Below are 228,746 nucleotides of genomic sequence, written 5' to 3' on the forward strand. Positions count from 1 at the left end.
GAGGGCCCCGAACACCTCGGCCCGCCGGTAGCCGTAGGTCTGTCGATCGGTCGCCGGGCGCGCGGCGACGACGGCGGCCACCAGGGCGACGACGAGCCCGATGAGGTCGCTCGTCATGTGGCCGGCGTCGGCCAGCAGGGCGAGCGAGCCGCTGATGAACGCACCGACGAGCTGCACCACGAGGAACGCGCCGATGATCGCGATCGCAACCCAGAGCCGGGCGCGATTCGCGGTCGCCGCGTGGTCGTGATCGTGTGCCATGTCACGTCCAGCGTAGGCCGGGAATCCGTGATCGGGCGCTGATGGGAATGAGTCGCGTTCTCACGCGGAGCCGGCCCGTCGAGCGCTCAGCCGAGCCCGGTGCGGAACCCTTCCCGCCAGCTCGGCCAGGCGGGCGACCAGCCGAGCTCGCGCCTGGCCTTCGCGTTCGACGAGCCGCGCACCTTCGTCATCAACGACACCCCGTGCTGGCCGATCAACGGTCTCGCGACCCAGGCCGGCACGCGCATCGGCGCCTTCGCGCCGACCGCCGCGGCGAGCGCGGGCAACCATTCCGACACCGGCGCCGGATCGTCGTCGACGATGTTGTAGACACCGGCGGCGCCGCGGGTCACGGCCGCAGCGGTGGCGGATGCCGCGTCGTCGATGTGGCAGAACGAGGTGACGCCCGTGCCGCCGCCGACGAGCGGGAGCCTTCCCGCTTCGACCATCTCGACCATCTCGCCGCCGCGCCCGATGGCTTGGCCGGGACCGTACAGCTGACCGTAGCGAAGCACCAGTCCGCCAGCTGCGGTGGTCGCTTCCTCGACGCACCGGATCGCGGCGATCGTCTCCCTCGAGGCATCCGTCGGGTGCCGGTCGATCCCGTCCGCCTCGCTCTTGACCGCGCTGCCGCTGCGTTCGTTCGGCCACCCGGTGTAGCTCTGCGCGATGAACCGGCCGGCACCTGCCTCGGCGGCCGCCGCGAGGAGGTGGTCGGTACCGCGGGTCCGCAACTCGTTCGTCGCGGCGAACGCCGTGTCGAAGTGCTTGAGGTCGGGGGTCAGGCCCGCGAGCGCGGTGAGCTCGTGCACGATCACGTCGGGCCGGGCCTCGACCACGGCGGTGCGCACCGATGCCGCGTCGAGGCCGTCCATCACGACGCCGCGTGCGCCCGCCGCGTCGATCGCGGACAGCCGGTCTGCGCTCCTCGATGTGCCGACCACGTCGTGGCCGTCGGCCACGAGGAGCGGCACCAGTCTCGATCCGATGGCGCCCGTGGCGCCGGCGATGAACACTCGCATCTCGGTCTCCTTCTCTCTCATCCCCTCCGACGATCGAACGATCACCGATGTGACGGCATCCGTGACATCCTCGAACCATGGCCATCGCGGGCGAGGCGCAAGACGCACTGCGTCCGCTCATGTTCTCGATCGCGTACCGCATGCTCGGCAGCGTGGTCGAGGCCGAAGACGTCGTGCAAGACGCCTACGTGCGGTTGCAGGAACGTCACGCCGCAGGCGAGACGATCGACAATCCCGACGCCTTCGCCGTCACGATCACGACCCGGCTCGCGATCGACGTGCTGCGTTCGGCCCGACGCAATCGCGAGGTCTACATCGGCCCGTGGATGCCCGAACCCCTGCCCGACGACGACGAGGATCCGGCGCACCGCATCGAACGCGACGAAACCCTCTCCTTCGCCTTCCTCGCGGTGCTCGAACGGCTCGGACCCGTCGAACGGGCCGTGTTCCTCCTCCGGGAGGTGTTCGCCTACGACTACGCCACGATCGCCGACATCGTCGGCCGCGACGAGGCCGCATGCCGGCAGATCCAGCACCGCGCGAAGCAGCGCATCGCGGAAGGCCGGGTTCGGTTCGACGGGTCGGCCGACCGCGACACGGCGCTCACCGACGCGTTCTTCGCCGCCCTCGAGGCGGGCGATGTCGACCGGCTCGTCGTGGCCCTCGCCGACGACGTCGTGTTCTACGGCGACGGCGGCGGCAGGGCACCGGCGATCCGCCGGCCGATGCACGGAGCGGTCGCGGTCGCCCGGTTCCTCGGCGGGCTCGTGCGGCGCGGAACGCGGGCCGGCGTGCGGTTCGAACGGCGCTCGGTGAACGGTGCGCCCGCGTTGTGGGTGCGCGGCGCCGACGGCGCGCTGCTCAGCATCGTGATGGTCGAGTTCGACTCGGGCTCGGCGCAGGTGATCGCGAACCAGCTGAACCCCGACAAGCTCGGTCATCTCGGCGAGGTCGGCGACCTGTTCGCACTCATGGGCGGCGACCCCGCGGCGTGACCGGAGCGCTGGTTCGCCGCCGCTCGGAGCGCCGACTCGGATGCCGAGGATCGCAGATCCGCGGCATCCGCTCGGCTACACCGCCGCGATCCAGCGCAACGGCACCTCGATCGTCACCTCGGTGCCGCGACCGACGACCGTGTGCCAGTCGATCGTGCCGCCGAGCTCGCCCTGGATCAGGGTGCGCACGATCTGCGTGCCGAGCCCTTCGCCGACCTTGCCCTCGGGCAGGCCGGAGCCCGTGTCGCGCACCTGCACGGTGAGCATCGTCGACGAGCGGTCGGCGGTGATCTCGACGTCGCCCTCTTGACCCGCGAGGCCGTGCTCGACGGCGTTCGTCACGAGCTCGGTGAGCGCGAGGGCGAGCGGCGTCGCATACTCGCTCGGCAGCACGCCGAACGAGCCCGAACGCTTGGGGTGCGCCGTCGTGTTGTGCGCCGAGGCGACCTCGGCGACGAGCAGCAGCGCCCGATCGAAGACGGCGTCGAAGTCGACGTTCTGCGTGAGCCCCTCGGAGAGCGTGTCGTGCACGACGGCGATCGCACCGACCCGGCGCATCGCCTGCGTGAGCGCATCGCGCGCCTCGTCGGAGTGCGTGCGCCGGGCCTGGATGCGCAGCAGCGAGGCGACCGTCTGCAGGTTGTTCTTCACCCGGTGGTGGATCTCGCGGATCGTCGCATCCTTGGTGATGAGCTCCTGCTCCTGGTGACGGAGCTCGGTGACATCGCGGCTCAGCACGATCGCACCGATGCGTTCGCCGTGGTGGCGAATGGGGATCGCCCGCAGCGACACGGTGACACCGCGCGACTCGACGTCGGTGCGCCACGGTGCACGCCCGGTGACGACCAGCGGCAGGGACTCGTCGACCACGAGCTTGCCGCTCAGCAACCGCGTCGTCACCTCGGCCAGCGACTCGCCCTCGAGCTCGTCGTCGAAGCCCATGCGGTTGAAGGCGGAGAGGGCGTTGGGGCTCGCGAACGTGGTGATGCCGTCGACGTCGAGGCGGATGAGGCCGTCGGAGGCGCGCGGGGCGCCTCGCCGCGGCCCGGTCGGCGCGCCCAGGTCGGGGAAGTCCCCGGACGCGATCATCTGGAAGAGCTCTTCGGCGCACTCGTTGAACGTGAGCTCCTGGCGGCTGGCCGTGCGGGTCGCACCGAGGTTCGTGTGCCGGGTGATCACGGCGACCGGGTCGGGAGCGACGGCGGTGCCGGTCGTCGTGAGCCGGCGCATCACCGGCACGGCACGCACCCGCGTGGGCATCTCCTCGTACCAGTCGGGAGCGGATGAATCGACGATCCGAGCACTCGAATATGCCTGGCCGACGAGCTCGCGCCACTGCGGCTTGATCTCCTGGCCGACGAAGTCGCGGTAGAAGAGCGTCGCCGCGCTCGAGGGCCGCGCGTGAGCGACCGCGACGAACGCGTCGTCACCTGACGGCACCCACAGCACGATATCGGCGAAGGCGAGATCCGCGAGGAGTTGCAGATCGCCCACGAGCATGTGCAGCCAGTCGACATCGGCCTGACTGCTGCGGCCCTGGGCGAGGACGAGATCACTGAGGGTCGACACAGAACCAGCGTAACGCCCGCGATGAGGCTCAGCCCGCCGCAGCCCGCCGCAGCGTCGGAAACGCGAACGCTCGACGGCGCGTCGCCTGCGGCACGGGGAGCAGCGCCTCGAGCGCGTAGTCGCGGATCGCGGCGCGCAACGGCGAACGCGGCGCCGCGTCGCGCAGGGTGCGTGCCGTGAGGATGGCGGCGTCTGCCGCCTTGGCGTCGTGGGGCAGCAGCGTGGCGTCTGAGAGCCCGCCGAAGCGGCGCAGCGTCTGCCTGACCTGGGCGTGGGCGTCGATGCCGAGCGCGCTCGCGCGCACCCGGTTGACGACGACATCGACCCGCTCGGGGTCGACGAGTTCGATGAGTTCGCCGTGCCCGCGAAGCAGGCGCGACAGGCCGACCGGATCGGCCAGGCCGACGGCGACCACCCGGTCGGCGGCCGCGAGTGCGGCGAAGGTCGCGGCGTTGCGCCGCGGTGCGAACTGGTCGCTCGTCAGCTCTTCGTCGTGCTCGAGGCTGAATCCGGTGTCGATGACGACGTACTCGGCCCATGCGCGCATCGCACCGATCGCCGCGGTCACCCGCTCGCGCGAGAGCTCGGGCCAGCGACTCGGCCCGACGAGGCCCGTGAAGACGTTGAACGCCGCACGCGGCACCGAGTAGCGCTGGGCGATGCGTTCCAGCTCGGCGCGGTCGAGGGCGTCGGCACCGGCCAGGCGGCAGGCGGATGCGAAGCCGGGGGCTTCGTCGAGCAGCCCGAGCACCGGGGCGATGGCGCCGCCGTAGGGGTCGGCGTCGACGAGTGCGACGGTGTGACCGGTCGCCGCGATCTCCGCGGCGAGGTTCACGGCGAGGGTGCTGCGGCCGGGCGCGCCGCCTGGGCCCCACACCGCGATCACGGATGCCGCCCGGTCGCTGCGCGACCACGCGTCGCCGAGGCGCGACGGCACGGGCACTCCGCCGCTCACGAGCGGTTCGATCTCACTCCACGGCGCTGCAGCGTCGACGACCTCGTGCAGACCCAGTTGCGCACTGTGCGCACGCTCGGCGTCACTGGCGGCGAGCGCGATGAGACGGATGCCCCGTTCGTCGCACGCCGCGAGCAGTTCGGCGCTCAGCGTGCCGCGACCCGCGCCGACGAGGGCGACCTCTGGCCCGAGCGTGTCGAGACTGTCGAGGAGGTCTCGCCAGCCCACCAGCCGCGCGACGATCGTGTGACCGTGCTCGACGATGTCGGCGAGGATGCGATCCTCGGTCGAACCGTCGAGCGCGAGGGCGAGTCGTGCCACGTCACTCCCCTGTCGATCGGGCCGGCACGAGGTCGATCGCATCACCGGCGGCGAGCGCCTCGAGCATGGCCGCCACCTTCTCGCGCGGGATCAGCAGTTCGACGGAGATGCCGCCGGTCGAGACCATGCCCTCGCTCTCGATGACGCCGGCGATCTCGGCACCCGAAACGAGCACGACCGGTGGTTCGAAACCGCCGCGCTCCACCTGTTGCGCGGTCCAGACGTCGACGCGCGCCCCGGCCGCGATGCCGGCTGGCAGTGCACCGCGGCTCGGCACGACGACGGTGGCCAGGCCGGTGCGATCGGCGTCGTCGACCGCGGACTCGGGCAACAGCTCCCCCGCCTTCACCGTGCGGCCGACGACGAGCCCATCGGCCGGGATGTCGCCGGCGGCGAGGTACCGTGCCCCACTCGCGCCGAGCCGCACGGACTCCGTGGCAAGGTCATCGGGGTGGATGCGTGTGCCGGGAGTGAGGGTGTCGCGGGCCACGTACACCTCGACGCCGTCGTCGAGGCCGGAGACGAGGCTCCACACGCCGAAGGTCGAACCGGCGATCAGCACGACCCCGATGACGAGACGCGGGTCGAGTCGGAGTGCTCCGCGTTCACCGCTCTGCTGGCGACGTGCCATCGTGTGCGTTCCCTTCGGCCGGGCGCCGTGTCGCGCCGGCGTCTATCGTCACCCGAACCCGGGAGCGCGGCCGGAAGTTATCCACAATCACCCCGCCCGAGCCGCAACCGGTCGATAATCAAGACATGACCTCACCAGGTTCGGGCGACGAGATCGGCCGGTTCCTCACGCTCGCAGATGCGGCCGAGATCCTCGCCGTCGATGTGGCGACCGTCGACGAGCTGATCCGGTCGGGCGAGTTGCCTGCGATCCGCGTGGGCTCTGCGGGGCCGTGGCGCATCGAGCGCGTGCAACTCGAGGTGTGGATCGAGTTGCAGTACGAGGAGACCCGCAAGCAATCGGCCTGGAATCAGGGCGAATACGCGAACATCGTCGAGCTCTCGGGCGCCAGAAGCGGTCGACTTCGCTCGATCGACTGACGCTGCGCAGCGTCGTCAGCGGAAGTCGATGACGAGCACGCGCGAAAGCGGCACGACACGGTAGCCGTGCAGTGAGCTCTCGCGCCGTGGTGCGCCGGCCTCGTGCACGGCGAGGTCGATGTGGTCGCGGGCGACCCGATCGATCGTGCCGTGCGTCTCGCCGTCGAGCGTGCTCAGCCGCACGGGAGTCCGGCGCCGGCACAGGTCTCGCAGCACGAATGGCAAGCCGATGCGTTCGGCGATCCGAGCGGATGCCTCGGGCACCGGTTCGAGGCTCGGCGCGAGCTGTGCACGGGTGGGCAGGATCGCGGCGATCGCGGCGATGGGCACCACGCACTGGGTGACGGCCTGCCCCGATCCGTCGGAGGGCGCGCCCGACGCCCCGCTGACCCAGTCGCGCCCGAAGACCTGCGGTCGCAGAGCGAGAGTTCGGCCGCCGTGCAGCTCGATGCGGATGAACCCGCCGGCGTCATCCTCCTCGGATCTGGCGATGGCCGCGAGTCGATCGCGGAGCGTCAGCCGGCCGAGCCGCAGCCGCTCCTCCTCGATCGCGAGCGCGCGTTCCTCGTCGCGCTGATCCTGGTCGATCTGCGACTCGAGGTCGTCGAACAACAGGTCCCAGCGCATGCAGCGACGCTACATCGCCGAGGACCTGATCCGTAACGTTATCCACAGGTGACGAAAGCTCTTGACACTGTTTCGAAGCCTCATTTACGGTTCACTCAGGGATCATCCGATGTCCCCCAGACGGGGGTGATTCCATCGCCCACCGAGAGGTTGCGGCGAGCCCCTCCTCTCCCCTGGAGCACAGATGACCGCACGCGACGCGATCGCCACCCGACCCAGCGTGATCCGAGGATCCGCTGCGCGCTTCCTCGACGATGACGACGAGTACTTCGGCCGCCAGCCCGCCCGGCGAACCGAACTGCCCGATCCCGAGCCGCTGCTGCGAAACCTGACCCACTGCGTCATCGAGGCGCTGAGCGGTGCGCGCGACCTCGAGCAGCTCGCGAGGTGGGTCAACGACGACGTCTACCGCAATCTCTCGAAACGGGTCGTGCTCGCGGCTCGCGCGCGCCGGGTCAAAGGCCAGTCGCCGCAGCGCCCGGCGTTCTCGATCGGCCGCGTGCATCTGTGCGAACCCGCCGACGGTGTCATCGAGGCCGTCGTCATGGTGCACCAGCGGGCGAGGTCCCGAGCCGTCGCGATCCGCATCGAGGGGTTCGACCAGCGCTGGCGAGCCAGCGCCATCAGCGTGCTCTGAACCTCGGCGCCGGGTGAGCCCATTGCGTGTCCTGAACCGACGCGCGCTGACCCCACGGCATGTGGCGACGCATCCGATGGGCTGAACCGAGCGAGCTTCTCCGGACAGACGCAAGACCCCGGCCGGTGCTGCGCACACGGCCGGGGTCTCGTCGTTCGTTGGTTCAGCGGCCCTTGCGGTCCTGCGCCCGGCGCTCGGCACGGTTCTGCGGTGCGACCTCGCCGCCGGTGCGCTGCCCGAAGGCTCCGCGCGTCTCCTCGGCAGCGGGCGCCTGGCTCTCGGCGACGGCACGGCGCGCGCGCTGCGTCGCCGCCTGCTGCACCTGTCCGCGCTGGTTGCGCACCTCGACGCCACCGGCGTCGCTCGGTGCCGAGTAGCTGAGCTTCTCGTCAGCCGCGCCCTGCCGGCCGAGCCCCTTGGCCTCGATCCGTGCTCCGGCGACCCCGGCCTGCGGCGCCACCTCGACCTCGAGGTTGAAGAGGAATCCGACGGTCTCCTCGCGGATCGCCCCCATCATCTGCTGGAACATCGCGTACCCCTCGCGCTGGTACTCGACCAGCGGGTCGCGCTGCGCCATCGCACGAAGGCCGATGCCGTCTTTCAGGTAGTCCATCTCGTAGAGGTGGTCGCGCCAGCGACGGTCGATGACCGAGAGCACGACCCGTCGCTCGAGTTCGCGCATGGCGGGCGATCCGAGCTGCTCCTCGCGGCGGGCGTAGGCGACCTTCGCATCGGAGAGGATCTCGCGGCGGATGAAGTCGCGGTTGACGCGGCCCTTCTCGCCGGCCTCGGCGACGACCTCGTCGATCGTGATGCCGATCGGGTAGAGCGTCTTGAGCTCGGTCCACAGCGCGTCGAAGTCCCACTCCTCGGGGTTGCCCTCGGCGGTGTGGGAGTCGAGCACCTCGTCGATCACGTCTTCGAGGAACTTCTGCGTGCGCTCGTGCAGGTCGTCGCCCTCGAGGATGTGGCGACGGTCGCTGTAGATGGCCTCGCGCTGACGGTTCAGCACGTCGTCGTACTTCAGCACGTTCTTGCGGATCTCGGCGTTGCGCGCCTCGACCTGCGACTGCGCGGAGCGGATGGCCCGTGAGACCACCTTCGACTCGATGGCCACATCGTCGGGCACGCCGCGAGACATGAGGCTCTCGGCGGCGCCGGCGTTGAAGAGTCGCATGAGGTCGTCGGTGAGCGAGAGGTAGAAGCGGCTCTCGCCCGGGTCTCCCTGGCGCCCGGAGCGGCCTCGCAGCTGGTTGTCGATGCGGCGCGACTCGTGGCGCTCGGTGCCGAGCACGTAGAGGCCGCCCGCGGCGAGCACCTTCTCGGCCTCGATCGCGACCTCGTCCTTGACCTTGTCGAAGACCTCGTCCCACGCGGCTTCGTACTCCTCGGGAGTGTCGACCGGGCTGAGACCGCGCTCGTGCATGAGCTGCACGGCGATGAACTCGGCGTTGCCGCCGAGCATGACGTCGGTGCCGCGACCGGCCATGTTGGTGGCGACGGTGACGGCGCCGTGGCGGCCGGCCTGTGCGACGATCGCGGCCTCTCGCGCGTGGTTCTTCGCGTTCAGCACCTCGTGCCGCACGCCCTTCTTCGCGAGCAGGCGCGAGAGGTACTCGCTCTTCTCCACGCTCGTGGTGCCGACGAGCACCGGCTGGCCCTGCTTGTGGCGCTCCACGATGTCTTCGACGACCTGGGCGAACTTCACTTCCTCGTTCTTGTACACGAGGTCGGGCTGGTCGATACGAACCATCGGCTTGTTCGTGGGGATCGGCACCACGCCGAGCTTGTAGGTCGACATGAACTCGGATGCCTCGGTCTCGGCCGTGCCGGTCATGCCCGAGAGCTTGCCGTAGAGACGGAAGTAGTTCTGCAGGGTGACGGTGGCGAGCGTCTGGTTCTCGGCCTTGACCTGCACACCCTCTTTCGCCTCGATCGCCTGGTGGATGCCCTCGTTGTAGCGGCGACCGACGAGGATGCGGCCGGTGTGCTCGTCGACGATCAGCACCTCGCCGTTCATCACGACGTAGTCTTTATCGCGCTTGAACAGGGCGTTGGCCTTGATCGAGTTGTTGAGGAAGGAGATGAGGGGGGTGTTCGCCGACTCGTAGAGGTTGTCGATGCCCAGGTAGTCTTCGACCTTCTCGATGCCGGGCTCGAGCACGCCGACGGTGCGCTTCTTCTCGTCGACCTCGTAGTCCTCGCCGGGAACGAGCCGCTTGGCGAGGTTCGCGAACTCCGTGAACCAGCGGTTCGCCTCGCCCGACGCCGGCCCCGAGATGATGAGCGGGGTGCGAGCCTCGTCGATGAGGATCGAGTCGACCTCGTCGACGATCGCGAAGTGGTGACCGCGCTGCACCATGTCGCTCGCCTGCCAGGCCATGTTGTCGCGCAGGTAGTCGAAGCCGAACTCGTTGTTGGTGCCGTAGGTGATGTCGGCGGCGTACTGCTCGCGGCGCACCTGCGGGGTCTGGCCTGCGACGATGCATCCGGTCGTCATGCCGAGGGCGCGGAAGACGCGGCCCATGAGCTCGGACTGGTAGCTCGCGAGGAAGTCGTTGACCGTGATGACGTGAACGCCCCGGCTCGTGAGCGCGTTGAGGTACGCGGCCGTCGTCGCGACGAGGGTCTTGCCCTCACCCGTCTTCATCTCGGCGATGTTGCCGAGGTGGAGTGCGGCGCCGCCCATGAGCTGCACGTCGAAGTGCCGGAGACCGAGGGTGCGACGGCTGGCCTCGCGCACCGCCGCGAACGCCTCGGGCAGCAGGTCGTCGAGCGATTCGCCGTTCGAATAGCGCTCGCGAAGTTCGACCGTCTCGCCCCGCAGTTCGTCGTCGCTGAGCGACTGGAATCCGTCTTCGAGGGCGTTGATCGCCGCTGCGTAGTTCTCCAGCCGCTTGAGGGTGCGGCCCTCACCGACACGGAGGACCCTTTCCAGAATCGAAGCCACGAATGTTCTCCTGTAGTCGTTGGGCGCAGGGCCGCGGATCGAACCCGGGCACGCCCGTCGCCGCCTTGCAGACGGCCATCATAGCCATGCTAGCGGTGAACGAGCCGCGCCTTCCTGACCCTGCCGAAGGGCCGGCCACGGCCGGCACACTTCGACAGGGTCGGCACGCCGACGACTCAGCCGGAAGCGGTCACGCGCTGGCGCGCTGCAATTCGACCGGTGAGGTCGACGGCGACCGTTCCTCGGCTCGATCGTCGAGCCCGATGAGCCCGTAGTCCCAGCCCTTGCGCCGGTAGACGACGCTCGGACGGCCCGTTTCGGCATCGACGAAGAGGTAGAAGTCGTGCCCCACGAGCTCCATGAAGTAGAGCGCGTCGTCGACGGTCATGGGGGTGGAGGCGAACACCTTGCGCCGGATCACGACCGGGCAGTAGACCTCGTCCTCCTCGACGTGCGGCTCGTTCTCGTCGACCACCGGGATGCTGCCGGTGCGCACTCGGGCGAGCACTTCGGATGCCGCGGCCTGCACGCCGACATCGGAGAACCCGGCCTCGGTGGCCTCGCGAAGCGACGTCGGCCGTCGAGACCCGCCACGATGCACCTTGCGGCGATCCTTTGCTCGTCGGATGCGCTCGAGCAATCGCCCGAACGCCACGTCGAACGCCGCGTACTTGTCGGACCCGTCTGCTTCGGCACGGACCACTGGTCCTTTGCCGACGAGGGTGAGTTCTACGCGGTCGGGGCCGGGGTTGCCGTTCTTCTCGTTGTGACGGCTGAGCTTCACGTCGAGCGAAATCGCGCGTTCGGCCAGATGCGTCACCTTCTCGGCCTTCTCCGCGACATAGGCGCGGAATCGGTCCGTGATCCCCAGGTTTCGTCCGACGATGTTCAGTTCCATGACGACCTCCGTTCACCGGCGTGTCACCCGGTTCTGAAGGGTGGATCGACCACGCCTGTCATGCCACCGTAGCCCCCTTGTGCAGCAAAGTCACGGAGTGTTTCCCGTGAGATCGCTGCACGTTCCGGCAGCCTTCGCGGCGTCTCGGCGAGCACCGCGATCGCCGCCGTCTCACCGCCCGCAGCAGCGATCGCGCGCACGGCCTCGGCGAGCGTGGAGCCCGTCGTCACGATGTCGTCGACGAGCAGGAATCGGCGCCCCTGGAGCCGCACGCCGGCTGCGTCGACGCTCCACGACTCCCGCCCGGTCGACGGCCTGCGGCCTCGTGCGACGAGGCCGCCCGCGGCATTCCGCCGCCGGGCGTCGGCATCGAGTCCGGCCTGGTCGAGCCGTTCCCGCGCGAGCGCGAGCACCGCAGTCGGGCGGATGCCGCAGCGCTTGAGCAGCACGTCGACGGGCACGTAGCCGCGCGCGCGTCTCGCGGCCGGCGTCGATGGAATCGTGCACACCTCGACCGGTGAACCGGTGGATACGCCGGCGAGGGCGGAGCGGAGCGACGCGCGGAGCGCCGGAACGAGGGCGGAAGCGGCATCCGTGCGCGCGCCGTCTTTGAATGCCCCGAGCACCGAGGCCGCGACACCGGCGTATTCGAGGCCGGCCCAGATGGCGAGGCCGGCGCGCTCGATCCGTCGGGGCTCGGGGGCCAGCGCCGAGCGGCATTCGGTGCAGACCGCTCGATCCGCCCTGCCGCACCCTGAGCACGCGACCGGCAGGAGCACCGCGATCGCATCATGGACCGCATCGCGCACGAGCGCACGGTACGTCGCCCGGTCGCCCGACCGTGCGTCGCCGTCGGGCACGCGCTGCGGATCGCCATCCATGAGCCCACTCTCGCGGATCGCGCGGAGCCGCACCGCCCCACGTCGAGACCGCGCCGCCGCGATGCCGTCCGCCCCGGTCGGGGAGGACGAGTCGGCTCAGTCGGGCTGCTGCGACGCCATGAGGCGGATGCCGCTCGCCCGCGCCTGCCAGGCGACGCCGCTCGGCGCATCGACCTCGCCGGCTGTGGTCAGCACCCGGATGTCGCGCACGCTGTTGCCGCCGTCGATCGCGATGCCGCCCTCGGGGCCCGGTCGCGGGTCTGCGATGCCGCCGAGCTCTTGGGTGATCACCCGCGTGCCGCCGCCGGGCAGCGCCGTGAGCGAGGCGACGGTGCGCGCATCGAGCCATGTGACGTCGACGGGCGTGCCCTCGGTGTCGGCGAGCCCGAGCGTCACCGGGCTCAGCGCGATGGGGGTGCCGGCAGCGTCGCGCTGGATCGATGCGGCCACGAACCGGGTGCTGGCGCCGTCGCCGAGGAGGGCGATGAGCCGCGTCGAATCGCGTGAGATCTCGAGCGCAGCGATGGAGGAACCGCTCCAGGGCACGGGCAGCTGCACGGAGTCGACCGAGCCGTCGGTCGGGAACACGACCAGTTGGTCTGGATTTTCGGCGGGCACCGACCAGACGACGCCGGCGCCGTCGATCGAGGGAACGATGAGTCCGTCGCGCGGATCGAGCGGCACGGCCGCCTCACCGGCCCGCACGGCGAAGACGCCTTCGGCCGTGCGCACGGCAGCCGCCTCACCGCCGGCACCGAGCGCCACGCCCGTCGGGGCAAGCCCCTCGACCTGGGCGGAGAGGTCGGAGATCTGCTCGATGCCCTCACCCGCCGACGAGAGGTACCCGAACGTCGTGCCGTCGTAGACCACGGGTCGCGGATCGACCGGCGGGTTCTTCGCCGGCACCGGCGACAGCTCGGCGACGTCTTGTTCGACGCCGTTCAGCGAGAGCGCCACGGAAGCGACGGTGCCCACGCTGTCGAGGCTCTCCTGCAACTGCACCTGCATGCGCTGCACGCTCACGGGGTCGTCGTCGGTCGGACCCGACAGATCGACGTCCGCCACCCGGCCGGCGACGGGCACCGAGGCGGAGTCGAGGCGCATCTCCTCGGGGAATGCCGAGACGACGCCCGTCGCGAGCCATTCCGCGGGGCCGCCGAGAAGCGCTCGCACGATGCTCGTCTGCGCCGAATCCCGGCCCGCGAACCAGCGCAGGTCGGGCACGAGGTATTCGAAGTCGGGCGCGAAGAAATAGAGCGGATAGCTTCGGAACGCCTGGGTGAAGGTCGTCTCGTCGATGAGCAGCCCCTGAGGGGCCTGCGAGATGCGCCATTGCCCGTTGATCTGCTCGAACGCGTAGCCGAGCTCGACCGGGGCGCTGGACTCGGAAATGGCGTACTCGCCCGTCGGCGAGAGCTGCGCGGCCGGGGTCGCGTCGACGACCATCGCCGTCTCGCCGACGGGCACCACTTCGCGATCGGCGAGCACGTCGATCGTGGCGCCGGCGTTGCCGTTCCATTCATCGGAGAAGGCGGGCGTCAAGAACTCCCGAGCGACCTGGTAGTTGTTCCGCGGGCTCGCCGCGGCATCGATGAAGCCTTCGAGGATCACCCGTTGACTCGCACCCGACACGGGGCCGGGCACGATCGTGTCGAGCTCGAGCGACTCCTCGACGATCGCCGGGGCGCCGGCGTTCACCCCTCCGGAGCTCGGAATCGACACGCAGCCGGCGAGCAGCGCCGAGACGGCGAGCACGATGGAGGCCCCCAGCACACGTCTACGCATCGCGCACCTCCCGCTCGGCCCGCACTGCCCGCACGACGCCCGTCGCGGGGGGCCCGGTCGCATCGATGTCGTCGGGCTCGAGGGGCAGCGGCGAGACGATGGGCTCGTCGGTCCGTGCGCCTGCGCGCGGCAACGTGAGGCGGAACACGGTTCCCGAGCCGCGCCGCGACCACACCTCGAGCGTGCCGCCGTGAGCGACGGCGTCCTCGTGCGCGATCGCGAGCCCGAGACCGGTGCCGCCGATCGTGCGCGTGCGGCTCGGATCTGCTCGCCAGAACCGGTCGAACACGCGCGCTGTGTCGTCGGCGGTCATCCCGAGACCGTAGTCGCGCACCGACAGCGCGATGGCGGTCTCGTTGCTGTCGACGGCGACGACGATCGGCCGGCCCTCGCCGTGCTCGATCGCGTTGCCGAGGAGATTGCGAACGATGCGACGGATGCGTCGAGGGTCGACGGTGGCGTCGAGGTGGCCGCCGGGAGCCTCGAGCCGCAACTCGCTGCCGTGACTGCGAGCGAGCTCGTGCATCGACTCGATGGCATCGCCAGCGAGGTGCACGAGGTTCGTCGGCTCGGTGACGAGTTCGACCGAGCCCGCGTCGTAGCGACTGATCTCGAGCAGGTCTGAGAGCAGGGTCTCGAACCGCTCGGTCTGCGTGTGCAGCAGCTCGACGGTACGCGCGGTGGGGCCGGGGAAATCGTCGCGCTGTCCGTACAGCACGTCGCCGGCGAGCCGGATCGTGGTGAGCGGGGTTCGCAGCTCGTGCGAGACGTCGGAGACGAATCGCTGCTGCATGACCGAGAGCGCGGCGAGTTCGCGGATGCGCGCCTGCAGGCTGTCGGCCATGCCGTTGAACGAGGCCGCGAGCGTCGCGAGCTCGTCTTCGCCCTTCTCGGGCATGCGCACGCCGAGGTCGCCCGCAGCGAGCCGCCGGCTCGTGACCGCGGCCGAGCGGATCGGCTCGATCACCCAGCGCACGATGAGCAGGGTGATCGCGCTCAGCAGCACGAGCAACGCGGCGGCACCGATGAGTCCCACGAACTGCATGAACGAGAGGGTGTCTTGGGCGGCCGCGAAGTTGTAGCCGACGTAGAGCTCGTACTCGCCGGCGCCGGGCACCGCGATCATGCTGCCGACGACCACACCCGGATCTTCGCCCCCGTCGGCGCGCTCGAGCGCGACGGATTGCCAATACTGCCCGGCCTGGCCGGCACGCACCCGTTCATGCAGCTCGGGCGTGATGACGCCGGCGAGGCTCGGTGCGATGCGGGTGGGGGGTGCGATCGAACCCGACACGTTCTCGGGCTGGAAGTAGGCGATCGACGAGCTCCCGGAGACGCTCCGCACCGTGCGCTCGACGTCGGCCATCACCGATTGCATCGACGCAGGATCGGCGGCGTCGGATCCCTCGAGGATCCGCTCGGCGGCGATGGTCGCGTCGTTGGCATCCTCGAGCGCGCCTTCGAGCTGGGTCTGGAACAGGTTCGACGCCACGCTGAAGGAGATGTACAGCCCGATCACGAAGATCGCGAGCGACGACAACGCGAGCGTGATGATGACCGTGCGGAACTGCAGCGAGCCTCGCCACAACTCGATCGCCTGGCGCGGCAGGGCCGCCAGGCGACGCCTGATCTCGCCCCACGATCCGGCACCGTAGAGCGCTGGGGCCTCCGCCTGCGACATCCGCTCGCCTAGGTGGTCGCGCCGGCTCGGTAGCCGACGCCGCGCACCGTCATGACGATGCGCGGGTTGTCGGGGTCGTGCTCGACCTTCGCGCGGAGCCGCTGCACGTGCACGTTCACGAGCCGAGTGTCGGCCTTGTAGTGGTAGCCCCAGACCTGTTCGAGCAGCATCTCGCGGGTGAAGACCTGCTGCGGCTTCGACGCGAGGGTGAGCAGCAGGTCGAACTCGAGCGGAGTGAGGTTGATGCGGGTGTCGCCGCGCAGCACCTCGTGGCCGGCCGCGTCGATCGTGAGGTCGCCGATGCTGAGCGTCGAAGCGACCGGGTCGGGTGCGGGGCGCAGTCGCGTGCGGATGCGGGCGACGAGCTCCTTCGGGTTGAAGGGCTTGACCATGTAGTCGTCGGCGCCCGACTCGAGGCCCTTGACCACGTCGGCGGTGTCGGTCTTCGCGGTCAGCATGATGATCGGCGTGCCCGACTCGGCGCGGATGCGCCCGCACACCTCGATGCCGTCCATTCCCGGCAGCATGAGGTCGAGCAGCACGAGGTCGGGTGCCGTCTCACGGAATGCGGCGAGCGCGCCCGTGCCGTCGGCGCAGAAGAAGGGCTCGAAGCCCTCGGTGCGCAGCACGATGCCGATCATCTCGGCGAGGGCCGTGTCGTCGTCGACGACGAGTACGCGTGGAGTCATCCGTTCATTCCTGTCAGCACCGCCGGGTCACGGTCGAAACCAGTTCGTCAAGCGTAGTCGGTCGAGGCGAGAAGGCCACCAGAGGCGGCTCCGGCGCGGCATCGGCGGGTCGGCGAATGTGCGAGCATGGTGGGGAATCCGCCGGAAGGAGCCACACAGGTGTCAGATCACGACTGGCAGGCGCCCGGCGGTGCTCCCGCTCAGCGGCCGGCGGCGGATGCCCCGAACTCGCCCTCTGCTCCGCAGCCGGGCGTGCCACCGACGGCTCCCCCGCTCGGCTCACCGCCGCTGGGCTCCCCGCCGCTCGGCACCCCCCTCGGTTGGACCCCGCCTCCGAAGCCGGGGCTGCTCCCGCTGCGGCCGCTCGGGTTCGGCACCGTGCTCTGGGCGCCGTTCCGGGTGCTGCGCCGCAACCCCGCCGCGACCTTCGGCAGCGGACTCCTCGTGCAGCTCGTCTCCGTCGTCGCGACGCTCGCCGTGACGGTGCCGTTCATGCTCTTCGTGTTCTCCCGAGTCGAAGGGGCCACGACCGCCGACGCCGACGCCGTCCTCTCCGGGGCCGTGGGTGGCTTCATCCTGCTCATGCTCGTGCCCGTGGTGCTCTCCCTCGTCGCCGGCGCCTTCCTGCAGGGCGTCATGGTCGTCGATGTCGCCAGCGGCACCCTCGGCGAACGTCTCGGCTTCGGTGCGCTCTGGAAACGCGCTGCGAAGCGCATCTGGCCGCTGCTCGGCTGGACCGCGATGCTCACCGGAGCGCTCCTCGTGTTGCTCGCCGGCCTCGTGCTCGTCGTCGTGCTCGCCGCCCTCAACGATCCCGTGACACTCGTCATCGCGATCCTGCTGGTGCTCCTCGCCGGGCTCGGCATCGCGGCCGTGGCGGCGTGGCTCGGCACCAAGCTTTCGCTCGTGCCGAGCGTCATCGTGCTCGAGGGCGCCGGCATCGGCACGGCCATGCGCCGCTCGTGGCGACTGACCGACGGGTTCTTCTGGCGCACGTTCGGCACCCTGCTCCTCGTCGGGTTCATCCTCAACATCGCCGCGCAGGTCGTCGTGCAGCCGGTCTCGCTGATCGGCACGATCCTCGCCCCGCTCATCGACCCCACGGGCACGGGTGCAGCCGTCGCCATTTTGGCCGTCACCCTCGTCGTCACGATGATCCTCTCGCTCCTGATCGGGGCGATCACCGCCGTCGTCCAGGCCGCACTCGTCGCCGTCATCTACATCGACCTCCGCATGCGCAAAGAGGGCCTCGATCTCGAACTCGTGCGGCACGTCGAGCAGCGCGATTCGGTGCCCGAGACCGATCCCTACCGTGCGCCGGCGCCTGCAACGCCTCCGGCACCGGTGCCGGGTGCCACGGCGCCCGACCCGATGTGGCCGTGACCCCGCTTCGCGGCACCCCGCTCGACCCAGACGCGCCCGAAGCGCGACGCTGGCTCGAAGAGGAGCTGATCAAGCCCGAGTACCAGGCCGCGAAGCCGAGCCCGTTCGACCTCGCGATGCAGGCGATTCGTGACTGGTTCCTCGGGCTCTTCGACGGCGTCGACGGTCTGCCCGCCCCGATCCTCATCCTCCTCCTCGTGCTGCTCGTGGTCGCCGCGGTCGTCGTCGGACTCCTCGTGTTCGGGTTGCCGCGACTGCGCCGCCGACGGCGAGACGCGGCAGCGCTCTTCGACGATCACGACCGGCGCGATCTCGAGACCTTGCACCGGGCGGCGGCGTCGGCCGCCACGGCGGGCGACTGGCCGCTGGCCATCGAGGAGCGGTTCCGGGCACTCGTCCGCGGGCTCGTCGAGCGCGAGGTCGTCACGGTGCATCCCGGCACGACCGCGCGGGCCTTCGCGGATGCCGCGGCGCGGTCGTTCCCCGACTTCGACGAGCAACTGCACACGGCAGCCGCGGACTTCGACGGTGTGCGCTATCTCGGTCGTCCCGGCGCCTCAGACGACTACGAACGACTGACGGCGCTCGAACGGCGCATCGCCGGCTCACGGCCGGCGGGCGGCGCCGGCGCCGGCGCATCCGAGGCGCCCGACCGCGACACGGTCGAGGCCGCGCGATGAGGGCGCCGACCCTCGACGACACCGCTCCGGCGGGCGCGACACCGGCCGGGCCGCCCTCGCCGGAGCCGGCCGGCGACGATTCCGTCGGCCGAAGCGCACCGGCGGTGACCCCCACCGTGCGCGCCTTCGTGCGCCGGCGGCGCGCCTGGATCGTGATCGCCGCCGTGCTCGTGCTCGGCGCGCTCCTCGTGATCGCCATCCAGGGCGGGGGGCGCCAGCCGGGCGCCCCGCTCGCCGCCGACAACCCCGCACCCGCCGGCGCGAAGGCGCTCGTCGAGGTGCTGCGCGCCCACGGCGTGACCGTGACCGAAGCCCGCGCGTTCGACCCGGCCATCGAGGCCGCCGAACGCGGGGCCACCGTGCTCGTGTACGACGAGCACGGCATCCTCGACCGACGGCGGCTCACCGAGATGGCCGCTGCCGCCGATCGGCTCGTCGTCGTCGAACCCGGATTCGCCGCACTCGAGTCGCTCGCCCCGGGCGTACGTCTCGCGGGTGCCGCGAGCGGCCCGATCGAGGGCGCCGACTGCGATCTCGGCCCCGCCGAGCGCGCCGCCGCCCTGTCCGACGGGCAGCGACTCCTGACCATCGACGACGACGCGGCCGATGCGGGTTGGCGGGGCTGCTTCCGCGACGCTGAATTCGGCTTCGCGCTCGCCACCGGCCAGGGCCCCGGCGGCGGAGACCTCACGATCGTCGGCGCCACCACGGTGTTCGCCAACGAATCGATCGCCGAGGCCGGCAACGCCGCGCTCGCGATCGGGCTCGCCGGGGCATCCGACGACCTCGTCTGGTACCTGCCCGGGCCCGGCGACGCCGACGCGGCCGACGCACCCACGATCGGCGAACTCACGCCCGGCTGGGTGAGTCCCGTCATGGTGATGGCCATCGTCGTGGTCGTCGTCGCCGGCATCTGGCGCGGCCGTCGCTTCGGCCCGCTCGTCGTCGAGAACCTGCCCGTGCACGTGCCGGCCGGCGAGACGAGCGAGGGTCGGGCACGCCTCTACGCCCGTGCCGCATCGCGAACCCATGCGCTCGACCAGCTCCGCGTCGGCGCGATCCGCCGCATCGCACGCGCGCTCAGGCTCCCCCGTTCCGCCGACGTCGACCAGGTGACGGATGCCGCGGCGCGGGCGACCGGCCGCGACGAGGCATCCGTTCGCCGGTTGCTCCTCGATGCCGAACCGACCGCCGACCGCGGACTCGTGGATCTCGCCGGCGAGCTCACCCTCCTCGAAGCCGAGGTGCAGCGCACGCTCGACCCGAGGACCACCGCGCCCGGTTCGCGCGCCCGCGCTCCCGGTGCGACAGACTCGGCAGCGACCGAACACCCCGATCGCGACGACCACGCAGGAAGGCGACCATGATCGACCCCATCTCCGCTCCGACAGGCGCAGCGACCGACGAGGAGCTCCGCGCCGCGCTGAACCGCGTGCGCACCGAGGTCGGCAAGGCCGTCGTCGGCCAGGACGGCGCCGTCACCGGCCTCATCATCGCCCTGCTCACGCGCGGTCACGTGCTGCTCGAGGGCGTACCCGGTGTGGCGAAGACCCTGCTCGTGCGCACGCTCAGCCGCACCCTGCAACTCGACACCCGGCGCCTGCAGTTCACCCCCGACCTCATGCCGGGCGACGTCACGGGCTCACTCGCCTACGACCCGCGCTCGGGCGACTTCGCCTTCCGCGAGGGGCCGGTGTTCACGAACATCCTGCTCGCCGACGAGATCAACCGCACCCCGCCGAAGACCCAGTCGGCCCTGCTCGAGGCGATGGAGGAGCGGCAGGTCTCGGCCGACGGCGTCACCCGTCCCCTGCCCGACCCGTTCATGGTCGCCGCGACCCAGAACCCGATCGAGTACGAGGGCACCTACACGCTGCCCGAGGCGCAACTCGACCGCTTCCTGCTGAAGCTCGTGCTCGACGTGCCCGAGCGGGAGTCTGAGCTCTCGCTCCTCCGCCGCCACGCCGACGGCTTCGACCCGCACGACCTCGCCGCCGCCGGGGTCACCCCGGTGCTCGGCGCCGCCGAGCTCGCCGCGGCGCGCGCCGCCGCATCCGCGGTCCGGGTCGAAGACGACGTGCTCGGCTACCTCGTCGATCTGGCGCGAGCGACCCGCCGCAGTCCGTCGATGCGCCTCGGCGTGAGCCCCCGCGGCACGACCGGGCTGCTCGCCGCGTCGAAGGCGTGGGCGTGGCTCACGGGCTACGAGTCGCTGACCCCCGACCACGTGCAGGCGATGCTCCTGCCGGTCTGGCGGCACCGTGTGCAGCTTCGCCCCGAGGCCGAGCTCGAGGGCGTCTCGGTCGATGCCGTGCTCCGGTCCATCGTGCAGCAGGTGCAGGTGCCGCTCTGACATGACTCGGATTCTGAAATGGCACTGACCGGTCGGTTCGCGCTCCTCGTCGCGCTCGGCATCGTGCCCGTCGTCATGGCGGGCGGCTCCGGTGCGGCCGAGGCGTGGCTCGCGCTGCTCGGCTGGCTCGTGCTCGTCATCGGCGCCGGCGTGCTCGACCTGTCGCTCGCGGCGTCGCCCCGGCGGGTGGCGGTGCGCCGTGAGCTCCCCGACCGGGTGCGGCTCGGCGAGTCGGTCACGGCCGTGCTCAGCATCGAGAACCTCGGGTCGAGGATGCTTCGCGCCACCGTGCGCGACGGCTGGGAACCGTCGGCCGGGGTGCTCGGCGCGAACCGCACCCGGCTGCGGATACCGCCGGCCGAACGGCGGCGCATCTCGCTCCGGCTGACGCCGTGGCGACGCGGCGATCGGCGCACCGACCAGGTCACGATCCGGTCGGCCGGGCCGCTCGGGCTCTGGGCGCGACAGGCGACACTCGCCGCTCCCGGCCGCGTGCGCGTGCTGCCGCCCTTCCACTCGCGGGTGCACCTGCCGTCACGACTCACCCGCCTGCGCGAGCTCGACGGACGCACGCCGCTGCTCATCCGCGGGCAGGGCACCGAGTTCGACTCCATCCGGGAATACGTGCGAGGCGACGACGTGCGCTCGATCGACTGGCGGGCGACCGCCCGGCACGCCGATCCCGAGGTTCCCGGCGGCATGCGGCTCATGGTGCGCACCTGGCGGCCGGAGCGCGACCGGCGCATCGTGATCGTCACCGACACGTCACGCACCGCCGCCGCCAGGATCGCCGACGAGCCGCGCCTCGACACGGCCTTCGAGGCCTCGCTGCTGCTCGCCGCGCTCGCCTCCCATGCCGGCGACCGGGTCGACTTCATCGCCTGGGACCGGCGCCTCCGTGGGCGCGTGCACGGAGCGAGCGGCCCAGAACTCCTCGCCCGCATGGTCGAGTCGATGGCCGGCATCGACGCCGAGCTAATCGAGGCCGACTGGGCGGCGATCCCCGCGCAGGTGCGGCGCATCACGAGCCGGCACGCGCTCGTGGTGCTGCTCACCTCTGCGGACTCGCCGGGCAGCTCCCGGGGCCTGCTCTCGGTGCTGCCGCAGCTGACCGCACGGCACACGGTGGTCGTGGCATCCGTCGCCGACCCGGCGCTCATCGACGCGGCGCGCACCCGTGACGATCTCGAGCAGGTCTACGCCGCTGCCGCCGCCGAACGCGGGCTGCTCGACGGCGAGCGCGTCGGCGCGGCGGTTCGGCGGCTCGGCGCCCTCACGGTGACGGGAGCGCCGCACGAGCTGCCGCCGGCGCTCGCCGACCTCTATCTCGAGCTGAAGGCGTCGGGCCGGCTCTGAGCTCGACGGGCGGAGGCCGCGACGGCTGCAAGCGACGCTCAGCCCGCGACGCTCAGCCCGCGACGATGCGCCGCGCGCCCGCGTCGAACTCGAGAAGGTCGCCAGTCTCGCCGGCGAGCCGGGCACGGCGGCCGAGAACGAGCATGTAGGCGAGGAACCCGCCGAGCGCTGCCACGCCGATGCCGATCTTCACGGCCCACGGCCACGGGGCCGGAGTCACGAATCCCTCGATGATGCCCGAGACGAAGAGGAAGAAGACGAGCCCGATCGCGACGCTGAAGAGCGCCCGCGCGTCTTCGGCGAGTGCGACGCCGCGTGGCCGGGGGCCGGGCGAGACCCACGACCAGAAGATGCGGAGTCCGGCGGCTGCGGCGACGAAGACGCACGTGAGCTCGAGAAGTCCGTGCGGCGCGATGTAGAGGAAGAAGGTGTCGGCCTCGTCGTAGGCGAACATGATGGCCGCAGTGATGCCGAGGTTCTGCGCGTTCTGGAGCACCACCCACGGAACCCAGACCCCGAGCACGCCGAAGGCGACGCACTGCGCGGCGATCCAGGCGTTGTTCGTCCACACCGCGCCGGCGAACGAGGCGGCCGGATTCTCCGAGTAGTAGGCGACGAAGCCCTCCTCGGCGATTCGGCGCAGTTCCTCCTCGCTGCCGAGCGACGCCAGCACGCGGGGGTCCGCACCGATCCACCACGCGTAGAGTGCGGCGACGGCGAACGTCACGGCGGCGACCGCGAGGGTCAGCCACCGCAAGCGGTAGAGCGCCGCCGGCAGGCTCACCAGGGCGAAGCGGGTGAACTGGCGCAGCGGATTCTCGGGTGCGCCCGTGAAGGCCAGGCGCGCGCGGGCGAGCGAGACCGAGAGCCGATCGCCGAGGGCCGATGACCCGGCCGTCGCCTGCGCGAGGGAGAGGTCGGATGCCGCGCTCTGATACCGCTCGATGAGCTCATCGGCTTCGGCGCCGTCGAGTCGTCTCCGACGTGCGAGCGCGTCGAGCCGTTGCCAGTCGTCGTGACGGGCGGAGGCGAGCGCATCGAGGTCCATCTGCTTGAATACTACCCATGGCCGAAGCCCCCGCCGTCGCGCAGCGAGTCGCCCGATTCGACGACGAAGGCGTGCTCACCGGTGAGGCTGTGGCGCTCGACATCCGACCCGCCAGCGCCCTCATCCGGGCCGGCGGCGCGGCCATCGACGTGCTCGTCTCGGTGGCCCTCATTCTCGGCCTGCTGCTGGCGCTCGCGGGGCTCGGCATCGACCAGACCGGGTTTCAGGCCATCATGACGGCCGGCATCGTGACCTGCATCGTCATCGTGCCGACCGCCGTCGAGACCGCGTCGCACGGGCGTTCCCTCGGCAAGCTCGCCCTGGGCCTCCGGGTCGTGCGAGACGACGGCGGGGCGATCGGATTCCGGCACGCCTTCATCCGCGCACTCACCGGCGTCGTCGAGATCTACCTGACGTTCGGCGGTCTGGCCGTGCTCGTCGGCTTCCTGAATCCCTCGTCGAAACGCCTCGGCGACCTGCTCGCCGGCACGCACGCGCAGGTCGAGCGGGTGCCGAGACTGCCCTCCACGGCGTTCGGCGTGCCCGCGGAGCTCGTCGGCTGGGCGGCCATCGCAGATGTGGGGCGCCTGCCCGACCCGCTCGCTCGTCGGGTCGCGGCGTTCTTCGCCAACGTCGAGCATCTCGTGCCCGAGAGCCGCGCCCGCGTCGCGGCATCCCTCGTCGCCGAGGTCGCACCGTTCGTCTCGCCGCTGCCCGATGCCGCGCCCGAGCGCTTCCTCGCCGGCGTCGCCGCCCTGCGGCGCGAGCGTGACGCCGTGGCGCTCGCGCTCGTCGACGCGCGCATGGCGTCGCTCGCGCCCGTGCTCACGGCGACCCCGCCCGGGTTCCCCGAGCGCTGACCCGACCCGCTCGCCTCGTCGACCGGCCGCTCGACGGATGCCGCGGGCCCCGCGACATCCGTCACCGCATCAGTAGCGGTAGTGGTCGACCTTGTACGGGCCCTCGACGGGCACGCCGATGTAGGCGGCCTGCTCGGGCGTGAGCTCGGTGAGCGCCACCCCGAGCGCGTCGAGGTGCAGTCGCGCCACCTTCTCGTCGAGACGCTTCGGCAGCACGTAGACGCCCACGGGGTACTGCTCGGGGCGGGTCCAGAGCTCGATCTGGGCGAGCACCTGATTGGTGAACGAGTTCGACATGACGAACGAGGGATGCCCCGTGGCGTTGCCGAGGTTCATGAGACGCCCCTCGGAGAGCACGAGGATCGAGCGACCGGTCGGCAGCCGCCACTCGTGCACCTGCGGCTTGATCTCGACGCGCTCGGCGCCCGCGAGGGACTCGAGGCCGGCCATGTCGATCTCGTTGTCGAAGTGCCCGACGTTCGCGACGATGGCCTGGTGCTTCATGCCGAGCATGTGCTCGACGCGCACGACATCCTTGTTGCCGGTGCAGGTGACGAAGATGTCGACCTCGCCGACGAGGTCGTCGAGACGCGCGACCTGGTAGCCGTCCATCGCCGCCTGCAGTGCGCAGATCGGGTCGACCTCCGAGACGATGACCCGCGCACCCTGCCCGCGGAGCGCCTCGGCGGCACCCTTGCCGACATCGCCGTAGCCGACGACGAAGGCGACCTTGCCGCCCATGAGCACGTCGGTCGCACGATTGAGCCCGTCGGGCAGCGAGTGCCGGATGCCGTACTTGTTGTCGAACTTCGACTTCGTGACCGAGTCGTTGACGTTGATCGCCGGGAAGAGCAGCCCGCCTTGGGCGTGCAGCTCGTAGAGGCGGTGCACACCGGTCGTGGTCTCTTCGGTGACGCCCTTCAGCTCCGCGGCGACGCGGGTCCACCGGTCGGGGCTCAGCTCGAGACTGCCGCGAAGCGTGTCGAGCACGACGCGGTACTCGTGGCTCGCGTCATCCGTCGCCTCCGGCACGACGCCCGCCGCCTCGAACTCGCGACCGCGGTGCACGAGCAGGGTGGCGTCGCCGCCGTCGTCGAGGATCAGGTTGGGGCCGATCCAGTCGGCACCGGATGCCTCGGCCTCCGCCGCCCAGTCGAAGATGCGGTCGGTGCACCACCAGTACTCCTCGAGCGACTCGCCCTTCCACGCGTACACCGGCACGCCGGCCGGAGCCTCGACGGTGCCGCCAGGGCCGACCACGACCGCCGCGGCGGCCTCGTCTTGCGTGGAGAAGATGTTGCAGCTCGCCCAGCGCACCTGCGCGCCGAGGGCGACGAGGGTCTCGATGAGCACCGCGGTCTGCACCGTCATGTGCAGACTGCCGGCGATGCGGGCGCCCGCGAGCGGCTTCGACGCGCCGAATTCGGCGCGGAGCGCCATGAGGCCCGGCATCTCGTGCTCGGCGAGGCGCAGCTGGTGCCGGCCCGCCTCGGCGAGGGAGAGGTCGGCGACCTTGTACGGGAGGGCGGTGGTCGCGGGCAGCGTCGTCATGAGCCCATTCTCGCAGGCACCGAGGATGGTTGCGGGCAAGCGTCCCGTTCTCGAGCCTGCCGAGCACGCGTCGCGGCGCTAGCGCGCCTCGAGCGCTACGGCTGCCGCCTTTCGTGAGCTCGGGCGTCGCTCCGCGCGGCGCGGGCTCACGCGCGGATGAGCGCGAGCACCTCGTCGCGAATCGCCGCCATCGTCGGGGCATCCCCGCCCTCGGCGTTCAGGCGCAACAGCGGCTCGGTGTTCGAGGGCCGCACGTTGAACCACCAGAACGCCTCATCGCCGCTCGTCACGCCTGTGACGGTGAGGCCGTCGAGTTCGTCGAACTCGGCCCGGTCGGTGAACGCCTCGACGATGCGCGTGTAGGCGGCGGGTACGTCGTCGACGACCGAGTTGATCTCGCCCGACAGCGAGTAGGGCGTGAAGCGGGTCGACATCTCGGAGAGCGGCGCCTGTTGCGCGCCGAACTCGGCGAGCACGTGCATGGCCGCGAGCATGCCGTTGTCGGCGCCCCAGAAGTCGCGGAAGTAGTAGTGCGCCGAGTGCTCGCCGCCGAAGACGGCACCGGTCGCCCTCATCTCGTCTTTGATGAGCGAATGGCCGACCCTGGTGCGCACGGGCGTCGCCCCGGCCTCTTCGATCGCCTCGGGAACGAACCGCGAGGTGATGAGGTTGTGGAGGACCGCGACATCGGTCTCTCCCGCGGCGCGCACGCGCGCGATCTCGCGGACGGCGACGATCGCCGCGACGGCCGACGGGTTCACGGCGCCGCCCTGCTCGTCGACCACGAAGCACCGGTCGGCATCGCCGTCGAAGGCGAGCCCGAGATCGGCACCGTGCTCGACGACGGCCCGCTGCAGGTCGACGAGGTTGGCGGGCTCCAGCGGGTTCGCCTCGTGGTTCGGGAAGGTGCCGTCGAGCTCGAAGTAGAGCGGCACGATCTCGAGCGGCAGCTCGGGGAGCCCTGCGGCCGTGCCGAGCACGGCCGGCACGGTGAGCCCGCCCATGCCGTTGCCTGCGTCGACCACGATCTTCAGCGGCCGGATGCCGCTGAGGTCGACGAGCGAGCGCAGGTAGGCCGCGTAGTCGGCGAGCACGTCGGCGTTCGTGACCGAGCCGGTCGCCTCGACCGAGGAGATGCCCTGCTCGAGGAAGTCGACGGCGCGGTCGCGGATCGCGGCGAGGCCCGTGTCGAGCGAGATGCCCTGGGCGCCCGCACGGGAGAACTTGATGCCGTTGTAGGCGGCGGGGTTGTGGCTCGCCGTGAACATCGCGGCCGGCGCGTTCAGCGAGCCCGAGGCGAAGTAGCTCTCATCGGTCGAGCAGAGCCCGATCGAGACGACGTCGGCACCGCGCGCGACGGCGCCCCGGGCGAACGCCTCGGCGAAGCCGGGCGACGAGTCGCGCATGTCGTGGCCGACGACGACACGCCCGCCCCCGGCGCCGACCTCGTCGACGAATGCCGCGGCGAGCGCCTCGACGGTCTCGGCGGTGAGCCCTTCGCCGACGATTCCGCGGACGTCGTAGGCCTTCACGATCTCGTCGAGGCGCGCTCGAGCGCCGGATGATGGAGCGGGAGTCATGCCTTGAAACCTACCCCACCGAGTCCGACGTGCCTCACGACCTGCCAGCCGACCGGCGCCGAGGTGCGCTCGGCGTGGCGGGCGCAGAGGTCGTAGCCGTGCGGCTCACGGGTGAGGGCGAGCGGGCCGAGCACGGCCATGGAATCCGCATAGTCGAACGTCAGCGTCGCGACCGCCTCGGCGGCGCATGCGGTGCGCGAACAACGTCTCATGGCTCCACCAGATTAGCGAGCGTCGCGGACATTACGATGGAGGGTATGCCGAGATCCCGTCGTGTCGCGTCCGAGCCCCGCTCGCCCCGGCGACTCGCGCGAGATCGTCACGGTCGAGGGCTCCGCTCCGCCGTCACCGGCCCGCACCTGCCGATGCTGCACAACCGGCTCGACGAGTTTGAGCTCATCGTCGGCACCACCGCGGCATACCTGCGCGGTCTCTGGCCAGAACTCGACGGCGTCGTCTTCGAGGTCGCGCAGGGACCGGCCGAGGCGATCCACGACGACCACGTCGATCGATGGAAGGTCTTCCACGACGAGCGCCGCATCGTGTTCTACCGTCTGCCGATCGTGCGCTTCCTCCGCCTGCAGGAGGGCGAGGAACGTGAAGAGAAGCTCCTCATCGAGAGCTGCGTCTTCCGGGCGATCGCCGATCTGCTCGGCAAAGACCCCTGGGAACTCGCGCCAGGACGCTACCGGCACCTCTGAGTCGCGACGGGCGCACCTGCTCCCGACTCCGCGACGGCTCGCGCTACCTCGGGAACACCCGAATGGGCGCGTCGAGCGGTCCGGGCGGCTGCACGCCGAACGATGCCAGCTCCCCCGCGCCCGAGAACGACACCGATGCGTGCACCCCGGCGACACCGGAGAGCGTCACGATCGCGCCGGCGGGGACATCGACGGATGCCGCTGAGCCCGCCTCGATCGTGACGGCTCGGCTCTCGCCGTCGATCGCGAGCAGCACCTCGGCGACATCCCCGCCTTCGTTGGCGAGGTGCAGCACCGGCGACGGCCCCTCGGGCACCGCGACGACCGCCTCGTCGAGCAGCGGTGCGGTCGAGACGGTCCAGGCGAGATCGACGGATGCCGCGGCATCCGTCTCGCCCGGCGCCGGCTCGCCCGCTGCACTGCCGGTGGTCGCACGCGCCGCGGCGACGATGGGTCCGTCGGCCTCGAGCCGCACGGTGTACGAGCCCGCTTCGAGCACGCCGAGCGGTACGTCGGTCGCCCGACCGGGCTGCAACGTCACCTCGATCGTCGAACCGCCGGCACCCGATTCGGGCACGAGCCCGACCGACACGTCGACCGGCTCGTCGCCGGTGGCGAGCACGCGCAGAGCGGGGAACGCGTCGCCATCGGCATGGTCCTCGGCAGGGTCGACGCCACCCGATTCGGCGACGACGAAGCCCGGAATGACCTGACGGGTCGCAGGCATCGCGGCGACGCCCGTGAACTCGACCCCGGCCGGCGACAGGCCGTCGACGGCGTACTGTTCGAGTGCCGCCGCGATCATGCCGCCCGTGCTCGTGATGTGCACCACCGGGGACGTCAGGTTCGGAGCGAGCCCCGCGAGGGACACCGTGCGCTGGGTGCGGGCGGGAACGATGATGCCGAGCGCGGAGCCGGCGTCGATCGCGCCGGTCTCCCCGATCACGCGCACGTCGACGGTGGCGGCGACGTCGGTGGGGTTCGACAGCGACACGAGACTCGTGCGACCGAGCGTCGTCGCGCCGGCCACGAGCCACGACTCGGCGCTCGCCTCCGCGCACGCGGTCGCGACGAACCCGGCGATCGTCTCCGTGGCCGCCGACTGCGACTGCGCCCCGGCGAACATGCCGGCATCGACGGACCCCGGCTCGACCGCGATCACCACCGGGGTGCCGTCTCGATCGGCCTGCGGGTTGCCCGGCGCGGCGAGCGGCGTCTCGATGATCTCGGCGTCGTCGGGGTCGGCACCCGCGACGAGATCGGCGGAACCGATCGACGATGCCGTGGTCGCGGCGGCGGCGTCATCGGCGAGGGTGAGCAGCGGGCCAGGGCAGACGCGCTGCTGCAGGCTCTCGGCCGGCTGCACGACGAGCGACGGCGGCGTCACCCGGTGCTCGGGCCACGGCACGAGGGCTGCCGCGCTGAGGGCGGCGGCGGCGACGCCCGCCGCCACGAGGAATCCGGCAGCGCGGCCGCCGATTCGTGCGATGGTGCGGCTAGCGGGCATCGTCGTCTCCCTTCGGCTCCGTCGGTCCGGCGGCGTCGGGCTCGATCGGCTCGGGCTCGATCGGCTCGGGCTCGATCGGGCGGCGTTCGGTCGGTTCGGGCTCGATCGGGCGGCGTTCGGTCGCATCGGTCTCGATCGCATCGGCGCCAGTCTCATCGGGCTCAGTCACGTCGGCACCGTCCGATACCGCTTCGGCTGCTTCGGGGCCGGCATCGCCGTCGACCGGAGTCGCCCGACGCGGCGTGCGCGTCCCTCGCGACTTCCGCGACTTCGCCGGGCGCCGCCGCACCGGCCGCCGGTCGGCCTCGCGACCGGCACCGGTCGGGATCGAGAGCAGCAGGGTCGCGCCGATCAGGATGATCTGCACCGCGGTGATGATTCCCGTGAGCACGCCGCCGGCACCCGCCGGGATCTGTGCGGCCGGGGCATCCGGTTCGGCGGCACCGAACCGCCAGAGCGTGCCGAAGTCGGTCTCGCCGACGGCCACGAGCGCGGCATTTCCGTCGAGTGCCGTGCGCGCCCTCGCAGCGGTCGCCTCCGCCTCCCGGTCGTCGCCGGTCGGTGCGGTGAGCAGCACGAACGAGACGCCGAACTCGCGGATCGCGGCGTCCGGGTCGAACCCGCTGCGAGAGGCGAGGTTGCCGGCGATCTCGGCCAGTTCCTCCTCCGCCTCGCTCATCCCCTCACGGGTCTGCTCGAGGGTCGACTGCTCGTCGAGCGTGGCACCAGCGCCGCGTTCGAGCGTCGCCCTGATGCTGCCGTCGTCTTCGGGCTGGATGCGCAACGTCGTGACACGCGGGTCGCTGTCGGCCTCGGCGCCGACGAATGCGGGCAGCGTGCGCTCGGCCGCGGGCGCGATCGCGGTCGACGCGGTGGCGATGCCGAGGCCCGTCGGCAGCACCGCGGCGATCACTCCGACGGCGACCACCCACGCGAGCACCGCGCCGCCGCGGCGCACTGCGCTGAGCGCGACGACGGCCGCGAGGACGAGGCCGAGCCAGGCGAGGCTCAGTCCGGCGCCGGTCCAGAGCAGCACGGCCTCCGGACCGGCGACCGCGACGGCCACGTGCGCCGCGGCCACGGCGGTCGCGAAGCCGAGCAGGGCGATGCCGAGGCCGAGCAGCGCGGCACGGATGCCCGGCGCGAGCACGGCCGCGAGGGCGGCGACGAGCAGTGGCAGCACGAGGAGGGTGAGAAGCAGCTTCGGGTCGAGGGAGACGGCGTCGCCGAGGAACTCGCCCCAACCGCCCCAGGGCGCTCCGGGGAAGCCGAGCGCCAGCTGCCACACCGACGGCGACGTGCTCTGGAGCGGCAGGCCGGGGTCGGCGAGCAGTCCGAACGGGTTCGCGCGCCCGATCTGTTCGAGCACGAGCGGACCGGCGAGCACGAGCGCCGGCAACGGCAGCCCGGCCAGGCGCACCGCCGCACGTCCGCTCACGGCGATTCCGACGAGCCAGGCCACGACCAGCGCCGGGGCGAGGCTCGGTGCCGCGGCGATCACCGCGGCGAACAGCAGCGAGGCGGTCGCTGCCGCCGCCCACGACGTCGCCGCACCGAAGACGGCGAAGGCGAGCCAGCCGAGGAGCACGTGCGCGAGCACGGCGCCCGGCCGGCCGTCGGCGAGCGCGACGAGCAGTGGCGGGGCGAGACCCCAGACGAGCGCGGCGACGGCTCGCACCGAACCGCGCTCGGTCAGACGCGACGCCGCGAACCAGCCGCCGAGCGTCGCGACGGGCACCGCCAGGAGCCACAGCAGCACGAGCCCGAACGACGGCGCCCAGAACGCGATCGATCCGAGCACGGCGAGCGCGGCCGCGAAGGGGTCGGCGGCGCCGACGAAACCGGTGCCGATGTCACGCCACCCGTAGGCGGCATTGCGCCACAGTTCGGCGACCCCGCTCGACAGCGGGAGGATGCCGCCGCCGCTGATCCCCCGCGCGCCGAGCAACCAGGTGAAGAGGGCGACGGATGCCGCGACCGACGCGAGCAGCACCCAGCCGCCGCCCGTGCCGAGGAACTGCAGCTCGTGCTTGCGGCCGCGGGCCCGTGTGCGCCGCGCCTCAGCCGCGTGCTGGCGACGCCGACGCACCTCGTCGGGCTGCATCCGCAACGGAGCGATCGCCGACCAGCCGACGGTGCGCGCGGACTTGAGCCTCCGCCGCGCCCGCGCCACGCGCATGCCCGAGAACATCGTGCCGAGCGCCGCCGAGAACTCCCCCGGGATCGCGCCCGGCGACTTCACGAGCAGCAACCTGATCGAGCGGATGATCGCGAGCGGCAGGAAGAGGAGCCAGTGCAACGGCACGGCGGCCGCGGGGGCGTACACCAAACGGCGATGGAGCGCTGCCGCACGAGCGGCGCGGGTGCGCCGTCGGCTCGCGCGGGCGCGCGGGTCGGCGGGCGGCCCTGCGACGCCGTCGCCGGCGAACAGCACGATCGCGTCGGGCACCACCGAGACCCGGTGCCCGGCGAGGCGAGCGCGGATCGAGAAGTCGAGGGCGTCGTCGACGGTCGGCAGCGCCGGATCGAATCCGTCGAGCGAGCGCCAGACCGTGTGCCGCACGAGGATCGCCGCCGGGTCGAGGCCGAGCACATCGCTCAGGCCGTCGTGCTGCCCCTGGTCGAGTTCGTCGGCGACGAGTGCCTCGCTTCGCCCGAATCGCGTGATCGTGCGACCGAAGGTGGCGATGCGGTCGGAGTCGTCCCACTCGCGGAGCTTCGGTCCGGCGATCGCGACGGACTTCGCCGTCTCGAGCGTCGCGACGAGCCGCTCGAGCGCCTCGGGGGCGGGTGCGGTGTCCTCGGCGAGCAGCCAGAGCGCATCGCGGTCGGAGGTCGGCGCATCGAGCACCCGCTCCGCGGCACGCACGGCCTCGCCGAACGAGAGTCGCTGGGAGAGCTCGACGACGTGGGTCGGCGACGCCGCCGCCGCGAGCTCACGTGCCTCGGCGTCGGCCTCGGTGAGCACGACGACGAGCGCATCGGGGGTGCGACGCTGGGCTCGAATCGCGTCGAGGGTGCGCTTGAGGTGGTCGCCACCGTGATGTGCGACGAGGACGGCGGTGACTCTGGGGAACATCGGGGTCAGCCTAAGCGGCACACCCCGCGCCGTCCGTCATCGCACCGGGCGTGCCTCGAAAACCGATTCGCGACGCGAGCCTCGGCGGCGGCGACGCCGGGCGGCCGCGGTCCGCGCGCCATCGGGGCGCGCGGACCGAACGGCTCAGACCGCTCGCTTCCGGAGCTTGCGGCGCTCTCGCTCGGAGAGCCCGCCCCAGATGCCGAAACGCTCGTCGTTGCCGAGCGCGTACTCGAGGCACTGGCTGCGTACCTCGCATCCGGTGCAGATCTTCTTCGCGTCCCTCGTCGATCCGCCCTTTTCAGGGAAGAACGCCTCAGGATCGGTCTGCGCACACAGCGCGTCGCTCTGCCATGCCAACGGATTGTCATCGTCTGTGACCGAACGAACCCCCGGAACGCCCAGTCTCACCGGATCGACGAACCAATCGTCAGGTACTCCAGAACGATATTCAGGATTGCCCATATCGTCTCCCACCCAGTTGTACCGACCACCCAGAGGGTGTGTCACGACCAATTACACCGGTGTAGTTCGCGAGAGTCAAGTCGCAGATCGTAAACCCTCAAGCGCCCATGGAGGCTTGATCGCCGTCTCGACACGCCGGGAGTTGAGCAGACGTTATGAATGGGATGCCGCGCGGCGCGCCTGCCAGGCGCTCTCGACCATCTCGGCGAGCGTGTGGCGCATGCGCCAGTCGAGGTCGCGGGCGGCGAGATCGCCGGAGGCGACGATGCGAGCCGGGTCGCCCGCGCGGCGCGGCGCCACCTCGGGCGCGAAGTCGATGCCCGTCACCGCGGCGACGGCCCGCATGATCTCGCCCACAGAGACCCCGTCGCCGGAGCCGAGATTGTAGACGGGCTCGAGCGGCTCGCCCGCGTCGAGTCGGCGCGCGGCGACGACGTGCGCCTCGGCGAGGTCGGCGACGTGGATGTAGTCGCGCACGCAGGTGCCGTCGGGCGTCGGGTAGTCGTCGCCGTTGATGCGCGGCGTGCGGCCGTCGAGCAGCGCGTCGAAGACGAGCGGGAAGAGGTTGTGCGGGCTCACATCGAACACCTCGGCAGCTCCGGAGCCGACGACGTTGAAATAGCGCAGGCTCGTGTGAGCGAGGCCGCGCGCGCGGGCCTGGTCGGCGAGCAGCCACTCGCCGATGAGCTTCGACTCGCCGTAGGGCGATTGCGGCTGTTTCTGCGTCGACTCGGTCACGAGGTCGACGTCGGGGGTGCCGTAGACGGCCGCGCTCGACGAGAAGACGATGCGGTCGACGCCCTTCGACTCCATGGCGGCGAGCAGCGTCGCGGTGCCGGTAACGTTCTGCTGATACGTGTGCAGCGGGCGATCGACGGAGACCCCGGCGTACTTGAAACCGGCCAGATGCACGACGCCCTGCACGTCGTACCGGTCGATCGCGCGTTCGACGGCACCGCCGTCGAGGATGCTCCCGTGCACGAACGGGGTGCCCTCCGGGATGAACTCGTGGCGGCCCGAGGAGAGGTCGTCGAGCACGACGGCCCCGATGCCCCGGGCTTCGAAGGCGCGCACCACGTGCGCCCCGATGTATCCCGCTCCCCCGGTGACCAGCCAGCTCATGTTCCCGCCTTCCGGCGCAGAACCTCCGCGCCGGAACCGATCGTATCCGGAGGCGTGCGGACCCGGGGGATCGGTCGGCGCGGAGCCCGGAGCCGGCGGCGCGTGGCAGCGGGTCCGAGGCTCAGGCCGAGCGGGTGGGCTGGTTCTCGATGTGACGGGTGCGGTCGCGGATTTCGGGCCGGCCGTAGCCATCGGTGTCGAGGCGGAGCACGGTGGCGAGGACGCCCCAGATGGCGAGTCCCGCGAGGACGAGGAAGATGATCGTGGTCATGGCAGTAAATGTATGACTTGTGAGATACTGCCGAAAGTGGCAGAGTAGCCATCAAACGATCGATTCCTGCCAACCGGAGGCATCCGTGCTCCAGACCATCGCCTGCATCGCCATCCCGCAGATGGCGCCCTTCGAATTCGGCGTGCTCTGCGAGGTGTTCGGCATCGACCGCAGCGACACCGGGGGTCCGAACTTCGACTTCCATGTCGTCGCGGCCGAGCCGGGCGCCATCCCCACCAAGCTCGGCTTCGACATCGTCGTGCACGAGGGGCTCGACTTCGCACGGCAGGCCGACCTGGTCGCCGTGCCGGCCGCCCTCATCGACGAGCCCATCGACGACCGCGTCTCAGAGGTGCTGCGCGACGCGGTCGATCGCGGCGCCTGGGTGCTCTCCGTCTGCTCCGGCGCCTTCAGCCTCGGCCGGGCCGGCGTGCTCGACGGCCGCCGCGCCACGACGCACTGGATGTACACCGAGCGGCTCGCCGAGATGTTCCCGAAGGTCGACGTCGACGCCGACGTGCTCTTCGTGCAAGACGGCAAGGTCGTCACGGGCGCCGGCACCGCGGCCGGCATCGACGCGGCGCTGCACATCGTGCGCACCGAACTCGGGGCGAGCGCCGCCAACATGATCGCCCGCCGCATGGTCGTGCCGCCGCAGCGCGACGGCGGGCAATCGCAGTTCATCCAGACGCCGATCGCCGAGTGCCGCAGCGACTCGTTCGCCAAGATCACCGAGTGGATGATCGAGCACCTCGACGAAGATCTCACGGTCGACCTGCTGGCCCGCAAGGCGCTCATGTCGCCGCGCACCTTCGCTCGTCGTTTCCGCGCCGAGACCGGCACGACGCCGAACGCGTGGCTCAACCGCCAGCGCCTGCTGCGCGCGCAGCAGCTGCTCGAAGAGACCACCTTCACGCTCGAAGAGATCGCGCGCGACACCGGGTTCGGCGCCGCCGCCGTGATGCGTCACCACTTCGTCAAGGTGCTGCAGACGACGCCGACGGCCTACCGCCGGCTGTTCGGCGTGCGCGTCGCCTCGTAGCCGGCGTTCTCAAGCCCCGGATGCCCCGGGCGCACCCGTCGTCGCGATCCACGCGACGCCGGGGCCGGTGACCTCGAGCTCGCGCTCGTCGGGCGTCACGTAGACCGACTCGCCCCGGCCGATCCCCACGGACTCGCCTGCCGCGCCCGTGACCGTCACGCCGTCGCCCTCCACGAGCACGATCGCCGGCCCGTCGAGCGCGACGCGCGAGGCATCCGCGCCCGCCTCGACCCGGTAGAGCATGAAGTCGGGCACGTCGGGGCGGAACACGGCGACGCCCGGAGACGCCTCGACGGGCGCGAGCAGCGGCGGCGCGATGGGCGTGAAGTCGAGCACGTCGATGAGCTCGGAGACGTCGATGTGCTTCGGGGTGAGACCGCCTCGCAGCACGTTGTCGCTGGCCGCCATGAGTTCGATGCCGAGGCCGTCGAGATACGCGTGGATGTTGCCCGCCGCGAGATACAACGCCTCACCGCGCCCGAGCCGCACACGGTTCAAGAGGAGCGAGATGACGACACCCGGGTCGCCGGGGTATGCCGCGGCGAGCGCGCCGACCGTCTCGAACGAGAGCGCGTACGGCGACGCCAGTGCGAGCTCGGATGCCGCGAGCGCCGTGACCCGCTCGACGACCCACGATGCCTCTCCGGTGTCGCCGCCGCGTCCGTCGCGGAGCAGCCACTCGACGGTGTCGAGCAGCGGATGCGCGCCCGACAGGCGGGCCTCGAGCAGGTCGAGGGCGCCCGGGTCGGGCTGGGGCTCCGCGGCATCCGCTGCCCGCAGCACCTCGAGCACGCCGCGCACCTCGTCGAGCGGGCGGAACCCCGACAGGGCGTCGAAGGTCTCGCTCACCGCGACGACGAGCTCGGGCTTGTGGAACTCGTCTTTGTAGTTGCGGTCGTAGGCCGTGAGCGGCACGCCGTCGGCCTCTTCGCGGGCGAAACCCGCGCGAGCCTGTTCCGGAGTCGGATGCGCCTGCAGCGAAAGCGGCTCGGCGGCCGCGAGCAGTTTCAGGAGGAACGGCAGCCGGGCGCCCTGTTCGGCCAGTCGCGAGCCGAGCGCCGTCACCGGATCGGCCGCGATCCACGCGGCGAGGTCGTCGTGACCGAGGGATGCCGCGTCGAGCACGCGCGCCGGCGACCCGGGGTGTGCTCCGAGCCAGAGTTCCGCCTCGGGTCCTCCCGGCGCTGCGGCACCGCGGAAGCCCGCGATCGCCGTCGTCGACCCCCACGCGTAGTCCCGCGGGGTGTTGCCGATCGCCACAAACATGCTCGGGAGTTCCTCTCGGTCGTTGGGTCAAAACTACCAACGCCTGAAGGTGCGACCGGGTCGCCGCATAGGCTCGACGAATCCGACGACGTATTGGAGCTGTCATGACCTTCGAGCCTCTCGCGAGCGATTTCTACGCCTACGAGTCCCTCCTCAGCGACCAGGAGAAGGAGGCGCTCGCCGCGCTGCGCGCCTGGCTCGAAGCCGACGTGAAGCCGATCATCGGCGGCTACTGGGATCGTGCCGAGTTCCCCATGCAGATCGTGAAGCCGCTCGCCGATCTCGGCACGCTCTCCTACGCCTGGGACGAGACGAAGCCGTTCGAGAACTCCGCCGTCTTCCGAGGGTTCGTCGCCCTCGAGCTCGCACGGGTCGACCCGTCGGTCGCCACCTTCGTGGGCGTGCAGAACGGCCTCGCCACCGGCACGATCAGCGTCTGCGGCTCGGAGGAGCAGCGCGACGAGTGGATCCCGAAGCTCGCGAGCGGTGAGGTCATCGGTGCCTTCGGGCTCACCGAGCCGCTCTCGGGCTCGGACTCGGCGCAGGGCCTGCGCACGACCGCGCGCCGCGACGGCGACAACTGGGTGCTGAACGGCTCCAAGCGCTGGATCGGCAACGCCACCTTCTCCGACATCACGATCATCTGGGCGAAAGACGTCGCCGACGACCAGGTCAAGGGCTTCATCGTGCCGACCTCGACGCCCGGCTACACGGCGACGAAGATCGAGGGCAAGATCAGCCTCCGCGCCGTGCAGAACGCCGACATCACCCTTGACGACGTCGTCGTGCCCGAGTCGCTCCGGCTCGCGAACGCGAACTCGTTCCGCGACACCGCGAGCGTGCTGCGTCAGACCCGCGCCGAAGTGGCGTGGGCGGCGGTCGGCACCGCGGTCGGCGCGTACGAGGCCGCGGTCAAGTACGCGGGCGAACGCGTGCAGTTCGGCAAGACGATCGGCTCGCACCAACTGATCCAAGACCTGCTCGTGAAGTGCCTCGGCAACATCACAGCCTCGCTCGGCATGGTCGTGCGGGTGTCGGAGATGCTCGACCGGGGCGAGCAGCGCGACGAGCACTCGGCGCTCGCCAAGGCGTACACGACGGCACGCATGCGCGAGACGGTCGCCTGGGCTCGCGAGGCCGTCGGCGGCAACGGCATCACCCTCGAGTACGACGTCGCCCGCTTCTTCGCCGACGCCGAGGCGCTCTACTCCTATGAGGGCACGCGCGAGATGAACACGCTCATCGTGGGTCGCAAGATCACCGGGAAGGCCGCGTTCGTCTGAGTGCCGATGCCATGACGGATGCCGCGGCGGGATCGATCCCGCCGCGGCATCCGTCGTCTGAGCCGCCTGCACCGGCAGACCGTGCCCCGCTGACGCCCGCGATAGCCTGTACCCCATGAGCACCGTCCGACGACGCTGGATTTCGGCGTACGCGACCTTCGCGCTGTTCACGGTGCTCGCGGGCCAGTTCTGGCGCAATCTGCTCGGGTGGTGGGGCTTCGGCGTCGTGGCCGGCGTCGTGCTCGTCGGCGCGGTCATCCTGATCATCCGGGTGCGGCCGCCGTGGGTGTGGCGGCGGGTGCCGAAGTCGACGCTCGTGTTCCTGCTGCTCGCGATGCTCTCGATCGCCTGGTCGTTCTACCCCGGAGCCTCGGCGCTCGGCGTGGCCATCACGCTCGCGACGAGCGTCACCGCCATCGCGCTCGTGCTGTGCCTGAGCTGGACGAGGCTCGTCAGGTGCCTCGGCGGCGCGATCAAATGGGTGCTGGGCCTCTCGCTCGCATTCGAACTGTGGGTCGCGATCTTCGTCGGCGGCCCGCTGCTGCCGAACTTCCCCGACTTCGAGGTCACCGGCGAGAAGCTCCCGATGGCGTTCTACTGGTCGCGGGGCCTCCTCTTCGACGGCGGTCCGATCGAGGGCATCGTCGCGAGCCGCAACCTCCTCGGCATGGTCGCCCTCCTCGGCCTGATCGTCTTCTGCGCGATGCTCGCCGCCGGCAGCGTGCGGCGCGCAGCGGGCATCGGCTGGATCGTCACCGCGGGCGCGGTGCTGCTCCTGACTCGCTCCGCGACGGTGATCCTCGTCGGCGTGCTCGTCGCCGTCGCGTTCGGGTTCGCCATGTGGGCCAGGCGGGTCGGAGCCGATCGCCGCGCCCGCGTCTACTGGACGGCAGGGGGCGCGCTCGTGGCATCCATCGCCCTGCTCGTCGTGTTCCGGGGTCGCCTGCTCGAGCTCTTCGGAAAGAGCGAAGACCTCACCGGCCGATTCGACATCTGGAACGCCGTCATCTCGCTCGCCTCCGAACGCCCGTGGTTCGGCTGGGGCTGGGTCGGCTACTGGGTACCGTGGGCCGAACCGTTCGAGGGCCTCGCCGTGCGCAAGGGCGTCACCTACCTCCAGGCGCACAACGCATGGCTCGACGTGTGGCTACAGCTCGGCATCGTCGGCCTCCTCGCCTTCGCGTCGATCGTCATCGGGGCGCTGTGGCGCTCGTGGTTCCTCGCCGTCGACCGGCCGATGGATGCCACGGGGCGACCGCTCCCCCATTCGGCCGCCGCCCTCGTGCCGCTGCTCGTGCTCGTCGCACTCATCGGCCAGAGCCTCGCCGAGAGCCGCATCCTCGTCGAGAGCGGATGGGTGCTGCTGATCGCCGTCGCCTGGTCGACGAAGCGACGCCAGTGGGAGCACGAGCCGCTGCCGGCCGAGCCCGTACCGATTCCGGCGTCTCGTGTGCGGCCGCCCGAGGTGGCGCCATGAGGCGAGCGCGTTCACGCCACGAGGTCGGTCGCCGATGAGCGCAGCCCGCGGCCGCGGTCCAAGCGACGGCGCGGCCCGTGCGGCCATCGCCGTGCGCGAGTTCACCGGATCGGCCCGCTTCGCGCAGGCGCTGACGCTCGTCGCCGTCGGCCTCGCCTTCTCGACGCACGCCGTGAGGAACCTCATCGGCACGGCCGGGCTCCTGGCCGCGCTCACCGGACTCGTCGTGCTGTGCGCCGCGTCGCTCGTGGCGCGGTGGCGCGCCGTGGAGTGGTACGGCATCCTGCCGATCACGATCCTCGTGTTCATCGGCTGGTGCGCGGCATCAGTGCTCTGGAGCAACCTGCCGGCCTACAGCTCGATCGCGCGCGTCGGCTACCTCGTCGCCTTCGCGTTCATCGGCGTCTACGTCGCGCTCATGCGCGACACGATCCAGATCGTGCGCGCCTTCGGCGACGTCATGCGCGTGCTCCTCGGCGCGTCGCTCGCGCTCGAAGTGCTCTCCGGAATCCTCCTCGACATGCCCATCACGGTGCTCGGCATCCAGGGGAACATCGCGGAGCTCGGGCCGATTCAGGGCGTCTTCGGCTCGCGCAACATGCTCGGCTTCGTCGCGCTCATCGCCCTGCTGACCTTCATCGTCGAGTGGCGCACGAAGATCGTGCAACGCACCCGCGCCATGCTCTCGCTCGCCCTTGCCGTTCTCTGTCTCGTGTTCTCGGGTTCGCCGACGACGTGGTTCGCCCTGGGCGCCGCGCTGCTCGCCCTCGCCGCCCTCTACGGGCTCCGACGCGTCCCGGCGTCGACGAGATGGCGGTGGCAGCTCGCGCTGCTCATCACAGGCGTCGTGGCGCTCGTGACCGCGTGGATCGTCCGCATCCGCATCATCGAGCTCCTCGATGCCCGCGGCGAGTTCGACGTGCGTCTCGACGTGTGGCGCGAGCTCTCCCGCTACTTGAACCTGAACCCGTTGCAGGGCTGGGGATGGGTCGGTCCCTGGCCCGACGCCCCGCCATACACGTGGATCGAGCTCGCGACCGGCCGGCCCCACGGCTCGGCACTGAACGCGTACGTCGACGTGTACTTCCAGGTCGGCGTGATCGGCGCGCTGCTCTTCATCGCCCTGCTCGGCGTCGCCCTCGTGCGGGCCTGGCTGCTCGCCTCCACCCGCCGCAGCGTCGTGTACGTGTGGCCGGCGCTGATGCTCGTCGCCATCGCCGTGACCTCGTTCGCCGAGAGCTTCGCCCTCGTCGAGGGCGGCTGGATGCTGCTCGTGGTGTGCGCGGTGAAGGCGGCCCGGGATATGAGCTGGCGGGATGCGCTGGTGGCTGGGCGACCGCCCGGTGGCGGACTTGGCCACGAGAGGGTTGAACGGACCAATCCGTCGACCTGAGCCCCGGACGCGTCACGCCTCAGTCGACTCAGTCGGCTCAGGCCCGCCGAACGTCGACGGAGAGAATGCCGAGGAACAGGCTCGCCATGATCGTCTGGGCGCCGAGCATCAGGGCGAGCGCTGCCGGAACCGCGAGACGCATCGTGTCGACGGGGTCCTGCGCGCCGAACCCGGCACTTCCCCACGCGACGACCTGCACGATTCCGATGACGATGCCGACGAGGACCAGCCCGAGGCCGATCAACGCACCGCTCTCGAGCGTCGCACGCTCGGCGAAACGTTCGAACGCCTGACTGCGTGGCAGGTAGAAGCCCTCGTGCCTCGCATACAGCTTGGTGAGAAGCGCGAACAGCACCGCCTGCCAGCCCACGACCGTCAGCGCCGCGAGATACACCTGACTCGAGACGTCCAAGCCGACCGCGCCGAACACCAATGGACCGAATGAGAGCGCGACGGTTCCGAGAAGCCCGACGAAGAATGCGACCAAGCCCGGGATGAGGAAGAGCCAGCGGGGGCTGAACAGCATGAGGAACCTCAGGTGGCGCCATCCGTCCCGCCAGCTGCGCAGGTGCGGCGGCCTGCTGCGGCCGTCCTTGTCGAGAGTGGTCGGCACTTCGCTGATCTTCAGGCCGCTGAGGGTCGACTTCACGACCACCTCGCTCGCGAATTCCATGCCGGTGGTGATCAGGCCGAGGCCGAGGATCGATTCGCGGTTGAACCCGCGCAGCCCGCAGTGGAAATCCCGGATATCGGAGCGGAAGAGCACTCGGCCGACCGTAGACAGCACCGGGTTGCCGAGGTACTTGTGCAGTGGCGGCATGGCGCCGGGCGCGATGCCGCCTCGGAACCGGTTGCCCATGACGAGCTCGTCGCCGGCCCGGAGGCGCTCGATGAAGGGGTCGAGCTTGCTGAAGTCGTAGCTGTCGTCTGCATCGCCCATGATGACGTAGGTGCCGTGGGCCGCGACGATGCCGCCCATCAGCGCGTTTCCGTAGCCCTTCTCCTCCACGCCGACGACGCGGGCGCCGTGGTCGACGGCGATCTGCTGCGAACCGTCGGTGCTCCCGTTGTCGGCGATGAGCACCTCGCCGACGACGCCTGAGCGCTGGAGGTACCCCTGCGCCTTGTCGATGCAGACGGCGAGCGTCTCGGCCTCGTTGAGGCAGGGCATGACGATTGAGAGTTCGATTTCAGCTGGGGGGATCATGGATTCCTAATGACGGGGAGGCAAAGTCCCCGACAGCCTAATCGAGGGCGGCCCGAAGCTCTCGCACGGACGGGAGCGCGTTGGTGTGCGGCCTGAATCGGATGCGAGGATGGTGGCGATGGCCCCACCGCCCATCACCGGCAGGACCAGGAGCGACCCGCGTGACACTCGACATCATGATGCCCTTCTACGGGCGCACCGACCACTTCCTGGCCGCGGTCGAGAGTGTGCTTGCGCAGTCGGATCCGGACTGGCGGTTGTTCGTCATCGACGACCACAATCCCGATGAGGAGCCGGGACGACGGCTGCGCGAAATCCACGACCCGCGCATCCACTATCACCGCAACGCAGAGAACCAGGGCATCAACGCCACGTTCCAAGCCGCGATCGACCGGTCGGAGAACGAGTGGCTCACGATCTTCGGGTGCGACGACATCCTCCTCCCCGGATACGTGGAACGCGTCGGCCGCCTGGCCGCCCAGCATCCGCGAGCCGCATTCATCCATCCCGGGACGCGAGTGATCGATGAAACCGGGGGTCGGGCCGTCCCGCTCGTCGACCGCGTCAAGGCGCTCTACCGACCGCGAGTCAGGGGCACGGCCGAGCTCGGCGGACAGGACCTCGCCACGAGTCTCACCCGCGGCAACTGGATGAACTTCCCGGCGATCGCCTGGCGCCGTGCCGAGGTGCGGGCCGTCGGCATCCGACCGGGATACCGGATCGTGCAGGACCTCGCGCTGGCTATCGACCTGCTGTATCGGGGTGGGACCCTCGTCCTGGACGACACCGTGGTGTTCGAATACCGTCGCCACGCCTCCAGCGTGTCGTCGTGGCGGGCGACCGACGGCAGCCGGTTCGTCGAGGAGCAGCGCTTCTTCCGCGGCCTCGCCGCCGAATTCCGCGCGCGCGGATGGAAGCACGCCGAGCGCGCGGCACGCGCGCACCTCTCATCGAGGATCAACGCGCTCACCCAGCTGCCCGGCGCGGTGCGGTCGAGCTCCACCGGTGCACCTGCGGTGCTCGTCAAGCACGCGCTCGGGATGACGATCGCACCCGACGCGCACCCGGGCCGCTAACTCCGCGGTTCCACAGAGTAGATGGTCTGTGTAGACCTCGGCAGCTCGAACGAATCCACCTCGGACAGGCAGGTCGTATCGATGCGCTTGTCGCTCGAGAGCACATACGCCACGTTCTCCTGGGCGAAGTCCGAGCAGGCGTCGAACGTCACCTCGATCTGATCCGCGACCGGGTTCGTCACCACCGGCTCCCCGGGGGCAGCCAACCAGTTGACGCCGGCCAGACGATTCCAGTTGTACTCGTACTGCGACGTCGGATCGATCACGCCCCACATCCCAGGCGAAGGAGCGCCCTGGAAGCCGTTGTACGCCTCGACTCCCGACTCGAGGAGGATCGCCGTGGTGAGGCGGTTCCCGACACCGACCCAGGTCCTCGGGTCGGCGTCGTCGATCCTCTGGATTTCATGCGACAGGGCGGTCGTGCGCAGGTCGAGCACCCCGATGTAGAGCGGATTGCTCAGACCCGATCCGGCCACGGTGACCACGAGGAACGCTGTGGCGGCAAGGCGGATGCGACGCCGCGCGACGAGGAAGATGACAGCCGCCGAGAGTAGGGCCCACAGCCACCAGAGCTGGACCGGCTCGAGCATGTCGGGGAGCTGACGCCAGGCGACGAGGCCGATCGCCAGTTGCGAGAGAAGGAAGAGCACGGCCGGGATCGCCGACAGCCGGAAACCGGCCTTCACACGCCAGGTGTCCAAGTAGCGGATCGTGTAGGCGAGCATGCCGAGCGAGGCGATCCCGAGACCCAGCCGAACGCGGGCCGCGATCGTCTTATCGAGAAGGAAGAGCCTGGCCAGCGCATCCCAGCCTGGAATGTACAGGTATGCGAGGAGCAGGACGACTGCGGCCGACAGCCCGATGAGCTCCCACGGCAGCCGCCGGTGCGCCCGCGCCTGCCTCGCGATGATCCAGACGATGACGGGCAGCAGGAAGATGCCGACATAGAAGAACGTCGACGCCTCGGACGAGTTCGCCCCGAGGAGACCGGGGCGCGCCGCATTCAGAGCCTGCGTGAACGATGATCCGACCGCGGATGCGAATGTGAGCGCATCGCTGCCGCCTGTCGGCGTGCTCCGGGCTCCGGGGTAGGCGGTGCCGAGAAAGGAGTCGATGGTCGAGCGCTTCTCGTAGAGCCAGACGACGGTGATCGCCGAGGCCACGACTCCGCCGATCACGACCGGCGCGAGCCTGGCGACGATCTGTGGGAAGGCCGCCTTCCGCCGTGCCTCGCCGATGACGAGCCCGAATGCGAAGAAGGCCGTCACGATCACGGCGGGAACGATGAACGGCACATAGATGCCCATGGCCATCACGACGGTGAGATACGCGATGATCGCCGCCCAGATCCAGCGCGAGACCCGGGAACGGCTCTGGAAGGCCCAGATCAGCGATGTCATCGTCGCCAGCGCCCACGCGGCAGGCCAGAGCGTCGTGGCGAGGTACCACCATTGGAACAGCGGGCTGAAGAAGAAACCGACTGCGAGCATGGCCGAGACGCCGGGACGACGCGGCATTACGGTGACGAGGAAGACATACGCTGCCGCGGCGAGGGCGATGCCGGGGAACCACCACTTGAAGGCGATCGCGTGACCGGCGTCCAGGAACAGGAAGCCCCAGAGATGCGGCCGGAAGATGACCGACCAGTCGACGCGCGGCAGATCCTGCGGCACCGTTGCGTCCATGCCGCCCGGGAAGGTCTGATTCTCGAGAGGTAGCCCTTGCTCGATCTGCGCGATCGCCCAGACCGTCTGCACGTTCCACTCGTCTGACCGCGTGAACTGCGGCTCTCCCGCGATCAGCGCCGGATCGGAACCATAGGCGATGTCCTTGTGGAATTGGCCGGAGGAGGAGCCGTTGACTCCGAAGGCCACCAGCGCGATGCCAAGCAGCACGAGCAGGGCGGGGAACGCCAGTAGGACACGCAGCCGCGGAAGGCCGTCGGGGCCGGGGCTGATCTGGCGCCGGTACGCGATGGTCCACCGGCGAAGCGGCGTCGGACCGGGCTCGAGCGAGTCCTCGATCGCGTTCCGTGGCACTGCATCTCCCTGTCCGCCCGCGGACGTCGATCGCCCACTTGAGGATAGCCGCGCACGGCGGGGATACAGAATTCAGCCCGGGATCTTCGACACGCTGCTGCGCACCGGGTGGATAGTCGCGAGATAGCAGCCGTGAACGAGAAGCCCGGCCAACGGGCCCACGAGAAGCGCCAGGACCGTGCGATCAAGGAATCCGATCGGCAGCAGCAGGCATCCGATCGTGCTGAATGCCGCGACCAGCCAGCCCGCCGTATAGGCAGCGTGCTTCGACAGCGACAGGACGGCCGGCGCAGTCACGCAGAGGGCTGCGACAAGGCCGGACGAGAGCACGAGCACGCCGACGAGCGAACCCGACGGCACGGGCTCATCGGGGAACAGCAGCGCGAAGACCGCCGGTCCTAGGAGCCAACCGGCGGCGCCGAGCACGATGCTCGTGGCGATGACGAGCGCTACCACCCGGAGAAGCGATCGTCCGAAGGTCGCTCTGCGGTCTCGGAAGAAGACGATCAGGTAACTCTGGAGCGCCATCGCCGTCACGATCAGTGGTGCCCGCACGAGGGTCGCGACGAGGACGAGCAGCCCGAGCTCGTCGTCGGACACACCGCGCGACGTCGCCGCCAGGACGAACGGGAACCCGCTCACGAGAAGGCCCATCGAGGCCGCTGCCGCGATCGTGCGGGCGACATTCCACGATAACCCCCGATAGCCGACGTCGAATCGCACCGGAGCCGCGCTGGTCCGCACTGCGATCGGCAGCGTCACGAGGAACGCTACCGCGAAGGGCAGCACGACGAGCCACGCGAGGTCGACGATCGACGACGTCCAGACGAGCCCGACTGCGAGCCCGACCACCCGGACGAGCGCTTCCACGGCCACCACGATGAAGACGATCCTCCACCGCCTCGAACCATAGACGGTGCCGGTGAGGACCGCGACCAGCACGCTGGTCGCGGCACCGAGCGACAACGGCCAGACCAGCGCCCCGGCCGAGCCACCGAAGGCTGTACCCCACAACGGCGATGAGAGGGCGACGGCGGTGAAGACGATGACGGCGCCGACTCCCGCAAAGATCGCCGCTTGGTGCGGCCGCGAGACGCCGACGTCGATCGGCGCGCTCGTCGCCCGAGTGACCTCCTGCTGGATCCCCGACAACGCGCTCACGATGAGGAAGAGCAACGACCAGAAGACGGCGAAGTCAGCGTAGGCGGCGAATCCGATGACCCGCGGGACGAGCCAGGTCACGACATAGCCGCCCAAACCGGCGATCGCCGTCGCCATGAGCACGTAAGCGAATCCGGATGGCCGTCTCATTCGGGTTGGACCAGGTCGCGCAGTACGTCCTGCAGGCCGAGGCCGCATGACCTGTAGCGGCCGGTGCGCCATTCTCGCCAGACCGGTGCGATCCGGCGCAGACGGCGCCCGGGCAAGCAGTCGCGCACGAGCTCATGCTCCGCCTTGGCCGCGGCGAGGGCGATATCGTCGTCGGACGGCCTTGGGGACAGACGAGGCATGCGAGTCTGGAGCTCGCCGGCTCGGACGCGCAGGCGGGTGTTGCGCTCAGTTCGCGGCGTCGTCAGACGTGCGAGCCGACCGGCTGGCGTCAGGCTGGACGCCCCGATCTGGTTGCCCCCGTGCTGGCGGTAATCGATGAGCTGTTCGTCGAGCAGCACCAACGAGCCCGTCGCAGCCGCCACAACTGCCAGCCACTCGTCGTGCACCCAGGAGGCGGGGAACGGCCGTGCCCGCTCCACGAGTTCGCGCCTGATCATCGTTGTCGCGCCAGTCACGAAGTTCCGGCGCATGAGGGCGGCGAAGGGGCGACCCTCGGCGACGGCCCGCCGCTCGGCGGCGCTCAGGCCGAGGGTGGAGAACAGCCCAGTACCGTCCGGGACCCCCGTTCCGTCGACGATGCGGGCGTCGCTGTGCACGAGCAGCACGTCGGGGCGCCCGTCGAACTCGGCGATCACCCGCTCGAGGCGATCGGGATGCCAGACGTCGTCCTGGTCGCTGAGCGCGATGAGGTCTCCGGAGCAGCGGAGCATCGCGGAAGCGAAGTTCGCAGTCACCCCGAGCGACACGTCATTGCGATGGATGTGCAGTCGCACCGGTGTCTCCGCCTCGCGCGACCACCGTGCATGCTCATCGACGATGACATCGATCGTGTCATCGACAGAGGCGTCATCCGACACGACGATCTCGTCGGGGAGGACACTCTGAGCGAGGATCGACCGGATCTGCTCACGGATGAAGCGTGATCCGTTGAACGTGCACAGGGCAACGGAGACGCTGACGGTGTCAGCCAATGGTGGATTCCACCGGCCCGTGACGCTCTTGCCACGCGATCACGGCTTCGGAGATGCCGTCGGTCTGCGAGAACCCTGACAGCGCTTCCGGGCCGTCGTCGGACTCGTAGAGTGCCGAGAGGGCGACCACCGCTTCCTCGACGATCCCGCCGCGACGCATCCCCACAACGTTCGCGCCGACGACCCGGGCCGGGCTCCCGTACGCCTTCGCGAACGGCGGGATGTCGCGCGTGACGACGGAGCTCATCCCGACCATCGCCGAGGCTCCGATGTACCGCCCTTGGTGCACGCTCGTGCCGAGACCGAGGTTCGCGTTGGTACCGACGGTCACGTGTCCGGCGAGGAGGACGCTCGACGCGAGGGTGACGCCGTCACCGAGCGTGCAGTCGTGCGCCACGTACACCTGGTTCATGATGAAGGCGTCGTCGCCGACGGCCGTCGTCGACTTCCAGCCCTGATGGATCTGGGCGTACTCGCGAATCACATTGCGATTCCCGATCGTGACGCCCCGACCGGCAAGTTCCACAAAGTCACGAGGATGCGCGAATGATCGGATCTCGGGCGGGGCTCCGATCACCACTCCGGTACCGATCCAGTTCCCGTCCCCGATACGGGCAGGGCCATGGATGACGACATTCGCTCCGACGGTGTTGTCCACTCCGAGAACCACGTCGCCGACGATGATGGCGGTGGGATGGATGTTGTTCAATCGGTCCTCGATGTCGACTGGCGGGACTACCGCGAGGATGCTTACGGGTAGATTAGTCCAATGTGCCACGAACTCGGCACCACCGGAAACCTATCCCACGAGGCCACATGATTCCCATTACGACCGTGCACTTCGGCGCTGAAGAAGAGGCCCTGGTCCTCGAGGTCCTGCGATCCGGTGCGATCGCCCAGGGCCCCAAGGTCAGACAACTCGAAGACGGATTCGCGCGCGCGTTCGGCTCGAAGCACGCCATTGCCGTCAACAACGGCACCACCGCGCTGGTCGCGGCGATGCAGGTCCTGGACCTGCAGCCGGGCGACGAAGTCATCACGTCGCCATTCACGTTCGTCGCCACCCTGAACGCGATCCTCGAGGCTGGTGCGACCGCAGTCTTCGCCGACATCCGCACCGAGGACTTCAATATCGACCCGTCATCGGTGGCGGCGCAGGTGACTGACCGTACGAAGGTGATCCTTCCCGTGCACCTGTACGGCCAGATGGCCGACATGGACCCGCTGGTGCAGCTGGCCGGTGAACGTGGACTGCGCCTGCTCGAGGACGCCGCCCAATCCCAGGGCGCCACGTACAACGGCCGGTTCGCGGGCACCTTCGGATTGGGCACGTTCTCGCTGTACGCCACAAAGAACATGACCACCGGAGAAGGGGGAATCATCACCACGGACGACGACGTACTCGCCGACCGTCTCTCCCTCCTCCGGAACCAGGGCATGCGCGCGCGCTACGTCTACGAGATGGCGGGAAACAACTACCGTCTCACCGACCTCCAGGCCGCGCTCGGAATCCCCCAGCTCGCTCGGTACGACCAGACGGTGGCCCGGCGCAGGCACAATGCGGGCCGCCTCATCGAAGGCCTGTCGGGTGTGAACGGCGTGGTGGCACCGCAGGTCCTCCCGGGTCGTGGGCACGTGTGGCACCAGTTCACGGTCAGGATCACCGCCGACTCCCCCGTCGCTCGAGACGAGTTCGTCAGGCGCCTCGGGGAACTCGGCATCGGTTCCGGCATCTACTACCCGAAGCTCGTCTTCGATTACGACGCCTATCGATCCCACTCGGGTGTTCGCGTCAGCGACGTCCCCGTCGCGGCGCAGGTCGTCACGGAGGTAGTGTCACTGCCGGTCCACGCCGGACTCAGCGAGCGCGACCTCGACGAGATCATCGATGCCGTCCGCAGCATTGCGAGGGCGTGATGACCTCTCCGAAGCGAATCGCCCTCGTCGGCGCCGGAAACATGGGCTCCCACCACGCACGCGTGATCGCGCAGTCCGAGGCCGCCACGCTGAGTGTGCTCGTCGACCCGCGTGAGGACGTCGGATCGGCCCTGGCGGCACGGTTCGGAGCGACCTGGGCGCCGGAACTGCCCGACCTTGCGGAGATCGACGGCGTCGTGGTCGCTGCGGCGACGGAGGCGCACTTCCCCCTCGCGATGCAGGTGCTCGGGCAGAACCGCCCCCTCCTCATCGAGAAGCCGGTGGCCGATGACCTGCTCCGCACGAAGGAGATCCTCGCCCTGGCCGATGCCAGGGACATTCCCATGATGTGCGGACTCCTCGAGAGGTTCAATCCAGCCGTCATCACGGCGAAGGCGGCCCTCAACGAGCCGATCCACGTCACGGCGACCCGGCATTCCCCCTATGCACCACGCATCCGCACCGGCGTCGCGTGGGACCTCCTCGTGCACGACGTGGACCTGGCCATCAACATCGTCGGTTCCGCGCCGACGGACGTGGCCTCTCAACTTGGCCACTTCCACCCCGGAAGCGCGGGCGGGGCAGAGGATGTCGCCGAGACGCTCATGCGATTCGAGAGCGGCGCCCTCGCCCGGATCTCCGCCAGTCGGGTCGGGCAGCACAAGATCCGAACCCTGTCGATCGCAGAACTCGACCGCCTGATCGAGGTCGATCTGCTGCGCCGGGATGTCACGATCTATCGACACGTGTCAGAGAACTCGGTCGGAGACGGCCCGAGCTACCGACAGCAGACGATCATCGAGATCCCGGAGATCGCGACGTCGCAAGAGCCGCTCACGGCCCAGTTCGCACGATTCATGGACGTGATCGACGGCCGAGCCGACGCTGCGGCCGAGCGCGCGTCCATCCTGCCATCGCATGTCGTCGTCGACCACGTCATCGCGCAGAAGGCCGCGGTGTGACGGCGGAAGCGAACCCGCAACGGTCCCGCCGTCGGATGCCCGGCATACTCAGAAACAGCGCGATCCGCTATCTCATTGCCGGCGGGGCCGCATTCGTGGTCGACTTCGCGCTGCTCGCGTTGTTCCGCCAGGTGTTCGGTTGGCCCACCTGGATCGCAGCGGGCACCGCGTTCGTCCTCAGCTTCGCCTTCACCTATACCGTGCAACGTGTATTCTCCTTCGAATCCGACACACCGCACGGCAGATCGCTCCTGCGCTACACCGCGCTCGTCGTCTTCAATACGGCGGCGACGGCGGGGATCGTCGCCCTCGTCGACTTGACCGATGCCGGGTGGGGCCTCGGCAAGGTCGTGGCGACAATCGCGACGACGGTCTGGAACTACTTCATCTACCGCTACTGGGTCTTCGCCGAGCCGAAGGTCGCAGAACCCACCCGAACGGAAGACTGACCGTGTACAAGAACGCGCGCATCGCAGCCATCGTCCCCGCATACAACGAGGCGCTCCTCATCGGACGGGTCATCGAGACGATGCCCGACTACGTCGACATGATCGTCATCGTCGACGACAAGAGCCCCGACAACACGAGCGAGGTCGTGCGTGAGATCGACGACCCCCGTGTCACGCTCATCCGCCATGAGGTGAACGGCGGCGTCGGAGCCGCGATCATCACCGGTCACCGGGCAGCGATCGAAGCGGGAGCGGATGTGAACGTCGTCATGGCAGGCGACGCGCAGATGGACCCCGACTTTCTGCCGCACCTCCTCGATGCAGTCACCGACAACGGGTACGGCTTCGCGAAGGCCAATCGATTCTTCGCGCCGGAGTCCTTCCACGGCATGCCCAGATACCGGGTGTTCGGGAACATCTTGCTCTCGTTCCTGACGAAGCTCTCGTCGGGCTACTGGCATCTCTTCGACCCGCAGAACGGCTACACGGCGGTGCGTACCGAAGTCCTCAAGCGCATACCGCTCTCCCACGTGTCCCAGCGATACAGCTTCGAGAACGATCTGCTCGTGCACCTCAACATCCTCCAGGTGTCCGCGGTCGATGTGCCCATCCCCGCCGTGTACGGCGACGAGGTGTCGAGCATCAAGCTGCGCAAGGTCGTTCCCGAGCTCCTCGACCTGCTGTTCCGCGGCTTCTGGCGGCGTATCTGGTACCGCTACGTGCTCTGGTCGTTCTCGCCGATCGCCCTGCTGCTCTTTCTCGGACTCGGCCTGTTCCTCTTCGGGCTGGCCGTCGCCATCTGGGTGTGCTTCCAGATCGCCGGGTCCGTGATCGCGACGGCGGCGACTGTCATGCTGGCCGCGTTACCACTCATGCTGGGCACGCAGATGCTCATCAGTGCGCTCCAACTCGATATCCAGGCGAGCCCGAGCGAGCCGAGTTATCCGCCGTTCGTCGCGGCCGACGGCACTGCCCCGTAGGGCAGGCCCGGGCGTTCCGTCGCCCGGATGAGCACGAACGCGGCGATGACCACGCCGATCGCCTCGAGGATGATCCAGATGACGACCCCGCCCGGCGGCGACCACTCCGGACGCAGCAGCAGGTCGATCACCGAGACGCCGCCCTGGTTCCGGCGCAGGGTCTCCACGATCGACCACACGTAGCCGATCACGACAGCTGAGGCGACGATCCAGACAGCCCGGTCTGCCCAGCTCCGCAGCGCTCCGTCGAGCGCCGGGACCCGAGTGACGGCGACGACCGTGGCGATGAGGCACACGTAGGCCGCGAGTGCGTATCGACCCTGCCAGATATAGCCGCTCGTGGAGATCGAGGCCGCCTGCACGACGGCCGGCAACAGGACCACGCCGGCGGCCGCAACGAGTTGACCGGCCAACGCGCGTCCGCGAGCTGAGCTGAGGCCGGTGACGATCACGGCCCCTATCAGCAATGACCAGGTCAGGTAGACGAAGCCGGGCGCCGGCGTGTCGAGCCAGCCGAAGTTCCCGATGATGCCCTCGCTGAAGATGTAGTCGGAGAGCATGTTCACGAACGCGCGGAACGGGGTGTTGTCGGCACCGGGGAACGACCCGAGACTGCCGAGCGACCCGGTGTACAGCGTCCACGCGACGCCGCACAAACTGGCCACCGCGACAATCGCGACGGTCGCGGCCCCCGCTGGGCGGCGCACCTCGCGGATGACCGTCGCCCACGGTACGACTGTCAGCACGATGGCGGCGATCAGGACGACCCAGAGCGGCGAGAGCCCGCGTGCCTGCGGAAGAAGGGCACCGGAGACTGCCACGGCGAACAGCCATGGCCAACGACGTGTCAAGGGCTCAGGCGACAGCAAGCGGAAGAGGCTGCCGATCAGCGCGAGCGCCGCGGCGACCTCGACGGCGTTCGGATTGACGACGGCCGTGAGGAAAAGCACCATCGGAGTGATCGCGGCCGCGGCGCCGAGTGCGGTGAATCTCGAGGCACGGAGCCGCGTCAGCGCGAGGACGCCGACGGCAAGGAATCCGGTCGTAAAGAACGCGCCGACCAGCCGCATGCCGTAGACGGCCGCGGCACCATTGTCGGGAACGAGCAAAGAGGGCCACCCCACCAGGAGGTAGAAGACTGGATTGTACAGACCGGCAGACGTCGGCGCCTGCACCGACTTCCCGGTGCCGATGTAGTCACCGGTCACGCAACTGGCCGCCAATTCCGGGTGGAAGGCGAAACACGGCCACGAATGGGCCAGCGCGATGCTCTCAGGGACGGTCACCATCCGCACGGCTCCCTCGTCCGTCTGGTCTCCAAGGAACTGACCTCGGACGACGGACGCGGCCTTCACGATGTGCGCCGGCTCGTCGGGGCCGCCGGACAGCGGTGTCGAGAAGGCCCACGCTGTGGCAGCGAGGAACAGGCCCAACCAGATCGCGAAGAAGGTCGCCAGAGGGCGTGTGAAGATCCGAGAGAGGCGCTCGGGGAGGTTCATTGCTTCCAATCTGACACGCGCTCAGACGATTCTGATCCGACGCTCGCGCTGACGAGCTTACCGGTCGACCGATGCGGCTCATTTACCGGTCGATCAATGCGGCTGCCGAGTCGCCGGGCTCGTGGTGTTACGCTCATGGCGTGCAATCCTCGCTCGACCACGTACTCATCGTGCTGCCCGCCTACAACGAGGAGGAGTCGATCGCCGAGGTCATCCGCGAAATCGGGATGGCTCTTCCCGGGGTCGACCGCCTCGTCGTCAACGACGGCTCGAGCGACAGGACGACGGAACGAGCACGCGCGGCCGGCGCCGCGGTTGCGCAGCTGCCGTTCAATCTCGGAGTAGGAGGCGCTATGCGCCTCGGATTCAAGTATGCGGTGGAGCACGGATACGACGTGGTCGTCCAGATCGACGCGGACGGCCAACACGACCCACGATCGGTGCCCCAGTTGCTGGAGATGCTGCCGGAAGCCGACATCGTCATCGGCGCGCGCTTCGCCGGAGTCGGCCAGTACGATGCGAGCCTCCTCCGGCGAATGGCCATGGGGGTGACGGCGAAGGTCCTGAGCCGCACGGCGAAGCAGAAGCTGACCGACACCACATCCGGTTTCAAGGCATGCGGACCCCGAGCGGTGCGGCTGTTCTCCCAGAACTACCCGGCCGAATACCTCGGAGACACGATCGAGGCCCTCGTCATCGCTGCGCGGGCCGGATGCGTCATCCGTCAGGTCCCCGTTGCGATGCGTCCTCGGGCCGGCGGTCGTCCGTCGCACAACCCGCTCAAGGCGGCCGCATACCTCCTCCGCGCTTTCCTGGCGCTGGGCTTCGCATATATGAGGCCGGCACCGCCGGTCGCGGCCGCGAGCAGTGCAATATGAGCCCGACCGCCTATGCCCTCGGCGTGATCGCCGCCCTCGCCACGTTCATCGTCGTCATCGAGCTTCTGCGCAGGCGTCGCCTGCGCGAGCGGCACGCCATCTGGTGGCTCCTTGCCACGGCACTGGCAGTCGTCGCCGGCATCTTCCCCAACGTCCTGGTCTGGCTGTCGAAGGCGCTCGGAGTCATGCTTCCGTCCAACCTGGTGTTCTTCGTCAGCATCGCCGTTCTCGTCATGGTGTGCATCCAGCACAGCGCCGAGCTGACCGACCTGGAATCGGAGACCCGCGTTCTCGCTGAGCGCGTGGCGCTGCTCGAGCTCGACCTCCTTTCTCAGCGTGAACAGCCGACGGACCATCGTCAACCCACTGACACTCCCGAGGACGGCGACGCGACGGCCTGACTGCCGTTGCGACGGACAGCCACATCGTCTTCGACCTGGACCAGCTGACCGTGGTCGAGACCGACCGGCTGACCGTCGATGCGCCGCCACACGAGGAACGCGAGGGCGGCTGCCGCCATGGTGAACGCGACGCTGCCTGCCAACCACACCATCATCGGTGTGACGGGTCCGCCCCACCACCACTCGCGCTGTAGATCGAGATTGAAGCTCTGCACGTCGAGGCCAGTGACATAGCGACGGATGTTGACATGCAGGGCTACCGAGTTCGCGATCGCGAGCCCCAGTGCCGCGATCGTGATCTGGAGCCGAGACAGGCCGAGGTTCGGGCGGATCACTCCGGCGAGCGCCACACCGCCGAAGATGATGATCAACGGGTAGATGTAGCGCGGCTGCACGTACTCGCCGATGACGACATTGTCGTGCAGGAGGATGTACATCGGCACCGCGACGAGGCAGAACGCCACACCGCCCAAGCTCAGCCACTTCCGGATCCCGCCGGTCCGCAGTCCCCAGAAGACCACGGCGCAGAACAGGCCGAGAGTGGTGATCCACACGATTCCAGGCATGAAGGTGTCGAGCCAGCCGAGGCCCCACAGGCCGAAGACGCCGGCCCACAGCTGAGGCAGGAGTTTGGCATCCATGAACGCGAGCGTGCTCAGCGGGTACTTGCCGTCCACGGCCGTGTCGGAGGAGACGATCGCCGACTGGCCGGTGCTGAAGAAGAGCACGACCGAGAGCACGGACAGCGCGAGCGGCAACAGGGCATGGAGCGCGAAGCGACGATCGGCCCGGAACGCGAGCACGGTTCCCGCGGCCATGGCCACTACAGCGTAGATCGCCGAGTCGCTGCGCGCGCCCGCTCCGATCACGACGAGGGCGGCGCTCATGGCAGCGAGCATCCACTTCTTCGCGCCGGACTGTTCGAAGAAGCCCCAGATCGCCAGCCAGAGGCCGGCGGCCGACAGCACCGACCACCCGCTGGGATTGACGCTGGCGACGAGGAACATGCCCAACGGAACGAGCGAGATCGCCGTGCCCCACCCGAGGAGATGCCGCTGCCGTCGCGGGAGGAGCACGAACAGGCCGGTCAGTACCGCGACGAAAAGGACGGAGTTGACGATGCGCATCGCCACGATCGATATGGACAGGTCGTCACCCACGAAGACGTTCATGGCCTGGAAGAACACCGGCGGATACGCGTGACCGTTCCAGTTCCCACGATCGGTGGTCTGCATTCCCTCATCGAGAGGGCAGGATGCGGCCTGCTCGGAGTAGAACCGGAAGCAGAGGGCGGCTTCGACCAGATCGGCGGGCAGCCTGCGCTTCTCCACCGAATCGGTCTCCTCGCACACACCGGCGCTCGGACCGCCGGCGCACCAGATGCTCGCCATGTGGTAGTCCTCATCGGGACTGGAGCCGGGGGGCGAGGCCAAGGCCCAGCTCAGCAGGGCGCCCAGGAGTGCCAGAGGTGCGAGGATCGCCGCCACCACACGCAGTCGCGGGCCGGTCTTCGTCATCGTCGTTGTCACGCCTCGTTCATCCGTTCGCCGCACTTCCATTGTCAGGGGAGTGCGACCGAGCGTCCGCGCGACGCGGTTAAGCTGGACGGGTGATCTCCCTCAACCACACATGCTATCGGCCGCGACCTCTCAGCCGGATTCACCCGGCGACCGGGTGCTCCTTCGCGGCACGCGCGGCGTCAAGCCGGTGAGCCCTGCGGACGGCGATGACAACCGGCCCGCACTGAGCGTCGTCATTCCCTCATTCAACTCTGCGCCCTGGCTTCCTAGCACCCTCGTGGCCCTGGCCAGCGCGATCGAGGCCGCACGGATCGCGGTGCAGGTGATCGTCGTCGACGACGGCTCGACCGACGACACTGCGGATACTGTGCGGCGGGCGGCTATGTCGTTCCCCGGGGCCGTGGAACTGGTGCAGCAGCCCAACCGTGGACGATTCCTTGCACGGTGGGAGGGAATCGACCGCGCGAGCGCGGAGCTGACGCTGCTCCTCGATTCCCGCGTGCTCATCGATTCGACTGCGCTGTCGCACGTCTTCAACGACCTCGGAGGGGCAGTTGCGCCCCGGCCGTGGAATGCGCACGTACGGATGGCGCCGGACGCACCGCTCGTCGGTCTGTTCTGGGACGTTCCCACCCACATATTCTGGGGCGGATATCTTCGTGATCCGCGCCCTATGGATATCACAAAGGAGACGTTCGATTCCGCGCCGAAGGGGACGACGATGTTCCTCGCGCCGACCCGGGTACTGCGAGACGCCTTCCGCGCGTCCTGGCCGTCCGGCGATGCCTCCCTGATGTCCGACGACACCACGGTGCTGCGCTGGATAGCCGAAGCCCACCCGATCAGAATCGACCCGGGCTTCTCGGCAACATACCGGCCCCGCACGACCGTTCGCGGATTCGCCTCGCACTCCTTCCTGCGCGGGACCCTCTTCGTTGACAGCTACGCGGGTACGACCCTCGCCCGCTCCGCCGTGCTCATCCTGCTCGCGCTGCTCCCGCCGGTCGCGGCACTGACCGTGGCGGCGCTCGCGATCCTCGGGCGCGGGGCGGGGGCGCTCTGGCTTCTCGGTATCATCGTCGCCCTCGCCCTGCTCCCCCTCGTCCCGGCAGCGGTGAACCGGTGCCCGAAGCGGAGCCTGCTCGCCTACACGTGCTACCTTCCCGTCTTCGTCGTGCCGTTCTGGGCGGGGCTGGTTCGCGGGATCGTCGTGCATCGAGCGAAATTCACCCGCCACGTTTCGTCATCGGAGTCCGGTGGCAGCGAACAGGAGACCGCATGATCATCTTCATCTACGGAACGACGGCCGAGGCGATCAAGATCGCCCCGGTTGCCCGGCGCCTCGGCGAACGGGGAGTCCCGTACCAGCAGTGGATCACGCAGCAGCACACCGAGTCCCTGCGCAAGGTGATCCCCCAGCTCGGCCTTCCCGAGCCGGACCGGGTCATCGCGAACGGGAACAAGGGAGAACCGCTGACCTCGCCTCTCCAGATGGTGGGGTGGGTAATGACCGTCTTCCGCTGGGGGCTGGCCAACATCCGGGGCATCCGCAAGACCCTGCCGAAGGGATCGGCGGTCATCGTCCACGGCGACACCGTCACCACCGTCTTGGGAACGCTGATCGGGCGCCGCCTCAGGGTGCCGGTCGCCCATGTGGAAGCGGGCCTCCGGTCGGGCAACTGGCGCCACCCCTTCCCGGAGGAACTCGACCGTCGCATCGTCGGCCGCCTCGCCGACATCCACTACGTGCCGTCGGCGGAGGCCGCGCACAACCTCGCCGGCCGGAAGAACGTCGTGAACACGCACGGAAACACGGCTAAGGACGCGGTCCTCGACACGCGTACGGGAGAGCAGCAGACGGAGGTACCCTATGGCCTGGTCCTCCTCCACCGTTTCGAGTTCATCTCGAACCGGGCTCTCGTGCGGGAGACGCTCGAGACACTCGACGCACACAGCCCGGTCGAACTCCGCGTCATCGTGGACTCGTACTCGCAGGACGCCGTCGTCCAGACCATCGAGGAGCTCGGTCTCGAGAGGTTCGTCGTCATGCCGAAACTCGAGCACGGCCGATTCGTGGCTGCGCTTCGCTCAGCCACATTCATCGTGACGGATTCCGGCGGTATCCAGCAGGAGTCCGCGGTCGTCGGTACGCCGACTCTCGTCCACCGGAAGACGACCGAGAGCGCCGAAGGCATCGGCACCAACGTCGTCTTGTCGGGCTGGGACTTCGGCGTCCTGAGGGAATTCCTGTCCGACTACGAGTCCCACCGTGTCGTGGACCCCGATGCTGGGGCGTCTCCATCCGACATCATCGTGGACGACCTCTTCGCTCGCGGGATCGCGGTGAGCCGAGTCGGCTGACGTCGCCTTATCGGGCGTCCAACGCGATCCACTCCGGCTTGAGCAAGTCGGACTTGGCCGTGCCTGTCTGGGTCCAGGGGCGCGGCGCGACGACGGGCACGTCGCGACCACCCTGGTGCTGCATGAGGGCGGCCGCCCACCAGCTGAAGCTCGAATTGCTCATGATCATCGCCTTGCCGAGGGCCATTGCCTTGAGGGTCGCCCAGGTCCCGAGGACGCCGTCCTCCACGAACTCGAACTCGCCGTCGGAACCGGACAGCTCGGTCTTGACGAGGTCGACCGAATCGGAGAACACGCGCACAGGCAGGTCGACTCCCTGGCTGCGCAATTGCCGGATGGCTCGCTGCGCATAGGCGACCGTCGCGACGAACTGCCGGTCGGGAGAGACGTCGAGGTAGTCGCCCCGGCGGAGGTGCAGCGTGATCACGTCGCGCCGCGCCAACTCCCCGATAATCTCGGTCTCCCGGGTCGATTCATCGACCGCCAGCATTCTCGACAGGATGTCGGACTCGATACCCTCGAAGTACTTCGGCGACTGGAAGTAGCCGAAGAGCGTGGTGCCGGGACGGATCGCGTCGATGGTGGACTGGTAGGCATCGCCGTCGCGCTCGAAGAACGTGCGCCCCCATGGTCGCTTCGGCACGGGCAACACCCGCTCCGCGTTCAGGCGCAGCGCGCGCCAGGAACTCTCCGACGGCGTCAGAACCCGACCGGGATGGTCGATGGCCTGCAGGCCGAGGCGGTGCGTCCCCTGCACCGAGAAGTGCGAGACGTCGAGGTACAGCGGACACTCGAGCCGATTCGACTGCTCCCATGCGGCCGCCAGGATGAAGAGCTGGTTGCCCAGCCCGCCCATAACGTAGCCACAAACACCGTCGTCACCGACACGACTCATCTATTCTCTCCCTGTGAAGCTGTCCGCGCGTGAGCGAACTCGACCGCGATGAAGGCGATCAGGACGACCGAGCCGATCACCGCCTGCGAGACCAGCAGCGCTCCGACATCGGGGATCACCGACGTGAACGCGATCCACTGACCGGCAACTGATAGTACCAACACCGTCGCGGCCACCTTGGAGGCGGACGCGGTCATCCGGATGAGCATGCCCTGCGCGACGATCCACGGCAGGTAGGCGAGCGACACGGGCACGAGGAGCTCGGCCGCCTGCTCGTAGGCCGACCCGTAGAGCAGGGAGATCACCAATGGCCCGAACAACAGGAAGAAGAGCACGAGGGCGATTCCGGTCACTGCGGCCAGGCCCGCCGTGGCGAGGACGCCGAGTCGCATCAGCCGGGGGTTGTCGCGGTTTCGAACAAAACGCGGCAGCAGGTAGAGCGAGAGGGTGGATGGCAGGAGGAACGCCGCCTTCACCAGCACTGCCACGGCCGCGTACTGGCCGGCGAGCGTCTCGGACGCACCGGCCCGCAGAAGCAGGACGTCGGAACTGGTCAGCCAGGCGAACGAGACCGTCAGGACGATGATGGTCAGGCCGGCGGCCGAGAAAGCGCCCTGGACCGGTCGGGGGATGTTCCTAGCGGCCCACCAGGCCCCGATCAGGGCGACCAGGGTCGCAGCGACGACGGCCCCGATGACACCGGACAACCCGAGCCCGATGAGGACGACGAGGAAGGTCAGGGCGACTCGGATGACCAGGGACTGCGTCGACCACCACACGGCGGAAGCCACTCGGCCCGATCCCTGGAGCAACCCGAGGTACTGCGCGAAGAGGAAGCTCAGCGGGATGCACGCCGCCGCCGCGAGGATCACCCAGACCTGTGTGTCGAGCGATTGCGCCAGCACTGGCGACAACGCTGCGACGACGATGAGGCCGATCCCCCCGAGGACGAGCGCGTCGACCGGCCACCGATGCCATCGCTTCTCGGCTCCATCCGTCGTGAGAGCGGAGGCCGTGTGCACCGTCACCAGGTTCTGCAGCGATGAGCTCCCGATGGCCGCCACGTTGACGACGACGAAGAACGCCGCCAGCAGGCCGAACTCGGCGGGGGCGAGGTACCTCGCGCTGACGATCTGGAATACGAATGAGGCGAGCACGCCGACGATCGTCGCGATCGCGATCGCTGAGAGTCCCTTGGCGTGAGTTCTGAGGTGTCCCCCGCCCCCCTCGGCCGGGGCGTCGTGGTCTCGCTCTGATCCGTCGGTCATCGTCGTGCGGGCATCCTCACGGGGATCGGGGACGTGGAACGGACGCGTCGGTAGGCCGATGTGTCTCGGGAAGTGCAGATCCACACACTACAGGCCGTTGCAGCGTGAGCACCGGGAGGCCGCCCGCCCCGCGCCGTTGCCTCATCGACTATTCTCGACGGAATGCGCGTACTTCTCACCGGCGGCAATGGCATGCTCGCCCGGTCCATAGCTGATGCCTGGACCAGAATCGGCCGTCAGGACGAACTGATTCCGGTCACCCGCGCCGACGGGGACCTCCGGGATGCCGAAGCGGTTCGCCGCATCATGGCAGACGTTCGGCCCGACGCTGTCATCCACGCGGCCGCCCGCGTCGGCGGTATCGCAGCCAACATGGCCGACCCTGCCGGATTCCTGATGGACAACCTGCGTTTGGACTCCAACGTCCTGAGCGCGTCGCTCGACTCGTCCGTCGAGCGGTTCGTCTACTTCGGCAGCTCGTGCATGTATCCGAAGGACTACCGCCAGCCGCTGGTCGAGTCCGACGTCCTGGCCGCCCCTCTCGAGCCGACGAACGAGGGCTACGCCATCTCCAAGATCGCCGCCGCGCGATTCTGCGAGTACGTGTCCAGCCAGTTCGGACACGCCTACCGCGTGATCATCCCCTCGAACCTCTACGGCCCCAATGACGACTTCGACCTCCAGAGGGGTCACCTCGTCGCGGCCAGCATCGCCAAGGCCCATGCGGCCAAGACCAGCGGCGCATCATCCATCGACGTGTGGGGAGACGGAACCGCGCGTCGCGAGTTCACCTACGTGGGCGACCTGGCCGGGTGGCTCGTCGAGAACCTCGATCGGCTCGCAGAATGGCCCGCTCTGATGAACGTCGGCAAGGGCGAGGACCACAGCATCCTCGACTACTACCGGGCAGCGCTCACAGCGGTCGACTACGAGTGCGAGCTGGTGACGGATCCCTCGAAGCCGGCCGGCATGCACCAGAAGCTCATGGACTCGTCCGTCGCGGCGACGTTCGGCTGGACCCCGACCACGTCCCTCGAGGACGGCATGACGGCCTCCTACGACGCGTACCTGGATTCACTCGCAACCACGGAAAGCGCAGGCTGAACGATGTCATCCATCCGATTCCCGCTGGCAACGACGACGTGGGATTCCCACGAATACGACGCCATCCAGCGCGTCGTCGAGAGCGGCCGATTCACCATGGGACCCGAGGTCAGGGCCTTCGAGGAGGAGTTCGCGGCCTCCGTCGGCAGCCGGCACGCCGTGATGGTCAACTCGGGCAGCAGCGCCAACCTCATCGCGCTCACCGCGCTCGTGACGGCTCCGCATATCGACCTGAATCCCGGTGATGAGGTCATCGTCCCCGCCGTCTCCTGGGCGACGACCTACTACCCCGTCCAGCAGTTGGGCCTCCGGCTGCGCTTCGTCGATGTCGACCTCGACACGCTCAACATCGATCTCGCTGCCGTCGAGGCCGCGATCACGCCGGCGACCAAGGCCGTGCTGGCCGTCAACCTGCTCGGGAACCCGGCAGACCTGATCGGCCTGGCCGCCCTGTGCGCTCAGCACGGACTGATCCTGATCGAGGACAACTGCGAATCCCTCGGTGCCTCCATCGACGGCAAGCAGGCGGGCACCTTCGGCATCGCCGGAACGTTCAGCTCGTTCTTCTCTCACCACATCTCCACAATGGAGGGCGGGCTGGTCGTGACGGATGACGACTACGTCCACCAGGCCGCCGTCTCTCTGCGTGCGCATGGGTGGACACGTGAGCTGCCGTTCGACAACCTCGTACACCCGAAGACCGGAGACAGCTTCGACGACCTCTTCCGGTTCGTGCTGCCCGGCTACAACGTGCGGCCGCTCGAGATGTCGGGCGCCATCGGGCGCCAGCAGATCCGCAAACTGCCGGGCTTTGTCGAGGAGCGGCGCCGCAACGCGACTCGCTTCACGGAGGCGTTCACCGGCAACGACAACGTGCGCATTCAGCAGGAGAACGGCGAGAGCAGCTGGTTCGGGTTCGCCCTCGTGCTCGAGGGCCCGCTGTCGGGTCGCCGATCTGAGGTCGTCCGGGCGCTGACCGCTGCCGGGATCGAGAGCAGGCCGATCGTCGCGGGCAACTTCACCCGCAATCCCGTCATGCGCCACCTCGACGCGATCGTGCCCGACGCACTCCCCGCGGCCGACCGGATCCACGACGACGGCCTGTTCGTCGGAAATCACCACTTCCCCATCGACGACGAGATCGGCATCCTCGCCGAGGTCTTCGACAACCTATGACGGTGGTCACTCTCCGCGCGCCATGGCGCCTGCGGTGAGCGGCGGCCCCGGACAGAAAGCCATTCGATCTGACATGGAACCCAAGAGAGCATTCATCACCGGAATCACCGGGCAGGACGGCAGCTACCTCGCTGAACTGCTGCTGTCGAAGGGCTACGAGGTGCACGGCCTCATCCGCCGCGCCTCCACCTTCAATACAGTCCGCCTCGATCACCTCTTCCAGGATCCGCACGACCCCGACCATCGCCTCACACTCCACTACGGCGACCTGACCGATGGTTCGCGCCTGGTGACGTTGATGGACAGCATCCGACCCCAAGAGATCTACAATCTCGCAGCGCAGTCCCACGTGCGGGTGAGCTTCGACGAGCCCGAGTACACGGGCGACACCACGGGTCTCGGGACGACCCGCCTCCTGGAGGCGATGAGGCTCGCCGGGCTGGAGAGCCGGTACTACCAGGCGAGCAGCTCGGAGATGTTCGGCGCGACCCCGCCGCCGCAGAATGAGTCGACGCCATTCTACCCACGATCCCCCTACGGTGCCGCGAAGGTCTACTCCTACTGGATGACCAAGAACTACCGTGAGGCCTTCGGGCTCTTCGCCGTGAACGGCATCCTCTTCAACCACGAGTCGCCGCGCCGCGGTGAGACCTTCGTGACCCGGAAGATCACACGCGCCGCTGCGCGGATCGCCGCCGGAGTGCAAAGCGAGCTCTACATGGGCAACCTCGATGCCGTGCGCGACTGGGGCTACGCGCCCGAGTATGTCGAGGCGATGTGGCGGATGCTCCAGCACGACACGCCGCAGGACTACGTCGTTGCTACGAACACAGCGTACACAGTGCGCGACTTCCTCTCCTTCGCCTTCTCCCGGGTCGGGCTCGAATGGGAGAAGTACGTCCGGTTCGACGAACGTTATATCCGACCGACGGAGGTGGACGCCCTCGTCGGCGACTACGGACTCGCCGAGCGCGAGCTCGGATGGACCCCTTCCGTCACGACTCCCCGACTCGCTGAGCTCATGGTCGATCACGACGTCAAGGCGCTCGAAGGTGGAGGATCCCACCTGACGGATACCGTCGACTGGCCCGTCTGAGGCGCCCTCTCACGACGAAAGCGACGCACGCACCACTCCGGTGGTACGTGCGTCGCTTTCGTCGTCTCGGGTCAGGGAACCGTGACCGTCGTACAACCCAGCAGGACGTTTCCGCCTGCACCGTTGTTGATCGCGTACGCACAGACGTTGTGCGTCCCGGCTGTCGTCGTGACCGTCGTCCAGAATCCGTGCGTCGGCCCGTACGCCGGGTAAACGTTGCCCACGTCGGTTCGAGCGAGGTTGGCGGTGATACCCACACTGAACGAGTCGACGTAGACGTGGACGGCGATCGGCGCCGACGTGTCGGGGTCGATGGCCCATCCGCCGACGTCGATCGCACCGGGCTTGGCGATCGCGGCTTCCAGGCCGCCGAACGGCGCACGGCCGAGATCGTTGATGTAGTGCCCGGGCACGATCACCGTCGTGCAGCCGAGCAGCGCGGGACCGCCGGGTCCCGTGTTGATGCCGTAGGCGCATACGCTGTGGGGCCCGGGGGCGGCAGGAACCTGCTGGGAGTATCCGTGCGCGGCCCCGTACCCGGGGTATGCGGCCCCGACGTCAGCACGGTCGAGCGATGCCGTCGTCGCGACGCTGAAGGAGTCGACGTAGACGTGCACCTGGATGGATGCCGCCGTGTCGGGGTCGATTGCCCAACCCGATGCGGTCACTCCCGTCGCGTCGACGCTCACACCCTCGAGGTACCCGATCGGCACGCGCCCCTTCTCCACGATCGGGGCCGTCACTTGGACCACGCGACAGCCGAGGAGCGAATTCCCGCCCGCCGCCGTGTTGATGCCGTAGGCGCACACGGTGTGCGTACCCGGCGACGCCGGCATGGTCGCTCCGAATCCGTGCTTCGTCCCGTTCGCGGGATAGACGGCCGCCAAATCCGGACGTTCACCGTTCGCGACGACGGCCATGCTGAAGGAGTCGACGTAGACGTGCACCTGGATGGATGCGGCCGTGTCGGGGTCGATGGCCCAGCCGGACACCTCGACCTGGCCGACGCCGCCCTTGATCACCTCGAGGTTGCCGACGGGCGCGCGGCCCTTCTCACTCAGTCCGGACGGGTCGGGGACAACCACCTGCATACAGCCCAACTGGACGTGTCCGCCCGGCCCGGAGTTGATGCCGTAGACGCAAACGGTGTGCGCTCCCGGAGCCGCCGGAACCGTTTGGCTGAAGCCGTGCTTGGTCCCGTACTCGCTGTACTGGCCGGGGATGGCCGTGGACGCCGCGTTGGCCGTATAGGCCGCGCTGACCGAGTCGACGTAGATGTGGATCGTCGACGGCTCGACGGTGTCGGGGTCGAGGGACCATCCGATCGCCTGGATGCCTGACGTGGTCGTCTTGACCTCGGTCAGGGCGCCCACCGGCGAACCGCTCTTCGCCGTGCGGGGGAAGCAGCCGAGCAGGAGGTTTCCGCCGGGCCCCACGTTGATCGCGTACACGCAGATCGACGTGTTGCCCTCGCCCTGTGCCGGAACGGACACGTCGAAGCCGTGCAGCCGGCCGTTGCCGTAGGCCGCGGCAACGTCGTCACGCGGCAGGTTCGCCGGGTGCGCCGAGCTGACCGATCCGACGTACACGTGGATCGACAGGGATGCCGACGTATCGGGGTCCATGGCCCAGCCTGCCACCCGGAACACGCCCGGCTTCGGCTCGACGAGCTCGACGTTCCCGATCGGGTTGTTGCGAACCGTGTCGGTGGGCGAGCCGAACCAGTCGTTGTACATGCGCCAGAAGTTGCGGTTGCCATATGCGCTGCACGCATCCCCGGTGCCGTAGAGATTGTTGAGCGCCGCTGCATTCGGGGTATACGGCGTGTAGTAGTAGAGCGCAGCAGTCGCCTTATTCTGCACTCGCACGTCTTTCGTGCCGCAGGCTGCATTCGGGTGGTATCGCACCGCGTTGACCTCGCCGATGCGAATCGAGGTGAACGAGCCTCCGGGGTTGGTGTACCAGGTCAGCTGCCGACCGGCGGCGAACACCTGGTTGAAGAAGCCGTAATAGGTGGAATCACAGGAGGACGTATCGGGGCATCCGTATCCCATCGCCTTCCGCATCACCCCATCGGACGGTGCGGAATCGGTGATCAGGCCCTGCTCCTTCTGGAGCGTAACCAGGATCACTTTGGCGCTCAGACCGCAAGCCTGCTGCACCTTGAAGATGATTCGCGCCGCTGATTCACCAGCCGCTCCCTGATACGTCGAACAAGTGCCGAAGCTCCAAGTCCGCGTCGGCGTGGTCTCCGTGTACCGCGGCAGGCAGTTCGAGTTCGCACAACTCCCGACCTTCTGCTCCAAGAATCGCTGGATCTCCGCCTCCGACATGGCAGAGCCGTTGTAGAAGTTGGCGTCACTGATGATGTACCCGGGGTCGAACTCCGAGCCGGTCACCGCCGCGGCAGGTGCGGGCGCGACTGCGATCGGTACGATCGTTCCACCGACGACAGCCAGCACAGCGAAGAACGCCCACGCGATTCTGGTCCTGATCGTCAACGGTCCCCGCCTCCCAAGAAATGCGCCGCAGCCCCCGCGAAGCACGTTCAGAATAGGACACGAACACATCGATCGGGGCCAGCGACACTCCTTCCGCGTTGCGCCCGCGGAGCACGCGGCCCACGCGGCACCTGATCAGGGATGACTCGGTAGGATCGTTGAGATCCCGATTGACTGAATGTGAAGGACAGATGAGCGAAGAGAGCGCGGCCGGCCCCGTACGAACGGTGCCCGAGCCTCTGCAGCGACTCGGACGGGACGCCTCCTTCGCGCGAGGCACTTGGTCCTCGTTCATCGAGGTGTTCGGGCGGCGCGAGCTTCTCGGTCGCCTCATCAGTCGCGAGATCCGAGCGAAGTACAAGAACAGCAGCCTGGGCATCGTCTGGTCGCTGATGCGCCCACTCGCTCAACTCCTCATCTACTACGTCGCCATCGGCCAGTTCCTCGGTGCCGCGCGTTCGATTCCCGATTTCGCGATCTTCGTCTTCACGGGTCTCACGGCGTGGGCCCTGTACTCCGAGATCATCACCGCCGGAACCAACTCCGTGGTCAACAACTCGGGCCTGGTCAAGAAGGTCTACCTTCCGCGCGAGATCTTCCCGCTCGCCGCCGTCGGCGCATCGTTGTTCAACTTCGCGGTGCAGTTCGGCATCCTGATCGTCGCGACCCTGGTGCTCGGTCGACCGCCGATCCACGCCGATCTGGCCTACCTCCCGCTCTCGGTCGCGCTGATCCTCGTGTTCGCGACCGCCCTCGCACTCGTCCTGTCCGCGCTCAACGTGTACCTCCGCGATGTCCAGCACCTCGTCGAGATCCTGCTGCTCGTGCTGTTCTGGGCCTCGCCCATCGTCTACTCGGTCGGATTCGTCCACACCGCGATCGGCGGCACCATCTGGGAGCAGCTCTACCTCGCCAACCCCGTCACGCTCGCCGTTCTCGGCATGCAGAAGGCGATGTGGATGGCCGGAACGACCGACACCACTCAGTACTGGCCTGATGACCTCGCACTGCGCATGCTGGTTGCGACGGGCATCTGCCTGATACTGCTCTGGATCGCGCAGCGGATCTTCTCTCGCCTCCAGGCCAACTTCGCGCAGGAGCTATGACAACAATCACCGACCAGCCGCTCGTCCGCGCTGAGAACGTCTCGAAACGCTTCGTCCTGCACAAGGACAAGTCGCTCAAGGACCGGGTCCTGTACTGGGGGTCGCGCTCGAAGTCGCGCTCCGAGTTCCTCGCACTCGACGATGTCACCCTCGACATCGCACTCGGGGAGACCGTTGGACTGATCGGTCACAACGGCTCGGGCAAGAGCACGCTTCTGAAGGTCATCGGCGGCATCATCGAAGCCACATCCGGCGCCGTCTTCCGGCGAGGGCGGGTCGCTGCGCTCCTCGAACTCGGTGCGGGATTCCACCCCGACCTCTCCGGCCGCGACAACGTCTACCTGAACGCCGCGATCCTCGGGATGACGACCGCGCAGACCGATGCCGTCTTCGACGACATCGTCGAGTTCGCGGGCATCGGGGAGTTCATCGACTCACAGGTCAAGTTCTACTCGTCGGGGATGTACGTGCGACTCGCGTTCGCCGTCGCCGTGCACTCCGACCCCGACCTACTACTCGTCGACGAGGTGCTCGCCGTCGGAGACGAGCCCTTCCAGTTGAAGTGCATGAACAAGATCCGGCAGTTCCAGAAAGAGGGGCGCACCATCGTCCTCGTCAGCCACTCCGCCGAGCAGGTTGCCGATGTCTGCACCCGCACGGTCGTCCTCGAAGGCGGCGTTGTCGTGCACGACGGAGACGTCGGCTCCGGCATCCGTATCCTCCGTGAGGGATACGAACGCGATCGCCTGGCAGCTGAGACCGTCGAGGTGGCGGCGCATCCGGCGGTGGAGATCCTCGGCGTCACCGCCACCACCCACGGCGATCAGCCGCTCGGGACCTCGCCGCTCGAACGCGGCACCGACCTCAACATCACCGTTCATGCACGTGTGAACTCCTCGGTCGAGTGGATCACCGGCTTCACACTGCAGACACCGCTCGGGCAGGCCGTCTACCGGCTCAATTCCGAAGGCCTCGATCTCGCGCTTCCCACCGAACCCGGCGAGTACGACGTGCGGTTCGAACTGCCAGCGACGAACTTCGGCACGAAGCGGCTGGTGATCAGCGCCGGGGCTACGACCACACAGGGTGAACCGATCACCCTGCTCGAACCTGCTGGCTTCCTCGACTACGCGGACGACCCCTTCGGAGCGGGAATGGTGCAGTTCGCTCCCCTCGGGTCGGTGGCGCCGACGACGGCGCGATGAGCACCCCCGCATCCGCTCGGCCGATCATCGCGATCCTCAGCGTCAGCTACGGATCCGCCAGCGAGATCGCGAGCATGCTCCGAAGCGTCCGCCGCGCGACCCAGCATCCCACGCTGCTGACAGTAGCGGACAACCTCCCGACCGCCGTCGGCACCGAAGATGCAGTCGTCCGTGCCGGCGGTCGATACACGCCGTTGCCCGACAATCCCGGCTACGGCGGAGCCATCAATGCCCTGGTTCGCAAGCTGCCGCCGTCGGTCGAGTGGATCATGGTCACGAACCCCGACGTGCTGTTCCACGATCATGCGATCGATCTGATGCTCGAGGCCGGCATCGCTGACGATCGCATCGGCGCCATCGGTCCGATGATCCTGAACGACGACGGCACGCTGTATCCGTCCGCGCGGTCGGTTCCAAGTCTCCGCACCGGTGTCGGACACGCGTTGTTCAGCGGCATCTGGCCGTCCAACCCCTGGACGCGTCGCTATCACTCGTCGCAGGCGACCGACCAAGCACGAGACGCCGGCTGGCTCTCAGGTTCGTGCGTGCTGGTGCGACGCACCGCCTTCGAAGATATCGCAGGCTTCGACGAGGACTTCTTCATGTACTTCGAAGACGTCGATCTCGGGTACCGTCTGGGCCGAGCTGGCTGGCGCAACCGGTACGTCCCTGCGGCGCAGGTCACGCACTCAGGGGGCCACTCGACCACGACGGAATCCTCGGCGATGATCCGCGCCCATCACCGTAGTGCCGCGCGCTTCGTGGAGAAGAAATACCCTGGTCGGGCATACTGGCCCCTGCGCGCGCCGTTGCTGATCGGCCTCCGAATGCGCTCCCGGCTCGCGGAGCGTCGCGCTCGAAGCTCAAGAGCCGACTAGCGGGCGATCAGGTGCCGCAGGTACGCACCGTACCCGCTCTTCACAAGAGGTCCGGCCAGTCCCTCGAGTTCGTCGTCATCGATCCACCCGGCACGCCAGGCGATCTCCTCGATGCATCCGATCTTGAAGCCCTGGCGGTCTTCGATCACGCGTACGTACTCCGAAGCCTGCATCATCGACTCGAATGTGCCGGTGTCGAGCCACGCCGTTCCGCGATCCAGCACCTGAACGTGCAGCTTGCCTTGACGCAGGTACCGTTCGTTGACCGTGCTGATCTCCAGCTCGCCACGATCACTCGGCTCGATGGTCTTCGCGATCTGCACGACCGAGTTGTCGTAGAAATACAGTCCCGGAACCGCGAAATTGCTCTTCGGCACTGCCGGCTTCTCCTCGATGGAGATGGCGGTGTTGTCCTCCGAGAACTCGACCACGCCGTACGCGGTCGGGTTGCTCACCTGGTACGCGAAGATCACGGCACCGTCGATGTTCGCGTTCGCGCGCAGTGCTGAGCCGAGTCCGGTTCCGTGGAAGATGTTGTCGCCGAGGACGAGCGCCACCGAATCGTCGCCGATGAACTCCTCACCGATGATGAATGCCTGCGCGAGCCCATCGGGGCTCGGTTGCACTGCGTACTCGATGGAGATTCCGAGGTCAGAACCGTCCCCGAGCAGGGCACGGAACTGCGAGTTGTACTCGGGAGTGGTGATGATCAGGATCTCCTTGATCCCGGCCATCATCAGCGTCGACAGGGGGTAGTAGATCATCGGCTTGTCGTAGATCGGCATCAGTTGCTTCGAGATGCCCTTGGTGATCGGCCACAGCCGAGTGCCGGAGCCGCCGGCGAGGATGATGCCGCGCATGTCAGTCCTTCGCGTTCAGTGAGTCGTAGTATGCCCGGGCCGCCGCCCATGTCGGCAACAGGCCGGAGGCAGCAGCCTCGTGCAGGCCGGGCGCCGCGGTGTCTTTCGGTGAGAGCAGCAGGTCACCGGCGGCCTCGGGGAACACGAGACCGACATCCGGGTCGGTCGGATCGATCCCGTGCTCTCGCTCAGCGTTGAAGGTCGAGGTGACGAGGTAGCTCACGGTCGCATCATCGGTGAGTGCGACGAAGCAGTGCCCGAGGCCTTCAGCGATGTAGATCGCCCGTCGATCGACGTCATCGAGGAGCACTGAGTCCCATTCACCGAACGTCGGCGAACCGACCCGGATGTCGATCACGAAGTCCAGTACGGCACCACGGTTGGCGGTGACGTACTTCGCCTGGCTCGGCGGAACATCGGCGAAGTGGATGCCGCGTACGACTCCCCGCTTCGAGACGGAGCTGTTGCCCTGCGCAAGAGCGAGTGGGTGACCGATCGTCTCGGCGAGTCGGTCGAAGCGATACCACTCGAAGAACACGCCACGATCGTCTGGGAACTGCGTGGGCGTGATCTCGTAGCTGTCGGGAATGCTGAGTTCGCGGATCTGCACAGGACACAAGCCTACTCGACCGTCGCTGGGCGGGATGCATCCCGCATCTTCGACCGCGTCAGCGCGATCGTCGCCCGAGGACGCCGCCCAGAGCGCGAAGAGGCTGAGTGAGTCGCCAGCTGGTGCTCCGGCGATACTCTTCGATCACCTGGTCCCGTTGCTCGACGACCGACGTCAGATGCGAGATCTCCCCCACGAGCGAGCCGACCACGTCGTGCAGCGAACTGATCTCCGCAGGCATCGCCTCCAACTCTGCCTGACGTGTCACCCGAGTGCCGAGCCGTTCGTACGTCGCACGGATCCGCGCAGTCTCGTCGTCGTCGGCATCGAAGATCGACCGCAACGCCTGGTGCGTGATCGGCCCGAGCGAGAGCACACCGAGCCCGTGGTTGTGCGTGAACGTGAACGACGGATGTGCCGAGGAGAGTTCCTCCCAGAGCCTCCACACTCCGAAGTCACGATCATGCTCGGCGATGTCGTGGAAGAGAACGATTCCGCCGCTCCGGACGGTTCCGGCCCAGGACTCGAAATCCGCCTTCACGTCCTCGTAGCCGTGACGACCGTCGATGTGAAGGAGGTCGACGGAGTCATCGGCGACACGATCGCGTGATTCCGAGAAGTACCCGCGCAGCAGGCGCGCGGAATCTCCGTACTCGGCTTCGGCGACGTGTTTGACGGAGCCGTAGACCTCGTCGCCGTAGAACCCGGCGTGATCATCGCCTCGCCAGGTGTCGAGCGCAATCACCTCGGTGTCGAGACCGAGCCGGCGGACCGCCTCGGCGAATACGAAGAAGGAGAAGCCGTAGTGCGTGCCGAGTTCGACGATGCGGTGCGGCCGGATGACGTCGACGAGCCAGAACGCGAAGGGTGCGTGCTCGAGCCACGCGGATGTCACGATGTGCGCGGGCTGCCAATACGAGGCCGAGCTGAGCCACAAGGGCGTCGGCGTCACAGCGCATCGATGGGCGGCCTCATCGTCGCGCGTCGTCATGGGCATCCTCGTTCATGGTCGCTCTGCGAACCAGCCTATGCGTTGGGTGCCCCCAGCTCGACGGCCGTGCGCAACTTGGTCCGGATAGACTCGTTCCGCCTCACTCATCGTCAGGAGATATCCAAACTCATGAGAATCCTCGTGACCGGCGGCGCCGGCTTCATCGGCTCGAACTTCGTCCACTATGCGCTCGCGAATACCGATCACACGGTGACCGTGCTCGACAAGCTCACGTACGCGGGCAATCTCGCGTCGCTCGACGGACTGCCCGAAGACCGGTTCAGCTTCGTGCAGGGAGATATCGCCGACGCTGCGCTCGTCGACACGCTCTTCGCCGAGCACGACGCGGTCGTGCACTACGCGGCGGAGAGCCACAACGACAATTCCCTCGACGACCCGCGACCGTTCCTCGAGACGAACATCATCGGCACCTACACCCTTCTCGAGGCGGCTCGAAAGCACTCGATCCGCTTCCATCACATCTCGACCGACGAGGTCTACGGAGATCTCGAGCTCGACGATCCCGCCAAGTTCACCGAGCAGACGCCCTACAACCCCTCGAGCCCGTACTCGTCGACGAAGGCAGGCAGCGACCTGCTCGTTCGCGCCTGGGTCCGATCCTTCGGAGTTCAGGCGACGATCTCGAACTGCTCGAACAACTACGGTCCGTACCAGCACGTCGAGAAGTTCATTCCGCGCCAGATCACGAACGTGCTCCGCGGCGAACGCCCCAAGCTGTACGGCGCAGGCGAGAACGTTCGCGACTGGATCCACGCGAACGACCATTCATCGGCCGTGCTCACGATCCTCGAGAAGGGCGTGGTCGGTGAGACGTACCTCATCGGCGCCGACGGCGAGAAGAACAACAAAGAGGTCGTCGAACTCATCCTCACGCAGCTCGGACAGCCGGCCGACGGCTACGACCACGTCGTCGACCGTCCCGGCCACGATCTGCGCTACGCGATCGATTCCACCCGCCTTCGCACCGAGCTGGGGTGGAGCCCCGAGTTCTCAGACTTCGAGGCGGGCCTCCGCGACACGATCGACTGGTACCGCGACAATGAATCGTGGTGGGCGCCGCAGAAGGACGCAACTGAGGCGCGCTACCAGGCCCAGGGGCAGTAAGGCCATGCGCTACCTCATCACCGGCGCCAACGGCATGCTCGGGCGCGACCTGCAATCCGCCCTTGACGACCGCGAAGTCACCGCACTCGGCCGCGCCGACCTCGATGTCACGGATGCCGCGGCGGTTGCCGCGGCAGTGCAGGGCCATCAGGTCGTGATCAACTGCGCCGCGTACACGAAGGTCGACGATGCGGAGTCGCACGAGGACGACGCATATGCGGTGAACGCCGTCGGTGCGCGCAACCTGGCCATCGCGGCGAACGGAGCGGGCGCAAGACTCGTGCAATTGTCGACCGACTACGTGTTCAACGGGTCGGCGACCGAGCCGTATGCGGAATCGACGCCGTACGATCCCATCTCGGCCTACGGCCGCACGAAGGCGGCCGGCGAACGATTCGCCCTCGATGCGAACCCCGGCGCCACGTACGTGGTCCGAACCGCTTGGCTCTACGGCGCACACGGCCCCAATTTCGCGGCGACGATGCTCGCGATCGCGCAGTCGAGGGAGTCCTGGTCGGTGGTCGACGACCAAATCGGTCAACCCACCTGGACGGGTGACCTCGCGCGCCAGGTGCTCGCACTCCTCGACGCCGATGCACCTCGTGGCATCTATCACGGCACCAATTCCGGTCGTACGAGCTGGTACGACTTCGCCAGAGCCGTGCTCGCCGAGAACGGGCTCGACCCCGACCGGATCACCCCGACCGACAGCAGCGCCTTCGTCCGACCGGCGCCGCGACCGGCGTTCTCGGTGCTCGGACACGAGGCGTGGGAGTCGGCGGACCTCTCGCCGATGCGCGACTGGCGCGAGGCGCTCACCGAGGCGACTGCGCGCGGCGTGTTCGCCCGCGACTGAACGGGCTACCGGCGACGCCTGGACCGCCGCCCTCACAGGAAGCGCCCGGCGTCGTGCCTCACATCATGCGCGAATAAAGCTCCACCTGCATGCGTCGCGACCACCGACTCTGGAGCGTGGTGAGGTCTGACTCGAGAATGCGCGGATCACGCGACTTGGATTCGAAGTGATACAGGCGCGCCCACGGACTGAACACCGCTGACCGACCGCTCGAGCGCACCTTCATGTTGAGGTCGACGTCGTTGTAGTTGCCGGGTAATTCGCGCGTGAAGCCGCCCACCTCGAAGTACACGTCCCGGCGGATGAGCGCGCATGCTGCGGTGACTCCGGAGACTTCGTGATCCGTCGCCATCGACTTGATCGCGTCATCCCGCCCGCCTGCCCATCCGAACGCCGCGTGACCGGCGACACCGCCCGTGTAGACCTGCCCGGCGTGCTGCACGGTGCTGTCCTCGAAGTAGAGCTGCGCCCCGACGATGCCGACGCCCTCCTGCTGTGCGAGACCGAGCAAGGTCTCGATCCAGTCATCGGTGACGACCTCGACATCGTCGTTCAAGAGCAGCAGGTACTCGCCAGACGCAGCGACGGCACCACGGTTCATCTTCGCACTGAAGTTGAACGGGGCATCCCACAGCACGAGTCGAAGCTTGTCGCCGCAGAGCTGCTCGAGTTGCTCGACGACCGAGTCGGGCGTCTCTCGGTCGGCGACGACGACGAACTCCACGTTCGGGTAGGTGGACCGCTCGACGATGCCCTTGATCGCCTCGACGACGAGCACTCGATCGGTGCCGGCGATGCTCGCGGCGCCTCCTCGAGTGGGGATCACGATCGATACGAGTGGTGCATCGACGATCGCGTACCGGACGCGCCGTATGAACGGCTTGATCTCGTCGACCGCGGCATCCACGCCGATCTCGGCGAGGTGGGCGCTGACGACCGCGTTCTGGGCGGCCGAGGTGCCGGCGAAGTCGCCGGGTGCGAGGTCCTCAGTGGCGAGAACGGCAGGGTTCAGCGCGATCTCCCACCCTGCAGCGCCGGCCCGCAACGCGAGATCGAGCAGCTGCGCACGGCGCGCTTCAGACCTGAAGCCTCCGATGGCTCGCAGTTCGTCGATCCGCGACGTCACCACAGGGCCGAGGTAGTCGTTGCTCCGAAGCCGGATGGGCGAGAACAGCGGCCTGAGCAACGGGTGTCCGGCCTCCGAAACCGAGTCGCCGTACGTGAGGGCGACCGCCGGAAAGCGGTCGTGGAAACCGACGACCTTCGGCAGGAGATCTGCGAGGACCACGCCCCATCGGATGACGAAGAGGAATTCGGCCGTGCTCTCGGCGAGCCGCGCGTTCAGCAATGGTGCGTCGGCGTGAAGGATCCCGACGCCGATGGACTCGGCGGCTGCGATCATCTCGGAGGTGTCTTCGAGGGCCGCATCATCGACGACGATCAATACGTTCGCGGGATCGAACCCGGCGCTGAGCACGGATTGTGCGGTACGCAGGACATCTTCGGGCGAGCGGCCGGCGGAGTCGATCCACCCCTCGACGCGAGCCGCGAGCGCGGCGTCGGCGACGCTCATCCGAGCACGCGCCGCTTGACGACGCGGAGGACGCGCACGGGCAGGGTCACGACGCGCCCGGCACGCCACGTCAGCGATGACTTCATGCCGGCGAGATTCGCCTCCACAGCAACGGCCTCGCTCGGCGACAGCCGACTGGCGGCCTGGAGTTCCTTGACCTGCTGCTCGAGACCGATGATGCGATCGGTGAATTCCAGCCGCTCCTCGGCGAGCACGGCCTCGACGCTCACGCCGACGTCGGGCCGCGTCTCGGGCCATCGCGTGCTCTGGGCGTCACTCACGTGGATCTCATCCTCTCGTCGGCGGTCGTAAACTAGCCTAATGCCCTCGACGAGACCGCCCCGTGAGAGCTCGACCTCGAACCCGGCCTCCGAACGCGTCACCGCCGTCGTGCCCACCTACCACCCCGATCCCGGTGTCCGAGCGAGACTTCACGCACTGGCGAGACAAGTCGATCAGGTCATCGTCGTCGATGACGGATCCGGTCCCTCCGCAGACGCCTTCCTCGACGGCATCGCGGCTGAGGGATTCGTCGTCGAGCGACTGCCTCGCAACGCCGGCATCGCAGCGGCGTTGAACGCGGGCGTACGGCTGGCACTCGCCGGCGGCAGTGATTACGTGGTGAACCTCGACCAGGACACCGATCTGCCGAGTGGCTATGTCGAGACCGCGCTCGCGCAGTTCGCGAGAGCCAACCCCGTGACACGACTCGGCGTCGTCTGCGTCGATGCCGTGAACGGCGCACCGGCCCTGCCCACCTGGGTTTCACCCGAGGGGTTCGGGCTCGTTCCCGAAGCCATTCAGACCGGCTTCGTGATCAGCCGGGAATGTCTCGAGGTCTCGGGCCTGTTCGACGAGCGCCTGGTGATCGACTGCGTCGACACCGAGTTCTGCCTTCGCATTCGCGACCGGGGTTTTCGGATCGCGGTCGCAGAGGGCACCGATATCCGCCATTCGATCGGCCGACGCGCGGAGCTTCGTCCGTTCGGCATCCCGATGCGACACGCGAATGGTCGCCTCGCGACCTACCAGTACCACTCGCCATTCCGCCGGTACTACATCGCCCGGAACAACATCGACCTGATCTTCCGCTACGTCGGAAAGCGTCCGAGGTGGGTCGCGAGCGTGGTGAAGCGCGAGATGGGTGGAATGATCGTCTCGATGGTGAGCGGCCCGCAGCGCCTCGCACAGGTGCTCGCGATCTGCACCGGCACACTGCACGGTCTCATTCGCCGACGAGGGATGATTCCCGGATGGCTCAAGCGCCTGATCACCTGACTTCGTCGTCGGGCGAAAGCAGAGCCCGGCCCGAACGGAAAGGAGCCACGTGACCACCACCCTCCGCGTCATCGTCGACCAGATCATCGCCCCGGTGCCCGGCGCACTCGGCGGGTACACCCGCGACCTCACGAGTGCGATCATCGCGGCCACTCCCCGGAACTGCGCGGTCGAGGGCATCGTGTCGTCGTCGCCCCCCGATGACTACGACCGCGTGCTCGCGGAACTGCCGGGGCTCGCCGGGCTGTACAAGACGACCCTGGCCCGGCGCGAACTCGCCGGGGCCTGGCAACTGGGCCTCACGACCTCACCAGGCCCCGGCATCATCCACGCACCGAGCCTCTTCGCGCCGTTGCGCCGGCACGACCGCTCGGTCGACGGCAGCCAGATCGTCGTCACCGTGCACGACGTGCTCGCGTGGACCCATCCAGAAGCCCTCAGTACGACCTCCGTCGCCTGGCAGAAGGGCATGCTGAAGCGCGCGCGCAAGCACGCCGACGCGGTCGTGGTGCCCACGCACGCGCTCGCCGAGCGACTCGCCGAGATCGCCGACTTCGGCGACCGTATCCGCGTCATCGGCACGGCCCCGCGGGGCGGACTCGCGGTCGGCGTCGATGCGCCGACACGTGCCGCGCGGCTCGGGCTCCCGTCGGAATACCTCGCGGTGCCGGGCACACTCGAGCCCCGCAAGGGACTCGTCGACGTGCTCGCAGCACTGAGCCGGCGCGGAGTGCCCGAGATTCCGATCGTCGTGCTGGGGCCCGAGAGCTGGGGCGACCAGCATCTCATCACGGTCGCCGAGGAACAGGGCATCTCGCCCGCGCGCATCACGCGGCTCGACGACCTCGACGCTGCCGATCTCGCGGTCGTGATCGCCGGCGCCACCGCCTTCATCGCCCCCAGCCACGTCGAAGGCTCGGGCACGGCCGTGATCGAGGCGTTCAGTCTCGCGACGCCGGTCATCCACTCGGATGCCCCGGCATACCTCGAGGTCTCGGCCGGCGCCGGTCTCGCGGTGCCGGTCGGGGTCGGCGACGGGTACGGCGATCGACTCGCGGCCGCCATCACCTCGGTGGTCACCGATTCGAGGCTCGCCGAGCAGCTCGCCATCGCCGGCAGCGATCGGAGCCGCGCATTCAGCTGGCGGGATTCCGCCGAGCGCATGTGGCAATTGCACGCCGACCTCTGATCGGCCTGCCCCGGCCTCGGGTCCGTTCAGCGAAGCCGGAGACCGGCGCCCGCCCCTACTCCTCGGTCGGCTCAGGCGACGGCGGATACACCGCCTGCTGCACGAGCTGGCGGATGTACTCGTAGTCGGGATCTTCCGGATCCACGCCGTTCTCAGGGACGAGCTCGACGTCGACGATCGGCAATTGCTTCGTCTTGCCTGCGAGGTTGACGAAGTAGCCGAGACTGCCCTGCGGAACGTCCGTCTTCACGACCTGAGAGCCCGCGGCAGCGATCTCCTGGAACTTCGAGAGCACGTTCGCGGGGTTGAACTGCGCGAGCACCGCCTCTTGGATCTGGCGCTGACGGGCCATGCGGTCGTAGTCGCTCGTGCCATGGCGCGAACGCGCGTACCAGAGCGCGTGATAGCCGTCGAGGTGCTGGTCCCCCGCGGGAATCCACTCGGCGACCGTCGTGAATGTCTCGTCGGCGTGGATCGGCACGTCTTCGGGCACCGTGACGGTGACGCCGCCGAGCGCATCGATGAGCTGCTGGAAGCCCGCCATGTCGATGAGCGCGTAGTACTGGATCTCGAGCCCGGTGATCGCCTCTGCGGCATCCCGCATCGCCTCGATGCCGGGTTCACTGCCCTGCGCGACGGCATCGGGGTACATCTCGGGGCTCATCAGCTCGACCTCGGTGTAGATCGAGTTCAGCAGGCAGACGTCGACCTCGCAGCCGTCGATCGACCCGTAACCCTCGGGATACAGCTCCGCGAGCGAGGTGCCCTCGGGGAACGGCACATCCTCCATGTTGCGAGGCAGGCCGATGGTCACGGCTTGCCCGGTCTCGGCGTCGACGCTGATGACCCTGATGCTGTCGGGGCGCAGCCCGTCGCGATCAGGCCCGGCGTCACCGCCGAGGAGCAGGAAGTTGTACTTGCCGTCGACGGGTTCCTTCGATGGCCCGGCCACGAACACCGATGAGAGGAACCCGCTCGCGGTCGTCGCGACGTAGGCGCCGTACGCCGCGGTGCCGGAGAGTGCGACCATCACGAGCGTCGTGAGCCCGGCGACCCACGCCCGGGCCGACGGTGCGGTCTTCACGAGCCGCACGAGCCGCAGCGTGTCTAGGGTCAGGATCACCCAGAGCACCGCGTAGAACGCCAGCAGGGCGGCGACGACCCACAGGGTGATCGTGGTCGAGAACACCGTGTACAAGGTCGCCGGCCACAGCAGCCAGACGACGAGGGCCACGATCGCGAGGGTCCAGAGCACGAGCGTCGCCCCGAGCCCGAAGCGACCGAGGCGCCGACTGCCGGCGAGCACCTGGGGCGCACCGGGGATCAGGAAGTTAAGCACGACGAGCCACCACGCGCGACGGGTCATGACCGTGCGCGAGGCGGCATCCGGGTAGCGGATCGGGCTGGCGGCGAGCGTCATCGGTTCTGTTTGAGCCGTTCGTTCTTCTCCTCGACGAGCGCGGCGAGGCTGGTCGCGTAGTCGGCGAGCGCGGTGGAGAGGGCGGTGTCTGCGGTCGCGAGGATCTTCACCGCGATGAGGCCGGCGTTCTTCGCGCCGCCGATCGAGACGGTCGCGACGGGAACGCCGGCCGGCATCTGCACGATCGAGAGCAGGGAGTCGAGGCCGTCGAGTCGCGAGAGCGGCACCGGCACGCCGACGACGGGCAGGGTGGTGACCGATGCGAGCATGCCCGGCAGGTGCGCCGCTCCCCCGGCACCGGCGATGATGACCTTGAGCCCGCGGCCCGCGGCATTCTTGCCGTAGGCGATCATCTTCTCGGGCGTGCGGTGCGCCGAGACGACCTCGACCTCGTGCGCGACGCCGAACTCATCGAGCAGCGCGGATGCCTCGCGCATCACGTTCCAGTCGGAATCGGAGCCCATCACGACGCCGACGAGCGGTGCGGTGTTCGTCTCAATCACTTGACCGAGTGTAGAGGCGTGTGCTGTGAGATGACCGCAGGGCACGCGGCACCGCTGCCGACGAGGGCCCGGCGTCAGTCCTGGAACTCCGCCGCCGCCGCCCGAGCCTCGTAGACGACCGTGTCGAGATCGTCGCCGGTCGCGGTGACGTGGCCGATCTTGCGGCCGGGCCGCGGCGCCTTGCCGTAATTGTGGATCTTGACCGTCGGATGTCCGGCGAGCGCCTCGGCATAGCGGTCGGCGAGGGATCCCTCTGCCGGGCCGCCGAGCACGTTCACCATGACCGACCAATCGTCGCGGGTGCCGGTGCCGCCGAGCGGCAGGTCGAGCACGGCTCGCAGATGCTGCTCGAACTGCCCGGTGGTCGCGCCGTCCATCGACCAGTGACCGCTGTTGTGCGGCCGCATGGCGAGCTCATTCACGAGGATCCGGTCATCGCTCGTCTCGAAGAGCTCGACGGCGAGCACGCCCGTGACCCCGAGCCCTTCGGCGATCGTGATCGCGACGTCGGCCGCGACATCCGCGAGCTTGCCGGCCGATCTCGGCGCCGGGGCGATGACCTCGCTGCACACCCCGCCCACCTGCAGGGTCTCGACGAGCGGCCAGGCCGCCACCTCGCCGGAGGGGCGCCGAGCCACGAGTTGCGCGAGTTCGCGCCGGAAGTCGACGAGCTCTTCGACGAGCAGCGCCCCGGCCCGGCCGTCTTCGGCGATCGTGCCGAACCACTCGGCGACCTCGGCGGCGCTGCGCACGACGCGCACGCCCTTGCCGTCGTAGCCGCCGCGCGGCGTCTTCACGACGGCCACGCCGCCGTGCGATGCGATGAAGTCGTCGAGGTCTGCGAGCGTCTCGACGCGGGCCCAATCGGGTACCGGCAGGCCGAGCTCTGAGAGGCGCTCGCGCATGAGCAGCTTGTCTTGGGCGAAGGCCAGCGCATCGGGCCCGGGGTGCACCGGCACCCCGGCATCGACGAGCGCGCGCAGCACGTCTTGCGGCACGTGCTCGTGATCGAAGGTGACGACATCGACCTCGCGCGCGAAGGCGAGCACCGTGGCGGTGTCGGTGTAGTCGCCGACCCGATCGGCCGCGATCGCGGCCGACATCCCCTCGGCTTCGGCGAGCACTCGGAGATCGACTCCGAGCTCGATCGCCGCGGGGATCATCATCCGGGCCAGCTGGCCCCCACCGATCACTCCGACACGCACGCCATGCACTCCGTTCGCCGTCGTCATCGGCACCCGTGCGGGCGCCGAGTTCAGTCTAGGCCGCGCCCGACGGCATAGGATGTGCCGGTGTCCACTCGCCTCGCCAGCGCCCTCGCACGCCTGTGGGAGGGGCTCCTCGCCTACGCGGTGAAGTTCGGCGTCGTGGGCCTGATCGGCTTCGTGATCGATGTCGCGCTGTTCAACCTGCTGCGCCTCGGCGTCTTCGGCGAGGGGCACTGGGCCCAGTCGGCGATCGGCGCGAAGACGATCTCCACGAGCGTCGCCATCGTCTTCAACTGGCTGGGCAACCGCTACTGGACGTTCCGCAAGCACCGCCGGCGCAACTACCTGCGCGAGTTCGTCGAGTACGTCATCGTGTCGCTCGGCGGCATGGCGATCGCACTCGGATGCCTCTGGGTCAGCCATCACTGGCTCGGCTACACGAGCCTCGTGGCCGACAACATCGCGACGAACGTCGTCGGCCTCGCGCTCGGCACGGCATTCCGGTTCGTTCTGTACCGCTATTGGGTGTTCGGACATCACCGCGCCGACGGCCTCTCGAACCTGGCGCGCGTCGAAGAGGCGCAGCGCACGCTCTTCGAGGAGCCTCCAGCCAGCGATCCAGGCGCTGCAGCGGATGCCCCGGCCGCGGCCGACCCGCCGGGCGACACGGTCGCCGGGTCCGGCGACCGCTTCTGACCCGGGGCTCGCTCGGCGCTACTCCGCCGCGGCGTCGGCGGTCGGCTGGAACCACGGCGGGTACACCGCGACTCGCGCACGCACGCCCGCGCCGGCGAGCGCGGCACGCACTCGGTCGCGCACCGGGTCGTTCGCGACCGCGATGAGCGCCACGCTGTCGAGCGGCAGGCACTCCCGCACGAGCAGCTCGGCGCCGTCGAGACCGGATCCGTCGTCTTCGCGGTACAGCCGCTGCAACAGCCGCTGCACATCGGACCACTCCGTCGCCACCGTGGCACCGGCGACCGCGGCGTCCGCCTCGCTCACGACGATCGTGCCCGGGGTCTCGGGGTCGCCCGCCTGCGCGCTCGCGAGCGAGCTCACGAAGATCACGAAGTCGGAAGGCGCGCGCTTGACCGCGTCGTCGTGCAGGCGGGGGTCGGGGGTGGCGGTGCGCACCGCCTCCCAGACATGGGCGTCGGTGGTGAGCAGGAACGGCACGTAGTCGGCGACCACCGCATCGGTGTCGGCGATCGTGGCGGTGCGCCGGTATTCGCGCGCATGGGGAGCTGCGAGGTCGACGACCGGGACGGCCCCCGCGGCATCCGCCAGAAGGGCCCCTGCGTCGAGGATCGGCGGGAGGTTGTCGATGTGCGTCACGTGGTAGATGCGCATCGCCTTCAGATCGAGGCGCGGGGCGTCTGAAGCGATCGCCGGACGCGAGGCGCCGGGCACTCGAGCCGGCGGGCGGCCGCTGCGGGTCGTCGTCGACCGTGCGGAACGTGGCACCGGGGCGGGCGCGGGCTTCGCCTCCGGTTCCGGCGGCGGGAAGCAGATGGCGCAGAGGCCGTCATCGAAACCGTGTTTGCATTCGTCGGCCAAGAGGAACCCTTCATCGTGCGGCTCGCGCTCGGGTGCGCAAGAGACCACCTGTCAACGTTACGTCCTTTGGAGGCGTGCCGCTGCACGAACCCCCCACTCAGCGCCCGCCCCAGGCCACGGTGTCGCCGTCGATCATGGATTGCTCGGCGCGACGCCGGTCGGCGACGCGGGAATGCTCGTGCTCCATGAGCTCCTGCAGGGCTCCCTGCACGAGCTCGGGCTTCGGCACGTCTTTCAGCACGAACGGCTGCTCGTGACCCGTGTTGATGCGCACATCGCCCGAGCCGAACGCGCTCTGCCCCCACGTTCGGCGCACCGTCACGTCGTAGCCCCGGCTGTGCAGCAGCTCCTGGCGCACCCGCACGAAGACACCGCTGCGCACGATGATGCGCCTCGTGGTGATCGTCGTGCGCCGGGTGAGCCAGCCGAGGTAGGGCAGGAACGAACCGAGCAGCACGATGAGCACCGCTCCGGCGACGATCGCGAGACCCTGCCAAGGTTCGGGCGCGACACCGAGCCCGTATGCGGTCGCTCCGGCCACCGCGATGAGCAGCAACGCGGGAATCGTGAGCACGCGCGCATGCCGCCGGACCCGTGCGACGACGCGCTCGGGAGGCTGCGCCGGCGGCGCGGCCGTTTCGGGTGTCGCGGCAGGCCTCATAGGTCATTAATACCGCAGGTGCGTGACGTCTCCAGCGGCGACAGACCACGGCTCACCGTTCTCACGCTCGATCACGACCAGTCGTCCGTCGGCGTCGAGGCGTTCCGCGCGCCCGAGCAATTCGCGGTCGCCCGGAAGTTCGACCCGGACCTCGCTGCCGATCGTGCCGCAAAGTGCAGTGACGCGGTCGGCGACACCGCTCGCCGCGGCATCCGCCCCCGAACTCGCGAACGCGTCGAACAGCTCGAGGAAGGTGGCGAGGTAGTCGGCGAGCACGGCATCGGCATCGGGCCGCTCGCCGGTGACGAGCAGCAGCGAGGTCGACGTGAGCGTGGGCAGGTCGTGCTCGTCGAGCGTGAGATTGAGGCCGGCGCCGACGATCACGGCTCCGGAATCGGGCAGGAGCTCGGACAGGATGCCGCAGATCTTGTAGCCCGAGACGAGCACGTCGTTCGGCCACTTCAGTTCGATGTCGACGCCGCCGCTGCCGTCGGGCTGCCCCGATTCCTCGACACGTTCGTTCCGCTTGCGCCGGCGAGTGGATGCCTCGCGGCCGGCGTCGGGCTCGGGCGACGACGGCTCGGGCGGCTGCAGGTACGGCTCGACCGCTCGGCGCACCGCCTCGGTCATCGCCGCGCCGGCGATGAGCGGGATCCAGCCGTAGGAGTCGGCCGGGAACGACGCACCCCCGGGGAGCTCCGGTCGCAGCAGCATCGAGATCGCGAGCGTCTTGCCGGTCGGCGCGAGCCACACCCGCCCGAGTCGACCTCGTCCGCGCGTCTGGTTGTCGGTGACGAGTACCGCGCCGTGACCCCACTCCGCGGCATCCGCCCCGCTCGCAGCCTCACGCAGCTCGTCGTTCGTCGACCCGGCCTCGGCGAGGAATTCGAACCGTGGCACAGCCGCGCGCGATCGTTCCCAATCCATGCCATCACCCTACCCAGCGGCGGCATCGCGCGGATCAGCGCCGAAACGGGGCGACGCGGTCGATGCGCCGTGTCCGCCCGCCTCGAGCACATGGCGATAGCCACCAGCCTCGACTCGGTATTTGTAGGAATCCGTCAAGGAAGTCGGCCAGTTGCTCACCGGTAGAGTGAACGGCGTGACCGAAGCGACTGACGGCCCCGACCTCTCCACGACCGCCGGCAAGCTCGCCGACCTCAAGCTGCGCTACCACGAAGCCGTGACGGCCTCGGGCGAGGCGGCCATCGAGAAGCAGCACGCCAAGGGCAAGATGACGGCGCGCGAGCGCATCGCCGAACTGCTCGACCCGGGCTCCTTCGTCGAGCTCGACGAGTTCGTGCGGCACCGCACCCACGCGTTCGGCATGGAGGCCAAGCGCCCCTACGGCGACGCCGTCGTGACCGGCACGGGCACCATCCACGGCCGTCAGGTCGCCGTGTACTCGCAGGACTTCACGATCTTCGGCGGCTCGCTCGGCGAGGTCGCAGGCGAGAAGATCATCAAGGTCATGGAGCTCGCGCTGAAGACCGGCGTGCCGATCATCGGCATCCTGGACTCGGGCGGCGCCCGAATCCAGGAGGGTGTCGTCGCGCTCGGCAAGTACGGCGAGATCTTCCGCCGCAACACGCAGGCTTCCGGCGTCATCCCGCAGATCTCGATCGTCTGCGGCCCGGCCGCCGGCGGTGCGGTCTACTCCCCCGCCCTCACCGACTTCGTCATCATGGTCGACAAGACCAGCCAGATGTTCGTGACCGGCCCCGACGTGATCAAGACCGTCACCGGCGAAGACGTCGGCATGGAGGAGCTCGGCGGCGCACTGACCCACAACACCGTGTCGGGCGTCGCCCACTACCTCGCGAGCGATGAATCCGACGCGCTCGATTATGCACGCACGCTGATCTCGTTCCTGCCCGACAACAACATGACGGATGCCCCGGTCTACGACGCCGAGGCAGAGCTCGAGATCACCGATCAGGACCGACGGCTGAACACCGTCATCCCCGATTCGCCGAACCAGCCCTACGACATGCACGCCGTCATCGAGGGCATCGTCGACCACGGCGACTTCCTCGAAGTGCAGCCGCTGTTCGCCCCGAACATCGTGATCGGCTTCGCCAGGGTCGAGGGCCGCTCGGTCGGCATCATCGCCAACCAGCCGAGCCAGATGGCCGGCACGCTGAACATCGCGGCGGGCGAGAAGGCCTCTCGCTTCGTGCGCTTCTGCGACGCCTTCTCGATCCCGATCCTCACCCTCGTCGACGTGCCCGGCTACCTGCCGGGCACCGACCAGGAATGGACGGGCGTCATCCGTCGCGGCGCGAAGCTGCTCTACGCCTACGCCGAGGCGACCGTGCCCCTCGTCACCGTCATCACCCGCAAGGCGTACGGCGGCGCATACATCGTCATGGGGTCCAAGCAGCTCGGCGCCGACATCAACCTCGCCTGGCCGACCGCCGAGATCGCCGTCATGGGCGGCCAGGGCGCGGTGAACATCCTCTACCGCGGTGAGATCAAGCGCGCCGAAGAGGCGGGCGAAGACGTCGCGGCGGTGCGCACCAAGCTCGCGAACGAGTACACGTACAACGTGGCATCGCCGTTCCTCGCCGCCGAACGCGGAGAACTCGACGGGGTCATCGAACCCGCTGCCACGCGCGTCGCGGTCGTCAAGGCGCTGCGTGCGCTCCGCACGAAGCGAGCGAGCCTGCCGGCGAAGAAGCACGGGAACATCCCGCTGTAGGGAGCGACATGAGCGACGACATCGACGACCGCGCGGCCGCGCTTCGGTTCGAGAGCCGAACGGTGACCCCCGACGACGCTGCGGCGGTGACGGCCGTGCTGCTCGCCGCCCTCGACGAGGAAGCGTCGGTCGCGGCATCCGTCGACGAACCCCGCCGCGACGCCTGGGTGCGCAGCGGCACGGCCATGCGCCGGCCGATCGACGTCGGTCCCGGCCGTTGGGTCCGCACCGGTCGTTGACCGGGTGGCCTCCGACGCCTCGGCTGGCCGAGGACACGGCGTCGTCGGAGGCGCAAAAAGGGGCCCCCGAAAAAAGGGGGACGAGCGTGTCCCCCGAAATGACGACTTTGCACTCCTCCACCCGTCGACCAATATTGTCAATGCAGGCTCCACAGGAGTCGCCATCGTCACCGGTCGGGTAACCGATGACAGTTGGGGGCGAGTCAGGGCGATATTCGGGTTGTCGCCGTGACTCGGGCTTGATGGGGGGTCGATCTCAGATCGGCCCCCCACCTTCATGTCCGGCCCTCTTCGCGCAGGACCGGCCGGATTCTCCGCGTCAGCTCAGGCCGCGTCGACCTGCGCCGACGCTTCGGCCTGGTGCTGTCGCACCGCACGCCGGTCAGAACCGATCACGTCTGCCGCGGGATCTCCAGCCACAGTTCGACCTCGGGCTCATCGTCTTCGGGGTCGGTTCCCTGCTCCTCCTGCTCGCGCAGGCCCACCACGGTGACCGCGACCGGCGATGCCTCCGCTGCGGTGCGGACGATGATGCGGTCGGCCGTGGACCCCGATACCGCCTCCGCCACCCTCGACAGCACGCGATCGCGCACCGTCTCATCGAGGTCGTCGATGCCGCCCTCATCGAGAAGGGTCACCGTGATGCCGCGCGCACGGGCCCGCTGCACCTCGATGCGTACGACGTCGGTCAGCAGCATCCGGCCCCGGATCTCGTCGCGGATCGCCGCCTCGAGCATGCGGCACTCTGCGCGCTGTTCGTCGGTGAGCGAGCCGTTGCGGTCGGCGATGCGCCGCAGCATCGGGGCTGCGAGTCGGTTGGTGTGCGCCAGACGCACGCGACCCTCGAAGAGGTGCGCGTCTTGGGCGGCCTGCCATGCGGCGGCCTCTCGCTCGGCCTGGGCGTAGCGTCGGGTCTCGCGCGCCGCGTTGGCCAGCGCGGTGGTCAGCATGTGCGCGATCGCGACCCAGACCATGCTGCCGATCACGCCCAGTCCGCCGAGCGAGAGCGGCCCGGCCCACACCACGCTCTGCACGGCGAGGGCGATCACGCCGAGCCACGCCGCGGCCAGCTGCCTGCGGGCGGCAGCGATCGTCATGAGGGTGCCGACCGCGGCGACGTACCAGGTCGCGTACCCGTTCTCGGCGCCGGGATCGAGCTGGCTCGTCACGAGCAGCGGCAGCACGATGCAGACCGCGAGATCGAACGCCGCGAGCCAGTCGGGCATGCGCACGCGCTTCGTCGGCCACAGGCTCAGGATCGTCGCCACCGTGTAGAGCAGCAGCGCCACGACCGCCGGCCAGGGTGACGCCGGCACGTCGAGGGAATAGACGCCGAGCACGACGTGGTACACCGAGAACAGCGCGCCCAGCACGAGCAGGAGCCAGCGGGGAATGGAGATCATGCGCTGCCCTCCGCTCCGAGCGGCCACGCGATCGTCACGGTCGTGCCGTGGCCGAGCTGGGATTCGATCCTCGCGATGCCGCCGACGTTCGCCATGCGTTCCTCGATCGAGACCCGGAGCCCGAGACGTTCGGCCGGGACCCGTTCGATGTCGAACCCGCGACCGTTGTCGGCCACCTCGATGACGCAGCCGCCCGCCCGTACCCCCCGGATGCGCAGCTCGCGTCTCGTCGAGAGTCCCGAGTCGTCGGCATGCTGCAGACTGTTCACCATCGCCTGCACCGCCGCACTGTAGAGCCCTTCCATAGCCTCCACCGGCAGCTCGACGCCGCCGGCGTTCACCACCCGCACGGTGAACGGCGTGTTGAAGGTCGTGAGCGCCGCACGCAGCCGCCGCACGAGCACCGGCAGTCCGACCCGGTCGAACGCGCGCGGTCCGGTCGCCCCGGCTTCATCGAGGCGCTGCACGGCATCGCGGGCCATCCGGGCCGCCAGGTGCTCTGCTTCGGGCGAGGTGGCGGCCGCGGCGGAGAGCAGCGTCGTGAGCACGCTGTCGTGCACGAGCGCGTCGACCTTGACGCGTTCGATCTCGTTCGCGTGCTGCCGAGCGGCGACGTCGTAACGCTGCAACGCGGCCTCCTGCGCTGAGTCCACCGATTCGGCGGCCTGGCGCAGCATCGTGATGATCGCGAGCACGACGACGCCCAGCACGACCGCGTACAGCGCGTCGAGCACCGCCAGCAGCGGCCCCGCGTCGCCGCCGGCGGGCAGGAGCCGGATGGTGCCGTAGATGGCCGGCACGACGAGCGTGTACACACCGGCCCAGACCGGCAGGACTGCGATGACGGCCGCCGTCGTCGCGACCGTGCAGAGGTAGTACAGCCACGGCGCGCTGCCGTCGAGGGCGGCCGGGTCGGCGACGAGGAACGGCCACGACACGAGCGCGAGCACGTACAGTGCAGCGAACCCGAGGCACGCCGCGCGTACCGCCACCTTCGTGACGGTGGCCACGGCGAGCGCGACGATCGCGCCGTACAGCACCGCCATCAGGGCGGCCCCGGCGCCTGGCACGAGCGCGCCGGCCTGCTCGAGGGCCACTGGCACGGTCTGCGCGCCGAAGACGAGCCCGAAGAGGCCGACGGCACGACCGGCAACGGTTTCGACCTGTGCACGGGTCACGGTGGCCCGGCGACGCGCGAGGCGCGTCACCCGCCAGTCAACGGCCGGCATCTCCGCCATCGTCGAGCCCGGGGAGGATCCCATCCTCGACGGCACGGCGCAACAGGTCGACCTTGGTCGGCGCAGGGCGCCTGACCTCGATGTACTTCGCCCGGATGCGGTCGAGGTACTCGCGCGCGGTCGAGTGCGCGATGCCGAGCTGCGCCGCGACGAGCTTCAGCGGCAGTCCCGAGGCGTACAGGTGCAGCACATCGTGCTCTCGACGCCCGAGCTGCGCCTTCGCGAAGTCGCGGTCGGCCTCGATGGCGCTCGCCCACTCCACGTTGTTGAGCACCTCGCCGCCTGCGACCGTGGCGATCGCAGCGACCACCGCCGACATCGGCGAGGCCTTCGGAATCACGCCGGCAGCACCGGCGGCGAGCGCCTCCCGCACGGCGGCGACGCGGTCGGCGATGCTGTGCACGAGCACCGCACTGCCCGTCGCGAGCACCGTGCGCACGTTCTCGGTCACCGACGACCCGTCGCCGAGCGACAGGTCGAGCACCACGACATCGCACGAGCGACCGCCGAGCCCCGCGAGCAACTCCGGCACGCTCGCCGCGTCGACCACGACGTTGTATCCGGCCTCGCGGCATGCGGCCCGCAGCCCGAGTCGCACGGCCTCATGGTCGTCGACGATCGCGACGGTTGCCGCGTCATCCCCTGCCCCGGCCCGTGCTGCGGTCACGACGTCCCCCTGTTCCACGTTCACACGATAGCGCGGAGCCGGGCGACGGCTTCGATGTGGTGCGTATTGGGAAACATGTCGAACGCGCGAAGCTCGTCGAGTTCGTACCCGCGCTCGCGGAAGAGGCCGACATCGCGGGCGAATGCGACCGGGTCGCAGGCGACGTAGACGAGCTGGCGCGGGCGGAGCGCGGCGAGTCGTTCCACGACCGCGCGACCGGCCCCGGCGCGCGGCGGGTCGAGCACGAAGGTCGCGTCGCGCAAGCGCGCTCGCTCGGCCGCGCCCGCCCCGGCGGCGAGTTCGTCGAGGTACCGGTCGACGCGGGCGGTCACCGCGCGGGCGCCGATCCATTCCGAGAGGTTCGCCCCGGCGTGCTCGGTGGCGCGCGCGTCGGACTCGACGGTCGTGATGCGCAGCGTCTCGCCGAACCGATCGCCGACGGCCGCGGCGAGCAGGCCGACACCGCCGTAGAGGTCGTGATTGGCGGCGCGCGGGTCGAAGAGCTCGCCGTCGATGAGGTCCTGCACGGCTCGCGTGAGCGTCGCCGCGGCACCGCGGTGCACCTGCCAGAAGCCGTCGCGATCGAGCCGGAAGGTGCGCTCGCCGACTCGCTCCTCGATGGTCGCGCGCGCGCCGTTCGGCCGTCGATCGCCCTCGACCACGACGACCGCCGGGTCTCCAGCGCTCGGGGCGACGAGGTCGATCGCACTCGCACCGGCGAACCGCTCGTCGAGCGGCGCGAGCGCCTCGAGTTCGGGCGCGGCGAGGGGCAGGGACGCCACGGGCACGATCGTGTGGCTCCGGGCCGCGTACGGCCCGACACGGCCGTCCGCGTCGACGTGCAGGCGCATCCGCGTGCGCCAACCGGTCCCGTCGTCGAGCGAGACGCCCGGAGCGAAGCCCGACTCGACCGGCTCGACGTGCACGTCTGCTTCGAGGCCGGCCATGCGGGAGAGGGCTTCGCGCAGCACCTCCCCCTTCAGGGCCCGCTGTCGCGGCATCCGGATGTGGCCGAACTCGGCCCCGCCCGCTCGAAGCTCGGGCGCACGGTCGACGGATGCCTCGGCCCACACGTGCTCGCGGCGATCCGGCGAGGCGTCGAGCACCGCCACCGTCTCGGCTCGCCAGAATCGTTCACGACCCTGGTCGCTGACCCGCGCCGCGACCCGCTCGCCCGGGATCGCGTCGGCGACGAACACCACGCGCCCCTCGTGGTGCGCGACGAACACGCCGCCGTGCGCGACCCGTTCGATCTCGAGCTCGATCACCGGCCCGTCGGTGGCGGGCGCTTCGGGGGCCGGGCGAGGCGACCGCGACGGCCTCCGCACGCGGGGACGACGTTGGCGTCGGTTCTCAGGCATGCAACGAGCATTCCACAGCGCCGCCCACCCCACGGCAGGATGGACCCATGCGCCTCTATCTCGCCTCGACGTCGCCCGCCAGGCTGCAGACGCTCCGCGCTGCAGGCATCGAGCCCATCGCAGCGCCGCCCGGTGTCGACGAGGAGGCGGTCGTCGCCGCCCGTGAGGCCGAATCCGGGCCGCTCCCCGCGCGCGAGATGGTGCAGCTCCTGGCGCAGGCGAAGGCCGAGGCGCTCGTCGGCACCGAACCCGGCGGCGCTCCGATCGACGGCCTCATCCTCGGCGGGGACTCCGCGTTCCTCACCGGCGGCGCGATCCACGGCAAGCCGCACCTGCCGCATGTGGCGAAGCAGCGCTGGCTCGCGCAGAACGGCGGGCACGGCGAACTCTGGTCGGGTCACTGGCTGATCGATCATCGAGGCGGCCGCGTGAACGCAGCCGTCGGCCGGGCGGATGTCGCGACCGTGCGCTTCGCCGCGCTCGACGACGCCGAAATCGACGCCTACATCGCCTCGGGCGAGCCCCTGCTCGTCGCCGGAGCGTTCACGATCGACAGCCTCGGCGGACCGTTCATCCGGCGCGTCGAGGGCGACCCGTCGACCGTCGTCGGGCTCTCGCTCTCCACGCTGCGCGACCTCGTGCGGGAGCTCGGCGTTGCCTGGCCCTCGCTCTGGAACCGGGTGCCCACCGCCGGGTGACACGCACCGCGAGAACGCCGCCCCGCCCGACCGCATCCCGCCGCACGCATCCGACCCCGGCGCCCGGCGATTGTCGACGCCCGCAAGAGACATCCGCTCTTTTTGTGGAAGGCGTCCAAAGAGCCCGACGCCCCGAGCAATAGGCTTGAGCATTATGCCGCGTATCACCAGGGTCCTCATCGCCAACCGTGGCGAGATCGCCGTCCGCGTCATCCGGGCCGCCCGTGACGCCGGCCTCGGCTCCGTCGCCGTCTACGCCGACCAAGACCGCGACGCGCGGCACGTCAAGCTCGCCGACGAGGCCTACGCCCTCGACGGCACCACGAGCGCAGACACGTACCTCGTGATCGACAAGATCCTCTCGGTGGCCCGCCGCTCGGGCGCCGACGCGGTGCACCCCGGCTACGGCTTCCTCGCAGAGAACCCCGACTTCGCCCGCGCCGTCATCGACGCCGGCATCGTCTGGATCGGGCCGTCGCCCGAGGCCATCGAACGACTCGGCGACAAGGTCTCCGCGCGCCACGTCGCCGAGAAGGTCGGCGCTCCGCTCGCGCCCGGCACCCTCAACCCGGTCGCGGATGCCTCCGAGGTGCTCGATTTCGTCGACGTGCACGGCCTGCCCGTGGCGATCAAGGCCGCCTTCGGCGGTGGCGGCCGAGGCCTGAAGGTCGCCCGCACCCGCGAGGAGGTGCCCGAGCTCTTCGAGTCGGCCACTCGCGAGGCCGTCGCGGCGTTCGGCCGCGGCGAGTGCTTCGTCGAGAAGTACCTCGACCGGCCCCGTCACGTCGAGACCCAATGCCTCGCCGACGCGCACGGCAACGTCGTCGTCGTCTCGACCCGCGACTGCTCGCTGCAGCGTCGACACCAGAAACTCGTCGAAGAGGCCCCGGCGCCGTTCCTCACCGAAGAGCAGACCGCGCTCCTCTACGAGTCCTCGAAGGCGATCCTGCGCGAGGTCGGCTACGTGGGCGCCGGCACGTGCGAATTCCTGATCGGCCAAGACGGCACGGTCTCGTTCCTCGAGGTGAACACCCGTCTCCAGGTCGAGCACCCGGTTTCCGAAGAGGTCACCGGCATCGATCTCGTGCGCGAGCAGTTCCGCCTCGCCGAGGGCGGCGTGCTCGACGCCGTCGACCCCGTCACCATCGGCCACTCGATCGAGTTCCGGATCAACGGCGAGGACCCGGGTCGGGGCTTCCTGCCCGCGCCCGGACCGGTGCACCAGCTGCGGTTCCCCGGCGGCCCCGGCGTCCGCATCGACTCCGGCGTCACCTCGGGCGACGAGATCTCGGGCGCGTTCGACTCGCTGCTCGCCAAGCTCATCGTCACGGGCCGCGACCGCAAGGACGCGCTCGAGCGCGCTCGACGTGCGCTCGACGAGTTCGAGGTCACCGGGCTCCCCACCGTGCTGCCCTTCCACCGCGACATCGTCACAAATCCGGCCTTCGCGCCCGAGGGCGACGAGCCGTTCTCGATCTACACGCGCTGGATCGAGACCGAGTACGACAACCGTCTCGAGCCCTGGTCGGGCGAGCTCGCCACGACGACGGGCGCCGACGCACGCACGAGCGTGGTCGTCGAGGTCGCAGGTCGCCGGGTCGAGGTGACCCTGCCGAAGCGGCTCGCAGGCGGGTCATCCGCTGCCCGAAGCGCTGGAGCCGCACCGCGGCGCCGCGCAACCGGGCACTCGGTCGACACCGCGACCGGCGACGCCGTCAAGGCACCGATGCAGGCGACGATCGTGAAGGTCGCGGTCGCCGAGGGCGATCACGTCGTCAAGGGCGATCTGGTGCTGGTGCTCGAGGCGATGAAGATGGAACAGCCGATCCTGGCCCACAAAGACGGTGTCATCGGCACCGTGAACGCCGAGGCCGGCGCGACCGTCTCGAGCGGGCACCTGCTCCTCGCCATCACCGACGCACCCGCGGCCTGAGCTCTCGGCAGACCCTCGCCGAGAGTCGGGCGGGATCAGACGTGCCCGATCCCGAAGTTCCACGGCGCGAAGATCACGCTCGTGACCGTCGGGTTGGCCGAACCAGCCCACTGGTTGACCGAAACGGCATTCGCGTTCGCGTACTTCCAGTACGTGTCCGTCCACGAGTCGTACAAGCGCTCTCCGATGACCGGCCCGGTCTCGGCGGGGAACTCGTCATACCCGTTTCCGTGCCACTGCTCCCCGAGCTCGTCAGCGAACGCACGCAGATCGTCGCCGGGTCGGAAGTCCTGCACGGTCGAGACGTGGATGCCGTTGCCGACGATCGGATGCGTGAACCGAACACTCACATTCATGTCGGCTGAGATCCCGCCGGGCTCGTGGTCGTCGATGATCTCCGCTCCCGGCCACGCGTAGCGAGTCGTCGGAAACCACTCGTGGCCGCCGGGGTACTCCGCGATGTCGGGGGGTCCGCCGAGTACCTCGGACAAGGTGTCGACGAAGACGTTCGCCTCTGCGTCGTAGGACAGCTCGGCGACGACGAAGCCCGTGCTGTTGACGAGTTCGAGGTGTTCGGGTCGCACGGTGATGTGGACGACCACCGCATCGACCGCTGGTTCGGGGTCTCCAACGGGCGCGGCCGTCGGTGAGGGAGTCGCAGGTGCGGCCGAGGGAGTGGGCGCGGTCGTCACGGGAGGCGGTGGTGTGAGGTCGGGTGGCGACACCACACAGCCTGTCAGCACGCTCGCAGCGATCAGAATCGTCACCACACGCACTACGCGACCGGTCACGGTTGCCTCCATCTCCCCGGAGATTGCGGGTGCAACGACGCTAGTGCATCGGCGAGACCCGGAGAATCGTATCCGGATTGCGATTTGATCACGAGCGGCCGGACGATCGAATCAGGCGGGCGGCTCCGCGCCCTGCGGGGTCGGCAGTTCGACCTCGCTGACCCCCTGCTCGTGGCCGAGGCGCGAGCGGCGCCGGCCGTAGAGCAGGTAGATCACCACGCCGATCGCGAGCCAGGCGAGGAAGCGCACCCAGGTGAGCGTCGTCAGGTTGAACATGAGCCAGAGGCAGAGCACGGCTGAGAGGATCGGCAGCACGGGCAACCACGGCACCCGGAACCCCCGCGGCAGGTCGGGGCGGGTGCGCCGCAGGATGACGACGCCGACGCTCACGAGCACGAAGGCCGAGAGCGTGCCGATGTTGATCATCTCCTCGAGCAGGCCGACGTCGGTGAAGGCCGCGACGAACGCCACGACCGTGCCGCCGATGATCTGGATGCGCGCAGGGGTCTTCGTGCGCTCCGTCGTCTTCGACAGCCACCGGGGCAGCAACCCGTCGCGACTGAGCGCGAACACGATGCGCGACAGGCCGAGGAGGAGGATCATGATCACGGTCGTGAGGCCGGCGAGCGCACCCAGCGAGATCACCGCGGAAGCCCAGTCCTGGCCGACGAGACGGAACGCGGTGGCGAGTGACGGAGTCTCCTCCTCGGCGAGCTCGCGGTACGAGACCATGCCCGTCATGACGATCGACACGAGCACGTAGAGCAGCGTCACGATGCCGAGACCGAGGAAGATGCCGCGCGGCAGCCGCTTCTGCGGCTCGCGCACCTCTTCGGCACTCGTCGCGACGACATCGAACCCGATGAACGCGAAGAACACGAGCGCGGCAGCCGAGAGCATGCCGAAGATGCCGTACTGCGCCGGTGCAGCCCCGGTCAGCCACGAGAATAGCGACTGCGTCCAGGCATCGGTGGCACCGCCCTCGGTGGGCACCGCCTCAGGGATGAACGGCGTGTAGTTGGCGGCCTGCACGAAGAAGAAGCCCACGACGATCACGAAGACCACGATCAGCACCTTGATGATGGTGAACACCGCCCCGACCCTGGCGGTGAGCTTCGTACCGGCGACGAGCAGGGCCGTGAAGACCGCGACGATGAGGAACGCCGGCCAGCTCACCTCGAGGCCGCCGATCTGGAACGTCGCCGGAAACGGCAGTCCGAACGCGAGCAGTGCCTCGCCGAGGTAGACGCCCCAGTACTTCGCGAGCACGGCGGCGGCGGTGAACATCTCGAGGATGAGGTCCCAGCCGATGATCCAGGCGAGCAGTTCGCCCATGGTCGCGTACGTGAAGGTGTAGGCGCTGCCCGCCACCGGCACGGTCGAGGCGAACTCGGCGTAACACATGATCGCGAGGCCGCACGTGACCGCGGCGAGCACGAAGGAGAGGATCACGCTCGGGCCGGCGAAGTTCGCGGCAGCCTGCGCGCCGACCGAGAAGATGCCCGCGCCGACCGCGACGGCGATGCCCATGAGTGCGAGGTCCCAGGTTCCGAGCGATCGCTTGAGGCTTCGCTCCTCATCGTGCGAATCGGCGATCGACGCCTCGACGGATTTCACTCGCAGGTTCATCGTTCCCCCCAGTGGTCGGCGCCGCCCCGCGCGGTGCCGAGTTCCCCTCAGCGTACGATGTGCATCGCGCGCGCCGCATCCGTCAGCGAACCGCTCAGCGACGGGTAGACCGGAAACGCCTCCGCGAACTGGTCGACCGTGAGCCGGTGCTCGACGGCGAGCGTCATCGGGAAGACGAGCTCCGACGCCTTGGGCGCGACGATGACGCCACCGATGATCGCGCCCGATCCGCTCGACGCGAACAGCTTCACGAAGCCGTCGCGGATGCCCATCATCTTCGCGCGCGGGTTCGAGGCGAGCGGCAGCTTGTAGACGACGCCGGGCACGACCCCCTCCTCGATCTCCTTCTCGGTCCAACCGACCGTGGCGATCTCGGGCTGGGTGAAGATGTTCGAGGTGATGTTGCGCAGCTCGGGCGGGTTCACGATGTCGCCCATGGCGTGGAACACCGCCGTGCGCCCCTGCATCGAGGCGACCGAGGCGAGCGGCAGGAAGGTGGTGCAGTCGCCCGCCGCGTAGATGTTCGGCATCGAGGTTCGCGCGACCCGATTGACCCGGATGTGGCCGCTCTCGGCGAGCTGCACGCCGGCCTCTTCGAGACCGAGGTCGACGGTGTTCGGCACCGAGCCGACCGCCATCAGGCAGTGGCTGCCGCGCACCTCGCGCCCGTCGGTGAGCGTCGCCACGACGGTGTCGCCGTCGCGCACGACCGACTCGGCGCGCGACTTGTTCATGACTTTCATGCCGTTGCGCTTGAAGACCTTCTCGATGACGGATGCCGCGTCGGCGTCTTCGCCCGGCAGCACCTGGTCGCGGCTCGAGATGAGGGTGACCTTCGCACCGAGCGCCCGGTACGCGGAGGCGAACTCGGCGCCCGTGACGCCGGACCCGACGACGATGAGATGCTCGGGAACCTGTTGCAGGTGGTAGAGCTGCGTCCACGTCAGGATGCGCTCGCCGTCGGGCACCGCCGACGGCAGCACTCGGGGCGATGCGCCGACCGAGATGACGAGCGTGTCGGCCTCGATGCGGTCGAAATCGGTGCCGCCCTTCGCCGTCGAGACGATGATGGCGTTCGGCCCGTCGAGGCGCCCCTCGCCCTGCACGAGGTGCACGCCGGCCTCGATGAGGTTGCCGCGCATGTCTTCCGACTGTTGGGCCGCGAGGCCGAGGAGCCGCTTGTTGACGGCGGCGAGGTTGATCGCCACATCGGGCTTCACCGGCTTGTCGGCCGAGCCCTTGGCGTAGAACTGCACGCCGAGGTCGGCGGCCTCTTTGACGGCGTTGGACGCCTCGGCGGTCGCGATGAGCGACTTCGAGGGCACGACGTCGGTCAGCACGGCGGAACCGCCGACCCCCGCCCGCTCGATGAGGGTGACCTCGGCACCGAGCTGTGCGCCGGCGAGCGCCGCCTCGTACCCTCCGGGTCCTCCTCCGAGGACGGCAATGCGTTGCGTGCGCTCGAACTCGTAGGCCATGCTCATATTCTGTCAGTTGCTGGCCGCCGGCCAGCAAACGAGCAGGAGCGTGCTGCGACATCCGCTGCTGGTTAGAGTGGAACGATGCACGCTGCAAACCCGCTCGACGACCCCACCGCCGACCCATTCGCCATCGCCGCACTCGCGGCTGAGCGCATCGCCGAGATCACCGGGGTCGAGCGTCACGACATCGCCCTCACCCTCGGCAGCGGCTGGAGCCGCGCCGCCGAGCTCATCGGCGAGACGACGCACACCATCGCCGCGACCGACGTGCCCGGGTTCTCGAAGCCCGCCCTCGAGGGCCATGTCGGCACGCTGCGCTCGGTGCTGCTGCCGAGCGGCAAGCGCGCCCTCGTCATCGGCGCCCGCACCCACTACTACGAAGACCACGGCGTGCGCCGTGTCGTGCACTCCGTGCGCACCGCGGCCGCGACGGGCGCCAGCACGATGATCCTCACGAACGGTGCCGGCGGCATCAAGGAGCACTGGACGCCCGGCACCCCGGTGCTGATCAGCGACCACATCAACCTCACCGCCGATTCACCCCTCGAGGGCGCGACGTTCATCGACCTGACCGACCTGTACTCCAAGCGGCTCCGCGAGCTGGCACGCAGCATCGCGCCCGAGCTCGACGAGGGCGTGTACTGCCAGTTCCGCGGCCCCCACTACGAGACGCCCGCCGAAGTGCAGATGGCGAAGATCATCGGCGGCCACATCGTCGGCATGTCGACGGCCCTCGAGGCCATCGCGGCGCGCCAGGCGGGCATGGAGGTGCTCGGCATGTCGCTCATCACGAACCTCGCCGCCGGCATCCAGAAGTCGCCGCTGAGCCACGAAGAGGTCATCGAGGCCGGCCGCGCGGCCGAGCCGGTGATCTCCAGCCTGCTCGCCAAGATCGTCGCCGAGCTCTGAGGTGGAGCGGATGTCGCAGACCGACGCCGACCAGCGGCGCATTTCACTCGCCGAAGCCTGGCTCCGGCAGGACCCCGATCCCGAGACTCGCGCAGAGCTCGCCGCGATCGTCGACGCGGTGCGCGCCGGCGACCCCGCGGCATCCGCCGACCTCGCCGACCGATTCGACCAGCGGCTCGCCTTCGGCACGGCCGGGCTCCGCGGAGAGATCGCGGCCGGTCCGAACCGCATGAACCGGGTGCTGGTCGCGCAGGCAGCCGCGGGCCTCGCGGCCTACCTGCTCGCCCGCGGCGCCGCCGATGCCGCGGCCACGACGCCGTCGATCGTGATCGGCTACGACGGTCGCAAGAACTCCGCGGTGTTCGCCCGCGACACGGCCGAGATCATGGCCGGCGCCGGAGTGCGCGCGACCCTGCTCCCGCGGCTGCTGCCGACCCCCGTGCTCGCGTTCGCGGTGCGTCATCTCGACGCCTCGGCGGGCGTCATGGTGACGGCCTCGCACAACCCGCCGAACGACAACGGCTACAAGGTGTACCTCGGCGGCGACGACCACGGATCGCAGATCGTCTCCCCCGCCGACGCCGAGATCGCGGCGCAGATCCAGCACATCGCCGACACGGCGAGCGTTGCCGGGTTGCCGCGCGGCGAGTTCGCGACGGCGCCCGAGTCAATCGTCGAGGAGTACGTTCGGCAGACGGCGCTCGTCGCCTCGCCGCCGGCAGCGCAGCCGAACGTCGTGTACACCGCGATGCACGGCGTCGGGTGGCAGACCATGGCGAGCGTCTTGACCGCAGCCGGATTCGACGCGCCCACGCTCGTCGAGGCGCAGATCCAGCCCGACCCGGGGTTTCCGACCGTGTCGTTCCCGAACCCCGAGGAACCGGGCGCGATGGATCTCTCCTTCGCCCGTGCCCGCGAGGTCGGGGCCGAACTCATCGTCGCGAACGACCCCGATGCCGACCGCCTCGCCATCGCGATCCCCGACGCCTCCGCCGAGGCCGGCTACCGGCGCCTCACCGGCAACGAGGTGGGCCTCATCCTCGGCTGGCAGGCCGCCGAACGCGCCGCAGCCGTCTCCGGCGACTCCGGGCCGAGCGGCACGCTCGCCTGCTCCATCGTCTCCTCCCCCGGTCTCGAGGCGATCGCCGATGCCTACGAGCTCGACTTCGAGGCGACGCTCACGGGCTTCAAATGGATCTCCCGGGCGCCCGGCCTCGTGTTCGGGTACGAAGAGGCGCTCGGCTATCTCGTGAACCCCGGCACGGTGCGCGACAAAGACGGCATCTCCGCCGCCCTCGCCTTCCTGTCGCTCGCCGCAGCGCTCAAGGCCGAGGGTCGCACGATCGACGACCACCTCGATGCGTTCGTCGAACGGTTCGGATGCCACGCTTCCGCCCAGATCTCGATCAGGGTCACCGAGCTCTCCCGCATCGGCGAGATCATGGCCCGGCTCCGCGCCGAACCGCCCGCCTCGGTCGGCGGAATCCGGGTGGAGCGCATCGAGGACCTCTCCGACGGATTCGGTGAGCTGCCGCCCTCCGACGTGCTGCGCATCGTGCTCAACGGCGGCGGGCGGGTGATGGTGCGGCCGAGCGGCACCGAGCCGAAGCTCAAGGTCTACATCGACGCCGTCGCCGAGACCGGGTCGGTCGCCGAGCGCCGCGCCGCGGCATCCGCCGCCGTCGCCGCACTCGAAGCGGGCATGCGGGAACTCACCGCGTAGGCAGTCGCCGGCCGGGCACTCCGGCCGGCCACGTCAGCCGAGCGAGGTCTCGAGCTTCGCGCCGATCTCTTCGACATCGAAGTAGTTCGACACCTCGATGATCTCGGCGTGGTTGCGACCGACGGCGTGACGAACCGCGGACGACAGCTCGGTCGAGGTCAAGATGATCTGCGCGTCAGCGGCCGCCGCGGCGATGCCCGGCAGATCGCTCGCGTCGACGTCGGCTGAGAGTCCGAGCCGGTCGAGGGCGCGCTCGGCGTTGACCTTCAGGATCGCGGAGGTGCCGATGCCCACCCCGCACACGGCGACGATCTTCACGCGCCCGCCCGGTCGTCGAAACCGAGCAGGGCCCGCAGCTCCTCGGGCGTCTCGGCCCTCGCGATGCGCCCGACGATGCCGCGGTCGTTGAAGGCGTTCGCGAGCTTCGCGACCCACGCGACGTGCTCTTCGGCGTTCGACACGGCCAGTCCGACGACCACGCGCACCGGGTCGTTGTGCGGGTGGCCGAACGGCACCGGCTCCGCGAGCGTCACTACGGCGAGGCCCTCGCGACGCACGTCGGGACCCGGGCGCGCATGCGCGAGGGCGAGGCCCGGTGCGATGACGACGTAGGCGCCGAACTCCTCGATGACGGCGATCATGCGATCGGCGTACTCGGAGCGCGTCGAACCCGAACGCACCAGGGCACGGCCCGCTTCGCGCACAGCGGCGCGCCAGTCGTCGACGTGCACTCCGAGCAGGATGGCATCGTCGGGGAGCGGCGGGAGGATCATGGTGGTCCGTTCGAGGTGGTGCAGGCGGGTGCGCGGTACAGCCTCCGTCGCGTCAGGCGTCGTCGAAGCCGTCTTGGATCTGCTCGGCGAGCTCTTCGCGGTCGTCGAGCGGCAGGAACGCCGACGCTGCGGCGTTCAGCTGGAACGTCTCGAAATCGTCGAGGTCGTATCCGAACGCGTCGCTCAGGAGCGCCAGCTCGCGCGTGAGGCTCGTGCCCGACTGCAGACGGTTGTCGGTGTTCACCGTGACGCGGAACCCGAGCTGGTACAGCAGGTCGAAGGGGTGGTCGATCAGCTCGTCGCCCCACGCCGCGATCGCTCCGGTCTGCAGGTTCGACGAGGGGCTCGTCTCGAGGGCGATCTCGCGGTCGCGTACCCACTGGGCGATCGGACCGAGCGAGACGTAGGTGTTCTCGTCGTCTTGACGCTCGATCAGGAGGTCTTCGGCGATGCGCACGCCGTGACCGAGGCGCAGGGCCCGGCCGTCGAAGAGCGCGCTGCGGATCGACTCGAGGCCGTCGGCCTCGCCGGCGTGCACCGTGACCGGGAAGTACTGGCTCGCGAGGTAGTCGAACGCCGTGCGATGGCGGCTCGGCAGGAAGCCGGCCTCGGCCCCCGCGATGTCGAATCCGACGACGCCGCGGTCGCGGTGCCGCACCGCGAGCTCGGCGATCTCGAGACCCCGATCGGCATGGCGCATGGCGGTGACGAGCTGGCCGGCGCGGATGCCGCGACCCTGGCCGCGGGCGTCGTCGATGCCCTGCTCGATGCCCTCCTGCACCGCCTCGACGGTCTCGTCGAGGCTGAGCCCGCGGGTGAGATGCTGCTCGGGCGCCCAGCGGATCTCGCCGTAGATCACGCCGTCGGCAGCGAGGTCCTGCACGAACTCGCGGGCGACCCGGCGCAGCCCGTCGCGGGTCTGCATGACCGCGGTCGTGAGGTCGAAGGTCTTCAGGTACTCGACGAGCGAGCCCGAGTTGGACTGCGTCGTGAACCACTGGCCGAGGGCCTCGGCATCGGTCGCCGGCACTTCGAAGCCGATCTCGTCGGCGAGCTCGATGAGCGTCTGCGGACGCAGGCCCCCGTCGAGGTGGTCATGCAGCGAGATCTTCGGCAGGGACTGGATGTTCGTGCCGTCGCCTTCGAGGCGGTACTCCGTCGGAATCGTGTTCACGAGTCAACGATAGCGACAGGGCGCCCGGGAAGTCTCGGCAATCTCGAAGCAAGTCGACGCGCGTCAGCGGCCGATACGGTCGGCGATGAGGGGCCCGCCGTCTTCGACCGGGTCGCCGGCGTCGCCGATGCGCCACGCACCCTCGACGGCCTCGAGGGCACGGGCGAAGCGAGCGGGCTCGTCGGCATGCAGCGTGAACAGCGGTTCACCCTTGCCCACGGCGTCGCCGGGCTTGGCGTGCAGCTCGATTCCGGCGGCGTGCTGCACCGGATCCTGCTTGCGCGCGCGACCGGCGCCGAGGCGCCACGCGGCGATGCCGAATGGCAATGCGTGCTGCGCGACGAGCACTCCGTCGCGCTCGGCGGTCACCACGTGCTGTTCCCGCGCCACCGGCAGCGCTGCGTCGGGGTCGCCGCCCTGCGCGCGGATGGCGCGGCGCCAGGTGTCCATGGCGCGGCCGTCGTCGAGCGCCGCCTCGACCTCGGCATCGGGCTGCCCCGCGAGCGCGAGCATCTCGCGTGCGAGCGCAACGGTGAGGGCACGGACGTCCGACGGGCCGCCGCCGGCGAGCACCTCGACCGACTCGCGCACCTCGTTGGCGTTGCCGATCGTCAGCCCGAGGGGCACGTTCATGTTGGTGATGAGCGCCGAGGTCGCCACGCCGGCGTCTTCGCCGAGCTCGACCATTGTGCGGGCCAGTTCGCGCGAGCGATCGATGTCGGTGAGGAAGGCGCCGGAGCCGAACTTCACGTCGAGCACCAACGCGTCCGTGCCCTCGGCGATCTTCTTCGACATGATCGACGAGGCGATCAGCGGGATCGCCTCGACCGTGGCCGTGATGTCGCGGAGCGCGTAGAGCTTCTTGTCGGCCGGCGCGAGGCGCGCCCCGGCGGCGCAGATCACGCCGCCGACGTCACGGAGCTGGGCGAACATCTCGTCGTTGCTCAGATCGGCACGCCAGCCGGGGATCGACTCGAGCTTGTCGAGCGTGCCGCCCGTGTGACCGAGGCCTCGCCCCGAGAGCTGGGGCACCGCGACGCCGAATGTCGCGACGAGGGGCATGAGCGGCAGGGTGATCTTGTCGCCCACTCCGCCCGTGGAGTGCTTGTCGCTCGTCGGCTTGCCGAGTGCCGAGAAGTCCATGCGCTCGCCACTGGCGATCATCGCCATCGTGAGGTCTCGGATCTCACGCCGCGACATGCCGTTGAGGAAGATCGCCATGGTCATGGCCGACATCTGCTCGTCGCCGACGTACCCGCGGGTGTACGCGTCGACGAGCCAGTCGATCTCGGGCGTCTCGAGCTCGTGGCCGTCGCGTTTCGCCCGGATCAGGTCGACGGCATCGAACGGTTCGACGGTTCTCATGCATTCACTCCCTTGAACTCGGCGAGCTGCCGCGGGCCGAACGCGTCGGGCAGCACCTCGTCGATCGTCTTGATTCCCGACACGGTGTCGAGCAGCATCCCCTCGGCGGAGTGCTCGTACAGCAGCTGCCGGCAGCGCCCGCACGGCATGAGCGCGGCACCGTGGCCGTCGACGCAGGCGAAGGCGACGAGCTTGCCGCCGCCCGACATCACGAGCGCGGAGACGAGCGAGCACTCGGCGCAGAGCGTGACCCCGTAGGAGGCGTTCTCCACGTTGCAGCCGCTCACGACGCGACCGTCGTCGACGATCGCCGCAGCCCCGACCGGGAACTCCGAGTACGGCACGTAGGCCTTCGCCATCGCCTCGCGGGCGCGCCCGCGGAGCTCGTTCCAATCGATCGCATCCGTTGCGGTCATGGTGCTCCCCCGTTCCAGGATGAAGGTGTGCGGGCGCGCAGCGGCGCCCTCGTCAGGATTTGATGTACGGCTTGCCTGCGGCGGCCGGCCCTCGAACCTTGCCGACGAGGCCCGCGACCGCGAAGATCGTCACGACGTAGGGCAGCATGAGCATGAACTCGCTCGGCACGGGCGAGCCGATCACCGAGAGGGTGTTCTGCAGGTTCGATGCGAAGCCGAAGAGCAGCGCCGCGAGCGTCGCCTTGATCGGATCCCATTGCCCGAAGATGACGGCGGCCAGCGCGATGAAGCCCGCGCCCGCGGTCATCTCCTTGTTGAAGGCGATGCCCGAGCCGATCGTGAAGAACGTGCCGCCGAGACCGGCGATCGCACCCGCGAGGGCCACGTTCCAGAAGCGTGTGCGGTTGACGTTGATGCCCACGGTGTCGGCCGCCTGGGGGTGCTCGCCGACGGCGCGCAGACGCAGGCCCCACTTCGTGTGGAACAGTCCGATGTAGACCGCGGCGACCGCGATGTACATCAGGTAGACGACGACGGTCTGCCGGAAGAAGACCGGCCCGATGATCGGGATGTCGCCGAGCAGCGGGATCGGCCAGCGGTCGAAGCGCGGCGGTGTGTTCAGGAGCGCCGCGTTGGGGGCGAGCACCTGCGAGAAGAAGAAGCTCGTGAGGCCGGTGACGAGCACGTTGAGCACGACACCGACGATGACCTGGTCGACGAAGTACTTGATCGCGAAGGCGGCGAGCACGAAGGCGACGAGCATGCCGGCCACCATGGCCGCGAGGAGGCCGAACCACGGCTCGCCGGTCACCGAGGCGACGACGGCGGCCGTGAATGCGCCGGCGAGCAGCTGACCCTCGATGGCGATGTTGATCACGCCGACGCGTTCGCCGAGCACGCCCGCGAGCGAACCGAAGATGAGCGGCACGGCGAGGCTCAGCGAGCCGAAGAGCAGGCCGATCATCGGCAGCGAGGCTCCGGCGGCCGCCCACGTGAGGAAGCCGAACATGAAGAGGATCGCGAACACGACGATCGTCCAAAGCGGAAGACGTCGCTTCGAGGAGACGAGCCACGCGGAGTAGGCCGTGATGGCTGCGAGCAGGACCACGACCGTCCAGAGGGCGGGCATCGAAGGCACCGTCACCTCGGGCAGCTGCACCGCATCGGTCGGTGCCGAGAGGCGGAACTTCGTGACGCCCTCTCGCGGTGCGAACACCGCGAGCGCGAGCGCGGCGAGGGTGAAGACGGCGAACGCGATCGGAGCCTTCCAGCTCGTCACGACGGTGGTGGCGAGCGCCTCGGGCTGCGGCGCCGTGCGGTGATGCTCTGCGGTCGTGCTCATTTCGCGTCGACCTCCTTCGTGACGATGGGCCGCGGTCGCTTCGGGCCGGCCCTCGGATCTGGCAGACGGAAGATCGTGCGCACGAGCGGGGGGGCTGCGATGAAGAGCACGATGAGCGACTGCACGACGAGCACGATCTCGACGGGGACGCCCTCGGCCGCCTGCATCGAGAACCCGCCGGCCTTGAAGGCGCCGAACAGGATGCCTGCGGCGAAGATGCCCCACGGCGTGGAGCGACCGAGCAACGCCACGGTGATCGCGTCGAATCCGATGCCGGCGTCGATGCCGGCGGTGAACCCGGTGGTGACGGTGCCGAGCACCTGGCTGACCCCCGCGAGGCCGAGCAGCGCGCCGGCGATGAGCATCGCGTAGACGTACATCGACTTGACGTTGATGCCCGCCACGCGAGCCGCGTTCGGGTTCTCGCCGACCGCCCGGAACTTGAAGCCGAGGCTCGATCGGGAGAGGATCCACCACACGAGCACCGTCGCGACGATCACGAGGATGAAGCCGAAGTGCAGGTTGTACTGCGGGCCGAGGAGCGACGGGAAGATCGCCGTCTCCTTCATCGCGGGCGTCTTCGGGTTCGACGAACCGGGTGCCTGGAGCAGGCCCGGGGTGCGCAGCATCCACGAGACCAGGTAGAAGGCCACGTAGTTGAGCATGATCGTCACGATCACCTCGTGAGCACCCGTGCGAGCCTTCAGGAGACCGGCGATCCCGGCCCACAGCGCACCGCCGATGAGGCCGCCGATGAGGGCGACGAGCATGTGGACGCCCCACGGCAGGTCGAAGCCGAACCCGATCCAGCCGGCGACGGATGCGGCGATGAGCATCTGGCCGCGCCCGCCGATGTTGAACATTCCGACCCGGAATGCGAGGCCGACGCCGAGACCGCCGGCGATCAGCGGCGTGGCGAACGTCAGGGTCTCGGTGAGCGGGCGGATGCCGGCGGCGAAGGTGTCGCGCCGGAAGTTGTAGACCGAGCCCTGGAAGAGCGCCGAGTACGCGCCGGACACCGACTGCCAGATCGCGAGGAAGGTGTCTCCGGGGCGGGCGAAGAAGTACCCGCTCGCCTCTTGCACCAGCTCGTCGGTGAAGGCGATCATGACGGCGCCGACGAGGAGGGCGAGCAGCACCGACAGCACCGAGATGAGGGCGTTGCCGGTGGAGATCTGGCGCAGCATCGTGTGCCAGCGCGACGGCGGCTCGACCGCTTCGGGGGCCGGCGTGCCGGGCACGCGAGGTGCTGACGCGGCCGGCTTCCCGGCGGCGCCTGGTTCTTCGATCGCCACGTCGGCGTCGAGCTCGTCGCCGCCGGGTGCGTCGCCCCGTGGCTTCTGGGGGTCGCTCATGCGGCGGCTCCTTCTGCGGGTACTTCGCCGGCCATCATGAGGCCGAGCACGTCACGGGGGGTGTCGCCCGGAACGATGCCGACGATGCGCCCGCGGTACATGACCATGATGCGATCGGCGAGCGCGACGACCTCGTCGAGCTCGGTCGACACGACGACGACGGGCACGCCGGCGTCGCGGGTGGCGACGATGCGCTTGTGGATGAATTCGATCGAGCCGACGTCGACTCCGCGCGTGGGCTGCGCGGCGACGAGCAGGCTGAGTTCGCGGCTGAGCTCGCGGGCGAGCACGACCTTCTGCTGGTTGCCGCCCGACAACCGGCCGACCTTCTCATCGATGCCCTGGGTGCGGACGTCGAATTCCTTGACCCGGTCGCGGGCGAACTCGGCGAGCAGGCCGCGCTGGATGTTGCCGACCCGCACGAAGGGTGCGCTGTCGGAACGGTCGAGCATGAGGTTCTCGGCGATCGTGAACTCGCCGACGAGGCCGTCTTCGTTGCGGTCCTCGGGCACGAAGCCGACGCCGGACTCGAGGATCTTGCGCACGCTTTCGGTGGTGAGCTCGACGCCGTCGAGCCGGATGGAACCGCGGACCCGGGGCTGGAGACCGACGAGCGCCTCGGTGAGCTCGGTCTGTCCGTTGCCCTGCACACCGGCGACGGCGAGGATCTCGCCCTTGCGCACGGTGAAGCTCACGTCGTTCACGGTGAGCTGGCCGATCTGGTCGATGACGGTGAGCCCCTCGACGACGAGCGATTCGTCGCCGAGCTTCGGAGCGTCTTTGTGCACGGTCAGCTCGACCGCTCGTCCGACCATGAGTGAGGCGAGCTCGGCGTTCGATGCGGTCGGGGCTGCTTCGCCCACGACCTTGCCGAGGCGGATCACGGTGATGCGATCGGCGACCTCGCGAACCTCGCGGAGCTTGTGCGTGATGAAGACGATGGAGGTGCCCGACTGCTTCAGCTGCCGCATGATCTGCATGAGCTCATCCGTCTCCTGCGGGGTGAGCACCGCCGTGGGCTCGTCGAAGACGAGCACCTTGGCGTCGCGCGAGAGCGCCTTGATGATCTCGACCCGCTGCTGCACACCCACCGGCAGATCATCGACGAGCGCATCGGGGTCGACGTCGAAGCCGAAGCGGTCGGAGATGTCGCGCACCTTCGCTCGCGCCGTCGCGAGGTCGAGGATGCCGCCGGCCTTCGTCGACTCGTGACCGAGCATGACGTTCTCGGCGACCGTGAAGACCGGGATGAGCATGAAGTGCTGGTGCACCATGCCGATGCCGGCGGCCATCGCATCACCGGGACCGGCGAAGTTCACCGCGGTGCCGTCGAGGAGCACCTCGCCGTCGTCGGCCTGGTACAGGCCGTAGAGCACGTTCATGAGCGTCGACTTGCCTGCACCGTTCTCGCCGAGCAGGCAGTGGATTTCTCCAGCCTCCACGGTGAGGTCGATGTGGTCGTTGGCGACCAAGCTGCCGAATCGCTTCGTGATGCCGCGAAGTTCGAGCTTCATGCTCCCGATCCTAGTGACGGTGCCGCATCTGTTGGAGATGCTGCGCGGATGTTGTGGGGTCGGATTCCGCCCCGCTCAAGTGTTGGAGGTGCTGCACCGATGCGCGCACCGCAACGCGGATCGGGGAGACCGGCGTCGCCGGCCTCCCCGATGCGTGATGACTCGTCTCAGCCGGCGAGGTAGGACTCGACCGTGACGTCGCCCGCGATGATCGCAGCCTTCAGGTCGTCGAGCTCACTCTGGAGCGTCGAGGAGACCTTCGACTCGAAGTCGTGGAACGGCGCGAGGCCGACGCCCTCGTTCTCGAGCGTGCCGATGAAGGCCGTCGGGTCGAAGTCGCCGTTGCCGGCAGCAAGCACGGCCTCGTAGGTACCGACGTCGATGCCCTTGAGGATCGAGGTCAGCACGAGGTCGGCGACGGAGGGGTCGGTCTCGGTGAAGTCGGCGTCGACGCCCATGAGGGCGACGTCGGCGCCCGAGTCGCGGATCGCAGCAGCGGCCGACTGGTAGATCGGGCCGCCGACGGGCAGCAGCACGTCGACGTTCTGGTCGAGCAGGCCCTGCGCGGTCTGGCGCGCGGTGTCGTTCGCCTCGAAGCCACCGGTGAAGAGGCCGTCGGTGCCGTCCCAGCCGAGAACCGTGACGCCCTTGCCCTTCTCCTCGTTGTAGTAGTCGACGCCCTGCTTGAAGCCGTCCATGAAGATCGAGACGGTCGGGAAGTTCATGCCGCCGAAGGTGCCGACCGTGTTGGTCTTCGTGTAATCGGCTGCAGCGTATCCGCCGAGGAAGGCGGCCTGCGCCGTGTCGAAGAGGATCGGCTTGATGTTCGGCGCGTCGATCTCGCCGTCGAAGTCGTTGTCTGCAGCGTCGTCGATGATGACGTATTCGACATCGGGGTTCTCGAGCGCCGACTCGACCGTGGCCGCCGAGAGCGCGAAGCCGACCGTGACGATGAGATCGCAGCCCTGGTCGACGAGGTTCGTCAGGTTGGGCGCGTAGTCGGTCTCGGAGTCGGACTGCACGTCGATGAGCTCGACACCCAGCTCGTCGGCCGCCTTGGTGGCGCCCTCGAAGCCGAGCTGGTTGAACGACTTGTCGTCGAAGCCGCCCGAGTCGGAGACCATGCACGGCTGGAAGTCGATGGCCTCTCCACCGCCGTCGCCGGATTCCTCAGGTGCGGATGCGCAACCGGCGAGCAGCACGGCCGCCCCGAACAGCGCGAGACCGCCGAGCGCGGCTTTCTTGGTCGTGACCTTCACTGTGTCCTCCAAAGACTGGATGCCCCGACCGTTCCGAGGCTCGTGCAGTCACGTTACCGAATGTTGCGCCGAGCGCCATCGCCAGAGCGGCCCGCGACATCCAATGGTTATCAAGACGCGATGTTCTGCTCATATGAGCAGCGGCGACGCGGAATCCCCGCTACGGAGCGCTCGGCGACTCCACGACGATCTCTCCGGCGATGATCGCCTGGCGCAGGCCTTCGATCTCGCCGTCGAGCGACGTCGTCACCACCGGCGCGAGATCGTGGTATGGCGCGATCTCGACCCCGCCGTTCTCGAGCGTGCCGACGAACGGCTCATTCGAGAACGAGTCGTCGAGCACGCTGCCGACGATCTCGACCATCGCGTCCTGCGTGTTCTTCAGCACGCTCGTGAGGATCACGGGGCGGTACTCCGCAGCGAGCGACTCGTATCCGTCGCTGTCGACCCAGATGATCGACACCCCGCCGCGTTCGAGGGCCGCCGATGCCGCACCCTCGCCGACCTGGCCGGCGACGGGCAGGATGACATCGGCGCCCTGGTCGATGAAGCCCTCGGTCAACGTCTTGCCCTTGTTGACGTCTTCGAAGTCGCCCGTGAACGCGCCGTCCTGGGCAGCCTTGTCCCAGCCGAGCACGCGCACCTGCGCGGCATGCACCTCGTTGTACTTGGCGACGCCGTCGACGAAGCCGTCCATGAACAGGGTCACGGGCGGCTGGTTGCCGCCGCCGAACGTCGCGACCACGCCGGTCTTCGAGACCCCCGCCGCGAGGTAGCCCGCGAGGTACGCGGCCTGCGCCGTGTCGAAGACGACCGGCTTGACGTTGTCGGCCTCGACCGTCTCGTCGACGATCGCCAAGGCGAGCTCGGGGTTCTTCTCGGCCTGGTCGAGCGTCGATTCCGCCAGCTCCCAGCCGACCGTCACGATGAGCTCGCAGCCCGACTCGACGGCCTGCTGCACGTTCGGTGCGAGGTCGGTCTCGCCGGTCGAGACGATCGCCTCCGCCTCGATGCCGTACTCGTCTTCGGCGGCCTGCAGCCCCTCCCAGCTGGACTGGTTGAATGAGCGGTCCTCGAGACCGCCGGAGTTCGTGACCATGCGCACGCACGACTCGCTCGCCTCGCCGCCGCCACCGGACTCGGGCGCCGAGGCGCACGCGACGAGGGCGAGGGATGCCGCGACCACCGTCGCCGCACCGACGAGGCTCCGGCGCAGCGACGTGCGACCCTGCACCATCCGACCCTGAGACATCCGACCCTGAGACATCCGGAACCCGCTCTCTCGTGCCGTCAGAGCACGTCGTTGGACCCGCCGAGCCGAAGAGCGTCGACGACCGCTTTGACCCGCTGGGCATGCTCGCTCGTCGTGACGAGGAGCGCATCGGGCGTGTCGACCACGACGATATCGTGCACGCCGATCAGGCTGATCACCCGCTTCGAGCGGCTCACGACGATGCCGCTCGACGCATCGGAGAGCACGCGCGCGTTCTCGCCGAGGATCGCGAGTTCGCCGGAGCGGCCCGCGGTGTTGAGCTTGGCGAGCGAGGCGAAGTCGCCCACGTCGTCCCACGCGAAGTGACCGCGGATTACCGCGAGTCGGCCGGCCGCCGCCGCTGGTTCGGCGACCGAGTAGTCGATCGCGATCTTCTCGAGGCGCGGCCAGATGCGATCGACGGCCGGTCCTCGTGTGGCCGGGTCGTCCCATTCCGCGGCCAGCTCGATGAGACCGGCATGCAACTCGGGCTTCGTGCGGGCGATCTCGGCGAGCAGCGCGTCGGCGCGCGCGATGAACATGCCGGCGTTCCAGAGGTGGGCGCCGCCGGCCAGGTAGCTCTTGGCCGTCGCGAGGTCGGGCTTCTCGACGAAGCTCGCGACCGCCTCGACGTGGGCGGCGCCCTCGACCACGAGGGGGGCGCCGCACTCGATGTAGCCGAAGCCGACGGCGGGCTCGGTGGGGGTGATGCCGATCGTCGCGATGTACCCGGCCCGGGCGGCCGCCACGGCATCGGCGACGGCGGCCCGGAAGAGCGAGGAGCCCGAGATCACATGGTCGGCGGCGAACGAGCCGATGATCACGCCGGGCTCGCGGCGCTCGAGGATCGCGGCGGCGAGGCCGATCGCGGCCGTCGAGTCGCGCGGCTCGCTCTCGAGCACGACGTTGTGGTCGGCGAGGCCCGGCAGCTGCTCCTCGACGGCCGCGCGGTGGGCGCGCCCCGTGACGACCATGATGCGGTCGTCGCCCGAGAGCGGAGCGAGCCGATCCCACGTGTCTTTCAGGAGCGTCTGACCCGAGCCCGTGAGGTCGTGCAGGAACTTCGGAGCGTCGGCTCGAGAGAGCGGCCAGAGCCGCGAGCCTACGCCGCCGGCGGGGATGACGCTGTAGAAACCGTCGATCGGGGTTGATTCCATCAGGACAGCGTAACCGCAGCAGCACCGGGCCATATGGGTGGCGGATGCCGCGGCATCCGGTATCTCGACGTCGAGAGAGTTAGGCACGCCTAAGCGGCGGTCGGACGGGCGCCGGGCTACACTCGGATCGGGCCGTGTGCCCGTAACGCCCCCGCCTCTTCGGGCGATTCACACAGCCAAGGAGGGTTGTTCATGCCAGAGACCTCGGCAGGAACCCTGACCGCACCCGCGACGCCCGCGAAACAGAAGCCTGGTGGCACGCTGTACCGCGGCCGTGAGGGAATGTGGTCATGGGTGCTGCACCGCATCACCGGTGTCGCCATCTTCTTCTTCCTCCTCGTGCACGTGCTCGACACGGCGCTCGTGCGGGTGAGCCCCGAAGCGTACAACGCGGTCATCGGCACCTACCAGACGCCCATCATGGGTCTCGGCGAGGTCGCCCTGGTCGGCGCCATCGTCTTCCACGCGTTCAACGGCCTGCGCGTGATCCTCGTCGATTTCTGGTCGTGGGCGACCCGGCACCAGAAGGTGCTGTTCTACATCGTCATCGGCCTCTGGATCGTGACGATGCTGGCCTTCGTGCCGCGCCACCTGATCAACGTCTTCAGCCACTAGGGAGCGGCGACATGACTGCCATCGAGTACTCCGATCGCCCGCGCCGTCGCGGCGTCAACCTGGAGAAGTGGGGCTGGATCTACATGCGCGCGTCGGGCGTCGTGCTGATCGTGCTCATCTTCGGCCACCTCTTCGTGAACCTGATGGTCGGCGACGGCGTGAAGGCGATCGACTTCGGCTTCGTCGGCGGCAAGTGGGCCGACCCGTTCTGGCAGTGGTGGGACGTGCTGATGCTCTGGCTCGCACTCATCCACGGCGCCAACGGCATGCGCACGATCGTCAACGACTACACGAACCCCGGTGTCGTGCAGAAGGTGCTGAAGGGCGCCCTGTTCGCCTCGGCGGCCGTGCTCATCATCCTCGGCACCCTCGTGGTCTTCACCTTCGAGCCGTGCCCGGTGGGCGCCCCCGCCGACCTGCTCCCCTCGTTCTGCGCTGCATAGGAGATCCGTGAACCACCAGAACGCCGACGCCGAGACCACTGTCATCGACGGCGTCCACTACCACCAGTTCGACATCGTCATCGTGGGTGCCGGCGGCGCCGGAATGCGCGCGGCGATCGAGGCAGGGCCCGGGGCCAAGACCGCGGTCATCTCGAAGCTCTACCCGACCCGCTCCCACACGGGTGCGGCGCAGGGCGGCATGGCCGCCGCGCTCGCGAACGTCGAGGAAGACAGCTGGGAGTGGCACACCTTCGACACGGTCAAGGGCGGCGACTACCTCGTCGACCAGGATGCCGCGGAGATCCTCGCGAAAGAGGCGATCGACGCAGTCATCGACCTCGAGAACATGGGCCTGCCGTTCAACCGCACGCCAGAGGGCAAGATCGACCAGCGGCGCTTCGGCGGCCACACCCGCGACCACGGCAAGGCACCCGTGCGCCGTGCCTGCTACGCGGCCGACCGCACCGGTCACATGATCCTGCAGACGCTGTTCCAGAACTGCGTGAAGCTCGGCATCAACTTCTTCAACGAGTACTACGTGCTCGACCTCGTCATGACCGAGGTCGACGGCCGCAACCAGCCCTCGGGCGTCGTCGCCTACGACCTCGCCTCGGGCGAGCTGCACGTCTTCCAGGCCAAGGCCGTGATCTTCGCCACGGGCGGCTTCGGCAAGATCTACAAGACCACCTCGAACGCGCACACCCTCACGGGCGACGGCGTCGGCATCATCTGGCGCAAGGGCCTGCCCCTGGAAGACATGGAGTTCTTCCAGTTCCACCCGACCGGACTCGCGGGTCTCGGCATCCTCCTCACCGAGGGAGCCCGCGGCGAGGGCGCGATCCTCCGCAACGCCTCGGGCGAGCGCTTCATGGAGCGCTACGCCCCGACCATCAAAGACCTCGCACCGCGTGACATCGTCGCGCGCTGCATGGTGCAGGAGGTCGCCGAGGGGCGCGGTGCCGGCCCCCACAAGGACTACGTGCTCCTCGACTGCACGCACCTCGGTGCCGAGGTGCTCGAGACGAAGCTGCCCGACATCACCGAGTTCGCTCGCACCTACCTCGGCGTCGACCCGGTGTACGAGCCCGTGCCCGTGATGCCGACCGCGCACTACGCGATGGGCGGCATCCCGACGAACGTCTCGGCCGAGGTGCTCTCCGACAACGACACCGTCGTGCCGGGCCTCTACGCAGCCGGCGAGTGCGCGTGCGTCTCGGTGCACGGCTCCAACCGTCTCGGCACGAACTCGCTGCTCGACATCAACGTCTTCGGAAAGCGCGCCGGCCGCAATGCGGTCGAGTACGTGAAGACCGTCGACTTCACTCCCCTGCCGAGCGACCCGGCTGCGGCCGTGCGGAGCATGCTCGAGCAGCTCCGCGACTCGAACGGCACCGAGCGCATCGCCGCGATCCGCAAAGAGCTGCAAGACGAGATGGACAAGAACGCCCAGGTGTTCCGCACCGACGAGTCGCTCGAACACGTGACGAAGGTCATCGCGGGGCTCCGCGATCGCTACCGGAACGTCGCCGTGCACGACAAGGGCAAGCGGTTCAACACCGACCTGCTCGAAGCCGTCGAGCTCGGCTTCCTGCTCGACCTGGCCGAGGTGGTCGTGTACTCGGCTCGCAACCGTCAAGAGAGCCGCGGCGGCCACATGCGCGACGACTTCCCGAACCGCGACGACGTCAACTACATGCAGCACACGATGGCGTACCTGTCGGGCGACGCGCACTCGTCGGATGCGGCCGACCACATCCGGCTCGACTGGAAACCGGTGACGATCACGCGCTACCAGCCCATGGAGAGGAAGTACTGACGTGAGCACTGCAACGCTCGAAGCCCAGTCGACGGATGCCGCGATCCAGTCGTTCACCGTCACGTTCCTGATCCGCCGCTTCGATCCCGACGTCGACACCGAGCCGCGCTGGCAGGACTTCGATGTCGAGATGTACGCGACCGACCGCGTGCTCGACGCCCTGCACAAGATCAAGTGGGAGCAGGACGGCTCGCTGACGTTCCGGCGGTCGTGCGCGCACGGCATCTGCGGGTCCGACGCCATGCGCATCAACGGCCGCAACCGCCTGGCGTGCAAGACGCTCATCAAGGACCTCGACATCTCGAAGCCCATCTACGTGGAGGCCATCAAGGGCCTGCCGCTCGAGAAGGACCTCATCGTCGACATGGAGCCGTTCTTCGCGAGCTACCGCGAGGTGCAGCCGTTCCTGGTGGCCAAGTCGGCAGCGCCGGCCGGCAAGGAGCGCGTCCAGTCCGTCGCCGAGCGTGCGATCTTCGACGACACGACCAAGTGCATCCTGTGCGCCGCGTGCACCTCGTCGTGCCCGGTGTTCTGGACCGATGGCCAGTACTTCGGCCCGGCGGCGATCGTGAACGCGCACCGCTTCATCTTCGATTCGCGTGACGACAACGCGCAGACCCGGCTCGACATCCTCAACGACAAAGAGGGCGTGTGGCGCTGCCGCACGACCTTCAACTGCACCGAGGCATGCCCTCGCGGCATCGAGGTGACGAAGGCGATCGCCGAGGTCAAGCAGGCCGTCATGCGCGGCAAGCCGTAGACGCGATCGCGACGACGAAGGGGCTGGTGCGAATGCACCGGCCCCTTCGCGTGTCTGCGGCGCCACACGATGCAGTGCAGCCGCGCGGCGCGCTGCTCGGGTGCGGGTGATGCGCCGGGGATCCGGCTCACGCAGGCTCTGCCGGTTCGTCGTTCAGGCGATGGGTCGATCGTGCCGCAGACGATCGCCCCGCCCCAGCGGGCGAGCCCTGAGCCGCGGTCAGTGCGCACACCGAGCGCGGGGGTCCGTCACTAGGCTTGACCCGTGAGCGAGCGCGGGGCGGGGCCCACAGGGCGACAAGACGAGGCATCCGTCGAGCACGCGGCCGCCGACCCGCTCGGCCTCGATGAGCACTCGCTCTCGGCGAAGGAGCGACTGGACGCATTCAGCCAGCCGATCCGCGATCGCTTCGAGGAGCCGATCAACAAGGTCAGCACGATCACGCAGAAGACCATGGCGCTCCTGCCGGTGCGGGTGTGGCGCCACTTCCTCTACCGCAACGGATTCATCCTCTCGTCGGGGCTGAGCTACCAGTCGCTGTTCGCGATCTTCGCCGCCGTCTACGTCGTCTTCGCGGTGGCCGGCATCTGGCTGACCGGAAACGACGAGACGCTCGATGCGTTCGTGGCCCTCCTCAACACCTACGCACCCGGACTGATCGGGCCGAACGGCGTCATCACGACGGAGGAGCTCACGGCGATCGCGTCCTCGAGCACGAGCCTGTTCGGCTGGACCGGCGCCTTCGCCCTCGCCGGACTGATCTGGACCGCGATCGGCTGGATCACCTATGCGCGCATCGCGGTGCGCAGCATCTTCGGACTCCCCAAGGACATGCGGGCGTACGTGCTGCTGAAGGCTCGTGACTTCCTGGTCGGCTTCGGGTTCGGCGCGATCCTGATGCTCGCGACGGTGCTCTCGGTCGCGACCACCTCGTTCCTCGGATGGGTGCTCGACATCATGGGCCTCTCGGCGGACTCCGGTTGGTCGGAGTTCTTCGTGCAGGCCGGAGCGATCATCGTCGTCTTCGTCATCGACACGCTCGCCCTCGCCGTCATGTTCCGATTCCTCTCGGGCGCGACGATGCCGTGGCGGCGCATGTGGGTCGGCTCGCTCCTCGGCTCGGCGGCCCTGTCGGTGCTCCAGCTGCTCGGAAGCACGCTCATCTCCGGGGCGAGCGACAATCCCCTGCTCGCCACCTTCGCCGTGTTCATCGGTCTCCTCCTCTGGTTCCGGCTCACGAGCATCGTGATCCTCGTGGCAGCGAGCTGGATCGCCGTGGAGGCATCCGACGCCCATGAGACACTGCTGCGCGTCTCGCCCGAGGAGCTCGAGGCCGAGCGGCGCAAACGCGAGCAGCAGGCGCTCGTGACCGCCGCCCGGGTGCGGGTGCGCGAGGCTCGCGCTGAGGTCGACCGCGCGAACTGGCTGGGCGGATTCGGCGCACGACGCCATCTCGCGAAGGCCGAGCAGGAGCTCGCCGACCTCGAAGCCTCGACCTCGGCGGTCGACGCGCGAAACGACGTCGGACGCCTCCCGTAAGATCGATCCATGCCCTCTGCGAAACCCCTTCGTCTCGCCAGCGTCAACGTCAACGGGGTGCGAGCCGCATTCCGCAAGGGCATGGGCGAATGGCTGGCCGGTCGCGACGTCGACATCCTCGCGATGCAGGAGGTTCGGGCCTCCACCGAAGACCTGCAGGGCCTCCTCGGCGAGGAATGGGACATCCTGCACGATCCCGCCACCGCCAAGGGGCGAGCGGGCGTCGCGATCGCGAGTCGCAACCGGGCGAGCATCCACCGCGTCGAGCTCGGCGCGACGGAATTCGACAGCGCCGGTCGCTGGCTCGAAGCCGACTACGAGGTCGGCGACCGCGTCGTCACCGTGGTTTCGGCGTACGTGCACTCCGGCGAGGCCGGCACTCCCAAGCAGGTCGAGAAGTTCAAGTTCCTCGACGCGATGGCCGAGCGGATGCCCCGGCTCGCCGAGCACTCCGAACTCGCCGTGATCGTGGGCGACCTGAACGTCGGTCACCGCACCCTCGACATCAGGAACTGGAAGGGCAACGTCAAGCGCGCCGGGTTCCTCCCCGAGGAACGCGCGTACTTCGACCGTTTCCTCGGCGCCGAGGGCGACGATGCCTACAACGCGGGCGCCGGGTTCGGCTGGGTCGACCTCGGGCGTCGCTTCGCCGGAGAGGTCGACGGCCCGTACACCTGGTGGTCGCAGCGCGGCAAGGCGTTCGACACCGACACGGGGTGGCGCATCGACTACCAGCTCGCAACCCCGGCGCTCGCCGAGACTGCGGTCTCGTACGCGATCGATCGGGCCGATGCCTGGGACGCACGATGGTCCGACCACGCTCCCGTGGTCGTCGACTACGCCATCTGACCTGCTCCACTCTCCTGAAGGATTCGCATTCAATGAACACCACCCGCCCCGTCGTCTTCTCCGGCATGCAACCGTCGAGCGACTCGCTGCACCTCGGCAACTACCTCGGCGCGCTCCTTAACTGGGTCGCCCTGCAAGACGACTACGACCCCGTCTACTGCGTCGTCGATCTGCACGCCATCACCGTGCAGCAAGATCCCGCCGCCCTGCGTGAGAACGTGCGCCGCACGGCCGCCCAGTACCTGGCGTCGGGCATCGACCTCGACCGGTCGACGCTCTTCGTGCAGTCGCACGTGCCCGAGCACACCCAGCTCGCCTGGGTGCTCGGCACGATGACGGGCTTCGGCGAGGCCGGCCGTATGACGCAGTTCAAAGACAAGTCGGCGAAGCAGGGCTCAGAGAACACCACGGTGGGCCTCTTCACCTACCCGGTGCTGATGGCCGCCGACATCCTGCTCTACGGCACCGAGCTCGTGCCGGTGGGCGACGACCAGCGCCAGCACCTCGAGCTCACACGCGACCTCGCCGGGCGCTTCAACTCGCGCTACGGCGAGACGCTCGTCGTGCCCGAGGCGCTCATTCCCAAGGAGTCGGCGCGCATCTACGACCTCCAGGAGCCCACCGCGAAGATGTCGAAGTCCGCGGCATCCGAAGCCGGGCTCGTCAAGCTCATGGACGATCCCGCACTGACCGCGAAGAAGTTCCGGAGCGCCGTGACCGACGCCGAGCGGGAGATCCGCCACGACCCGGCCACGAAGCCCGGCATCTCGAACCTGCTCGACATCTACGCGGCGATCAGCGGACTCTCCATCCCGGCTCTCGAGACGCAATACGCCGGGCGCGGGTACGGCGACCTGAAGAAGGACCTCGCCGACGTCGTCGTCGACCGCATCGCGCCCATTCGCGCGCGAACCCTCGAATTGCTCGACGACCCGGCAGAGCTCGACCGCCTGCTCGCGATCGGGGCCGACAAGGCGAGCGAGCGAGCCGAACGCATGCTCCGCACGGTGTACGACCGCGTGGGATTCGTGCGCCGGAGCTGAGATGCGGCCCGTCACGCTGCGCACCTCTCGTCTCGTGCTCGACTTGCCGGTCGAGCACGACATCGAGCTCGTGGCGCGCTACTGCCGAGACCCCGTGTTCCTGCGTTTTCTCACGACGCCATGGCCGTACACGATCGACCACGCCAGGGCATTCCTCACCGAGTACGTGCCCGAGGCGTGGGCGTCGGGCGATGAGCTGACGTGGGCGCTGCGCCGAAGCGAGCGTGAACCGATCCTCGGCGTCATCGGGGTGCGCCGCGGCAACGAGATCGGCTTCTGGCTCGGTGCCGACCACCGAGGCGCGGGTCTCATGGCCGAGGCGGTGAGCGCCGTCTGCGAGTGGGCGCTCGGCGGCGGCGTACCCGGCGCGGAGTGGGTGCTCTGGCGGGCGAACGAGGGCAACCTGGCCTCGGCTCACGTCGCACGCGCCGCGGGATTCCGGCGCACCACTCCGAGAATCGCCACGGTACCCGGACGCGACGGTCGTATCCTGCCGGCGTGGCACGCCGAGCGCCGAGCGGTGATCGACCCCGATGCACGCGCGAGCTGGGAGCCGATTCTCGGGAGCCCGAGTTGACCGGCCCCGGCTCCCCCGCTCCGACGCCGGTCGTGCTCTTCGACCTCGACGACACCCTCATGGCGCATCGCGAGGCGGTCGACGCCGGCATCGTGCTGCACATGCAGGAACGGGAATACGGCGGCGATCTCACCGGTTCGCCCACCCTCTGGCACGAGCTCGAAGAGGAGCACTACCACTCCTACCTCGCCGGGCGGCTGACGTTCGAGGGCCAGCGCCGTGCCCGTGCCCGAGACTTCGCCCTCGCGCACGGCGACGAGCTCGACGACCTCGCGGCCGGAGCCTGGTTCGACCGGTACTTCGAACGCTACCGCGAGTCGTGGGCACTGCATGACGACGCCCTGCCGGTGTTCGACGCGATCACCGCGATGGTTCCTCGAGTGCGGTTCGGCGTCATCACGAACGGCGAGCTCGATTTCCAGTCGGCGAAACTCGAGCGGCTCGGCATTCGCGAACGCTTCGACCACGTCATCGCCTCGGGCGACGTCGGCGTCACGAAGCCCGACGCCGAGATCTTCCGCATCGCACTCGAGCGCTTCGCCGCTGATGCACCGGTCGGGCACGCGGCCTACATCGGCGACCGCCTGGCCACCGATGCCATGGGCGCGGCCGACGCCGGCCTCATCGGCGTGTGGCTGAACCGGCATGGGGCCGAGGCTGCGGCGAGGGAGGCCGTGGGGTCGGCGGATGCCGCGGCATCCGCCGTTCTCGAGATCGGCTCCCTGACCGAGTTGCCAGCACTGCTCGCCCCGCGCCTCGGCGGCTGAGCTCCGCACCGCAGCGCCGAACCGCACTGCCGAACCGCCCGCCGCACCGCGCCGGGCCGCAGCGCAGCGACGAACCGCACCCGCCGCCCGGCCGTGCGATGCACCGCCCGGGTACGAGAACGGGTCGGGTGCACCCCCATGCACCCGACCCGTCCTTCCACCGTACCTGCGGCACGGCCGACCGACCTGCTCACCCGTCACCGCACGAGGTCACGTTCCCCCAGGGTTCACCCGACGGTCACGGAGAGCGATGTCAGACGACGTCTGCGTCGACCCAGTCGAGGGTCTTCGAGACGGCCTTCTTCCAGTTGCGGTCGAGTCGTGCGCGCTCGGCTTCGTCCATCGACGGAGTCCAGCGCTTGTCCTCCTGCCAGTTGGCGCGGAGTTCGTCGAGGCTCGACCAGAAGCCGACCGCGAGGCCGGCCGCGTAGGCGGCGCCGAGCGCGGTCGTCTCGGCCACGACCGGGCGCACCACGGGCACCCCCAGGATGTCGGCCTGGAACTGGAGCAGGGTGTCGTTCGCCGTCGCGCCGCCGTCGACGCGGAGCTCGGTGAGGTCCACCCCGGCGTCGGCGTTCACGGCTTCGATGACGTCGCGGGTCTGGAACGCGATGGCCTCGAGTGCTGCGCGGGCGATGTGGCCCTTGTTCACGAAGCGGGTGAGGCCGACGAGCGCGCCACGGGCATCGGGGCGCCAGTACGGCGCGAACAGGCCCGAGAACGCCGGCACGAAGTACGCACCGCCGTTGTCGTCGACCGACTTCGCGAGCGTCTCGATGTCGGCGGCCGAGGAGATGAGTCCCACGTTGTCGCGCAGCCACTGGATGAGGGAACCCGTCACCGCGATCGATCCCTCGAGCGCGTAGTGCACCGGCTGCTCGCCGAGCTTGTAGCCGACGGTCGTGAGCAGGCCGTTCTTGGAGTGGACGATCTCCTCACCGGTGTTGAAGATGAGGAAGTTGCCGGTGCCGTAGGTGTTCTTCGCCTCGCCCGTCTCGAACGCCGCCTGACCGAACGTCGCCGCCTGCTGGTCGCCGAGGATGCCCGAGATGGGGGTCTCCCGCAGCAGCGAGTGCTCGTTCGCGATGCCGTAGACCTCGGAGGAGCTCTTGATCTCGGGCAGCATCGAGCGCGGCACGCCGAACGCGGCGAGGATCTCGTCGTCCCACGCCAGGGTCTCGAGGTCCATGAACATGGTGCGCGACGCATTCGTGACATCGGTCGCGTGCACGCCCCCGTGGACGCCGCCGGTCAGGTTCCAGAGCACCCACGTGTCGGTCGTGCCGAACAGCAGGTCGCCGGCCTCGGCCTTCTCCCGGGCACCGGGCACGTTCTCGAGGATCCACACGATCTTCGTGCCCGAGAAGTACGTCGCGAGCGGCAGGCCGACCTGCTGCTTGAACCGCTCGACGCCGCCGTCGGCCGCGAGCCGGTCGACGATCGGCTGGGTGCGGGTGTCCTGCCACACGATCGCGTTGTACACCGGTTCGCCGGTGTTCTTGTCCCACACCACCGCGGTCTCGCGCTGGTTCGTGATGCCCACCGCCGCGATGTCGTGCCGGGTGAGGTTCGCCTTGCCGAGGGCCTGGCCGATCACCTCGCCCGTGTTGCGCCAGATCTCGGCGGGGTCGTGCTCGACCCAGCCCGCCTTGGGGAAGATCTGCTCGTGCTCGAGCTGCCCGGTCGAAACGATCGATCCGGCCTTGTCGAAGACGATGGCGCGCGACGAGGTCGTGCCCTGGTCGATCGCGAGAATGTAGTCGGCCATCTGAGAACTCCGTTGCTGTCAGTGAAGCGGATTGAATGAGAAGCGGATGCCGCGGGCTCAGCCGAGGAGCGGGAGCAGCGGGATCGCGGCCCAACCGGCCACGACGCCGCCGAGCAGCGGGCCGACCACGGGCACCCACGAGTACGACCAGTCGCTGCCGCCCTTGCCCTTGATCGGCAGGATCGCGTGCGCGATGCGGGGTCCGAGGTCACGTGCGGGGTTGATCGCGTAGCCGGTCGGGCCGCCGAGCGACGCGCCGATGCCGATCACGAGCAGTGCGACGGGAAGCGCGCCGAGCGCGGCGAGCCCGCCGTCGCCCTGGCGACCGCCGCCGAAGCCGATCACGACGAAGACCAGCACGAAGGTCGCGATGAACTCGGTCACGAGGTTCCAGCCGTACGAGCGGATCGCCGGGCCGGTCGAGAACACGCCGAGCTTGTTTCCCGCGTCGGGCTCGGCATCGAAGTGCTGCTTGTACGCGAGCCAGCAGGCGATGGCACCGAGGAACGCGCCGATCATCTGAGCGGCGATGTACGTGAGCACCGACACCAGGTTCACGGGGACGCCTGCGCCGAACTCCGTCGCACCGTTGGCGACGAGGCCGACCGTGACGGCGGGGTTGAGCTGGGCGCCCGAGGCGTACGACACGATGACACCGGCGAAGACACCGAGGCCCCAGCCGAAGTTGATCATGAGCGTGCCGCCGCCGAAGCCCTTCGTCTTGGCGAGGATGACGTTCGCGACGACGCCGCAGCCGAGCAGCACGAGCATCGCCGTGCCGACGAGCTCCGAGAGGAAGACGATTCCGAGATTGTCCACATTGACCTTCTTTCCATGGGTGTGGTGCCAGTCGTCCGGGCGACCGTCGTCCGGCAGGCTCCGTCGAAGCTACCGGGGGTTGGGCCCCGGAACGCGCGGATTCCGGTGCACATCCGTGCAGATTGGAGAAGGTCAGACGAGGGTTGCGGATGCCTCGAGCTCGACACCGTGGCGTGCGGCGAGCAGCTCGCGGGTGGCGGCGACCTCGGTCGCGCGCCGTTCGGCATCCCAGCCGAGCTCGGCACCGGCGATCTCGGCGAGCTCGTCGAGCAGCGGTGCCGTGATGGCGCCGGTGAAGGCGATGCTCGTGCGCCGCAGGACCACGTCGGCGAGGTGCACGACCCGTTCGCCCCCGACCAGCCACGCGATCTCACGGCGGCTGTAGCCGACGTGGTGCTCGAGCGGCTCGTCTCGCGCGCCCTCGATCGAGGCGATGAACGCCTCGGCGCGGGTGCCGTAGCGCTCGAGGAGCTCCTCGGCGCGAGCGCGACCGACCTCGTCGCCGTGGGAGACGGTCCAGATGCGACGCGCGTCGTCGGTCGTCGGGTAGCCCGCCCCGCCGCCGATCGCGACGCCGGCCGTCGAGCGCGTGCGCTCTCGGCCGAGCAGTTCGAGCACCTCGTTCGAGAGGTGCTCGGCGAGCGCGCGGAACGTGGTCCACTTGCCGCCGACGAGGCTCAGCAGGGTGGTGCCGGGCAGCTCGGGCAGATCCGCTCGCTCGATGCGGTAATCGCGGGAGACGAAGCCCGGCGCCTCGTCGTCGTGGCGCGGCAGGGGGCGCACGCCCGAGAAGCGGTAGACGATCTGCGATCGGTCGACGGGCACGGCTGGGAAAACGTGCGCGATGAGGTCGAAGAAGTAGTCGACCTCGGCCTCGGTGCAGACCGCGGGCTCGCGCATGTCGTGCTCGAGGTCGGTCGTGCCGACCATGACCTTGCCCTTGAGCGGGTAGATGAGCACGATCCGGCCGTCTTCATGCTCGAAGAAGATCTCGCGCCCGCCGGTCGCGGCGAGCAGCTCGTCGTTGTCGAGCACGATGTGCGAACCCTTGGTGCCGCCCATGAAGGCGGTCGGGCGGCCGAGCTCCTCGTTCGTGAGGTCGGTCCACGGGCCGGAGGTGTTCACGACGACGTCGGCGGCCACCTCGAATTCGGCACCCGTCAGGGTGTCGCGCAGCCGCACCCCGTGCTCACCCATGCCCACGGCCTCCAGGTAGTTCGCGGCACGGGCATGCCCGCCCGCCGCGAGGCCGTCGAAGAGCACGTCGAGTGCGAGCCGCTCGGGGTCGTGCATGCTCGCGTCGTAGTACGTCGCGGTGTACTTTATGTCGTGGTTGAGGGCAGGCAGCTCGGCGAGCGAGCGCTTGCGGCCGTGGAAGCGGTGCCGCGGCACCGAGCCGCCGTCCCGCGAGAACGAGTCGTAGATCACGAGGCCCGTCTTGATGAGCGCGGCGCCGCGCTCGGTGGGCTTGCCCGACTTGTGGGTGAGGAAGCGCAGCGGCGCCGAGAGGATGCCCGAGAACGTCGAGAAGATCGGCACGGTCGTCTCGAGCGGCTTCACGTAGTGGGGCGCGATGCGGATGAGCGCGTTGCGCTCGGTCACCGACTCCTTCACGAGCCGGAACTCGCCGTTCTCCAGGTAGCGGATGCCGCCGTGGATCATGTGCGACGAGGCGGCGGATGCCCCGGAGACGAAGTCGCCGCGATCGACGAGCACGACGTCGACGCCCTGCAGGGCGAGGTCGCGGAACGTCGCGATGCCGTTGATGCCGGCGCCGATCACGAGCACGGAGGCCGTGGGCCGGGTGCGGATCGCCGCGACATCCGCTCGCTCGCCGCTCGAGTGGGGGCGGGGCTGGTTCGGGTTGGTCTGCTGCGGAGACATCGCTGTCCTCTCGGTGTGGAGCGGCGGCGTGCGTCGGGCATGCCGGGGTGATGAATACATCGTGGACACGGCCGAACGAACTTGCAAGCTGAGTGAACAAACGTGCAAGAATGATCGGGATGATCGAGCAGCACGCAACCACCGCCGCCGACGGCACCGAATCGGTGCCGGGCAAGACCCGCGACGCCCTTCGCGCAGCGCACCTCTACTACATGCAGGACCTCACGATGGATGCCATCGCGCACGAATTGCACACGTCGCGATCCTCGGTGTCGCGCCTGCTCAGCCATGCCCGCGCGAGCGGCCTCGTCGAGATCTCCATCCACTCGCCCCTCGACCTGCCGAGCCGGATCGAGCAGGAGATCCTCGAGCGCTTCGAGGTCGGCGCGCACGTCATCCCCGTGCCCGATCATGCGAGCGACGTCGATCGACTCGATCGCGTCGCCCTCTCGGCTGCACGAATTCTCGGCCGCTTCGTCGACTCGAACCAGACCATCGGCATCGCCTGGGGCTCGACGATGAGCGCGATGAGCCGCCACCTCGTGCCGAAGGCCATCCACAACTCCGAGGTCGTGCAGCTGAACGGCGCCGGCAACGGCCGCACGACGGGCATCGTCTACGCGAGCGAGCTGCTGCGCCGCTTCGGCGACGCGTTCGGGGCGCGCGTGCAGCAGTTCCCCGTTCCCGCCTTCTTCGACGAACCCGAGACCCGCCGCGCGTTCTGGCGCGAGCGCAGCACGCGGCGCCTCCTCGACCTGCAGGAGCGCATGGACGTCGCGCTCTTCGGCGTCGGTTCGCCGTTCGCGGAGGTGCCGAGCCACGTCTACCAGGGCGGGTACCTCGAGCGGGCCGACTACGAGGCGCTCTCCCGCGACGGCGCCGTCGGCGACGTCGCGACCGTGTTCTACCGCGCCGACGGTTCCACCGACGGCATCGCGCTGAACGAACGTGCGACCGGGCCCGACTTCTCGGTGCTGCGGCGCGCGCCCCGCCGAGTCTGCGTCGTCTCGGGTCGCGCCAAGCTCGCGAGCCTCCGCGGCGCCCTCGCGGCCGGACTCATCACCGACCTGATCGTCGACGAGGGGACCGCCCGCGCCCTCGTCGAGTCCCCGGGTGACGGGGAATAACCGGGCGTCACCGGCGTTGACCTAGAATCGACACAGAACGTGCTCCGGGGTCGGTGTAATTCCGAACCGGCGGTGACAGTCCGCGAACTGCGAGCGCGAGGTCGAGAGGCCCCGCACCCGTGGTCGAACCGGTGGAACTCCGGTACCGACGGTGAAAGTCCGGATGGGAGGCGCACGTGTCGGCGGCGCTGTGCGACGTCGACCCGAGCAGTCGACGACACGGTCGACGGCACCCAGCACCCCGGAGCCTTGAGACAGGATCACGGATGAGTGCGGGTGAACACACGGCGGCGGATGTCGCGGCGATGCGCCGTGCGCTCGAGCTCGCCCTGCGGGGTCCTGCACGCGGGGTGAATCCGCGGGTCGGCTGCGTCATCCTCTCCCCCGACGGCGAAGTCATCGCCGAGGGCTGGCACCGCGGAGCCGGCACGGCGCACGCCGAGGTCGACGCCCTCGCCAAGCTCGACTCCGGCGCGGCGCGCGGAGCGACGGCCGTCGTCACGCTCGAGCCCTGCAACCACACCGGGCACACCGGCCCGTGCGCCGTCGCGCTCATCGACGCCGGCATCGGCCGGGTCGTCTACGCCGTCGCCGACCCCGGCGACCACTCCGCCGGCGGCGCCGACCGCCTGCGCTCGGCCGGCGTCGACGTCACCGCGGGCGTGCTCGACGACGAGGTCGAGGCGATGCTCGACGACTGGCTCTTCGCCGCCCGGCACCGTCGACCGCGCGTCACGGTGAAATGGGCGTCGAGCCTCGACGGCCGCGCCGCTGCCGCCGATGGCACGAGCCAGTGGATCACCGGCCCCGAGGCCCGCGCCGACGTGCACCGTCGGCGCTCCGCCGCCGACGCGATCGCGGTCGGCACCGGCACCGTTCTCGCCGACGACCCCTCGCTCACCGCACGGGCCCCCGGCGGCCAGTTCTTCGATGCGCAGCCCGTGCCAGTCGTCTTCGGGCGGCGCGCGGTGCCGTCGGATGCCGCGGTCACCCGCCACCCGCAGGCGCCCCTGTTCTTCGAGGGCGCCGAGCTGCACGCCGACCTCGCCGAGCTCGCCCGCCGCGGCATCCGCTCGCTCTTCATCGAGGGCGGCCCGACCCTCGCGAGCGCCTTCATCGCGGCCGGACTCGTCGACGAGCTGCTCGTCTATGTCGCCCCCACCCTCATCGGCGGCCCGCGCCTCGCCCTCGGCGAGCTCGGGGTCACCACGATCGACGCGGCGCTCCGCTTCGACTTCGCCGTCATCGAACGGCTCGGCGACAACCTCCTGCTCGTCGCCAGACCCACGCCCACGGAAGGGAACTGACATGTTCACCGGAATCATCGAGGAGCTCGGCACGATCACGCGCATCGAGCGCTCGGGCGACGCGGCACGGCTCACGGTGCGCGGCCCGCTCGCCGTCGAGGGTGTCGAGCACGGCGACTCGATCGCCGTCTCGGGCGTGTGCCTCACCGTCGTCGACTTCGACGCCGAGGGCTTCACCGCCGACGTCATGGCGCAGACCCTCGCGATGTCCACGCTCGACGAGGCCCGCGAAGGCCTCGCCGTGAACCTCGAACGCGCGGCCCGCGTCGGCGACCGCATCGGCGGCCACATCGTGCAGGGGCACATCGACGGCACCGCCGAGGTGCTCGAGATCAGGCCCGGTGACGCGTGGCGGGTCATCCGCTTCTCGCTCGACCCGGCGCACGCGCCGCTCGTCGTCGACAAGGGCTCGATCGCCGTCGACGGCGTCTCGCTCACGGTCAGCGCCGTGGGCGACGAGCCCGGCGGCTCGTGGTTCGAGGTCTCGCTCATTCCCGAGACGCTCACCGCCACGACGCTCGGTGCGCGAGTGGTCGGCGACCGGGTGAACATGGAGACCGACATCCTCGCCCGGCAGGTCGAGCGGATGCTGCGCTTCGACACGCGCCGGCGCGACGAACCCGCGGGCCACGGCTCGTCGGTGATCGGGTTCCAGGCGGCCCCGCTCGCGGCGCCGCAGCCGAGCGCCGGAGGTGCCGCATGAGCCTCGCCACCATTCCCGAAGTGCTCGACGCGCTCCGCGCCGGCAAGCCCGTGATCGTCGCCGACGACGAGGCTCGCGAGAACGAGGGCGACGCGATCATGGCGGCCGAGTTCGCGACGCAGGAGTGGATCGCCTGGATGGTGCGCCACACGAGCGGATACCTCTGCGCTCCGATGCCCAACGATCTCGCCGACCGGCTCGCGCTGCCGCTCATGACCGAGCGCAGCGAAGACGTGCGCGGCACCGCGTACACGATCACCGTCGATGCCGCCGACCGCTCCTCCACCGGCATCTCGGCCTCCGACCGGGCGCACACGCTGCGCGTGCTCGCCGATCCCGCAGCGACGCCCGATCGGCTGATCCGCCCTGGGCACGTCATCCCGCTGCGCGCGGTCGACGGGGGCGTGCGCGAACGCCCCGGCCACACCGAGGCGGCCGTCGACCTCTTGCGGCTCGCCGGCCTCTCCCCCGTCGGCGTCATCGGCGAGATCATCGCCGACGACGGCGAGATGATGCGCCTGCCGGGCCTCATCGACCTCGGCGACCGCGAGGGCCTGCCGGTGACGACCGTCGCCGCGCTCGTCGACTGGCTCGAGCATCACCACGCGGGCCACGACCTCGCCGCGACGCCCCCGTCGGCGTCCGTACCGGAATCCTCCTCCGTCGACTTCGAGGTCGAGACCGCGTTGCCGACCGAGCACGGCGAGTTCCGGGTGCGCGCCTACCGCGATCGCGCCACCGGCGCCGACCACGTCGCGATCATCGCCGGCGACCCGGCCGCGACCGCCGCGGGCGCGATCGTCCGGGTGCACTCGGAGTGCCTCACGGGCGAGGCGTTCGGATCGCTGAAGTGCGAGTGCGGGCCGCAGCTCGATGCGGCCCTCGAGGCGATCCAGCAGGACGGCGGGGTCGTCGTCTACCTGCGCGGCCACGAGGGGCGCGGCATCGGCCTCATCAACAAGCTCCGGGCGTATCGGCTGCAGGAGGACGGGCTCGACACCCTCGACGCGAATCTCGCGCTGGGCCTGCCGATCGATGCGCGCGACTACAGCGCCGCCACCGCGATCCTCACCGACCTCGGCATCGGCCGGGTGCGCCTGCTCACCAACAACCCCGAGAAGGTGCGACAGCTCGAGGCGCACGGCATCACCGTCACCGAGCGCCTGCCGCTCGTCGTCGGCGTCGGCATCGGCAATGCCGGGTACCTCGACACGAAGCGGCACCGCATGGGACACACGATCGACGACCGGCAACTGACCGACGGCGCAGCCGAAACCCTTCTGGAAGGACACCCATCATGAGTGGAGCAGGATCCCCCGAACTCGACGTCGACGGTCGCGGGCTCACGGTCGTCATCGTCGCGGGCAGCTGGCACGACGAGATCACGAACGGCCTGATCGCGGGTGCGACCCGCACGCTCGAGGCATCCGGCGCCGACTTCTCGCTCGTGCGCGTGCCCGGCAGCTTCGAACTGCCCGTCGTGGCGAAGGCGGCGCTCGAGCAGGGCGCCGACGCGGTCGTCGCGCTCGGCGTGATCATCCGCGGCGGAACACCGCACTTCGAGTACGTCTCCGCAGCGGCGACCGACGGGCTCACGCGGGTCGCGCTCGACACCGGCAAGCCCGTCGGCTTCGGCCTGCTGACCCTCGACGACGAGCAGCAGGGTCTCGACCGTGCAGGGCTCGCCGGCTCGAAGGAGGACAAGGGGCGTGAGGCGGCCGAAGCCGCCATCGCGACCGTGCGCGCCCTGCGCGAGCTGGGCCGGGGCTAGGGCCCTACGGCTTCCACACCATCAGCACGACGACGACGACGAGGAGCAGCGACGCGATGCCGCTGCCGGCCGCGATCGCGGGGTAGCCCGCCTTCGACGCCTCGGCGCCGTCGCTCGCGCCGAGCGCTTCTGCGGCCTTCTTCATCGACGGCACGACGACGAAGAGCGTCAGGGCGAAGGCGACGATGTAGAGGATGATCGACCAGAGGATCCACGGCGTCGTGAACGAGAGACCGTACTTCTCATCGGCCATGCCCATGACGCCGAAGCCGAGCAGGAAGACGATGAGCGAGAGCCACGAGAAGATCGTGGTCGACTTCGCGAGCACGGCCACCTGCGCACCGTTGCCGGCGCGCACCGCTCGCATCGCGGTCATCGGGAGGATCGCCATCGGACCGACGATGAAGACGGCGCCGACGACGTGCAGAATGCTGAACAGGGTATCCATGGGCTCAGCATAACGAGGGGCGGATGCCGCGACATCCGTCGCTCGGCGCATCTCCTTCGATGCGCCCGGCAAGAACCGGCGCGTCGGCAGGGCACGGGCGGCGCGATGCTCCTCGTGTATTGGGGATTCCGCGACGAATGAGGCATAGGCTAGTGCGGTTGCCACAAGCGACGATTCCCTTCCACCGACTCCGCTCCGCGTCAGACCGATGCAACCGGAGGCCGGCACCCGAATACGCCTACGGAGTCCTCGCAAGCGATGTCCACATCCACCGCAGCCACTGCCGCACCCGCAACCCCGGCGAATCCGCGCAGCCGAGTCGTTCTCGCGAGCCTCATCGGCACGACGATCGAGTTCTACGACTTCTACGTCTACGCGACCGCCGCGGTGCTCGTCTTCCCGCACCTCTTCTTCCCCACTGGCGACCCCACGACCGCCCTGCTCTCGTCGTTCGCCGTCTTCGGCGCGGCGATGGTCGCCCGCCCGCTCGGCGCCGTGATCTTCGGCCACCTCGGCGACAAGCACGGCCGTAAGGCCACGCTCGTGGGAGCCCTGCTCACGATGGGCATCGCGACCTTCCTCATCGGACTCCTGCCGACCTACGCACTCGTCGGCTGGCTCGCTCCGCTCCTGCTCGTGATCCTCCGCATCGCCCAGGGCTTCGCCCTCGGCGGCGAGTGGTCGGGCGCCGCACTCGTGGCGACCGAGAACGCGCCGAAGGGCAAGCGCGCCTGGTACGGCACCTTCCCGCAGCTCGGGGCGCCCATCGGCTTCATCATCGCGAACGGCCTCTTCCTCGTCATAGCGGCAGTGCTGCCGTCGGACGACCCCTCGATGCCGTCGCAGGCCTTCCTCGACTGGGGCTGGCGCATCCCCTTCCTATTCTCGGTCGTGATGGTCATCGTCGGCCTCTGGGTGCGACTGCGCCTCGTCGAGTCGACCGCATTCTCGAAGGCGTCCAAGGAGGGCAAGCTCAAGAAGCTCCCGCTCGGCGAGGTGTTCAAGCACCACTGGAAGCAGCTCATCCTCGGCACCTTCTTCATGCTCGCGACCTACGCGCTCTTCTACCTGATGACGACCTTCTCGCTCTCCTACGGTCGCGCGCCCGTCGAGGCCGCAGAGGGCGCACTGCCCGGTCTCGGCTACTCGTACACCACCTTCGCGCTGATGCTCATCGGCGGCGTCGTGTTCTTCGGTGTCTTCACGCTCGTCTCCGGCCCATTGGCCGACCGATGGGGCCGCCGCAAGACGCTCATCTGGGTCACCCTCGGCATCATCGCGTTCGGCCTCGTCTGGGTTCCGCTGCTCGGCGCCGGATTCTGGGGCGTCATGCTCTGGCTCGTCGTGGGCTTCTCGCTCATGGGACTGACCTTCGGCCCGATGGGCGCGCTCCTGCCCGAGCTCTTCCCGACGAACGTGCGGTACACGGGTTCCGGCATCTCGTACAACGTGTCGTCCATCCTCGGTGCCGCCGTCGCCCCGTTCATCGCGGTCGCGCTCTGGCAGTCGGGCGGGGGCAGCCCGTTCTGGGTCGGCATCTACCTGTCGGTCATGGCGGTGCTCACGCTCATCGCCCTGCTCCTCTCGAAGGAGACGAAGGACATCGACATCGACGCCTGAGCCCGGCGACGACGGCGGGGCGGATGCTGCGGCATCCGCCCCGCCGTCGTTCCCGGCCCCGTTCACGCGATCGTGCACGACCCTCTTCTCGGCTCCCGTCGCCGGGCGTACCATGGCAGCGAACAGGGCCGCCGAGTCATCCGCCGGCATCGTCGACGCCCGGCCGCCCAGGATGGCGGGGAATGCAGATGAACATGACGATGGACATGATGAAGGGCGCCATGTCGTCGTCGGAGATGCCGATGCAGGGCATGGATCCGGCGATGATGCAGGAGTGTCTCGAGGCCCTCTCCGCGTGCATGCAGGCGTGCGTGATGTGCGCCGATGCCGACGCGAGCGAGGGCATGGGCCGGTGCGCGGGTCTCTGCGCGAACTGCGCCGACATGTGCTCGACCATGATGCGCATGATGCTGCGCATGCACGGCTGGGACATGCAGGTCATGATGTCGATGATGCAGTCCACGACGATGATGGCTCGCGCCTGCTCGACCGAGTGCATGATGCACGCCGACATGAGCGAGCACTGCCGCATGTGCGCGATGGCGTGCGATCAGGCCGTGATGGCGCTCGAGAAGATGATGGGCTCGATGAGCGAGGCGATGCCGATGGCATGACGATCGATCGGCCCTACCGCGGTAGCCGACTCGGATGCCGCGGTACCCGACTCGGATGCCGGTGACCCGATTCGCCAGGCGACGGCGTCAGGCGGCGGCGACGCTGAAGTGTCGCGCACCGAGCGCGAGCACGCCGTAGACGGCGTGCACGGCGACCGGGTCGCCGGCGGCGAGTCCGCCGCCGAACGCGTCGTGGTGCCAGACCCGGCGAACCGAGTCGCTCGAGAACTCGGCGAGCGTGGCGAACCCGTCTGGGCTCACCTCGACGACGACCGCATCGACCCACTTGCTCGCCGTCGTCGCGACGAGTCGCGTCTGCATCGTGTGCAGCCGGTGACCCGGTCGTTCACTGCGGCAGTCTGCCGCAGTGTCGCAGCCGCGCATGCCCATGACCGCGCCGGCGTGCGGCTCGGTGCTGGTGTGCGGCTCGCGTTGCGACATGAGGGCTCCTCGGTGTTCGATGCGGCCACGTTACGCGTCGAGCGCTCGGATGTCGCATCCAGCCGTCACACGCGGAAACAGTCACCCCGCGTACGGCCCCGCTGCACGAACGCTGCGACTCAGGCGTGCCCCTCGGCCTGCGGCGGCAGGGCCGCCACGAGCGGGTGGTCGAAATCGAGGGTGCCCGTCTTCGCTGCGCCGCCCGGCGAGCCGAGCTCGTCGAAGAACTCGACGTTGGCCTTGTAGTAGTCGGCCCACACGTCGGGCAGGTCGTCTTCGTAGTAGATGGCCTCGACCGGGCAGACCGGTTCGCAGGCCCCGCAGTCGACGCACTCGTCGGGGTGGATGTAGAGCGAGCGCTCACCCTCGTAGATGCAGTCGACCGGGCACTCGTCGATGCAGGCACGGTCTTTGACGTCGACGCAGGGCAGCGCGATGACGTACGTCACGACGCCACCAGGGCGCCGGCACCCGAGATTTCCACCTGCTCCTCGCGCGGCACGACCTTCACGCGCTCGCGCACGACGTCGCCCTCCCACGCCTCGCCGAGCGCGCGTTCGTGGGCGTCGAGCTCGAGCCATCCGGCCCAGGTCGTGTAGCGGATGCCGCGCGCCTCGAGCAGCTCGAACACCTCGTCGCCGTCGGGCCCCGCCGCGACGACCGGTTCGGGCAGCACGCCCGCCGCGGCATCCGCGAGCAGGTTCGTGATGGTCTCGAGGGCGTCGCCCTTGGTGTGTCCGATGAGCCCGACGGGACCGCGCTTGATCCACCCCGTGGCGTAGACGCCGTCAATGGGCGTGCCCGCGGCATCGGTCACCCGGCCGCCGTCGTTCGGGATCACGGCCGCTCGCTCGTCGAACGGCACGCCGGCAACCGGCGAGCTCGCATAGCCGACGGCACGGTAGACCGCCTGCACGGCGACGTCGACGAACTCGCCAGTGCCCTCGACCGAGCCGTCGCCGACGGGGCGCGTGCGCTCGAAGCGCACGCCCTCGACCCGCGAGGTGCCGAGCACCTCGACCGGTGCGTGCAGGAAGTGCAGGTGCAGTCGGCGCGACGCCGTGGGCTGCCAGTCGGCGGGCTTGCGCCAGCCGTTCAGGGTGCGGGTCATGACCTTGACCTGGTTGTTGGAGGCGAGCAGCTGGTCGGCATGCGGGTCGCCGGCCGCGCGCTCGAAGTCGTCGTCGTACACGATCACGTCGACGTCGGGCACGTCGCCGAGCTCGCGCAGCTCGATGGGGGTGAACTTCACGTGAGTGGGGCCGCGGCGGCCGAAGACGTGCACGTCGGTCACGGGCGACGCCTCCAGCCCGGCGACGACGTTGGCCGGGACATCCGTCGACAGCAGGTCCTTCGGATGCTTCGCGAGCACCCGCGCGACGTCGAGGGCCACGTTGCCGTTGCCGATCACGGCGATCTCACGAGCCTCGAGCGGCCACTCGCGCGGCACGTCGGGGTGCCCGTCGTACCAGGCGACGACGTCGGCGGCGCCGTAGGAGCCGGGCAGGTCGATGCCGGGGATGTCGAGCGGGGCGTCCTTCAGGGCGCCGGTGGCGAAGACCACGGCGTCGTAGCGCTCGCGCAGCTCGTCGACGCTGACATCGCGGCCGACCTCGACGTTGCCGATGAGCCGGATCGTGCCAGCGTCGAGCATCTCGTGCAGCGAGTTCACGATGCCCTTGATGCGCGGGTGGTCGGGCGCGACGCCGTAGCGGATGAGCCCGTAGGGCGCGGGGAGCGACTCGAACAGGTCGATCGCGACCTCACCGCCGGCGGCGGTCACCTGGCGGTGCAGGATGTTCCCGGCATAGATGCCGGCGGGGCCGGCGCCGACGATCGCGACGCGGAGGGGACGGGTCATGCTGCGGGCCTTTCGAAGGGAGTGGGGTGCGCGGGTCTACGGTGCCCGCAGGAGCTAGGGAGCGGTCGAGCGCGGTGCCCGCCCGGCGCCGGAGGCGATCGCCTCGGGCGCGTACGGGCTGAGCGTCACGACGTCGCCGACGACGACGACCGCGGGCGAGCGGATGCCGCGGCGTGCCGCCTGCAGCGCGATCGTGCCGAGCGTGCCCACGGTCACCCGCTGGCGAGGCCCGTAGCCGTCTTCGACAACAGCGACGGGGCAGTCTACGCCGCGCTCACCCCGGGCGAGGGTGATCGCCGAGTTCGCGAGCGTGCCGATGCCCATGAGGAGCACCACGGTGTGGTCGCGGCCGCCGCCGAGCGCCTGGATCTGGTCGTGCCCGGTGACGACGGTGAAGGTCGTCGCGAGGCCGCGATGCGTGAGCGGGATTCCGGCGATCGCGGGCACCGAGATGGCGCTCGTGATGCCGGGTACGACCTCGACGTCGACACCGGCGTCGTGACAGAACGCGACTTCCTCGCCGCCACGGCCGAAGATGAACGGGTCGCCGCCCTTCAGGCGCACGACGCGCTTGCCGTCGCGGGCGAGGGCGACGAGCAGCTCGTTGATCGCGTCTTGCGGCACGGCGTGGTGGCCGGGCAGCTTGCCGACGTCGACGACCTCGGCGCGGAGCGTGACACCCTCGGCGGCGAGCCCGTCGAGGACCCCGCGCGCGCCGAGCCGGTCGGCGACGACGACATCGGCGGCCTCGAGTGCGCGCAGTCCGCGGATCGTGAGGAGTCCGGGGTCACCCGGCCCGGCGCCCACGAGGGTGACGCGGCCCGGTGCCGGGATGGGCGGCGTGGTCATCTGCTGCCTCCCTGGAGGAGACCCCGGCGGCGGAGCATCCGTCGCTCGAGCGGGGCGAACACCACGAGCTCGATGAGGATGCCGATCGCGAGGATCACGAGGATCGTCGCGAGCACACCGGCGAGGTCGGCGAGTTCGCGGCTCTGGTCGAGCATCGAGCCGAGCCCGAAGCCGATCGTGCCGCCGACGGCGATGATCTCGGCCGCCATGAGCGAGCGCCACGAGAACGCCCAGCCCTGTTTGAGCCCGGCGACGTAGCCGGGGAGTGCGGCGGGGAGCACGACGAGGGCGGCGAGGCGTCCCGGCCCAGCACCCAGCACCGTGCCCACCCGCCGCAGCTGAGGGGGAACCTGTTCGACACCGGCGATGAGCCCGTTCACGATCGAGGGCACCGCGCCCATGAGCACGACGAAGTACACGGTGGCGTCGGTCAGGCCGAACCAGATGATTGCGGCCGGCACCCACGCGACCGACGGCAGCACCTGCAGGCCCGAGATGATCGGTCCGATGGCGCGTCGCAACGGCTTCACCTCGGCGAGCAGCAGCCCGAGCGGGGTGCCGACGACGACGGCGATGAGGAAGCCCACGATGCCGCGCTCGAGGCTCGTGGCGACGGCGAGCTGCAAGCGGCCCGCCTCCCACGACTGCGTGATCGCCATGACGACGTCGAGCGGACCGGGCACGATGTCGGGCCGCGGCTGGGCGATCACGACGTAGAGCTGCCAGGCCGCGACGAGGGCGACGACGAAGACGATCGGCGGCACGACGCTCGTCGTGAACCGGCGCCATGCGCTCGGTGCGCGTTCGGGGTCGGTCTGCAGGCGGTCGAGGCCGGCCTCGAGGCTGCGCAGTTCGTCGTGTGCGGATGCCTCGGGGCCGGCGGCCTCGCGCCCGCCGAGCACGGTCGTCTCATGCGGCATTTCGGCGGATCTCCTTCCGGAGCTGCTCGGTGATCTCGATCGAGAGCGCCGCGACCTCCGGCGACTCGATGCGGCGACCCTCGGTGGAGTCGATGCGCCATTCGCCCGCGACTCGGCCGGGCCGGGACGACAGGAGGACGACCCGTTGCCCGAGCCGAGCGGCTTCGCGCACATTGTGCGTGACGAAGACGATGGTGCGCCCGGTGCGGCGCCAGACGCGTTCGAGCTCCTCGTGCAGGAGGTCGCGGGTGATGGCGTCGAGGGCGGCGAAAGGCTCGTCCATGAGCAGGACCGAGCGGTCCTGCGCGAGTGCACGGGCGAGCGCGACGCGCTGGCGCATGCCTCCGGAGAGCTCGTGGGGGCGCTTCTCCGCGGCATCCGCGAGATTCACCGTGTCGAGCAGCTCGAGTGCCGCGCCGCGCCGCGCGGTGCGCGGCACGCCGCGCAGGCGGAGGGCGAGCTCGACGTTCTGCCTGGCCGTGAGCCACGGCATGAGCGCCGCTTCCTGGAACATGACCGCCGCACCGTCGCTCGGCACGTCGATCGAGCCGGTCGACGGCCGGTCGAGCCCGGCGATGAGGTTCAGGAGCGTCGACTTGCCGCAGCCCGACGCCCCGAGCAGGCAGACGAACTCACCCGTCGCGATCGTGAGGTTCACGTCGTCGAGCACGAGCGGCCCGGCGCCGAAGCGCTTGCCGAGTTGCTCGATGCGGATGGCCGTCTGCCCGCTCATGGCTGCTACTCCTTGCCGAGGCCACCCGCGGAGACCGGCTCGTCGCCGTCCTCCTCGAGCAGACCGTTCAGCAGCCTGAGATCGAAGAGGCCGTCGATGGAGCCTTCCTTCTGGGTGCCCGCCTCGAGCCCGTTCTCGACGAGCGTCTCGAAGGTCTCGGCGTGCGGGTCGAACGAGAATGCCACGTGCTCGAGGGCACGGGTGATGACCTCGTCGGCGAGCGGCTTTCCGGTGTCCTTCTCGATGACCGCGTTGATGACCCCGGCCGCCTCGTCGGCGTGCTCGGTGAGCCAGTCGACGGATGCCACGTGGCCCTGGAGCAGCGCCTGCACCGTCTCGGGGTGCTCTTCGAGGAACTCGGCACGCACGAGCAGCACGGTCGTCGGGAACGCGCCGTCCTCCCAGAGGTCGGCCTCGTCGACGAGCACGTGAGCGCCGGCGTCGACGATGAGCCGGGAGACCCACGGCTCGGGCAGCCATGCGCCGTCGAGGCCGCCCTGCTGGAACAGGGTGAGCGTCTGCGCGTTCTCGGTGGGCGTGATGTGCACGTCACCGCCGCCGGTCGTGTCGGTGGTGAAGCCCTCGTCGGCGAGCCATGAGCGCAGCGCGACGTCTTGCGTGTTGCCGAGCTGCGGCGTGGCGAGCGTCGTGCCCGCGAGATCCTTCACCGAATCGATGCCCTCGCGCACCACGAGGGCCGCGCCGCCGGTCGCCGCGCCGGCGACGATGTGCGCCGACTCGCCGCCCGACTGGATGAACGTGTTGATCGACGGGTTCGGACCGATGTAGGTGGCGTCGATCGCGCCGGCCGAGAGCGCCTCGATGGCCGCGGGGCCGGCGTTGAAGACCTGGGTCGTGAGCTTCGTGTCGCCGAGCGCCTCTTCGAAGAGCCCCTCCTCGAGACCCACGAGCGCGGGCGCGTGGGTGACGTTCGCGAAGTAGCCCAGGCGCAGCTCCTCGGCGGGCTCGGTCGTCGCGGTGGGCTCGGCGGTCGGTCCGGCTGCGGCCTGCGGCGCGCAGCCGCTCAGCGCGAGCACGGCGGTCGTCACGATGGCCGTAGCGAGCATCATGCCCGCGACCAGGCCGAGGCGGGAACGGACGCGGGATGTTGCGGTCATGCTGCTACTCCTTCGGTGTTGTTGGTGGTGGTGGTGGTGCCATCGGCGGGGCCGACGGCCTGGGTCACCGGTGCGGTGACGATCCCGGCGGCGAGTGTGGCGCCGCTCTGGGAGTCGATGACGAGGAACGCACCGGCGCGACGGTGCGCGGCGTACTCCTCGACGGGCAGCTCGGCCGCGAGGCGCACGCGCACCTGGCCGATGTCGTTGATCTCGAGACCCTCGACGGGCTCGAGCTCGAGCGAATCGAGGTCGAGGCGACCGACGATCTCGGGCACGAGCGCCTGCACGGTGCTCGTGCCCGACTTCAGGAGCACGCGCGCGCCGGGGCGGAGGGGCGCGTTGCCGAGCCAGAACAGCGCGGCGTCGAGTTCTCGACGGGGCTCGGGCAGCGCGCCCTCCGCCACGACGACGGCACCGCGTGCGGCGTCGAGCTGGTCGGCGAAGCGGAGCGAGACCGACTGCGGGGCGGATGCCGCGTCGAGCTCGCGGGCGCCGGCGTCGATGCCTGTCACGGTCGTCGTCGCGCCGCCGGGGAACACCTGCACGCGGTCGCCCACGCGCACGGTGCCCGAGGCGATGCGGCCCGCGAACGCCCGATAGTCACGGAAGCGCTCGGGATCGGCGACGTCGTGCGCCAGCGCGCCCTGGGGACGGACGACGAGCTGAACCGGCATCCGCAGGACTTCGAGTTCGGTCTCGAGCTCATCGACCGAGGGCAGTGTCTCGAGGAGCTCGAGCAGGCTCGGCCCGTCGTACCAGGGCGTGTTCGCCGAGCGGTCGACGACGTTGTCGCCGGCCAGCGCGGAGACCGGGATGACGTGGGCGCCGGGCAGCCCGAGTTCGCGGGCGAGCGTCGTGACCTCGCCGGCCACCCGTGAGAACGCCGCCTCGGAGTAGCCGAGCAGGTCGATCTTGTTGACCGCGACGATGATGTGCGGCACGCGCAGCAGTTGCACGACGGCGAGGTGCCGGCGCGTCTGCTCGAGCACGCCGTTGCGCGCATCGACGAGCACGACGACGGCATCCGCCGTGGTCGCGCCGGTCACCATGTTGCGGGTGTACTGCACGTGGCCCGGGCAGTCGGCGAGGATGAACGAGCGACGCCCGGTCGAGAAGTAGCGGTAGGCGACGTCGATCGTGATGCCCTGCTCGCGCTCGGCGCGGAGGCCGTCGGTGAGCAGCGCGAAGTCGATCGTGCCGGACTCGCCGCCGAAACCGCGCTCGGCCGAGGTGCGCGCGACCGACTCGAGCTGATCGGCGAGGATCGCCTTCGAATCGTGCAGCAACCGGCCGACCAGGGTCGACTTGCCGTCGTCGACCGAACCCGCGGTCGCGAAGCGGAAGAGTGCCTGGCTCATCAGAAGTACCCGTCTTTCTTGCGGTCCTCCATGGCGGCCTCCGAGATGCGGTCGTCGGCGCGGGTCGCGCCGCGCTCGGTCAGGGTCGAGGTCGCGACCTCGGCGACGACCGCGGCCACGTCGGCGGCGTCCGATTCGACCGCGCCCGTGCAGCTCATGTCGCCGACGGTGCGATACCGCACCGTGCGGGTCTCGAGCGTCTCGCCCGGCCGCACCGGCGAGACCTCGCTCACCGCACGCCACATGCCGTCACGGCGGTACACCTCGCGCTCGTGCGCGAAGTACAGCGGCGGCAGCGCGATGGCCTCCCGCTCGAGGTAGCGCCAGACGTCGAGTTCGGTCCAGTTCGAGATGGGGAACGCCCGTACGTGCTGGCCGACCGTGTGGCGGCCGTTGTAGAGGTCCCAGAGTTCGGGGCGCTGGTTGCGCGGGTCCCACTGGCCGAACTCGTCGCGCAGCGAGATGATCCGCTCCTTCGCGCGAGCCTTGTCTTCGTCGCGACGCGCCCCGCCGAACACGGCATCGTGCCGGCCCGCGGCGATCGCGTCGAGCAGCGGCAGCGTCTGCAGGGGGTTGCGGGTGCCGTCGGCGCGCTCGTGCAGGCGGCCGTCGTCGAGGTAGTCCTGCACGGAGGCCACCTCGAGACGGAGGCCGAGCCGCGCCACGGTCTCGTCGCGGAAGGCGATCACCTCGGGGAAGTTGTGCCCCGTGTCGACGTGCAGCACGGGGAACGGCACGCGCGCGGGCCAGAACGCCTTCGCGGCGAGATGGAGCACCACGACGGAGTCCTTGCCGCCCGAGAACAGCAGCACCGGCCGCTCGAACTCCGCGACGACCTCGCGGATGATGTGGATCGCCTCGGACTCGAGCACGTCGAGCGCGTCGACGTCGAGCCCGGACGTCGTGACGGTGTCGGTGGCGCTCACAGGTGCAGCCCGCATTCCGTCTTGGCGAGGCCCGCCCAGCGGCCCGACCTCGGGTCTTCTCCGGCAGCGACCGGCTTCGTGCACGGCTCGCAGCCGATCGAGGGGTAGCCGTGCGACATCAGGAGGTTGACCGGTACCTGGTGCGCCCCCGCATAGTCGAGCAGCTCGTCGAAGCTCCAGGCCGCGAGCGGGTTCACCTTCACGAGGCCGTTCCGCTCGTCCCAGGAGACGAGCGGGGTGCCGGTGCGCGTCGGCGCCTCGTCGCGGCGCACGCCCGTGAACCACAGCTCGTAGCCCGAGAGGGCATCGTGCAGCGGCTCGACCTTGCGGCGGGCGCAGCAGAGTCCGGGATCGCGGGCGAAGAGCTGCGCGCCGTGCTCGGCATCCTGCTGCTCGACGGTCTGCTCGGGCAGCACATCGACGACCCGCACGTCGAGGCCGCGGGCGACCTCGTCGCGCGTCACGCGAGTCTCGGCGAAGTGGTAGCCCGTGTCGAGGAACAGCACGTCGACGCCCGGCAGCTGCGCCGCCACGAGGTGCGGCAGCACGGCGTCGGCCATCGAGCAGGCGACCGCCGCGGCATCCGTCGCGAAATGCTCGGCGACCCAGGCGATCACCTGGGCAGCGGATGCCTCGTGGCCCGTGAGGCTCCCGAGTTCGACGTTGCCCGCCTCGGCGAGCGCTCGCAGCGTGTCGGCGTCGCGGGTCGCCGTGGCACGGGGCGCAAGGCTGACGCTCACTTCAATGCCTCCTCATCGGCGCGGTGCGCCCACTCGGCGAACGTCTCGTCGGCGGCGGCGTCGCGGTCGGCGAGGAAGCGCTTGACGACCCGCTCGACGTAGTCGGCGATGCCGTCGGCGGTGACCTTGAGGCCGCGGACGGTGCGACCGAGGCCCGCCTCTTCGCGGTCGGCGCTCGCGAGCCCGCCGCCGAGGTGCACCTGGTAGCCGGGGACCTGCTCGCCGTGGTCGTCCATGATGAGCTGGCCCTTGAGTCCGATGTCGGCCGTCTGGATGCGCGCGCACGAGTTCGGGCAGCCGTTGACGTGCAGGCTGATCGGGTGCGGCAGCTCGAAGCCGTCGAGCGTGCGCTCGAGATCGAGCACGGCTGCGGTGGCGAACGCCTTGGTCTCGACGATCGCGAGCTTGCAGAACTCGATGCCGGTGCACGCGATGGTGCCGCGGCGGATGAGGCTCGGGCGGGCCGACAGGCCGAGTTCGTCGAGACCCGTGATGAGGGACTCGACGCGCTCTTCGGGGATGTCGAGGATCACGAGCTTCTGGTGGGGCGTCGTGCGCAGGCGCGAGGAGCCATGCGCCTCGATCAGCTCGGCGAGCTTCGCGAGGGTGGGGCCCGAGACGCGGCCGACGATCGGCGTGACGCCGACGTAGAACCGGCCGTCCTTCTGGCGGTGCACGCCGACGTGGTCGCCGTGCGCGAGCGGTTTGGGCGCCGCGGGGCCGTCGGGCAGCGGCGCCTCCAGGTACTCGGTCTCGAGCACCTGGCGGAACTTCTCGGCGCCCCAGTCGGCGAGGAGGAACTTCAGTCGCGCCTTGTTGCGCAGGCGTCGGTAGCCGTAGTCGCGGAAGATCTGTGCGACGCCGTGCCAGGCCTCGGCCACCCGCTCGGGGGCGACGAAGACGCCGAGCCGCTCGGCCAGCCGTGGTGTCGTGGAGAGCCCGCCGCCGACCCAGAGGTCGTACCCGACGCCGAGCTCGGGGTGGCGCACCGCGACGAACGCGACGTCGTTGATCTCGTGCACGACGTCTTGGCTGGGGTGGCCGGTGATCGCCGACTTGAACTTGCGGGGCAGGTTCGCGAGCGTCTCGTCGCCGATGAACCGGCTCGTGATCGCCTCGATCTGCGCGGTCGGGTCGATGAGCTCGTCGGCGGCGATGCCCGCGACCGGCGAGCCGAGCACGACGCGCGGCACATCGCCGCACGCCTCAGTGGTGCCGAGTCCGACGCCCTCGAGGCGCCGCCAGATCTCGGGCACGTCCTCGACACGGATCCAGTGCAACTGGATGTTCTGGCGGTCGGTGAGGTCTGCGGTGTCACGGCCGAACTCGGTCGAGATGCCCGCGATGACCCGCAGCTGCTCGGTCGTCAGCTGCCCGCCGTCGATGCGCACGCGCAGCATGAAGAACTCGTCTTCGAGCTCGTGCGGCTCGAGGGTCGCGGTGCGGCCGCCGTCGATGCCCGGCTTGCGCTGCGTGTACAGGCCCCAGACGCGGAAACGACCGTGCAGATCGGTCGGGTCGATCGACGCGAACCCGCCCTTGGAGTAGATGTTCTCGATGCGGTCGCGCACGCTCAGGCCGTTGTCGACCTGCTTCCACTCCTCGTTGCCGTTGAGCGGGGCGGTGCCGTCGACCTTCCACTGGCCGTGCGGACGGCTCGCCGGACGCGGCGGACGCTCGCCGGCACGGCTCGCCGGGCGGCCCTGCGCCTCGATCGTCTCCTGCGTCATGTCTGCTCTGCTTCCTCGTCACCGCGGAGTGCGGGTTTCGACCGAGGCTAAGCGGGTTCGGCGGAGGCCGAGACACGGACCGTCACATCACGGCAAGGAAGGAAACATGGCGTCAAACTCGGCAATGCGGCGTCACAATCTGTTTGCCGCGATGCCCGGCGCTAGGCTCCCGCCGCTGAAGCCGCTGAAGCCGCCGAAGCCGCTGCCGCCGCCGCCGCGAACCGGTCGAGCACGATGTCGACGAGCGCCGAAGGCGTGTCGTTCGGAGTGAGCAGCGGGTCGGTGACGAGGTCGGCACCGGCGCTCGCCGCGAGGTCCTGGAAGTAGCCCGGCGCGAGCAGGTAGCTCGCCGCGATCACCCGTCGCCCGGCGCCGCCGAGCCTCGCCGCGGCGATCGCGTCGGCGAGGCGGGGCTCCGCCGCGGAGAGGAAGCCGACCGTCACCGGTGCGCCGAGGGCGGCGGCGAGCCGCTCCCCCATGTCACGGCAGTCGTCGACCGCGCGTTCATCGCTCGAGCCGGCGACGGCGAGCACGACGAGGTCGTCCGGGGCCGCTCCCGCCTCGTCGAGGCGACGGCGCAGCACGCCGACGAGCCGGTCGTCGGGTCCGAGCGCGGCGGCCAGACGCACCCGCCGGTCCGCGACCGCCTCGATCTCCCGCCGCAGGTCGACGTGCACGTGGTAGCCGGCGGAGAGCAGCAGCGGCACGACCACCGCGGGCAGCGATGGCGGCAGCGCGGCGAGGGTCGCCGCGACATCCGGTTGCTGCACATCGACGTGACCGAGCCGCACCATCGCGGGCGATGCCGCGAGGGGCGAACCCTCCCCGACCGCAGCCTCGACCGCGTCGATCAAGCCCCGCACCGCCACCTGGCCGTCGGGCGATGCGGTGCCGTGCGAGATGCCGACCAGTGCGGCGCCGGTGAAGTCCATGAGCCCATCGTGCCCCGCCGAGGCGGAATCGCACCATCGCCCTCGTGACTCGACGACACGTGCGGCGCACCCGAAGCTTCGACGCAGCTCGGCCACGTAAGCTGCACTGCGGCGATGACCCGGAAATCGAGCGGATGCGGCATCCCCTCGCCGCGCACGCCAGGAAGCGAACATGAGCGAGACCGAGACCCGACGTTCCCCCTTCAGCCGGCGCGCAGCCCCGACGGGCCCGCGAGCGACGTTCCGGCAGTTGCTGCCCTTCATCTTCGAGCACCGGCCGGTGCTCATCGTCGTCGCCGTGCTCAGCGTCGTCGGCGCCCTCGCGAGCCTCGCCCAGCCCCTGCTCGTCAGCCGGGTCATCTCGATCGTCGAGGCGAACGAACCGCTCGGCGGCATCGTCTGGGCGCTCATCGCCCTGGTCGTGATCAGCGGCATCATCACGGGCTATCAGCACTACCTGCTGCAGCGCACCGGTGAGGGCGTCGTGCTCTCGAGTCGCAAGCGACTCATCGCGAAGCTGCTGCGCCTGCCGATCGCCGAGTTCGACACCCGGCGCACGGGCGACCTCGTCTCGCGCGTCGGCAGCGACACGACGATGCTGCGCGCGGTGCTCACCCAGGGCCTCGTCGAAGCGGTCGGCGGCACCGTCACCTTCATCGGCGCGCTCATCGCGATGCTCATCATCGACCCGGTGCTGCTCGGACTCACCGTGCTCGTCATCGCCGTCGCCATCACGACCGTCACGCTGCTCTCGGGTCGCGTGCGCGAGGCCTCGCACCAGGCGCAGGAGAAGGTCGGCGACGTCGCGGCCTCCGTCGAGCGCGCGATCAGCGCGGTGCGCACCATTCGCGCCGCCGGCGCCACCGAGCGAGAGATCCGCGACGTCGAGGCCCAGGCCGAAGGCGCCTGGCAGATGGGCGTCAAGGTCGCGAAGATCTCGGCCCTCATCGTGCCGGTCGCGGGCATCGCGATGCAGGTCTCGTTCCTCGTCGTGCTCGGCGTCGGCGGGTTCCGCGTGGCATCCGGTGCGATCACGGTCGCGAACCTCGTCGCGTTCATCCTGTTCCTGTTCATGATGATCCTGCCGCTCGGCCAGGCGTTCGGCGCCATCACCTCGGTGAACCAGGCGCTCGGCGCCCTCGGCCGCATCCAGGAGATCCTCGACCTGCCCGATGAAGACGCCCACGACCGCGAACTCGCCCCGCTCGCACTCATGGTCGGCGACGCCAACGAGGGCGTGCTGCCGGATGCCCCGGCGATCGCGTTCGACGAGGTGTCCTTCGCCTACGCGGCGACGCGCCAGGATCCGGCCGATCCGGCGAACGAGTCCCCCGACGAACACGAGCCCGAGCCCGAGGTCACCGATCGGCAGCCGGTGCTGCGCGGCGTCTCCTTCCAGGTGCCGCGGGGGCAGCGCATCGCCCTCGTCGGCCCCTCGGGTGCGGGCAAGTCCACGATCCTCGCGCTCATCGAGCGGTTCTACGATCCGTCGGTCGGCACCGTTCGCATGGGCGGCCTCGACCTGCGAACCCTCGACCGGGCGGAGCTGCGGGCCCAGATCGGCTACGTCGAGCAGGACGCCCCCGTTCTGGCCGGCAGCCTGCGCGACAACCTGAAGCTCGGCAGCCCCGACGCAACCGACGCCGAGTGCGAGCAGGTGCTTCGGGCGGTGAACCTCGGCGCGGTGCTCGATCGCGACCCGGCCGGCCTCGACGCCGCCGTCGGCGAAGACGGCATCATGCTCTCGGGCGGGGAACGCCAGCGGCTCGCGATCGCACGTGCCCTGCTCGCCGCCCCGCCGATCCTGCTGCTCGACGAGTCGACCTCGTCGCTCGACGGCGTCAACGAGCGCATGATGCGCGAGGCGGTCGACGCCGTCTCTGCCGGTCGCACCCTCATCGTGATCGCGCACCGGCTCTCGACGGTCATCGACTCCGACCGCATCATCGTGCTCGACGAGGGCCGAGTGCTCGGCGAGGGTACGCACGCCGAGCTCGTTGCCGCGGTTCCGCTGTACCGCGATCTCGCAGCGCACCAGCTGCTCGTCTGAGCGGGCCTCTGCGCCGACCCGCCGGGGAACCGGCTCAGGGAAAACCCCGGGGGGAATACGGGGGCTAGCCGCGATGAGGCGCCACCGCCTCCTCCGTAGCGTGGGGTTCCGCATCCGGTTCCAGGATGCCCAGAGCCCATTCCCCCGGAGGACCATCATGACCATCGCAACCGTGGCGCACGAGCGCGATCTCGCCCACCTCGACGAGTTGCCCGTCGAGCTCATCGACGAACTGCCGAACGCGGGCGACCACCCGGGCGCAGCCACCCGCAACGGCCTCGGCCACTCGTTCGACCGCATCGAAGCCGGCATCCAGGGCTGGCTCCGCCACTGGGAGCCGCAACGGCTGCCCGCGTTCACCGCCGTGCGCGACGTCATGCCCGACGACGATCGCGGACGCAGTTCGCTCCGCGCCGCACCGACCGAGCCCGACGGCGCCGTGCGCCTGACCGCGAGCCTCTACGACCCGCCGAACCGTGACGGCGACCCGCTCGCGTGGTCGCGCAACTGGGCGAGCCTCGCCGTGCTTCCGCCGCCTCGGGAATCGGGCCGGCTCTTCTACCGCTTCCGGGTCTCGAGCCGGCTCGTGCTCGACGGACAGGCGGCGCTCAGCCTCGCCTCGACGAGCGTGAACTTCGGGGTCGTCGCCGACACCGCCAAGGCGAGTCCGTTCCAGGTGCCCGGCTTCGCGACGCCGATCGCCCGGCCGCTCGTCGGCGTGCAATGCCGTGAAGACCAGGACGCCACGGCGTCGCAGACGTTCGAGGGCTCGATCGCGGTGCGCCAGGGCGAGACCCCGGCGATGGCGTTCGTCATCGGCGCCGACCTGCTGTTCGAGAACGGCTGGGTCAGGGTGCACGAGGGCTCGAGCACCTGGATCGGTCCGTCCGAGCCGGGCGCGAGCGGCACGATCGAGTTCCGCTACGCCCCGGCCGCGATGCTCAGGCTGCTCGGCAGACTCGACGAGCCGCACCGTCAGGACTGAGTCGGTCGCGCGCGACGCCGGCGCCGACGCGGGCGATGCCGCTCACCGAGCCTCCGCGGTCTCCTCGGGCGTCTCCTCGTCGACGGGCGCACCGCGCTTCTGCCACGGCCACCGACCCGAGATCTCGAGCTCGAGCGACCAGCTGAGGAACGTTCGGATGAGCACGATGATCGCGAGCACCGCGACCGAGTCGAGCGTCGGGGTCACTGCGACGGTCTTGATGATGTCGGCCGCGACGAGCAGTTCGAGGCCGAGCAGGATCGCCCGCCCGAGCACCCGGCGGAACCGCGTGTACACGGGGCGCACCCGGCGAAGGCCGCGCAGCGCGGCGTCGAGGATCGCATAGAGGATGCCGATCACGATCGCGACGACACCGAGCACGTCGATGATCTCGCCGACCGCTTCGATGATCGTGCCGAACTCCATGACGCCCCCTTCGCGCACACGCTAGCGCGGTCTCGGGCGAGATCGAGCGCGACGTGCCGAAATGCCGTCGACGGATGCCGCGGGCGGGCGCACCTTCCCGAGTGCTTGCGACCGCGGCATCCGTCGACGGCAGGTGATGCGCCCCGTCACGAGACGGGGCGCACCACCGACGCGCTAGGCGCCCTGGTGCTGCAGGTGGTACCGCAGGCTCGCGAGTTCCGCCCGGAGCGCGGCGGGCACCCGGTCGCCGAACTTCGTGAAGTACTCGTCGGTGAGGTCGCACTCGGCGAGCCACGAGTCACGGTCGACGTCGAAGAGCTGCTCGAGCGCGGCATCCTCGATCTCGAGGCCGTCGAGGTCGAGCGAGTCGGCTGCCGGAAGCAGGCCGATCGGCGTCTCGACGGCGTCGCTCGAGCCTTCGATGCGGCCGACGATCCACTCGAGCACGCGCGAGTTCTCGCCGAAGCCGGGCCAGAGGAACGAGCCGTCGGCGCCCTTGCGGAACCAGTTGACCTGGAAGATCTTCGGCGCGTGCGTGCCGAGGACGCGGCCCATCTTCACCCAGTGGCCCCAGTAGTCGGCCATGTTGTAGCCGCAGAACGGGAGCATCGCGAAGGGGTCGCGGCGGAGTTCGCCGACGGTGCCCTCGGCGGCCGCGGTCTGCTCGGAGGAGATCGTCGCGCCCATGAACACGCCGTGCTTCCACGAGCGCGCCTCGGCGACGAGCGGCACGTTCGTCGCCCGGCGGCCACCGAAGAGGATCGCGTCGATCGGCACGCCGTCGTGGGCGTCCCAGTCGTCGGAGATCTGCGGGCACTGCGCCGCGGCGACCGTGAAGCGCGAGTTCGGGTGCGCGGCGGGGCGGCCCGAGGCCGGAGTCCAGGGCTTGCCCTCCCAGTCGGTGAGTTCGGCGGGCGCCTCGTCGGTGAGCCCCTCCCACCAGATGTCGCCGTCGGGGCGCAGCGCCACGTTCGTGAAGATCGTGTTGCCCCAGAGCGTCTGCACGGCCGTGGGGTTCGTCGTCTCGCCGGTGCCCGGCGCGACGCCGAAGAAGCCGGCCTCGGGGTTGATCGCGTAGAGGCGGCCGTCGGCGCCGGGGCGCATCCAGGCGATGTCGTCGCCGATCGTCTCGACCTTCCAGCCGGGGATCGTCGGGCGCAGCATCGCGAGGTTGGTCTTGCCGCAGGCCGACGGGAACGCCGCCGCGACGTGGTACGACCGGCCCTCGGGCGAGGTGATCTTGATGAGCAGCATGTGCTCGGCGAGCCAGCCCTCGTCGCGGGCCATGACGCTCGCGATCCGCAGCGCGAAGCACTTCTTGGCGAGCAACGCGTTGCCGCCGTAGCCCGAGCCGAACGACCAGATCTCGCGCGAGTCGGGGAACTGCACGATGTACTTCGTCTCGTTGCACGGCCAGTCGACCTCGGCGCGGCGGTGGCCGACGCCGTCGATGAGCGGGTAGCCGACCGAGTGCACGGTGCGAACCCACGGCTCGCCGGCCTCGATGAGGCGGTAGACCGCGTCGCCCATGCGGGTCATGATGCCCATGCTGAGCACGACGTAGGGCGAGTCGGTGATCTCGACGCCGAGCTGCGAGATCGGGCCGCCGAGCGGACCCATCGAGAACGGCACGACGTACATCGTGCGGCCCTTCATGGAGCCGTCGAAGACGTCGGTCAGTTCCGAGCGCATGGCGTGCGGATCGCGCCAGTTGTTCGTGGGGCCGGCGTCCTCCTCGTAGGTCGAGCAGATGAAGGTGCGGTCCTCGACGCGGGCGACGTCGCCCGGGTCGGTGCGTGCGAGGTAGCTGTTGGGGCGCCACTCGGGATTGAGCTTGATGAGCTTGCCCTCGGCGACGAGCTGCTTCGTCAGCAGGTCGGCCTCGTGCTGCGAGCCGCTGCACCAGACGATCTCATCGGGTTTGGTGAGGCCGGCGATCTCGTCGACCCATGCGCGCAGGGCCGAGTCGGTGGTGCCGCGACGGGTGCCGCCGGGTGCGTCGGATGCCTCGGTGCCGATCGAGAAGTCGGAGATGGTCATCATCATCCTTTCCAAGGTGGTGCCGACCGGGGGCCGGGAAACGCTTCGTACTTCAAGAATGCGCGCGATTGAGACATCCGTTCATGCATTTCGATGGTTAAGAACTTGCGATCTTTCGGTATTCTTAAACGGTGAAAGCAGGCTCCCCCGATCTCGCAACTCTCGGCCAGCGCATCCGCCACTTCCGCGGCGAGCGCAGCCTCACCCTCGACCAGCTCGGCGAAGCGGTCGGCATGGCCGGCAGCCAGCTCTCGCTCATCGAGAACGGCAAACGCGAACCGAAGCTCTCGACCCTCGACGCCCTCGCCGTCGCGCTGACCGTCGACCTCGCCGACCTCCTCGCGCGCGAGGCGCCCAGCCGGCGTGCCGAGCTCGAACTCGAGCTCGGCCGAGCGCAGTCGAGCCCGCTCTACGCGAGTCTCGGCCTCCCGGCGATCCGGCCCGGCCGGGGCATCACCGACGAATCGCTGGAGGCCATCGTCGGCCTCCACCACGAGCTCCAGCGGCGAGCGAGTGAAGCCATCGCCACGCCCGAGGAGGCGCGGCGCGCCAACACCGAGCTGCGCGAGCTCATGCGCGAGCGCGACAACTCCCTCCCCGAGCTCGAGCAGCTCGCCGAAGAGCAGGTGCGGGCCTCGGGGCACCGCTCCGGTGCTCTCACCCACCGCGAGGTGAGCGTGATGGCCGAGCGTCTCGGTTTCCAGCTCATCTACGTCGACGACCTGCCCGACTCGACGCGGTCGATCACCGATATCGCCAACGGGCGCATCTACCTGCCGCCGGCGTCGATTCCGGGCGGTCACGGCCTTCGATCGATGGCCCTGCAGGCCGTGGCCCACCGACTGCTCGGCCACGAGCGACCGGCCAGCTACGCGGAGTTCCTCTGGCAGCGGCTCGAGATCAACTACTTCGCCGCTGCGTGCCTGATGCCGCGCGAGGCATCCGTCGCCTTCCTCCAGTCCGCGAAGAAGGAGAAGCGGCTCGCCATCGAGGACTTCCGCGACGCGTTCGGCGTCACCCACGAGGCGGCGGCACTGCGATTCACGAACCTGGCGACGACCCACCTCGACATGACCCTGCATTTCCTGCGGGTCGCGGGCGACGGTGCACTGCTCAAGGGCTACGAGAACGACGGATTGCCGCTGCCCACCGACGTCACCGGATCGATCGAGGGCCAGTGGGTGTGCAAGAAGTGGAGCGCCCGCACGGCCTTCCTGCACACCAACCGCACGACCGAGAACTACCAGTACACCGACACTCCGGCCGGCACCTTCTGGTGCGCGACGCAGACCGGGCGCACGGATGCCGCGGAGTTCTCGATCTCGGTCGGCGTGCCGTTCAGCCAGGCCAAGTGGTTCAGAGGCCGGGAGACGAAGCACCGGGCCGTGTCGACGTGCCCCGACGAGTCGTGCTGCCGGCGGGCGCCCTCGGAGCTCGCCGAGCGCTGGGCAGGACGCGCCTGGCCGAGCGCCCGGCTGCACGCCCACGTGCTGTCGCCCCTGCCGTCGGGCACGTTCCCGGGCGTCGACGACTCCTCGGTGTACCAGTTCCTCGAGGCCCACGCCGTGCAGTGAGGCGCGAGCCGGCGGTCTCCCGCGTCGTCGCACGTTGAAGTTTCTGTTGCATTAGTGTGTGTCGCACAGTATCGTGTGACTCATGAACCTCGATGACACGACCGCCGGGCACCTGCAGGAGCTCAGACGCGGCACCGTCGTGCTCGCCTGCCTCGTGCGGCTGCGCACGCCCGACTACGGGTACGCCCTGCTCGAGTCGCTGAACGGCCTCGGCATCCTCGTCGATGCGAACACGCTGTATCCGCTGCTGCGACGACTCGAGAAGCAGGGCCTCCTCACGAGCGAGTGGAACACCGACGAGGCCCGCCCCCGCAAGTTCTACCGCACGAGCCCGACCGGCGAGCAACTCGCCGACGCCCTCATGACCGACTGGCGACGCATCGACGACGCGCTCGCCCGACTGACCGCTGGAGACGAATCATGACCACCCTGACCGACCGGTACGTGTGGGCCGCAGCCCGCACCCTGCCCGAGACGCAGCGCGCCGACTTCGGCCGTGAACTGCGCGAACGCATCGGCGACTCGACCGACGCGCTCGTCGAGACCGGCCGCACGCGCGCCGACGCCGAGCGCATGGCACTCGTCGAGCTCGGCGACCCGGCCGCACTCGCGGCGAGCTACATCGACCGGCCGCTGCAGCTCATCGGGCCCCGCTACTACCTCGCCTGGTGGCGGCTGCTCAAGCTGCTGTACACGGTCGTGCTGCCGATCGCCGTCGCAGCGGTCGCTTTCGGCCAGGTGCTCGGCCAGGAGCCCGTCGGCCAGATCATCGGCAGCACGGTCGCTGCGGCGATCGGGATCGCCGTGCACCTCGGATTCTGGACGACGCTCGTGTTCGCCGTGCTCGAGCGCAGCCCCGGCCGCGACGCCGAGATCCCGTGGACGATCGACATGCTCCCCGAGGTGCGCGACGCCGGTCGCTCGTCTCGCACGGCTGATCTCGTCGCGTCGCTCGTCTTCCTCGGCCTGTTCGCCGCGTTCATCGTGTGGCAGCAGTTCGGGCTCCCCTGGGCCGCGGTCGCCGAGGGCGTGCCGCTCCTGAACCCCCAGCTGTGGAGCTTCTGGCTGCCGTACTTCCTCGTGCTCATCGTGCTCGAGATGCTGTTCGCGATCGCGATCTACGCGTGGGGCTGGAACTGGTGGCTCGCTGGTGCGAACTTCGTGCTCAACGTCGCGTTCACCGTGCCCGCCCTGTGGCTCTTCACGACAGGGCAGCTGATGAACCCCGATGCGCTCGAGGCGATCGGGTGGCCGTGGGACGTCGATTCGGAGTGGGTCGTCACGACGCTCATCGTGGTCGCCGTGGTGGGCATCGCGATCTGGGACGTGATCGACGGCGTCATCAAGACGGTGCGCGGGCGGGGCGGCTCGACGCTCACACTCGGCCGGATCTGACGCCGCCGCACCCCATCGAACCGGTGAGCGGATGCTTCGGAGGAACGCTCCTCCGAGGCATCCGCTCGTTCGTCGCTGCTCGGCGGCCTACCTCGGCTGCATGCGAATGGCGCCGTCGAGGCGGATCGTCTCGCCGTTCAGCATGGGGTTCGCGATGATCGAGCGCACGAGCGCCGCGTACTCGGCCGGATGACCGAGCCGTGACGGATGCGGCACCTGCGCTTCGAGCGATGCCCGCACGTCGTCGGCCATGCCGGCCATCATGGGCGTCTCGAAGATGCCGGGGGCGATCGTGACGACGCGGATGAGCAGCTTCGACAGGTCGCGGGCGATCGGCAGGGTCATGCCGGCGACGGCCGCTTTCGACGCCGAATAGGCGGCCTGGCCGATCTGGCCGTCGAAGGCGGCGACCGAGGCGGTGCTCACGATGACGCCGCGCTCGGCCGTCGCGGGGCCGCCGGGCACTCCACCGCTCACCGGTTCGGTGGCCGCCATCGCTGCGGCCGCGAGTCGGGTCACGTTGAACGTGCCGATCAGGTTCACCCGGATCGTGCGCTCGAACGCCTCGAGCGGCGCCGGGCCGTCACGACCGACGGTGCGGTTCGCGGTCACGATGCCGGCGCAGTTCACGGCGACCCGCAGGGGCGCGAGAGCGGATGCCGCGTCGACGGCGGCCTGCACCTCCGCCTCGTTCGCGACATCCGCCGCGACGAACCGCGCCCGATCGCCGAGCGCGGCCGCGGCCTCCTCGCCGCGCGGGCCGGGCAGGTCCACGAGCACGACGGATGCCCCGCCGTCGATGAGTGCCTTCGCCGTCGCGCGACCGAGGCCGGAGGCCCCGCCGGTGACGATCGCCGATGCGCCGTCGAGTTCCATGTGGAGGGTCCTTTCGTCGGGTGCTCCGAGCAGCGGGTCAGATGCGTTCGATGATCGTGGCGTTGGCCATGCCGCCGCCCTCGCACATCGTCTGCAGGCCGTACCGGCCGCCCGTCGCCTCGAGCTGGTTCACGAGGGTCGTGAGCAGTCGGGTGCCGCTCGACCCGAGTGCGTGCCCGAGGGCGATCGCGCCGCCTCGGGGGTTCAGCTTCGCGGCATCCGCACCGGTGTCTCGCAGCCACGCGAGCGGCACCGACGCGAACGCCTCGTTGACCTCGTATGCGTCGATGTCGTCGTGACCGAGGCCGGCGCGTTCGAGCACCTTCGCGGTCGCCGGAATGACGCCCGTCAGCATGAACAGCGGGTCGCTGCCGACGACCGAGAACGCGCGGAACCGCGCCCGCGGGGTGAGGCCGAGCTGCTCGGCGCGCTCGGCGCTCATGATGAGGGCGGCGGAGGCGCCGTCGGTGAGCGGCGAGGAGTTGCCGGGGGTGATCCGCCAGTCGAGCTCGGGGAACCGCTCGGCGAGTTCGTCGGTGCGGAACGCGGCGTTCAGCCCCGCGAGCGACTCGCCCGAGGTACCGGGCCGCACGGTCTCGTCGGTGAGCGTGTCGACGCCGGGCACGGGCACGACCTCGCTCGCGAAGGCGCCCGACTCCTGCGCCGCCGCGGCGAGCGCGTGCGATCGCGCAGCGAACTCGTCGAGCTCGGCCCGGGAGAAGCCCCACTTCGCGGCGATGAGCTCGGCCGAGACGCCCTGGTTCACGAGCCCGTCGGGGTAGCGGGTGCGGATGCGCGCGCCGTACGGGTCGGCGCCCGCCGCACTCGAGCCGAGCCGCACCCGGCTCATCGACTCGACGCCGCAGGCGATGACGATGTCGACGTGCCCGGCCTGCACGGCCTGCGCGGCGAACGTGGCCGCCTGCTGGCTCGAACCGCACTGGCGGTCGATCGTCGTGCCCGGCACGTGCTCGGGGAACCCGGCCGCGAGCACGGCGTTGCGCGTGATGTTGTAGCTCTGCTCGCCGATCTGGCTGACGCAGCCGCCGATCACGTCGTCGATCAGGCCCGGGTCGAGATCGTTGCGGTTCACGAGCGTGTCGAGCACCCCCGCGAGGAGGTCGACGGGGTGGATGTCCGAGAGGAGGCCTCCCGGCTTGCCGCGCCCGACGGGTGTGCGGACGACGTCGACGATGACGGCTTCGGTGCTCATTGTCCCAGCCTACGACGGCCGGAACACGGATGCCCCGGGCGCGCACGCGCACCCCGGGGCATCCGTCGACCGATGCTCAGACCGCGGCGGCGACCTCGCGCTCGAGCGCGACCGGCTGCCGCTCGGGCAGCACGACGGGATGCGTGCCGGCGATCGCCTCGATGACCCGCACGACCTGGCACGAGTAGCCGTACTCGTTGTCGTACCAGACGTAGAGGATCGCGTCGGTGCCGTCGGCGATCGTCGCGAGCCCGTCGACGATGCCGGCCCGGTTGGAGCCGACGAAGTCGGTGGAGACCACCTCGGGCGACTCGACGTAGTCGATCTGCTGACGCAGCGGCGAGGTGAGCGACACCTGTCGCAGGTACTTGTTCAACGAGCCCTTCGAGGCGGGCTGCTCGAGCTGCAGGTTCAGGATCGCGAGCGACACGTCGGGCGTCGGAACGCGGATCGCGCTGCCGGTGAGCTTGCCGGCGAACGACGGCAGCGCCTTCGCGACGGCCTTGGCCGCGCCGGTCTCGGTGATCACCATGTTGAGCGCCGCCGAGCGGCCACGGCGGTCGCCCGAGTGGAAGTTGTCGATGAGGTTCTGGTCGTTCGTGAAGGAGTGCACGGTCTCGACGTGGCCGCGCACGACGCCGTAGGCGTCTTCGATCGCCTTCAGCACGGGCGTGATCGCGTTCGTCGTGCACGAGGCTGCGGAGAGAATGCGATCGTCGGGCGTGATGTCGTCGTGGTTGATGCCGTGCACGATGTTCTTGATCGCACCCTTGCCGGGAGCAGTGAGCAGCACCCGGGCCACGCCGGTCGCCTGCAGGTGCTGCGAGAGCCCCGCCTCGTCGCGCCAACGGCCGGTGTTGTCGACCACGATCGCATCGTGGATGCCGTAGGCGGTGTAGTCGATCGACGCCGGGTCGCTCGAGTAGATCACCTGGATGAGGGTGCCGTTCGCGAGGATCGTGTTCGCCTCTTCGTCGACCTCGATCGTGCCGGCGAAGGGGCCGTGCACCGAGTCGCGGCGCAGGAGGCTCGCGCGCTTGACCAGATCGTTGTCGGAACCCTTGCGCACGACGATCGCGCGCAGGCGCAGCCCCTTGCCGTTGCCGGCGTGGGCGATGAGGATCCGTGCGAGCAGGCGCCCGATGCGGCCGAAGCCGTAGAGCACGACATCGGTGCCGGATGCCTCGGGCTCGCCCTCGACCGCGATCACCGACGTCAGCTCGTCGCGCACGAAGTCGGCGAGCTCGCGGGCGTCGCCTTCGCCGACGGCGTCGGCGTAGCGGGCGACGAGGCGGGCCACGTCGATGGAGGCCGGGCCCGGGGCGATCTCGCGCAGCACCTCGAGCACGCGCATCGTGTCGGCGAGGTCGAGTTCGACCTCACCGGCCTGCCGGGCGAAGCGATGCGCCTTCAAGAGGGCGATCGGCGAGCGGTTGATGAGCCGCCGCCCGTGGATGGAGGTCACCACCCCGTGGTCTCGGTAGAGGCCGCCGATGAGCGGGATCATCCGCTCGGCGAGTTCCTCTTTGGCGATCCATTCCGTGCGGCGGGCGTCGAATTCGTAGCTCACGATCTTCCTTCTCGGTCGACCGTTGCGGGGGCGTCGTCGACCGTGTCCTCGCGGGCGAGCCTGCCGAGGCAGCACCGGCCGCATTCTTTTCCGGGGATGACTCGATTCTACGTAGGACTCGTCCCCGTGTGACTCTCCGTGCGCCCGTCTCAGCCGGCGGTCGGTGCATCGTCGACGAACCCGACGTCGTACACCGCGACCCGCTGCGGTACGCCCTCGAAGGCGGCGGCCCGCTCGGGCGAGGCCATGTAGGCCTCCTCGAGCCGAGCGAACTCCTCGCGATCGCCGGGGGCGCTCACCGCCCAGACGAACTCGTTCGACCCACGCAGGCCGTAGGCGAACTCGACCGCGAAGCCGGCAGTCGGCCGCACGAACGGCATCGTCGACCGCCACCACTCGAGGAAGGCGTCGTACTCCCCGTCGACGAGCGTGTACCGGCGCAGCTGGATGGTCTTGGGCATTCCACCATTCTGCCCGGTGCGCACTGCGGGCGCCCCGCGTGTTGCGCTTATACTCGATGCGTCCAGGCGCGATCACGCGCCGGTGCTCGAAAAATGGGCACGAAGCCGATCGGCGGGCGACCCCGCCCCTCGCGCGAGACACATACGGAATCCGCATCCGTCTTCGTCTCGAATGGACACCGCATGTCTTCGGTCTCCGCGCACGTCGCGCACGCCCTCTCCGCCCACCTCGACCACGTCTTCGGGGTGATGGGCAACGGCAACGCCCACTTCCTCGACGCCGTCGAGCGCCACCCGTCGATGTCCTTCACCGCCGTGCGGCACGAGGCGGGCGGCGTGGTCGCGGCCGACGCCCACCACCGCGCCTCGGGTCGTCTCGCCGCGGCGACCGCGACCTACGGCGCGGGCTTCACGAACACGCTCACGGCGCTCGCCGAAGCCGTGCAGGCCCGCGTGCCGCTCGTGCTCGTCGCCGGCGACGAGCCGACCATCGGGCGCCGCCCGTGGGACGTCGACCAGATCGCACTCGCGTCCGCAGTGGGCGCCCGCACCTTCACGGTCGGCCGAACGGATGTCGCGGCCACGACCGTGCTCGCCGTCGAGCACGCGCTCGCCCGCCGCACCGCCGCGGTGCTCGCGATCCCGTACGACGTCGCCGCGCTCGAGGCGGGCGAGCCCGAAGACGCTCCCCCGCTGCGCCTGCCGGCTCCGCTCGCCCCGGCGGGCGAGTTCGCGGCGCACGCCGTCGCCGAGCTCGCCCGGGCCCTCGCCGGTGCTCGCCGGCCCTTCCTGCTCGCCGGGCGCGGTGCGTGGCTGTCGGGCGCGAGCGAGGCCCTCGGCGAACTCGCCGCGGCCACGGGTGCGATCACCGCGTCGACGGCGCTCGGCCGCGGCCTCTTCCCCGACGCGCGCTTCGACCTCGGCGTCGCCGGCGGCTTCGGCGCACCTCGCGCGATGGAACTCGTGCGCGAGGCCGACGTCGCCGTCGTGTTCGGCGCATCGCTCAACCAGTTCACGATGCGCTTCGGCGAGCTCTTCGCGCCCGGCACGCGAATCGTGCAGGTCGATGTCGCGGCGACCGCGACGCATCCGCATGTCGGCGACTACCTCAGGGGCGATGCCGCGATCGTCGCTCGGGCGCTCGTCGCCGAGCTCGCGGCGACGGGCGCCGCCGGCTCCGGTTGGCGGGAGTCGATCGCCGTCGAGTCGCTCCGCACCCAGGAGCCTGGCGCCGACGCTGCGGCGGGCGGTCTCGCCGACGACGGGCGGCTCGACCCGCGCACCGTAGCCGCTCGCATCGCCGAACTGCTGCCCGAAGACCGTGTGGTCGTCTCCGACGGCGGTCATTTCATCGGCTGGGCCAACATGTACTGGCCGGTCGCGTCACCCGACCGCATGATCATGGTGGGCACCGCATTCCAATCCATCGGCTTGGGGTTTCCGAGCGTGCCCGGTGCCGCCGTCGCGCGCCACGAGTCGACCATCGTGCTGACGACCGGCGACGGCGGCGGCCTCATGGCGATGGCCGATCTCGAGAGCGCCGTGCGCACCGCCGGCGGCCGCGGACTCGCCGTCGTCTGGAACGACGCGGCGTACGGCGCCGAGGTGAACCTCTACGGGCTGAAGGGGCTCGCCGAGGGGCCCATGCTGATCCCCGAGGCTGACTTCGCGCAGGCGGCGCGCGCCTTCGGTGCCGAGGGGGTCGTGGTTCGCGAGCTCGCCGACCTCGAGGCGCTCGCCGAATGGGCGGCCCGTCCGGCGCGCGAGCGTCCGTTCCTCCTCCTCGACTGCCGGATCTCGGGCCTGGTCATCGCGCCGTACCAGCGGGAGATCATCCGCGTGAACAGCTGACGCGCCGCACGGTGAACGACGGATGCCCCGGCGGATGGTTCCCGCCGGGGCATCCTCGTGCGAGGTGCTACTTCACGCCGTAGATCGCACTCTTCGACTGCTCCGCCTCGAAGTCGGGCCCGAGCGGGATGCCGGTGCGATCGCGCAGGAGCAGGGTCGCAGCGAAGGCGACGACCATGACACCGCCGATGTAGAAGGCGACGGAGGTCGCAGTGCCCGTCGACTGCACGAGCCATGTCGCGATCATCGGTGCGAACGCGCCGCCGAGGATCGCGCCGATCGCGTAGGTGATCGCGACGCCCGAGTACCTGATCGACGCCGGGAACAGCTCGGTGAAGTACGCCGCTTGCTGGCCGTAGGTGAAGCCGTTGCCGATCGCGAAGAGCGAGACCCCCAGGAAGAGCAGCCACGGGTTGCCGGTGTTCACGAGGGGGAACAGCAGGAAGACGGTGGCGAGGAAGGCGATCCAGCCGATGATGTAGGTGTTGCGGCGGCCGATGCGGTCGGAGACGTTGCCGGCCGCGAAGGTGCAGATGAGCCAGACGACGGATGCCCCGGCGACGGCGAGCAGCACGGGCGTGCGCTCCATGCCGACGAGTCCGCCGTCGGCGAGCGGCGTCGTGGCGTAGTTCTGCAGGTAGCCGCCCGTCGTCATGTACCCGGCGGCGTTGTTGCCTGCGAAGGTGAGCGCGGCGAGCAGCACGAGCAGCCAGTGCTTGCGGAAGAGCGTGAGGATCGGGGTCTTCGCCGACTCCTTCTTCTCAGCGATCTCCGTGAACACGGGGCTCTCGTCGACGGCGCGCCGCACGATGACGCCCACGATGATCAGCACGAAGCTGAGCAGGAACGGCACGCGCCAGCCCCACTCGAGGAACGCGTCGCCGGGCGAGACGACGCCCGTCATGAGTGCGAGCATGCCCGATGCGAGCAGCAGGCCGATGGGCACGCCGATCTGCGGGAATGCGCCGTATCGCCCGCGCTTGCCGTCGGGGGCGTGCTCGACGGCCATGAGCACGGCGCCACCCCACTCGCCGCCGGTCGAGAGACCCTGCAGGATGCGGAGCAGGAGGAGCAGCACCGGAGCCGCGACGCCGATCTGCTCGTAGGTCGGGAGCACGCCGATGAGCGTCGTGGCGGATCCCATGAGGATGAGCGTGACGACGAGCATCGCCTTGCGGCCGATCCGGTCGCCGAAGTGGCCGGCGAGGAACGCGCCGAGCGGCCGGAAGAGGAAGCTCACGCCCACGGTTCCGAATGCGAGAAGCGTGGCGATCTCGGCCCCGGCCGGGGCGAAGAAGAGCGCGCCGAACACGAGGCCGGCGGCACTGGCGTACAGGAAGAAGTCATACCACTCGATCGTCGTTCCGATGACGGTCGCGAAGGCGACGCGCTTCAGTTCCCGGCGCCTCGCATCGGTGATGGTCGTGGTGGGGGTGGATGTCACAGTCATAGCGGTTCGACTCCTCTGTCGTGGTCCGCGGTCAGGGTCGCTCGTCGTCGAGCTCGTGACGAGCTTGCGTCGCATCATATACGATCTGAGATACCAAATGCGACGACGAATTCGCATACGATCGACGGAAGCCCCGACGATGAACGCGTCCCGACAACGAAGTGGAGCCGCCGTTGCTAGACCCCTCTCGCATCGCCGAGGTCGCCGACGAACTCGTCGCCGCCGACCGCGAACGTTCGATCGTGCCGTTGCTCACCGCCCGGCACCCCGAGATGACCGTCGACGACGCCTACGCCGTGCAGCGCCTCTGGGCGACGCGTCGCGCCGATGAGGGCGCCCGCATCGTCGGGCGCAAGATCGGCCTGACCTCGAAGGTCATGCAGGTCGCCACCGGCATCACGGAGCCCGACTACGGCGTCATCTTCGACGACATGGTCATCGAGTCCGGGGCATCCGTCGAGTTCGACCGATTCTCGAACGTGCGCGTCGAGGTGGAGCTCGCCTTCGTGCTCGCGAAGCCGCTCGAAGGGCCGAACACGACGATCTTCGACGTGCTCGACGCCACCGCCTACGTCGTGCCGGCGCTCGAGATCCTGAACTCGCACATCGAGATGGCCGGCCGCACGATCGTCGACACGATCTCCGACAACGCCGCGATGGGCGCAATGGTCCTCGGTGGTCGCCCCGTGAAGGTCGACGAAGTCGACCTCCGCTGGGTCTCGGCACTGCTCTTCCGCAACCAGGCGATCGAGGAGTCGGGCGTCGCAGCCGCGGTGCTCGGCCACCCCGCGATGGGCGTCGCCTGGCTCGCGAACAAGCTCGCCCAGCACGGCCAGTCGCTCGGCGCCGGCGAGATCATCCTCGCCGGCTCGTTCACCCGGCCGATGTGGGTGGAGCGCGGCGACACGGTGCACGCCGACTACGGACAGCTGGGAGCCGTGACATGCCGCTTCGAATGACCCTCCCGCAGACCCTCGGGGCGCGCCTCGCGGCATCCGACCGGCCGCAGTTCGGCGCGTGGGTGTGCTCGGCGAGCGCGGTCAACGCCGAGATCGTGGCGGGCAGCGGCCTCGACGTCGTGCTCATCGACGCCGAGCACTCGCCGAACGGCCTCGAGTCGATCCTCGGCCAGTTGCAGGCCGTCGCCGCCTATCCGGTGACGCCGCTCGTGCGCCCGCCCTTCGGCGACCCCGTCGTCATCAAGCAGTACCTCGACCTCGGCGTGCAGAACCTGCTCATCCCGATGGTCGACTCGGCGGAGCAGGCCGAGGCCGTGGTGCGCGCCGTGCGGTACCCGCCGCACGGCATCCGCGGGGTCGGCAGCGCGCTCGCCCGCGCGTCGCGGTGGAACCGGATCGAGGGCTACCTGGCGGATGCCTCGTCGACGATCTCGCTCTTCGTGCAGATCGAGTCGGCGGTCGCGGTGGAGCAGGTCGAACGCATCGTCGCCGTCGATGGCGTCGACGGGATCTTGATCGGCCCGGCCGACCTCGCCGCTTCGATGGGCGTCATCGGAGAGCAGGAGCATCCCGAGGTCGTCGCCGGCGTCCTGCGCTCGATCGAGGCGGCCCGCGCGGCGGGCAAGCCGGCCGCGGTCAATGCATTCGTGCCGGCAGCGGCCGAGCGTTACGCCGAGGCGGGCGCCGCACTCGTGCTCGTCGGTGCCGACGTCGCGCTCCTCGCGCGTGCGACCGAAGCGCTCGCCGACCGCTACATCGCCGGACCGACGCCTTCGGGCCGAGCCGGCTACTGAAGCTTTCCTTCCGTTCGAGAATCATATACGATTTCGTATATCAACAGACGAGGATGTCCATGACCACCCCCGGCACCACCCCCGGCAAGATCATCGCCGTGCACCTCAACTACCCGTCGAGGGCCGCACAGCGAGGTCGTACCCCGGCGCAGCCGAGCTACTTCCTGAAACCGACCTCCTCGCTCGCGCCGTCGGGCGGCACGATCGAACGCCCCGCAGGCACCGAACTGCTCGCCTTCGAGGGCGAGATCGCGCTCGTGATCGGCGAGCCGGCGCGGCAGGTCTCCCCCGCCGACGGCTGGCGCCACGTGGCATCCGTCACCGCCGCCAACGACTTCGGCCTCTACGACCTGCGCGCCGCCGACAAGGGATCGAACCTGCGGTCCAAGGGCGGCGACGGCTTCACGCCGCTCGGTCCGCAGCTCATCCCCGCGTCGGCCGTCTCGCCCGACGGCCTGCGCGTGCGCACCTGGGTCAACGGCGCCCTCGTGCAAGACGACACGAGCGACACCCTGCTCTTCCCCTTCGGCCGTCTCATCGCCGACCTCTCGCAGCACATGACCCTCGAGACCGGTGATGTGATCCTCACCGGCACTCCCGCGGGTTCCTCGGTCGTCGTGCCGGGCGACGTCGTCGAGGTCGAGGTCGATGCGCCGGATGCACCGGGCGCGCCCAGCACCGGGCGGCTCGTGACGACCGTCACCGAGGGCACCGCGACCTTCGGCGACTTCGGCGCGAAGCCCGCCGTCGACGAGGTGCAGCGCGTCGAGGCCTGGGGCTCCGACCGCGAGCTCGCCGCCGCCATCGCCGCCGGGCGAGCGGATGCCTCCGCCACGGCCGATCCCGCCGCGGCATCCGCCTTCGAACTGACCGACGAGCTGAAGTCCGCGATCGGCGGCGTGGCCGTCGCGACGCTGTCGGTCGCCCTGCGCAAGCGCGGCTACCACGATGTCTTCATCGAGGGGGTGCACGCGAATCACGCCGGCGATCGCATCGTCGGCCGCGCGAAGACCCTTCGCTTCATCCCGTTCCGGCCCGACCTCTTCGCGAGCCACGGCGGCGGGTTCAACGCGCAGAAGCTCGCCTTCGACACCGTCGCCCCCGGCGAGGTGCTCGTCGTCGAGGCCCGCGGCGAGCGCGGCACCGGCACCGTCGGCGACGTGCTCGCACTCCGCGCCCAGGTGCGCGGAGCGGCCGGCATCGTGACCGATGGCGGGGTGCGCGACTTCGACGTCGTCGCCGGCTTCGAGATCCCCGTGTTCTCGCAGGGCCCGCACCCGAGCGTGCTCGGTCGCAAGCACGTGCCGTGGGAGGTCGACGTCACGATCGCCTGCGGCGGCGCGGCCGTGCAGCCGGGCGATGTCATCGTCGGCGACGGCGACGGCGTCATCGTGATCCCGCCGCAGCTCGTCGAGGAGGTCGTCGCCGAGGCCGTCGAGCAGGAGCGGCAGGAGGCGTGGGTCGCCGAGCAGGTCGCCGACGGGGCATCCGTCGACGGGCTGTTCCCCATGAACGCCGAGTGGCTCGCCCGGTACCGGGCGAGCATCGCGGAGGGGGGCGAGCGATGAACGTCGAGAGCAAGTCGCAGCAGGCCTACCGGTTCCTCCGCGAGCGCATCGACGATCGCCGCTACGTGCCCGGGTACCGCCTCGTGCTCGGCCAGATCGCCGGCGAGCTCGACGTGAGCGTCGTGCCCGTGCGCGAGGCGATCAGGCGACTCGAGGCCGAGGGGCTCGTCACCTTCGAGCGCAACGTCGGCGCGCAGGTCGCGCTCATCAACCAGGCGGAGTACCTGCACACGATGCAGACCCTCGCGATCGTCGAGGGCGCAGCGACCTCGCTCTCGGCACCGAACCTCACCGACGAGCACCTGCGACGCGCGCGCGAGATCAACGCGCAGATGCGGCGCACCGTCGAGGAGTTCGACCCCCACCGCATCACCGTGCTGAACCGCGAGTTCCACTCCGTGCTGTTCGAGGAGTGCCCGAACCCGCACCTGCTCGACCTCGTGCACAAGGGCTGGAACCGCATGAACACGCTGCGCGACTCGTCGTTCAGCTTCGTGCCGCGCCGTGCGCACGAATCGGTCGATGAGCACGAGCACCTCGTCGAGCTGATCGAGTCCCGCGCCGACCCGCTCGAGATCGAACTCGCAGCGCGACGACACCGCACGGCGACGCTCGACGCGATGCTCGCGTACCAGTCGGAGCAACGTTCTCCGGGCGGCCCGTCGGCTCCCCGACCCTGACCGCATCCGCCACGTCGATCGACTAGGAACACCATGACGCACCACATCCCCGAAGGCCTGCCCGAGCGCATCCGCCACTTCATCGACGGCGCGTTCGTCGACTCGATCGGCGGTGAGACGTTCGACGTGCTCGACCCCGTCTCGAACGAGACCTACGTGCAGGCGGCCGCCGGTCAGCAGGCCGACATCGACCTCGCCGTCGCCGCGGCGAAGCGCGCGTTCGACGAGGGCCCGTGGCCACGGCTGCTCCCCCGCCAGCGCTCGCGCGTGCTGCACCGGGTCGCCGACCTCGTCGAGGCGAGCGACGCCCGGCTCGCCGAGCTCGAGACCTTCGACACTGGCCTGCCGATCACCCAGGCGCTCGGCCAGGCGCAGCGCGCCGCCGAGAACTTCCGGTTCTTCGCCGACCTGATCGTCGCCCAGCGCGACGACACCTACAAGGTGCCGGGGCGCCAGGTGAACTACGTGAACCGCAAGCCCATCGGCGTCGCGGGGCTCATCACGCCGTGGAACACGCCGTTCATGCTCGAGTCGTGGAAGCTCGCGCCGGCGCTCGCCACCGGCAACACCGTGGTGCTGAAGCCAGCCGAGTTCACGCCCCTGTCGGCATCGCTCTGGGCCGAGATCTTCCGAGAGGCCGGCGTGCCCGACGGCGTCTTCAACCTCGTGAACGGGCTCGGCGAGGAAGCGGGCGACGCGCTCGTGAAGCATCCCGACGTGCCCCTCATCTCCTTCACCGGCGAGAGCCGCACGGGCCAGATCATCTTCGGCAACGCCGCACCGTTCCTGAAGGGCCTGTCGATGGAGCTCGGCGGCAAGTCGCCCGCCGTCGTCTTCGCCGACGCCGACCTCGACTCCGCGCTCGACGCGACCGTCTTCGGCGTCTTCTCGCTGAACGGCGAACGCTGCACCGCCGGCTCCCGCGTGCTCGTCGAACGCTCCATCTACGACGACTTCGTCGCCCGCTACGCCGAGCGCGCGAAGAACATCGTGGTCGGCGACCCGCACGACCCGAAGACCGAGGTCGGCGCACTCGTGCACCCCGAGCACTATGAGAAGGTCATGAGCTACGTCGAGATCGGCAAGGGCGAGGGCCGCCTCGTCGCCGGCGGGGGCCGCCCGGAAGGCCTCGATCAGGGCAACTACGTCGCCCCCACCGTCTTCGCCGACGTGTCACCCGACGCCCGCATCTTCCAGGAGGAGATCTTCGGCCCGGTCGTCGCGATCACCCCGTTCGACACCGATGAAGAGGCCCTCGCCCTCGCGAACGACACCCGCTACGGACTCGCCGCCTACATCTGGACCAACGACCTGAAGCGCGCCCACAACTTCGCCCAGTCGGTCGAGGCGGGCATGGTGTGGCTGAACTCCAACAACGTTCGCGACCTCCGCACGCCGTTCGGCGGCGTGAAGGCCTCGGGCCTCGGGCACGAGGGCGGCTACCGATCGATCGACTTCTACACCGACCAGCAGGCGGTGCACATCACGCTCAACGAAGCGCACTCGCCGCGCTTCGGCACCTCGCCCGGCGCGTAGCGAAGCGCATCGCGGCCACCGGCGATCCGATCCCCGAGACACCCGCTCAGAGAAGAGAAGGCACCACAATGACCGACCCGATCATCACGCAGGACTCGCCCGAACCCGTCGTGACCGCCGCCGACCCGATCCCGGCGCCGGTCGACCGCATTCCGACGCCGACGGCACCGGCGCCCGACATCGTGCGCTGCGCGTACATGGAACTCGTCGTCACCGACCTCGAGGCGAGCCGCCGGTTCTACGTCGACGTGCTCGACCTCGTCGTCACCGAGGAAGACGAGAGCACCGTCTACCTCCGCTCCTTCGAGGAGTTCATCCACCACAACCTCGTGCTGCGCAAGGGCCCGGTCGCCGCGGTCGCCGCGTTCAGCTACCGGGTGCGCACCCCCGAAGACCTCGACCGCGCTGTCGCGTTCTACGAGGAGCTCGGCTGCCGCGTCGAGCGACGCGCCGACGGCTTCACGAAGGGCATCGGCGACTCGGTGCGCGTCGAGGACCCGCTCGGGTTCCCGTACGAGTTCTTCTACGACGTCGAGCACGTCGAGCGTCTCGCCTGGCGCTACGACCTGTACACGCCCGGCGCGCTCGTGCGGCTCGACCACTTCAACCAGGTCACCCCCGACGTGCCCCGAGCGGTCGCCTACATGGAGGACCTCGGCTTCCGGGTCACCGAGGACATCCAGGATGCAGCGGGCACCACCTACGCGGCCTGGATGCGGCGCAAGCCCACCGTGCACGACACCGCCATGACGGGCGGCGACGGCCCGCGCATGCACCACGTCGCGTTCGCGACGCACGAGAAGCACAACATCATCGCGATCTGCGACAAGCTCGGGGCGCTCCGCCGCTCGGATGCGATCGAGCGCGGCCCCGGCCGCCACGGCGTCTCGAACGCGTTCTACCTGTACCTGCGCGACCCCGACGGCCACCGCGTCGAGATCTACACGCAGGACTACTACACCGGCGACCCCGACAACCCCGTCGTCACGTGGGATGTGCACGACAACCAGCGCCGCGACTGGTGGGGCAACCCCGTCGTGCCGAGCTGGTACACGGATGCCTCGCCGGTGCTCGACCTCGACGGCAACCTCAAGCCGGTGGTCGCCCGCACCGACGACTCCGAGATGGAGGTCACGATCGGCGCCGACGGCTTCTCGTACACCCGCAAGGACGACGAGGCGCACGGCTTCAAGCTCGGCAACACGCTGTAGGGCCCGGTCGAGTTCATCCGCTCGTCTCCGGCGGGTCACTCGGGCTCCTTAGCGTCGGTGGCGGCGTGCACCGTCACGACCGCCACCGACGCTAAGGAGATCACTGATGCCAGAGAAGATGCCCGTCAGCCGCCGAACCATCCTCACCGCCGGAGGCCTCGGTGTGCTCGGGGCCGCCCTGCCGACCGTCGCGCACGCCGAGACCACCGGCGACGAGCTGCAGTCCCCCTCGGGCAGCCCACGCGCGAAGGCGCCGAAGCTGCGCTTCCATGACGACGGCACCTTCAAGGTCGTGCAGTTCAACGACACGCAAGACGATGAGCTGACCGACCGGCGCACCGTCGAGCTCATCGAGAAGACGCTCGATGCGGAGTCCCCCGACTTCGTGCTCATCAACGGCGACGTCATCACCGGCGGCTGCGAGACCAGGCTCGCCGTGAAGCAGGCGATCAACAACGTCGTCTGGCCGATCGAGAGCCGCGGCATCCCGTGGGCGGTCACCTATGGCAACCACGACGAGGACTCGTTGCCGCAATCGGGCGTGGACGAGGCGATGATGCTCGACTTCTACCGCAGCTACGACTTCAACATGAACGCCGAGAACATCGCGGGCGTCACGGGAACCGGCAACACGATCGTGCCGATCCGCTCGGCCGGGCGCGGGCAGGCCACCGCGTTCAGCCTCTGGCTGCTCGACTCGGGCCGGTACGCGCCCGACGCCATCGACGGTCAGAACTTCGACGGCTACCCGGCATGGGACTGGCTGCGCATGGACCAGGTGTCGTGGTACCGCACGGAGTCGCAGCGACTCGAGAAGAAGTTCAAGCGCAAGGTGCCCGGCCTGATGTTCATCCACATCCCCCTCTGGGAGCACCGCTTCATGTGGTGGGGCGGCGTCGACACCCGCACCGAAGCGGATGCCGCGCGGGGGCTCGCCCGTCACAGCATCGTCGGCGAGCGCAACGAGGACGAGTGCCCCGGGCCCTTCAACTCGGGCATGTACAACGCGATCCTCGAGCGCGGCGACGTGAAGGGCGTCTTCGTCGGCCACGACCACGTCAACGACTACGTCGGCGACTACTATGGCGTGCTGCTCGGCTACGCGCCCGGCACCGGCTTCGGCGCATACGGACTGCCCGGGCCGGAGCGGAACCGCATGCGCGGCGGGCGCGTCTTCGAGCTCACCCAGACCGGCGATGACGTCGCCATCGCGACCCGAGTCGTGTACGCGCGCGAGTTCGGCATCGACCTGACGGCGAACGACCAGCCGATGGAACCGACGCCCCTCGCGCCGAAGCAGGCGGCGATCTGAGCATCGACCGGGTCATGACGCGGGGCGGGGGTTCGCCGCCGCCCCGCGTCAGCGTTCGGCGAGGAACTCGATCGCGGCGTTCTTGAACGTTCGCGCCGTTAGCGTGGAGACGTGGTCGCGGCCGGGGATCGACACGAAATCGGCGCCCCGGTCGCGAGCGAGTTCCTGCACGCCCGCCGGTACCGGGTCGTTCTCGCCGGCGACGAAGAGCACCGGGATGTCGCCGGGAATCGACAGCGGTGCGCCCGCCACCCCCTCGATGACCGCGAGCAGGGCTTCACGGTCGGCACCGACGGCGATCGCCGGGCGCAGCACCTGCTCGATGAGCGGATCGTTCGACCCCTCGTCACGCAGCAGCACGGCGCGCGCTTCGTCGAGGTTCCACGAGGCGAAGAGCTCGTTCGGACCCGCGCCGGCGACGACGACCCGGCGCACCCGCTCGGGAGCGCTCGCCGCGAAGGCCGAGACCACGCGGTTGCCCATCGAGTAGGCGACGACGTCGACCACCTCGACCGCGGCCGAGTCGAGCACGGCGACCAGGTCGGCCCCCAGCCGCTCGGGCGCGTACGCCTCGGCGTCGACCGGCTTGTCGCTCGCCCCGTGGCCTCGCAGATCGAGGGTGATCGAGGCACGGCGCGCGTCGCCGAGTGCCGCGATCCAGCCCGTGCCCTCCCAGGTGACCGAGGCGTCGGAGGCGAAGCCGTGCACGAGGAGCACGGGCGGCAGGCCGGCGCCGGCGCCATCGGCGGCGCCATCGTGGCCGCCATCGTGGTCGCCGCCATCCTGGTCGACGTCATGCACGCGGTACGCGATGAGCACCCCGTCGGGCGACTCGGCGTAGAGGGTCGGCGCGTGCGGGGCGCCGGCCCGACTCACTGCGCGGCCTCGTCGAGCACGGACGACTCGGCGATGACGGCGCCCGAGTGGCCGAGCTCGGCGAGTGCCGCCGCCGAGGACTCGGCGGCGACGCCCGCCACGAGGTCCGTGAAGATCCGCACGTGCTGGCCGTGCTCCACCGCGTCGAGCACGCTCGCGCGAACGCAGTAGTCGGTGGCGAGGCCGACGACGTCGATCTCGGTGATGCCACGGGCGACGAGCGCCTCGGTCACGCTGTCGCCCGCGTCATCCGTGCCCTCGAAGATCGAGTAGGCCGGCACGCCCTGCCCCTTGCGGATGTGCACGTCGATGCCCGAGGTGTCGAGGTCGGCGTGGTACTCGGCACCCGCGGTGCCGGCCACGCAGTGCGGCGGCCAGGTGTCGACGAAGTCCGGTTCCGTGTCGACGGCGAAATGGCCGCCGTTGTCGTCGTCTGCCGAGTGCCAGTCGCGGGATGCCACGACGAGCTCGTAGTCGCCGCGGTGCTGCGTCAGCAGGCGGGTGATGCCGGCGGCGACCGCTGCCCCGCCGTCGACGCCGAGGGCGCCGCCTTCGGTGAAGTCGTTCTGCACGTCGATGATGAACAGTGCCCGGGTCACGGCTTGCTCCTTCGCACGTCGATCACGGCTCGGTTCGGCCGCTGCCGCCATTCTCCCAGCCTTCGGCGCCGTCGTGCAGGGTTCAGCGTTCGGCGAACCGCCGGTCACCGTCGGCGAACCGCCCGGTCACTGGTTCGAGAGGTTGTCGCCGCAGAGGAAGAAGCCGGTCGTGAGCGTGTCGATCGCCTGCTTCGCGTCATCCGAGACGTCGCCGAGCGCGTAGATCGCGAACGTCAGGGTCGAGCCGTCCTGCGCGCGCACGACCCCCGAGAGCGTGTAGCCGGTGTCGATCCATCCGGTCTTGGCCGAGACCGCGCCGTCGGCGACCGAGTTGTCGCCCGAGAAGCGGTCGTCGTAGCCGAGCGAACCGCGTTCGCCGGAGACCGGCAGTCCGTCCATGAGCACGCCGAGGTTGCCCTCGCGCGCGTTGATCTTCACGAACAGCCTGGTCAGGTACGACGGCGGCACGGCGTTGTCGTCGGAGAGGCCCGAGCCGTCGACGACGGTGATGCCCGTCGTGTCGATCCCGTAGCCCGCGAGGCCCTGGAGCACCCCGGCGTTGATGGCGCCGAAGGTGTTGCCGGCCCCGGTCTCGATCGCGACGAGCCGGGCGAGCATCTCGGCCGCGGTGTTGTCGGAGACGACGAGCGCCTTGTCGACGAGCTGCGCAACCGTCGGCGACTGCACCTTCCCGAGCTGCTGCGCGCCCGCCGGAGCCGTGCCGCGCTCGACGACGCTGATGCCGCCGAGCTCGCTCGCGAACGCGTCGCCTGCCCGGCCGACGGGGTCGGCGCTGCGCCACGAGGTGTTCGCGCCGGGATTGTCGCGGTCGCCGTCGACCATGAGCGCCGCGATGTTCGACATATAGCCGTCTTCGCGCTCCTTGAGGTTCCAGCTCGGTTCCCACTCGTCGCCGCTGAAGTAGCTCGAGTCGAGGATGAGCTTCGTGAGCGGCGGGTTGGCAGGGTCGGCCGCCCACGACGCCTCGACCTGCGCGGCGAGGTCGTCGAGGTGCGCCGCTCCGGGGTACACGGTCTCGGTGCCGCTCGACGTGCGCGAGAGCGTGACATCCCCGCCGCCGACGAGCACGGCAGAGCCGGGTTCGGCGCCCTTCACCACGGTCGTGGCTGCTCGGTGGTCGGGGCCGAGCACCGACAGCGCCGCTGCCGAGGTCAGCACCTTCATGACGCTCGCGGTGCGGGAGGCGGTCGTGCCGCCGCGGTCGTAGAGCACTTCGCCGGTCGCGGCGTTCATCACCTGCGCCTGGAAGTTCGCGAGCCTGCCGTCTGCGGCGCGGTCGGCGACCGAACAGGTGCGAAGGCGGCTCGCCCCGGCGACGGCTGCGGGCACCGGTCTCGCCGGGTCGACGGTGGGGGTCGGAGCGGGCGTCGCCGTCAGTGTAGCGGATGCCGCTCCGCCGCTGCCGCTCGCCGCCCCGGCGACCACCGCGCCCGTGCCGAGGAGCCCGAATGCGAGCACACTCCCCGCGATCATCAGCGGCACGCGGTGCGCGCGCGAGAACGCCGCGATGGCGTTCAGCACGCCGTTCCGCTGCGGTTCGGCGACGTTCGACGCGGGTTCGCTCGTCGGCGCTGCCGGATCGTTCGACGGGTCGACGACGTCGGGGGCCTCCCCCGCGGCATCCCTCTCGTCACTCACCCCGGAATCCTACGCGAGCGTTCCTCAAGAGAACCTGATCATGCGGCAGAAGCCGCGCTGACGTGCCTACTCGCCCGGGTAGACCAGGCCGATCTGCCGGCGGATCTCATCGAGGGACCCCATGATCGCGACCGTCTCGTCGATCGGCAGGAGGTCTCCGGTGAGCGTTCCGGCGGCGACGAGCCGTTCGACCGCCTCGGCCTGGAAGTGCATGCCGCGCCCCTTCACCTCGGAGCGGTACTCCTCGAGCTGCGTTCCGTCGGCGGCGATCACGCGGAACGTCGTCGGCGTGTACCAGATGTGATCGATCTCGATGCGCGCCTCGGTGCCGAGCACGACGGCGCTGTTCGGGCCCTGCGTGTCGCTCGCCGAGAACGTGACGGCCATGCGCCCGCCGTCGTAGCCGAAGACCGCGGCGACCCCTGCGTCGGCGCCCGTCGGCTTGAACGTCGCCGTCGCCTGGATGGTGCGGGGCGCCCCGAAGAGATCCCACGCGAACGAGATCGGGTAGATGCCGAGGTCGAGCAGCGCGCCGCCGCCGAGCTCGAGCGCGTTGATGCGATGCGCGGGGTCGTCGGAGAGCAGTTGCGTGTGGTCGGCGACGAGCGAGCGCAGCTCGCCGAGCGTGCCCGCGGCGATGATCTCGCGGATGCGGGCCATGTGCGGCAGGTACCTCGACCACATCGCCTCGAGCACGAGCAGGCCCTTCGCCGCGGCGAGCTCGGCGAGCGCCCGTGCTTCGGCGACGTTGACCGTGAAGGCCTTCTCGACGAGCACGTGCTTGCCGGCCTCGAGGGCGAGGGTCGCGCCCGCGGCGTGCATGGGGTGCGGCGTCGAGACGTAGATGACGTCGACCTCGGGGTCGGCCACGAGCGCCTCGTAGCTGCCGTGGGCGTTCGGGATCCCGAACTCCGCGGCGAACGCGTCGGCGGCCTCCTGCGAACGCGAGCCGACCGCTTGCACGGTGAACCCGTTGAGCTGCAGGTCATTGGTGAAGGCGTGGGCGATTCCGCCGGTCGCAAGGATGCCCCATCGCAGTCGTTCGGTCATGTGCGACAGCCTATTGCTCGATCACGATGCCTCGGTCGCTCGCGGTCACACCGTCCCCTGTTCTGGGAACTGCGGCAGCCTCGCCGTCGGGCTAGCGTGACGATGTCGCGCGACGTTTCTCCAGCGCGAAACACGAACGGCCCGGAGAACCCGGGCCGTTCGTGTGTGCTGGCAACCAGCAGACGTGGAGCCGCCTGTGGGAATCGAACCCACGACCTTCTCATTACGAGTGAGACGCTCTGCCGACTGAGCTAAGGCGGCGTGGCATCCGGCGCAATCGAGGCGCACCGGCTGGCACGAGACTCAATATTAGCGGGTTTCGCGAGCGCTGATGACCACCCTCAGCACTTGGGGTCGCTCGCGGGCACGGTGCCGTCGATGAGGTACGACTCGACGATGTCGTTCACGCACGGGTTCGACTTGTTGTACGCCGTGTGCCCCTCGCCCTCGTAGGTGACGAGCACACCGCTGTCGAGCTGCTCGGCGAGGGCCACGGCCCACTCGTACGGAGTGGCGGGGTCGCCCGTCGTGCCGATGACCAGGATCGGCGCGGCGCCTTCGGCGTGGATCTCGGCTCGCTCGGCTTCGCCCTGATACGGCCAGTTGGCGCACGCGAGGTCGCCGTACCCGAAGTAGGGTCCGATGATCGGGGCGGCCTCGGCCATGGCAGCGGCCTTCTCGCGCATCACCGCGACGTCGGACTGGTATGTGTAGTCGAGGCAGTTGACCGCACTGAAGGCCTCGGCCGAGTTGTCGAGATAGGTGCCGTCTTCATTTCGGCCGTTGTAGCCGTCGGCGAAGGAGAGGGCCGCGTCGGCATCGCCGAACATGACCGCCTCGAACATGTCGTTGAGGTAAGGCCACGAGTCAGCGCTGTACAGCGGGTAGATGATCGCCGTGACGAGCGTGTCAGCGCCCACGAGACGTCCATCGGTGCCGCGCAACGGGCTCTGGTCGACGGATGCCAGGAGCCGGCCGATCTCGTCGGCGGCCTCGTCGACCGTGCCGTCGAACGGGCAGTCGCTGCCCGAGAGGCAGGACTCGAGGTACGCCCTCAGCGCCCTCTCGAACCCCGCAGCCTGGGCCGTCGACACCTCGGATTCGCTGGCCCCGGGATCGATGGCCCCGTCGAGCACGAGCCGGCCCACCTTGTCGGGGTAGAGCCCGGCGTACGTGGCACCGAGGAACGTGCCGTACGAGTACCCGAGGTAGTTGAGCTGCGCGTCGCCGAGGATCGCGCGCAGCATGTCGAGGTCGCGCGCCGCGCTGACGGTGTCGACGTTGCCGAGCAGTTCGCCGGTCTCTTCGCCGCACGCCGCACCGAAGTCGCGCTCGATGGCCTCGGCGGCTGCGACCCACTCGTCACTGCCGCGCTCCCCCGGGATGATGCCGTAGAGGTACTCGTCCATCTCGGGCGCGTCGTAACAGGCCACCCCCGCCGACCGGCCGACGCCGCGAGGGTCGAAGCCGACGACGTCGAACCTCTGCTGCAGCGGCTCGCCGACTGCGAAGTCGAGGGAGTCCATCACCAGGTCGTAGCCCGATCCACCGGGCCCGCCGGGGTTCACGAGCAGCGAGCCGATCTTGTCGCCGGTGGCCACGTGGCGCGCGAGTGCGAGTTCGGTCTCACCGGCCGCAGGGTCGCTCCAGTCGAGCGGCGCCTTCGCGGTGGCGCATCCCATGCCCTCGCCGCAGCGCTCCCACTTCAGCACCTGCGTGTAGAAGGGCTCGAGCTCGGCATCGACCTCTTCACCGGTCGGCGTCGAGACCGGCTGCTGCGGGTTCAGGAACGAGGGCACGCAGCCGCTGAGCGCGAGCAGAGCAGCGAAGGCCCCGACGATCGCGACGGCATGTGCTCCACGCGGCATACGTCGTCGTGCGGTGGTCGTGTCGTTCATGCGGCCCCTCGTTCGGTGGTCGGTCGTCGAATGGCGGAGACGAGCATCGCCTCGAGCGCGAGCGCCGGCTGCACGTTGCCGTCGATGCGGGTGCGCGCCTGTTGGATCGCGTCGAGCGTCGCGAGCGTTCGGGCCGGCGAAGCGGATGCCGCGGCGCGCTGCATGCCCGCTTCGAGCTCGCGGTTCACGAGCGGCACGTCGGCGGCGAGCTGGATGAGCAGGATGTCGCGGTAGAGCGAGGCGAGATCGACGAGGATGCGGTCGATGCCGTCGCGGAGGCTGCGGGTGGCTCGGCGCTTCTGGTCGTCTTCGAGGGCTTTGAGTTGAGGTCGCAACGCGTTGGGCACGGCCTGGCCCGGAGCCACGCCGAGCGAGTGCAGGGCGTGCGCCCGCTCTTCGGCGTCTCGCAGTTCGCCGATCGCCTTCGCGTCTTCACCGGCGATCTCGATGAACCGGGCAGCGGTAGCCACGGCTCCGGAGGTCGACCGCACCGCGAGCGCGAGTTCGAGGGTCTCCGAGCGGCGACGCCGGGCCTCTTCGTTGGTCGCGAGCCGGTGGGCCATGCCGATGTGGCTCTGCGCCTCGCGGGCGGCGCGTTCGGCGAGCACGGGATCGACGCCGTCTCGGCGCTCGAGGAGGGCCGCGACATCCGCGACGCTCGGGACTTGGAGCCGGACGGAACGCACGCGCGAGCGGATCGTGGGGATGAGGTCGGCCTCGCTCGGCGCGCAGAGGATCCACACGGTCCGCTCGGGCGGCTCCTCGAGCTCTTTGAGGAGGAAGTTCGAGGTCTGCTCGGTCATGCGGTCGGCGTCTTCGACGATGATGACCCGGTGCCGGCCGATCGACGGGGCGTAGTGCGAGCGGCGCACGATGTCGCGCACGTCGTCGCGCTTGATGATCACGCCTTCGGTGGCGAGCACGTGCAGGTCGGGGTGACTGCGCGCCTCGACCTGGGCCCGCGTGCGCTCGTCGCCGTCGGGAGCACCCGAGATGAGTGCCGTCGCGAACGCGTAGGCGAGGTTCGACCGACCCGACCCGGGAGGGCCGGTGACGAGCCAGGAGTGGGTCATCTGCTGACCACCCGAGCCGGCCGCAGGCGCCGCACCACCGGCGGATTCCGCCGCGGCGCGGAACAGGGCGATCGCGGCATCCTGCCCGGTCAGCTCACTCCACACGCTCACGGTGCAACGCTACCGGCAGCGACTGACGACGCGAGCTGCGTGTTCAGAGGAGACCGGCCACACGGTCGCGGATCGCCCCGGCGATCTCGTCGACCGGCCGCGAGGCGTCGACGACGAGGAAACGGTCGGGCTCGGCAGCTGCGAGTTCGAGATACGCGCCGCGCACCCGCTCGTGGAACTCGGACGCCTCGGCTTCGAGCCGGTCGTACCGCGTGCGTGCATCGTCGAGCCGGGCGCGCGCCGAACGGGCGTCGAGGTCGAGCAGGATCGTCAGGTCGGGCCGGAGGCCTTCGGTCGCCCACTCGGACAGCCCGCGCACGGCCGTCGGGTCGAGCACCCGCCCCGCTCCCTGGTACGCGACCGACGAATCGATGTAGCGATCCTGGATGACGACGTCGCCCCGATCGAGGGCCGGGCGCACGACGGTCGCGACATGATGCGCCCGATCGGCGGCGTACAGCAGCGCCTCGGCGCGCGGGGCGATGTCGCCGCGGTGGTGCAGCACGATCTCGCGCACTTCGACCCCGACGTCGGTGCCGCCCGGTTCACGCGTGCGCACGACCGTTCGTGCGGCTTCCGTCAGCCACGCCCCGAGCAACTCGGCCTGAGTGGTCTTGCCGGATCCGTCTCCGCCCTCGAGGGTGATGAAGAGTCCGCCGCTCACTTCTTGGTCGCCGCCTTCTTCGCGGGTGCCCGCTTGGCCGGAGCCTTCTTCGCACGAGGTGCGGCCGGTCCCTTGTCTCGCTTGATCTGGAGCAGCTCCACGGCACGCTCGAAGGTGATGTCCTCGACGGATTCCGAGCGCGGGATGGTCGCGTTCGTGGTGCCGTCGGTGACGTACGGCCCGAACCGGCCGTCTTTCACCTTGATCGGCTTGCCGCTCACCGGGTCGGCTTCGAACTCCTTGAGCGCACTCGACGCGGTGCGAGCGCCGTACTTCGGCTGCGCGAACAACTCGAGCGCGCCATCGAGTCCGATCTCGAAGATGGCGTCTTCGCTCGGCAGGGTGCGCGTGTCGGTGCCCTTCTTCAGATAGGGACCGTAGCGGCCGTTCTGCGCGGTGATCTCGACGCCCGATTCGGGGTCGACGCCGACGGTGCGCGGCAGGTTCAAGAGGCGCAGCGCGGTCTCGAAGTCGATCTCGCCGACCTGCATGCTCTTGAAGAGCGAGGCGGTGCGCGGCTTCTGGGCTGCGGGCTTCTTCGCCACGCGCTTGGCCTTGGGCTTCGGCGCGTCGATCACCTCGCCGGTGGCCGGGTCGACGGATGCCGCGGCATCCGTCTCGGGCACTGCGGCGGGCTCGGGGTCGATCTCGGTCACGTACGGCCCGAATCGGCCGTCTTTCACGACGACCTCCTTGCCGTTCTCGGGGTTGACGCCGAGCACCCGGGCCTCTTGCACGGGAGCCTCGATGAGCTCTCGGGCCTTCGCCTCGGTGAGTTCGTCGGGTGCGAGGCCCTCGGGCAGGTTGACGCGGCGGGGCGGGGCGTCGGGCGCCGAACCCTCGTCGACCGTCTCGAGGTAGGGGCCGTACTTGCCGATGCGCAGCGTGATGTCGGGCGCGATCTGCACCGAGTTGATCTCGCGGGCATCGATCTCGCCCAGGTTGTCGACCACCTGGCGAAGGCCGCGGTGCTTGTCGGAGCCGAAGTAGAAGCTCGAGAGCCAGTCGACGCGGTCGGCCTCACCGGCGGCGATGTGGTCGAGATCGTCCTCCATCTCGGCGGTGAAGTCGTACTCGACGAGGTCGCCGAAGTGCTCCTCGAGCAGACGCACCACCGAGAAGGCGATCCAGCTCGGCACGAGCGCCTGGCCGCGCTGCGTGACGTAGCCGCGGTCGATGATCGTCGAGATGATCGAGGCGAACGTCGACGGCCGGCCGATGCCGAGCTCTTCGAGTCGCTTCACGAGGCTCGCCTCGGTGTAGCGCGGAGGGGGCGTCGTCTCGTGACCCTTGGCCTCGAGCTCTGCCATGTGCAGCGACTGGCCCTCCTTGAGCGGAGGCAGCTTGGCCTCGCCGGGCGTCTCCTCGGCGTTGCGTTCCTCGTCGCGGCTCTCTTCGTATGCGGCGAGGAAGCCGCGGAAGGTGATCACGGTGCCGCTCGCGGTGAACTCGGCGATCGTGCCGGCGACCGGTGCCGACGCCTCGGCGGGCGCTGCCGCGTCAGCCGCCGTCGGACCGACCTCGATCGTGACCGTGGCCGTCTGGCCCTTCGCATCGGCCATCTGGGAGGCGACCGTGCGCTTCCAGATGAGGTCGTACAGCTTGAACTCACTGCCGCGCAGCACGCTGGCGAGCTCGGCCGGCGTGCGGAAGACCTCGCCCGAGGGGCGGATCGCCTCGTGCGCCTCCTGCGCGTTCTTCGACTTGCCGGCGTAGACGCGGGGCTTGTCGGGGATCGAGTCGGCGCCGTAGAGCGTCGTGGCCTGCGCACGGGCCGCCGTGATCGCCTGCTGCGAGAGCGACGAGGAGTCGGTTCGCATATAGGTGATGTAGCCGTTCTCGTAGAGCGACTGCGCCACCCGCATGGTGTCGCGGGCCGAGAGACGGAGTTTGCGCGCCGACTCCTGCTGGAGCGTCGACGTCGTGAACGGCGCAGCAGGGCGTCGGGAGTACGGCTTCGACTCGACCTTCGAGACGGTGCGCGAGACGGCGTCGGCCGAGAGCGCGGTGACGAGGGCCCCTGCGGTCGCCTCGTCGAGCACGACGGCCTTGCCCTTCAGCGTTCCGGCGTCGTCGAAATCGCGTCCGGTCGCGACGCGGTCACCGCCGAGGCGCACGAGCTTCGCCTCGAACGAGGCCGAGCCGTCGGACGCCTCGGCCGCGAAGCGCCCAGCGAGATCCCAGTAGCCCGCCGCGACGAAGGCGAGACGTTCGCGTTCACGATCGACGACGAGACGCGTGGCGGCCGACTGCACGCGCCCGGCGGACAGACCCGGGCCGACCTTGCGCCAGAGCACCGGCGAGATCTCGTACCCGTAGATGCGGTCGAGGATGCGCCGCGTCTCCTGCGCATCGACGAGTGCCGTGTCGAGCTCGCGGGTGTTGTCCTTCGCCTTCTGGATGGCGTCCTTGGTGATCTCGTGGAAGACCATGCGGCGAACCGGAACCTTGGGCTTCAATTCCTGCAGCAGGTGCCACGCGATGGCCTCGCCCTCGCGGTCTTCATCGGTCGCGAGCAAGAGCTCGTCTGCGCCCTTCAATGCGCGCTTCAACTCGGCGACGGTCTTCTTCTTCGAGTCGGACACCACGTAGTACGGCTCGAACCCGTTGTCGACATCGACCGAGAACTTGCCGAGCGGGCCCTTCTTCAACTCAGCGGGCAGGTTCTTCGGCTCGATGAGGTCGCGGATGTGCCCGACCGACGAGAGCACCTCGTAGCCGTCGCCCAGGTACTGGGCGATCGACTTCATCTTGGTCGGCGACTCGACGATGACCAGCTTTTTCGCGCCTGACACCGGACTCCTCTTTGTTGACGATTACGAACGAGAAACGCACATTCAATGCCGCGCCCCCGAGCGGTGTGCCATCAGCCGGCGAATGGTGCGCCGACAGCCACACCATACACACACTGGCCGAGAGGACACGTACTCGACGACACACGCACGGCCCGGGCGCTCCTCGGCGCGACCCCTTGCGGTTCGCACGCCGCTGAGGAGAATTGGCCACATGGACACCTCAACGACGGGCTCGTACACGGCGAAGCTGATCGACGGACCGCTCGAGGGCAAGACGGTGGCCACCGCCTTCCTCGAGTCGGGTGACCCGCAGCCGCGGATCGAGCTCAAGACCGATCACGGCAAGCGCTACGTGTACTCGCGCGGGGCGGGGCTGGAGTTCGCGTCGTCCGACGACGATCGCCCCAGCGCCGTCGACTATCGCTTCGTGGAGACCGTCTTCGACTGAGTCGGGCCTCGGGTCACGACCGGCGGCGCTCAGCTCGGCCGCTCCGTCACCTCTCGATCAGCCCGACCGCCCAGGTGGTCCGGCGCGCGCCGAGGCGACGAGTTCAAATCCCGGCAGCGCGGCGATCCCGACACTGACGGATGCCACGGCGCCGGCGAGCTCGCACGATCCGAGTCGTGCCCCGTTGCGGATCGCGATGGCGGCCGCGAGCTGACAGGGTACGCCCGCGACCGCTCCCGAGATCGCGTCCGCCGCGGCGAGCGCGGCGGCGTCGGCGGCGTTGGCCGCTCGTTGCGAGATGACGAAGACGCCGAGCAGCGTCACGAACGCCAGCGTGAGCGCGGTCACCGCGCCGATGATCCCGAGGGCGACGACGGATGCCGCACCCGCCTCGGCTCGGGATCTCGCCGCCGCGGTCGACCTCGCCGGGAAGGGGCCGCCCATCATCGGCCCCCCGTCACCGCGCACGATTCGGCGCGCAACTCGATCACGGCGAGCACGCCCGCACCCGAGGCAGTGAGGGTCGCGCACACGAACTGCCCGTCGTTCGCCGCCGAGAGCTCAGCACCGCCGGCGACCCGGTCGGCGATCGCCCCGGCCTCGCCTGCGGATTCACCGCGCCCGAGCGCCCGCGCGGCATCGGCCGCGGCATCCGTCAACCGCACCTGCTGGGCGACGAGCTGCACCGAGGCGAGGCACGCGGCGAGCACGAGCGCGATGGCGGGCAGCGCGACCGCGAACTCCGCGGTCACGCCGCCGCGCTCGCGGTCAGCCGACCGTGAGCGCATTCCGCACGAGATCGGTGAGGATGCCGCGCACCTCGTCACCGCGGAGGATGATGACGAGGAGCCCGGCGAAGCCGACCGCGGCCATCGTGGCCACGGCGTACTCGGCCGTGGCTGCTCCGCGTTCACCGGCGAGCCGCTCGGCGAAGCGCCGGGCGACTCGTTGCATGCGACCGCGATGCGTGCGCGCCCGGCGGTCCTCGGAGCTGGAGTGTTCGTGCATGGTGTTCCTTTCTGTGGTGCCGGCGGGCCGGCGATCGGGTGGCACGAGTCGAGCCGGGTCACGTGGCGCCGCCGAGGGTGCCCGTGACGACCGAGATCATGAGCGGTGCGACGCCGAGCAGCACGAAGGCCGGGAGCACGCAGAGTCCGAGCGGCAGCATGAGGCGCACGCCGAGCGCCGCCGCACGCTCGGCTCCGGCGGAGCGGGCCGCGCGACGCAATCTGAAGGCCTCGGCCCGAAGGAGTTCGGCGACCGGTGCACCGGCGCGAGCCGCGAGCCCGACCACTTCCTCGACCTCGAGGCCATCGCCGGCGTGCGGCACATGCTGCTCGATCGAACGGCGAGCGAGGCCTCGCGCCAGATCGATCGAGACGCCGCTCGACATCGCGATCGCGAGCAGTTCGAGCTCGAGGCCGGCGTCGGCGCGCGACCGACCCGCTCGCGCGGCGAGCGCCGCGTTCCACCGATGGCCCGCCCACAGGCAGACGAGGCCGAGCGCGAGGCAGACGAGCCCGATGGGGTTGCCGAACAAGACGCCGAGTGTGTCGAATCCGAGGGTCGCCCCGAACAGCACGGCGATCGCCGGCAGTGCCATGACGAGCCGGGCGCTCGCCGCGGGCCCGGCGAGCGCGGCGCGCACCTCCCGGCGCAGTTGCGCCTCGTCGCGGAGCACCGCGGCGAGGTCGCGGAGGCTCGCGGCCAGCGGAGCGCCCGACTCCGCGGCCACTGCCCACGCCGCCGCGAGCACCTGCCAGGCAGCGGATGCGTCGGGGTGCACGCGCTGCGCCGCGGAGATCGCCGGCGCCACCGGCTCGCCGTTCCGCGCCGCCGAGGCGGCTTGGGCGAGCACCTCTCTGTCTGCGGTGGACGCGGAGTCGGCGCCGACGTGGCTCCACGCGCTCGTCGCGGATACGCCGGCCGCGAGCAGCACGGCCAGCCGCTCGGTCAATGCGGCGATCACGTCGACCTCGACAGCCGGGTCGGGGCGACGTCGCAGTGCGGCGAGCCGCTCCAATGAACCCGCCCAGCGGGCGGGTGGAGTCATGCTCTGCTCGAGCGGCTTGGCCGGCGGGCGGCGAGGTGCGGACGGGCCCCTTCTGCGCGGCATCCGCTCGCTCATATCTCTTCGACCACGAGGCGGTCGTCGCGTTGTTCGAACCGCCCCATCTGCGCGAGTCGGCGCCGGCCGTCGACCCGCTCGAGATGCAGTACGAGGTCGAACGCGCTCACCGTCTGCCTGGCGAGCGCATCGGGCGAGAGACCGGCGATCGACCCGAGCGCCTCGAGCCGTGCGGGCACGTCGGCGAGTGAATTGGCGTGCAGGGTGCCGGCGCCGCCGTCATGGCCGGTGTTGAGAGCGGCGAGGAGTTCGCGGAGCTCGGCGCCGCGGCACTCGCCGACGACGAGCCGATCGGGTCGCATGCGCAGCGCCTCGCGAAGCAGCGCATCGAGACCGACCCGCCCGGTGCCCTCGAGATTGGCCTGCCTCGCCTCGAGCGAGACGACGTGCGGATGCTCGACCTGGAGTTCGGCGACGTCTTCGATGATCACGATGCGCTCTCGATCGGGCGCTTCGGCGAGGAGCGCCGCCAGCAGCGTCGTCTTGCCGGTGCCGCCCGCCCCCGTCACGAGAAGGTTCTTGCGCGATGACACGGCTTCGCGCAGCGCCGCTTCATGCGATGCCGCGACCATGCCGGCCCGGGACAGTGCCGCGAGCGAGAATCCGCCGGCGCGAGGCACCCGTACCGAGATCGTCGTGCCCGACGCCGACACCGGTGGAAGCACCGCGTGCACCCGGATGCCCTTGCCCAGCCGCACGTCGACGGCCGGCGTCGCCTCATCGATGTGCCGACCACCGCGGGCGATGAGCCGCACGGCGAGCGCGCGCACCTCGGCCTCGGCGGCCACCCAACTTGGTTCGTGCTCGGCTCCGCCCCCGCGATCGATCCAGAGGCCCCGCTCTCCGTTGACGAAGAGGTCGGTGACCGGTCCGTCGGAAGCGAACGGCTCGAGCGGGCCGAGCATCGAGAGGTCGGCGCCGATACGGTGCGACGGGTCGCGGCGATCGGCGAGTGATCGCTCGCCCCTGCCGGCTTCGATCGCCCCATCGATGCGCTCGGCGCCGGCCGTCACGGCCGACAGCGTCGCCGGCGACGTCGACGCCGCGTCATTCGGCGCGAACGCCCGCTCGGCCGCGGGCGATACGGTCGGTTCGCGCTGCCACGACGGGCTTGCCACGAAGGGAAGAGTCATGCGGCGAGCGTAGGAAACGGCGAAGGCTCACAGGCATCCGCTCGACCGCAGGTACGGAAAGAGCCTCCCCCACGCCGTTGTGGAGGAGGACTCGACCTGCTGGCACCGCGAGTTTCGCGATGCCCGTTAACGAAAGGGGGCGGCACCCATTGGGGGGAACAGGTGCCGCCTCGGCAGCGCAAGGATTGGGGGGAATCACGAGCGCTGCAGGCCTCGAAACGAGTGTTCGGGCGGTAATCAGCATACGGCCTGAGGAGGGATGCGCAAGCATTTTTTGTCCTCATTTGTGCCGACACACAGAAATCTCTGCGCTCGAGCACAGGAACTTGCGCCATTCGTCCGCATTTCCGCTCTGCGACGCTCCACGACGCCCCGATTCCTCACCCACTCCATGCGACGGGTAGTGTGCTGCTTGGGGCAGGCGACCCATCAAGAAGAAGCACTCGCGAAGGAGCGACTGAAGAATCATGACCGTTCAGATCGATCACGCGCTCGAGGAGATCAGGCGATTCCGCCCGAGCCCCGAGTTCGCCGCCCAAGCCGTCGCCGACGCACGCCTCTACGAAGAGGCGGCGGCCGACCGCCTCGGCTTCTGGGCCGAGCAGGCCCGAGACCTCCTCACTTGGAGCACCCCCTTCACCCAGACCCTCGACTGGTCAAACCCGCCGTTCGCCAAGTGGTTCCACGACGGCGAATTGAACGTCGCCTACAACTGCCTCGACCGGCATGTCGAGGCGGGCCTCGGCGACCGGGTCGCCCTGCACTTCGAAGGCGAGCCGGGCGACAGCCGGGCCATCACGTATGCCGAGCTCACCGCAGAGGTCAAGCGCGCGGCGAATGCGCTGCTCGCGCTCGGCGTGGCCGCAGGCGATCGCGTCGCCATCTACCTGCCGATGATCCCCGAGGCCGTCGTCGCGATGCTCGCCTGCGCGCGGATCGGCGCCGTGCACTCCGTCGTGTTCGGCGGGTTCTCGTCGAAGAGCCTCCAGGCCCGCATCGACGACGCCCAGGCCGAGGTCGTCATCACCGCCGACGGCGGCTACCGCAAGGGCCGCGCGTTCCCGCTGAAGCCGACCGTCGACGAGGCCATCGAGGCGGCGGAGACCACGGTGCGTTCGGTGCTCGTCGTGAACCGTACCGGCGAAGATGTGGCATGGACCGAAGGCCGCGACGTGTGGTGGGCCGACCAGCTCGCCGCAGTCGACGCCGAGCACGAGGCGCAGGGCTTCAACGCCGAGCAACCGCTGTTCATCCTCTACACCTCGGGCACCACCGGCAACCCCAAGGGCATCCTGCACACCTCGGGCGGCTACCTCACGCAGGCGGCGTTCACGCACAAGAACGTCTTCGACCTGCACCCCGAGCGCGACGTCTACTGGTGCACCGCAGACGTCGGCTGGATCACCGGCCACTCGTACGTCGTCTACGGGCCCCTCGCGAACGGCGCGACCCAGGTGCTCTACGAGGGCACGCCCGACACGCCGCACCCCGGCCGCTGGTGGGAGATCATCGAGAAGTACCAGGTCTCGATCCTCTACACCGCGCCCACGGCGATCCGCTCCTTCATGAAGCAGGGCCGCGACGTCGTGCACGGCTTCAACGTGCGATCGCTCCGCCTCCTCGGGTCGGTCGGCGAGCCCATCAACCCCGAAGCCTGGATCTGGTACCGGCACGTCATCGGCGGTGGCTCCATCCCCGTGGTGGACACGTGGTGGCAGACCGAGACCGGCGCGATCATGATCTCGGCGTTGCCCGGAATCACCGACCTGAAGCCGGGCTCGGCCCAGGTCGCGATCCCCGGCATCTCCATCGACATCGTCGACGACGACGGCACCCCGATCGAGGGCGAGGGCGGCGGCCTGCTCACGATCACCGAGCCGTGGCCGTCAATGCTGCGCGGTATCTGGGGCGACCCCGAGCGCTTCAAAGAGACGTACTGGGAGAAGTTCGGCGACAGGTATTTCGCCGGCGACGGCGCCCGCCGCGACGAAGACGGCGACATCTGGCTGCTCGGCCGCGTCGACGACGTCATGAACGTGTCGGGCCACCGCCTGTCGACCGCGGAGATCGAATCGTCGCTCGTCGCCCACCCCTGGACGGCCGAGGCCGCCGTGGTCGGCGCCTCCGACGAGACCACCGGTCAGGCGGTCGTCGCGTTCGTGATCCTGAAGACCAGCCAGGCCGATCAGGTCACCGACGTGGTGGCGGCGAGCGACGAACTGCGCAGGCACGTCGCGCTGCAGATCGGTGCGATCGCCCGCCCCCGCCAGGTCTTCATCGTCAACGAGCTGCCGAAGACGCGCTCGGGCAAGATCATGCGCCGACTCCTCCGCGACCTCGCCGAGGGCCGCGAGATCGGCGACACGACGACACTCGCCGACACCTCGATCATGCAGATCATCAGCGAACAGGTGAAGTAGGGCCCGTCGCCCACCCCACGAACGACGGATGCCGCGCCGGGATCGCTCCCGACGCGGCATCCGTCGTTCGTGCCTGCGCTCGCCCGGTTACTCGAACTCGACCACGAGCTCGATCTCGACCGGCGAGTCGAGCGGAAGCACTGCGACGCCGACCGCCGAGCGAGCGTGCCGGCCGGCCTCGCCGAAGATCTCGCCGAGCACTTCGGACGCTCCATTGATGACGCCCGGTTGCCCGGTGAATGCGGGATCGGATGCGACGAACCCGACGAGCTTCACGATGCGGGTGACCCGGTCGAGCGAACCGAGTTCGGCCCGAACCGCCGCGAGCGCGTTGAGCGCCGCGGTGCGCGCGTACGCCTCGGCGTCGCCGGCGGGAACGAGCCCGTGGGCGTCGCCGACCTTGCCCGTGGCGGGCAGCGCACCGGCCGTGAAGGGCAACTGGCCCGAGGTGTAGACGTGGGCTCCCGTGACGACGGCGGGCACGTACACGGCGACGGGCGGCGCGACCTCGGGAAGCTCGATGCCGAGCTCGGCCAGACGGGCCTCGACGGCGGCCATCAGGCCTCGCCCTCGAACTGCTTGGCCGCTTGCGCGGCGGCAGCGGCGCCGGCGGATGCCGCGGCAGACGACTCCCCGCCGGTCGGGCGCTTCAGGTAGGCGACGAGGCCGCCCTCCGGCCCCTGCACGATCTGCACGAGCTCCCACCCCTCGGAGCCCCAGTTGTTCAGGATCGCCGCAGTGTTGTGGATGAGCAGCGGAGTGGTGATGTACTCCCAGGTCGTCATGGTTCCTCTGTCTCTCGGTTTGCTTCGTGGCTGTGGCGTCGTTCGCGTGGATCGGCGATGTCGAACGGAGGGCGGGAATCGCGCGGATCGGCGCGCCTCCTTCGCGAAACGGCACACAGCCTGCATAGCGCGATTTGTCAGCCTTCTCCGTTAAGCTCCACTATATGTCTGCCCAAAAACGTACGATGAGCGACGTCGGCGCCGGAATCCTCGGTTTCGTCGGCATGAGCGCTCTCGCCGGCGTGCTCGTCACGGCCGCCGTGACTCCGGCCCTCGCCGTCACCGGCATGGCCGCGAACAACAGCATCTCGATGTTCGAGAACCTGCCCGGGTACCTGCAGATCGGCGACCTGTCGCAGAAGTCGAACATCTACGCGACGCAGTCGGATGGTTCACGGCTATTGCTCGCGTCGTTCTTCGACGACAACCGCGAAGAGGTCGCCTGGGACCAGATCAGCCAGTACGCGAAAGATGCGGCCGTCGCAGGTGAAGACCCGCGGTTCTATGAGCACGGCGGAGTCGACATCCAGGGCACGATCCGCGGCGCCCTCAAGACGGTCACGGGCGGCGACACCCAGGGCGGTTCCTCGATCACGCAGCAGTACGTGAAGAACGTGCTGATCAACAACAACACGAAGAAGGCCACGAACCAAGAGGAGTTCGAAAAGGCCTACGACGAAGCGACCGAGGTCAGCATCGACCGGAAGCTCAAGGAGATCCGCTACGCGATCGCGCTCGAGAAGGAGTCACCGAAAGACGACATCCTTCGCGGGTACCTGAACATCGCGGCGTTCGGCGGACGGGTCTACGGCATCGAGGCCGCCGCCCAGTACTACTTCACGAAGTCGGCTGCGACCCTCTCGCTCCCAGAGGCCGCGAGCCTCATCGCGATCGTGAACTTCCCCGAGCGGTTGCGTCTCGACCAGCCCGAAGACGAGGAGAACGGCGCGGCGACCGTCGTCGACGGCCAGCCTGTGCCGTACGCGGCGAACAAGGAGCGTCGCGACTACATCCTCGACAAGATGCTCGAGTACAAGAAGATCACGGCCGAGGACCACGCTGCCGCCATCGCGACCCCCGTGGCGCCGGTGATCGCCGCCCCGAGCACCGGTTGCCAGTCGGCCGGTGGTTCGGCGTTCTTCTGCGACTACGTCACCTGGGTCATCAAGAACAACTTCGACAACCCTGAGACGCCCGACGTCAACGAGGGCGTCAGGATGCTGCAGACGGGCGGTCTCGAGATCGACACCACGCTCGATCTCGACATGCAGAACCGCGCCGAGACCGCGATGGCCGAGAATGTTCCGATGACCGACGCGAGATTCGATGTCGGTTCGGTTGCCGTGAGTGTCGAGGTCGGTACCGGCAAGGTCCTGTCCATGGTGCAGAACAAGAGATACTCGCAAGACGAGGAACAGCTCAACTCGAGCGCAGAGTACGAATCGATCAACTACTCGACCGACTACGCGTACGGCGGCTCGAGCGGATTCCAGCCGGGATCGACGTTCAAGGTGTTCACGCTCGGCGAATGGCTCAACGAGGGGCATTCGTTGCGCGAGACCTTCAACGGCAACCGTCGCAACTTCACGTCGTTCCCCGATAGCTGCAACGGCACATGGCGCGGCAACTTCGACCCGAAGAACGACGATTCCCAGGGCGCGAACAACGCGGTCGACGCGACGAAGTACTCGGTGAACACCTCCTTCGTTGCGATGGGCCAGCAGCTCGATCTCTGCAAGATCAAGAACACGGCCCAGGCGTTCGGCGTTCGACGCGCCGATGGGCTCGAGCTGGGTCAGCGTTTCGCGTACGACGACAACGACGAGCCGCTCTACAACGAAGACGGCTCGCGAAAGGTCGACCCGGTCTCGGTCTTCGGGCCGAGCGCCATCCTCGGCACCGAAGAGGTCTCGCCGCTGAGCATGGTGAGCGCCTTCGCGGGCATCGCGAACAATGGGTCGACGTGCACCCCGATCGCGATCACCGCGATCACTCAATCCGACGGCACCCCGATCCCGCCGCCCGCGAGCACGTGCACGCAGTCCGTGCCCTCGAACGTGGCTGCCGGCATGTCCTACGCCATGGCACAGACCTTCAGTGGCACCGCCAGCGCCTCGAACACCGGTAGTGGCGTTCCCCACATCGGGAAGACGGGGACCACCGACGAGAACAAGGACACCTGGATGAACGGTGCGTCGACTCGCGTCGCCACCGCCGTCTGGGTCGGAAGCGTCACAGGCAAGGCCGACCAGCGTCGCCTCGACCGATGGGAGAGCGGCTCCGTTGCAACGGCTCGACACCGCATGTGGAAGTCGATCATGACGCTCGCCGACGAGAAGTACGGCGGCGATGACTTCACCCAACCCGATCAGTCGGCCTTCAAGCAGGTGCTCGTCGACATCCCGCAGGTCGCGGGCCTCTCGCTCGACGCGGCGAAGCAGGCGATCGAAACGGCGGGCTTCGTCTTCGCAGACGGCGGCCAACAGGATTCGAATCTTCCGGCCGGCACAGTGTCCGGCACCGACCCGTCGGGTCAGGCGGGCAAGGGCACCACGATCCGGGTGTTCACGAGCAACGGCTCGATGACCGGAGTCCCGAACGTCGTCGGAATGAACGGCGACCAGGCCGAAGGCGCCCTCAAGCAGGCCGGCTTCAAGGTGCAACGCCAGACTGAGAACACGACCGACCCGACCAAGGTCGGTGTCGTGATCTCGCAGAACCCTGCCGGCGGTGGTTTCGCGAAGCCCGGTGACCAGATCACGATCAGTGTCGGCAAACTCGGCGGCGGGGGCGATGCTCCCGGCGGCGACTAGGCGCCGGTCGTCGTGGTGACGAAGGCACGCACGTCGCCTGCCGCGACGATCTCCCTCGCGATCGCCGCAGCAGGTGCTGCCGCACTCGCCTGGGGCACTCTGGTCGAACGCACCCGGTGGACGCTCAGACGAGTGGAGGTGCCGGTGCTGCCGCCTGGCGCCGAGCCCATCCGCGTGCTTCATCTCTCCGACCTGCACATGGCGCCGTGGCAGCGCGAGAAGCAGGAGTGGGTTCGGAGCCTCGCCGATCTGCAGCCCGACCTCATCGTCGACACCGGCGACAATCTCGGCCACGAGCGCGGCATCGACGGCATCCGCCGGGCGTTCGAACGGTTCCGCGGCGTGCCCGGAGTCTTCGTCAACGGCTCCAACGACTACTTCGGACCGGTTGGGAAGAATCCGTTCCTGTACTTCGCCGGGCCCTCCCGTCTCGGGCCACGCGCGAAGGCCCTCGACATCACCGAGTTGCACGACTACTTCGCCGAACTCGGTTGGCACGACCTCGACAACACCGCCGCCGCGCTCGAACTGCGCGGCACGCACTTCGAGTTCTTCGGCGTCGACGACCCGCACCGCGGCTACGACCGGCTCGACCTCATCACCGTCGCGATCGACGAGTTGCGCGCCGACGATCCGCTCGGCGACGAAACGTGGCCCGACGCGGCATCCACTGCACGACGGCCCACCGTGACCGTCGGCGTCACCCACGCTCCCTACCAGCGAGTGCTGAACTCGTTCGTGAACCACGGAGCGCAGCTCATGCTCGCCGGGCACACCCACGGTGGGCAGGTCTGCCTGCCGGGGTTCGGCGCGCTGGTCACGAACTGCGACATCCCGCGTGATCAGGTCAAGGGACTCAGCGTCTGGCGCCATGGGCTGCGCGCGGCGTTCCTCAATGTATCCGCCGGCCTCGGTACCTCCATCTACGCTCCGGTGCGGTTCGCCTGCCCGCCCGAGGCGACGTTGTTGACGCTGGTCCCCACCGAGTAGCGCTGGTTCGCCGGGCAGGTGGCGCACCTCGCGCGTCTGACCGGCGGGTGGTCTGGCCACCACCATTTATCGGCTATTCTTGTTGAGGCCCGCAAGGGCAGACCCGGGGTGTGGCGCAGCTTGGTAGCGCGCGTCGTTCGGGACGACGAGGTCGCAGGTTCAAATCCTGTCACCCCGACCGGGTGAAGCCCCCTCCTTCGGGAGGGGGCTTTTCGCATTCCGGCACGACGCGGCGCTGAGGGGTCGACGCGGCACGTGAAGACGCAGGAACACTCGTCGACCGCCGACAGCGCCGGCATGAGAAGACTCCGCGTCACGAGCCGTGTGACCGCCTCCACGGTTAGAGGCGCTGCAGCCTCAGGGCCGCCCGATACCGCGATAGTGCCATCCGGCCGCTCGCCAGGCTGCGGGGTCGAGCACATTGCGTCCGTCGATGATGCGCCGCTCCCCGACCAGCCTTCCGACGACTTCGGGATCGAGCGTTCGGTACTCGCCCCATTCGGTCGCGAGGATCACCAGGTCTGCCAGCTGGAGGGCCTCGCGCGTGGTCGGCACATAGGAGAGCTCCGGACGCCTCGATCGGGCGTTCTCGATACCCTCGGGGTCGGTCGCGACGACCTCTGCCCCGAGGGCGTTGAGACTCGTCGCGATATCGAGCGCCGGCGAATCGCGCACGTCATCGGAGTCGGGCTTGAAGGTGACGCCGAGCATGGCGACCTTCTTGCCCGCTGCCGAACCGCCGAGATCACGCACCGCCAGGTCGACCACGCGTCGGCGCTGTCGCATGTTGATCGCGTCGACCTCCGTGAGGAAGGCCAACGTCTGGCCGAGGCCCAGTTCCTCGGCGCGAGCGGTGAACCCACGAATGTCTTTCGGGAGGCACCCTCCACCGAAGCCGACGCCGGCGTTGAGGAAGCGCCGGCCGATGCGAACGTCGTGGCCGATGGCATCTGCGAGCGCCGTGACATCCGCTCCCGTCGCGTCGGCGATCTCGGACATCGCGTTGATGAAGCTGATCTTCGTGGCGAGGAAGGCATTCGCCGCGACCTTCACGAGTTCGGCGGTCGCGTAGTCGGTGATGATGCGCGGGGTGCCGGCCTCGATCGCGGCCCGGTAGACGTGATCGAGCATGGATGCCGCGCGGTCGTCGCCATCGGCGACGCCGTAGACCAGGCGGTCGGGTGCGAGGGTGTCCTTCACCGCGAAGCCTTCACGCAGGAACTCGGGGTTCCAAGCGAGTGCGGCGTGCGGCGCCTCGGCAGCGAGCCGCTCGGCGAGGCGGGCTGCCGTGCCGACAGGAACGGTGCTCTTGCCGACGACGAGTGCACCCTCGGCGAGGATCGGCAGCAGGGCTTCGAACGCCGCGTCGACGAACGAGACATCCGCCGCGCCGGTCTCGCTCGACTGCGGCGTGCCGACTGCGAGGAAGTGCACCTCGGCATCAGCGGCATCCGCGATATCGGGGCTGAACCGAAGCCGACCGCTCGCGGTCGCCGAATTCAGGATCTCAGGCAATCCCGGCTCGTAGAACGGCGGATGAGCCGCCGCGAGCGCCTCGATCTTGCGGCGGTCGACGTCGATGCCGACCACCTCATGACCGAGTTCGGCCATGGCAGAGGCATGCACCGCGCCGAGATAACCGCAACCGATGACCGAAATGCGCATGTCGACCCTTCGTCTCAAGCGAACGCGTTCCATTCTGCCGCACTGGCGGCGGCGTACCGCGATCGGGCGAGCGCTCAGCCCGTCATCAGCGGTGTTGCGAAGGCCACGGGCGTAACCTGGCCGGGTTCGGCCGAGACGAAGCGATAGACGACGGTGGCGGTTGCTCCAGGCGCGAGATCCACGGCGACGTTGTTCGCGATGCGCCCATCGGCGTTGACCGACTGGTATCCGACGGGAGCACCGTCGTAGCTGACGCCGGCGTCGAAGGCACCCGGCGGCGAGTAGACCGTGACGTTCGTCGCGATCACTCCGGGGGGCACCCCGAACATTCCGCCGTTGGTGGTGCGTCGCGGCAGGGAGACTGCGGCGTCGGGCGGCGCAGTGCTCGTCATCGTCACCGTCAGCTCGACCTCGGATCGGCCGTCGTCGCGGGTGTCGGCGACCTCGACAGACGTCGCGACGTCGAGGTAGGCATCCATCTTTCCGCCGGATCGGTCGTTCAAGTAGACGGCGTACGCCTGCTCGCCGAGCGAGGTCTGCGTCGCCTGCATGCCCGCCAATGTCGTGTCGGCGAGCACCGCCTGCTCGTCGTCGTGCGCACTCCAGATCGCGAGTCGGTGCTCGTCGGCGATTCGGGTGACCGCGGCGATGAGCACCGCGGGATCGATCGAGGCCGAGGAGAGGGCGCCGAACACGGCACCTGCCGCCGAAGCGAAGAATGCGTCTTGCGCATGGTCGTCGTCGAGGCGCTCATAGGTGTCGACGAGGAGCGCCCGAACGGCGTCACCCTCGCTGAGCGTGCCGCCGCCTGCCACTGCGACCGGGCCGGTCGCTCCGAGTACGTAGCTGAGTCCCACCGGGTCCACGGCGATGACTCCGTCGACCACGGTGCCGCGGTCCCTCGCCCACATGGCCGCCGCGAGCCTTCCGCTGAGCGAGAAGTCGGGGGTGGCCGTCACATTCTGGATGTAGGTGCCGAGCCGGTTGCCGAACAGCACCGTCTCCGCCTCGGGGAGCGGGAGCACCGGTTCGGACGAATACCCGATGTCTCCGGACGCCGCCTGCTCGATGAGCGTCACTCTGCCGTCCTCCGTGTGCACGAGCGCGAGCGCACCGATGATGCCGCCCCCCGTGCGCAGCTCTGCGCTGTTCTGGAAGAGGATGAGGTAATTGCGTGGCCCGTCGGCGCCGAGCATCTCGGGCAGGATCCGAACGGTGCGATCGAGTGTCGTCATCGCCTCCGATGCCGCGTCGATCGCATCGGCGAACTCGCTCCTCGCGTCGGCGATCGGACCGATGATCGCATCGGCATCGATCGCGTCGATCCGCGCAGAAGCGGCCTCGAGGGCGATGACGGCTTCGCCGACGACCGGCCGGGCTTCGACCAATGGCGCCAGGTCGATGCGCCCGTCGGCCGACCGCAGCGATGTCGTGTCGATGGATCCCGCGATGCCGGCGAGGGGAACGATGACCTGCGACGCGACGCGATCGAGTTCAGTCGACATCTCGCGCACGGCCGCCAGATTGCCGCCGGCCCAGGGCACCACCTCCGCCGCTCGCCAGATGGGATCGCTCGTCAGCTCGGCCGCTTTCGATGCGTGGGCGGCGAGTGACGCCGCGGTGGTCGAAGCCGCCGCGGTGTCGGCCGAGCCGATCTCGCCCTGGATCTGCGACGCGAGGGGTACCACAGCCTTGAGCTCGTTGCTCGCCATCAAGCCGCGCGCTCCGACCCAGACGATCACGCCGACGAGCAGCAGAAGGACCGCCACGCCGATCCAGATCGCGACGCGCCGGCTTCGCCGTCGAACCTGGGCAGGGGCAGGGGCGCTGGCGTCGGCCAACGTCCTACCGCTTCGCGAGCCGACGCGTCAGCAGCAGCACCGCGCCGCCGATGACCACGAGCCCGAGTGCCCCGAAGGCGACCGCGAACGTGGCCTCCGACACTCCGGTGGCGCTGAGCGTCTCGGTGTCGGCTGCCGACACGGCGCCGCTCCCGCGAGGGCTCGTCGCACAGTTCGGTGAGCTGGGCGGGTACGACAGCGGCACCGAGATCGACGGGTTCACCGTGATGGTGGCACTCGTGATGCTTCGGGTCCAGGCGAAGTTGCCGTCGGTCTCGACCCAGACGCCGTCGACGAGATCCCAACCAGGCCAGCCGGCGGGGCTGCCGTCACTGTTGACGGCAGCACCCGGCCAGAGCACACGGCCGGAGAGGGCTCCGTTGACGATGGTGCCGAGCGGGATCGACGTCGAGTTCGAGCCATCGCTCAGCACGAGCGTCGCCGTGTGCCCGGTGGAGACGTTGTCGGGGTCGATCAGGTCGACCGTATAGCCGATGTACGGCACATCGCCGTCGCAGATGCCGGTGACGGCGGACCCGGCCAGCGTGGGGTCTGCAGGCGGGGTGGTCGGCGGGTACTGTTCGGCGTACGCCGCAGTGGGGACGGTGAGGAACGCCGCCACCAGCGCGATTGCAGCAACTTTGCGGAGCACGGGTGCCTCCGAGGGTTCGGGTGAAGATCGGGTAGAAGTCGGGTAACGCTCGGAGTCTACGCGCGCATGAGAAGCCCCGTCTGCGCCCAGTTGAGGGGTCACGGCACGCCATGACGAGACGGTATCCATGGCGATTCCGCTCCTCGCCCTCTCAGAGCCGCGAGTCAGCCGTTACCCAAGAGCGCGCAGTCGAGTGAATCGCTCACCACCTGCGTCGGATTGACGACCGGTGTGACATCGGCGACGAGCGCGACCTCCGCCGGCTCCGTGGCCAGGTAGTCGAAGGTGAGCGTGCGGGTCTGCTGCGGCCCGATCGTCACGGTCTGCTGCGCTACTCCGAACTCCCCGTCGGTACCGGCGCGGACCGCCTCGGCCGGTCCATCGGCAGTCTGCCCCACGAGCCGGTATCCCGGAAGCGCATACGAGAGCACCTCGACGCGCATGCTGCCGATCTTCGTTGCCCGCCCATCACCCGTCACATACGCGGGGAGGTCAGAGACCAGCGCCGGGTCGACCGAATTGCCCAATGTGACACTCAACCGCACACGCCGGTCTCCGGTGCTGCACACGGCTTGGGCCAGGCCGACTCGCTGCGTCATGAAGCGCTGCATCTTGCCCGGGGTCCAGTCGGCGAAATACACGCCGAATCCGTCCGCGTCGGTAACGGAAGTCGGCGGCTCGCCCTCGAGGTGCGATCCTTCGATCAGTGCCTGCTCAGCAGCTCGATCGCTCCACACGAGAACGCGATGTTCGTCGGCGGCGCGTGTGAGCACCGAGATCAGCTCACGCACACCGACCGTGCCGGACAAGAGCCGCGACATCGTGGTCGCGGCGAACGCCTGGTTGATCGCATCGACCTCGTAGGGCTCGAACTGCTGGTACAGGTCTCCGAGGAGCACCGGTACCGCGTTGCTGCTCGTGAGCTGCAGGCCGCCGGGGAGATCGATCGGCCCCGTCGCATCGAGGAAGTAGCTGAGCGCAACCGTATCTATGGCGATGACGGCATCGACCTGCACGCCGTGGGTGCGGTTCCACATCTCCCTCGCGATCTCGGCTGTGAGGGAGAACCGTGGCGTGAGCGTCAAGCTCTGGACGTAGCGGCCGAGCCCGAATGGGAAGACGGCACGCACCTCGGGTGCGATCGGCACGACATCCTGGGTGTACATCGGCATGTCCCTCGCAGACGCCGACGATTGGGCGACGAGCGAAATAGCACCGTTCTCGACGCGCATCTGCGCGAGTGAACCGATCGTGCCCCCGCGAGGCATGACCTCCCCATTGTTCTGGAAGAGGAAGAGGATGTCTCTCGGCCCATCCGCACCGAGCATGCCCGGCAGAGCGGCCACCACGTCTTCTGCAGGCCCGAGCAGTCGTCGTGCTGAGGCCACTGCGTCGTCGATTCGATCGACACCGGCCGCGACATCGGGCACCAGCAGTGATCGGTCGACCGTGCCGAGCATCGCGGTCGCCTCGGAGACGGCTTCGACCGCCCCGGTCACGGTCGCACCGATCGCATCCACTTCGGCAAGGTCGACACGACCGTCGGCAGGCTTCAGCGCGTCGAGGCCGAGGGATGCTGCAGGGACGACGGTCTTCTGCGCGAGCAGGTCGACCGAGCTCGCGGCCATCCGCACCGCATGGAGATTCGGCCCGGCGAACGGCACCCACTCGAGCGACAGCCAGAGTCGCCCGCTCGTCTGCTGCCGTGCCGCCGCGGTGATCTCGCTGAGTTCTGCGGCGGCGCGCGTCGCCCCCTGTGTGTCACCGGCAAGCACTTTCTCCTGCACTTCAACCACGAGGGGAGGTGCCGCCTGGAGCAGATCGCGGGCGTCCAATGCGCGCGGCACGAGCGTGGCGAAGGCGACCCCGATACCCACGATGAACAGTGCGACGATGAGGAGCGGGATCCAGAAGACGGGTCGCCGAACCAGCGCGGTTCGGCGTTCGATTCTGCGGGTTCCCATGATTCGACAACGCTAGTCGACGCGGGTGAATCAACGGGTACGAATGCCGGCCCCCAAGTGAAATGGGGCCGCTGTCGATCGGATGCACGAGACAACTCTCCGCGCAGTGTCGGTCACGCGCCGTCAGGAGCCGGTCTCGCTACCCTGAACCGATGGATGAGACTGAGCCTTCACCGCACGAAGGGCGTGACGAGCTCTCGATCGACACGCCCGACCGCTCCCGCGCGGTTCGGCTCGCCCGTTGGTTCCTGCCTCCCTACCTCATCGCGGTCGGGCTCATCGTCTTCCTCCCAGCGCAGGAGGCCCGCCGTGTCACCGGTCTCGTCGGCTGGCTCGCCGACGTGCTCGCCTCGCTCGGCGCGTCACGGGAGGTGAGCGCCGTGGTGGTGGAGTTCCTCGCGAACATCGCGCTGTTCGTGCCCATGGGGGTGCTGCTCGCACTGGCCTTCCCGACGCTGTCGTGGTGGGTCGTGCTGGCCGTCGGATGTCTCGCGACCGTCGGCATCGAACTCGTCCAGCTGGCGCTGCCGACGCGCTACTCCACGCTCTCCGACATCATCGCGAACACGACGGGTACGGCGCTCGGCCTGCTGCTCCTCAGCTGGTGGGCGCGCGCGCGGCAGCGGCGCGGCTCCGACCGCTCGCCCACCTGAGCAGACGCTCGAGCGGGCCGCGGCCGAGGTATTGACGCCAGAGCCAGGCGAAGAGCATCGAACCCACGATGAGGCCGACGAGCAGCTCGGCCGAGTCGTCGGTGGGGATGCCGTGCTCGACGCGCACGGCCGCCGCGATGACGACGAGGTGCACGGTGTAGATGCTCAACGGCATCGACCCCATCGCGGTGATCGGTGAGAGCACCGCGCCGGCGACACGACGCACCCGGAGCCTGGCGAGCCCCGTGAGCAGCAGCATGCCGGCGACGATGACCACGCCGACCCCGACGTTGCCGATCGCTTCGATCGAGGCTTGCAGCGCCGACGCCCGGAGAACCGCGGTCTCGTCGAGCGCACCCGACGCCGTGGAGGCCGCATCAGCCAACATCGCGGCGAGTGGCAGCATCACGACCGCCGACGTGGCACCCGTGAGCGCAGCGACCGCGACGACGCGAGGCGAGGCGAGGTCGAGTCGGGCGAGGCCGAGCCCGATGAGCATGACCGGGATCCAGATGACGACGGGATAGGCGCCGCTGACGACCCAGTCGACGACGATCGCGAACGGGCCCTGCTGCAGTTCGACGACCGCGTCCGTCGCGCTGACGAGCTCGACGAACGCGGGCATGACGGCGAGCAGCGCGATGCCGAGGCCGAGTGCGATCCTCGGTGGCAGGAAGAGCAGCGGCAGCATGAGCAGGAACGCAACCCCGTAGACGTCGAGAATGATGAAGACGAGCGGGTGCAGGGTCGCGGCGATCAGGATTCCGAGGACGATCAGGATCACCGCCCTGATGGCGATCTGACGACGGAGCACGCCTCGGTCGGCCGCGATCGGCCTCGTCCCGCCGGAGATGAACGCGAGGCCCATTCCGGCGGTGAGGGCGAACAGGAGGCGCGGCCGTTCGTCGGCGATCGCGATGACTGCAGCGAGATCAGCGGATGCTGCCGCGGGCGCGACGTGCGCGACGAACATGCCGATGAGGGCGAGCCCCCGAGCCGCGTCGACGCCGTCGACGCGGTTGGCCGCGCGTTCGGCGGCGGCGGGCGGGATGCGCGCGTCAGTGCGACTCACCGGATGACGACCGTGGGCGCCTCGAGCTCGGCGAGCACCCCGTGACTGACCGAGCCGAGCAGGAAGCGGGCGAGGGCCCCGCGACCGTGGCTGCCGACCACGAGGAGCTCGGCCTCGGCCGCCGCCCCCGAGAGTTCCTGCACCGGGTCCCCGGCGACGACTCGGCGTTCGATCTCGAGCAACGGATGGGCCGCGACGACGGGCTCGAGCGAGGCGTCGAGGATCTCGGCCTCGGCCCGAGCGAGGTCGTCGGTGGCGAGGAGCGGTGCTCCGTAGCCGTATTCGCCACCGACCAGCGCGACGACATCCCAGGAGTGGACGGCGATGAGTCGGCTGCCGAGGCGCTCGGCCTCCCCGGCGGCGAAGGCGAGCGCGTGATCGGAGGCGTGCGAACCGTCGACCCCCACGACCACCCCGCTGCGGAGACGCATCTCGAGGTCGGGGATCACGGCGACGGGCGCACGGCTCGCCGCCGCGATGCGGAGGCTGTGCACGCGTCGTCGGTTGGCACGCCGACCGCCGTGCCAGTCGCTGCCGACGACCAGCATCTCGGCTCCCTCGGAGATCCGCTCGAAGACGCCGACCGGGTCGCCGTGCTCGAGTGTGGTGACGATCGCGATCGAGTCGCTGACGAGGGAGGCCGCCGCTGTCGCGTCGCTGAGGCATTCACGAGCTCGGTCTTCAGCTGCACGACGCAGCTCGCCCTCGGCACCGGCTGAACTCCCGGCATCATCGACGACGTGCACGAGCCGAAGCGAGATGCCACGTGCTGCCGCTTGCTCGGCCGCCCACTGCACGGCCCGCGTCGTGGCGGTGCCTCCAGTGCTCACACCGACCGCGATCTCGTTCATGGCGCACCTCCGCGGGTCTCGCCTCCATCTTCACGCGGAAGGGACGGGGGCACCAGCCCTGCCGCACGGTCAGTGCCGAGCGTGCAACACCCCGCCGCTCTCTTCGAGATAGCAGACGCCGCAGAGCGACTCGTAAGTGACGAGTTCGCCATCGATCGCGACCTGGTCGCCGTCGAACACGAACCGGCCGTCGATGAGGCGGCCGTTGAAGATCGCCTTGCGACCGCACCGGCAGATGGTCTTCAGCTCTTCGAGGCTGTGCGCGACCTCGAGGAGCCGCCGGCTGCCGGGGAACGCCATGGTCTGGAAGTCGGTGCGGATGCCATAGGCGAGCACCGGGATGCCGTCGATGAGCGCGATGCGCAGGAGGTCGTCGACCTGCTCTGAGGTCAGGAACTGCGCCTCGTCGACGAGCAGGCAGCTCACGTCGCGCCCGTGCTCCTCGATGACCCGATTGCGAAGGGACTGGAAGAGGTCGAGCACGTTCGAGTCGGGCCCGATCGTGAAATCCACCTCGCGCTCGACGCCGAGGCGCGACACGATGTCTCGATCGCCCTTCGTGTCGACCGCCGGTTTCGCGAGCAGCACCTGGTGGCCGCGTTCTTCGTAGTTGAAGGCCGCCTGGAGCAACGCCGTCGACTTGCCGGAGTTCATCGCCCCGTAGCGGAAATACAGCTTGGCCACTACGCGAACCACCCGTCTGCCGCTCTCGGGCCGATCTCGGTCGGCATCGATTCACTCGACGTCATAATTCAACTCCACCCTCACATTCTCTCGCGTCGAGGTGGATACGGCATGCATGCCCACCGAACGCGCCACCGCGACGAAACGATCGAGTTCGCGCCTCGTCGGCGGCGAGGCGCCCGCCTCGGTCACGAGTGTGATGGTTCCCCGTTCCCCGTGCTCGTCGTCGGTCGTGAGCACGGCCCTGATCAGCGTCGACCGCTCCGCATCGCCGAGCCACGAGATGAGGGCCGTCAGCGCCGACCGTTGGTCGGCGCTGAGACCGGCCGCAGCGCCCAAGGGGTCCTTGATGATCGTGTCGACACCCCGGCTCTCCCGCACCTTCGCCGCGAGATCGTCGAGCCAGGTCGACTCGAGGCCCGCGCGCAGCGCTCGCCGAAGCGCCTCGGCGAGTTCGCGTGCCCGATCGGCGTCGGCGACCGAGATGCGCTCGGCGGTCATCACGCCGGCGAGGAAGGGCAGCACCTCTTGGCCGAGCACCGACACCCGGCTCTGCTGCACCGAGCGGGCGAGGCCGGCCCGCAGTTCGGCGTCGCGCTGCAGCGCGGCCCTGTTGGCCTCGCGCTGCCATGCGAGCGTCTCGGCGATGATGCCGTACGAGTAGCCGGCGGCGGCCGCCGACAGCGTGAGCACCGGCGCCGAACTCACCGCGACGAGCGCCGGTATCGGGGCGTCCACCACGGTGTACGGCGACGCCCCGATGACGAGGATCGTGAGCACGACCGACGCGAGCACCCCGGCCAGTGCCGCAGAGACCCACGTGCAGTACGGGGCCAGCGAGAGGATCAGCATGCCGATGACGGCGGGTCCGAAGTCGTCGTACAGGTAGCGATTGGAGCCGATGGTGCTGATGTACTCCGCGATCGCCGCGCCGACCGACAACGTCACGACGAGCCAGAGGCGTTCGGTGGTGAACGGTGCCCGGGCCGGTGCCGCCGACAGCGTGGCCGCCACTCCCGCTGCGGCCACCAGCAGGATCGCGACGACTGCGGCCGGCGGCGACCCGACCTCGCTCCAGTGCAACCAGCTCATCACGATGGCCAGCGCGAGCGCCAGCGCGGCTCCGATCGCCACGATGGGCGACGCGCTGATCGCGCCGATCGGGTCGGCCTCCTGTTGGGTGAGGTGCATCCGCCCGCTCATGCGCCGCCCTCGGGGACGGTCAGCACGATCGTCGTGCCGATGCCCTTCGTCGACCAGAGCCGCACCGTGCCCTGTTCCTGTTGGATCCGTGCTCGGATCGAGGTGCGCAGTCCGATGCGGTCGGCCGGCACCTCGCTCTCGTCGAAACCGACGCCGCTGTCCATGATGGCGACCGTGACCTCGCCGCCGCCGAAGCCCAATGCGAGATCGGCCCGGTCGACCCCGGCGTGCCTGGCGACGTTGATGAGGCACTGTGCGACCGCGGCGTCGAGCACGGCGATCCGGCGGGGCCCGAGCACGCCGAGTACCGAGAAGTCACCGGTGATCCGCAGTTCGAGCCCCGCGTCGGCCGCCGACGAGAACGAGAGCACGAGCGATGGCACGGTGCGCTCCTCCGGCGTTCCCTGGTCGGCCGATGCGCTGTCGCCGCTGCCGCGATGCCCTGTGTGCCATCCCGCGGTGGATGCCGCTCCCGCGGACGGACTCCGGGCCGGTGCGACGCCGACGGCACTGCCCGCATGATCGATCGCCCAGTCGCGCCCCACGATGAGACCGAGATCCTGACGGACGCCGGCCCGGAGTCGCTCCTCGACCGGCCCGGAACCGGCTGCCGCGATCGCCACGAGATGGCTGAGGGCGATGTCGTGCAGCCGCGCCGTGGCACGGAGTTCGTAGTCGTGCCGGATGGCGAGCTCTCGCGTCTGCCGGCTGCCCCGGTGCAGCCCGGCCTCGCGGCGCAGGCCGGCCCGGCGGCTCGCACCGTCGAACACCCGCACGACGATGACCACGACGAACGCCAGCCCCGCTGCGAAGTTCGGCTCGTATGCGCCGCCGACGAGGGCGACGCCGAGGAACGCCGCCGCCTCGCCGAGCGCGAAGCCGAGGGTCGCCCAGACGAGCGCGGTCACCGATCCGCTTCCGGCGCCGCCCACGAGGATCAGCGCGGTGCGAGGGAGGGCGAGCACTGCGTTGTTCGTCGTCGAGAACTCCCCGTCACGACCCAGGAGCATCACCGTGTCGGCGCACACCACCGCCGCACCGACCAGCAGGTAGGTCACCGTCAAGGTGACCGTCGGATGCCGCGCGACGAGCGCGAGCAGCACGATCATGACGATCGCGAGCACCGTGCTCGCCCAGCCGTCGGGTGCGCCGCCGAGCGTCGCCATGACGAGACTGATGAGCAAGACGATGCCGAGACACGTGAACGCGGCCCAATGGCCGGCATTGGCAAGTGCACGACTCAACGAATCCCGCGCAAGGTGTCCTGGCAGCCCCAGGCTCATCGTGTCCTCCGCTCGTAGCGCCCCTGCCGACGGCGATGTATGCGCCTCAGCGGATTATCCCAGCTCGAGGGCTCGCCACGTGGACGGCGCGGTCAGAACAATGCGGACGGATCGGGCGGAAGGCCGAGCGCATCGGGGAGTTCACGGCCCGCGCCGGCCGCGCCCACCCGTGCCACGGCAGCTCCGCCGGTCGCCTGACGTCGAGCGAGCGCCGACGACCGCACTCCCCCGGTGGCGGGATCTTCACGCCCCCGTTCGAGGCCATGCGCCCTGATCAGCGGTTGAATCCGCTGGCTGAGCCAGTGCCGGTACGCCTTCGGTGCGTAGGCGTTGGTGCCGAAGTACATCGAGCGGTATTTCGGCACGAGCTCGGGGTGTGCGCGCTCGAGCCACTGCATGAACCACGGCTTCACGCCGCCCCGGAGGTACAGCGCGGTGTAGAGCACAGTGGTGCCACCCGCGGCCTTCACCGAGCGTAATGCTTCGTCGAGGTGCGCCCTCGAATCGGTGAGGAAGGGCAGGATCGGCATCAGGAACACCGAGCAGTCGAGGCCGGCCTCACGCACGGCGGTGACCGTCGCGAGCCGGGCCTTGGTGCTCGGCGTGCCTGGCTCGACCGACCGCTGCAGTTCGTCGTCGTAGATCGCGATCGACATCGCCAGGTCGACGGGCACCAGCTCGGCCGCGTCGACGAGGAGCGGCAGGTCTCGGCGCAGCAGGGTGCCCTTCGTGAGGATGCTGAGCGGCGTGCCACTGGAGGCGAGCGCCTCGATCACACCCGGCATGAGCGCATAGCGCCCTTCGGCCCGCTGGTACGGGTCGGTGTTGGTGCCGAGCGCGACGGGATCGTGCCGCCACGACGGCTTGGCGAGTTCGCCCCGCAACACCTCGGCGACGTTGACCTTCACGATGATCTGGCGGTCGAAGTCGTCGCCGGCATCGAGATCGAGGTACGTGTGCGTCGGCCGTGCGAAGCAGTAGGTGCACGCGTGGGTGCAGCCTCGATATGGGTTGATCGTCCAGCCGAAGGGCATCGCCGATCGGCCGGGCACGCGGTTCAGCGCCGATTTCGCCAGCACCTCGTGGAAGGTGACGCCGGCGAACTCGGGCGTCTGCACCGAACGCACGAGGTTGTTGAGCTTCGCGAGCCCGGGCAGGGCACCGAGCTGTTCGATGCCAAGCTCCTGACCACTCCACCGCATACCGACATTCGAACACATGTTCGAACGGGATGCAAGCGCAGCCCGGCCGGATGCCGCGGCCCGCGCACCGCGGCATCCTTCGCATCACTGCGGCACGCGCTCGCCGACGGGCCTGCCCGCGGCGAGCTCGAGCTCCTCGCCCGACCACCGGCGGCGTAGCCATCGGTCGTGGCTCGCGATGACGACCGCTCCCGGGTACGTGCCGAGTGCCGCCTCGAGGTCGGTCGCGAGCGCGAGCGAGAGGTGGTTCGTCGGCTCGTCGAGGAGGAAGACGTGCGGCGGCCGGGCGATCACGAGCGCGAGCGCGAGCCTGCGCTGCTGCCCCACCGAGAGCGCTCCGATCGGGCGCGACTCGTCGCGCGGGGCGATGAGGCCGAGCCCTCCGAGCGGCACCTGCTCGGCGCGCCGCTCGCCGAGCACGCGCTCGTAGAGGGCGCGAGGTGACGCGTCGGGATCCGCGAAACGCACGTCCTGCTCGAGCAGTTGCACGCGCAGCGCTCTGCGCCGATGCACCGAGCCGCGGTCGACCTGCCGGGTGCCGGCGAGCACGCTCAACAGCGTCGACTTTCCGGCGCCGTTCGCACCCGTCACGAGCAGCCTCGTGAGCGGCGCCACCTGCAGCGCGTCGAGCGCCAGCCGACCGTCGACCGCGACGTCGCTCAGCTGCAAGAGGAGCCCCGCTGCGTCGTCGAGCGCGTGCGAGCCCGACGGTATTCCGGCGAACGCGATGGGCGCCGGCGGCTTCGGCACCTGCTCGCCTTCGAGTGCGGCGAGGCGGCTCTCTGCGCTTCGCACCCTCCGGGACACCGCCTGATCGACGCCCTCCCCCTTGAAGTGGCGGATGAACTTGTCGTTGTCGGTTGCCGCGCGGCCATGGGCGACACGGCGTGCCCCGCCCGCGACCTCGCCGCGAAGGCGCTGCATCTCCTCCTGCTCGTCGTCGAACCGGCGCTGCCAGCGCGCCCGCTCGTCGGCCTTCACGGTCAGGAACTCCGAGAAGCTCCCGCCGAAGACGGTGCCGCCGGATGCCGCGAGCATCTCGGAGCGCGAGACGCCCTCGCCGCCGCGACCCCTGGCGGCGAGAGCGAGCGCTCCGGTCCGGCCGGGATCGAGGTCGAGCAGGCCCGTGGCCACCCGATCGAGGAACTCGCGATCGTGACTGGCGAATACGACCGGCCCCGGCCAGGCGCGGAGCCGACCCTCGAGGAACGTCGCTGCAGCGTCGTCGAGGTGGTTGGTCGGCTCGTCGAGCAGCAGCGCCTCGGGCGCGCTGAGCAGCAGGGCGGCCAGCGCGAACCGCGAACGCTGCCCGCCCGAGAGCTCGGACACCCGGCGATCGAGCCCGAGCGAGCCGACACCGAGCCCGTCGAGGAGCTCGTCCCGGCGCGCCTCGACGCTCCAGACGTCAGCGCGCTCCGCCGCGTCGAGCGCCGCCGAGTACCGCGCCGACGCGGCGCCGGAGTCGTCGCCGGCGAGCGCCGCGGCAGCATCGTCGAGCTCGCGCTCGATGCCGCGCACCTCGGCGAGGGCCGCCTCGAGCACTTGGTCGATTCGCTCCTGTGGCCCGAACGGCAGCTCCTGCGCGAGCAGCCCCGTGCGATGAGGCCGGGCGATGCGGCCCGAGACGGCGGCATTCGAGCGAGTGGATGCCGCGGCATCCCCTCGCTCGAACTCGCCGGCGATCAGCCGCAGCAGCGTGGACTTGCCGGCCCCGTTCTCGCCGATCAGTCCGAGCCGCTGGCTCGGGGCGACAGTGAAGCCGAGGTCGGCGAACACCCGGCGATCGGGGAAGGAGACGGAGAGCCCGTCGACGCGGAGATGTTCGGAACGGGTGACGGATACAGCCATGGGTACGCCCTTTGCGCGAGTGCCCCCGGGCGGTCGACGGATGCCGCGGCGCGCGTTTCGTTCGCACGATGCACCGGGCCGGCGGAACGCAGGCGCGCGGCGCCGACGACCGCCCGGGAGCGGAGGGGGAGCCCCGCCGGGCATTGCCGTCGATGGGTGCGCGCCGAAGCCGTCGCGATCAGCATGGTGTGATCGGAACCGTGCGCACACCCGATGTCGACGGCGCCTCAGGCGCGGGACGAGGGTGTGTGCTCACTTCATAGCGGGTACGACGGTACCAGAGTTCGCCGAGAACGCAACCGGCGATGATCGCCGTCGAGCGTCAGGCCGTGAGGTCGAGCACCTTCGCCGTTGCGGCGAGCGAGGCCGCCGCCGTCTCAGGGTCGCCCGAGAGCTTCGTTCCGTAGCTCGGGATCATCTCGCGCAGCTTGGGCTCCCAGTCGATCATGCGCTCGGGGAAGCAGCGGCCGAGCACGTCGAGCATGATCGGGGCGGCGGTCGACGCACCCGGCGATGCGCCGAGCAGGCCGGCGATCGTGCCGTCGGCGCCCGTGATGACCTCGGTGCCGAACTGCAGCACTCCGCCCTTCTCCGGGTCTTTCTTCATGACCTGCACGCGCTGGCCGGCGGTGATGAGCTCCCAATCCTCGCTCTTGGCCGACGGCATGAACTGACGCAGCGCGGCGAGCTTCTTGTCGCGCGAGGCGAGGAGTTCGGAGACGAGGTACTTCACGAGGTCGAAGTTCTTCAGCCCCACCTGGATCATCGGCCCGAGGTTGTGCGGGCGGATCGAGAACGGCAGGTCGAACCACGTCGAGGTCTTCAGGAACTTCGGCGTGAAGCCCGCGTAAGGCCCGAAGAGCAGAGCCGTCTCGCCGTCGACCACCCGGGTGTCGAGGTGCGGCACCGACATCGGCGGTGCGCCCTTCGCGGCCTTGCCGTAGACCTTCGCCTGGTGCTGCGCCACGAGCTTGGGGTTCGTGGTGCGGAAGAACTGGCCAGAGATCGGGAATCCGCCGAAGCCCTTGATCTCGGGGATGCCCGAGTTCTGCAGCAGCGCGAGCGCGCCGCCGCCCGCACCGACGAACACGAAGCGGGCGTTGACCGTCTTGGGCGTGTTGCCGACGAGGTGACGCAGCCGGATCCTCCAGGTGCCGTCTTTCTGGCGCTTCAACCCGGTGACCTGGTGGTTCGTCGCGATCTCGGCGCCGCGTCGCTCGATGTCGCTCAGCAGCAGCCGGGTGAGCGCGCCGAAGTCGACGTCGGTGCCCGCGACGATGCGGGTCGCGGCGATGCGCGCCTTGGGGTTGCGCTTCTTGGCGAGGAGCGGGGTCCACTCGGCGATGCGCTCGAGGTCTTCGGTGTACTCCACGTCGGGGAAGAGCGGCTGGCCCTTCAGCGCCTCGACGCGCTTCTTCAGGTACTCGATGTTCGCCTTGCCCTTGACGAAGGTCATGTGCGGCGTCGAGTTGATGAAGTTGTGCGGTTCGGGCAGCGCACCGTGCTGCACGAGGTACGACCAGTACTGGCGGCTCACCTGGAACTGCTCGTTGATCGCGACGGCCTTGTCTGGGCTGACCGTGCCGTCGGGGTTCTCGGGCATGTAGTTCAGCTCGCAGAGTGCCGCGTGGCCGGTGCCCGCGTTGTTCCACGCATTCGACGATTCCTGCGCGACCTCGCCCAGCCGTTCGTAGACGCGAATGGACCAATCGGGCTGGAGTTGCGAGAGCAGGGAGCCGAGCGTGGCGCTCATGATGCCGCCGCCGATGAGCACGACGTCGACGGTTTCCTCAGAAGTCACGGATTCCAGTGTAGATGCCGCAGGAAGCTGTCCTGACCAGCGTCGATCAGGCGCCGTGCAGCACGGGCAGCCCTCGTTCGTCGAGCGGCCACGACGGGTTGTGCGCGAGCTCCCAGAGGTTGCCGTCGGGGTCGGCCACGTAGCCGCTGTAGCCGCCCCACTCCGTCTCGGCCGCGGCCCTCGAGATGGATCCACCGGCGAGCACCCAATCGCCGACGGCGTCGTCGACCTCGTCACGCGAGCCGAGGTTGATCGCGAGTGCGACGGCGCGGAAGCTCGGGGCGTTCGCGTGCATCGTCGGCAACGCGGCATCCTTCGCGAGCTCCGCCGTCTCCCAGAGGGCCAGCACTCCGCCGGGGGTGGCGAAGAACGCGACCTCGCCCACGACCGACGACGGCGCTTCACGCCAGCCGAGCCTGCGGTAGAACGCCATGGCGACCTCGACGTCGGCGACGCCCAGCGTGACGAGCGAGAATCGCTGCGGAATGGCCATGGGGCGACGCTACCCCTCCCGCCCCGATCGCGCACCCCGCACGGCACGCGAAGCGGGCACGCCGGGTGATCAGCTCGAGGCGGGCTGCACCTCGCGCGTGGCATCCGCCCGACTCACCTGCGTGACCGCGGCACGCGCCCTCTCGAGGGCTTCGGGCGCGGCACCGGCGTTGCCGAGCGCCAGCAGCGCCGCACCGACGATCGGCGCGGTCTCGAGGATCTCGATGCGGGCCTCGGGCGCGACCTGTGCGAGCCCCGCCGTGATGCCCGAGATCAGCCGCTCGTCACCCGAGCGCACGATGCCGCCGCCGAGCACGATCGGAATCGAACGCCGCTCGAGCCCGAGGCGCGTCACGCAGGCCCGGGCGAAGGCGACGAGCTCCTCGGCCTGGCGATCGACGAGACCGGCGGCGACGGCGTCGCCCGCGCGGGCCGCTTCGAAGACCGCCGGAGTGAGCGCGGTGAGCTCGCTCGAATCACGTCGTCCGAAGTGCAGGTCCTCGATCAGCGCGGGCACCGACTCGACGCCCAGCTGCTCGACGATCACGGCCGAGAGCATCGTGTGCGGTCCCCGGCCGTCGGCGTCGCGCGCCGCATGCCAGAGCGCCTGCTCGCCGATGCCGCTTCCGCCGCCCCAGTCACCCGAGATGCCGCCGAGCGCGGGGAAGCGCACGTCGGCGCCGTCGGCGCGCACGCCGATCGCATTCACTCCCGTGCCGCAGATGATGGCGACGGCATCGAGTTCGTCGGTGCCGGCGCGCAGCAGGGCGTAGAGGTCGTTGTCGACGACCGTCGACTCCCCCGCCCAGTCGAACCCGGTGATCGCGTCGGCGTACTGCTCGATCTCGACGGGCAGGTCGAGGCCGGAGACGAAGAGGCTCGCGTGCTCCACCCGCTCACCGCGCGCGACTGCGCGAACGAGCTCGTCGACGACCCTGACCGCGTCGGCCAGTCCCTCGAGGTGCGGGCTCGATCCGGGGCCGCGACGATGCGCGACGAGCTCGCCGTCGATCGTCAGAGCGACCGCGTCGGTCTTCGAGCCGCCCGCGTCGATCGCGACGATGAGCCCGCTCATCGGGCCCACTCCAGGAATGGAGCGTTCTCGGCGAGGAGCAGGTCGGTGAGCTGCTCGGCACGATCGTGCTGCAACACCAGCGGGTGGGCCCGCATCGCGCGGAGCACCCGGTCGCGGCCGCCGTGCACGGCCGCATCGAGCGCGAGCCGCTCGTACCCGGCGACACCGGCGATCAGGCCGCGGATGTCGTCGGGCAGCGGCGCGACCGGTTCCGCGACGAATCCCCCGTCGCGGAACGCGGCCGGCACCTCGATGACGTGGTCGTCGGGCAGGAACGGCAGCACGCCGTCATTGCGCAGGTTGACCACGCGCGCCCGGCTCTGCCCGTCGCGCATGGCGGCGAGCAGCTCGATCGCCGCTTCGGAGTAGAAGGCTCCGCCGCGCCCCTCGAGTGCAGCGGGCTTCTCGTTCTGGGTGGGGTCGGCGTAGAGCTCGAGCAGTTCGCGCTCGATCGCCCGCACCGCCTCGGCCCTCGTCGGCTCGTGCAGCTGCTCGCGCAGCACCTCGTCGTGCGCGTAGTAGTAGCGCAGATAGTAGGAGGGGACGACGCCGAGCTGTGCGATGAGCTCGGGCGCGAGGTGCACCTCTTCGGCGAGGTAGCCGAGTCGGTGCTGCAACAGGCCGGGCAGGCGGTCGGCGCCGTCGATGACGACGCTTCGCTCCCACGTCAGGTGGTTGAGGCCGACGTGGCCGAGGCTGACCCGGTCGTGGTCGACGTCGAAGAGCGACGCGAACCGGCGCTGGAACCCGATCGCGACGTTGCAGAGGCCCACCGCGCGGTGGCCGGCCTCGAGGAGCGCGCGGGTGACGATGCCGACCGGGTTCGTGAAGTCGACGATCCAGGCGTCGGGCTTCGCGTGAGCGCGCACGACATCCGCAATGCGCAGCACGACGGGCACCGTGCGCAACGCCTTCGCGAGCCCGCCGGGACCGGTCGTCTCCTGGCCGATGCATCCGACCTCGTGCGGCCACGTCTCGTCGGCGTGCCGGGCGTCCTGCCCGCCGACTCGCAACTGGATCAGCACGGCATCGGCGTCGGTGACGCCCGCCACGAGATCGGTCGTGCCGATCACCTTGGCCGGGTGGCCCGCGTGCTCGAGCATGCGCTGCGACATGCCGGCGACGAGCGCGAGGCGGTTCTCGTCGGGGTCGACGAGCCGGATCTCCTCGAGCGGCAGCGTGTCGCGGAGGCGTGCGAACCCGTCGATGAGTTCGGGCGTGTAGGTCGATCCTCCGCCGACGATGGTGAGCTTCATATGGTCCTCATTCCGTGCGTGGTTCGCTCCGCGCGCTCGAGCGCGAAACGGGGTTCTTGGTCGGGTGGATGCCGCTGGGGCATCCGCTCCCCGAAGGTCGATTCAGGTCGCGAGTGAGATGTCCGCCTCGAGGTGGTCTCGAATCTGGTCGACGAGCTGCTGGCGTGCTCCGAGGAGCACCGGCTGCGTCCCGGTGCCGCTCGTGCGCACCGTGAGGTTCGGATGGGCCGCCGGATCGATACGTTTCGTGACGAGCTCGGCCAGGCGATCGCCGCCCGCGATGCCGGTCGGACCGCCGAGCACGATCATCGACGGATCGAGGATCGCGAGCAGCGGATCGACCGCGAGGATCACCCGGTCGGCGAGCGCCGTGAGCATCGCCTCGTCACCCGCGACCCTGGGCAGCAGATCGGTGAGGTGGTCGGCATCGCCGCCGAGCAACCGGGCGACCGCCGGGCCGCCGAGCAGGTCGGTGAAGTCGTTCGCGTCGGGTTCGAGCGCCGCGGCCGTTCGCGGCACCGCGAGGTAGCCGATCTCGCCCGCACCCCCCGATGCCCCCCGATGCACGACCCCGCCGAGGTCGACGCCGACACCGAGGCCCTCGCCGATCCAGAACAGCGCGAAGCTCGCGGTGTGCTGGGCGGCCCCGGCCGAGCGTTCGGCCATGGTGGCGAGGTTCACGTCGTTGTCGATCGTGACGTGCAGGCCGAGCGCCTCCTCGATGCGGCGACGAGCCCCGACCGCCGGCCACCCGGGCAGGGTGTCGGTGAACGAGAGCTCATCGCCGTCGACGAAGAACGCCGCCTGCACGCCGATGACGACGCGGCTGACCGAGGACTCGTCGATACCGGCCTCCGCGCAGGCGGCGCGCACCGCGGCACGCACATCGCCCTCGGGAGTCCGCTCGACCGCATCGGTCGCGATCTGCACGATCGGGTGCTCGTGGTCGACTGCATCGACCACGACCGCCTGGATCGATCGCTCGAGGATCGAGATCGCGACACCGGTGATGCGGTCGGTTCGTACGCCGTATGTGACGGCGTTCGGTCCGCGTCCACCCGACAGTTCGCCGACCGGGCGGATCAGCCCGACCCGCTCGAGGCGGGCCAGCATCTGCGACGCGGTCGGCTTCGAGAGGCCGGTCAGTTCACCGAGTCTCGACCGGGTGAGCGGCCCGTGCTCGAGCATGAGACGGAAGGCGGCGCGGTCGTTGCGAGCCGCGAGCCAGGTCGGGGTTCCCGGATCGATCTGGTTCATGCGGGCCGCCTCTCTCATGTCCGTCATTCTCTCGCCACTCTATCTATCAAGGATCTTTACTGAATTGTTTCAGCTGCCGTTTCGCACCTCATCGCGGAGTCGCCCGAGCCGGTCGGGGTCGGCCGCCGCCTCGAGCAGCGTCTTCGTGTACTCGTGCTGCGGGTCGAGGATCACCTGCTCGCTCGGCCCTCGCTCGACGATCTCGCCGCGGTACATCACGAGGATCTCGTCGGAGAAGTGCCGTGCGGTCGCCAGGTCGTGCGTGATGTAGAGCACGCCCAGGTGCTCCTGTCGCTGCAGTTCTGCCAACAGGTTCAGCACGCCGAGGCGAATCGACACGTCGAGCATCGAGACCGGCTCGTCGGCGACGATGAACCGTGCACCGGGCGCGAGGGCCCGCGCGATCGCCACGCGTTGCCGCTGGCCGCCCGAGAGTTCGTGCGGCCTGCGGTCGCCGAACGTCGACGCCGGCGACAGCCGCACGCGTTCGAGCAGTTCGTCGGCCCGCTCGCGGATCTCCCGACCCGAGAGCCGCGGGTTGTGGATGCGCAGCGGCCGCTCGATGTGGTGCCGGATCGGGTGGAACGGATTCAGCGATCCGAACGGATCCTGGAAGACCATCTGCACGTCGCGCCGGTAGCGGGCGAGGCCGGCGCCGCGGTTGGAGCTCGGCACCCCGTCGAGCAGCACCTCGCCCGAGCTCGGCGTCTCGAGCTTGGCCATCATGCGCGCGATCGTCGACTTGCCCGATCCGCTCTCACCGACGAGCGCGATCGTGCGTCCGGGCTCGAGCGTGAACGAGACATCCTTCACCGCGTGCAGCGTGCGCACCTTCAGCCCGCTGCGCAGCCGGAAGTCCTTGACCAGGTTGCGTGCCTCGAGCGCCGTGGTGTCGACCGCCGTGCCGCGAACGTGGGCGCTCATGCCGCACCTCCGGCTGCCGCACCGGTGCGGATGAAGTCGCCGCGTTCGCCGCGCAGGCTCGGGAAGCTCGAGAGCAATCGCCTCGTGTACGGATGCTCCGGGCTGCGGTAGATCTTCTCGGCGTCGCCCTCTTCGACGATCGCGCCGTCGAGCATGATCGCGATGCGATCGCTGATCTCGATGAGGAGGGGCAGGTCGTGCGTGATGAAGATCACCGCGAAGCCGAGCCGCTCGCGAAGACGCATGATCTCGCGGATGATGCCGCGCTGCACGACGACGTCGAGGGCGGTGGTCGGTTCGTCCATGATCATCACCTGCGGGTCGAGGGCGAGCGCCATGGCGATCATGACGCGCTGACGCATGCCGCCCGACAGCTCGTGCGGAAAGCTCGAGAGGCGCGAGGGGTCGACGCCGACGAGGTTCAGCAGCTCCGCGCTGCGAGCCTCGCGCTCGGCGCGCTTCATCGCGGGTCGATGCGTCGTGAACACGTCATGCAACTGCTTGCGCACGTTCATGACGGGATTCAGCGAGTTCATCGAACCCTGGAAGACCATCGAGACCTTGTCCCAGCGGAACGTTCGCAGCGCCTCGCCGTCGAGTGCGACGACGTCGATGTCGCGGCCGGATGCATCGTGGAACACCACCTCGCCGCCGGTCATCAGCGCCGGCGCCTTGAGGAGCCGGTTGAGGCCGTAGGCGAGGGTCGTCTTGCCGCACCCCGACTCGCCGGCCAGTCCGAGGATCTCGCCGCGATGCAGCGTGATGGTCGCGTTGCGCACGGCCTTCACCGGCGGGTCGACTTCGTATTCGATCGAGACGTCGCGTGCGGTCAGCACGGCCTCGCCCATGATGCTCGTGCCGTTCATGCGAATGCTCCGGTGTCGGCGACGCCCTTGCCGGCCTTTGCGGCCCTGCGCTGGCGCTTCGCGTTCTCAGGCGCGAGCCTGAGCTTGGGGTTCACGACCTCGTCGATCGCGAAGTTGATGAGGGAGAGACCGGCGCCGAGTGCCGCGATGATCGCGCCCGGCGGCACGAACCACCACCAGGCTCCGGTGCCGACGGCCTGACCCGTCTGCGCATCGTTCAGCATGGTGCCGAGCGTGATCGAACCGGTCGGGCCGAGGCCGAGGTAGGAGAGCCCGGCCTCGCCGAGCACCGCGAAGATGACGCCGAAGATGAACTGGGCGGCCAGGAGCGGCACGAGGTTCGGGAGGATCTCGACGAAGATGATGCGGCCGGGCTTCTCACCCGCGACCCGCGCCGCCGCGACGTACTCTCGGGTGCGCAGCGACCTGGCCTGCGCCCGGAGCACCACGGCGGACCCGGCCCAGCCGGTGATGCCGAGGATGAGCGCGACGAGGAGGGAGCTCCGGGCAAGCGGCCCGAGCCCCTCGGCGTTCTGCACGTACGCGGCGATCACCATCACGACGGGCAGCCCGGGGATCACGAGCACGATGTTCGTGAAGAGCGTCAGCAGCTCGTCGAGCACGCCGCCGAAGTACCCGGCGAACACGCCGAAGACGACGGCGAGCACCAGGGCGACGATGCCGGCGACGATGCCGATGAAGAGCGAGCCCTGCGTGCCCCACGCGAGTTGCGAGAACACGTCGTAGCCGAGCTTGGTCGTGCCGAGCCAGTGCTCGGGCGAGGGCGGGAGCAGGGCGGGGTTGTCGGAGTCGCGGGGCGGCTGGGCGATCATCGGCCCGAAGATGCCGAACAGGGTGATGAGGCCGACGATCACGACGCCCGCGATGAGCTTGCCCGAGCGGCTCGGCAGGATGTGCCGGAACCGGCCGCCGCGGCTCGATCGCGCCGCCGCGATCGCGGCAGTCGCGGTCGCCTCACGGGTCGCTTCGCGCACGGCCTCGGCCGAGACCGGGGCCTGGAACAGCGCGTCGTCGCCCGTCTCGTAGCCGGGATCGCTCGCGTCGTGATCGAGGGTGGGCTGAGAGTCATCCATTGTGTCGCACCCTCGGGTCGATGAAGCCGTAGATGAGGTCCATGAAGAAGTTGGCGGCGAGCACCGTGAGCGTGATCACGAGGAACACGCCCTGCATGAGTGCGTAGTCGAGCCCCTGCACCGCCTGGATCATGAGCTTGCCGATGCCCGGATAGCTGAACACCTGCTCCATCACGATGGAGCCGGCGACGACGAAGCCGAGCGCGATGCCGAAGCCGGCGAGGCTCGGGATGGCGGCGTTGCGGGAGGCGTACTTCGTGCGCACCCGGCGCGGGGTGAGGCCCTTCGCCTCAGCGGTCACGACGTAGTCCTCGGACATCGTGGAGACCATCATGTTGCGCATGCCGAGCAGCCAGCCGCCGACCGACGAGAGCACGATCGTGATCGCCGGGAGGATGGCGTGGTAGATCGCACTGCCGATGAACGCCCAGCTGAGCTCTGGACCGCCTGGGAACTCGAACACGTCGTACCCGCCGACGATCGGGAAGATCCCGAGCTGCACCGAGAAGACCGCGACCAGCACGAGCGCGAGCCAGAAGTAGGGGATGGACTGGAAGACGGTCGTGATCGGCACGAGGTGATCGAGCCAGGTGCCGCGCCGCCATCCCACCCACGCGCCGACGATGATGCCGAGCGCGAATGAGATGACGGTCGCGACACCGACCAGGATGATCGTCCAGGGCAGTGCCCCGGCGATCAGATCCGCGACCTGGGCCGGATACCTCGTCGAGGAGACACCGAGGTCTCCCTGAAGCAGCCGGCCCCAGTACGCGAGGTACTGGTCCCAGAGGGACATGTCCTTCCCGGCACCGAGGATCGAGGTGATCGCCTGAATGGTCTCCTCGGAGAGCGGCCGCCCTCCGCTGGCTCGCCGCAGCTTGCCGAGCATGATCGCCGCCGGATCGCCCGGCAGCAGCCGCGGGAGCAGGAAGTTGAGCGAAATCGCCGCCCAGAAGGTGACCAGGTAGAAGGCGACCCGCCGAAGGTAGAAGCTCATGCCACTGCCATCCTCGAGTTCGGGAATTGATGTTTCATGGGACTGGTGCGTGCTCCGGGACTACTTGGTCGGCGTGAGGTTCGTCAGCACGACCGCGTTGGCCACCGCGAGGTAGGGCAACGGTGCGGCGTACAGGTCGTCCTCGGTCGGCCAGCCCGTGAACTTCTTCGTGTTGAAGAACGACTGCGAGGCGTTCAGCACCACCGGGATGTACGGGAGGTCACGAGCGATCTCGGTCTGGATCGTCGCGTACGCGGCCTGCTTCGTCGCGACGTCCTGCGTCGCTCCGGCAGCGAGGACCGCCTCGTCGACCGCGGGGTTGGTGTAGCGCGAGTAGTTCTGGCCGACCAGCGGGCTTTCGCCGACCTTGACCGTCGAGGTGCCGGCGAAGAACTCGTGGTAGTTCGAATACGGGTCGGCGACGAGGCTCTGCGTGAGTCCGAAGAGCGCCATCTGGAAGTCGCCGTTCTGGATCGGGGTCCAGTACTCGGCGTCGGAGACGGTGCGGGCGTTGATGCGGATGCCGGCTTCGGCAGCCTGCTCGGAGATGAGCTTCGCCGCATCGTTGTAGTCGGTCCAGCCGTCGGGCGAGAACAGGTCGATCTCGATCGCCGTTCCGTCCTTGCCGTAGAACCCATCGGAGTCCTTGGCGTAGCCGGCGGCCTCGAGGATCTTGCCGGCCTCGGCGACGTTGGCCTCCTGCGGGCTCGTCGTGAGCGAGGGGTCGCTCAGCCACTGCTCGTCACGCGGCAGGAGCATGAACGTCGGCGAGGACTCGCCGGCGAGACCGGCGAAGGCCTTCTCCTGGATCGTGGCGCGGTCGATCGCGACGTTGATGGCCTGGCGTACGGCCGGGTCGGTCTGCGCACCGGTGCAGCCGAGGTCGGCGTTCGCGCAGGTCGTGATCGTCGTCGGGTCCTGCTGCAGGTTGAGGGTGGTGATGTCGCCCTTGCCGGTGACGGCGTCGGGGTTCGCGATGAACTGGCCGACCCAGTCGATCTTGCCGGTCGTCAGCAGGTCTTGCGAGGACTGGTTCGAATCGAGGCCGACGTACTGCACCTCCTTCACTGCGGGGGCGCCGTCGCGGAAGTTGTCGTTGGCCTCGACCGTGTAGGCGGCGTCGGAGAAGCTCGACAGCACGTACGGCCCGGAGCCGACCGGCTCGGGGTTGGTCTCGCCGATGTAGTCGTCGATGTCGGCCCAGATGTGCTCGGGGATGATGTACGTCGTGCCGAGGGTGAGCGGAGCGCTCGTGAACTGCGGCTCGGTGTAGGTGAGCACGACGGTGGTGTCGTCGGTCGCCTCGGCGGAGACGAACTGCTCGGTCTTGTTCGAGCCGTAGCCGAAGGTGAACGCGACGTCTTCGGCCGTGAGGTCTTCGCCGTCGCTCCACTTCTGGTCGGGCTTGATCGTGACGGTGAGGGTCTTGCCGTCTTCGCTGTACTCGTAGGTGTCGCCGATGAGCCCGACGGGAGGCTCGGACGAGAGCTGGTTGAAGAAGAACAGCGGCTCGTAGATCGCGCCGAAGGTGGCGTGCACGGCCGTGTCGACGGCGAACGGGTTGAAGTTGTTGTTGATGGGGGTCGCGCTGCCAGCCCAGACGCGGAGGACGGACGAGTCGTCGTCGCCTCCAGCGGACGGCGAGCATCCGGTCATTCCCAGGGCGATTGCAGCCGCTCCGGCGGCGAGTGCCACCGCGAAGGAGCGTTTGGTTCGTGTCATCTCCGGCATTCCTCTCGTGCTTCGTTGCGTGGAAGGTGGTGCAGTGACGCCGCCCGCAGGATCTCGGTGCTCGGGCGCTACTGGAAGTGATCCTAACAGAAAAGGTAGTAACTAGAAACAACACATTCAGTTTCTGTTTCCCGTGCGTTTCGCGCGCGGATCCGGCATGTGACGGGCGTCCGGGGTGCGAGATCGGACCGGGGGCGCGACGGGATCGGCGGGCGGTCGGAACTCGCGCGGGTGCGGCGCGGCGCGGCGCCGAACGCTCGGTGCGGCCTACTCGGCGAGGAGCGCTGCGAGTGCCGGCAGCTGCGCGGGATCCTCGAGCGCCGAGCCGACGGCGACCGTGCGCACCCCGCGAGCGAGGAACTCCCCCGCGTTCGACGCGTCCATGCCGCCGGTGGCCACGAATCTGGCGCCCGGGAACGGGCCCGCCATCGCGGAGAACCACGCCGGGCCGAGCAGCGAAGCCGGGAACGCCTTCAGCCAGGTGAGGCCGGCGGCCATCGCCGCCTGCACCTCGGTCGCCGTCGCGACCCCCGGCAGCGGCGGAAGGCCGGCCTCGGAAGACACCCGGGCGACGAGCGGATCGAAGCCGGGACTCACCGTGAAGGCGGCGCCCGCGGATGCCGCGAGCTCGACGTGCCGGGTCGACACCACCGTGCCCGCTCCGACGAGGTGGCCGGCGGCGCGCCCGGCCGCGGCGACGACGGCGAGCGCCTCAAGATCGGCATCGCTCTGGATCGGCAGCTCGACGACGTGGATGCCGAGACTCCAGGCGTGCTCGGCGAGGGCGAGGCTGCGTTCGACCCCCAATCCCCGGAAGATCGCCATGAGCGGCTGCCGGGCGAGGATCTCGTCGAACGCGGCGTTGTCGATGGTCATGACCTGGTGCTCCTCGTGGTGCCTGCGGTACGCGGGAAGTCGGCGGTGTCGCCGAGCACGGTCACGGCGCGGGCGTGTCCGGCGAAGAGGCGCTCGTGCGGGGGCGCACCGGCGAGCAACGACGCGAGGTATCCGGCCGCGAATGCGTCGCCGGCGCCGACAGCCTCGACGACCTCGACCGACATGGCGGGCACGTGCGTCGCGCCCGGGTCGCGCTCGCCACGACCGGTACTTCCGCGGAACTCGGTCGCGCCGACATCGCCGTCTTTGACCACGAGGAGGGCGGGCTCGGGCAGCAGCGCCCGCACCTGCTCGGGCGTCGTGGTCGCCCAGAGCGTCTCGGCCTCGTCGAGGCCGACGAACACGAGGTCGGCGCGCGCGGCCAGTTCGAGCAGGCGGCCGGCCGCGGCATCCGTCGGCCAGAGCGCCGCCCGATGGTTGACGTCGAAGCTCAGCATCGCGGCCGACGCGGCCACGCGCGTGACGAGTGCGTCGACGAGCGCGCGGCATGACTCGGAGAGGGCCGGGGTGATGCCGCTGACGTGCACGACCCGTGCCGAGTCGATCGGCAGTCCGGTGAGGAAGCCCGGTGCCATGCGGGAGGCCGCCGATCCGCTGCGGTAGTAGAGCACCCCTCGGCCGGGGTCCTTGAAGTACACGCCGGTCGGCGCCTCGACGTCGACCTCGGCCCATCGGGTGTCGACGTTCCGCGCGCGCAGATGCCGCACGATGCGGCGGCCGAGCGCGTCGTCGCCGACCCGGCCCGCCCAGGCGGCGCGGCGGCCGAGCGCGGCGAGGTGGGCGGCGACGTTGGCCTCGGCGCCGGCCGTGTCGAGATGGAAGGCCGTGGCCGACTCGAGCGGCTCGGCGAGCGCGGGCGCGACGAGCGCCATGGCCTCGCCGAGGGCGAGCACCTCGGGCAGCGGGGCGACGGTCACGCCCCTATGCTGTCTGGTGTGCAGATTCCATGCAAACGCGTTGCAGGATTTGCAACATATCTCTGGAGGTGCACGGATGCAGCGGCACACGCGACTCGCCGAACTCGCCGATGAACGGCTGAGCCCGGCCGACAAGGGGCTGCCCGCCCGGGCCGCCGGCCTCACGGTGCACGAGTTCCTGGCGACGCAGCCGCGGCTCGCTGAGTTCTGGACTCCGCTCCTCGCTCTCGACGGGCAGGCTCTCGCGCGCAATGCCTCGGTGATCCAGCGGTGGTGCGTCGAGCGCGGGCTCGAACTCATGCCGCACGGCAAGACCACGATGTCGCCGGCGCTCTGGCAGCGCCAGCTCGACGCCGGTGCCACCGGCATCACGCTCGCGACGCCCGGGCAGGTGCGCACGGCGCGGGAGTTCGGCGTGGCCTCGATCTTGCTCGCGAACACGCTCGTCGCACCCGCTGGGCTCGCCTTCATCGCGGGCGAACTCGCGGACCCCGACTTCACCTTCCACGTCTGGGTCGACTCCGTCGAGACGATCGAGGCGATGGAACGCGGCCTCTCCGAGGTCGCCCTCCCCCGCCCCCTCGACGTGCTCGTCGAACTCGGCGCGCACGGCGGGCGCACGGGTGCCCGCGGTGCCCCCGAGGCCGCACGCCTCGCCGAACGGGTCGCCGCCTCCCCCGTGCTGCGACTCGCCGGCACCGCCGGCTACGAAGGCAGTCTCGGTCACGATCGCTCTCCCGTCGCGCTCGCCGCCGTGCGCAGCTACCTCGCCGAGATGCTCGAGGTGCACGAGACGGTGCGCAGCCTCGCCGACGGCCCGCTCATCGTCACTGCCGGCGGCAGCGCCTATCTCGACCTGGTCGCCGAGGTCTTCGCGCCGGCGATCGCGGCAGCCCCTGACGGGGGCACGCGCTGGATCCTCCGCTCCGGCGCCTCGCTCCTGCACGACGACGGCTTCTATCGCGGCATCTCGCCCCTCGACGGCCTGCTCGCGCCCGCCATGCGCGGCTACGCGCGCGTCGTCTCGCACCCCGAGCCCGGGCTCGTGCTGCTCGACGGCGGCAAGCGGGACTTCCCGTACGACGAGGGCCTCCCCTCGCCGATCGGTGCCGCGGAGGCGCCCGGCGCCACCGAACGACCCCTCGCCGGGGCATCCGTCACCGCCCTCAACGACCAGCACGCCTACCTGCGATCTGCGGCCGCGCTGCCGCTCGCCATCGGCGAGGTCGTCTCACTCGGCCTCTCCCACCCCTGCACCGCGTTCGACAAGTGGCGGTTCATCCCGGTCGTCGAGGGCGGCGGCTCCGACCGGGTCGTCGAGCTCGTGCGCACGTTCTTCTAGGGGAATCGGTGACCGTGCTCATTCGCAACGTGATCGTCGTCGATGCCGACGGCGTGGGCGCCGATGGGGTGGGCGCCGATGCATCCGACGTGCTCATCGAGGGCGATCGCATCGCACGCATCGCTCCAACCGGCACGCTCGCAGCGGCGCGGGCCGACCCCTCGGTCATCGACGGGCTGGGCCGGCTCCTCATGCCCGGATTCGTCGATGCGCACGCTCACGTCGACGCCGCGCTCTTCGAGCCCGAGGTGCAACTCGCGCTGCTGCGGCAGGGCGTCACGACGGTCATCGGCGGACAGGACGGCGTGTCGTACGCCCCCGGCACCGGCGAGTACGCCGACGAGTACTTCGCCGCGATCAACGGCCGGCACCCCTCCTATCGCGGGGGCGGCGTCGCGGCGCTCCTCGCCGGCTACGACGGCACGACCGCGGTGAACGCGGGCTACCTCGTGCCCGCCGGCACCGTGCGCTTCGAGGTGATGGGCCGATCGACGGATGCTGCGACGGCCGCCGAACTCGCACGCATGCGCACCCTCGTGGCCGACGGTCTGGCGGCCGGCGCCCTCGGGCTCTCGACCGGACTCGACTACGCGCCGGGCGTCTTCGCGTCGACCGACGAGCTCGCCGCGCTCGCGGCGCCCGTCGCCGACGTCGACGGCGTCTACGTGTCGCACCTGCGCGGCGGCTACGAGGCGAACTCGGCCGAGGGCATCACCGAGATGGCGTCGATCGCCCGGGCGTCCGGGGTGCGGGTGCACGTCTCGCACTTCCATGCGGAACCACGCCTCGTGCACGGCCTCCTCGCCGAACTTGCGAGCTCGGGGGTCGACGCGACGTTCGACGCCTACCCGTACACCCGCGGCTGCTCGATCCTCGCGATGCCGATCCTGCCCGCTTCGCTGACGGTGCGCCCCGCCGCCGAGGTCGTCGCCGCACTCGCCGACCCGGCGGTGCGCGAACGGCTTCGCCGGGAGTGGTTCCCGACCATCACGGGCTACGCGAGCCTCGGGCCCGAGTGGCCGTCGATGCTCACCCTCGCCCATGTCGCCGCGCCCGGCTACGACTGGGCGCACGGCCTGACGCTCGCGCAGGGCGCGGCCGAGGCATCCGCTCGTTCGGGAGTCGGGATCGACCCGATCGGGTTCGCCCTCGATGTGCTCGTCGCCTCGCGGCTCGACGTCAACGTCGTGATGGCCCTGCAGCACGAGCGCAGCGATGCCGGGCTCGCCGAGATCCTCGCGCACCCGGCCGCGATCGGCGGCTCCGACGGCATTTTCATCGGCAGGCACCCGCACCCGCGGGCCCGCGGCTCGTTCTCGCGGTACTTCTCCCTGCTCGTGCGCGAGCAGGCGGCGCTGGGCTGGGCGGATGCCTCGGCGCTCGTGTCGGCCCGCGCGGTGACGCGGTTCGGGCTCGGCGACCGGGGGCTCGTTCGCGAGGGCGCGATCGCCGATCTCGTGCTCGTCGACCCCGCTGCGGTGCGCGAGACGGCGACGTACGAGGCCCCGCTCGGGCTCGGCGCCGGCATCGACGACGTGCTGGTCGCCGGCGTTCCCGTGCTGACCGCGGGCGAGCTCACCGGGGCGACGCCCGGCCGGGGCATCCGTCGCCGCGCCGCCCACCCCTCCCGCGCCGCCCACCCCTCCCGCTTCGCCCACCTCTCCCGCGAAGTCGGGTCGGGACCGCTCGTGTCGCACGGGACCGGCGACATCGACGGTCCGGGGCGACACGAGTGGTCCCGAGCCGCTGACGGAACGGAGCGCTGACGTGTCGCAGAGCGTGAAACGGGCCGCCCGCATCATCGAGGCGATCGCCGCCGATCCGCGTACCGTCGCCGAGCTCGCCGAGACCTTCGGGCTGCACCGCTCGACGATGTTCCGCGAGCTGCAGGCGCTCGAAGAGGTCGGCTGGGTGCGCAAGCGCGGCTCCGGCCGCTACGCGCTCGGCACGCGCCTCGCCGCACTCTCGAAGGAGGCCCTCGACTCGCTCGACCTCCGCGAGGCCGGCGCCGAGCATGTGCGGCGCCTGCAGCGCCGCACCGGCAACACCGTGCACCTCGCGGCGTTGATGGACCGGTCGATCGTCTACGTCGACAAGGCCGAAGACGAGTCGGGCGTTCGCATGTACTCCCGCATCGGCCGCGCGGTCATCCCCAATTGCTCGGCGGTCGGCAAGGCGATCCTCGCCGAGCTCGACCCGGCCGGCCGCGACGCCGTGCTCGCCGATGCCTCCTGGGAGCCATACACCGAATTCACCATCACGACCCGGGAGCGACTCGACCTCGAGCTCGCCCTCGTGCGCTCTCGCGGCTGGGCGACCGACGACCGCGAGTTCGAGGCGTTCGTCAATTGCATCGCGGTGCCGATCCGCACGCCGCTGGGGGTCGTCGGCGCGCTCTCGGTCACCGCGATCCGCATGGTCGCCGACCTCGATCGACTGCGCGCGAACCTTCCCGCCATGCGGGAGACCGCCGAGCTCATCGCACGCGAATTCGGCTGAGCGACCGGATGCCGCGGGCCGCCGTCGGCCCGAGCGCGGCCGATCAGGACCCCCGCACCAAGGCCACCACCGACAACCGACCACCAATCACCAATCACCAATCACCAAGGAGAACCATGTCCAAGATCGCCGTCACCCTCTCGAACGCCCCGAAGCCCGCCGGCCCCTACAGCCACGGTGTCGTCGCCAACGGATTCCTGTACACGGCCGGCTTCGGCCCGCAGGATCCGGCGACCGGCGAGGTCGTTCCCGGCGGCGTCGCCGAGCAGACCAGGCAGGTCCTGCGCAACATCGGCGCCGTGCTCGCCGAGTACGAGCTGACGTTCGACGACGTCGTGAAGGTCACGGCGCACCTCGAAGACCTCGCGGACTTCGCCGAGTACAACGTGGCCTACGCGGAGTTCTTCACCGAGCCCTATCCCGTGCGCACGACGGTGGGCTCGCGCCTCGCGAACATCCTCGTCGAGATCGACGTGGTCGCCGCGATCCCGCAGGACTGAATGACGGCGGCGTTCCCGCATCCTCGCGATGCTCCCCCTTAGACTGGACACCGGCCGCTGGGAGGGGGCGCTGTGCCGAACGACGCTTCACGCAGCGAGCCCTCGGGCTTCCTGCAGCATCACCATCACCACGACGAGTCCCGCTATGTGCGCCGGCAGCCGGGGGCCGCACCGGATCGCCGGCAACCGGCGGAGCGGACGCCGACACCCACGGCTCCGGCGGCCCCGCCGACACCACCTGCCCCGCCGACGGCCACGGCGCGCGCGGTGCCGGCCCGTCGAGCGCGGCCCGCAGTCGCGCTCATCGCCGGCGGTGCGCTCCTCGCCGCCGTGATCGTCGTCGTCGTCGTGCTCATCGTGAACGCCGCGCGATCGGATCACAATCCGTTCGCCGGGCAGACCCTCTTCGTCGACCCCGATTCCCGCGCGGCACGCGCCGCCGCGAGCGACGCCGGCCTCGACGAGCGCGAGGCTGCCGCCCGGATCGCGGCCGTGCCGACCGCCATCTGGATCACTCCGGAGGAGTTCCCGCCGGGGTCGGCGAACGAGGCGGTCGCCGACATCATGGCGTCGGCGGGCTCAGCCGAGGCTCTCCCCACCTTCGTCGTCTACGGCATCACCGATCGCGATTGCGGCGGTTTCTCCGCAGGTGGGCTGCCCGCCGAGGCGTACCTCGACTGGGTCGACGAGATCGCTGCCGGGCTCGGCGACGGCGCAAGCATCGTCGTCCTCGAACCGGATTCGCTCGGGCTGGCGCCCGAGTGCACCAACCAGACCGAGCGCACCGACCTCGTGCGCGCTGCGCTCGCCCGGTTCGGCGACACCGCGGCGACCGTCTACCTCGACGCCGGCCACTCGGCCTGGCTGCCCCCGGAACGCATCGCGGAGTTGCTCCGAAGCGCCGGCGTGGCGAAGGCGAGGGGCTTCGCGACCAACGTCTCGAACATGCAGTCGACCGTCGACGAGCTCGAATTCGCACGGCAGGTCTCCGCGGAGCTCGGCGGCGCTCACGCGATCATCGACACGTCTCGGAACGGCGCCGGGCCGCCGAGCGACGGCTCGTGGTGCAACCCGCCGGGCATCGGACTCGGCGAAACCCCGCGCGCGATCGACGACCCGGTCGTCGATGCCGTGCTCTGGGTGAAGCCACCCGGCGAGAGCGACGGCACCTGCAACGGCGGGCCGACGGCGGGCCAATGGTGGCCCGAGCAAGCCGTCGACCTCGTGGCGAACGCGGTGGAGTGAGGGACTTGGGGGAATCAACGGGGATGGGAGAACTCATGCGGGATCAAATGGAACGGGTCGCCGTGATCATCGAAGACGATGGCGACATTCGGCGACTGCTGGAGGAGGTGCTCGAGCAGGGTGGCTTCGAGACCCACAGCGCAGGGAACGGCGTCGACGGCGTCGAGAAGGTTCGTCGATATCGTCCGACGCTCACGACACTGGATGTGAGCATGCCGGGCATCGACGGATTCGAGGCGGCGAAGCGCATCCGGGCCTTCAGCGACACCTACCTCATCATGCTCACCGCACGCAGCGATGAGATCGACACGCTCATGGGCCTCCAGTCGGGCGCCGACGACTACATCGCCAAACCGTTCCGGCCCAGGGAACTGCGTGCCCGGATCGACGCCATGCTGCGGCGCCCGCGTCTCGCCGTCGCCCCCGAGGAGGCGGCCGAGGGGTCATCCTCAGTGCCGACGGATTCGCCCGCACCGCGTCACGCGGCAGATCCGGAGGAGACGCCGAGCCTCGGCACCGACGCGGCGGCTCTCGCCCACACTCCGGTCGCCGATCGAGCGACCGAGACCGCGACCGCGACCGAACCGACGGCATCGGTCCAGTCCCGAGCCGACTCGGCAGACGACGATGGCTGGCTCGAACACCGCGGCCTGCAGCTGCAGCCCGAGATGCATCTCGTCACCGTCGACGGCGATGAGCTCGACATCACGCGCAGCGAGTTCGAGCTCCTCAGCCTCCTGATGAGCTCACGCCGGCGCGTGCGCAGCAAGGCCGACCTCGCCCTCGCCCTGCGCGGCGAGAGCTACGTCACCTCGTACTACGTGAGCGAGGCCGACAAGCGCGCCGTCGAGGTGCACCTGGCCAATCTCCGCCGCAAGCTCGGCGAGAGCGCGACGCAGCCGCGCTGGATCGAGACGGTGCGCGGTGTCGGCTACCGGCTGACCGCCGACGACTGAGCCTGAGCCGAGACGCGGCTCGCGGCATCCATCAGACCTTGTAGCCGTGGTGCCGACGCACGAGCTTGCTGAACATGCCGACGGTCTGCAGCACCGTGATGGTGCCGAGCACAGGCCAGCCGGCCCACAGCACCGAGGACTGCACGACCGGGGTCAGCTGGGTCCAGATCGCGACCATCGCGATCACGGCGGCGAGCACGATGAGGAGCGGGGCGAGGTAGGCGTGACCCGAGCCGCGCTCGGCCTTGGCCTGCGCCGCCCAGTTGTCGACCTGTTTCTTGCTCGCGAACTTGGCCCAGGCGCGGCCGAAGTGGCCGATCCGGATCCACATGTAGATCTCCGCGGGCAGGATCAGCACGGCGAAGAGGATGTCGCGGGCGGTGCGGTTCTCCATCGAGAGCGCGATGCGCAGGTTCAGGAGCACGGCGACGACCGGCGGGATGAGCCAGATCGGACCGAACACGAACGCGTCGATCGAGAGCGAGCCCGCGAGCAGCACGATGAAGAGGATGCGGGTGAGCGCGTTCACCGCCATCGAGAGGTTCTCCCACCAGCGCAAGCGCAGGTTGGGGTGGAACGGCTGGCCCTTCGTGTCGCCGCGCTGGCCCGGCCACATGAGTTCGATCGCGCCGTAGTTCCACTTCACCTGCTGCGCGTCGAGGGCGCGCAGCGTCTCCATGCCGCCGACGTCGGCGCGGGCGCGGGCGCTGATCTTCGTGAGGTAGCCCGCGCTCTTGATCTGCAGCGAGAGGAGTGAATCCTCCACCTCGCTGTCCTTCACCCACGGCGTGGTCTGACGATTGGCCGTCATCGCGTCGCGGAGGGCCTTCGTCGCGAAGATCGAGTACTGGCCGCCGAGTACCGCCATGTTGCGGCCGCGGAGCATGTTCTGCATGTTGAACGCCGCGAACTGGGCACGCTGGCCCGCGATGAGGAACGGCGCGATGACGCCCTTCATCTCGCGGTCGTCAATCGAGTAGATCGCCGAGATGCCGCCGATGCGGCTGTCGGAAGCGATCTCGGCCTCGAGGAACTCCACCGCTCGCGAGTCCGCCACGGTGTCGCCGTCGACGCCGAGCAGGTAGTCGAGCCCCTCGACGAGCGTGAAGCCGTAGTTCAGCGCGCCGACCTTCTTGTCGGGGTTCTTGCCGATGTCGTGCACGAACACTTCGGTGAACTGCTCGTTGCCGTCGCCGTCCAGGCGGGTGTGCGCGCCGGCGAATGCTGCCGCCGCGTCGACGGTGCGGTCGGTCGTGTTGTTGACGACGACGTGCACGACGTCGGGCAGTCGGGTCTGGGCGAGGAGCGACTCGAGGACCGCGGCGATCGAGGCCTCCTCGTTGTAGGCGGGGACGATGCAACCGATGGTCGCGCGAGCCGACGGGAGCGTGTCCACGAGTGCGGCGAATCCATCGGCGTACGCTTCGAGTTCGGGCTCGGGAAGCGGACGCACCGGCGACTCGACAGGCTCCGTGGAAGCCTCTCGGTCGGTGATGAGTTCGTTCATCGTGTCGCTCCTGACATTCGGTGCAGCGTCCCCGCGCCACGTCACCGAGTGTGGCGGGGCGACCTCGGGTTCCCCGCTGGGATGCGATAACGTCACCTCAAGATCTCCTCAAGATTCGGCGTTCGGGCGGCCCGACGTCGCCGTACCGGAAGGCTACGCGTGCACCAGCGCTCGACCAATTCCACACTCCCCCGCGTGCTCGCGCTCGGCGTCCTCGCCGGCGGCGCGCTGCTCCTCGCCGGGTGTTCCGCTCCCCCATGGATCGGCATGCCGAAGTCTACGGCCACGCCCGCGACGACCGCACCTGCCACGCCGGTGCAGAACGACCTCGCCGCCGGAGCCGCGACCCGTACCATCGAGGTCGGCGCGATCACCCTCACCGTCGACTACTGGTCGACGCTCTCGATGGACGAATGGACGGCAGCGGCCAACAAGCCGCTGAGCTTCGCCGTGCACGCGACGGTGACCCCCGCCGACGGCCAGAAGATCTACCTCTCCCGGGTCACGGCGACCCCGGTGGTCGCGAACGCGAGCGGCGCGCTCCCCTCGTTCGAGCCGCTCGTCGACCAGGCGAGCGTGGCTCCGGGATACCTCGTGCTCGATCCCTACAGCTTCAGCCAGACGTTCATCGTCCCGCCGGTCGACGCCGAGGCCGACCGCCTCGAGTTGACGATGAAGTACGAGCTCCTGCAGCAGTCGACGCCGACCTCGAACGACTTCGCCAAGCAGACGGCGGTCGACTCCCTGACGATCGCCATCGCCCCCGCCCCCGCCCCCGAGCGCTGATCGGTGCGGCCATCGCGGCCGGTCGCCGTCGCAGCCGGTCGCCATCGCGGTAGGTCGCCGTTGCGGTCGCGCCCGGCTCAGACCGCGATCGCGACGGCGTCGCCGCCCTTGGCGCGGGCATCCACTGCCGCCGCGGCGGCCGCGGCCATGAGCCGATCGAAGTCGTACCCGATGACATCGGTGCCGGCCAGGCCGATGCTCGCCGAGAGCCGCAGGCCCTGTGCCGCGTCGAGCCGCTTCTCACGGAGCCCTGCCTGCACCGCCTCGGCGTACTCTTCCGCATCCTCCATCTGCGCGAACGGCGCGACGACCACGAGCGCACCCGCGCCCGCGCACCCGATGTCGGCGTGTGGTGAACAGTAGCGCCGAACCGCCGCGGTGAACTCCGCCAGCAGCTGACTGCCGACGGAGCGGCCGAACGCGGTGTTCAGCGCCGACAGCTCGTCGAGCTCCACTCGCATGAAGACGAGCTGTTCGTCATGGTAGTTCGCACGCTCGAGCCAGTCCTCGACGACCTCGCGGAACGACGCGGTGGTGAGCACCGCGTCGGCGGTGAACGACGGCGCGAGCTCGCGCCGATTCGACGCGCCGTCCGAGTGCTCGCCCTGCAGGATCACGAGGCTCACGACCGCGACGATCACGAGCGTCATGAGCACGAACGAGGATGCCTCGGTGCCGAGCGCGCTTCGGAACCAGGGATCCTCCGGTCCGAGCACGAGGTACGCCACGGCCCGGGCCGAGTAGAACAGCGCAACGACGATGAACATGACCGTGAGCCCGCGCGCCCTCCAGCTCTCCCGCATCGGCGTACGCAAGCTCTCCGCCGCACCGAGCGCCGCGAAACCCGCGATGAGCACGAACATGACCACCGCACCCGCCCAGTCCCCGCCGTCGGGACCCTCGACGAGCACGGCGCTGGCCGCGACCGCCGCGCCGAGCACAGCGCTCCAGACGGCGTCATTGCGCCCGTTGTACGCTCGGGCGCCGCACCACAGCAGGGCGGGGCACAACACGATGGCGGCGTTGCCCACCGCCACCGCCCACCACGCGTGCGGCACGACGGCCCAGGTGGCGTAGGCGAACGACGCGAGGATGCCGGCCATGAACGAGACGGCCCACAGGCGCCCCGCGGCATCCGTCTTCCGCAGGAACGTGTCGAGCACGAACATGACCCCGGAGATGATCGTCACCGTGCTCACGGCGAGCTGGGCGGTGTACAGATCGATCGTCATTTCGCCTCCGGGCCCGAGACCGGCAGGGTGATGATCACCGTCGTGCCGAATCCCTCTTCACTGTCGATGCCGAACTTCCCGCCGTGCCGCTCGACGAAGTCGCGCGCGATGCCGAGCCCGAGACCGCTTCCGTGCACACTGCCCTGCCGCACGGCCTCCGAGCGGAAGAACCGGTCGAAGATCTTCGGCTGTTCCGCCTCGGGAATCCCCATGCCGGTGTCGCGGACCACGATCCACGCCTTGTCGCCGGCCGCGGTCACCCCGATCGTGACCTCGCCACCCTCGCGGTTGTACTTGATGGCGTTCGAGAGCACGTTGTCGACCACCTGGCGGATGCGGAAGCCGTCGGCGCGCACTTCTACCTCGTCGGCGGTGGTCACGGCCACCGTGATGTCGCGCTCGTCGGATCTGGGGCGCAGCGCCTCGACCGAGTCGCGCACGATCGCGCCGAGGTCGGTCGGACCGAACTGGAGCAGCGGCGGCGCCTCGGCCAGGCGCGCGCTCTGCAGGATGCTCGCGATCAGCTGCAGCATCCGCTCGCCGTTGCGCTCCATGATGTCGAGGTTGCGACGCACCGAAGGCGGCAGCTCGGGATCATCGAGCGAGAGCTCGATGTAGCCGAGCACCGAGGTCATCGGGGTTCGGAGTTCGTGGGAGACCGAGGCGACGAGATCGTCACGCGCACGGATGGCACGGAGCTCTGCGGTGACGTCGCGGGCCACCAGCACGCTGCCGTCGGGCTCGTTCTCGACGTCGAGGAGGCGCCGCGCGGTCACGGCGACGGCGGCGAGTTCGCGCTGCCCGGTGGGGATCCACGTGATCACGTTGTCGAACTCGTCGCCGCGCGCGGCGCGGTTGAACGGCAGTTCGTGCTCCTCGAGCGGGGTGACGCGGTCGGGGCCGAAGGCCACGCCGCGGCGGGCGGCATCCGGCGAGGCGATGTGGATGCCGTACAGGCGCGCGTAGGCCGCGTTCATGACCGCCCCTCGACCGTCGCGATCGAGGCGCATCACCCCGAAGTCGACGGCGTTGATCACCTCGGCGACGAGCGCCTCCTGCCGGTTCGCCCTGCGGAGTGCGCGCTCGAGCTGACCGGCCTGCCTGCGAAGAATCACCCGCTGCGCAGTGGTGCGCCGGCTCGTGAGCACGGCGCTCGTCGCCACGAAGAGCAAGGCGATCGGCAGGAGCACGACCGCGGGGATGCTGCCGC

At 69.5% G+C, this 228,746-nt stretch carries 206 protein-coding genes, 2 tRNA genes and 1 riboswitch (2 of these 209 running past the window's edge); of the genes, 82 read left to right on the forward strand and 126 right to left on the reverse strand.

All coding sequences use genetic code 11. The annotated features are described in order from the left end of the window. Positions 1-261 carry the 5' portion of a cation diffusion facilitator family transporter gene (locus DCE93_RS09490; protein ID WP_108595669.1) on the reverse strand. It extends 660 nt beyond the left edge of the window, so the window shows 261 of its 921 coding nt (coding positions 1-261); it begins with the start codon at positions 259-261; the stop codon falls past the left edge of the window. Positions 262-347: 86 nt separating this feature from the next. Continuing rightward, positions 348-1,283: an NAD-dependent epimerase/dehydratase family protein gene (locus DCE93_RS09495; protein ID WP_108596691.1), complete on the reverse strand. Its 936-nt coding sequence runs from the start codon at positions 1,281-1,283 to the stop codon at positions 348-350. A 77-nt stretch (positions 1,284-1,360) separates the two neighbouring features. Here DCE93_RS09495 and DCE93_RS09500 point away from each other — a divergent pair, with 77 nt between their 5' ends. Next, positions 1,361-2,278, forward strand: a complete 918-nt coding sequence (locus DCE93_RS09500; protein WP_108595670.1) for an RNA polymerase sigma-70 factor — start codon at positions 1,361-1,363, stop codon at positions 2,276-2,278. 75 nt (positions 2,279-2,353) lie between these two features. On the opposite strand, the gene DCE93_RS09505 is transcribed toward DCE93_RS09500, so the two are convergent. From DCE93_RS09505 to DCE93_RS09515, 3 genes are read right to left on the reverse strand one after another with little or no spacing between them, the layout of a single operon-like run. Beyond that, complete coding sequence (locus tag DCE93_RS09505) at positions 2,354-3,847, reverse strand: sensor histidine kinase (RefSeq protein ID WP_108595671.1); 1,494 nt, start codon at positions 3,845-3,847, stop codon at positions 2,354-2,356. 28 nt (positions 3,848-3,875) lie between these two features. Further along, positions 3,876-5,123 (reverse strand): CpaE/TadZ family protein, encoded by a 1,248-nt coding sequence (locus DCE93_RS09510; RefSeq protein ID WP_108595672.1) that lies wholly within the window; start codon positions 5,121-5,123, stop codon positions 3,876-3,878. A gap of 1 nt (position 5,124) precedes the next feature. Beyond that, entirely contained in the window at positions 5,125-5,754 is a 630-nt protein-coding gene (locus DCE93_RS09515; RefSeq protein ID WP_108595673.1) for an SAF domain-containing protein, read from the reverse strand. Between the two features lie 125 nt (positions 5,755-5,879). Here DCE93_RS09515 and DCE93_RS09520 point away from each other — a divergent pair, with 125 nt between their 5' ends. Then, positions 5,880-6,173 carry a helix-turn-helix domain-containing protein gene (locus tag DCE93_RS09520; RefSeq protein ID WP_108595674.1) on the forward strand — a complete coding sequence of 98 codons (294 nt, stop codon included), beginning with the start codon at positions 5,880-5,882 and terminating at the stop codon, positions 6,171-6,173. A gap of 15 nt (positions 6,174-6,188) precedes the next feature. On the opposite strand, the gene DCE93_RS09525 is transcribed toward DCE93_RS09520, so the two are convergent. After that, positions 6,189-6,800 (reverse strand): hypothetical protein, encoded by a 612-nt coding sequence (locus DCE93_RS09525; RefSeq protein ID WP_108595675.1) that lies wholly within the window; start codon positions 6,798-6,800, stop codon positions 6,189-6,191. 184 nt (positions 6,801-6,984) lie between these two features. On the opposite strand from DCE93_RS09525, the gene DCE93_RS09530 reads away from it, so the two are divergent. Next, the gene (locus DCE93_RS09530) at positions 6,985-7,437 is read left to right on the forward strand and encodes an Rv3235 family protein (protein ID WP_235825226.1); all 453 of its coding nucleotides are present in this window, start codon (positions 6,985-6,987) and stop codon (positions 7,435-7,437) included. Positions 7,438-7,600: 163 nt separating this feature from the next. Here the strand turns inward: DCE93_RS09530 and secA are convergent, their stop codons facing one another. The 6 genes from secA to mtrA all read right to left on the reverse strand — a co-directional run bounded on the left by secA (position 7,601) and on the right by mtrA (position 16,321). Then, positions 7,601-10,387 (reverse strand): preprotein translocase subunit SecA, encoded by a 2,787-nt coding sequence (gene secA / locus DCE93_RS09535; protein ID WP_108595676.1) that lies wholly within the window; start codon positions 10,385-10,387, stop codon positions 7,601-7,603. Positions 10,388-10,577: 190 nt separating this feature from the next. Then, positions 10,578-11,285 carry a ribosome hibernation-promoting factor, HPF/YfiA family gene (gene hpf, locus DCE93_RS09540; protein ID WP_108595677.1) on the reverse strand — a complete coding sequence of 236 codons (708 nt, stop codon included), beginning with the start codon at positions 11,283-11,285 and terminating at the stop codon, positions 10,578-10,580. Between the two features lie 23 nt (positions 11,286-11,308). Next, the gene (locus DCE93_RS09545; protein WP_146184973.1) at positions 11,309-12,166 is read right to left on the reverse strand and encodes a ComF family protein; all 858 of its coding nucleotides are present in this window, start codon (positions 12,164-12,166) and stop codon (positions 11,309-11,311) included. Between the two features lie 96 nt (positions 12,167-12,262). Continuing rightward, entirely contained in the window at positions 12,263-13,951 is a 1,689-nt protein-coding gene (locus DCE93_RS09550; protein ID WP_168186198.1) for an LpqB family beta-propeller domain-containing protein, read from the reverse strand. Further along, complete coding sequence (gene mtrB / locus DCE93_RS09555) at positions 13,944-15,632, reverse strand: MtrAB system histidine kinase MtrB (RefSeq protein ID WP_108595680.1); 1,689 nt, start codon at positions 15,630-15,632, stop codon at positions 13,944-13,946. The genes DCE93_RS09550 and mtrB overlap by 8 nt, the downstream gene beginning before the upstream one ends. An 8-nt stretch (positions 15,633-15,640) precedes the next feature. Beyond that, positions 15,641-16,321, reverse strand: a complete 681-nt coding sequence (gene mtrA / locus DCE93_RS09560; RefSeq protein WP_108595681.1) for an MtrAB system response regulator MtrA — start codon at positions 16,319-16,321, stop codon at positions 15,641-15,643. A 159-nt stretch (positions 16,322-16,480) separates the two neighbouring features. Here mtrA and DCE93_RS09565 point away from each other — a divergent pair, with 159 nt between their 5' ends. From DCE93_RS09565 to DCE93_RS09585, 5 genes are read left to right on the forward strand one after another with little or no spacing between them, the layout of a single operon-like run. Continuing rightward, complete coding sequence (locus DCE93_RS09565; protein WP_168186199.1) at positions 16,481-17,704, forward strand: glycerophosphoryl diester phosphodiesterase membrane domain-containing protein; 1,224 nt, start codon at positions 16,481-16,483, stop codon at positions 17,702-17,704. Beyond that, a complete protein-coding gene (locus tag DCE93_RS09570) occupies positions 17,701-18,384 on the forward strand; it encodes a DUF4129 domain-containing protein (protein ID WP_205647417.1) in 684 nt (227 codons plus the stop codon). The genes DCE93_RS09565 and DCE93_RS09570 overlap by 4 nt, the downstream gene beginning before the upstream one ends. Beyond that, a complete protein-coding gene (locus DCE93_RS09575) occupies positions 18,381-19,751 on the forward strand; it encodes a DUF4350 domain-containing protein (RefSeq protein ID WP_108595683.1) in 1,371 nt (456 codons plus the stop codon). The genes DCE93_RS09570 and DCE93_RS09575 overlap by 4 nt, the downstream gene beginning before the upstream one ends. Further along, positions 19,748-20,737, forward strand: coding sequence for an AAA family ATPase (locus DCE93_RS09580; protein ID WP_108595684.1), 990 nt, complete (start codon positions 19,748-19,750; stop codon positions 20,735-20,737). The genes DCE93_RS09575 and DCE93_RS09580 overlap by 4 nt, the downstream gene beginning before the upstream one ends. 18 nt (positions 20,738-20,755) lie before the next feature. Further along, positions 20,756-22,093, forward strand: coding sequence for a DUF58 domain-containing protein (locus tag DCE93_RS09585; RefSeq protein ID WP_108595685.1), 1,338 nt, complete (start codon positions 20,756-20,758; stop codon positions 22,091-22,093). Positions 22,094-22,145: 52 nt separating this feature from the next. Here DCE93_RS09585 and DCE93_RS09590 read toward each other — a convergent pair whose 3' ends face one another. After that, a complete protein-coding gene (locus DCE93_RS09590; RefSeq protein ID WP_108595686.1) occupies positions 22,146-23,141 on the reverse strand; it encodes a stage II sporulation protein M in 996 nt (331 codons plus the stop codon). Between the two features lie 17 nt (positions 23,142-23,158). Between DCE93_RS09590 and DCE93_RS09595 the strand changes: the two genes are divergently transcribed. Beyond that, complete coding sequence (locus tag DCE93_RS09595; RefSeq protein WP_108595687.1) at positions 23,159-24,001, forward strand: RDD family protein; 843 nt, start codon at positions 23,159-23,161, stop codon at positions 23,999-24,001. A 69-nt stretch (positions 24,002-24,070) separates the two neighbouring features. Here DCE93_RS09595 and ahcY read toward each other — a convergent pair whose 3' ends face one another. The 3 genes from ahcY to DCE93_RS09610 all read right to left on the reverse strand — a co-directional run bounded on the left by ahcY (position 24,071) and on the right by DCE93_RS09610 (position 27,344). Then, positions 24,071-25,552 carry an adenosylhomocysteinase gene (ahcY, locus tag DCE93_RS09600; protein WP_108595688.1) on the reverse strand — a complete coding sequence of 494 codons (1,482 nt, stop codon included), beginning with the start codon at positions 25,550-25,552 and terminating at the stop codon, positions 24,071-24,073. Between the two features lie 146 nt (positions 25,553-25,698). Continuing rightward, a complete protein-coding gene (locus DCE93_RS09605; protein ID WP_108595689.1) occupies positions 25,699-27,132 on the reverse strand; it encodes a phosphomannomutase/phosphoglucomutase in 1,434 nt (477 codons plus the stop codon). Next, the gene (locus DCE93_RS09610) at positions 27,129-27,344 is read right to left on the reverse strand and encodes a DUF3499 family protein (protein ID WP_108595690.1); all 216 of its coding nucleotides are present in this window, start codon (positions 27,342-27,344) and stop codon (positions 27,129-27,131) included. The genes DCE93_RS09605 and DCE93_RS09610 overlap by 4 nt, the downstream gene beginning before the upstream one ends. Before the next feature lie 45 nt (positions 27,345-27,389). On the opposite strand from DCE93_RS09610, the gene DCE93_RS09615 reads away from it, so the two are divergent. Next, complete coding sequence (locus DCE93_RS09615) at positions 27,390-27,833, forward strand: hypothetical protein (RefSeq protein WP_108595691.1); 444 nt, start codon at positions 27,390-27,392, stop codon at positions 27,831-27,833. A 43-nt stretch (positions 27,834-27,876) separates the two neighbouring features. Here the strand turns inward: DCE93_RS09615 and DCE93_RS14430 are convergent, their stop codons facing one another. From DCE93_RS14430 to DCE93_RS14590, 5 genes are all read right to left on the reverse strand, one after another. Further along, a complete protein-coding gene (locus tag DCE93_RS14430; RefSeq protein ID WP_146184974.1) occupies positions 27,877-29,340 on the reverse strand; it encodes a DUF5719 family protein in 1,464 nt (487 codons plus the stop codon). Further along, the gene (locus DCE93_RS09620; RefSeq protein WP_108595692.1) at positions 29,330-32,419 is read right to left on the reverse strand and encodes a glycosyltransferase family 2 protein; all 3,090 of its coding nucleotides are present in this window, start codon (positions 32,417-32,419) and stop codon (positions 29,330-29,332) included. Before DCE93_RS09620 ends, DCE93_RS14430 begins: the two co-directional genes overlap by 11 nt. Before the next feature lie 144 nt (positions 32,420-32,563). After that, entirely contained in the window at positions 32,564-32,884 is a 321-nt protein-coding gene (locus DCE93_RS09625) for a WhiB family transcriptional regulator (protein ID WP_108595693.1), read from the reverse strand. Positions 32,885-33,037: 153 nt separating this feature from the next. Then, positions 33,038-34,006: a UDP-glucose 4-epimerase GalE gene (gene galE, locus DCE93_RS09630; RefSeq protein ID WP_108595694.1), complete on the reverse strand. Its 969-nt coding sequence runs from the start codon at positions 34,004-34,006 to the stop codon at positions 33,038-33,040. Positions 34,007-34,127: 121 nt separating this feature from the next. Next, a complete protein-coding gene (locus DCE93_RS14590) occupies positions 34,128-34,277 on the reverse strand; it encodes a hypothetical protein (RefSeq protein WP_165906081.1) in 150 nt (49 codons plus the stop codon). Between the two features lie 85 nt (positions 34,278-34,362). Between DCE93_RS14590 and DCE93_RS09635 the strand changes: the two genes are divergently transcribed. Next, complete coding sequence (locus DCE93_RS09635; RefSeq protein ID WP_108595695.1) at positions 34,363-35,319, forward strand: GlxA family transcriptional regulator; 957 nt, start codon at positions 34,363-34,365, stop codon at positions 35,317-35,319. 9 nt (positions 35,320-35,328) lie between these two features. Here the strand turns inward: DCE93_RS09635 and manA are convergent, their stop codons facing one another. Further along, complete coding sequence (manA, locus tag DCE93_RS09640; RefSeq protein ID WP_108595696.1) at positions 35,329-36,585, reverse strand: mannose-6-phosphate isomerase, class I; 1,257 nt, start codon at positions 36,583-36,585, stop codon at positions 35,329-35,331. A gap of 104 nt (positions 36,586-36,689) precedes the next feature. On the opposite strand from manA, the gene DCE93_RS09645 reads away from it, so the two are divergent. The 3 genes from DCE93_RS09645 (at position 36,690) to DCE93_RS09655 (ending at position 40,738) form a co-directional block, all read left to right on the forward strand. Then, on the forward strand, positions 36,690-37,868 hold the full coding sequence (locus DCE93_RS09645) for an acyl-CoA dehydrogenase family protein (RefSeq protein WP_108595697.1): 1,179 nt from the start codon (positions 36,690-36,692) through the stop codon (positions 37,866-37,868). A gap of 115 nt (positions 37,869-37,983) precedes the next feature. Then, positions 37,984-39,345 carry an O-antigen ligase family protein gene (locus DCE93_RS09650; RefSeq protein WP_108595698.1) on the forward strand — a complete coding sequence of 454 codons (1,362 nt, stop codon included), beginning with the start codon at positions 37,984-37,986 and terminating at the stop codon, positions 39,343-39,345. A 34-nt stretch (positions 39,346-39,379) separates the two neighbouring features. After that, entirely contained in the window at positions 39,380-40,738 is a 1,359-nt protein-coding gene (locus DCE93_RS09655) for an O-antigen ligase family protein (protein WP_108595699.1), read from the forward strand. A gap of 37 nt (positions 40,739-40,775) precedes the next feature. On the opposite strand, the gene DCE93_RS09660 is transcribed toward DCE93_RS09655, so the two are convergent. Next, positions 40,776-41,909 carry a glycosyltransferase family 2 protein gene (locus DCE93_RS09660; RefSeq protein WP_244284136.1) on the reverse strand — a complete coding sequence of 378 codons (1,134 nt, stop codon included), beginning with the start codon at positions 41,907-41,909 and terminating at the stop codon, positions 40,776-40,778. Positions 41,910-42,106: 197 nt separating this feature from the next. Here DCE93_RS09660 and DCE93_RS09665 point away from each other — a divergent pair, with 197 nt between their 5' ends. Beyond that, complete coding sequence (locus tag DCE93_RS09665; protein WP_108595701.1) at positions 42,107-43,021, forward strand: glycosyltransferase family 2 protein; 915 nt, start codon at positions 42,107-42,109, stop codon at positions 43,019-43,021. Here DCE93_RS09665 and DCE93_RS09670 read toward each other — a convergent pair. The 4 genes from DCE93_RS09670 to DCE93_RS09685 form a co-directional block, all read right to left on the reverse strand. Continuing rightward, positions 43,018-45,060: a DUF7657 domain-containing protein gene (locus tag DCE93_RS09670; protein WP_108595702.1), complete on the reverse strand. Its 2,043-nt coding sequence runs from the start codon at positions 45,058-45,060 to the stop codon at positions 43,018-43,020. The two genes, DCE93_RS09665 and DCE93_RS09670, sit on opposite strands and share 4 nt — an antisense overlap. 72 nt (positions 45,061-45,132) lie before the next feature. Next, complete coding sequence (locus DCE93_RS09675) at positions 45,133-46,338, reverse strand: hypothetical protein (RefSeq protein ID WP_108595703.1); 1,206 nt, start codon at positions 46,336-46,338, stop codon at positions 45,133-45,135. Between the two features lie 29 nt (positions 46,339-46,367). Further along, positions 46,368-47,363 (reverse strand): glycosyltransferase family 2 protein, encoded by a 996-nt coding sequence (locus DCE93_RS09680; protein WP_108595704.1) that lies wholly within the window; start codon positions 47,361-47,363, stop codon positions 46,368-46,370. Continuing rightward, entirely contained in the window at positions 47,356-48,072 is a 717-nt protein-coding gene (locus DCE93_RS09685; protein WP_146184975.1) for an acyl-ACP--UDP-N-acetylglucosamine O-acyltransferase family protein, read from the reverse strand. Before DCE93_RS09685 ends, DCE93_RS09680 begins: the two co-directional genes overlap by 8 nt. A gap of 107 nt (positions 48,073-48,179) precedes the next feature. On the opposite strand from DCE93_RS09685, the gene DCE93_RS09690 reads away from it, so the two are divergent. From DCE93_RS09690 to DCE93_RS09705, 4 genes are read left to right on the forward strand one after another with little or no spacing between them, the layout of a single operon-like run. Next, on the forward strand, positions 48,180-49,280 hold the full coding sequence (locus DCE93_RS09690) for a DegT/DnrJ/EryC1/StrS family aminotransferase (protein WP_108595706.1): 1,101 nt from the start codon (positions 48,180-48,182) through the stop codon (positions 49,278-49,280). Beyond that, positions 49,280-50,242 carry a Gfo/Idh/MocA family protein gene (locus tag DCE93_RS09695; protein WP_108595707.1) on the forward strand — a complete coding sequence of 321 codons (963 nt, stop codon included), beginning with the start codon at positions 49,280-49,282 and terminating at the stop codon, positions 50,240-50,242. The genes DCE93_RS09690 and DCE93_RS09695 overlap by 1 nt, the downstream gene beginning before the upstream one ends. A gap of 35 nt (positions 50,243-50,277) precedes the next feature. Continuing rightward, positions 50,278-50,691, forward strand: coding sequence for a GtrA family protein (locus tag DCE93_RS09700; RefSeq protein ID WP_108595708.1), 414 nt, complete (start codon positions 50,278-50,280; stop codon positions 50,689-50,691). A gap of 2 nt (positions 50,692-50,693) precedes the next feature. Continuing rightward, on the forward strand, positions 50,694-51,671 hold the full coding sequence (locus DCE93_RS09705) for a glycosyltransferase family 2 protein (protein WP_168186200.1): 978 nt from the start codon (positions 50,694-50,696) through the stop codon (positions 51,669-51,671). Here the strand turns inward: DCE93_RS09705 and DCE93_RS09710 are convergent. After that, complete coding sequence (locus tag DCE93_RS09710; protein ID WP_108595710.1) at positions 51,632-53,170, reverse strand: DUF2142 domain-containing protein; 1,539 nt, start codon at positions 53,168-53,170, stop codon at positions 51,632-51,634. The two genes, DCE93_RS09705 and DCE93_RS09710, sit on opposite strands and share 40 nt — an antisense overlap. 140 nt (positions 53,171-53,310) lie before the next feature. Between DCE93_RS09710 and DCE93_RS09715 the strand changes: the two genes are divergently transcribed. Next, a complete protein-coding gene (locus DCE93_RS09715; RefSeq protein ID WP_244284137.1) occupies positions 53,311-54,048 on the forward strand; it encodes a glycosyltransferase family 2 protein in 738 nt (245 codons plus the stop codon). Continuing rightward, positions 54,045-54,449 carry a DUF2304 domain-containing protein gene (locus DCE93_RS09720; RefSeq protein ID WP_108595712.1) on the forward strand — a complete coding sequence of 135 codons (405 nt, stop codon included), beginning with the start codon at positions 54,045-54,047 and terminating at the stop codon, positions 54,447-54,449. Before DCE93_RS09715 ends, DCE93_RS09720 begins: the two co-directional genes overlap by 4 nt. Here DCE93_RS09720 and DCE93_RS09725 read toward each other — a convergent pair. Further along, positions 54,407-55,978, reverse strand: coding sequence for a DUF2142 domain-containing protein (locus tag DCE93_RS09725; protein ID WP_168186201.1), 1,572 nt, complete (start codon positions 55,976-55,978; stop codon positions 54,407-54,409). The two genes, DCE93_RS09720 and DCE93_RS09725, sit on opposite strands and share 43 nt — an antisense overlap. Before the next feature lie 100 nt (positions 55,979-56,078). On the opposite strand from DCE93_RS09725, the gene DCE93_RS09730 reads away from it, so the two are divergent. Then, the gene (locus tag DCE93_RS09730) at positions 56,079-57,251 is read left to right on the forward strand and encodes a glycosyltransferase (protein ID WP_108595714.1); all 1,173 of its coding nucleotides are present in this window, start codon (positions 56,079-56,081) and stop codon (positions 57,249-57,251) included. Next, positions 57,248-58,330 carry a UDP-N-acetylglucosamine 2-epimerase gene (locus DCE93_RS09735; RefSeq protein WP_108595715.1) on the forward strand — a complete coding sequence of 361 codons (1,083 nt, stop codon included), beginning with the start codon at positions 57,248-57,250 and terminating at the stop codon, positions 58,328-58,330. Before DCE93_RS09730 ends, DCE93_RS09735 begins: the two co-directional genes overlap by 4 nt. A 7-nt stretch (positions 58,331-58,337) precedes the next feature. Here the strand turns inward: DCE93_RS09735 and DCE93_RS09740 are convergent, their stop codons facing one another. Continuing rightward, entirely contained in the window at positions 58,338-59,225 is an 888-nt protein-coding gene (locus DCE93_RS09740) for an alpha-1,2-fucosyltransferase (RefSeq protein WP_108595716.1), read from the reverse strand. Next, on the reverse strand, positions 59,222-60,493 hold the full coding sequence (locus DCE93_RS09745) for an oligosaccharide flippase family protein (RefSeq protein WP_108595717.1): 1,272 nt from the start codon (positions 60,491-60,493) through the stop codon (positions 59,222-59,224). Before DCE93_RS09745 ends, DCE93_RS09740 begins: the two co-directional genes overlap by 4 nt. Before the next feature lie 162 nt (positions 60,494-60,655). Between DCE93_RS09745 and DCE93_RS09750 the strand changes: the two genes are divergently transcribed. The 3 genes from DCE93_RS09750 to gmd all read left to right on the forward strand — a co-directional run bounded on the left by DCE93_RS09750 (position 60,656) and on the right by gmd (position 63,869). Continuing rightward, on the forward strand, positions 60,656-61,597 hold the full coding sequence (locus DCE93_RS09750) for an NAD-dependent epimerase/dehydratase family protein (RefSeq protein WP_108595718.1): 942 nt from the start codon (positions 60,656-60,658) through the stop codon (positions 61,595-61,597). A gap of 3 nt (positions 61,598-61,600) precedes the next feature. Further along, the gene (locus DCE93_RS09755) at positions 61,601-62,773 is read left to right on the forward strand and encodes a DegT/DnrJ/EryC1/StrS family aminotransferase (RefSeq protein ID WP_108595719.1); all 1,173 of its coding nucleotides are present in this window, start codon (positions 61,601-61,603) and stop codon (positions 62,771-62,773) included. Between the two features lie 73 nt (positions 62,774-62,846). Next, complete coding sequence (gene gmd / locus DCE93_RS09760; protein ID WP_108595720.1) at positions 62,847-63,869, forward strand: GDP-mannose 4,6-dehydratase; 1,023 nt, start codon at positions 62,847-62,849, stop codon at positions 63,867-63,869. Between the two features lie 71 nt (positions 63,870-63,940). Here gmd and DCE93_RS09765 read toward each other — a convergent pair whose 3' ends face one another. Next, a complete protein-coding gene (locus DCE93_RS09765; RefSeq protein WP_146184976.1) occupies positions 63,941-65,935 on the reverse strand; it encodes a hypothetical protein in 1,995 nt (664 codons plus the stop codon). Between the two features lie 626 nt (positions 65,936-66,561). Between DCE93_RS09765 and DCE93_RS09770 the strand changes: the two genes are divergently transcribed. From DCE93_RS09770 to DCE93_RS09780, 3 genes are read left to right on the forward strand one after another with little or no spacing between them, the layout of a single operon-like run. Continuing rightward, the gene (locus DCE93_RS09770) at positions 66,562-67,476 is read left to right on the forward strand and encodes an ABC transporter permease (RefSeq protein ID WP_108595722.1); all 915 of its coding nucleotides are present in this window, start codon (positions 66,562-66,564) and stop codon (positions 67,474-67,476) included. Beyond that, positions 67,473-68,681 carry an ABC transporter ATP-binding protein gene (locus tag DCE93_RS09775; protein WP_108595723.1) on the forward strand — a complete coding sequence of 403 codons (1,209 nt, stop codon included), beginning with the start codon at positions 67,473-67,475 and terminating at the stop codon, positions 68,679-68,681. Before DCE93_RS09770 ends, DCE93_RS09775 begins: the two co-directional genes overlap by 4 nt. Further along, complete coding sequence (locus DCE93_RS09780) at positions 68,678-69,559, forward strand: glycosyltransferase family 2 protein (RefSeq protein ID WP_108595724.1); 882 nt, start codon at positions 68,678-68,680, stop codon at positions 69,557-69,559. Before DCE93_RS09775 ends, DCE93_RS09780 begins: the two co-directional genes overlap by 4 nt. Here the strand turns inward: DCE93_RS09780 and rfbA are convergent. Genes rfbA through DCE93_RS09795 form a run of 3 tightly spaced genes read right to left on the reverse strand, consistent with a single transcriptional unit; the run spans position 69,556 to position 72,020 of the window. Next, positions 69,556-70,419, reverse strand: a complete 864-nt coding sequence (gene rfbA / locus DCE93_RS09785; protein WP_108595725.1) for a glucose-1-phosphate thymidylyltransferase RfbA — start codon at positions 70,417-70,419, stop codon at positions 69,556-69,558. The genes DCE93_RS09780 and rfbA overlap by 4 nt on opposite strands. Position 70,420: 1 nt before the next feature. Continuing rightward, positions 70,421-71,029: a dTDP-4-dehydrorhamnose 3,5-epimerase family protein gene (locus DCE93_RS09790; RefSeq protein WP_108595726.1), complete on the reverse strand. Its 609-nt coding sequence runs from the start codon at positions 71,027-71,029 to the stop codon at positions 70,421-70,423. A gap of 58 nt (positions 71,030-71,087) precedes the next feature. After that, positions 71,088-72,020 carry a class I SAM-dependent methyltransferase gene (locus DCE93_RS09795; protein WP_108595727.1) on the reverse strand — a complete coding sequence of 311 codons (933 nt, stop codon included), beginning with the start codon at positions 72,018-72,020 and terminating at the stop codon, positions 71,088-71,090. A gap of 129 nt (positions 72,021-72,149) precedes the next feature. Between DCE93_RS09795 and rfbB the strand changes: the two genes are divergently transcribed. Together rfbB and rfbD are read left to right on the forward strand one after the other, a co-directional pair. Further along, a complete protein-coding gene (gene rfbB / locus DCE93_RS09800) occupies positions 72,150-73,145 on the forward strand; it encodes a dTDP-glucose 4,6-dehydratase (protein WP_108595728.1) in 996 nt (331 codons plus the stop codon). A 4-nt stretch (positions 73,146-73,149) separates the two neighbouring features. Continuing rightward, positions 73,150-74,001, forward strand: a complete 852-nt coding sequence (gene rfbD / locus DCE93_RS09805) for a dTDP-4-dehydrorhamnose reductase (protein ID WP_108595729.1) — start codon at positions 73,150-73,152, stop codon at positions 73,999-74,001. Between the two features lie 58 nt (positions 74,002-74,059). On the opposite strand, the gene DCE93_RS09810 is transcribed toward rfbD, so the two are convergent. Together DCE93_RS09810 and DCE93_RS14435 are read right to left on the reverse strand one after the other, a co-directional pair. After that, entirely contained in the window at positions 74,060-75,574 is a 1,515-nt protein-coding gene (locus DCE93_RS09810) for a glycosyltransferase family 2 protein (protein WP_146184977.1), read from the reverse strand. Next, complete coding sequence (locus DCE93_RS14435) at positions 75,571-75,855, reverse strand: hypothetical protein (protein ID WP_146184978.1); 285 nt, start codon at positions 75,853-75,855, stop codon at positions 75,571-75,573. Before DCE93_RS14435 ends, DCE93_RS09810 begins: the two co-directional genes overlap by 4 nt. A 40-nt stretch (positions 75,856-75,895) precedes the next feature. Here DCE93_RS14435 and DCE93_RS09815 point away from each other — a divergent pair, with 40 nt between their 5' ends. Together DCE93_RS09815 and DCE93_RS09820 are read left to right on the forward strand one after the other, a co-directional pair. Then, positions 75,896-76,852 (forward strand): glycosyltransferase, encoded by a 957-nt coding sequence (locus DCE93_RS09815; protein WP_108595731.1) that lies wholly within the window; start codon positions 75,896-75,898, stop codon positions 76,850-76,852. A gap of 49 nt (positions 76,853-76,901) precedes the next feature. After that, positions 76,902-78,041, forward strand: coding sequence for a glycosyltransferase (locus DCE93_RS09820; RefSeq protein WP_108595732.1), 1,140 nt, complete (start codon positions 76,902-76,904; stop codon positions 78,039-78,041). Positions 78,042-78,096: 55 nt separating this feature from the next. On the opposite strand, the gene DCE93_RS09825 is transcribed toward DCE93_RS09820, so the two are convergent. From DCE93_RS09825 to DCE93_RS09835, 3 genes are all read right to left on the reverse strand, one after another. Further along, positions 78,097-79,461, reverse strand: a complete 1,365-nt coding sequence (locus DCE93_RS09825; protein WP_108595733.1) for an LCP family protein — start codon at positions 79,459-79,461, stop codon at positions 78,097-78,099. Continuing rightward, complete coding sequence (gene purE, locus DCE93_RS09830; protein WP_108596693.1) at positions 79,458-79,925, reverse strand: 5-(carboxyamino)imidazole ribonucleotide mutase; 468 nt, start codon at positions 79,923-79,925, stop codon at positions 79,458-79,460. Before purE ends, DCE93_RS09825 begins: the two co-directional genes overlap by 4 nt. Positions 79,926-80,038: 113 nt before the next feature. Continuing rightward, positions 80,039-81,196, reverse strand: a complete 1,158-nt coding sequence (locus tag DCE93_RS09835; protein ID WP_205647418.1) for a 5-(carboxyamino)imidazole ribonucleotide synthase — start codon at positions 81,194-81,196, stop codon at positions 80,039-80,041. Positions 81,197-81,256: 60 nt separating this feature from the next. Between DCE93_RS09835 and DCE93_RS09840 the strand changes: the two genes are divergently transcribed. After that, positions 81,257-81,868 (forward strand): GtrA family protein, encoded by a 612-nt coding sequence (locus DCE93_RS09840; RefSeq protein ID WP_244284139.1) that lies wholly within the window; start codon positions 81,257-81,259, stop codon positions 81,866-81,868. 18 nt (positions 81,869-81,886) lie between these two features. Here DCE93_RS09840 and DCE93_RS09845 read toward each other — a convergent pair whose 3' ends face one another. From DCE93_RS09845 to DCE93_RS09855, 3 genes are all read right to left on the reverse strand, one after another. Continuing rightward, positions 81,887-82,636, reverse strand: a complete 750-nt coding sequence (locus DCE93_RS09845) for a DarT ssDNA thymidine ADP-ribosyltransferase family protein (protein WP_146184979.1) — start codon at positions 82,634-82,636, stop codon at positions 81,887-81,889. A 190-nt stretch (positions 82,637-82,826) separates the two neighbouring features. After that, a complete protein-coding gene (locus DCE93_RS09850; RefSeq protein WP_108595735.1) occupies positions 82,827-83,390 on the reverse strand; it encodes a PH domain-containing protein in 564 nt (187 codons plus the stop codon). Between the two features lie 6 nt (positions 83,391-83,396). Continuing rightward, on the reverse strand, positions 83,397-84,317 hold the full coding sequence (locus DCE93_RS09855; protein ID WP_108595736.1) for a biotin--[acetyl-CoA-carboxylase] ligase: 921 nt from the start codon (positions 84,315-84,317) through the stop codon (positions 83,397-83,399). A gap of 175 nt (positions 84,318-84,492) precedes the next feature. Here DCE93_RS09855 and DCE93_RS09860 point away from each other — a divergent pair, with 175 nt between their 5' ends. Together DCE93_RS09860 and DCE93_RS09865 are read left to right on the forward strand one after the other, a co-directional pair. Further along, on the forward strand, positions 84,493-86,091 hold the full coding sequence (locus DCE93_RS09860) for an acyl-CoA carboxylase subunit beta (protein ID WP_108596696.1): 1,599 nt from the start codon (positions 84,493-84,495) through the stop codon (positions 86,089-86,091). 8 nt (positions 86,092-86,099) lie between these two features. Then, complete coding sequence (locus tag DCE93_RS09865; protein ID WP_108595737.1) at positions 86,100-86,330, forward strand: acyl-CoA carboxylase epsilon subunit; 231 nt, start codon at positions 86,100-86,102, stop codon at positions 86,328-86,330. A 392-nt stretch (positions 86,331-86,722) separates the two neighbouring features. On the opposite strand, the gene DCE93_RS09870 is transcribed toward DCE93_RS09865, so the two are convergent. The 4 genes from DCE93_RS09870 to DCE93_RS09885 are packed head-to-tail and all read right to left on the reverse strand — an operon-like array spanning position 86,723 to position 90,999. After that, positions 86,723-87,733 (reverse strand): hypothetical protein, encoded by a 1,011-nt coding sequence (locus tag DCE93_RS09870; RefSeq protein ID WP_108595738.1) that lies wholly within the window; start codon positions 87,731-87,733, stop codon positions 86,723-86,725. Further along, on the reverse strand, positions 87,730-88,962 hold the full coding sequence (locus DCE93_RS09875; RefSeq protein ID WP_133411758.1) for an ATP-binding protein: 1,233 nt from the start codon (positions 88,960-88,962) through the stop codon (positions 87,730-87,732). The genes DCE93_RS09870 and DCE93_RS09875 overlap by 4 nt, the downstream gene beginning before the upstream one ends. After that, the gene (locus DCE93_RS09880) at positions 88,949-89,656 is read right to left on the reverse strand and encodes a response regulator transcription factor (RefSeq protein WP_244284140.1); all 708 of its coding nucleotides are present in this window, start codon (positions 89,654-89,656) and stop codon (positions 88,949-88,951) included. The genes DCE93_RS09875 and DCE93_RS09880 overlap by 14 nt, the downstream gene beginning before the upstream one ends. Positions 89,657-89,658: 2 nt before the next feature. Beyond that, positions 89,659-90,999, reverse strand: a complete 1,341-nt coding sequence (locus DCE93_RS09885) for a class I SAM-dependent RNA methyltransferase (protein WP_108595740.1) — start codon at positions 90,997-90,999, stop codon at positions 89,659-89,661. Positions 91,000-91,046: 47 nt separating this feature from the next. Here DCE93_RS09885 and DCE93_RS09890 point away from each other — a divergent pair, with 47 nt between their 5' ends. Both DCE93_RS09890 and DCE93_RS09895 read left to right on the forward strand, forming a co-directional pair. Beyond that, on the forward strand, positions 91,047-91,697 hold the full coding sequence (locus tag DCE93_RS09890; protein WP_108595741.1) for a Maf family protein: 651 nt from the start codon (positions 91,047-91,049) through the stop codon (positions 91,695-91,697). A gap of 154 nt (positions 91,698-91,851) precedes the next feature. After that, positions 91,852-93,630, forward strand: coding sequence for an acetyl/propionyl/methylcrotonyl-CoA carboxylase subunit alpha (locus DCE93_RS09895; RefSeq protein ID WP_108595742.1), 1,779 nt, complete (start codon positions 91,852-91,854; stop codon positions 93,628-93,630). A gap of 35 nt (positions 93,631-93,665) precedes the next feature. On the opposite strand, the gene DCE93_RS09900 is transcribed toward DCE93_RS09895, so the two are convergent. The 3 genes from DCE93_RS09900 to DCE93_RS09910 all read right to left on the reverse strand — a co-directional run bounded on the left by DCE93_RS09900 (position 93,666) and on the right by DCE93_RS09910 (position 97,528). After that, positions 93,666-94,232 carry a hypothetical protein gene (locus DCE93_RS09900; protein ID WP_108595743.1) on the reverse strand — a complete coding sequence of 189 codons (567 nt, stop codon included), beginning with the start codon at positions 94,230-94,232 and terminating at the stop codon, positions 93,666-93,668. A gap of 300 nt (positions 94,233-94,532) precedes the next feature. Then, positions 94,533-96,050 (reverse strand): APC family permease, encoded by a 1,518-nt coding sequence (locus DCE93_RS09905; RefSeq protein WP_108595744.1) that lies wholly within the window; start codon positions 96,048-96,050, stop codon positions 94,533-94,535. A gap of 47 nt (positions 96,051-96,097) precedes the next feature. Further along, positions 96,098-97,528, reverse strand: a complete 1,431-nt coding sequence (locus tag DCE93_RS09910) for an NAD(P)H-quinone dehydrogenase (protein WP_108595745.1) — start codon at positions 97,526-97,528, stop codon at positions 96,098-96,100. Positions 97,529-97,612: 84 nt separating this feature from the next. Between DCE93_RS09910 and DCE93_RS09915 the strand changes: the two genes are divergently transcribed. Both DCE93_RS09915 and DCE93_RS09920 read left to right on the forward strand, forming a co-directional pair. Next, positions 97,613-98,440, forward strand: a complete 828-nt coding sequence (locus DCE93_RS09915) for a purine-nucleoside phosphorylase (protein ID WP_108595746.1) — start codon at positions 97,613-97,615, stop codon at positions 98,438-98,440. Positions 98,441-98,450: 10 nt separating this feature from the next. Then, positions 98,451-100,163 carry a phospho-sugar mutase gene (locus tag DCE93_RS09920; protein ID WP_108595747.1) on the forward strand — a complete coding sequence of 571 codons (1,713 nt, stop codon included), beginning with the start codon at positions 98,451-98,453 and terminating at the stop codon, positions 100,161-100,163. A gap of 33 nt (positions 100,164-100,196) precedes the next feature. On the opposite strand, the gene DCE93_RS09925 is transcribed toward DCE93_RS09920, so the two are convergent. The 11 genes from DCE93_RS09925 to DCE93_RS09975 form a co-directional block, all read right to left on the reverse strand. Then, entirely contained in the window at positions 100,197-100,481 is a 285-nt protein-coding gene (locus tag DCE93_RS09925; RefSeq protein WP_108595748.1) for a PTS sugar transporter subunit IIB, read from the reverse strand. Continuing rightward, positions 100,478-100,936 carry a PTS sugar transporter subunit IIA gene (locus DCE93_RS09930; protein WP_108595749.1) on the reverse strand — a complete coding sequence of 153 codons (459 nt, stop codon included), beginning with the start codon at positions 100,934-100,936 and terminating at the stop codon, positions 100,478-100,480. The genes DCE93_RS09925 and DCE93_RS09930 overlap by 4 nt, the downstream gene beginning before the upstream one ends. Before the next feature lie 52 nt (positions 100,937-100,988). Further along, positions 100,989-102,101 (reverse strand): adenosine deaminase, encoded by a 1,113-nt coding sequence (locus DCE93_RS09935; RefSeq protein WP_108596698.1) that lies wholly within the window; start codon positions 102,099-102,101, stop codon positions 100,989-100,991. Between the two features lie 72 nt (positions 102,102-102,173). Next, positions 102,174-103,475, reverse strand: coding sequence for a thymidine phosphorylase (locus tag DCE93_RS09940; protein ID WP_108595750.1), 1,302 nt, complete (start codon positions 103,473-103,475; stop codon positions 102,174-102,176). Further along, a complete protein-coding gene (locus DCE93_RS09945) occupies positions 103,472-103,909 on the reverse strand; it encodes a cytidine deaminase (protein WP_268876769.1) in 438 nt (145 codons plus the stop codon). Before DCE93_RS09945 ends, DCE93_RS09940 begins: the two co-directional genes overlap by 4 nt. 34 nt (positions 103,910-103,943) lie before the next feature. Continuing rightward, complete coding sequence (locus DCE93_RS09950) at positions 103,944-105,233, reverse strand: ABC transporter permease (protein WP_108595752.1); 1,290 nt, start codon at positions 105,231-105,233, stop codon at positions 103,944-103,946. Further along, a complete protein-coding gene (locus tag DCE93_RS09955; protein WP_108595753.1) occupies positions 105,230-106,588 on the reverse strand; it encodes an ABC transporter permease in 1,359 nt (452 codons plus the stop codon). Before DCE93_RS09955 ends, DCE93_RS09950 begins: the two co-directional genes overlap by 4 nt. Next, positions 106,585-108,102, reverse strand: a complete 1,518-nt coding sequence (locus DCE93_RS09960; protein ID WP_108595754.1) for an ABC transporter ATP-binding protein — start codon at positions 108,100-108,102, stop codon at positions 106,585-106,587. The genes DCE93_RS09955 and DCE93_RS09960 overlap by 4 nt, the downstream gene beginning before the upstream one ends. A 167-nt stretch (positions 108,103-108,269) precedes the next feature. Beyond that, complete coding sequence (locus DCE93_RS09965; RefSeq protein ID WP_108595755.1) at positions 108,270-109,361, reverse strand: BMP family lipoprotein; 1,092 nt, start codon at positions 109,359-109,361, stop codon at positions 108,270-108,272. Between the two features lie 160 nt (positions 109,362-109,521). After that, positions 109,522-110,613 carry a BMP family lipoprotein gene (locus DCE93_RS09970; protein WP_235825111.1) on the reverse strand — a complete coding sequence of 364 codons (1,092 nt, stop codon included), beginning with the start codon at positions 110,611-110,613 and terminating at the stop codon, positions 109,522-109,524. Between the two features lie 38 nt (positions 110,614-110,651). Beyond that, complete coding sequence (locus DCE93_RS09975; RefSeq protein ID WP_108595757.1) at positions 110,652-111,770, reverse strand: mannose-1-phosphate guanylyltransferase; 1,119 nt, start codon at positions 111,768-111,770, stop codon at positions 110,652-110,654. Positions 111,771-111,962: 192 nt separating this feature from the next. On the opposite strand from DCE93_RS09975, the gene sdhC reads away from it, so the two are divergent. The 9 genes from sdhC (at position 111,963) to DCE93_RS10020 (ending at position 120,179) form a co-directional block, all read left to right on the forward strand. Further along, positions 111,963-112,385, forward strand: a complete 423-nt coding sequence (sdhC, locus tag DCE93_RS09980) for a succinate dehydrogenase, cytochrome b556 subunit (RefSeq protein WP_108596699.1) — start codon at positions 111,963-111,965, stop codon at positions 112,383-112,385. Between the two features lie 11 nt (positions 112,386-112,396). Next, positions 112,397-112,828, forward strand: a complete 432-nt coding sequence (locus DCE93_RS09985) for a succinate dehydrogenase hydrophobic membrane anchor subunit (protein ID WP_108595758.1) — start codon at positions 112,397-112,399, stop codon at positions 112,826-112,828. A 7-nt stretch (positions 112,829-112,835) separates the two neighbouring features. Beyond that, positions 112,836-114,644, forward strand: a complete 1,809-nt coding sequence (gene sdhA / locus DCE93_RS09990) for a succinate dehydrogenase flavoprotein subunit (RefSeq protein ID WP_108595759.1) — start codon at positions 112,836-112,838, stop codon at positions 114,642-114,644. A gap of 1 nt (position 114,645) precedes the next feature. Then, on the forward strand, positions 114,646-115,404 hold the full coding sequence (locus tag DCE93_RS09995; RefSeq protein ID WP_108595760.1) for a succinate dehydrogenase iron-sulfur subunit: 759 nt from the start codon (positions 114,646-114,648) through the stop codon (positions 115,402-115,404). A gap of 264 nt (positions 115,405-115,668) precedes the next feature. After that, complete coding sequence (locus tag DCE93_RS10000; protein ID WP_108595761.1) at positions 115,669-116,943, forward strand: YihY/virulence factor BrkB family protein; 1,275 nt, start codon at positions 115,669-115,671, stop codon at positions 116,941-116,943. 9 nt (positions 116,944-116,952) lie between these two features. After that, the gene (locus tag DCE93_RS10005) at positions 116,953-117,792 is read left to right on the forward strand and encodes an exodeoxyribonuclease III (RefSeq protein WP_108595762.1); all 840 of its coding nucleotides are present in this window, start codon (positions 116,953-116,955) and stop codon (positions 117,790-117,792) included. Between the two features lie 32 nt (positions 117,793-117,824). Further along, entirely contained in the window at positions 117,825-118,835 is a 1,011-nt protein-coding gene (gene trpS / locus DCE93_RS10010) for a tryptophan--tRNA ligase (RefSeq protein ID WP_108595763.1), read from the forward strand. Between the two features lies 1 nt (position 118,836). Further along, positions 118,837-119,412, forward strand: a complete 576-nt coding sequence (locus tag DCE93_RS10015; protein WP_108595764.1) for a GNAT family N-acetyltransferase — start codon at positions 118,837-118,839, stop codon at positions 119,410-119,412. Beyond that, the gene (locus tag DCE93_RS10020; protein WP_235825112.1) at positions 119,409-120,179 is read left to right on the forward strand and encodes an HAD family hydrolase; all 771 of its coding nucleotides are present in this window, start codon (positions 119,409-119,411) and stop codon (positions 120,177-120,179) included. The genes DCE93_RS10015 and DCE93_RS10020 overlap by 4 nt, the downstream gene beginning before the upstream one ends. A gap of 253 nt (positions 120,180-120,432) precedes the next feature. Here DCE93_RS10020 and glpK read toward each other — a convergent pair whose 3' ends face one another. From glpK to DCE93_RS10035, 3 genes are all read right to left on the reverse strand, one after another. Then, positions 120,433-121,947: a glycerol kinase GlpK gene (glpK, locus tag DCE93_RS10025; protein ID WP_108595765.1), complete on the reverse strand. Its 1,515-nt coding sequence runs from the start codon at positions 121,945-121,947 to the stop codon at positions 120,433-120,435. 57 nt (positions 121,948-122,004) lie between these two features. After that, positions 122,005-122,718, reverse strand: coding sequence for an MIP/aquaporin family protein (locus DCE93_RS10030; RefSeq protein WP_235825195.1), 714 nt, complete (start codon positions 122,716-122,718; stop codon positions 122,005-122,007). Between the two features lie 180 nt (positions 122,719-122,898). After that, positions 122,899-124,650: a glycerol-3-phosphate dehydrogenase/oxidase gene (locus DCE93_RS10035; RefSeq protein WP_108595767.1), complete on the reverse strand. Its 1,752-nt coding sequence runs from the start codon at positions 124,648-124,650 to the stop codon at positions 122,899-122,901. 119 nt (positions 124,651-124,769) lie between these two features. On the opposite strand from DCE93_RS10035, the gene DCE93_RS10040 reads away from it, so the two are divergent. From DCE93_RS10040 to ribH, 5 genes are all read left to right on the forward strand, one after another. Further along, positions 124,770-125,777, forward strand: a complete 1,008-nt coding sequence (locus DCE93_RS10040) for a sugar-binding transcriptional regulator (protein ID WP_108596701.1) — start codon at positions 124,770-124,772, stop codon at positions 125,775-125,777. A 36-nt stretch (positions 125,778-125,813) separates the two neighbouring features. Beyond that, positions 125,814-125,956, forward strand: a riboswitch (FMN riboswitch). Between the two features lie 87 nt (positions 125,957-126,043). Continuing rightward, positions 126,044-127,084, forward strand: coding sequence for a bifunctional diaminohydroxyphosphoribosylaminopyrimidine deaminase/5-amino-6-(5-phosphoribosylamino)uracil reductase RibD (gene ribD, locus DCE93_RS10045; RefSeq protein ID WP_108595768.1), 1,041 nt, complete (start codon positions 126,044-126,046; stop codon positions 127,082-127,084). 1 nt (position 127,085) lies between these two features. Beyond that, positions 127,086-127,787, forward strand: coding sequence for a riboflavin synthase (locus DCE93_RS10050; RefSeq protein ID WP_108595769.1), 702 nt, complete (start codon positions 127,086-127,088; stop codon positions 127,785-127,787). Then, complete coding sequence (gene ribA, locus DCE93_RS10055; RefSeq protein WP_108595770.1) at positions 127,784-129,088, forward strand: GTP cyclohydrolase II; 1,305 nt, start codon at positions 127,784-127,786, stop codon at positions 129,086-129,088. The genes DCE93_RS10050 and ribA overlap by 4 nt, the downstream gene beginning before the upstream one ends. After that, on the forward strand, positions 129,085-129,558 hold the full coding sequence (gene ribH / locus DCE93_RS10060) for a 6,7-dimethyl-8-ribityllumazine synthase (protein ID WP_108595771.1): 474 nt from the start codon (positions 129,085-129,087) through the stop codon (positions 129,556-129,558). The genes ribA and ribH overlap by 4 nt, the downstream gene beginning before the upstream one ends. A 4-nt stretch (positions 129,559-129,562) precedes the next feature. Here the strand turns inward: ribH and DCE93_RS10065 are convergent, their stop codons facing one another. Further along, positions 129,563-130,006, reverse strand: a complete 444-nt coding sequence (locus DCE93_RS10065; protein ID WP_108595772.1) for a DUF2269 family protein — start codon at positions 130,004-130,006, stop codon at positions 129,563-129,565. A gap of 258 nt (positions 130,007-130,264) precedes the next feature. Here DCE93_RS10065 and DCE93_RS10070 point away from each other — a divergent pair, with 258 nt between their 5' ends. Together DCE93_RS10070 and DCE93_RS15005 are read left to right on the forward strand one after the other, a co-directional pair. Further along, the gene (locus DCE93_RS10070; RefSeq protein ID WP_108595773.1) at positions 130,265-131,626 is read left to right on the forward strand and encodes an MFS transporter; all 1,362 of its coding nucleotides are present in this window, start codon (positions 130,265-130,267) and stop codon (positions 131,624-131,626) included. Between the two features lie 314 nt (positions 131,627-131,940). Beyond that, complete coding sequence (locus DCE93_RS15005) at positions 131,941-132,240, forward strand: four-helix bundle copper-binding protein (protein ID WP_476723706.1); 300 nt, start codon at positions 131,941-131,943, stop codon at positions 132,238-132,240. A gap of 87 nt (positions 132,241-132,327) precedes the next feature. Here the strand turns inward: DCE93_RS15005 and DCE93_RS10080 are convergent, their stop codons facing one another. From DCE93_RS10080 to DCE93_RS10135, 12 genes are all read right to left on the reverse strand, one after another. Next, positions 132,328-132,681 (reverse strand): hypothetical protein, encoded by a 354-nt coding sequence (locus DCE93_RS10080; RefSeq protein WP_108595775.1) that lies wholly within the window; start codon positions 132,679-132,681, stop codon positions 132,328-132,330. A gap of 119 nt (positions 132,682-132,800) precedes the next feature. After that, a complete protein-coding gene (fdxA, locus tag DCE93_RS10085; protein ID WP_108595776.1) occupies positions 132,801-133,130 on the reverse strand; it encodes a ferredoxin in 330 nt (109 codons plus the stop codon). Continuing rightward, positions 133,127-134,542: an FAD-dependent oxidoreductase gene (locus DCE93_RS10090; RefSeq protein ID WP_108595777.1), complete on the reverse strand. Its 1,416-nt coding sequence runs from the start codon at positions 134,540-134,542 to the stop codon at positions 133,127-133,129. The genes fdxA and DCE93_RS10090 overlap by 4 nt, the downstream gene beginning before the upstream one ends. A gap of 54 nt (positions 134,543-134,596) precedes the next feature. Next, positions 134,597-135,391, reverse strand: coding sequence for a uroporphyrinogen-III C-methyltransferase (gene cobA, locus DCE93_RS10095; RefSeq protein ID WP_108595778.1), 795 nt, complete (start codon positions 135,389-135,391; stop codon positions 134,597-134,599). After that, positions 135,388-136,311 (reverse strand): ABC transporter permease, encoded by a 924-nt coding sequence (locus DCE93_RS10100; RefSeq protein ID WP_108595779.1) that lies wholly within the window; start codon positions 136,309-136,311, stop codon positions 135,388-135,390. Before DCE93_RS10100 ends, cobA begins: the two co-directional genes overlap by 4 nt. After that, positions 136,301-137,044, reverse strand: a complete 744-nt coding sequence (locus DCE93_RS10105) for an ABC transporter ATP-binding protein (RefSeq protein WP_108595780.1) — start codon at positions 137,042-137,044, stop codon at positions 136,301-136,303. The genes DCE93_RS10100 and DCE93_RS10105 overlap by 11 nt, the downstream gene beginning before the upstream one ends. 5 nt (positions 137,045-137,049) lie before the next feature. Further along, on the reverse strand, positions 137,050-138,162 hold the full coding sequence (locus DCE93_RS10110; protein WP_108595781.1) for an ABC transporter substrate-binding protein: 1,113 nt from the start codon (positions 138,160-138,162) through the stop codon (positions 137,050-137,052). Then, complete coding sequence (locus tag DCE93_RS10115) at positions 138,159-139,523, reverse strand: sulfate adenylyltransferase subunit 1 (protein WP_108595782.1); 1,365 nt, start codon at positions 139,521-139,523, stop codon at positions 138,159-138,161. The genes DCE93_RS10110 and DCE93_RS10115 overlap by 4 nt, the downstream gene beginning before the upstream one ends. After that, the gene (cysD, locus tag DCE93_RS10120; RefSeq protein ID WP_108595783.1) at positions 139,523-140,464 is read right to left on the reverse strand and encodes a sulfate adenylyltransferase subunit CysD; all 942 of its coding nucleotides are present in this window, start codon (positions 140,462-140,464) and stop codon (positions 139,523-139,525) included. Before cysD ends, DCE93_RS10115 begins: the two co-directional genes overlap by 1 nt. Beyond that, complete coding sequence (locus DCE93_RS10125; RefSeq protein ID WP_108595784.1) at positions 140,446-141,189, reverse strand: phosphoadenylyl-sulfate reductase; 744 nt, start codon at positions 141,187-141,189, stop codon at positions 140,446-140,448. Before DCE93_RS10125 ends, cysD begins: the two co-directional genes overlap by 19 nt. Next, positions 141,186-142,919, reverse strand: a complete 1,734-nt coding sequence (locus DCE93_RS10130; RefSeq protein WP_108595785.1) for a nitrite/sulfite reductase — start codon at positions 142,917-142,919, stop codon at positions 141,186-141,188. Before DCE93_RS10130 ends, DCE93_RS10125 begins: the two co-directional genes overlap by 4 nt. A gap of 161 nt (positions 142,920-143,080) precedes the next feature. Beyond that, positions 143,081-143,851 (reverse strand): sirohydrochlorin chelatase, encoded by a 771-nt coding sequence (locus DCE93_RS10135; RefSeq protein WP_108595786.1) that lies wholly within the window; start codon positions 143,849-143,851, stop codon positions 143,081-143,083. Between the two features lie 172 nt (positions 143,852-144,023). Between DCE93_RS10135 and DCE93_RS10140 the strand changes: the two genes are divergently transcribed. Beyond that, positions 144,024-145,901, forward strand: coding sequence for an ABC transporter ATP-binding protein (locus DCE93_RS10140; protein WP_108595787.1), 1,878 nt, complete (start codon positions 144,024-144,026; stop codon positions 145,899-145,901). Positions 145,902-146,058: 157 nt separating this feature from the next. Continuing rightward, the gene (locus DCE93_RS10145) at positions 146,059-146,886 is read left to right on the forward strand and encodes a hypothetical protein (protein ID WP_108595788.1); all 828 of its coding nucleotides are present in this window, start codon (positions 146,059-146,061) and stop codon (positions 146,884-146,886) included. Positions 146,887-146,928: 42 nt separating this feature from the next. Here the strand turns inward: DCE93_RS10145 and DCE93_RS10150 are convergent, their stop codons facing one another. Further along, positions 146,929-147,312, reverse strand: coding sequence for a DUF1622 domain-containing protein (locus tag DCE93_RS10150; protein WP_108595789.1), 384 nt, complete (start codon positions 147,310-147,312; stop codon positions 146,929-146,931). Positions 147,313-147,486: 174 nt separating this feature from the next. After that, positions 147,487-149,352: a phosphoenolpyruvate carboxykinase (GTP) gene (locus DCE93_RS10155; RefSeq protein ID WP_108596702.1), complete on the reverse strand. Its 1,866-nt coding sequence runs from the start codon at positions 149,350-149,352 to the stop codon at positions 147,487-147,489. 131 nt (positions 149,353-149,483) lie between these two features. On the opposite strand from DCE93_RS10155, the gene DCE93_RS10160 reads away from it, so the two are divergent. From DCE93_RS10160 to DCE93_RS10170, 3 genes are all read left to right on the forward strand, one after another. Beyond that, positions 149,484-150,926, forward strand: coding sequence for a helix-turn-helix transcriptional regulator (locus tag DCE93_RS10160; protein ID WP_108595790.1), 1,443 nt, complete (start codon positions 149,484-149,486; stop codon positions 150,924-150,926). Positions 150,927-151,008: 82 nt separating this feature from the next. Beyond that, the gene (locus DCE93_RS10165; protein ID WP_108595791.1) at positions 151,009-151,350 is read left to right on the forward strand and encodes a PadR family transcriptional regulator; all 342 of its coding nucleotides are present in this window, start codon (positions 151,009-151,011) and stop codon (positions 151,348-151,350) included. Next, positions 151,347-152,321: a permease prefix domain 1-containing protein gene (locus DCE93_RS10170; RefSeq protein WP_108595792.1), complete on the forward strand. Its 975-nt coding sequence runs from the start codon at positions 151,347-151,349 to the stop codon at positions 152,319-152,321. Before DCE93_RS10165 ends, DCE93_RS10170 begins: the two co-directional genes overlap by 4 nt. Before the next feature lie 87 nt (positions 152,322-152,408). Here the strand turns inward: DCE93_RS10170 and DCE93_RS10175 are convergent, their stop codons facing one another. The 4 genes from DCE93_RS10175 to DCE93_RS10190 all read right to left on the reverse strand — a co-directional run bounded on the left by DCE93_RS10175 (position 152,409) and on the right by DCE93_RS10190 (position 156,441). Continuing rightward, positions 152,409-153,197, reverse strand: a complete 789-nt coding sequence (locus DCE93_RS10175; RefSeq protein ID WP_108595793.1) for an SDR family NAD(P)-dependent oxidoreductase — start codon at positions 153,195-153,197, stop codon at positions 152,409-152,411. A 37-nt stretch (positions 153,198-153,234) separates the two neighbouring features. After that, positions 153,235-154,410 (reverse strand): thiolase family protein, encoded by a 1,176-nt coding sequence (locus DCE93_RS10180; protein ID WP_108595794.1) that lies wholly within the window; start codon positions 154,408-154,410, stop codon positions 153,235-153,237. Between the two features lie 76 nt (positions 154,411-154,486). Beyond that, positions 154,487-155,980, reverse strand: a complete 1,494-nt coding sequence (locus tag DCE93_RS10185) for a glyceraldehyde-3-phosphate dehydrogenase (protein ID WP_276329500.1) — start codon at positions 155,978-155,980, stop codon at positions 154,487-154,489. Positions 155,981-156,129: 149 nt separating this feature from the next. Further along, on the reverse strand, positions 156,130-156,441 hold the full coding sequence (locus tag DCE93_RS10190; RefSeq protein WP_108596703.1) for a hypothetical protein: 312 nt from the start codon (positions 156,439-156,441) through the stop codon (positions 156,130-156,132). A 183-nt stretch (positions 156,442-156,624) separates the two neighbouring features. On the opposite strand from DCE93_RS10190, the gene DCE93_RS10195 reads away from it, so the two are divergent. Beyond that, positions 156,625-158,292, forward strand: coding sequence for a thiamine pyrophosphate-binding protein (locus DCE93_RS10195; RefSeq protein ID WP_108595796.1), 1,668 nt, complete (start codon positions 156,625-156,627; stop codon positions 158,290-158,292). A gap of 67 nt (positions 158,293-158,359) precedes the next feature. Here the strand turns inward: DCE93_RS10195 and DCE93_RS10200 are convergent, their stop codons facing one another. Continuing rightward, complete coding sequence (locus tag DCE93_RS10200; RefSeq protein ID WP_108595797.1) at positions 158,360-159,742, reverse strand: MFS transporter; 1,383 nt, start codon at positions 159,740-159,742, stop codon at positions 158,360-158,362. Positions 159,743-159,915: 173 nt separating this feature from the next. On the opposite strand from DCE93_RS10200, the gene hpaH reads away from it, so the two are divergent. The 7 genes from hpaH (at position 159,916) to DCE93_RS10235 (ending at position 167,802) form a co-directional block, all read left to right on the forward strand. Beyond that, entirely contained in the window at positions 159,916-160,701 is a 786-nt protein-coding gene (gene hpaH / locus DCE93_RS10205) for a 2-oxo-hept-4-ene-1,7-dioate hydratase (protein ID WP_108596704.1), read from the forward strand. Further along, positions 160,686-161,495: an aldolase/citrate lyase family protein gene (locus DCE93_RS10210; RefSeq protein WP_108595798.1), complete on the forward strand. Its 810-nt coding sequence runs from the start codon at positions 160,686-160,688 to the stop codon at positions 161,493-161,495. Before hpaH ends, DCE93_RS10210 begins: the two co-directional genes overlap by 16 nt. Before the next feature lie 59 nt (positions 161,496-161,554). Continuing rightward, on the forward strand, positions 161,555-163,063 hold the full coding sequence (locus DCE93_RS10215; protein ID WP_108595799.1) for a fumarylacetoacetate hydrolase family protein: 1,509 nt from the start codon (positions 161,555-161,557) through the stop codon (positions 163,061-163,063). Continuing rightward, positions 163,060-163,743, forward strand: coding sequence for a GntR family transcriptional regulator (locus tag DCE93_RS10220; RefSeq protein ID WP_108595800.1), 684 nt, complete (start codon positions 163,060-163,062; stop codon positions 163,741-163,743). Before DCE93_RS10215 ends, DCE93_RS10220 begins: the two co-directional genes overlap by 4 nt. A 33-nt stretch (positions 163,744-163,776) precedes the next feature. Continuing rightward, complete coding sequence (gene hpaE, locus DCE93_RS10225) at positions 163,777-165,279, forward strand: 5-carboxymethyl-2-hydroxymuconate semialdehyde dehydrogenase (RefSeq protein ID WP_108595801.1); 1,503 nt, start codon at positions 163,777-163,779, stop codon at positions 165,277-165,279. Between the two features lie 68 nt (positions 165,280-165,347). Beyond that, positions 165,348-166,490, forward strand: a complete 1,143-nt coding sequence (gene hpaD / locus DCE93_RS10230) for a 3,4-dihydroxyphenylacetate 2,3-dioxygenase (protein WP_108595802.1) — start codon at positions 165,348-165,350, stop codon at positions 166,488-166,490. Between the two features lie 106 nt (positions 166,491-166,596). Beyond that, entirely contained in the window at positions 166,597-167,802 is a 1,206-nt protein-coding gene (locus DCE93_RS10235; RefSeq protein ID WP_244284142.1) for a metallophosphoesterase family protein, read from the forward strand. Positions 167,803-167,850: 48 nt separating this feature from the next. On the opposite strand, the gene DCE93_RS10240 is transcribed toward DCE93_RS10235, so the two are convergent. The 9 genes from DCE93_RS10240 to topA all read right to left on the reverse strand — a co-directional run bounded on the left by DCE93_RS10240 (position 167,851) and on the right by topA (position 178,527). Beyond that, positions 167,851-168,678 carry an alpha/beta fold hydrolase gene (locus DCE93_RS10240; RefSeq protein WP_244284143.1) on the reverse strand — a complete coding sequence of 276 codons (828 nt, stop codon included), beginning with the start codon at positions 168,676-168,678 and terminating at the stop codon, positions 167,851-167,853. Further along, a complete protein-coding gene (locus DCE93_RS10245) occupies positions 168,675-169,277 on the reverse strand; it encodes an isochorismatase family protein (RefSeq protein WP_108596707.1) in 603 nt (200 codons plus the stop codon). The genes DCE93_RS10240 and DCE93_RS10245 overlap by 4 nt, the downstream gene beginning before the upstream one ends. Before the next feature lie 126 nt (positions 169,278-169,403). Further along, positions 169,404-170,936, reverse strand: coding sequence for a D-alanyl-D-alanine carboxypeptidase/D-alanyl-D-alanine-endopeptidase (locus tag DCE93_RS10250; protein ID WP_244284144.1), 1,533 nt, complete (start codon positions 170,934-170,936; stop codon positions 169,404-169,406). 66 nt (positions 170,937-171,002) lie between these two features. Continuing rightward, positions 171,003-171,986, reverse strand: a complete 984-nt coding sequence (locus DCE93_RS10255) for a Gfo/Idh/MocA family protein (protein WP_108595803.1) — start codon at positions 171,984-171,986, stop codon at positions 171,003-171,005. 185 nt (positions 171,987-172,171) lie between these two features. Then, positions 172,172-172,247, reverse strand: a tRNA-Thr gene (locus DCE93_RS10260). Positions 172,248-172,327: 80 nt separating this feature from the next. After that, positions 172,328-173,884 carry an alpha/beta hydrolase gene (locus DCE93_RS10265; RefSeq protein WP_108595804.1) on the reverse strand — a complete coding sequence of 519 codons (1,557 nt, stop codon included), beginning with the start codon at positions 173,882-173,884 and terminating at the stop codon, positions 172,328-172,330. Beyond that, positions 173,881-175,068: a DNA polymerase III subunit delta' gene (locus tag DCE93_RS10270; RefSeq protein WP_108595805.1), complete on the reverse strand. Its 1,188-nt coding sequence runs from the start codon at positions 175,066-175,068 to the stop codon at positions 173,881-173,883. Before DCE93_RS10270 ends, DCE93_RS10265 begins: the two co-directional genes overlap by 4 nt. Before the next feature lie 43 nt (positions 175,069-175,111). After that, a complete protein-coding gene (gene tmk / locus DCE93_RS10275) occupies positions 175,112-175,732 on the reverse strand; it encodes a dTMP kinase (RefSeq protein WP_108595806.1) in 621 nt (206 codons plus the stop codon). After that, entirely contained in the window at positions 175,729-178,527 is a 2,799-nt protein-coding gene (gene topA, locus DCE93_RS10280) for a type I DNA topoisomerase (protein ID WP_108595807.1), read from the reverse strand. The genes tmk and topA overlap by 4 nt, the downstream gene beginning before the upstream one ends. Positions 178,528-178,738: 211 nt before the next feature. Between topA and DCE93_RS10285 the strand changes: the two genes are divergently transcribed. Next, a complete protein-coding gene (locus tag DCE93_RS10285; RefSeq protein ID WP_108595808.1) occupies positions 178,739-178,975 on the forward strand; it encodes a hypothetical protein in 237 nt (78 codons plus the stop codon). Positions 178,976-179,032: 57 nt separating this feature from the next. On the opposite strand, the gene DCE93_RS10290 is transcribed toward DCE93_RS10285, so the two are convergent. The 5 genes from DCE93_RS10290 to DCE93_RS10310 form a co-directional block, all read right to left on the reverse strand. Further along, positions 179,033-179,422 carry an Rv3654c family TadE-like protein gene (locus DCE93_RS10290; protein ID WP_244284145.1) on the reverse strand — a complete coding sequence of 130 codons (390 nt, stop codon included), beginning with the start codon at positions 179,420-179,422 and terminating at the stop codon, positions 179,033-179,035. Then, a complete protein-coding gene (locus tag DCE93_RS10295; protein ID WP_235825117.1) occupies positions 179,419-179,727 on the reverse strand; it encodes a TadE family type IV pilus minor pilin in 309 nt (102 codons plus the stop codon). Before DCE93_RS10295 ends, DCE93_RS10290 begins: the two co-directional genes overlap by 4 nt. 16 nt (positions 179,728-179,743) lie before the next feature. Further along, complete coding sequence (locus DCE93_RS10300; RefSeq protein ID WP_108596709.1) at positions 179,744-179,929, reverse strand: DUF4244 domain-containing protein; 186 nt, start codon at positions 179,927-179,929, stop codon at positions 179,744-179,746. Between the two features lie 112 nt (positions 179,930-180,041). Then, on the reverse strand, positions 180,042-181,028 hold the full coding sequence (locus DCE93_RS10305) for a type II secretion system F family protein (RefSeq protein WP_168186203.1): 987 nt from the start codon (positions 181,026-181,028) through the stop codon (positions 180,042-180,044). Positions 181,029-181,099: 71 nt separating this feature from the next. Next, the gene (locus tag DCE93_RS10310) at positions 181,100-182,236 is read right to left on the reverse strand and encodes a TadA family conjugal transfer-associated ATPase (protein WP_108595812.1); all 1,137 of its coding nucleotides are present in this window, start codon (positions 182,234-182,236) and stop codon (positions 181,100-181,102) included. A 467-nt stretch (positions 182,237-182,703) separates the two neighbouring features. Between DCE93_RS10310 and acs the strand changes: the two genes are divergently transcribed. Then, complete coding sequence (gene acs / locus DCE93_RS10315) at positions 182,704-184,656, forward strand: acetate--CoA ligase (RefSeq protein WP_108595813.1); 1,953 nt, start codon at positions 182,704-182,706, stop codon at positions 184,654-184,656. A gap of 87 nt (positions 184,657-184,743) precedes the next feature. On the opposite strand, the gene DCE93_RS10320 is transcribed toward acs, so the two are convergent. Together DCE93_RS10320 and DCE93_RS10325 are read right to left on the reverse strand one after the other, a co-directional pair. Beyond that, positions 184,744-185,214, reverse strand: a complete 471-nt coding sequence (locus tag DCE93_RS10320; protein WP_108595814.1) for a RidA family protein — start codon at positions 185,212-185,214, stop codon at positions 184,744-184,746. Beyond that, entirely contained in the window at positions 185,214-185,441 is a 228-nt protein-coding gene (locus DCE93_RS10325; RefSeq protein ID WP_056010205.1) for a Sp36 family protein, read from the reverse strand. The genes DCE93_RS10320 and DCE93_RS10325 overlap by 1 nt, the downstream gene beginning before the upstream one ends. Before the next feature lie 185 nt (positions 185,442-185,626). Between DCE93_RS10325 and DCE93_RS10330 the strand changes: the two genes are divergently transcribed. The 3 genes from DCE93_RS10330 (at position 185,627) to DCE93_RS10340 (ending at position 189,422) form a co-directional block, all read left to right on the forward strand. Beyond that, positions 185,627-188,254: a transglycosylase domain-containing protein gene (locus tag DCE93_RS10330; protein ID WP_244284146.1), complete on the forward strand. Its 2,628-nt coding sequence runs from the start codon at positions 185,627-185,629 to the stop codon at positions 188,252-188,254. Positions 188,255-188,269: 15 nt separating this feature from the next. Further along, positions 188,270-189,244 (forward strand): metallophosphoesterase, encoded by a 975-nt coding sequence (locus tag DCE93_RS10335; RefSeq protein WP_108596710.1) that lies wholly within the window; start codon positions 188,270-188,272, stop codon positions 189,242-189,244. A 104-nt stretch (positions 189,245-189,348) separates the two neighbouring features. Further along, positions 189,349-189,422: transfer RNA gene (locus tag DCE93_RS10340), tRNA-Pro, on the forward strand. 179 nt (positions 189,423-189,601) lie between these two features. On the opposite strand, the gene DCE93_RS10345 is transcribed toward DCE93_RS10340, so the two are convergent. From DCE93_RS10345 to DCE93_RS10360, 4 genes are all read right to left on the reverse strand, one after another. Continuing rightward, entirely contained in the window at positions 189,602-190,909 is a 1,308-nt protein-coding gene (locus DCE93_RS10345) for a UDP-glucose dehydrogenase family protein (protein WP_108595816.1), read from the reverse strand. A gap of 74 nt (positions 190,910-190,983) precedes the next feature. Beyond that, on the reverse strand, positions 190,984-192,678 hold the full coding sequence (locus DCE93_RS10350) for a DUF4012 domain-containing protein (protein WP_108595817.1): 1,695 nt from the start codon (positions 192,676-192,678) through the stop codon (positions 190,984-190,986). Positions 192,679-192,754: 76 nt separating this feature from the next. Next, entirely contained in the window at positions 192,755-193,402 is a 648-nt protein-coding gene (locus tag DCE93_RS10355) for a cell wall protein (protein WP_244284147.1), read from the reverse strand. Between the two features lie 164 nt (positions 193,403-193,566). Further along, entirely contained in the window at positions 193,567-195,366 is a 1,800-nt protein-coding gene (locus DCE93_RS10360; protein WP_108595818.1) for a DUF4012 domain-containing protein, read from the reverse strand. Positions 195,367-195,518: 152 nt separating this feature from the next. Here DCE93_RS10360 and DCE93_RS10365 point away from each other — a divergent pair, with 152 nt between their 5' ends. Next, positions 195,519-196,019, forward strand: a complete 501-nt coding sequence (locus DCE93_RS10365) for a VanZ family protein (RefSeq protein ID WP_168186204.1) — start codon at positions 195,519-195,521, stop codon at positions 196,017-196,019. Here DCE93_RS10365 and DCE93_RS10370 read toward each other — a convergent pair. From DCE93_RS10370 to DCE93_RS10460, 19 genes are all read right to left on the reverse strand, one after another. Beyond that, positions 195,964-197,091: a heparan-alpha-glucosaminide N-acetyltransferase domain-containing protein gene (locus DCE93_RS10370; RefSeq protein WP_108595820.1), complete on the reverse strand. Its 1,128-nt coding sequence runs from the start codon at positions 197,089-197,091 to the stop codon at positions 195,964-195,966. The two genes, DCE93_RS10365 and DCE93_RS10370, sit on opposite strands and share 56 nt — an antisense overlap. Beyond that, complete coding sequence (locus DCE93_RS10375) at positions 197,088-197,942, reverse strand: universal stress protein (protein ID WP_108595821.1); 855 nt, start codon at positions 197,940-197,942, stop codon at positions 197,088-197,090. Before DCE93_RS10375 ends, DCE93_RS10370 begins: the two co-directional genes overlap by 4 nt. 69 nt (positions 197,943-198,011) lie before the next feature. Continuing rightward, positions 198,012-198,626, reverse strand: coding sequence for a thymidine kinase (locus tag DCE93_RS10380; RefSeq protein WP_108595822.1), 615 nt, complete (start codon positions 198,624-198,626; stop codon positions 198,012-198,014). A 51-nt stretch (positions 198,627-198,677) separates the two neighbouring features. Further along, complete coding sequence (locus DCE93_RS10385; RefSeq protein ID WP_146184980.1) at positions 198,678-199,817, reverse strand: hypothetical protein; 1,140 nt, start codon at positions 199,815-199,817, stop codon at positions 198,678-198,680. 8 nt (positions 199,818-199,825) lie between these two features. Next, on the reverse strand, positions 199,826-201,013 hold the full coding sequence (locus DCE93_RS10390; protein ID WP_146184981.1) for a sensor histidine kinase: 1,188 nt from the start codon (positions 201,011-201,013) through the stop codon (positions 199,826-199,828). A 191-nt stretch (positions 201,014-201,204) separates the two neighbouring features. Continuing rightward, positions 201,205-202,314 carry an Rv2578c family radical SAM protein gene (locus DCE93_RS10395; RefSeq protein ID WP_108595825.1) on the reverse strand — a complete coding sequence of 370 codons (1,110 nt, stop codon included), beginning with the start codon at positions 202,312-202,314 and terminating at the stop codon, positions 201,205-201,207. An 84-nt stretch (positions 202,315-202,398) separates the two neighbouring features. Further along, on the reverse strand, positions 202,399-204,162 hold the full coding sequence (locus DCE93_RS10400; RefSeq protein ID WP_108595826.1) for an ATP-binding cassette domain-containing protein: 1,764 nt from the start codon (positions 204,160-204,162) through the stop codon (positions 202,399-202,401). Between the two features lie 322 nt (positions 204,163-204,484). Continuing rightward, positions 204,485-205,963, reverse strand: a complete 1,479-nt coding sequence (locus DCE93_RS10405) for a malate:quinone oxidoreductase (protein WP_108595827.1) — start codon at positions 205,961-205,963, stop codon at positions 204,485-204,487. Positions 205,964-206,009: 46 nt separating this feature from the next. Next, positions 206,010-206,456 carry a VOC family protein gene (locus tag DCE93_RS10410; protein WP_108595828.1) on the reverse strand — a complete coding sequence of 149 codons (447 nt, stop codon included), beginning with the start codon at positions 206,454-206,456 and terminating at the stop codon, positions 206,010-206,012. 69 nt (positions 206,457-206,525) lie between these two features. Then, a complete protein-coding gene (locus tag DCE93_RS10415; protein ID WP_108596712.1) occupies positions 206,526-207,530 on the reverse strand; it encodes an N-acetylglucosamine kinase in 1,005 nt (334 codons plus the stop codon). Continuing rightward, positions 207,527-208,786, reverse strand: coding sequence for a 6-phospho-beta-glucosidase (locus tag DCE93_RS10420; protein ID WP_108595829.1), 1,260 nt, complete (start codon positions 208,784-208,786; stop codon positions 207,527-207,529). Before DCE93_RS10420 ends, DCE93_RS10415 begins: the two co-directional genes overlap by 4 nt. 102 nt (positions 208,787-208,888) lie before the next feature. Further along, positions 208,889-210,070: an ROK family transcriptional regulator gene (locus DCE93_RS10425; RefSeq protein WP_235825120.1), complete on the reverse strand. Its 1,182-nt coding sequence runs from the start codon at positions 210,068-210,070 to the stop codon at positions 208,889-208,891. A gap of 42 nt (positions 210,071-210,112) precedes the next feature. Next, a complete protein-coding gene (locus DCE93_RS10430; RefSeq protein ID WP_108595830.1) occupies positions 210,113-210,967 on the reverse strand; it encodes an ABC transporter ATP-binding protein in 855 nt (284 codons plus the stop codon). Next, complete coding sequence (locus tag DCE93_RS10435; RefSeq protein WP_108596714.1) at positions 210,964-211,815, reverse strand: ABC transporter ATP-binding protein; 852 nt, start codon at positions 211,813-211,815, stop codon at positions 210,964-210,966. The genes DCE93_RS10430 and DCE93_RS10435 overlap by 4 nt, the downstream gene beginning before the upstream one ends. Positions 211,816-211,829: 14 nt before the next feature. Beyond that, the gene (locus DCE93_RS10440) at positions 211,830-212,927 is read right to left on the reverse strand and encodes an ABC transporter permease (RefSeq protein ID WP_108595831.1); all 1,098 of its coding nucleotides are present in this window, start codon (positions 212,925-212,927) and stop codon (positions 211,830-211,832) included. Further along, complete coding sequence (locus DCE93_RS10445) at positions 212,920-213,924, reverse strand: ABC transporter permease (RefSeq protein WP_108595832.1); 1,005 nt, start codon at positions 213,922-213,924, stop codon at positions 212,920-212,922. Before DCE93_RS10445 ends, DCE93_RS10440 begins: the two co-directional genes overlap by 8 nt. A 60-nt stretch (positions 213,925-213,984) precedes the next feature. Next, positions 213,985-215,646: an ABC transporter substrate-binding protein gene (locus DCE93_RS10450; protein WP_108596715.1), complete on the reverse strand. Its 1,662-nt coding sequence runs from the start codon at positions 215,644-215,646 to the stop codon at positions 213,985-213,987. 276 nt (positions 215,647-215,922) lie between these two features. Beyond that, positions 215,923-216,531: a bifunctional 4-hydroxy-2-oxoglutarate aldolase/2-dehydro-3-deoxy-phosphogluconate aldolase gene (locus tag DCE93_RS10455; protein WP_108595833.1), complete on the reverse strand. Its 609-nt coding sequence runs from the start codon at positions 216,529-216,531 to the stop codon at positions 215,923-215,925. Next, a complete protein-coding gene (locus DCE93_RS10460) occupies positions 216,528-217,469 on the reverse strand; it encodes a sugar kinase (RefSeq protein ID WP_235825121.1) in 942 nt (313 codons plus the stop codon). Before DCE93_RS10460 ends, DCE93_RS10455 begins: the two co-directional genes overlap by 4 nt. Before the next feature lie 76 nt (positions 217,470-217,545). On the opposite strand from DCE93_RS10460, the gene DCE93_RS10465 reads away from it, so the two are divergent. The 6 genes from DCE93_RS10465 (at position 217,546) to DCE93_RS10490 (ending at position 224,011) form a co-directional block, all read left to right on the forward strand. Further along, complete coding sequence (locus tag DCE93_RS10465) at positions 217,546-218,811, forward strand: type III PLP-dependent enzyme domain-containing protein (RefSeq protein WP_108595834.1); 1,266 nt, start codon at positions 217,546-217,548, stop codon at positions 218,809-218,811. Positions 218,812-218,819: 8 nt separating this feature from the next. Beyond that, positions 218,820-220,577 (forward strand): N-acyl-D-amino-acid deacylase family protein, encoded by a 1,758-nt coding sequence (locus DCE93_RS10470; RefSeq protein ID WP_205647420.1) that lies wholly within the window; start codon positions 218,820-218,822, stop codon positions 220,575-220,577. 1 nt (position 220,578) lies between these two features. Continuing rightward, complete coding sequence (locus tag DCE93_RS10475) at positions 220,579-221,310, forward strand: IclR family transcriptional regulator (protein WP_108595835.1); 732 nt, start codon at positions 220,579-220,581, stop codon at positions 221,308-221,310. Between the two features lie 116 nt (positions 221,311-221,426). Then, on the forward strand, positions 221,427-221,810 hold the full coding sequence (locus DCE93_RS10480; RefSeq protein ID WP_108595836.1) for a RidA family protein: 384 nt from the start codon (positions 221,427-221,429) through the stop codon (positions 221,808-221,810). A gap of 267 nt (positions 221,811-222,077) precedes the next feature. Next, on the forward strand, positions 222,078-223,055 hold the full coding sequence (locus DCE93_RS10485; protein ID WP_108595837.1) for a glycoside hydrolase family 6 protein: 978 nt from the start codon (positions 222,078-222,080) through the stop codon (positions 223,053-223,055). Positions 223,056-223,090: 35 nt separating this feature from the next. Continuing rightward, positions 223,091-224,011: a response regulator transcription factor gene (locus tag DCE93_RS10490; RefSeq protein WP_244284148.1), complete on the forward strand. Its 921-nt coding sequence runs from the start codon at positions 223,091-223,093 to the stop codon at positions 224,009-224,011. 31 nt (positions 224,012-224,042) lie between these two features. Here the strand turns inward: DCE93_RS10490 and DCE93_RS10495 are convergent, their stop codons facing one another. After that, positions 224,043-225,518: a glycosyltransferase family 2 protein gene (locus DCE93_RS10495; RefSeq protein WP_108595839.1), complete on the reverse strand. Its 1,476-nt coding sequence runs from the start codon at positions 225,516-225,518 to the stop codon at positions 224,043-224,045. 159 nt (positions 225,519-225,677) lie between these two features. On the opposite strand from DCE93_RS10495, the gene DCE93_RS10500 reads away from it, so the two are divergent. Next, complete coding sequence (locus tag DCE93_RS10500) at positions 225,678-226,304, forward strand: hypothetical protein (RefSeq protein ID WP_108595840.1); 627 nt, start codon at positions 225,678-225,680, stop codon at positions 226,302-226,304. A 77-nt stretch (positions 226,305-226,381) separates the two neighbouring features. Here DCE93_RS10500 and DCE93_RS10505 read toward each other — a convergent pair whose 3' ends face one another. Both DCE93_RS10505 and DCE93_RS10510 read right to left on the reverse strand, forming a co-directional pair. Continuing rightward, on the reverse strand, positions 226,382-227,536 hold the full coding sequence (locus DCE93_RS10505) for a GGDEF domain-containing protein (protein ID WP_108595841.1): 1,155 nt from the start codon (positions 227,534-227,536) through the stop codon (positions 226,382-226,384). Next, positions 227,533-228,746 carry the 3' portion of a sensor histidine kinase gene (locus DCE93_RS10510; protein WP_165906000.1) on the reverse strand. 400 nt of this gene lie beyond the right edge of the window, so the window shows 1,214 of its 1,614 coding nt (coding positions 401-1,614); its start codon lies off the right edge, out of view; its stop codon occupies positions 227,533-227,535. Before DCE93_RS10510 ends, DCE93_RS10505 begins: the two co-directional genes overlap by 4 nt.

The sequence above is a fragment of the Agromyces badenianii genome, from assembly GCF_003070885.1.
GTDB lineage: Bacteria > Actinomycetota > Actinomycetes > Actinomycetales > Microbacteriaceae > Agromyces > Agromyces badenianii.

Excerpts from the sequence above, each read along its gene's own strand:
- DCE93_RS09930 (WP_108595749.1), bottom strand. The coding sequence starts at position 100,936 with ATGATCCTCCCGCCGCTCCCCGACGATGCCATCCTGCTCGGAGTGCAC.
- DCE93_RS10285 (WP_108595808.1), top strand. The coding sequence starts at position 178,739 with ATGGACACCTCAACGACGGGCTCGTACACGGCGAAGCTGATCGACGGA.
- DCE93_RS09960 (WP_108595754.1), bottom strand. The coding sequence starts at position 108,102 with ATGAAGCTCGAACTTCGCGGCATCACGAAGCGATTCGGCAGCTTGGTC.
- DCE93_RS09605 (WP_108595689.1), bottom strand. The coding sequence starts at position 27,132 with ATGACTCCCGCTCCATCATCCGGCGCTCGAGCGCGCCTCGACGAGATC.
- DCE93_RS10505 (WP_108595841.1), bottom strand. The coding sequence starts at position 227,536 with ATGACGATCGATCTGTACACCGCCCAGCTCGCCGTGAGCACGGTGACG.
- DCE93_RS10115 (WP_108595782.1), bottom strand. The coding sequence starts at position 139,523 with ATGAGCCAGGCACTCTTCCGCTTCGCGACCGCGGGTTCGGTCGACGAC.
- DCE93_RS10165 (WP_108595791.1), top strand. The coding sequence starts at position 151,009 with ATGAACCTCGATGACACGACCGCCGGGCACCTGCAGGAGCTCAGACGC.
- DCE93_RS10360 (WP_108595818.1), bottom strand. The coding sequence starts at position 195,366 with ATGGGAACCCGCAGAATCGAACGCCGAACCGCGCTGGTTCGGCGACCC.
- ribD (WP_108595768.1), top strand. The coding sequence starts at position 126,044 with ATGAGTGCGGGTGAACACACGGCGGCGGATGTCGCGGCGATGCGCCGT.
- DCE93_RS09520 (WP_108595674.1), top strand. The coding sequence starts at position 5,880 with ATGACCTCACCAGGTTCGGGCGACGAGATCGGCCGGTTCCTCACGCTC.
- DCE93_RS10210 (WP_108595798.1), top strand. The coding sequence starts at position 160,686 with ATGCCGCTTCGAATGACCCTCCCGCAGACCCTCGGGGCGCGCCTCGCG.
- DCE93_RS09810 (WP_146184977.1), bottom strand. The coding sequence starts at position 75,574 with ATGAGCGTCGCCGACGCCGCGCTCGCGGCTCGCGTCGAGGGGTGGATC.
- DCE93_RS10040 (WP_108596701.1), top strand. The coding sequence starts at position 124,770 with ATGATCGAGCAGCACGCAACCACCGCCGCCGACGGCACCGAATCGGTG.
- cysD (WP_108595783.1), bottom strand. The coding sequence starts at position 140,464 with ATGCGGGCTGCACCTGTGAGCGCCACCGACACCGTCACGACGTCCGGG.
- ahcY (WP_108595688.1), bottom strand. The coding sequence starts at position 25,552 with ATGACGACGCTGCCCGCGACCACCGCCCTCCCGTACAAGGTCGCCGAC.
- DCE93_RS09610 (WP_108595690.1), bottom strand. The coding sequence starts at position 27,344 with ATGAGACGTTGTTCGCGCACCGCATGCGCCGCCGAGGCGGTCGCGACG.
- DCE93_RS10305 (WP_168186203.1), bottom strand. The coding sequence starts at position 181,028 with ATGACTCCACCCGCCCGCTGGGCGGGTTCATTGGAGCGGCTCGCCGCA.
- DCE93_RS09940 (WP_108595750.1), bottom strand. The coding sequence starts at position 103,475 with ATGAGAACCGTCGAACCGTTCGATGCCGTCGACCTGATCCGGGCGAAA.
- DCE93_RS09620 (WP_108595692.1), bottom strand. The coding sequence starts at position 32,419 with ATGTTCCCCAGAGTCACCGCCGTCCTCGTCGCACATCACGGTGGCGAC.
- DCE93_RS09765 (WP_146184976.1), bottom strand. The coding sequence starts at position 65,935 with ATGCGGAAGGCGATGGGATACGGATGCCCCGATACGTCCTCCTGTGAT.
- DCE93_RS10345 (WP_108595816.1), bottom strand. The coding sequence starts at position 190,909 with ATGCGCATTTCGGTCATCGGTTGCGGTTATCTCGGCGCGGTGCATGCC.
- DCE93_RS14430 (WP_146184974.1), bottom strand. The coding sequence starts at position 29,340 with ATGCCCGCTAGCCGCACCATCGCACGAATCGGCGGCCGCGCTGCCGGA.
- DCE93_RS09730 (WP_108595714.1), top strand. The coding sequence starts at position 56,079 with ATGCTATCGGCCGCGACCTCTCAGCCGGATTCACCCGGCGACCGGGTG.
- DCE93_RS10300 (WP_108596709.1), bottom strand. The coding sequence starts at position 179,929 with ATGCAACGAGTCGCCCGGCGCTTCGCCGAGCGGCTCGCCGGTGAACGC.
- DCE93_RS09815 (WP_108595731.1), top strand. The coding sequence starts at position 75,896 with ATGCCCTCGACGAGACCGCCCCGTGAGAGCTCGACCTCGAACCCGGCC.
- DCE93_RS09675 (WP_108595703.1), bottom strand. The coding sequence starts at position 46,338 with ATGGCGACGGCGATCGCCGGTTTGGGCGGCTATGTCGTGACCTGGCTC.
- DCE93_RS09585 (WP_108595685.1), top strand. The coding sequence starts at position 20,756 with ATGGCACTGACCGGTCGGTTCGCGCTCCTCGTCGCGCTCGGCATCGTG.
- DCE93_RS10005 (WP_108595762.1), top strand. The coding sequence starts at position 116,953 with ATGCCCTCTGCGAAACCCCTTCGTCTCGCCAGCGTCAACGTCAACGGG.
- galE (WP_108595694.1), bottom strand. The coding sequence starts at position 34,006 with ATGAGCTGGCTGGTCACCGGGGGAGCGGGATACATCGGGGCGCACGTG.
- DCE93_RS09745 (WP_108595717.1), bottom strand. The coding sequence starts at position 60,493 with ATGACCGACGGATCAGAGCGAGACCACGACGCCCCGGCCGAGGGGGGC.
- DCE93_RS09530 (WP_235825226.1), top strand. The coding sequence starts at position 6,985 with ATGACCGCACGCGACGCGATCGCCACCCGACCCAGCGTGATCCGAGGA.
- DCE93_RS09950 (WP_108595752.1), bottom strand. The coding sequence starts at position 105,233 with ATGAGCACGACCGCAGAGCATCACCGCACGGCGCCGCAGCCCGAGGCG.
- DCE93_RS10155 (WP_108596702.1), bottom strand. The coding sequence starts at position 149,352 with ATGACCATCTCCGACTTCTCGATCGGCACCGAGGCATCCGACGCACCC.
- DCE93_RS10130 (WP_108595785.1), bottom strand. The coding sequence starts at position 142,919 with ATGACGCAGGAGACGATCGAGGCGCAGGGCCGCCCGGCGAGCCGTGCC.
- DCE93_RS09545 (WP_146184973.1), bottom strand. The coding sequence starts at position 12,166 with ATGGATGGCGATCCGCAGCGCGTGCCCGACGGCGACGCACGGTCGGGC.
- DCE93_RS09495 (WP_108596691.1), bottom strand. The coding sequence starts at position 1,283 with ATGCGAGTGTTCATCGCCGGCGCCACGGGCGCCATCGGATCGAGACTG.
- DCE93_RS10425 (WP_235825120.1), bottom strand. The coding sequence starts at position 210,070 with ATGACGGACATGAGAGAGGCGGCCCGCATGAACCAGATCGATCCGGGA.
- DCE93_RS09690 (WP_108595706.1), top strand. The coding sequence starts at position 48,180 with ATGATTCCCATTACGACCGTGCACTTCGGCGCTGAAGAAGAGGCCCTG.
- DCE93_RS10145 (WP_108595788.1), top strand. The coding sequence starts at position 146,059 with ATGACCATCGCAACCGTGGCGCACGAGCGCGATCTCGCCCACCTCGAC.
- DCE93_RS09740 (WP_108595716.1), bottom strand. The coding sequence starts at position 59,225 with ATGAGTCGTGTCGGTGACGACGGTGTTTGTGGCTACGTTATGGGCGGG.
- mtrB (WP_108595680.1), bottom strand. The coding sequence starts at position 15,632 with ATGTCGCAGGCGGAGGCCCCAGCGCTCTACGGTGCCGGATCGTGGGGC.
- DCE93_RS10140 (WP_108595787.1), top strand. The coding sequence starts at position 144,024 with ATGAGCGAGACCGAGACCCGACGTTCCCCCTTCAGCCGGCGCGCAGCC.
- DCE93_RS09920 (WP_108595747.1), top strand. The coding sequence starts at position 98,451 with ATGTCGCAGACCGACGCCGACCAGCGGCGCATTTCACTCGCCGAAGCC.
- DCE93_RS09850 (WP_108595735.1), bottom strand. The coding sequence starts at position 83,390 with ATGAGGCCTGCCGCGACACCCGAAACGGCCGCGCCGCCGGCGCAGCCT.
- trpS (WP_108595763.1), top strand. The coding sequence starts at position 117,825 with ATGAACACCACCCGCCCCGTCGTCTTCTCCGGCATGCAACCGTCGAGC.
- DCE93_RS09750 (WP_108595718.1), top strand. The coding sequence starts at position 60,656 with ATGCGCGTACTTCTCACCGGCGGCAATGGCATGCTCGCCCGGTCCATA.
- gmd (WP_108595720.1), top strand. The coding sequence starts at position 62,847 with ATGGAACCCAAGAGAGCATTCATCACCGGAATCACCGGGCAGGACGGC.
- DCE93_RS10090 (WP_108595777.1), bottom strand. The coding sequence starts at position 134,542 with ATGACCCGTCCCCTCCGCGTCGCGATCGTCGGCGCCGGCCCCGCCGGC.
- DCE93_RS10375 (WP_108595821.1), bottom strand. The coding sequence starts at position 197,942 with ATGAACGAGATCGCGGTCGGTGTGAGCACTGGAGGCACCGCCACGACG.
- DCE93_RS10100 (WP_108595779.1), bottom strand. The coding sequence starts at position 136,311 with ATGCCGCATGAGACGACCGTGCTCGGCGGGCGCGAGGCCGCCGGCCCC.
- acs (WP_108595813.1), top strand. The coding sequence starts at position 182,704 with ATGACCGTTCAGATCGATCACGCGCTCGAGGAGATCAGGCGATTCCGC.
- DCE93_RS10465 (WP_108595834.1), top strand. The coding sequence starts at position 217,546 with ATGCAGCGGCACACGCGACTCGCCGAACTCGCCGATGAACGGCTGAGC.
- DCE93_RS10065 (WP_108595772.1), bottom strand. The coding sequence starts at position 130,006 with ATGGATACCCTGTTCAGCATTCTGCACGTCGTCGGCGCCGTCTTCATC.
- DCE93_RS09720 (WP_108595712.1), top strand. The coding sequence starts at position 54,045 with ATGAGCCCGACCGCCTATGCCCTCGGCGTGATCGCCGCCCTCGCCACG.
- DCE93_RS09885 (WP_108595740.1), bottom strand. The coding sequence starts at position 90,999 with ATGCCTGAGAACCGACGCCAACGTCGTCCCCGCGTGCGGAGGCCGTCG.
- DCE93_RS10330 (WP_244284146.1), top strand. The coding sequence starts at position 185,627 with ATGAGCGACGTCGGCGCCGGAATCCTCGGTTTCGTCGGCATGAGCGCT.
- DCE93_RS10170 (WP_108595792.1), top strand. The coding sequence starts at position 151,347 with ATGACCACCCTGACCGACCGGTACGTGTGGGCCGCAGCCCGCACCCTG.
- DCE93_RS09870 (WP_108595738.1), bottom strand. The coding sequence starts at position 87,733 with ATGATCTCCATTCCCCGCTGGCTCCTGCTCGTGCTGGGCGCGCTGTTC.
- DCE93_RS09770 (WP_108595722.1), top strand. The coding sequence starts at position 66,562 with ATGAGCGAAGAGAGCGCGGCCGGCCCCGTACGAACGGTGCCCGAGCCT.
- DCE93_RS10495 (WP_108595839.1), bottom strand. The coding sequence starts at position 225,518 with ATGAACGAACTCATCACCGACCGAGAGGCTTCCACGGAGCCTGTCGAG.
- DCE93_RS10320 (WP_108595814.1), bottom strand. The coding sequence starts at position 185,214 with ATGGCCGCCGTCGAGGCCCGTCTGGCCGAGCTCGGCATCGAGCTTCCC.
- DCE93_RS09825 (WP_108595733.1), bottom strand. The coding sequence starts at position 79,461 with ATGACGCTCGCCGCCAGCCCGATCCGCTACCCGGATGCCGCCTCGCGC.
- DCE93_RS09700 (WP_108595708.1), top strand. The coding sequence starts at position 50,278 with ATGCCCGGCATACTCAGAAACAGCGCGATCCGCTATCTCATTGCCGGC.
- rfbA (WP_108595725.1), bottom strand. The coding sequence starts at position 70,419 with ATGCGCGGCATCATCCTCGCCGGCGGCTCCGGCACTCGGCTGTGGCCG.
- DCE93_RS10410 (WP_108595828.1), bottom strand. The coding sequence starts at position 206,456 with ATGGCCATTCCGCAGCGATTCTCGCTCGTCACGCTGGGCGTCGCCGAC.
- DCE93_RS09775 (WP_108595723.1), top strand. The coding sequence starts at position 67,473 with ATGACAACAATCACCGACCAGCCGCTCGTCCGCGCTGAGAACGTCTCG.
- DCE93_RS10400 (WP_108595826.1), bottom strand. The coding sequence starts at position 204,162 with ATGGCTGTATCCGTCACCCGTTCCGAACATCTCCGCGTCGACGGGCTC.
- DCE93_RS10395 (WP_108595825.1), bottom strand. The coding sequence starts at position 202,314 with ATGCGGTGGAGTGGTCAGGAGCTTGGCATCGAACAGCTCGGTGCCCTG.
- DCE93_RS10015 (WP_108595764.1), top strand. The coding sequence starts at position 118,837 with ATGCGGCCCGTCACGCTGCGCACCTCTCGTCTCGTGCTCGACTTGCCG.
- DCE93_RS09865 (WP_108595737.1), top strand. The coding sequence starts at position 86,100 with ATGAGCGACGACATCGACGACCGCGCGGCCGCGCTTCGGTTCGAGAGC.
- DCE93_RS10080 (WP_108595775.1), bottom strand. The coding sequence starts at position 132,681 with ATGTCGCAACGCGAGCCGCACACCAGCACCGAGCCGCACGCCGGCGCG.
- DCE93_RS10440 (WP_108595831.1), bottom strand. The coding sequence starts at position 212,927 with ATGGATGACTCTCAGCCCACCCTCGATCACGACGCGAGCGATCCCGGC.
- DCE93_RS15005 (WP_476723706.1), top strand. The coding sequence starts at position 131,941 with ATGTGCGCCGATGCCGACGCGAGCGAGGGCATGGGCCGGTGCGCGGGT.
- DCE93_RS10385 (WP_146184980.1), bottom strand. The coding sequence starts at position 199,817 with ATGCACCTCACCCAACAGGAGGCCGACCCGATCGGCGCGATCAGCGCG.
- DCE93_RS09895 (WP_108595742.1), top strand. The coding sequence starts at position 91,852 with ATGCCGCGTATCACCAGGGTCCTCATCGCCAACCGTGGCGAGATCGCC.
- DCE93_RS10030 (WP_235825195.1), bottom strand. The coding sequence starts at position 122,718 with ATGCTCGTGCTGCTCGGCTGCGGCGTCGTCGCGAACGTCATCCTCGCC.
- DCE93_RS10365 (WP_168186204.1), top strand. The coding sequence starts at position 195,519 with ATGGATGAGACTGAGCCTTCACCGCACGAAGGGCGTGACGAGCTCTCG.
- DCE93_RS09835 (WP_205647418.1), bottom strand. The coding sequence starts at position 81,196 with ATGACGACGGCGAACGGAGTGCATGGCGTGCGTGTCGGAGTGATCGGT.
- DCE93_RS10190 (WP_108596703.1), bottom strand. The coding sequence starts at position 156,441 with ATGCCCAAGACCATCCAGCTGCGCCGGTACACGCTCGTCGACGGGGAG.
- DCE93_RS09970 (WP_235825111.1), bottom strand. The coding sequence starts at position 110,613 with ATGTCTCAGGGTCGGATGGTGCAGGGTCGCACGTCGCTGCGCCGGAGC.
- DCE93_RS10310 (WP_108595812.1), bottom strand. The coding sequence starts at position 182,236 with ATGACTCTTCCCTTCGTGGCAAGCCCGTCGTGGCAGCGCGAACCGACC.
- DCE93_RS09780 (WP_108595724.1), top strand. The coding sequence starts at position 68,678 with ATGAGCACCCCCGCATCCGCTCGGCCGATCATCGCGATCCTCAGCGTC.
- DCE93_RS10235 (WP_244284142.1), top strand. The coding sequence starts at position 166,597 with ATGCCAGAGAAGATGCCCGTCAGCCGCCGAACCATCCTCACCGCCGGA.
- DCE93_RS09515 (WP_108595673.1), bottom strand. The coding sequence starts at position 5,754 with ATGGCACGTCGCCAGCAGAGCGGTGAACGCGGAGCACTCCGACTCGAC.
- DCE93_RS09710 (WP_108595710.1), bottom strand. The coding sequence starts at position 53,170 with ATGAACCTCCCCGAGCGCCTCTCTCGGATCTTCACACGCCCTCTGGCG.
- DCE93_RS09625 (WP_108595693.1), bottom strand. The coding sequence starts at position 32,884 with ATGGGCAATCCTGAATATCGTTCTGGAGTACCTGACGATTGGTTCGTC.
- DCE93_RS10455 (WP_108595833.1), bottom strand. The coding sequence starts at position 216,531 with ATGACCATCGACAACGCCGCGTTCGACGAGATCCTCGCCCGGCAGCCG.
- DCE93_RS10220 (WP_108595800.1), top strand. The coding sequence starts at position 163,060 with ATGAACGTCGAGAGCAAGTCGCAGCAGGCCTACCGGTTCCTCCGCGAG.
- purE (WP_108596693.1), bottom strand. The coding sequence starts at position 79,925 with ATGGGCTCCGATTCCGACTGGAACGTGATGCGCGAGGCATCCGCGCTG.
- DCE93_RS10135 (WP_108595786.1), bottom strand. The coding sequence starts at position 143,851 with ATGGACTTCACCGGCGCCGCACTGGTCGGCATCTCGCACGGCACCGCA.
- DCE93_RS10105 (WP_108595780.1), bottom strand. The coding sequence starts at position 137,044 with ATGAGCGGGCAGACGGCCATCCGCATCGAGCAACTCGGCAAGCGCTTC.
- DCE93_RS10255 (WP_108595803.1), bottom strand. The coding sequence starts at position 171,986 with ATGACCGAACGACTGCGATGGGGCATCCTTGCGACCGGCGGAATCGCC.
- DCE93_RS09855 (WP_108595736.1), bottom strand. The coding sequence starts at position 84,317 with ATGGATTGGGAACGATCGCGCGCGGCTGTGCCACGGTTCGAATTCCTC.
- DCE93_RS10420 (WP_108595829.1), bottom strand. The coding sequence starts at position 208,786 with ATGAAGCTCACCATCGTCGGCGGAGGATCGACCTACACGCCCGAACTC.
- DCE93_RS10035 (WP_108595767.1), bottom strand. The coding sequence starts at position 124,650 with ATGTCTCCGCAGCAGACCAACCCGAACCAGCCCCGCCCCCACTCGAGC.
- DCE93_RS10435 (WP_108596714.1), bottom strand. The coding sequence starts at position 211,815 with ATGGGCGAGGCCGTGCTGACCGCACGCGACGTCTCGATCGAATACGAA.
- rfbD (WP_108595729.1), top strand. The coding sequence starts at position 73,150 with ATGCGCTACCTCATCACCGGCGCCAACGGCATGCTCGGGCGCGACCTG.
- hpf (WP_108595677.1), bottom strand. The coding sequence starts at position 11,285 with ATGGAACTGAACATCGTCGGACGAAACCTGGGGATCACGGACCGATTC.
- DCE93_RS10415 (WP_108596712.1), bottom strand. The coding sequence starts at position 207,530 with ATGAGCGGGCTCATCGTCGCGATCGACGCGGGCGGCTCGAAGACCGAC.
- DCE93_RS09915 (WP_108595746.1), top strand. The coding sequence starts at position 97,613 with ATGCACGCTGCAAACCCGCTCGACGACCCCACCGCCGACCCATTCGCC.
- DCE93_RS10325 (WP_056010205.1), bottom strand. The coding sequence starts at position 185,441 with ATGACGACCTGGGAGTACATCACCACTCCGCTGCTCATCCACAACACT.
- hpaD (WP_108595802.1), top strand. The coding sequence starts at position 165,348 with ATGACCGACCCGATCATCACGCAGGACTCGCCCGAACCCGTCGTGACC.
- DCE93_RS09500 (WP_108595670.1), top strand. The coding sequence starts at position 1,361 with ATGGCCATCGCGGGCGAGGCGCAAGACGCACTGCGTCCGCTCATGTTC.
- glpK (WP_108595765.1), bottom strand. The coding sequence starts at position 121,947 with ATGGCCGACTACATTCTCGCGATCGACCAGGGCACGACCTCGTCGCGC.
- DCE93_RS09595 (WP_108595687.1), top strand. The coding sequence starts at position 23,159 with ATGGCCGAAGCCCCCGCCGTCGCGCAGCGAGTCGCCCGATTCGACGAC.
- DCE93_RS09975 (WP_108595757.1), bottom strand. The coding sequence starts at position 111,770 with ATGGAATCAACCCCGATCGACGGTTTCTACAGCGTCATCCCCGCCGGC.
- DCE93_RS09875 (WP_133411758.1), bottom strand. The coding sequence starts at position 88,962 with ATGCCGGCCGTTGACTGGCGGGTGACGCGCCTCGCGCGTCGCCGGGCC.
- ribA (WP_108595770.1), top strand. The coding sequence starts at position 127,784 with ATGAGCCTCGCCACCATTCCCGAAGTGCTCGACGCGCTCCGCGCCGGC.
- DCE93_RS09590 (WP_108595686.1), bottom strand. The coding sequence starts at position 23,141 with ATGGACCTCGATGCGCTCGCCTCCGCCCGTCACGACGACTGGCAACGG.
- manA (WP_108595696.1), bottom strand. The coding sequence starts at position 36,585 with ATGTTTGTGGCGATCGGCAACACCCCGCGGGACTACGCGTGGGGGTCG.
- DCE93_RS10110 (WP_108595781.1), bottom strand. The coding sequence starts at position 138,162 with ATGACCGCAACATCCCGCGTCCGTTCCCGCCTCGGCCTGGTCGCGGGC.
- DCE93_RS09695 (WP_108595707.1), top strand. The coding sequence starts at position 49,280 with ATGACCTCTCCGAAGCGAATCGCCCTCGTCGGCGCCGGAAACATGGGC.
- DCE93_RS10290 (WP_244284145.1), bottom strand. The coding sequence starts at position 179,422 with ATGATGGGCGGCCCCTTCCCGGCGAGGTCGACCGCGGCGGCGAGATCC.
- rfbB (WP_108595728.1), top strand. The coding sequence starts at position 72,150 with ATGAGAATCCTCGTGACCGGCGGCGCCGGCTTCATCGGCTCGAACTTC.
- DCE93_RS09890 (WP_108595741.1), top strand. The coding sequence starts at position 91,047 with ATGCGCCTCTATCTCGCCTCGACGTCGCCCGCCAGGCTGCAGACGCTC.
- DCE93_RS14590 (WP_165906081.1), bottom strand. The coding sequence starts at position 34,277 with ATGACCACGATCATCTTCCTCGTCCTCGCGGGACTCGCCATCTGGGGC.
- mtrA (WP_108595681.1), bottom strand. The coding sequence starts at position 16,321 with ATGACTCCACGCGTACTCGTCGTCGACGACGACACGGCCCTCGCCGAG.
- DCE93_RS09910 (WP_108595745.1), bottom strand. The coding sequence starts at position 97,528 with ATGGCCTACGAGTTCGAGCGCACGCAACGCATTGCCGTCCTCGGAGGA.
- DCE93_RS10180 (WP_108595794.1), bottom strand. The coding sequence starts at position 154,410 with ATGAGCACCGAAGCCGTCATCGTCGACGTCGTCCGCACACCCGTCGGG.
- DCE93_RS10480 (WP_108595836.1), top strand. The coding sequence starts at position 221,427 with ATGTCCAAGATCGCCGTCACCCTCTCGAACGCCCCGAAGCCCGCCGGC.
- DCE93_RS09525 (WP_108595675.1), bottom strand. The coding sequence starts at position 6,800 with ATGCGCTGGGACCTGTTGTTCGACGACCTCGAGTCGCAGATCGACCAG.
- DCE93_RS10430 (WP_108595830.1), bottom strand. The coding sequence starts at position 210,967 with ATGAGCGCCCACGTTCGCGGCACGGCGGTCGACACCACGGCGCTCGAG.
- DCE93_RS10150 (WP_108595789.1), bottom strand. The coding sequence starts at position 147,312 with ATGGAGTTCGGCACGATCATCGAAGCGGTCGGCGAGATCATCGACGTG.
- DCE93_RS09985 (WP_108595758.1), top strand. The coding sequence starts at position 112,397 with ATGACTGCCATCGAGTACTCCGATCGCCCGCGCCGTCGCGGCGTCAAC.
- cobA (WP_108595778.1), bottom strand. The coding sequence starts at position 135,391 with ATGACCACGCCGCCCATCCCGGCACCGGGCCGCGTCACCCTCGTGGGC.
- DCE93_RS10050 (WP_108595769.1), top strand. The coding sequence starts at position 127,086 with ATGTTCACCGGAATCATCGAGGAGCTCGGCACGATCACGCGCATCGAG.
- DCE93_RS09655 (WP_108595699.1), top strand. The coding sequence starts at position 39,380 with ATGAGCGCAGCCCGCGGCCGCGGTCCAAGCGACGGCGCGGCCCGTGCG.
- DCE93_RS10195 (WP_108595796.1), top strand. The coding sequence starts at position 156,625 with ATGTCTTCGGTCTCCGCGCACGTCGCGCACGCCCTCTCCGCCCACCTC.
- hpaE (WP_108595801.1), top strand. The coding sequence starts at position 163,777 with ATGACGCACCACATCCCCGAAGGCCTGCCCGAGCGCATCCGCCACTTC.
- DCE93_RS09755 (WP_108595719.1), top strand. The coding sequence starts at position 61,601 with ATGTCATCCATCCGATTCCCGCTGGCAACGACGACGTGGGATTCCCAC.
- DCE93_RS10175 (WP_108595793.1), bottom strand. The coding sequence starts at position 153,197 with ATGGAACTCGACGGCGCATCGGCGATCGTCACCGGCGGGGCCTCCGGC.
- DCE93_RS10070 (WP_108595773.1), top strand. The coding sequence starts at position 130,265 with ATGTCCACATCCACCGCAGCCACTGCCGCACCCGCAACCCCGGCGAAT.
- DCE93_RS09575 (WP_108595683.1), top strand. The coding sequence starts at position 18,381 with ATGAGGGCGCCGACCCTCGACGACACCGCTCCGGCGGGCGCGACACCG.
- DCE93_RS09795 (WP_108595727.1), bottom strand. The coding sequence starts at position 72,020 with ATGACGACGCGCGACGATGAGGCCGCCCATCGATGCGCTGTGACGCCG.
- DCE93_RS09615 (WP_108595691.1), top strand. The coding sequence starts at position 27,390 with ATGCCGAGATCCCGTCGTGTCGCGTCCGAGCCCCGCTCGCCCCGGCGA.
- DCE93_RS09580 (WP_108595684.1), top strand. The coding sequence starts at position 19,748 with ATGATCGACCCCATCTCCGCTCCGACAGGCGCAGCGACCGACGAGGAG.
- DCE93_RS09660 (WP_244284136.1), bottom strand. The coding sequence starts at position 41,909 with ATGCCCTGCCTCAACGAGGCCGAGACGCTCGCCGTCTGCATCGACAAG.
- DCE93_RS10490 (WP_244284148.1), top strand. The coding sequence starts at position 223,091 with ATGCGGGATCAAATGGAACGGGTCGCCGTGATCATCGAAGACGATGGC.
- DCE93_RS09645 (WP_108595697.1), top strand. The coding sequence starts at position 36,690 with ATGACCTTCGAGCCTCTCGCGAGCGATTTCTACGCCTACGAGTCCCTC.
- DCE93_RS09905 (WP_108595744.1), bottom strand. The coding sequence starts at position 96,050 with ATGAACCTGCGAGTGAAATCCGTCGAGGCGTCGATCGCCGATTCGCAC.
- DCE93_RS09550 (WP_168186198.1), bottom strand. The coding sequence starts at position 13,951 with ATGCGTAGACGTGTGCTGGGGGCCTCCATCGTGCTCGCCGTCTCGGCG.
- DCE93_RS10200 (WP_108595797.1), bottom strand. The coding sequence starts at position 159,742 with ATGACTGTGACATCCACCCCCACCACGACCATCACCGATGCGAGGCGC.
- sdhC (WP_108596699.1), top strand. The coding sequence starts at position 111,963 with ATGCCAGAGACCTCGGCAGGAACCCTGACCGCACCCGCGACGCCCGCG.
- DCE93_RS10215 (WP_108595799.1), top strand. The coding sequence starts at position 161,555 with ATGACCACCCCCGGCACCACCCCCGGCAAGATCATCGCCGTGCACCTC.
- ribH (WP_108595771.1), top strand. The coding sequence starts at position 129,085 with ATGAGTGGAGCAGGATCCCCCGAACTCGACGTCGACGGTCGCGGGCTC.
- DCE93_RS09650 (WP_108595698.1), top strand. The coding sequence starts at position 37,984 with ATGAGCACCGTCCGACGACGCTGGATTTCGGCGTACGCGACCTTCGCG.
- DCE93_RS10450 (WP_108596715.1), bottom strand. The coding sequence starts at position 215,646 with ATGACACGAACCAAACGCTCCTTCGCGGTGGCACTCGCCGCCGGAGCG.
- DCE93_RS10265 (WP_108595804.1), bottom strand. The coding sequence starts at position 173,884 with ATGAACGACACGACCACCGCACGACGACGTATGCCGCGTGGAGCACAT.
- DCE93_RS10445 (WP_108595832.1), bottom strand. The coding sequence starts at position 213,924 with ATGAGCTTCTACCTTCGGCGGGTCGCCTTCTACCTGGTCACCTTCTGG.
- DCE93_RS09735 (WP_108595715.1), top strand. The coding sequence starts at position 57,248 with ATGATCATCTTCATCTACGGAACGACGGCCGAGGCGATCAAGATCGCC.
- DCE93_RS09955 (WP_108595753.1), bottom strand. The coding sequence starts at position 106,588 with ATGAGCGACCCCCAGAAGCCACGGGGCGACGCACCCGGCGGCGACGAG.